Annotated in this window: 180 protein-coding genes and 1 riboswitch (1 of these 181 cut by a window edge); of the genes, 86 read left to right on the top strand and 94 right to left on the bottom strand. The window is 72.2% G+C overall.

Going from position 1 to position 230686, the window contains the following annotated elements:
- Positions 1-433 precede the first annotated feature (433 nt).
- Both AB0O15_RS24875 and AB0O15_RS24880 read right to left on the bottom strand, forming a co-directional pair.
- Positions 434-1237: a hypothetical protein gene (locus AB0O15_RS24875; protein WP_364322689.1), complete on the bottom strand. Its 804-nt coding sequence runs from the start codon at positions 1235-1237 to the stop codon at positions 434-436.
- Positions 1238-1292: 55 nt separating this feature from the next.
- Positions 1293-3296 carry a prolyl oligopeptidase family serine peptidase gene (locus AB0O15_RS24880; RefSeq protein ID WP_364322691.1) on the bottom strand — a complete coding sequence of 668 codons (2004 nt, stop codon included), beginning with the start codon at positions 3294-3296 and terminating at the stop codon, positions 1293-1295.
- Positions 3297-3465: 169 nt separating this feature from the next.
- On the opposite strand from AB0O15_RS24880, the gene AB0O15_RS24885 reads away from it, so the two are divergent.
- Entirely contained in the window at positions 3466-4305 is an 840-nt protein-coding gene (locus AB0O15_RS24885) for a hypothetical protein (RefSeq protein ID WP_364322693.1), read from the top strand.
- 6 nt (positions 4306-4311) lie between these two features.
- Here AB0O15_RS24885 and AB0O15_RS24890 read toward each other — a convergent pair whose 3' ends face one another.
- The 7 genes from AB0O15_RS24890 to AB0O15_RS24920 all read right to left on the bottom strand — a co-directional run bounded on the left by AB0O15_RS24890 (position 4312) and on the right by AB0O15_RS24920 (position 11441).
- Complete coding sequence (locus AB0O15_RS24890) at positions 4312-5025, bottom strand: hypothetical protein (RefSeq protein WP_364322696.1); 714 nt, start codon at positions 5023-5025, stop codon at positions 4312-4314.
- Between the two features lie 57 nt (positions 5026-5082).
- Positions 5083-5559: a hypothetical protein gene (locus tag AB0O15_RS24895; protein WP_364322700.1), complete on the bottom strand. Its 477-nt coding sequence runs from the start codon at positions 5557-5559 to the stop codon at positions 5083-5085.
- An 11-nt stretch (positions 5560-5570) separates the two neighbouring features.
- Entirely contained in the window at positions 5571-6014 is a 444-nt protein-coding gene (locus AB0O15_RS24900) for an OsmC family protein (protein WP_364322703.1), read from the bottom strand.
- A gap of 209 nt (positions 6015-6223) precedes the next feature.
- Positions 6224-7183 carry a glycoside hydrolase family 11 protein gene (locus AB0O15_RS24905; protein ID WP_364322705.1) on the bottom strand — a complete coding sequence of 320 codons (960 nt, stop codon included), beginning with the start codon at positions 7181-7183 and terminating at the stop codon, positions 6224-6226.
- A gap of 88 nt (positions 7184-7271) precedes the next feature.
- Positions 7272-7868: an ATP-binding cassette domain-containing protein gene (locus AB0O15_RS24910; protein ID WP_364322709.1), complete on the bottom strand. Its 597-nt coding sequence runs from the start codon at positions 7866-7868 to the stop codon at positions 7272-7274.
- Positions 7865-8692 carry an ATP-binding cassette domain-containing protein gene (locus tag AB0O15_RS24915; protein ID WP_364322711.1) on the bottom strand — a complete coding sequence of 276 codons (828 nt, stop codon included), beginning with the start codon at positions 8690-8692 and terminating at the stop codon, positions 7865-7867. The genes AB0O15_RS24910 and AB0O15_RS24915 overlap by 4 nt, the downstream gene beginning before the upstream one ends.
- Positions 8679-11441 carry a hypothetical protein gene (locus AB0O15_RS24920; RefSeq protein WP_364322713.1) on the bottom strand — a complete coding sequence of 921 codons (2763 nt, stop codon included), beginning with the start codon at positions 11439-11441 and terminating at the stop codon, positions 8679-8681. Before AB0O15_RS24920 ends, AB0O15_RS24915 begins: the two co-directional genes overlap by 14 nt.
- A 34-nt stretch (positions 11442-11475) precedes the next feature.
- On the opposite strand from AB0O15_RS24920, the gene AB0O15_RS24925 reads away from it, so the two are divergent.
- Complete coding sequence (locus AB0O15_RS24925; protein ID WP_364322715.1) at positions 11476-11988, top strand: adenylate kinase; 513 nt, start codon at positions 11476-11478, stop codon at positions 11986-11988.
- On the opposite strand, the gene AB0O15_RS24930 is transcribed toward AB0O15_RS24925, so the two are convergent.
- The gene (locus tag AB0O15_RS24930; protein WP_364322716.1) at positions 11985-12542 is read right to left on the bottom strand and encodes a hypothetical protein; all 558 of its coding nucleotides are present in this window, start codon (positions 12540-12542) and stop codon (positions 11985-11987) included. The genes AB0O15_RS24925 and AB0O15_RS24930 overlap by 4 nt on opposite strands.
- 183 nt (positions 12543-12725) lie before the next feature.
- On the opposite strand from AB0O15_RS24930, the gene AB0O15_RS24935 reads away from it, so the two are divergent.
- The 6 genes from AB0O15_RS24935 to AB0O15_RS24960 all read left to right on the top strand — a co-directional run bounded on the left by AB0O15_RS24935 (position 12726) and on the right by AB0O15_RS24960 (position 30906).
- The gene (locus AB0O15_RS24935; RefSeq protein WP_364322719.1) at positions 12726-13499 is read left to right on the top strand and encodes a hypothetical protein; all 774 of its coding nucleotides are present in this window, start codon (positions 12726-12728) and stop codon (positions 13497-13499) included.
- Between the two features lie 37 nt (positions 13500-13536).
- Entirely contained in the window at positions 13537-14664 is a 1128-nt protein-coding gene (locus AB0O15_RS24940) for an acyltransferase (RefSeq protein ID WP_364322722.1), read from the top strand.
- A 110-nt stretch (positions 14665-14774) separates the two neighbouring features.
- Entirely contained in the window at positions 14775-24065 is a 9291-nt protein-coding gene (locus tag AB0O15_RS24945; RefSeq protein ID WP_364322724.1) for a LamG-like jellyroll fold domain-containing protein, read from the top strand.
- Between the two features lie 28 nt (positions 24066-24093).
- The gene (locus AB0O15_RS24950) at positions 24094-26421 is read left to right on the top strand and encodes a hypothetical protein (RefSeq protein ID WP_364322728.1); all 2328 of its coding nucleotides are present in this window, start codon (positions 24094-24096) and stop codon (positions 26419-26421) included.
- Between the two features lie 72 nt (positions 26422-26493).
- Complete coding sequence (locus tag AB0O15_RS24955; protein ID WP_364322730.1) at positions 26494-28788, top strand: hypothetical protein; 2295 nt, start codon at positions 26494-26496, stop codon at positions 28786-28788.
- A gap of 96 nt (positions 28789-28884) precedes the next feature.
- Positions 28885-30906, top strand: coding sequence for a hypothetical protein (locus AB0O15_RS24960; protein WP_364322734.1), 2022 nt, complete (start codon positions 28885-28887; stop codon positions 30904-30906).
- Between the two features lie 68 nt (positions 30907-30974).
- Here AB0O15_RS24960 and AB0O15_RS24965 read toward each other — a convergent pair whose 3' ends face one another.
- The 8 genes from AB0O15_RS24965 to mptB form a co-directional block, all read right to left on the bottom strand.
- Positions 30975-33470 (bottom strand): ABC transporter permease, encoded by a 2496-nt coding sequence (locus AB0O15_RS24965; protein WP_364322739.1) that lies wholly within the window; start codon positions 33468-33470, stop codon positions 30975-30977.
- Positions 33467-34237: an ABC transporter ATP-binding protein gene (locus AB0O15_RS24970; RefSeq protein ID WP_364322744.1), complete on the bottom strand. Its 771-nt coding sequence runs from the start codon at positions 34235-34237 to the stop codon at positions 33467-33469. The genes AB0O15_RS24965 and AB0O15_RS24970 overlap by 4 nt, the downstream gene beginning before the upstream one ends.
- Before the next feature lie 136 nt (positions 34238-34373).
- The gene (locus tag AB0O15_RS24975; protein WP_364322748.1) at positions 34374-35039 is read right to left on the bottom strand and encodes a response regulator transcription factor; all 666 of its coding nucleotides are present in this window, start codon (positions 35037-35039) and stop codon (positions 34374-34376) included.
- Positions 35040-35118: 79 nt separating this feature from the next.
- Positions 35119-36207: a histidine kinase gene (locus AB0O15_RS24980; protein ID WP_364322752.1), complete on the bottom strand. Its 1089-nt coding sequence runs from the start codon at positions 36205-36207 to the stop codon at positions 35119-35121.
- Positions 36208-36263: 56 nt separating this feature from the next.
- A complete protein-coding gene (locus tag AB0O15_RS24985) occupies positions 36264-37541 on the bottom strand; it encodes a sigma-70 family RNA polymerase sigma factor (RefSeq protein ID WP_364322755.1) in 1278 nt (425 codons plus the stop codon).
- Positions 37542-37617: 76 nt separating this feature from the next.
- Positions 37618-38745, bottom strand: coding sequence for a serine hydrolase domain-containing protein (locus tag AB0O15_RS24990; RefSeq protein WP_364322759.1), 1128 nt, complete (start codon positions 38743-38745; stop codon positions 37618-37620).
- A gap of 48 nt (positions 38746-38793) precedes the next feature.
- Entirely contained in the window at positions 38794-39951 is a 1158-nt protein-coding gene (locus AB0O15_RS24995) for a glycosyltransferase 87 family protein (RefSeq protein ID WP_364322763.1), read from the bottom strand.
- A complete protein-coding gene (gene mptB / locus AB0O15_RS25000; RefSeq protein WP_364322766.1) occupies positions 39948-41381 on the bottom strand; it encodes a polyprenol phosphomannose-dependent alpha 1,6 mannosyltransferase MptB in 1434 nt (477 codons plus the stop codon). The genes AB0O15_RS24995 and mptB overlap by 4 nt, the downstream gene beginning before the upstream one ends.
- Positions 41382-41555: 174 nt before the next feature.
- Between mptB and AB0O15_RS25005 the strand changes: the two genes are divergently transcribed.
- The 8 genes from AB0O15_RS25005 (at position 41556) to AB0O15_RS25040 (ending at position 56643) form a co-directional block, all read left to right on the top strand.
- Positions 41556-42923, top strand: coding sequence for a helix-turn-helix domain-containing protein (locus AB0O15_RS25005; RefSeq protein ID WP_364322769.1), 1368 nt, complete (start codon positions 41556-41558; stop codon positions 42921-42923).
- Positions 42924-42959: 36 nt separating this feature from the next.
- A complete protein-coding gene (locus AB0O15_RS25010) occupies positions 42960-44078 on the top strand; it encodes a peptidase (protein WP_364322771.1) in 1119 nt (372 codons plus the stop codon).
- A gap of 191 nt (positions 44079-44269) precedes the next feature.
- Positions 44270-47866, top strand: coding sequence for a DUF4132 domain-containing protein (locus tag AB0O15_RS25015; protein WP_364322773.1), 3597 nt, complete (start codon positions 44270-44272; stop codon positions 47864-47866).
- Complete coding sequence (locus AB0O15_RS25020) at positions 47863-50025, top strand: DUF4132 domain-containing protein (RefSeq protein ID WP_364322777.1); 2163 nt, start codon at positions 47863-47865, stop codon at positions 50023-50025. The genes AB0O15_RS25015 and AB0O15_RS25020 overlap by 4 nt, the downstream gene beginning before the upstream one ends.
- Positions 50022-51131, top strand: a complete 1110-nt coding sequence (locus tag AB0O15_RS25025) for an AAA family ATPase (RefSeq protein ID WP_364322781.1) — start codon at positions 50022-50024, stop codon at positions 51129-51131. The genes AB0O15_RS25020 and AB0O15_RS25025 overlap by 4 nt, the downstream gene beginning before the upstream one ends.
- Before the next feature lie 3 nt (positions 51132-51134).
- On the top strand, positions 51135-53507 hold the full coding sequence (locus tag AB0O15_RS25030; RefSeq protein ID WP_364322786.1) for a DUF5682 family protein: 2373 nt from the start codon (positions 51135-51137) through the stop codon (positions 53505-53507).
- Positions 53504-54655, top strand: a complete 1152-nt coding sequence (locus tag AB0O15_RS25035) for a VWA domain-containing protein (protein WP_364322791.1) — start codon at positions 53504-53506, stop codon at positions 54653-54655. The genes AB0O15_RS25030 and AB0O15_RS25035 overlap by 4 nt, the downstream gene beginning before the upstream one ends.
- A complete protein-coding gene (locus AB0O15_RS25040; RefSeq protein ID WP_364322794.1) occupies positions 54652-56643 on the top strand; it encodes a hypothetical protein in 1992 nt (663 codons plus the stop codon). Before AB0O15_RS25035 ends, AB0O15_RS25040 begins: the two co-directional genes overlap by 4 nt.
- A 19-nt stretch (positions 56644-56662) precedes the next feature.
- Here the strand turns inward: AB0O15_RS25040 and AB0O15_RS25045 are convergent, their stop codons facing one another.
- Together AB0O15_RS25045 and AB0O15_RS25050 are read right to left on the bottom strand one after the other, a co-directional pair.
- Entirely contained in the window at positions 56663-60127 is a 3465-nt protein-coding gene (locus tag AB0O15_RS25045; protein ID WP_364322797.1) for a phosphatidylinositol-specific phospholipase C domain-containing protein, read from the bottom strand.
- Between the two features lie 1036 nt (positions 60128-61163).
- A complete protein-coding gene (locus tag AB0O15_RS25050; protein WP_364322800.1) occupies positions 61164-61637 on the bottom strand; it encodes a DUF3592 domain-containing protein in 474 nt (157 codons plus the stop codon).
- A 149-nt stretch (positions 61638-61786) separates the two neighbouring features.
- On the opposite strand from AB0O15_RS25050, the gene AB0O15_RS25055 reads away from it, so the two are divergent.
- Positions 61787-62365, top strand: coding sequence for a hypothetical protein (locus tag AB0O15_RS25055; protein ID WP_364322803.1), 579 nt, complete (start codon positions 61787-61789; stop codon positions 62363-62365).
- A 27-nt stretch (positions 62366-62392) separates the two neighbouring features.
- Here the strand turns inward: AB0O15_RS25055 and AB0O15_RS25060 are convergent, their stop codons facing one another.
- Together AB0O15_RS25060 and AB0O15_RS25065 are read right to left on the bottom strand one after the other, a co-directional pair.
- Positions 62393-63736, bottom strand: coding sequence for a fatty acid--CoA ligase family protein (locus AB0O15_RS25060; RefSeq protein WP_364322805.1), 1344 nt, complete (start codon positions 63734-63736; stop codon positions 62393-62395).
- Positions 63729-65258 carry an NAD(P)-binding domain-containing protein gene (locus AB0O15_RS25065; protein WP_364322808.1) on the bottom strand — a complete coding sequence of 510 codons (1530 nt, stop codon included), beginning with the start codon at positions 65256-65258 and terminating at the stop codon, positions 63729-63731. Before AB0O15_RS25065 ends, AB0O15_RS25060 begins: the two co-directional genes overlap by 8 nt.
- A gap of 62 nt (positions 65259-65320) precedes the next feature.
- Between AB0O15_RS25065 and AB0O15_RS25070 the strand changes: the two genes are divergently transcribed.
- The 9 genes from AB0O15_RS25070 to AB0O15_RS25110 all read left to right on the top strand — a co-directional run bounded on the left by AB0O15_RS25070 (position 65321) and on the right by AB0O15_RS25110 (position 77160).
- Positions 65321-66799, top strand: a complete 1479-nt coding sequence (locus tag AB0O15_RS25070; protein ID WP_364322810.1) for an aromatic amino acid ammonia-lyase — start codon at positions 65321-65323, stop codon at positions 66797-66799.
- Between the two features lie 10 nt (positions 66800-66809).
- Positions 66810-68366, top strand: a complete 1557-nt coding sequence (locus AB0O15_RS25075; RefSeq protein WP_364322811.1) for an NAD(P)-binding domain-containing protein — start codon at positions 66810-66812, stop codon at positions 68364-68366.
- A 3-nt stretch (positions 68367-68369) separates the two neighbouring features.
- Positions 68370-69401, top strand: coding sequence for an alpha-hydroxy acid oxidase (locus tag AB0O15_RS25080; RefSeq protein WP_364322813.1), 1032 nt, complete (start codon positions 68370-68372; stop codon positions 69399-69401).
- Positions 69398-70726, top strand: coding sequence for a cytochrome P450 (locus tag AB0O15_RS25085; protein ID WP_364322815.1), 1329 nt, complete (start codon positions 69398-69400; stop codon positions 70724-70726). The genes AB0O15_RS25080 and AB0O15_RS25085 overlap by 4 nt, the downstream gene beginning before the upstream one ends.
- Positions 70723-71994, top strand: a complete 1272-nt coding sequence (locus tag AB0O15_RS25090; protein ID WP_364322817.1) for a cation:proton antiporter — start codon at positions 70723-70725, stop codon at positions 71992-71994. Before AB0O15_RS25085 ends, AB0O15_RS25090 begins: the two co-directional genes overlap by 4 nt.
- Before the next feature lie 22 nt (positions 71995-72016).
- On the top strand, positions 72017-72694 hold the full coding sequence (locus AB0O15_RS25095) for a response regulator transcription factor (protein WP_364322820.1): 678 nt from the start codon (positions 72017-72019) through the stop codon (positions 72692-72694).
- Entirely contained in the window at positions 72691-73950 is a 1260-nt protein-coding gene (locus AB0O15_RS25100) for a HAMP domain-containing sensor histidine kinase (RefSeq protein WP_364322822.1), read from the top strand. The genes AB0O15_RS25095 and AB0O15_RS25100 overlap by 4 nt, the downstream gene beginning before the upstream one ends.
- A 52-nt stretch (positions 73951-74002) precedes the next feature.
- The gene (locus tag AB0O15_RS25105; protein ID WP_364322824.1) at positions 74003-74278 is read left to right on the top strand and encodes a YggT family protein; all 276 of its coding nucleotides are present in this window, start codon (positions 74003-74005) and stop codon (positions 74276-74278) included.
- 140 nt (positions 74279-74418) lie between these two features.
- Positions 74419-77160, top strand: a complete 2742-nt coding sequence (locus AB0O15_RS25110) for a protein kinase (protein WP_364322826.1) — start codon at positions 74419-74421, stop codon at positions 77158-77160.
- A gap of 186 nt (positions 77161-77346) precedes the next feature.
- Here the strand turns inward: AB0O15_RS25110 and AB0O15_RS25115 are convergent, their stop codons facing one another.
- From AB0O15_RS25115 to AB0O15_RS25125, 3 genes are read right to left on the bottom strand one after another with little or no spacing between them, the layout of a single operon-like run.
- Positions 77347-77709 carry an alpha/beta hydrolase fold domain-containing protein gene (locus AB0O15_RS25115; RefSeq protein ID WP_364322829.1) on the bottom strand — a complete coding sequence of 121 codons (363 nt, stop codon included), beginning with the start codon at positions 77707-77709 and terminating at the stop codon, positions 77347-77349.
- A complete protein-coding gene (locus tag AB0O15_RS25120) occupies positions 77694-78473 on the bottom strand; it encodes an SDR family NAD(P)-dependent oxidoreductase (protein WP_364322831.1) in 780 nt (259 codons plus the stop codon). Before AB0O15_RS25120 ends, AB0O15_RS25115 begins: the two co-directional genes overlap by 16 nt.
- The gene (locus tag AB0O15_RS25125; protein ID WP_364322833.1) at positions 78470-79108 is read right to left on the bottom strand and encodes an NAD(P)-binding oxidoreductase; all 639 of its coding nucleotides are present in this window, start codon (positions 79106-79108) and stop codon (positions 78470-78472) included. Before AB0O15_RS25125 ends, AB0O15_RS25120 begins: the two co-directional genes overlap by 4 nt.
- A 122-nt stretch (positions 79109-79230) precedes the next feature.
- Between AB0O15_RS25125 and AB0O15_RS25130 the strand changes: the two genes are divergently transcribed.
- Positions 79231-79878: a helix-turn-helix domain-containing protein gene (locus AB0O15_RS25130; protein WP_364322835.1), complete on the top strand. Its 648-nt coding sequence runs from the start codon at positions 79231-79233 to the stop codon at positions 79876-79878.
- A 48-nt stretch (positions 79879-79926) separates the two neighbouring features.
- Entirely contained in the window at positions 79927-80619 is a 693-nt protein-coding gene (locus AB0O15_RS25135) for an SDR family oxidoreductase (RefSeq protein WP_364322837.1), read from the top strand.
- A 5-nt stretch (positions 80620-80624) separates the two neighbouring features.
- Here the strand turns inward: AB0O15_RS25135 and AB0O15_RS25140 are convergent, their stop codons facing one another.
- Complete coding sequence (locus AB0O15_RS25140) at positions 80625-81356, bottom strand: SDR family oxidoreductase (RefSeq protein WP_364322839.1); 732 nt, start codon at positions 81354-81356, stop codon at positions 80625-80627.
- Between the two features lie 86 nt (positions 81357-81442).
- On the opposite strand from AB0O15_RS25140, the gene AB0O15_RS25145 reads away from it, so the two are divergent.
- Both AB0O15_RS25145 and AB0O15_RS25150 read left to right on the top strand, forming a co-directional pair.
- Positions 81443-82006, top strand: coding sequence for a TetR/AcrR family transcriptional regulator (locus tag AB0O15_RS25145; RefSeq protein WP_364322841.1), 564 nt, complete (start codon positions 81443-81445; stop codon positions 82004-82006).
- 21 nt (positions 82007-82027) lie between these two features.
- Positions 82028-82399, top strand: coding sequence for a VOC family protein (locus tag AB0O15_RS25150; protein ID WP_364322843.1), 372 nt, complete (start codon positions 82028-82030; stop codon positions 82397-82399).
- A 75-nt stretch (positions 82400-82474) separates the two neighbouring features.
- Here AB0O15_RS25150 and AB0O15_RS25155 read toward each other — a convergent pair whose 3' ends face one another.
- Entirely contained in the window at positions 82475-83482 is a 1008-nt protein-coding gene (locus tag AB0O15_RS25155) for a sugar phosphate isomerase/epimerase (RefSeq protein WP_364322845.1), read from the bottom strand.
- Positions 83479-84657, bottom strand: a complete 1179-nt coding sequence (locus tag AB0O15_RS25160) for a Gfo/Idh/MocA family oxidoreductase (protein ID WP_364322847.1) — start codon at positions 84655-84657, stop codon at positions 83479-83481. The genes AB0O15_RS25155 and AB0O15_RS25160 overlap by 4 nt, the downstream gene beginning before the upstream one ends.
- A gap of 74 nt (positions 84658-84731) precedes the next feature.
- Here AB0O15_RS25160 and AB0O15_RS25165 point away from each other — a divergent pair, with 74 nt between their 5' ends.
- Complete coding sequence (locus AB0O15_RS25165) at positions 84732-85736, top strand: LacI family DNA-binding transcriptional regulator (protein ID WP_364322849.1); 1005 nt, start codon at positions 84732-84734, stop codon at positions 85734-85736.
- A gap of 345 nt (positions 85737-86081) precedes the next feature.
- On the opposite strand, the gene AB0O15_RS25170 is transcribed toward AB0O15_RS25165, so the two are convergent.
- Both AB0O15_RS25170 and AB0O15_RS25175 read right to left on the bottom strand, forming a co-directional pair.
- Positions 86082-87728 carry an MFS transporter gene (locus tag AB0O15_RS25170; RefSeq protein ID WP_364322851.1) on the bottom strand — a complete coding sequence of 549 codons (1647 nt, stop codon included), beginning with the start codon at positions 87726-87728 and terminating at the stop codon, positions 86082-86084.
- Positions 87729-88373: 645 nt separating this feature from the next.
- Entirely contained in the window at positions 88374-89987 is a 1614-nt protein-coding gene (locus AB0O15_RS25175; RefSeq protein WP_364322853.1) for an ATP-binding protein, read from the bottom strand.
- A 443-nt stretch (positions 89988-90430) separates the two neighbouring features.
- On the opposite strand from AB0O15_RS25175, the gene AB0O15_RS25180 reads away from it, so the two are divergent.
- Both AB0O15_RS25180 and AB0O15_RS25185 read left to right on the top strand, forming a co-directional pair.
- Positions 90431-95794: a diguanylate cyclase gene (locus AB0O15_RS25180; RefSeq protein WP_364322855.1), complete on the top strand. Its 5364-nt coding sequence runs from the start codon at positions 90431-90433 to the stop codon at positions 95792-95794.
- A gap of 162 nt (positions 95795-95956) precedes the next feature.
- Entirely contained in the window at positions 95957-96205 is a 249-nt protein-coding gene (locus AB0O15_RS25185) for a hypothetical protein (protein ID WP_364322857.1), read from the top strand.
- Here the strand turns inward: AB0O15_RS25185 and AB0O15_RS25190 are convergent.
- On the bottom strand, positions 96159-96710 hold the full coding sequence (locus AB0O15_RS25190; RefSeq protein WP_364322859.1) for an AfsR/SARP family transcriptional regulator: 552 nt from the start codon (positions 96708-96710) through the stop codon (positions 96159-96161). The genes AB0O15_RS25185 and AB0O15_RS25190 overlap by 47 nt on opposite strands.
- A 309-nt stretch (positions 96711-97019) precedes the next feature.
- On the opposite strand from AB0O15_RS25190, the gene AB0O15_RS25195 reads away from it, so the two are divergent.
- The 3 genes from AB0O15_RS25195 (at position 97020) to AB0O15_RS25205 (ending at position 104916) form a co-directional block, all read left to right on the top strand.
- Entirely contained in the window at positions 97020-98690 is a 1671-nt protein-coding gene (locus AB0O15_RS25195; RefSeq protein WP_364322861.1) for a multicopper oxidase domain-containing protein, read from the top strand.
- Complete coding sequence (locus AB0O15_RS25200) at positions 98690-99451, top strand: hypothetical protein (protein ID WP_364322863.1); 762 nt, start codon at positions 98690-98692, stop codon at positions 99449-99451. Before AB0O15_RS25195 ends, AB0O15_RS25200 begins: the two co-directional genes overlap by 1 nt.
- Before the next feature lie 143 nt (positions 99452-99594).
- The gene (locus AB0O15_RS25205) at positions 99595-104916 is read left to right on the top strand and encodes a peroxidase family protein (protein ID WP_364322864.1); all 5322 of its coding nucleotides are present in this window, start codon (positions 99595-99597) and stop codon (positions 104914-104916) included.
- A 275-nt stretch (positions 104917-105191) separates the two neighbouring features.
- Here the strand turns inward: AB0O15_RS25205 and AB0O15_RS25210 are convergent, their stop codons facing one another.
- Positions 105192-105350: a hypothetical protein gene (locus tag AB0O15_RS25210; RefSeq protein ID WP_364322866.1), complete on the bottom strand. Its 159-nt coding sequence runs from the start codon at positions 105348-105350 to the stop codon at positions 105192-105194.
- Between the two features lie 117 nt (positions 105351-105467).
- On the opposite strand from AB0O15_RS25210, the gene AB0O15_RS25215 reads away from it, so the two are divergent.
- Positions 105468-105875 carry a hypothetical protein gene (locus tag AB0O15_RS25215; RefSeq protein ID WP_364322868.1) on the top strand — a complete coding sequence of 136 codons (408 nt, stop codon included), beginning with the start codon at positions 105468-105470 and terminating at the stop codon, positions 105873-105875.
- Between the two features lie 6 nt (positions 105876-105881).
- On the opposite strand, the gene paaK is transcribed toward AB0O15_RS25215, so the two are convergent.
- The 3 genes from paaK to paaI are packed head-to-tail and all read right to left on the bottom strand — an operon-like array spanning position 105882 to position 108150.
- Positions 105882-107180, bottom strand: coding sequence for a phenylacetate--CoA ligase PaaK (paaK, locus tag AB0O15_RS25220; RefSeq protein WP_364322870.1), 1299 nt, complete (start codon positions 107178-107180; stop codon positions 105882-105884).
- A gap of 2 nt (positions 107181-107182) precedes the next feature.
- A complete protein-coding gene (locus AB0O15_RS25225; RefSeq protein WP_364322872.1) occupies positions 107183-107785 on the bottom strand; it encodes a TetR/AcrR family transcriptional regulator in 603 nt (200 codons plus the stop codon).
- Positions 107782-108150: a hydroxyphenylacetyl-CoA thioesterase PaaI gene (gene paaI / locus AB0O15_RS25230; RefSeq protein ID WP_364323261.1), complete on the bottom strand. Its 369-nt coding sequence runs from the start codon at positions 108148-108150 to the stop codon at positions 107782-107784. Before paaI ends, AB0O15_RS25225 begins: the two co-directional genes overlap by 4 nt.
- Before the next feature lie 97 nt (positions 108151-108247).
- On the opposite strand from paaI, the gene paaN reads away from it, so the two are divergent.
- The 9 genes from paaN (at position 108248) to AB0O15_RS25275 (ending at position 116423) form a co-directional block, all read left to right on the top strand.
- Positions 108248-109918, top strand: a complete 1671-nt coding sequence (gene paaN, locus AB0O15_RS25235) for a phenylacetic acid degradation protein PaaN (protein WP_364322874.1) — start codon at positions 108248-108250, stop codon at positions 109916-109918.
- A complete protein-coding gene (locus AB0O15_RS25240; protein WP_364322876.1) occupies positions 109911-111083 on the top strand; it encodes a thiolase family protein in 1173 nt (390 codons plus the stop codon). Before paaN ends, AB0O15_RS25240 begins: the two co-directional genes overlap by 8 nt.
- On the top strand, positions 111080-111916 hold the full coding sequence (locus AB0O15_RS25245; RefSeq protein ID WP_364322878.1) for a 3-hydroxyacyl-CoA dehydrogenase family protein: 837 nt from the start codon (positions 111080-111082) through the stop codon (positions 111914-111916). The genes AB0O15_RS25240 and AB0O15_RS25245 overlap by 4 nt, the downstream gene beginning before the upstream one ends.
- Positions 111910-112824 (top strand): 1,2-phenylacetyl-CoA epoxidase subunit PaaA, encoded by a 915-nt coding sequence (gene paaA / locus AB0O15_RS25250; RefSeq protein ID WP_364322880.1) that lies wholly within the window; start codon positions 111910-111912, stop codon positions 112822-112824. The genes AB0O15_RS25245 and paaA overlap by 7 nt, the downstream gene beginning before the upstream one ends.
- Positions 112821-113105, top strand: coding sequence for a 1,2-phenylacetyl-CoA epoxidase subunit PaaB (gene paaB / locus AB0O15_RS25255; RefSeq protein WP_364322882.1), 285 nt, complete (start codon positions 112821-112823; stop codon positions 113103-113105). The genes paaA and paaB overlap by 4 nt, the downstream gene beginning before the upstream one ends.
- Positions 113105-114052, top strand: a complete 948-nt coding sequence (paaC, locus tag AB0O15_RS25260; protein WP_364322884.1) for a 1,2-phenylacetyl-CoA epoxidase subunit PaaC — start codon at positions 113105-113107, stop codon at positions 114050-114052. Before paaB ends, paaC begins: the two co-directional genes overlap by 1 nt.
- A complete protein-coding gene (gene paaD, locus AB0O15_RS25265) occupies positions 114049-114543 on the top strand; it encodes a 1,2-phenylacetyl-CoA epoxidase subunit PaaD (protein ID WP_364322886.1) in 495 nt (164 codons plus the stop codon). The genes paaC and paaD overlap by 4 nt, the downstream gene beginning before the upstream one ends.
- A 1-nt stretch (position 114544) precedes the next feature.
- Entirely contained in the window at positions 114545-115603 is a 1059-nt protein-coding gene (gene paaE, locus AB0O15_RS25270) for a 1,2-phenylacetyl-CoA epoxidase subunit PaaE (RefSeq protein WP_364322888.1), read from the top strand.
- Positions 115604-115736: 133 nt separating this feature from the next.
- A complete protein-coding gene (locus tag AB0O15_RS25275) occupies positions 115737-116423 on the top strand; it encodes a cutinase family protein (protein ID WP_364322890.1) in 687 nt (228 codons plus the stop codon).
- A gap of 2 nt (positions 116424-116425) precedes the next feature.
- Here AB0O15_RS25275 and AB0O15_RS25280 read toward each other — a convergent pair whose 3' ends face one another.
- Positions 116426-116704: a peptidoglycan-binding domain-containing protein gene (locus AB0O15_RS25280; protein WP_364322892.1), complete on the bottom strand. Its 279-nt coding sequence runs from the start codon at positions 116702-116704 to the stop codon at positions 116426-116428.
- 192 nt (positions 116705-116896) lie between these two features.
- Here AB0O15_RS25280 and AB0O15_RS25285 point away from each other — a divergent pair, with 192 nt between their 5' ends.
- Positions 116897-117724 (top strand): trypsin-like peptidase domain-containing protein, encoded by an 828-nt coding sequence (locus AB0O15_RS25285; RefSeq protein WP_364322894.1) that lies wholly within the window; start codon positions 116897-116899, stop codon positions 117722-117724.
- Here the strand turns inward: AB0O15_RS25285 and AB0O15_RS25290 are convergent.
- The 4 genes from AB0O15_RS25290 to AB0O15_RS25305 all read right to left on the bottom strand — a co-directional run bounded on the left by AB0O15_RS25290 (position 117699) and on the right by AB0O15_RS25305 (position 123901).
- A complete protein-coding gene (locus AB0O15_RS25290; protein ID WP_364322896.1) occupies positions 117699-119123 on the bottom strand; it encodes an FAD-dependent oxidoreductase in 1425 nt (474 codons plus the stop codon). The two genes, AB0O15_RS25285 and AB0O15_RS25290, sit on opposite strands and share 26 nt — an antisense overlap.
- A gap of 58 nt (positions 119124-119181) precedes the next feature.
- The gene (locus tag AB0O15_RS25295) at positions 119182-119304 is read right to left on the bottom strand and encodes a hypothetical protein (RefSeq protein WP_364322898.1); all 123 of its coding nucleotides are present in this window, start codon (positions 119302-119304) and stop codon (positions 119182-119184) included.
- A 263-nt stretch (positions 119305-119567) separates the two neighbouring features.
- Positions 119568-120365, bottom strand: a complete 798-nt coding sequence (locus AB0O15_RS25300) for a TetR family transcriptional regulator (protein WP_364322900.1) — start codon at positions 120363-120365, stop codon at positions 119568-119570.
- Between the two features lie 56 nt (positions 120366-120421).
- Positions 120422-123901 carry an ABC transporter ATP-binding protein/permease gene (locus AB0O15_RS25305; RefSeq protein ID WP_364322902.1) on the bottom strand — a complete coding sequence of 1160 codons (3480 nt, stop codon included), beginning with the start codon at positions 123899-123901 and terminating at the stop codon, positions 120422-120424.
- A gap of 251 nt (positions 123902-124152) precedes the next feature.
- Here AB0O15_RS25305 and AB0O15_RS25310 point away from each other — a divergent pair, with 251 nt between their 5' ends.
- Positions 124153-125046, top strand: coding sequence for an aminoglycoside phosphotransferase family protein (locus AB0O15_RS25310; protein WP_364322905.1), 894 nt, complete (start codon positions 124153-124155; stop codon positions 125044-125046).
- Positions 125047-125103: 57 nt separating this feature from the next.
- Here the strand turns inward: AB0O15_RS25310 and AB0O15_RS25315 are convergent, their stop codons facing one another.
- The 6 genes from AB0O15_RS25315 to AB0O15_RS25340 all read right to left on the bottom strand — a co-directional run bounded on the left by AB0O15_RS25315 (position 125104) and on the right by AB0O15_RS25340 (position 129556).
- The gene (locus AB0O15_RS25315) at positions 125104-126306 is read right to left on the bottom strand and encodes a metallophosphoesterase (RefSeq protein WP_364322907.1); all 1203 of its coding nucleotides are present in this window, start codon (positions 126304-126306) and stop codon (positions 125104-125106) included.
- Positions 126290-127282 (bottom strand): phosphotransferase, encoded by a 993-nt coding sequence (locus AB0O15_RS25320; protein ID WP_364322910.1) that lies wholly within the window; start codon positions 127280-127282, stop codon positions 126290-126292. Before AB0O15_RS25320 ends, AB0O15_RS25315 begins: the two co-directional genes overlap by 17 nt.
- 10 nt (positions 127283-127292) lie before the next feature.
- Positions 127293-127940: a nucleoside/nucleotide kinase family protein gene (locus AB0O15_RS25325; protein WP_364322911.1), complete on the bottom strand. Its 648-nt coding sequence runs from the start codon at positions 127938-127940 to the stop codon at positions 127293-127295.
- Positions 127941-127949: 9 nt separating this feature from the next.
- Entirely contained in the window at positions 127950-128450 is a 501-nt protein-coding gene (locus tag AB0O15_RS25330) for a pyridoxamine 5'-phosphate oxidase family protein (protein WP_364322913.1), read from the bottom strand.
- A 137-nt stretch (positions 128451-128587) separates the two neighbouring features.
- Complete coding sequence (locus AB0O15_RS25335; protein ID WP_364322915.1) at positions 128588-129238, bottom strand: hypothetical protein; 651 nt, start codon at positions 129236-129238, stop codon at positions 128588-128590.
- A gap of 66 nt (positions 129239-129304) precedes the next feature.
- Positions 129305-129556: a hypothetical protein gene (locus AB0O15_RS25340; RefSeq protein WP_364322918.1), complete on the bottom strand. Its 252-nt coding sequence runs from the start codon at positions 129554-129556 to the stop codon at positions 129305-129307.
- Positions 129557-129814: 258 nt separating this feature from the next.
- Between AB0O15_RS25340 and AB0O15_RS25345 the strand changes: the two genes are divergently transcribed.
- Together AB0O15_RS25345 and AB0O15_RS25350 are read left to right on the top strand one after the other, a co-directional pair.
- Positions 129815-130630, top strand: coding sequence for a polysaccharide deacetylase family protein (locus AB0O15_RS25345; protein ID WP_364322920.1), 816 nt, complete (start codon positions 129815-129817; stop codon positions 130628-130630).
- Entirely contained in the window at positions 130627-131697 is a 1071-nt protein-coding gene (locus tag AB0O15_RS25350; protein WP_364322922.1) for a glycosyl hydrolase, read from the top strand. Before AB0O15_RS25345 ends, AB0O15_RS25350 begins: the two co-directional genes overlap by 4 nt.
- On the opposite strand, the gene AB0O15_RS25355 is transcribed toward AB0O15_RS25350, so the two are convergent.
- A complete protein-coding gene (locus AB0O15_RS25355; protein ID WP_364322924.1) occupies positions 131613-134762 on the bottom strand; it encodes a BTAD domain-containing putative transcriptional regulator in 3150 nt (1049 codons plus the stop codon). The two genes, AB0O15_RS25350 and AB0O15_RS25355, sit on opposite strands and share 85 nt — an antisense overlap.
- A gap of 72 nt (positions 134763-134834) precedes the next feature.
- Between AB0O15_RS25355 and AB0O15_RS25360 the strand changes: the two genes are divergently transcribed.
- A complete protein-coding gene (locus tag AB0O15_RS25360; RefSeq protein ID WP_364322928.1) occupies positions 134835-135956 on the top strand; it encodes an SGNH/GDSL hydrolase family protein in 1122 nt (373 codons plus the stop codon).
- On the top strand, positions 135949-137391 hold the full coding sequence (locus AB0O15_RS25365) for an FAD-dependent oxidoreductase (RefSeq protein WP_364322930.1): 1443 nt from the start codon (positions 135949-135951) through the stop codon (positions 137389-137391). Before AB0O15_RS25360 ends, AB0O15_RS25365 begins: the two co-directional genes overlap by 8 nt.
- Here AB0O15_RS25365 and AB0O15_RS25370 read toward each other — a convergent pair.
- From AB0O15_RS25370 to AB0O15_RS25395, 6 genes are all read right to left on the bottom strand, one after another.
- Positions 137388-138251, bottom strand: a complete 864-nt coding sequence (locus AB0O15_RS25370) for a tetrahydrofolate dehydrogenase/cyclohydrolase catalytic domain-containing protein (RefSeq protein WP_364322933.1) — start codon at positions 138249-138251, stop codon at positions 137388-137390. The two genes, AB0O15_RS25365 and AB0O15_RS25370, sit on opposite strands and share 4 nt — an antisense overlap.
- A gap of 11 nt (positions 138252-138262) precedes the next feature.
- A riboswitch (ZMP/ZTP riboswitch) is annotated at positions 138263-138347 on the bottom strand.
- A gap of 7 nt (positions 138348-138354) precedes the next feature.
- On the bottom strand, positions 138355-139236 hold the full coding sequence (locus tag AB0O15_RS25375) for a DUF1616 domain-containing protein (RefSeq protein WP_364322935.1): 882 nt from the start codon (positions 139234-139236) through the stop codon (positions 138355-138357).
- Positions 139236-141935 carry a hypothetical protein gene (locus tag AB0O15_RS25380; protein ID WP_364322938.1) on the bottom strand — a complete coding sequence of 900 codons (2700 nt, stop codon included), beginning with the start codon at positions 141933-141935 and terminating at the stop codon, positions 139236-139238. The genes AB0O15_RS25375 and AB0O15_RS25380 overlap by 1 nt, the downstream gene beginning before the upstream one ends.
- 210 nt (positions 141936-142145) lie before the next feature.
- The gene (locus tag AB0O15_RS25385; protein ID WP_364322941.1) at positions 142146-143522 is read right to left on the bottom strand and encodes a glycosyltransferase family 2 protein; all 1377 of its coding nucleotides are present in this window, start codon (positions 143520-143522) and stop codon (positions 142146-142148) included.
- A complete protein-coding gene (locus tag AB0O15_RS25390; protein WP_364322943.1) occupies positions 143519-144484 on the bottom strand; it encodes a glycosyltransferase family 2 protein in 966 nt (321 codons plus the stop codon). The genes AB0O15_RS25385 and AB0O15_RS25390 overlap by 4 nt, the downstream gene beginning before the upstream one ends.
- Positions 144485-144555: 71 nt before the next feature.
- Positions 144556-145479, bottom strand: a complete 924-nt coding sequence (locus AB0O15_RS25395) for a glycosyltransferase family 2 protein (RefSeq protein WP_364322946.1) — start codon at positions 145477-145479, stop codon at positions 144556-144558.
- Between the two features lie 901 nt (positions 145480-146380).
- Between AB0O15_RS25395 and AB0O15_RS25400 the strand changes: the two genes are divergently transcribed.
- The 3 genes from AB0O15_RS25400 (at position 146381) to AB0O15_RS25410 (ending at position 149496) form a co-directional block, all read left to right on the top strand.
- Positions 146381-147334: a sulfotransferase gene (locus AB0O15_RS25400; protein WP_364322950.1), complete on the top strand. Its 954-nt coding sequence runs from the start codon at positions 146381-146383 to the stop codon at positions 147332-147334.
- A gap of 54 nt (positions 147335-147388) precedes the next feature.
- Positions 147389-148300 (top strand): hypothetical protein, encoded by a 912-nt coding sequence (locus tag AB0O15_RS25405; RefSeq protein ID WP_364322953.1) that lies wholly within the window; start codon positions 147389-147391, stop codon positions 148298-148300.
- Positions 148301-148545: 245 nt separating this feature from the next.
- On the top strand, positions 148546-149496 hold the full coding sequence (locus tag AB0O15_RS25410) for a serine/threonine-protein kinase (RefSeq protein WP_364322956.1): 951 nt from the start codon (positions 148546-148548) through the stop codon (positions 149494-149496).
- A 15-nt stretch (positions 149497-149511) separates the two neighbouring features.
- On the opposite strand, the gene AB0O15_RS25415 is transcribed toward AB0O15_RS25410, so the two are convergent.
- Positions 149512-150381, bottom strand: a complete 870-nt coding sequence (locus AB0O15_RS25415; protein ID WP_364322959.1) for a universal stress protein — start codon at positions 150379-150381, stop codon at positions 149512-149514.
- Complete coding sequence (locus AB0O15_RS25420) at positions 150378-151793, bottom strand: amino acid permease (RefSeq protein ID WP_364322962.1); 1416 nt, start codon at positions 151791-151793, stop codon at positions 150378-150380. Before AB0O15_RS25420 ends, AB0O15_RS25415 begins: the two co-directional genes overlap by 4 nt.
- Positions 151794-152102: 309 nt before the next feature.
- Here AB0O15_RS25420 and AB0O15_RS25425 point away from each other — a divergent pair, with 309 nt between their 5' ends.
- The 3 genes from AB0O15_RS25425 to AB0O15_RS25435 are packed head-to-tail and all read left to right on the top strand — an operon-like array spanning position 152103 to position 154792.
- Positions 152103-152453, top strand: a complete 351-nt coding sequence (locus AB0O15_RS25425) for an STAS domain-containing protein (RefSeq protein ID WP_364322964.1) — start codon at positions 152103-152105, stop codon at positions 152451-152453.
- Between the two features lie 40 nt (positions 152454-152493).
- Entirely contained in the window at positions 152494-153537 is a 1044-nt protein-coding gene (locus AB0O15_RS25430; protein WP_364322966.1) for an alpha/beta hydrolase-fold protein, read from the top strand.
- 19 nt (positions 153538-153556) lie between these two features.
- The gene (locus tag AB0O15_RS25435) at positions 153557-154792 is read left to right on the top strand and encodes a hypothetical protein (protein WP_364322968.1); all 1236 of its coding nucleotides are present in this window, start codon (positions 153557-153559) and stop codon (positions 154790-154792) included.
- Positions 154793-154796: 4 nt separating this feature from the next.
- On the opposite strand, the gene AB0O15_RS25440 is transcribed toward AB0O15_RS25435, so the two are convergent.
- Complete coding sequence (locus AB0O15_RS25440; RefSeq protein WP_364322970.1) at positions 154797-156299, bottom strand: carboxylesterase family protein; 1503 nt, start codon at positions 156297-156299, stop codon at positions 154797-154799.
- Between the two features lie 263 nt (positions 156300-156562).
- Between AB0O15_RS25440 and AB0O15_RS25445 the strand changes: the two genes are divergently transcribed.
- The 4 genes from AB0O15_RS25445 to AB0O15_RS25460 are packed head-to-tail and all read left to right on the top strand — an operon-like array spanning position 156563 to position 161610.
- Positions 156563-157009 carry a DUF5990 family protein gene (locus AB0O15_RS25445; RefSeq protein WP_364322972.1) on the top strand — a complete coding sequence of 149 codons (447 nt, stop codon included), beginning with the start codon at positions 156563-156565 and terminating at the stop codon, positions 157007-157009.
- Positions 157006-160467 carry a DEAD/DEAH box helicase gene (locus AB0O15_RS25450; RefSeq protein ID WP_364322974.1) on the top strand — a complete coding sequence of 1154 codons (3462 nt, stop codon included), beginning with the start codon at positions 157006-157008 and terminating at the stop codon, positions 160465-160467. The genes AB0O15_RS25445 and AB0O15_RS25450 overlap by 4 nt, the downstream gene beginning before the upstream one ends.
- Positions 160460-161191 carry a hypothetical protein gene (locus AB0O15_RS25455; RefSeq protein WP_364322976.1) on the top strand — a complete coding sequence of 244 codons (732 nt, stop codon included), beginning with the start codon at positions 160460-160462 and terminating at the stop codon, positions 161189-161191. Before AB0O15_RS25450 ends, AB0O15_RS25455 begins: the two co-directional genes overlap by 8 nt.
- A 35-nt stretch (positions 161192-161226) precedes the next feature.
- Positions 161227-161610, top strand: coding sequence for a nuclear transport factor 2 family protein (locus tag AB0O15_RS25460; protein WP_364322978.1), 384 nt, complete (start codon positions 161227-161229; stop codon positions 161608-161610).
- A 7-nt stretch (positions 161611-161617) separates the two neighbouring features.
- Here AB0O15_RS25460 and AB0O15_RS25465 read toward each other — a convergent pair whose 3' ends face one another.
- The 4 genes from AB0O15_RS25465 to AB0O15_RS25480 all read right to left on the bottom strand — a co-directional run bounded on the left by AB0O15_RS25465 (position 161618) and on the right by AB0O15_RS25480 (position 167702).
- On the bottom strand, positions 161618-162055 hold the full coding sequence (locus AB0O15_RS25465; protein WP_364322980.1) for a hemerythrin domain-containing protein: 438 nt from the start codon (positions 162053-162055) through the stop codon (positions 161618-161620).
- 232 nt (positions 162056-162287) lie between these two features.
- Positions 162288-163391 (bottom strand): peptidoglycan recognition family protein, encoded by a 1104-nt coding sequence (locus AB0O15_RS25470; protein WP_364322982.1) that lies wholly within the window; start codon positions 163389-163391, stop codon positions 162288-162290.
- A gap of 91 nt (positions 163392-163482) precedes the next feature.
- Positions 163483-166803 (bottom strand): MMPL family transporter, encoded by a 3321-nt coding sequence (locus AB0O15_RS25475; RefSeq protein ID WP_364322984.1) that lies wholly within the window; start codon positions 166801-166803, stop codon positions 163483-163485.
- Positions 166800-167702 carry a hypothetical protein gene (locus AB0O15_RS25480; RefSeq protein ID WP_364322987.1) on the bottom strand — a complete coding sequence of 301 codons (903 nt, stop codon included), beginning with the start codon at positions 167700-167702 and terminating at the stop codon, positions 166800-166802. The genes AB0O15_RS25475 and AB0O15_RS25480 overlap by 4 nt, the downstream gene beginning before the upstream one ends.
- Before the next feature lie 193 nt (positions 167703-167895).
- On the opposite strand from AB0O15_RS25480, the gene AB0O15_RS25485 reads away from it, so the two are divergent.
- A complete protein-coding gene (locus AB0O15_RS25485; RefSeq protein WP_364322989.1) occupies positions 167896-168501 on the top strand; it encodes an FKBP-type peptidyl-prolyl cis-trans isomerase in 606 nt (201 codons plus the stop codon).
- 38 nt (positions 168502-168539) lie between these two features.
- Here the strand turns inward: AB0O15_RS25485 and yaaA are convergent, their stop codons facing one another.
- From yaaA to AB0O15_RS25500, 3 genes are read right to left on the bottom strand one after another with little or no spacing between them, the layout of a single operon-like run.
- Positions 168540-169334: a peroxide stress protein YaaA gene (gene yaaA, locus AB0O15_RS25490; RefSeq protein WP_364322991.1), complete on the bottom strand. Its 795-nt coding sequence runs from the start codon at positions 169332-169334 to the stop codon at positions 168540-168542.
- A 10-nt stretch (positions 169335-169344) separates the two neighbouring features.
- Positions 169345-169689, bottom strand: coding sequence for an STAS domain-containing protein (locus AB0O15_RS25495; RefSeq protein ID WP_364322993.1), 345 nt, complete (start codon positions 169687-169689; stop codon positions 169345-169347).
- A gap of 28 nt (positions 169690-169717) precedes the next feature.
- The gene (locus AB0O15_RS25500) at positions 169718-171418 is read right to left on the bottom strand and encodes a copper resistance protein CopC (RefSeq protein ID WP_364322996.1); all 1701 of its coding nucleotides are present in this window, start codon (positions 171416-171418) and stop codon (positions 169718-169720) included.
- Between the two features lie 113 nt (positions 171419-171531).
- On the opposite strand from AB0O15_RS25500, the gene pgm reads away from it, so the two are divergent.
- Positions 171532-173175 (top strand): phosphoglucomutase (alpha-D-glucose-1,6-bisphosphate-dependent), encoded by a 1644-nt coding sequence (gene pgm / locus AB0O15_RS25505; protein ID WP_364322999.1) that lies wholly within the window; start codon positions 171532-171534, stop codon positions 173173-173175.
- Here the strand turns inward: pgm and AB0O15_RS25510 are convergent.
- Both AB0O15_RS25510 and AB0O15_RS25515 read right to left on the bottom strand, forming a co-directional pair.
- On the bottom strand, positions 173165-175414 hold the full coding sequence (locus tag AB0O15_RS25510) for a histidine kinase (protein WP_364323002.1): 2250 nt from the start codon (positions 175412-175414) through the stop codon (positions 173165-173167). The genes pgm and AB0O15_RS25510 overlap by 11 nt on opposite strands.
- 42 nt (positions 175415-175456) lie before the next feature.
- On the bottom strand, positions 175457-176116 hold the full coding sequence (locus AB0O15_RS25515; RefSeq protein WP_364323263.1) for a response regulator transcription factor: 660 nt from the start codon (positions 176114-176116) through the stop codon (positions 175457-175459).
- A gap of 252 nt (positions 176117-176368) precedes the next feature.
- Here AB0O15_RS25515 and AB0O15_RS25520 point away from each other — a divergent pair, with 252 nt between their 5' ends.
- Positions 176369-178666 carry an EAL domain-containing protein gene (locus AB0O15_RS25520; RefSeq protein ID WP_364323005.1) on the top strand — a complete coding sequence of 766 codons (2298 nt, stop codon included), beginning with the start codon at positions 176369-176371 and terminating at the stop codon, positions 178664-178666.
- On the opposite strand, the gene gndA is transcribed toward AB0O15_RS25520, so the two are convergent.
- On the bottom strand, positions 178663-180096 hold the full coding sequence (gndA, locus tag AB0O15_RS25525) for an NADP-dependent phosphogluconate dehydrogenase (RefSeq protein ID WP_364323007.1): 1434 nt from the start codon (positions 180094-180096) through the stop codon (positions 178663-178665). The two genes, AB0O15_RS25520 and gndA, sit on opposite strands and share 4 nt — an antisense overlap.
- A 235-nt stretch (positions 180097-180331) precedes the next feature.
- On the opposite strand from gndA, the gene AB0O15_RS25530 reads away from it, so the two are divergent.
- The gene (locus tag AB0O15_RS25530) at positions 180332-180646 is read left to right on the top strand and encodes a type II toxin-antitoxin system PemK/MazF family toxin (protein WP_364323010.1); all 315 of its coding nucleotides are present in this window, start codon (positions 180332-180334) and stop codon (positions 180644-180646) included.
- A 151-nt stretch (positions 180647-180797) separates the two neighbouring features.
- Positions 180798-182609, top strand: coding sequence for a SpoIIE family protein phosphatase (locus AB0O15_RS25535; protein ID WP_364323012.1), 1812 nt, complete (start codon positions 180798-180800; stop codon positions 182607-182609).
- Here AB0O15_RS25535 and AB0O15_RS25540 read toward each other — a convergent pair.
- The 3 genes from AB0O15_RS25540 to AB0O15_RS25550 are packed head-to-tail and all read right to left on the bottom strand — an operon-like array spanning position 182606 to position 184597.
- Positions 182606-183292, bottom strand: a complete 687-nt coding sequence (locus AB0O15_RS25540) for a 3-keto-5-aminohexanoate cleavage protein (RefSeq protein WP_364323014.1) — start codon at positions 183290-183292, stop codon at positions 182606-182608. The two genes, AB0O15_RS25535 and AB0O15_RS25540, sit on opposite strands and share 4 nt — an antisense overlap.
- Positions 183289-183738: an oxidoreductase gene (locus AB0O15_RS25545; protein WP_364323017.1), complete on the bottom strand. Its 450-nt coding sequence runs from the start codon at positions 183736-183738 to the stop codon at positions 183289-183291. The genes AB0O15_RS25540 and AB0O15_RS25545 overlap by 4 nt, the downstream gene beginning before the upstream one ends.
- Positions 183739-183742: 4 nt before the next feature.
- Positions 183743-184597: an MEDS domain-containing protein gene (locus tag AB0O15_RS25550; RefSeq protein WP_364323020.1), complete on the bottom strand. Its 855-nt coding sequence runs from the start codon at positions 184595-184597 to the stop codon at positions 183743-183745.
- Between the two features lie 162 nt (positions 184598-184759).
- Between AB0O15_RS25550 and AB0O15_RS25555 the strand changes: the two genes are divergently transcribed.
- Entirely contained in the window at positions 184760-185824 is a 1065-nt protein-coding gene (locus AB0O15_RS25555) for an MFS transporter (protein ID WP_364323023.1), read from the top strand.
- On the opposite strand, the gene AB0O15_RS25560 is transcribed toward AB0O15_RS25555, so the two are convergent.
- Entirely contained in the window at positions 185716-187785 is a 2070-nt protein-coding gene (locus AB0O15_RS25560; RefSeq protein ID WP_364323025.1) for an acyl-CoA dehydrogenase, read from the bottom strand. The two genes, AB0O15_RS25555 and AB0O15_RS25560, sit on opposite strands and share 109 nt — an antisense overlap.
- A gap of 61 nt (positions 187786-187846) precedes the next feature.
- Here AB0O15_RS25560 and AB0O15_RS25565 point away from each other — a divergent pair, with 61 nt between their 5' ends.
- On the top strand, positions 187847-189550 hold the full coding sequence (locus AB0O15_RS25565; RefSeq protein WP_364323027.1) for a P-loop NTPase fold protein: 1704 nt from the start codon (positions 187847-187849) through the stop codon (positions 189548-189550).
- An 11-nt stretch (positions 189551-189561) separates the two neighbouring features.
- Here AB0O15_RS25565 and AB0O15_RS25570 read toward each other — a convergent pair whose 3' ends face one another.
- On the bottom strand, positions 189562-190284 hold the full coding sequence (locus AB0O15_RS25570; protein WP_364323030.1) for a trypsin-like serine protease: 723 nt from the start codon (positions 190282-190284) through the stop codon (positions 189562-189564).
- A gap of 83 nt (positions 190285-190367) precedes the next feature.
- Between AB0O15_RS25570 and AB0O15_RS25575 the strand changes: the two genes are divergently transcribed.
- Positions 190368-191234 carry an LD-carboxypeptidase gene (locus tag AB0O15_RS25575; protein WP_364323033.1) on the top strand — a complete coding sequence of 289 codons (867 nt, stop codon included), beginning with the start codon at positions 190368-190370 and terminating at the stop codon, positions 191232-191234.
- Between the two features lie 11 nt (positions 191235-191245).
- Entirely contained in the window at positions 191246-191782 is a 537-nt protein-coding gene (locus AB0O15_RS25580) for a hypothetical protein (protein WP_364323036.1), read from the top strand.
- Here AB0O15_RS25580 and AB0O15_RS25585 read toward each other — a convergent pair.
- The gene (locus AB0O15_RS25585; protein WP_364323038.1) at positions 191722-192966 is read right to left on the bottom strand and encodes a hypothetical protein; all 1245 of its coding nucleotides are present in this window, start codon (positions 192964-192966) and stop codon (positions 191722-191724) included. The two genes, AB0O15_RS25580 and AB0O15_RS25585, sit on opposite strands and share 61 nt — an antisense overlap.
- Before the next feature lie 11 nt (positions 192967-192977).
- Complete coding sequence (locus AB0O15_RS25590; RefSeq protein WP_364323040.1) at positions 192978-193466, bottom strand: VOC family protein; 489 nt, start codon at positions 193464-193466, stop codon at positions 192978-192980.
- A 93-nt stretch (positions 193467-193559) separates the two neighbouring features.
- Here AB0O15_RS25590 and AB0O15_RS25595 point away from each other — a divergent pair, with 93 nt between their 5' ends.
- On the top strand, positions 193560-193796 hold the full coding sequence (locus AB0O15_RS25595; RefSeq protein ID WP_364323042.1) for a hypothetical protein: 237 nt from the start codon (positions 193560-193562) through the stop codon (positions 193794-193796).
- 3 nt (positions 193797-193799) lie between these two features.
- On the opposite strand, the gene AB0O15_RS25600 is transcribed toward AB0O15_RS25595, so the two are convergent.
- The 6 genes from AB0O15_RS25600 to AB0O15_RS25625 all read right to left on the bottom strand — a co-directional run bounded on the left by AB0O15_RS25600 (position 193800) and on the right by AB0O15_RS25625 (position 198446).
- Positions 193800-194567 (bottom strand): maleylpyruvate isomerase family mycothiol-dependent enzyme, encoded by a 768-nt coding sequence (locus AB0O15_RS25600; protein WP_364323043.1) that lies wholly within the window; start codon positions 194565-194567, stop codon positions 193800-193802.
- A gap of 177 nt (positions 194568-194744) precedes the next feature.
- Complete coding sequence (locus AB0O15_RS25605) at positions 194745-195224, bottom strand: GNAT family N-acetyltransferase (RefSeq protein WP_364323045.1); 480 nt, start codon at positions 195222-195224, stop codon at positions 194745-194747.
- Positions 195221-195961: an NUDIX domain-containing protein gene (locus tag AB0O15_RS25610; protein WP_364323047.1), complete on the bottom strand. Its 741-nt coding sequence runs from the start codon at positions 195959-195961 to the stop codon at positions 195221-195223. Before AB0O15_RS25610 ends, AB0O15_RS25605 begins: the two co-directional genes overlap by 4 nt.
- The gene (locus tag AB0O15_RS25615; protein WP_364323049.1) at positions 195958-196596 is read right to left on the bottom strand and encodes a methyltransferase domain-containing protein; all 639 of its coding nucleotides are present in this window, start codon (positions 196594-196596) and stop codon (positions 195958-195960) included. Before AB0O15_RS25615 ends, AB0O15_RS25610 begins: the two co-directional genes overlap by 4 nt.
- A 12-nt stretch (positions 196597-196608) precedes the next feature.
- Entirely contained in the window at positions 196609-197121 is a 513-nt protein-coding gene (locus AB0O15_RS25620; RefSeq protein ID WP_364323051.1) for an AAA family ATPase, read from the bottom strand.
- Positions 197118-198446, bottom strand: coding sequence for an MFS transporter (locus tag AB0O15_RS25625; RefSeq protein ID WP_364323053.1), 1329 nt, complete (start codon positions 198444-198446; stop codon positions 197118-197120). Before AB0O15_RS25625 ends, AB0O15_RS25620 begins: the two co-directional genes overlap by 4 nt.
- 27 nt (positions 198447-198473) lie before the next feature.
- Here AB0O15_RS25625 and glgX point away from each other — a divergent pair, with 27 nt between their 5' ends.
- A complete protein-coding gene (gene glgX / locus AB0O15_RS25630) occupies positions 198474-200585 on the top strand; it encodes a glycogen debranching protein GlgX (protein ID WP_364323056.1) in 2112 nt (703 codons plus the stop codon).
- Positions 200573-201010, top strand: a complete 438-nt coding sequence (locus AB0O15_RS25635) for a DUF1810 domain-containing protein (RefSeq protein WP_364323058.1) — start codon at positions 200573-200575, stop codon at positions 201008-201010. The genes glgX and AB0O15_RS25635 overlap by 13 nt, the downstream gene beginning before the upstream one ends.
- Here AB0O15_RS25635 and AB0O15_RS25640 read toward each other — a convergent pair.
- Positions 200988-201278, bottom strand: coding sequence for a YiaA/YiaB family inner membrane protein (locus AB0O15_RS25640; RefSeq protein ID WP_364323060.1), 291 nt, complete (start codon positions 201276-201278; stop codon positions 200988-200990). The two genes, AB0O15_RS25635 and AB0O15_RS25640, sit on opposite strands and share 23 nt — an antisense overlap.
- Positions 201279-201356: 78 nt before the next feature.
- Between AB0O15_RS25640 and AB0O15_RS25645 the strand changes: the two genes are divergently transcribed.
- On the top strand, positions 201357-202226 hold the full coding sequence (locus AB0O15_RS25645) for an FAD-dependent oxidoreductase (protein WP_364323062.1): 870 nt from the start codon (positions 201357-201359) through the stop codon (positions 202224-202226).
- Here AB0O15_RS25645 and AB0O15_RS25650 read toward each other — a convergent pair.
- Positions 202223-202387 carry a hypothetical protein gene (locus AB0O15_RS25650; protein ID WP_364323065.1) on the bottom strand — a complete coding sequence of 55 codons (165 nt, stop codon included), beginning with the start codon at positions 202385-202387 and terminating at the stop codon, positions 202223-202225. The genes AB0O15_RS25645 and AB0O15_RS25650 overlap by 4 nt on opposite strands.
- A gap of 43 nt (positions 202388-202430) precedes the next feature.
- Between AB0O15_RS25650 and AB0O15_RS25655 the strand changes: the two genes are divergently transcribed.
- A complete protein-coding gene (locus AB0O15_RS25655) occupies positions 202431-203255 on the top strand; it encodes an alpha/beta hydrolase (RefSeq protein ID WP_364323068.1) in 825 nt (274 codons plus the stop codon).
- Positions 203256-203618: 363 nt separating this feature from the next.
- Here the strand turns inward: AB0O15_RS25655 and AB0O15_RS25660 are convergent, their stop codons facing one another.
- The 6 genes from AB0O15_RS25660 to AB0O15_RS25685 all read right to left on the bottom strand — a co-directional run bounded on the left by AB0O15_RS25660 (position 203619) and on the right by AB0O15_RS25685 (position 210232).
- On the bottom strand, positions 203619-204497 hold the full coding sequence (locus AB0O15_RS25660; RefSeq protein WP_364323071.1) for a hypothetical protein: 879 nt from the start codon (positions 204495-204497) through the stop codon (positions 203619-203621).
- Positions 204475-205059, bottom strand: coding sequence for an HD domain-containing protein (locus AB0O15_RS25665; protein ID WP_364323074.1), 585 nt, complete (start codon positions 205057-205059; stop codon positions 204475-204477). The genes AB0O15_RS25660 and AB0O15_RS25665 overlap by 23 nt, the downstream gene beginning before the upstream one ends.
- Positions 205060-205118: 59 nt before the next feature.
- The gene (locus AB0O15_RS25670; RefSeq protein WP_364323076.1) at positions 205119-205415 is read right to left on the bottom strand and encodes a hypothetical protein; all 297 of its coding nucleotides are present in this window, start codon (positions 205413-205415) and stop codon (positions 205119-205121) included.
- A gap of 353 nt (positions 205416-205768) precedes the next feature.
- The gene (locus AB0O15_RS25675) at positions 205769-207109 is read right to left on the bottom strand and encodes a type III PLP-dependent enzyme (RefSeq protein ID WP_364323078.1); all 1341 of its coding nucleotides are present in this window, start codon (positions 207107-207109) and stop codon (positions 205769-205771) included.
- Positions 207102-208676, bottom strand: a complete 1575-nt coding sequence (locus AB0O15_RS25680) for an IucA/IucC family protein (protein WP_364323081.1) — start codon at positions 208674-208676, stop codon at positions 207102-207104. Before AB0O15_RS25680 ends, AB0O15_RS25675 begins: the two co-directional genes overlap by 8 nt.
- Complete coding sequence (locus tag AB0O15_RS25685; protein ID WP_364323084.1) at positions 208673-210232, bottom strand: IucA/IucC family protein; 1560 nt, start codon at positions 210230-210232, stop codon at positions 208673-208675. The genes AB0O15_RS25680 and AB0O15_RS25685 overlap by 4 nt, the downstream gene beginning before the upstream one ends.
- 112 nt (positions 210233-210344) lie before the next feature.
- Between AB0O15_RS25685 and AB0O15_RS25690 the strand changes: the two genes are divergently transcribed.
- The 3 genes from AB0O15_RS25690 to AB0O15_RS25700 all read left to right on the top strand — a co-directional run bounded on the left by AB0O15_RS25690 (position 210345) and on the right by AB0O15_RS25700 (position 214683).
- The gene (locus tag AB0O15_RS25690) at positions 210345-211277 is read left to right on the top strand and encodes an LD-carboxypeptidase (protein ID WP_364323086.1); all 933 of its coding nucleotides are present in this window, start codon (positions 210345-210347) and stop codon (positions 211275-211277) included.
- A gap of 338 nt (positions 211278-211615) precedes the next feature.
- Positions 211616-212578, top strand: coding sequence for a DUF4158 domain-containing protein (locus AB0O15_RS25695; RefSeq protein ID WP_364323089.1), 963 nt, complete (start codon positions 211616-211618; stop codon positions 212576-212578).
- A gap of 125 nt (positions 212579-212703) precedes the next feature.
- Positions 212704-214683, top strand: a complete 1980-nt coding sequence (locus tag AB0O15_RS25700) for a Tn3 family transposase (protein WP_364323091.1) — start codon at positions 212704-212706, stop codon at positions 214681-214683.
- Positions 214684-214845: 162 nt separating this feature from the next.
- On the opposite strand, the gene AB0O15_RS25705 is transcribed toward AB0O15_RS25700, so the two are convergent.
- The gene (locus tag AB0O15_RS25705) at positions 214846-216312 is read right to left on the bottom strand and encodes an ATPase domain-containing protein (RefSeq protein WP_364323093.1); all 1467 of its coding nucleotides are present in this window, start codon (positions 216310-216312) and stop codon (positions 214846-214848) included.
- The gene (locus tag AB0O15_RS25710) at positions 216309-216668 is read right to left on the bottom strand and encodes a response regulator (RefSeq protein WP_364323095.1); all 360 of its coding nucleotides are present in this window, start codon (positions 216666-216668) and stop codon (positions 216309-216311) included. Before AB0O15_RS25710 ends, AB0O15_RS25705 begins: the two co-directional genes overlap by 4 nt.
- A gap of 311 nt (positions 216669-216979) precedes the next feature.
- On the opposite strand from AB0O15_RS25710, the gene AB0O15_RS25715 reads away from it, so the two are divergent.
- From AB0O15_RS25715 to AB0O15_RS25745, 7 genes are all read left to right on the top strand, one after another.
- Entirely contained in the window at positions 216980-217951 is a 972-nt protein-coding gene (locus AB0O15_RS25715) for a recombinase family protein (protein ID WP_364323097.1), read from the top strand.
- A 392-nt stretch (positions 217952-218343) separates the two neighbouring features.
- Positions 218344-219279, top strand: coding sequence for a VanZ family protein (locus tag AB0O15_RS25720; protein WP_364323099.1), 936 nt, complete (start codon positions 218344-218346; stop codon positions 219277-219279).
- 312 nt (positions 219280-219591) lie between these two features.
- Positions 219592-220572, top strand: coding sequence for a pyridoxal-phosphate dependent enzyme (locus AB0O15_RS25725; protein ID WP_364323101.1), 981 nt, complete (start codon positions 219592-219594; stop codon positions 220570-220572).
- A 293-nt stretch (positions 220573-220865) separates the two neighbouring features.
- Entirely contained in the window at positions 220866-222332 is a 1467-nt protein-coding gene (locus AB0O15_RS25730) for an ABC-F family ATP-binding cassette domain-containing protein (RefSeq protein ID WP_364323104.1), read from the top strand.
- 18 nt (positions 222333-222350) lie between these two features.
- Entirely contained in the window at positions 222351-223313 is a 963-nt protein-coding gene (locus AB0O15_RS25735) for a tyrosine-type recombinase/integrase (RefSeq protein ID WP_364323265.1), read from the top strand.
- Between the two features lie 3 nt (positions 223314-223316).
- Positions 223317-224153 carry an undecaprenyl-diphosphate phosphatase gene (locus AB0O15_RS25740; protein ID WP_364323107.1) on the top strand — a complete coding sequence of 279 codons (837 nt, stop codon included), beginning with the start codon at positions 223317-223319 and terminating at the stop codon, positions 224151-224153.
- On the top strand, positions 224150-225112 hold the full coding sequence (locus tag AB0O15_RS25745; RefSeq protein ID WP_364323109.1) for a DUF3626 domain-containing protein: 963 nt from the start codon (positions 224150-224152) through the stop codon (positions 225110-225112). Before AB0O15_RS25740 ends, AB0O15_RS25745 begins: the two co-directional genes overlap by 4 nt.
- 20 nt (positions 225113-225132) lie before the next feature.
- Here AB0O15_RS25745 and AB0O15_RS25750 read toward each other — a convergent pair whose 3' ends face one another.
- The 5 genes in view from AB0O15_RS25750 to AB0O15_RS25770 are tightly spaced (at most 51 nt apart) and all read right to left on the bottom strand, a layout consistent with a single transcriptional unit that may run on beyond the window.
- The gene (locus AB0O15_RS25750) at positions 225133-225498 is read right to left on the bottom strand and encodes a GntR family transcriptional regulator (protein WP_364323110.1); all 366 of its coding nucleotides are present in this window, start codon (positions 225496-225498) and stop codon (positions 225133-225135) included.
- Positions 225495-226862, bottom strand: a complete 1368-nt coding sequence (locus AB0O15_RS25755; RefSeq protein ID WP_364323111.1) for an MFS transporter — start codon at positions 226860-226862, stop codon at positions 225495-225497. The genes AB0O15_RS25750 and AB0O15_RS25755 overlap by 4 nt, the downstream gene beginning before the upstream one ends.
- A 51-nt stretch (positions 226863-226913) precedes the next feature.
- Positions 226914-227465 carry a hypothetical protein gene (locus AB0O15_RS25760; protein WP_364323112.1) on the bottom strand — a complete coding sequence of 184 codons (552 nt, stop codon included), beginning with the start codon at positions 227463-227465 and terminating at the stop codon, positions 226914-226916.
- The gene (locus AB0O15_RS25765) at positions 227462-229264 is read right to left on the bottom strand and encodes a dynamin family protein (protein WP_364323113.1); all 1803 of its coding nucleotides are present in this window, start codon (positions 229262-229264) and stop codon (positions 227462-227464) included. The genes AB0O15_RS25760 and AB0O15_RS25765 overlap by 4 nt, the downstream gene beginning before the upstream one ends.
- A protein-coding gene (locus AB0O15_RS25770; protein ID WP_364323114.1) for a dynamin family protein crosses the window boundary here: on the bottom strand, positions 229261-230686 show its 3' portion. 65 nt of this gene lie beyond the right edge of the window; only the last 1426 of its 1491 coding nucleotides appear in the window; the start codon falls outside the window, past its right edge; its stop codon occupies positions 229261-229263. Before AB0O15_RS25770 ends, AB0O15_RS25765 begins: the two co-directional genes overlap by 4 nt.

Genomic DNA, 230686 nt, shown 5'->3' on the forward strand with positions numbered 1-230686 from the left:
TCGTCATACGACGGCGGCGGCTGAGCGGACACAGCCGGTCAACCTACCAGCCTCCACACTAGACACCCGAACCGCCCGACGACCTATCCAGTCACCGGTTGATCATCCCTTGGTCCTGATCCGTGCCGCCGGGAACGGCTCCCCGCGGCGGTCGAGGTGCGTCGAGAATGGTCGTGAAACGGCGCCCGATCCCCACTTTCCGGGGAACGGACGATGGTGGTTCGTGTTCACCGCCCGAGAACACGAACCGTGCCGAGGTGTGTCGTGACTTTACAACACGAGTGGGCGTTTCGAGTGCTGTCTCGATGAGTGTCGAAGTACTTGTTATATACAAGCAAATAGTCCTGTAATATCTTCATCTCCGCTAGGAAATGGCAAAAAACCGCCGGGTCGAGGTTCGACCCGGCGGTTCTTTGTCGGCGCGGTGTGGCGGTCAGCCGCCCTGGGTGTGCGGCGGCCGGTCGTCGTCCGGCGAGTCCTGGGCGTCCGGGTCGCCCGTGGTGGGCGCGGACGAGGCGGGCGTCGGGCCGTCGGCCGGCTGGTCCGCCACGATGCCGCCGTCAAGGTGCGGCCGGGGCGTGGCCGGCGGGTCGGCCACGATGTCGGGGTCGAGGCTCGGCGTGGCGGGCGGGTCGGCCACGATGCCCGGGTCGACGGGTGGACGCGACGCCGGGGGAGCGTCGTCGGCCCACGGTGAGGTGGACGGCGCCGGCGGTTCGTCCGCTTCCGGCGTGGTGAAGGCCGGGGGCGGGGGAGTCGCGGGGACCGACGGGAGGTCCACCTCAGGCGACGCCGGCGGGGGCGTCCCGGGAGCGGCGGGCGCGTCGGTGTCCGGCGGGGTGGCCGTCGCGGCCGGGGGTGGCGGTGTCGCCGGAGCGGGCGGCGCCTCGGGGTCGGGCGGCGTGGCCGTGGCGCCGGGCCCCGGCGGGCCGGGCGGTGTCGAGGGGTCGGGCGGTGTCGAGGGGTCGGTCGGCGGCGAGGCCAGGTCGGCGAGCCGGGCGAAGTTGACACTCCAGCCGACGCCGAACACCGGCGGGCCGACCAGCTTCGGGTTGGCGGGATCCCAGAGCTTCTGCTTGATGCTGTCGGCGGTCGGCGCCCGGAAGTCGTACGGCACGCCGCCGACATCTCCGTGCCAGTCTCGATCAGCGGTTGGTTTGTCCAGCTCACGGGCGACGGCGGCGCCGGTCAGGACGCCGGCGGCCGCGGCGACGATACGTGCCAGTGCGACGTTCATCGGGCCAGCGTACGACTCACCCGCACCCACGGCTCGCCACGGCCGGCCGGGCGCCTCAACCGAGGACGTCGGGGGCCTGCCACTTCTCGCCGCGGACGTGGTGGGCCAGGAAGGCCAGGACGGTGGCGTACCAGGCCTTGGCGTTGCCGGGCTTCAGGATCCAGTGGTTCTCGTCGGGGAAGTAGAGGAAGCGGTGCGGGCTGGGTTCGCCGCCGGCCCGGGACTGGAGATCCCACCACAGCCGCAGGGCCTCGCCGATCGGCACGCGATAGTCACGGTCACCGTGGATGATCAGCATCGGCGTACGAATCCGATCGGCGAAGTCATGCGGTGAATTGGCCGCCGCGACCGGGGCGGGCAGCTCGCGCGCCCACAGGTCGGACGTGTCGGTGGTGGCCGCGAACTGGTCCAGCGCCCACAGCGACGCGTGCGTGACGATCGCGGTGAAGCGGTCGGTGTGCCCGGCGATCCAGTTGGCCATGTAGCCGCCGAACGACCCGCCCATCGCCGCGGTCCGGGACTCGTCGAGGTCGGCGCGGGCGACGGCGGCGTCGGTGAGCGCCATCAGGTCGGTGTACGGCTTGTCGCCCCACGCGCTCCAGCCGCGCTCCATGAAGTGGTAGCCGTACCCGGTGGACAGTGCCGGGTCGGGCAGCAGCACGGCGTACCCGTCGGCGACCGCGATCCACGGGTTCCACCGCCACGACCAGGAGTTCCACGAGTGCCGCGGGCCGCCGTGGACCCAGAGCAGCATCGGCACGGGCGAGTCGGCGTCCGCGTGGTGCGGCAGGGCGAGCCAGGCGCGCAGCGGGGTGCCGTCCTCGGCGGTCGCGGTGACCTCGGTCAGCCGTCCGGGCAGCTCCAGCTCGTCGGCCGGACCGAGCAGGGGCTCGAAGGCGGGAGCGCCGGTCAGGGCCACGCGGACCGGTGCGGGTGGGCGGTCCACGGTCGCGCGCAGCGCGTACGCCCAACGCCCGTCCGGCGCCACCCGCACGTCGGTGTACGCGCCGTCGTCCGGCGTCAGCCGCGTGACCGACCCGTCGGCCGCGTCCACCCGCCACAGCGGCGACCGGCCCCGATCATCGGCGATCACCACGAGCGAGGCGCCGTCCGGCGTCCACCGGCCGAGGTCCGGCCACCGGTCCCAGTCCCGGGTCAGGTCGCGCACCGGTCCGCCGGCCAGCGGCACGACGCCCAGCCAGCAGGTCATCGACGCGGCCGGGGTGGCCCGCCGCCACACCACCACGGCGACCCGGGTGCCGTCCGGGGAGATGCGCGGCGACGCGAAGGACAGGGCCGGGTCCTCGGCCAGGGTCCGCCGCTCGCCGGTCGCCACGTCGATCGCCACCAGCGACACCTGCCGGTCGCCGTCGGCGCTGGACACCCACATGGTGACCACGGTTCCGCCGTCCGGGCTGATGTCCCAGTCGACGCCGTCCTCGAGCGCGCGCCCGACATGCCCGGTGAGGTCGCGCGGCTCCCGGTCGGCGCCGACTGCCAGCAGCCGGGTCCGGTCCGGGCCCAGATCCTGGTCCCAATGCCGGGGCGGGTACTCGCTGTGCAGGATCGCCGAGACGCCGCCGTCCTTGCGCTGCCTCCGGATCTCCTGGTCGGCCGGCACGTCCGCCGCGGACGGCATCAGGTCCGACCCCAGCACCACGGTTCCGGACGCGCTGGTGATCAGCCCGCGTACCCCACCGGGCGGGGTGGCCAGCACCCGCGCGTCACCGCTGCCAGCGGGCTGCACCCACACCGCGGTCCGGGCCTCGGCGCCCTCCTCGGCCTCCGGGTCCGTCCGCTTCGACGCGAAGAGCAGGTCGCCGTCCGGGGTGAACGCGGCCGCCGACTCGCCCTCGCTGCTCCGGGTCAGCCGGCGGGCCGGCCGCCGCCCGTCCGGGTCGACCTCCCAGAGCGCGGTGACGTAGCGGGTGTTCTTCCGGTCCGGTGTGGACACCCCGACGACGACTCGGCTCCCGTCCGGCGCCAGCCACAGCCCGGCCACCCGGGGCAGTCCGGCGTACACGTCGAGATCGGCAAAGGGATCGACATTTGTCACCATCGTGTTTTCATACCATCGAAACGACCTCCGGGTAGGGCGGTGGCAGCCGGTTGCCGCGTGCCCGCCCTCGCGCCGGGCTGATGGACCGGGTTCGGGGACTGACAACTCACCGACTGGTGGCTTGTCCTCGGGCGATGAAGCGGCGCAGACTCGCCGTTCGGGAGGCACCATGCGTCAGAGGGCTGTGCAGCGCGTCGAGGACAAGCCGGAATGGGTCACGCCCTCGGCCCCGGCCCGCCCGGCGGCCTCGGCGCTGACGCATCTCCAGCAGACGGCCGGGAACCGCGCCGTCGCCCAGCTGCTCCAGAGCGGCGGCAACATCGTGCACACCCTGGCCGAACCCTCCCCGGCCTCGTTCGGCGACATCCAGGCGATGCGGCCCGGCAGCAGCTTCGTCACCGGCGCGACCTCGATGCCGGACGGCAGCTTCAAGGCGCCACGGTTCGACATGGGCGCCACCTCGGCCGGTGGCGCGGATCCGGCCGGGCTGAGCTGGGCCTGCCGGCCGACCTGGATCCAGCACTACGACGAGGGCAACAGCGAGTGCGTCTACCTCGAACCCGGCCGGCACCGGACCTCCCGCGAGGAGAACGGCAAACCGGTGTTCATCCACGTGTCGCGGGACGTGTCGAAGCGGATCCAGCAGGGCGAGGCGGAGCACGCCGGCGACATCAAGCGGGCCCGGGACCTGTCGATCCGCGACGCCGAGAACGTGCTCGCCAAGCACGTGATCGGAAAGACCTTCACGGCACCGACCCGGGAGGAGGCCGAGCAGCAGGTGCTCGACCGGATCCTCGGCCGCCTGGCCCACCCGGAACTGGGCAACGACCAGAGCACGTGGGGCGACACCTACCGCAAGCTGTACGAGAAGACCGCCGAACGGGACACCAACGGCTGGCACACGTTCACCCAGGCCTTCCCCAAGCACGAGGACGGCGAGGTCACCTACGAGGTGGTCGACCGGACGAAGATCGGCGCCAACCCGCCGCGCACGTTCATCTCGTACTGATGACCCTCAGGTCAGCAGCACCTCGCGCATCTGCTGGCCCGGGTTGAACATGCCCAGCGGGCGGCCGGAGCCCGGCTCGAACACCTGAAGGACGTTGTTGCGGCGCATCAGCTCGCGGATCGGCAGCGCGATCGGGGGCGGGTCGCCGATCGCGTCGTGCAGCGCCCGGGCCGACGTGATCAGGCCCGAGGCCAGGCCGGCGGCGTCGCTGTCGACCGGCACGCCGAAGAACTCCCAGCCGGCCGCGGTCAGGTCGAGCAGCTCGAAGAGGTGGTTCAGCAGCGGGGCCGGGTCGGTCACCCGGGTGATCCGCTTGGCGTGGGCGCCGACCACCGCGGTGGCGCCGGCGATCTGGGCGTACGGATGGAAGCCGCTCCGCAGTTCGAACATGGGCCAGCGCAGGTAGGGCGCGGCGTCCCGCCACAGCGGCCGGTAGTTGCGGCGGTCCAGCGCGAACCAGTGCCCGGTGCGCTGATGCAGGTCGGTCACCTGGCCGGCCAGCGCGGCATGCGCGGCGTCGGCCGACTGGTGTATCACGTCCGCGGCCACGATCAGCCCGTCGTCACCGGCCAGCATGCGGCTCACCGTGTCGGCCTGGTCGGCGAACCGCATCATGACGGCGCCGCCGAACTGGCTGCGGACGTCATGCAGCAGCGCGTCCCGCACACCCGGGTCGCTCGACGCGGGTTCCCGACCCGACCCCCGACGGAACCACCGCATATCGCCTCGTTTCGCCGTGACTGGCCGATCCGCGGTCATGCTAGCCGCAGGGACGACTCACATGCTCGCCAGGGCGATCGCGAACACGGCGGCGGAGGCCGCGAGCAGGCCACCGAGCGTGCCGCCCATCAACAGCAACGCAGGGCGGGTCCGCAGGAACAGCCGGAGCAGCAGGTAGACGCCGGCCGCGCCGATGAACGCCAGCACGGCCAGGTAGGACACGAACAGGAAGCACGCGCCGATCAGCACCGCCGAGCCGATCGAGGCCCAGACGGTCGCCCGCCCACTGAGGTCACGCCGCAGCACCAGGTAGGCCACCGCCCCGGTGAACAGCAGCACGACCACCTCGGTCAGGCCGACGTGGACCCGGGCCAGCATCAGCATCAGCACGAAGCTGAGCGCCACCCCGCCCACCACCCCGGCGGCGGCGAGGAACGCCCGCTGGAAACCGAGGCGTGGGACCAGGGCGGGCAGCGAGACGCCACCCGCGTAACACGCGGCGAAACCGACCATCAGCGCGAGCGAGGAGTCCATGGGCGTCGATGCTACGAAGCCCGCGCACCCCCGCCGGCTCTTCCGCCGGCGACGATGTCGAGGTCGATCGGCATACCCGTCTTCACCGTGCGGCTGATCGTGCACTCGCGGTCGATGGCCGTCCGCAGCGCCTTGACCACCCGCTCCCGTTCGGCGTCGCCCAGACCCTCCAGATCGACGTCGAGCGTGACCGAGATCCGCTGGTACTCGTGGCTGCCCGGCTCGCGGTCGCGCTCGACGGTGGCGTCGACCCTCGCGTCCGGCCCGGAGCGGCGGACGACCATGTCCTCGATCGTCACGGTCGTGCACGCGGCCACCGCCAGCTGGAGCAGCTCGCCCGGGGAGAACGCGCCGTCGATCTCGTCGGTGCCGATGCGTACCTCGGCGCCTCGATCGTTGCGCCCGATCCACGTGTGTGCGCCGACCCGCTCCACGCTGCCGCCATGACCTGCCACGTCGCCTCCTCGATCCGGTTTCCCGCTCGATTGTCCGCGATCGCGCCGCCCCGCCCCACCCCGACCCCTTTGCTCTGCGCACTCATACGCACCCCCTCTTCGAACTGCGGAAATGTGGTTCCGCTCGCTCCCGGATCGGCGCGGTGACCGATTGATGCCGTTATCGACGGGGTGCGTATGGGTGCGCAGAGCAAAGGGCCGCTAGGGGGCTAGCCCTGACAGGAGACGGTGGGCCAGGTGTAGTTGCCGTTGTGCTGGACGGTGACGCCGAAGGTGTTGCCGCTGCCGTTCGGGCGGGCGGTCATCACCTGGCCGGAGGAGTCCCAGCTCGGGCTCGTGTTCCAGGTGTTGATGACCTTGGCCGGGGAGGGGACGTTCATCGTCACGGTCCAGTTGGTGGAGCCGGTGACCGCGACGTTGAGGTTGTAGCGGTCGCTCCACTGCTGGCCGGCCGACAGCGTCGCGGTGCAGGACCCGCCACCGCCACCGCCGCCGCCACCGCCGCCGCCGCCACCCGAGCCGCCGATGGTGATGTTCGAGTTGCCGCTGGACTGGTAGCCCTCGGTCGCCAGGATCTGGTAGTCGTGGTTGCCGAGGTTCATGCCCTTGCCCGCCCAGGCGCTGAAGTGGGTGCCGGCCGAGATCGTGCCGCCGGTCCGCTTCTGCTGGCGGACGCTCCAGTACTGGTAGAACGTCTTGTTGTCGCCCTCGATGGACGGCGCGTTGACCCGCTGGGTGCGGTAGATGTCGTAGGTGCCGCCGTCGCTGCTGACCGTGCCCATGAACGTGCCGGTCGGGCGGTAGGTGCCCCAGTTGTCGACGATGTAGTACTCGATCAGCGGGTTGTGGGTCCAGCCGTAGAGGGTCAGGTAGGCGTTGCCGGAGGGATTGAAACTTCCGGAGTACGAGACGCTGCGGCTGGTCCCCTGGCTCCAGCCTTTGCCGGCCACGAAGTTGCCGGTGTTGCGCCAGCTGGTGCTGTAGTTCCCGTTCGCGCCGAGCTCCATCGAGACGGTGCCCTGGCTGTCGGTCCAGAACGAGTAGAAGTAGCCGTTGTTGGTGCCGGTCTGGTTGGTCGTGACGGCTGCGTAGGCAGCTCCGGGCAGGACGGTCGTCGCGGCGAGGACGGATGCCGCGAGGGCGGCCACGAGGGCGCGTGTGAAGCGCATGTGGATCCTCCTGGGTGATGACCCCGGTGGCAGGGCCGGACATCGATCGATGTCTAAGCCCGAGTATTCGACGAGTCTCGGCGACGTGTCAACAAGTTCCGGAAACTATCGGAATCACGCGGTCGGCGAGGTCGATGACCCGCGGGTCGTGGGTGGCCACCACGGCCAGCGTGCCGTCCCGCACGACCGCGGTGATCGCGTCGAGGACCAGACTCACGTGCTCGTCGTCCTGATGTGCGGTCGGCTCGTCCAGCACGGTGACGGCCGGGACCAGCACCAGGGCCCGCGCCATCGCGGTGCGTTGCTGCTCGCCCAGCGAGGTGTCCCGGGCCGGGCGGGCGGCGATCGGGCCCAGGCCGAGCCGGTCGAGCAACCCGGGATCGGCCGTCCGGCGCCGCACCCTGCTCGGCAGGAACACGTTCTCGGCCACGGTCAGCTCGGGGTCCAGGGCCGGCCGCTGGGGGAGCAGCGACACCGTGGCCCAGTCGGTGACCCGGTGCGCGGGGCGGCCGCCGACCAGGACGTCGCCGGAGGCCGGCGGCATGATCCCGGCGATCAGGTGGCACAGCGTCGACTTCCCCGAGCCGGACCGCCCGGCCAGCACGACCAGCTTGCCAGGGGCCAGGGTCAGATCGATGTCGTGCAGCACGCGGTGCCGGAGGGCGCGGATCTCGACCAGCGTCACGGCGTGCTCCCGGGCGGGTGGAGTTCGACGTGGCCGTCGACCAGGGTGACCACGACCCGGCCGGCCGGGAAGAGCGGCAGCGCTTCCTCCGGCAGCTGCAGGCGGCCGAGCCCGTCGATCGTCGCGGTCCGGTCCTGGCCGGCGTCGTCGGCGCCGGACAGCACCCCGTGCCGCAGCCGCAGGACGGTGTCGGCCGCCGCGATCGCCCGCGAGTCGTGCGTGGCTATCAGCACCGCCGTGCCCCGATCGGCCCGGTCCCGCAACAACCGCAGCACCAGCGCGGCCGACTCGTCGTCCAGCTCGGCGGTCGGCTCGTCGGCGATCAGCAGCCCGGGCGGTCCCACGGCGGCCGCGGCGACGGCCAGCCGCTGCTGCTCGCCCCCGGACATCACCCCCGGCCGCGTCCCCGCCTGGTCGCTCAGCGCGACCTCGGCCAGGGCCGCGGCGGCGTCCGCCGGCACACCCCGCAGCCGGGCCAGCTGCAGGATCTGGCCACGCGCGTCGAGCTGTGGGAACAGGCTATGGGCCGGACGCTGGGCGACCCAGCCGATCTCGCGGCGGCGCAGCCGGTGCAGCTCGCGCCGGGACAGCGCCGACACCAGCCGGCCCCGGTGCCGCAGCTCGCCGCCGGCCGGCCGTTCGCGCAGCGCCAGCACGGCCAGCAGGGTGGACTTGCCGCTGCCGGACGGGCCGGTGATCGCGCTGACCCGGCCCGCCCGCACGGTCACGTCGACGCCGCGCAGGGCCTGGGTCGGACCGGTCCGCGCGGCGTACAGCTGGAGCAGCTCCCGGCCGGCCAGCAGCGGCTCGCTATCCGTTGTCACGGTAGGCCTCCTCCTCGGCGCCGGGGGAGCGAACCGCGGTCAGGGCCACCGCGAGCACGACGGCCAGCAGGGCGGCCGCGGCGGTAACGGCGAAGGCGGCCGGGGCCGGGGCGAAGACGAACCCCGGCCGCAGGCCCGGCTGGTCGTCCAGCAGGCGTGGACCCAGCGGTACGAGCGCCAGCACGCCGGCCACCGCGGCGCCCAGCCCGACCACGCCGAGCAGCACGAACTCCAGCGCGCGGGCCCGCAGCACCCGCGCCCGGCCCAGCCCGACCCGGGCCAGCATGAGGTCGGCCGGGCGGCGGATCGCGGCGGTGCGCTGGGCGTACACGCCGAGGGTCAGAACCGCGAGCAGGGCCAGGTAGCCGGCCACCGCGAGCTGGTAGCCGCGGGCCCGGGCGGTGGCCACGTAGACGTCGTCCTGGCGCAGCACCGCGGCCGTCTCCACCCGCTGCGGCCGCACCCCGAGCGGGGCGGTCACCGCGTTCAGGCCGGCGGCGCCGGAGCTGCTCCACACGTACGTCTGGGCGAAGACCTGCCCGCCGGTCAGCCCGGACCGGGGCCGCAGCCGCGGGTCGGCCGGACCCAGCTCGGCGAAGACCGGCGCGGCCGCCATCACGTACATCGGCTTGCTGCCCAGCCCGGGAAAGGCCGGCACGTGGGCGATCACCGAGAGGTTGGCGCTGTCGAAGCCGACCGCGGCCCGCAGCGAGTTCAGGCCCGCGGCGGCCGGGTCGTTCACCACGATGGCCCGGATCGTCCCGTCCGGGTCGGTCGGCGCCGCGGCCAGCCGGGCCACCGCGTCCCGGGCCGCGGCCAGGTCGTCGCCGCGGCCCCAGAGCGCCACGTCCCGGAAGCCGGTCGGGTCGATCAGCAGCGCCTCGCGTTGCCCGTTGTCCAGCGGCGTGGCCGAGTCGGTGCGCCAGACCAGCGTGGCGCCGGCGGGCAGGGGCGGTGTGCGTACCCCCGGAACCGGTCCTTCCGGCGGGGAGCCGTCGGGCCCGGCCTTGGGCACCAGCGTCGGGTGCGGGTCGAGCTCCCACGAGCCGTTCTCCAGGGTGGCCACGCCTTCCGCGCCCGCCGCCACGGCCACCCGGTCGTCGCCGGTCACGGCCGCCGCCTGCTGCGCCGACAGCGCGAACAGCAGCATGCCCAGGCCGGTGGTCACCACCAGGACGGCGAGCCGGCGCTCGGCGCCACCCGAGCCGAGCCGGCGCCGGGCCAGCCACAACGCGGTCCCGCGGGGCGCCGGGCTGGTGAAGGCGGCGAGCAACCGGGGGAGGTGGCCGGCCAGCACGCCCGCGGCGGCGAGCACGAGCAGCGGCACGAGCAGGTCCACCCCGCGGGCGTCACCGGCCGTCCCGCCCGTTCCGGCCAGCCCGGCCGCGGCGACCAGCGCGGCGACCACCACCAGCAGGCCCCAGGGCAGCGACCGGCGGGCCGTGGCCGGTGGCGCCGGGCGTACCCGTCGAGCCGCGGTCAGCGCGCCCACCCCGCCCACCGTGACCAGACCGGCGAGCGTGCCCGCACCGGCCAGCGCCGCCGCCGGGCCGAACGACTCCGCGATCACGCCCGGCGGCCCGAACCCGGCCACCAGCCGCCACCCGGCCAGCCCGCCCAGGGCCGCGCCCAGCAGCGCCGGAAGCAGATGTTCGAGCAGCCACAACCCGCCGACCACGGGCGCCGGCAGCCCGACCGCCACCGCGTGGCGCACCTCCCGATCGCGGCGGCGGGCGGTCAGCAGCGCCACCGCCAGCACCGAGGCCAGCCCGATCCCGATCGCCGCCCACTCCATCGGCCGGGTCCGCTGCCGCACCGTGTCCGTGGTCTCCTGGGCCGCGCCGGCCAGCCGCCCGATGCCGCTGGCGAACCGCAACGAGAGCGGATCGTCCTGGCCCTCGTCGATCTGGGCCGACGCGTACCGCCGGCGCATCTCCTCGACGCCGTGCGCGGTCCGCCGGGCCTCGGCCAGCGTCGCGTCCGGGGCCAGGGCTGCCTCGGCCGACCAGAGGATCTGGTCGCCCACGGCCTGGGCCAGGCGCTCCACGGTCGCGACGTCGCCCACCAGGAGGTACGCCGGGAGCGTGCGGAACTCGGTGTCGCCCGGGGTGTCCCGTTTCCGCAGCGCCCAGACCCGGCGCCCCGGGCGGTCGGCCGGGAGCCGTCCGTCCGCGTCCACCCGGTAGACACCGGCCACCGGGGCCGTGGCCCGTTTGCGTTCCCCGTCGATGCCCAGGCCGACCGTCAGCGTGATGGTGTCGCCGGCACGGGCCCCGATCTCGGTCGCGACCGGCTCGGGCAGCCACAGCCCCTCGCCGCCGGTCCGGTCCGTCACCAGCTCGCCGGCCGGTGACTCCACCGCGAACAGCCGTGCCCGCGCCGGCTTCCCGCCGGCGTCGACGGTCGATTCCCAGAACACGCCCCGCACCAGCTCGGCGCCGATCGATCCGCCGGTCAGCCGGGGCGGCTCCAGCCCCGGGACGGTCCGCAGCTCGTCCAGCACGCCGGCCTGCTCGCTGCTGGGCCGGGTGTTCGCCGACAGCCGCACCACCGCGCTGTCGTCCTGCCGGGCGGTGACCGGGATCGCGGCTCGCCGCGCCGTGAAGGCGGCGTTGCCGGACGCCTCGGTGAACATCGGCCCGGCCGCGGCGGCCGCCGCCAGCACCAGGAACGAGGACACGACGAGCGCCGACCATGCCCGTTGGCGCAGCCCCCCGAACACGGCCACCGCCGCGAGCCGGGACGCCATGCGACGACGCTACAACAAGATCTATCGTGGACGGGTGCGGCGCGTGCTGGTGGTGGCGATGTCCGGCGCCGGCAAGACCACCGCCGCGCGCCGGTTGGCGGCCGCCCTCGGCCTGCCCTTCCACGAGATGGACGCGCTGGCCCTGGGCCCGGGCTGGTCGACGACGCCGACCCTGGTCGCCGACGTCGAGGCGATCGTCGGCGAGCCGGGCTGGATCATCGACTCGTGGGGCTACCCGCCGGTCCGCGACCTGATGTGGGCGGCGGCCGACACCGTGGTCTGGCTCGACTACCCGCGCCGGGTGGTGCTGCCCCGCCTGCTTCGCCGGTCGCTGTCCCGGTCGTGGCGCCGCGAGCCGGTCTTCGGCGGCAACGTCGAGCGCTGGCGCGACTGGCTGACCCGCGACCACCCGTTCTGGCACGCGGTCGCCACCTTCGGATCCCGTCGTGCCTACCTGGCCGAACGAACCGGACGTGAGGGTCATCTCCGCGTTCTCCGCTTCGACGACCCTCACGACTTCGAGACCTGGCTCCGCGACCTGGCCTAGTCGGAGATCTCGACGTGTAGCAGCTGGTCGTCCAGCGTGCCGGTCAGGGCGTTGTTGGCCGCCTGGTCGACGAGCCGGTAGGTCACCCGCACGGTGTGGTTGCCGGGGCCGACCCGCTTGCAGACCTGCGTGCTGTCGGCCTGGCCCGCGTCGGTGGTGAACGAGAGGTCGTTGACCGGCGGCATCGGCGCCCCGTCCAGCAGCACCTGGACCTCGACGAAGTCGACCGGCGCGACGACGTTGACGCCCTGGCCCTGGAGGCGGCCCTCGGCCGAGTAGGTGACCAGGATGTGGTCGCTGTCCATGGCCGGCGTCACAAAGGTCACGAAGCTGCCGGGCACCGGCGCCCAGCCGCCCTCGGCCAGGGCGACCGGGGTGTCGTTGAGCCGGGCCAGGCTCTGCTCCTGGACGCCGCCGTCGCAGTCGGCCGGGCCGGCGCCGTCCGCGCTCAGGGCCAGGTCGTCGTCCAGCAGCGCCGCCGCCGACGGCCCGCCGGCCAGCAGCGCGAGCACGGTCGCGACCGCCGGGACCAGGATCTTGGTTCGTGTCCGCATGGTGCTTCCCCTCGGTTGGCGCCGGCCCCTCGGCCGGCGTGGCGACACCGTCCCAGCGCGGCCTCCGGGTGGTGTCACGGTTGGGTCATGGCCGGGCGGGGTGCACCAAACCACCCTCAACGGGGGGATATATCGGCCGACCGGCTGAGCCGGGCGCTTGCGCCGGGACCGCACCATGACGACGTGCTGCGAAAAGTTCTCACCCTGGTGGTGGTCGGGGCGGTCGCCTCGGCCGGGCTGGTGGCCAGCGGGTCGCGCGAGGTCACGGCCGCCCGCTCGGCGGTCATCGACGTGCTGTTCGTGGGCAACAGCCTGATCGGCACCAGGACCCGCGGCGGCGAGGACACCCCCGACGTGGTCCGCCGGATGGCCGGGGCGCGGGGCCGCACGGTCCGGGTCACCAAGGCCATCCGGTACGGCAGCACGCTGCAGAAGAGCTGGGACACCGGGCTGTCGAGGCGGCCGCTGACCGCCGGGCGCCGCTACGACTTCATCCTGCTCCAGGAGTTCAGCGTGCTGGTGGCCAGCGACCCGGCCCGGGTCCGGCGCACCCTGCTCGACACGTACACCCCGGCCCTGGCCCGGTCGTTGAAGCCCGGCGGCAAGGTGATCCTGTTCAAGAACTGGGCGCTCGTACCCCACAAGGGGTTCCCGAGCCGGGCCGCGAACGTGGCCGCGATCGACCGGAACTACGAGCGGCTCGCCCGGGACCTGCCGCTGCCGGTCGTGCTCGCGCCGATCAGCGACGGGTTCGAGAAGGTGGTGGCCCGGCGCGGCACCACCCCGCTGATCGTCAAGGACGGCAAGCACCCCACCAGCCAGGCCATCTACCTGGACGCCGCGATCCTGTACGGGATGTTCTACGGCGAGGCGCCGGACGACGTGCCGAACCTGTTCCTGAAGCCGGCCACGGCCCGCTACCTCCGCGGGGCGGCCACCCAGGCGTTGGCGGCCTGACCGAACGATTCACGGCCCGGCCGCGTGAATGGTAGGTGTGAGCGAAGCACTGCTCGAGCGCGCGACGCCGGCCGAGACCCCCGCGCCGCCGAGGATCGCCGGCCTGGACGGGCTGCGTGGCCTCTGCGCCCTGTACGTGCTGCTCTTCCACTGCTGGGCGTACACCTTCAAGGGTTTCCCGAGGAGCACCGGCCCGGCCTGGCTGGACTGGCTCGGCCTGGGCCGGCTGGCGGTGGTGTTCTTCCTGGTCCTGTCCGGTTTCTCGCTGGCCGTCTCAGCGGCGCGCAACGGCTGGCGGCTGGGCGGGCTGCGACGCTTCGTCCGGCGCCGGGCCTGGCGGATCCTCCCGCCGTACTGGGCCGCCCTGGTCCTCAGCCTGATCATCACGCTGACCGTGGTGCGGATGCCGCACTCCGGCCCGCCGAACGGCAAGTCGGTGATCGTTTTCGGCCTGCTGCTGCAGGATCTGGTGCGCGCGCCCACGCCCAACGGCGCCTTCTGGTCGATCAGCGTCGAGGCGCTGCTCTACCTGACCTTCCCGCTGCTCCTGCTGATCACCCGCCGGGCCGGCATCGCGGTCACGCTGCTGTGCGCGACCGCACCGGTGATCGCCTACGGCCTGATCAATCCGCCCCCGGCCGATGCCGCCCGGCACCTGGCCTGGCAGCTGCTCCCGGTGTTCGCGGCGGGGGTCGCGGCGGCGGGGATCGTCGCGGCCGATGATGCGGTACGCCGGGCGCCATGGCTCTGGATGTCGATGGCGGCGGCGGTCCCGGCCGCCGCGCTCATCGTGATCCGCGGCGGCGGCTGGGTCGTGGACAACTACTTCACCGTCGACCTGGCCATCACCCCGGCCCTGGCCCTGCTCGTGGTGGCCCTGGCCACCGGCCGTCCGGCCTGGCTGGCCGGTCTGCTGAGCGCCCGCCCGCTGGCCTGGCTGGGCTCGTTCTCGTACAGCCTCTACCTGATCCACCTGCCGATCGTGGTGGCGATCAGCCTGACCGTGGTGGCGCCCCGGTTCGGGCACGGGCTGACCGCCTTCGCGGTGACCACCGTGGTCGCCGGCGGTGTGTCGTTGATCGGCGCCTGGCTGTTCGCCAAGGTCTTCGAGTTCCCGTTCCAGCGCCACCGCTCGTTCGCCGCCCTGTTCCGCCGGGCGGCGTAGTCGATCGTGCGGGTTTCCGCACGTGTCCGATCTCTGCTTGACCCCTTTCCGGACCGGCTGCGACCGTCCCGTCGACGGTTATCGAACTCGGTCGATACGGGGGCGGACTCATGCAGCTCGATCGATGGCGCCTGCCCGCACGGACCGCGCTCGCCGCCCTGCTGGCCTTCGTGCTCGCCCTCGACCTGGGCGGCTCCGGCATCACCACGGTCCCGGCGGCCGAGCGCGACCGGGCCCGGGCCTCGGCGCACCGGGCGGCGGCCAAGCCGGCCCAGCGCTGGGGCACCGCCACCGGCGGGTCGGTGACCGGCCGGAACGGCAACCGGATCATCCCCGCCTCGGAGCGCGCCCGGTACCCGCTGCACACCACCCGGGCCGCGCCGGCGGCGCCGCCGAACCGCGCCTCGGTGACCAGCGGGCCGGCCGGCGCGAAGGCCGGCTTCGACCGCCGGACCAGCCGGGTGCGGACGCCGCGCGACGCGACCGAGCGGGTGTACGACAACGCCGACGGCACGCAGACCACCGAGTTCTCGGCCGGCCCGCCGGTCGAGCCGGGGGCCGGCACCGGTGGCATGTACGTGCGCGGCGGCTCGACCGTCAAGGGCGGCTCCGAGCTGCTGGTCGGCAACGACGGCCAGAACGCGGCCGCGTACGTGAGGTTCGACTCGGTCAGCTCCCGGCTGGCCGGCCACACGATCCTCGGCGCCGGGCTCAGCCTGGTCAACTTCGACGCCGGCTCCTGCCGGTCGCGGCCGATCACCGTGCACCCGGTCACCCAGTCCTGGTCGGACGAGGGCGCCTACAGCTATCCGGGCCCGTCCGTCGGGGGCTCGCTGGCCTCGGCGTCGTTCGCGCACGGTCACATCCCGCTCGGGTCGGCCACGTCGCCCTGCCCGATGGCGGCCGAGTTCGTCGACCTCGGCAACGGCGGCCGTCAGGTGGTGCAGCGCTGGGCCGACGGCCAGCCCAACCACGGGCTCTCGCTGCGGGCCACCACCTCGGACAGCAAGGACTGGAAGAAGTTCGGCGGCACGGGAACGGCCAACCGGCCCACGCTGTACGTGACGCACAGCCCGTACGACGCGAAGTACGAGATCCCCAACCCGGTGCCGAATCCGCCCGTGACCCAGATCCAGGACGGCAAGGTCAAGGTCACCGTCACCAACACCGGGTCCGAGGCCTGGACGCCGAGCACCTACTACCTGGCCTACCGCGCCTACAACGCCCGGACCGGCGTCTCGGTCGTGCAGCAGCGGGCCGCCACCCTGCCCGGCACGGTGGCCCGCAACGCCAAGGTCACCCTGGACGCGACCATCAAGGCGCTGCCCCCGGGCGTGTACTTCCTCGACTACACCATGGTGCGCACCGGCGGCGCGGTGTTCACCGACTTCCAGGTGCCGCCCGCGCGCATCGTGCTGCACGTCATCGACATCCCGGCGGTGGTGGCCGAGCTCTACCCGCCGAACGGCTACCAGGCGCCGACGCTGCAACCGCTGCTCTGGGCCCGTGCCGTCGACACCGACGCGCCGCCCGGGCAGACGCTGCAGTTCAGGTTCGAGGTCTGCGACGTCGACGCCGACAACAAGCCGGTGTCCTGCACGAACTCCGGCTTCCAGGCCAGGCAGGCGTGGACCGTACCGGCCGGGCGGCTGCTCTGGGGCCGGAACTACCAGTGGCGGACCACGGTCAAGGACAACAACAACGAGACCGTGTCCGCGTACTCGACGATCATCGCCTCGGTCCCGCAGCCCGATGTCGTCTCCCGGGTGGCCGGCGCCCCGTACGCCGAGACCGGCCGCGAGTTCGACGCCAACACCGGCAACCTGAGCACCGCGGCGCTCGACGCCGTGGTCGGCACGGCCGGTCCCGACCTGAACGTGGCGCGCACCTACAACAGCATGGACCCGCGGGTGGACGGCGCGTTCGGGGCCGGCTGGTCGTCGCGCTACGACATGAAGGTGGTCCCGGACGGCGACGGCTCGGGCAACGTCGTGGTCACCTACCAGGACGGGCAGGCGGTCCGGTTCGGGCGGAACCCGGACGGCTCGTACGCCCCGCCGGCCGGCCGCACCGCCCGGCTGACCACCACCGGCACCCAGTGGGTGCTGCTCGACAAGAGCGGCACGACCTACTACTTCACGCTGGGCAGCGGCAAACTCGCCAAGATCACCGACAACGCGCTGCGCTCGGTGATCCTCAGCCCCGACGGCGCCGGCCGGCTGGCCACGGTCCAGGTCTCGAACTCGCAGACCAACCGGCTGGGCCGCAAGCTGACGTTCGTCTGGGAGGGCAACCACGTCAGGCAGGTCCGCACCGACAAGGTCGGCGGGGCCGAGCTGACCTGGCAGTACTTCTACACCGGCGACCTGCTCACCAAGGTGTGCTCGCCGGAGGAGAAGTGCACCCAGTACGAGTATTCGGCCGGGTCGCACTACCGGACCGCGGTGCAGGACGCCCGGCCGGAGTCGTACTGGCGGCTGGGCGACACCGCGCCCGGCGCCGGGGCGGTCAGCAACTCCGGCGCCGCCAGCGACGTCGGGGTCAACCTGGGCCAGGACGCCGGCACCTACCAGAACGTGGCCCTCGGCGCGGCCGGCGCGCTGGCCGGCACCACCGACACCGCGGCCTCGTTCGGCGGCACGAACTCGTCCGTCACGCTGCCCCGGGGCACCCTGAAGAAGAGCCGCGACGCCGCGGTCGAGGTCTGGTTCAAGGTCGGCCTGACCCAGACCGGCGGCCCGCTGGTCGGCTACCAGAACAAGGCCCTCGGCACCGCCTCGACCACCGGCGTGCCGATCCTCTACACCGGCACCGACGGGCTGCTCCGCGGGCAGTTCGCGGTCGGGTCGATCAACCCGATCACCTCGGCCGCGGTGGTCAACAACAACGTCTGGCACCACGCCGTGCTGACCCTGATCGGCACCACCCAGACGCTCTACCTGGACGGGGTCAGGGCCGGCGAGCAGACCGGCGTCACGGTCGACGCCACCCTGCTCTCCGAGAACCAGATCGGCGCGGCGTACGCCACCGGCACCTGGCCCGGCTGGGGCGGCACCGCCCAGCGGTCCTTCCACGGGGTGATCGACGAGGTGGCGGTCTACCACCACCCGCTCGGCGAGGCCACGGTCAAGGCCCACCGGGCGATGGCGAGCCCGGCCGCGCAGCAGCTCAGCAAGGTGATCCGGCCCAGCGGGAAGGTCGCCTCGGAGATCACCTACGACACCGCGACCGACCGGGTCAAGGAGTACACCGACGGCAACGGCGGCACCTGGGACGTCGGCCGGCCGGCGGTCTACGGCGACGACCACGACCTGCGCCGCAGCATCCAGGTGAACGACCCGGCCGACCGGCCCCACCTGTACGAGTACGACGCGATCACCGGCCGGATGCTGCGCTCGGGTGTCCCGCTCGGCCTGGAGACCCGGGCCGAGGACCAGCCCCGGCCGAGCACGCCGCCGGCCGATCCGCCGGCCGAGCAGTGCACCCGGCCCGACCCGCAGGACCCGGGCTTCTGCACGATCATCCCGGCCGATTCCGGCGGCCCGGTCTTCGTCCGGCACCCACTCGAGGGCATGGCCATCCGCAGCTTCAGCTACAACGCGCAGGGCTACCAGAGTCAGGTCGTCAACGAGAACGGCTACTCCGTCGACCTGACCTACGACAAGCGGGGCAACGTGCTGACCCGCACGACCTGCCGCACCGAGAACCAGTGCTCCACGGCGTACACGACCTATTCGGCCACCGTCACCGACGAGTTCGACCCGCGTCGCGACCTGGCCGTCGAGACCCGGGACGCACGGTCGGCCTCGGCCACCGACCCGAAGTACGTCACCCGCTACGCGTACGCGCCGGTGACCGGGAACCTGACCGAGCAGACCAACCCCGACGGCAGCCGGGTCAAGCACACCTACACCACCGGGGCCGAGGCGGCGTTCGACAGCGGCAACCCGCCGCCCGGCCTGCTCGCGTCCACCACGGACGGCCGGGACAAGGTCACCCGGTTCCGCTACCTCCAGAACGGCGACCTGGCCCAGGTGACCGACCCGAAGGGCCTGATCACCGAGTACACCTACGACCCGATCGGCCGGAAGATCGCCGAGAAGCAGATCTCGGACACCTTCCCGGACGGCGTCACCACCGCGTACCGGTACGACGGCCACGGCCGGATGACCACCAGCATCGGCCCGGCGACCACCGACGCGGTCAGCGGGGTCCGCCACCAGACCCAGATCACCACCACCTACGACGCCGACGGCAACGTCACCGGGGCCACGGCGGCCGATCTGCTCGGTGGCGACCCGCCGCGGACCAGCCTGACCGAGTACGACGAGTTCAACCGGCCGGTGCGCCAGGTCGACCCGCTCGGCCACGAGACCACCGCCGGCTACGACCGGTTCGGCAACAAGGTGACCGAGCAGGATCCGAACGGCAATCGGACGGACTACGCGTACACCGCGCAGAACAAGATCGCCGAGATCCGGGCCCGTGACTGGCGCGGTGACCCCGAGGGCGCCCCGCCCACCGGCACCGGCGACCACCTGGTGCTGCACCGGTACTCGTACGACTTCGCCGGCCGGCTGGCCAGCGACGCCGACGCCATGGGCCGGCGGCTGGAGTACCAGTACTACCGGGACGACCTGCTCCAGCGGGTGGTGATGAAGAACTTCCACGACCCGGACGGCAGCACCCGCGACTACGTCACCGAGGAGACCGAGTACGACGGCGCCGGCCACCCGGTCAAGAAGATCCTCAACAACCGCACCCAGGTCGTCACCAACGAGGTCGACGCGGCCGGCAAGGTCATCTCGACCACGGCCGGCCCCGGCCCGGAGCAGCGGGTCACCACGTTCCGGTACGACGGGAACGGCAACGTCGTCCTGACCACCCGGACCGGCAGCCCGTCCAACCTGCCGTGGCCGGTGGCGGCACAGACCGAGCAGGTCGCGTACGCCTACGACGACGGCAACCAGATGATCCGCCAGACGGTCACCGCGGGCGACCAGACCCAGGTCACCGTCAACGACTACGACGACCGTGGCGTGCCGATCTCGGCGACCGACCCGCGCGGCACGGTCACCGGGGCCGACCCGGCGGCGTACACCACGACGTTTGTCAACGACGAGCTGGGGCGGACGACCGAGGTCCGGGGCGCGCCGGTCGCGGCCGAGAGCAACGGGCAGCCGGCCGCCACGGTCCGGCCGGTCAGCAAGGTCGGGTACAACGCGTTCGGCGAGGCGGTGGCGTCGCTCGACCCGCTGGGCAACGTGTCCAGGAGCGAGTACGACCGGCTCGGCCGGGTGGTGCGGTCGATCGCGCCGAGCTACACCGCGCCGGGCGCGAGCGAGGCGGTCGTGCCGGTCACCGAGAACCGGTACGACGCCAACGGCAACGTGATCGAGTCGGTCGACGCGGACGGCACGTCCACCCGGTTCACCTTCGACCAGCTCGACCGGCTCACCGTCCTGGACGAGCCGGCCCGCACGAACGACGAGCGGGCGATCACCCGGTACGCGTACACCCGCACCGGGGAGACCCTGTCGGTGACCGGGCCGACCGGCGCGCGGGTCGAGACCACCTACGACGACCTCGACCGCGCCGTCAGCTCCACCCAGGTCGAGCGGTACCCGGTCACCGAGAACTTCACCAGCCGGCTGACCTACGACGACGCCGCCGACGTGGTGGCCATGCGGAGCGCGTCCGGCGCCCTCACCAGCAACGCGTTCGACGGTCAGGGGCAGGTCACCCGGACGACGTCGCCGACCGGGGTGGTGACCGAGTTCGGGTACGACTACGCGGGCCGGCAGGTGCGGGTCACCGACGGCAAGGGCCGCACCACCCGGGTCGGCTACGACCTGTTCGGCCGGCGGATCTCCGACTCGAGCCTGAACGCCGCCGGGACGACGCTGCGCTCGACGACCTACGAGTACGACCCGGCCGGCAACCTGGTCGCCTCCACCGACCCGTACTCGACCCGGACCATCTACGCCTACGACGCCGCGAACCAGCTGGTCCGGCAGGTCGAGCCGGTGTCGGCCACCAGGTCGATCACCACCTCGTGGGGCTACGACGCGGCCGGCAACCGCACCCGGTACACCGACGGGCGGGGCCACGCGACCGTCTACACGGTCAACAGCCTGGGCCTGTCCGAGTCGACCGTCGAGCCGGCCACCGCGTCCCACCCGGCCGAGGCGGACCGCACCTGGTCGGTGGGCTACGACAAGACCCTGCAGCCGGTCCGGCTGACCGCGCCCGGTGGCGTCAGCCGGACCCGCGGCTATGACGCCGCCGGTCGGCTCACCAGCGAGACCGGTGCGGGTGCCGAGGCCGCGACGGCCGCCCGGTCGCTCGGCTACGACATCGCCGGCCGGCTCGTCACGGTCGGCGCGCCCGGCGGCGAGGACCGCTACACCTACGACGACCGGGACAACCTGCTCGGGGTCACCGGCCCGTCCGGCGCCGCGTCGTTCGTCGTCGACGCCGACTCCCAGGTCACCTCCCGGACGGACGCGGCCGGCACCGCCACCTTCACCTACGACCGCGGCCGGCTCGACACCGTCAAGGACGCGCTGACCGGCGTGACCCAGAAGCTCGGGTACGACAACGCCGGGATGCTCAGCACCGTCGAGTACGGCGCGCTGTCCACCCGGACCTACGGCTACGACGACTTCGGCCACGTCGCCAGTGACACGATCAGGAACCAGTCCGGGCAGAGCGTCTCGTCGATCACCTACGGCTTCGACCTCAACGGCCAGATCAAGAGCAAGAACACGACGGGTACGGCCGGAGCCGGCCAGAACACCTACGACTACGACAAGGCCGGCCGCCTCATCGCCTGGACCAGCGCGGCCGGCACGGTCGGCTACGACTGGGACGACTCCGGCAACCGCACCCGGGCCGGGCCCAAGACGTCCACCTTCGACGAACGCAACCGGCTGCTCGCCGACGGCGACTACACCTACGCCTACACCGCCCGGGGCACCCTGCGGACGCGCACCAGCTCCGGGCTGGCCGAGCCGTACACGTCCGACGCGTTCGACCGGATGACCACCGCGCCCGGCGTGACCTACACCTACGACGGCGCCGACCGGGTCGCCACCCGCAACGGGGTCCGGTGGGCGTACGGGGGCGGAGGCGACGACCCGGTCTCGGACGGCGCCGAGAAGTTCGCTCGCGGCCCGGGCGGCGAGCTGCTCGCCGTCGGCCAGGGCCAGCAGGCCCGCCTGACCATCGGCGACGTGCACGGCGACATCGTGGCGGTGCTCGACCCGACCCGGCCGACCCCGGCCAAGCCGGCGTCCTCCACGGCGTACGACCCGTGGGGCAAGGTGCTCGCCACCGACGGCGACACCGGCAACCTGGGCTTCCAGGGCGACTACACCGACCCGGCCACCCAGCAGGTCGACATGGGCGCACGCTGGTACAACCCGGGCAGCGGCACGTTCGGCTCACGGGACAGCCTCGGCTACTCGACCGGCGACTCGATCCTGGCCAACCGCTACACCTACGGCGCCGGGGCGCCCCTCGACCACGACGACCCGGACGGGCACCTGCCGCGGTGGGTGAAGAGCGGCTGGAACAAGGTCAAGTCGGTGACCAGCGCCGGCTGGAAGGCGGTGACCACCGGCTGGGGCTACGCCAAGCAGGGCTTCGGGAAGGTCTTCTCGGCGTTCCGGGCCAGCCCGCTCGGGCGGCTCACGTCGTACCTGTACCACAAGTCCGGCGCCGATCGCGTGGTCGCCAAGGTCAAGGAGGGCTTCGACGCGGCCGCGACCGGCCAGTTCAAGGAATGGTCGAAACAGCAGTACCACGCGGCCAGGAAGGAGCTGGCGAAGAAACGCCAGGAGGTCACCCGGAGGGCGATGGCCGCGGTGCGGACCGCGATCAAGTACTCGCCCCTGCCGGTCCTGGCGGCCGCGGCCAAACCCCTGATCAAGGTGGGCGGCAAACTCATCCAGAGCGCGGTCACCATCGCGCCGGCCGTCCTGGCGCTGACCGTGCAGGCGATCGTCGACCCGTCGAAGTTCGCCGCGGTCGTCTACCACAAGGCCGTCGAGCGGTACGGCGCCGTGGTCGAGACGGTCTCGAAGGCGGCCGACGCGGTCGGCCAGTTCGTCCAGGAGCACCAGGACGCGATCATCGAGGGCCTGGCCATCGTCGGCAGCATCGCCGCCGGCGCGGCCTGCACGGTGGCGACCGCCGGGGCCGGGGCGGTGGCCTGCGTCGCCGGCTCGGCGGCCCTGATCAACCTGGCCAAGGACGCGGCCCAGGGCGACATCGACAGCCTCGGCGACGCCGTCAGGTCGGCCGGCATCGGCGGCGCGCAGGGCCTGCTCGGCGGCGGCTCCGGCCTGGTCGGCAGCAAGGTCGCCGGCGCGGTCGGCGGGCGACTCAGCGGGCTCGGCGGCCACCTGATCAGCGGCGGCGTCGACGGCGCGGTGAGCGACGGCGTCGCCCAGTACGCGGCCACCGGCCGGGTGAACTTCGCCGGGGTGGCGACCAGCGCCGGCATCGGCGCCGTCACCAGCGGCTTCGGCCGCGGCGGATCGGGCTGCCGCAACAGCTTCACCGGCGACACCGGCGTCCTCACCCCGGACGGCGGAACCAGGCGGATCAGCCTGGTCCGCGTCGGCGACCCGGTCGTCGCCACCGACCCGACCACCGGCCGCACCGAGAACCGCGTGGTCACCGATGTGATCACCGGCACCGGCGAGAAGCACCTGGTCGACATCACCGTGGACACCGGCGACGGCCCACACGTCATCACGGCCACCGACGAGCATCCGTTCTGGGTCACCGACCTGAGAACCTGGGTCCTCCCCACAAACTTGCGCCCCGGCTACCGCTTCGAGACCGCCGACCACCGCCAGGCGACCGTCCACAGCACCCGGCCCCGGACCGAGTGGACCACCGTCCACAACCTCACGGTCGACGGCCTGCACACCTTCTATGTGGCGGCCGGTGATGCCGCGGTCCTGGTCCACAACGACAGCTGTTCGATCGCCGGTCAGGGCGGTGTCGGCAGGTGGACGGCGCCCGGGAAGGCGAACCACATTCTCACCTACGACCTCCGGAGCTCGGCCGGCCATTCCAAGGTGTCCGGCAGCCTGTGGAGCGGCAACATGACGGCGGCGGAGCGCTCGGTCGACGGCGGGTGGAACCAGCAGGCGCTGACCCACACCGAGAACCGAGCGACGCGCATGTTCGGCCTGCCCAGCCGCTTCGAGGTCGTCGGGGACACCTATTTCGGGGTTTTCAACCATATACCGATCGAGGACGGCGACACCCTGCACCTCACCGGAACCAGGCCACCTTGCTCTCGCTGCAAGGGCTCGATGACTGAGTTCGCCGAGAGCAGTGGCGCCGACATCACCTACCACGGCCCGACCGGAAGGTGGCCGTGATGAACACTTTCGCATCTGGGGAGGACCAATGATCAGGCGTAGGTGGCGGATTCGCCACGTGGTGGTGGCGCTGGCCGTGGCGGTGGGAGCCGTGGTGGCGGTGCCGAGCGCGCCGGCCGCGCTGGCCGACGCGGCGGGCCGGGGCGGCGACTATGTGCCGCTGACGAACATGGCCCGCGTGCTCAACACGCTGAACGGGACCGGCACCACCAAGGGGCAGCGTGGCCCCCAGAGCATCACGCCGTTCCAAGTGCTCGGGGTGGGTGGCGTGCCCACCACCAACGTCAAGGCGGTGTTCGTCAACATCACCACCAAGGCGCCGACCGAGGTCACCTTCCTGACGCTGTTCCGGAGCGAGCTGGCGACCCGGCCCGGCGTCCAGCACGTCAACGTGGCGGCGGGCGACAACCTGTCCAACTCGGCGATCGTCGAGGTCGGCGCGGACGGGAAGCTGAAGCTCTACAACAGCGTCGGCAAGATCGACGTGATCGTCGACGTGCTCGGCTACTTCACCACGATCACCGGCGCCGCCGGGCCGGGCGGCTTCGTGCCTGTGCCGTCCACCCCCACCGTGCTGAGCACCGCGGCCGGCATCGGCGTGCCGTCGCCGGGCCTGGTCCCGGCCGGCGGCACCATCTCGGTCAACCTGCTCGGCGGCGTGGTGCCGGCCGGGTCGACGGCGGTCTTCCTCGACCTGCAGACCAACCGGGCCACGGCCGACGGCTGGATCGGCGCCAGGCCGACCGGCGGCAGCGGTGAGCACGCCGTGCTGGCCCACGAGAACGGCACCACCGCCCATGGCGTGATGGTCCGGCTCGCCGCGGACGGGCGGGCCGACTTCCGGAACGGGGGCACCGGCGAGGTCGCCCTGCTGGCCCGGCTGCTGGGCTACGTCACCAGCGTGAACACCGCCGGGGCGGGCTACCGGCCGCTGGTCAAGCGGGTCACCGACCAGACCGTGGCAGCCGGCGCGACCGTCGACCTGCCGATCGGCGGCACGTTCGGCCTGCCGGTCCGGAACATCGCCGGCGTCGCGCTCAACTTCACCGCGCAGAGCAACACCGAGAACGGCTACTTCAAGGCGTACGGCCTGGGCGCGGCCGAGCCGAACAGCTCGATCGCCAACTGGAACGCCGATCGCACCCGGTCGGCGCTGGCCGTCGTCAAGCCGGGCACGGACGGCAAGATCCGGGTGAAGAACAACTCCACCGGTTCGGTCCGGCTGATCCTCGACCTCCAGGGCTGGTTCGCCGAACCGATCACGCCGCTGCCGATCGCGCAGTACGCGCCGACCGCGGTGCTCCAGCCGCCGGGCTCCGGGACGTCGCTCGGGACGATCGAGTACGCGTACGTCGACAACATCGGTGTGACCCGGCTCGGTCACCAGACCGACCCGGACAACTTCCTGTCGCTCCAGTGGACCGCGGCCCCGGCCACGGCCGATCCGCACACCGGGCCGCCGGCCATCGCCGCGTACGCCGACGGCCGGGTCCAGGTCATCGCGCAGAACACCGCGGGCGCCTACTGGACGGCCGGCCAGACCGCCAAGGGCGGGGCCACCTTCGACCCCTGGACCGGCATCGGCGGTTCGCTGGCCTCGCCGCCGACGCTGGTCACGCTGTCCACCGGCCCGGTCGGGCTGGGCGTCGACGCGGACGGCGCCCTGTGGCACTACCGGGTCGTCACCGGCACCACCTCGTACTGGCGCAAGCTGGTCGACCAGGACCTGGCCGGACCGGTCACCGCGGTTCCGGTCGCGCAGGGCCAGCAGCTGTTCGCCCGGGACACCTCCGGCGCGGTCCGTACCGCCCTGTACGCCACCGACGGCGCGATGGGCGCCTGGACCAACCTCGGCGGCGACGTGACCGGCCGCCCGGCCGTGGTCGTCTCCCCGGGCTCGCGGCTGCGGGTCTTCGTCCGGGCGGCCGACGGCAGCGTCCGGACCAAGGGGCAGGACCTCGCCGGGGGCTGGGCCTCCGACTGGGCCACGATCGGCACGTTCACCGCGGCCGGGGCGCCGGCCGCGATCCTCGACCCGGTGCTCGGCCGCACCGCGCTGGTCGTCCGGGGCGCCGACAACGAGCTGTACGAAACGTGGGAGACCGCCGCGGGCTCGGCGGCCTGGGAGGACTGGAAGCGGCTGAACCCGGATGCCTCCGATCCGGCGGCCGGTGAGCCGACGATCGCCCCGCTGCAGAATGGATCGGGGCAGACGTGGGTGATCGTTTTCCGTAACATCAACGACGCTCAACGTCTCTACCGGCGCCAGGAGATCACCTCCGGGGCGCTGAAGGGACGGGCCGCGACGCCCGGCTTCACGGGGCACACCCTGCCCGCGCCGCCGGTCGGCCGCTGACGTCTTTGCTGTCCGGGGGAGCGGGTCGTGCGCGGCGTGCTCCCCCGGATCACACGGGGGAGGAACGTAGGAATGACGAGGCATCGGTGGCGACTCCGCCACGTGTTACTGGCGCTGGTGGTGGCCGCCGGGGCGGTGGTGGCGCTGCCCGCGGCGCGGCCCGCCCGGGCGGATGACTCCGGCAAGGGCGGCGACTACGTCGCGCTGTCGACCGGCATGGGACGCGTGCTGAACACGCTGACCGGGGTCGGCACCACCAAGGGCGTACGCGGCCCGGCCAGCACCACCCAGTTCCAGGTGCTCGGCGTGGCCGGGGTGCCCACCACCAACGTGCGGGCGGTCATGGTCAACGTGACCACGAAGGCGCCGACCGCGGCCACCTGGCTGACCCTGTGGAAGGGTGACGTGACGGCCCGGCCGGGCGTCGCGACCGTCAACGTCGCCGCCGCCGACAACCTGTCGAACTCGGCCATCGTCGAGGCCGGCGCCAACGGCAAGCTCAATCTCTACAACAACGCCGGCAACATCGACGTCCTGGTCGACGTGCTCGGCTACTACACCGCGGTCCGCGGCGCGAGCGGGCCGGGCGGCTTCGTACCCGTCATCGGCAACCCGACCGTGCTGAACGCGACCGGCATCGCGTCCAACGCCAGCCGGACGGTCAACCTGCTCGGCGGCGTCGTGCCGGCCGGCTCACCCGCGGTCTTCGTCGACCTGCAGGTCGCGTCGGCCACCGCGGAGGGCTGGGTCGGCACCACGCCCACCGGGGGCAGCGGCGAGACCGCCAACCTCGCCTTCGACACCGGCACGACGTCGTCCGGCACGATGGTCCGGCTCGCCGCGGACGGGCGGATCAACCTGGTCAACCACAGCGCCGGCACGATGAACGTGCTGATCCGGCTGCTCGGCTACCAGACCGGCCTCAGCGTCACCGGCGCCGGGCTGCGGCCGCTGGTCAAGCGCCTGATCGACACCACGCTGCCGGCCAACGGGACGGTCGACGTCCCGGTCGGCGGCACCAACGGCCTGCCGACCCGGGGAATCGCCGGCCTGGCGCTGAACTTCGAGGCCAACAGCCCGGCCCAGAACGGCTACTTCAAGTCGTGGGGGATCGGCAACACCGAGCCGGGCAGCTCGGTGTCGACGTGGAACGCCGGCAAGGCCCGGGCCGGTCTGGCCATCATCCGGCCGGGGACCGACGGCAAGATCAGGGTCAAGAGCGTCTCCACCGGTACGGTGCGCCTGATCGTCGACCTGCAGGGCTGGTTCGCCGAGTCGCTGCCGCCGCTGCCGATCGCCCAGAACTCGCCGACCTCGGTCATCCAACCGGCCAACCCGAGCGGGACGCCGGGCATGATCGAGTACGCCCACGTGGACAACAACGGCGTGCTGCGGCTCGGCCACCAGGCCGACCCGGACGACTTCGGCACCGTGACGTGGAGCGCGGCGCCGGCGACCGAGGAGCCGTACGCGGGGCAGCCGGGCGTGAACGCGTACCCGGACGGCCGGATCCAGGTGACCGTGCCGAACGTGCTGGGCAACTACTGGGTGGCCAGCCAGACCGCGGTCGGCGCGGCGACCTTCAACCCGTGGGGCAACGGCGGCGGCACGATGGACTTCCCGCCGACCCCGGTCGGCCTGTCCAACGGCGTCAACGTCAGCTTCGGCGTCGACGACAACGGGGCGCTGTGGCACCTGCGGCTGGTCACCGGCACCACCTCGTACTGGCGCAACCTCGGTGACCAGGACCTGGCCGGCTCGGTGACCGCGGTTCCGGTCACCGGCGGCCAGCAGTTGTTCGCGCGGGATTGGTCCGGTGCGGTGCGTACGGTCCGGTACGCCGACGACGGCACGATCGGCGCCTGGACCACGATCGGCGCCGCGGGTGTCGAGGACAAGCCGGCCGCGCTGCTGTCCGGCTCCCGCCCGCGGGTGTTCGTGCGGGCCGGTGACGGCAGCATCCTGACCAAGATCCAGGACGCCGCCGGAACCTGGCCGGCCGCCTGGCAGACCGTGGGCACGTTCGCCGCGGCGGGCGCGCCGGTGGCCATCGTCGACCCCGCCTCCGGCCTGACCGCGGTGGTGGCCCGGGGCGCCGACAACCAGATCCACCGGGTCTTCGAGACCGGGCCGGAATCGGGTTCGTGGGGCGACTGGGTGCCGCTCGACCCGACCGGCTCCGACCTGTCGGCCACCGACCCGGCCATCGCCCCGATCAGCAACAGCTCCGGCTCGACCTGGGCGATCGTCTTCCGCGACGGCGACGACGCCACCCGCGTCTACCTGCGTGAGGTGTCGGGAGCCGGCAAGAAGGCGGCGACGGCGACCTTCGCGGCGCACACACTTCCGGCGCCGAAGGCGGACTGACCGGAGGAATCAGGGGTGCGAAGGCCGCCGGGGGCCCACCGGCGGCCTTCTCTCCTCCCCAACTGTCCACATAGATCGATCGGGGGATCGGGCGAGATGAGACGAGTACGGGCGATCACGGTCGCGGCGGCTCTGCTGCTGTCGACCATCGGGTACGCGCTGACACCGGCGACGCCGGCCGCGGCCGCGCCGGCCATCGACGCGCTGGACGGCGCCGTGGTCTCGGTGGAGTCGGTCGAACCGGGGCGGATGGACCTCTTCACCCGGGGACCGGACAGCGCCCTGCACCAGAAGACCTTCGTGAACGGCGCCTGGACCGGCTGGAACGACCTGGGCGGCTCGATCAGCTCGGCGCCGTCGGCCGTGTCCTGGGGCGCGGGGCGGCTCGACGTCTTCGCCCGGAGCACCTCGAACACGCTGGTCCAGCGAACCTGGACGAGCGCCGGCGGCTGGGCCGACTGGGCCGACCTCGGCGGCGTCCTGACCTCGGCGCCGTCGGCCGCCTCGTGGGGGCCGGGGCACCTCGACGTGTTCATCCGGGGGGCGAGCAACTCGGTCCAGCACAAGTGGTACCTGGACAACGGCTGGTCCGGCTGGGCCGACCTGGGCGGATCGTCCACCTCGGCGCCGGCCGCGGCCTCGTACCAGAACGGGCACGTCGAGGTGTTCGTCCGCGGAACCGACAACGCGCTCTGGCACGCCTGGTTCCTGAACGGCGCCTGGAGCACCTTCGGCAGCATGGGCGGCACCCTGGCCTCGGCGCCCGGCGTGACGTCGTGGGGCGCCGGCCACCTGGACGTCTTCGTCCGCGGCCAGAACAACCAGCTCGAACACCGCTACTACTCGGGTGGCAACTGGTCCACCTGGATCTCGCTGGGCGGCGGCACGGGTTCCGCGCCCACCGCCACCTCCAAGAACCCCAGCCAGCTCGACACGTTCAGCGTGAGCCCGTCCGGCGAGCTCCAGCAGAAGTCGTTCGGACCGGGGGACTGGCCGGCCACCTGGACCCCGGTCGGCGAGTTCGCCCAGCAACTGACCACCCCGAGGTACGCGCGTACGGTCGCCTTCCAGGGCGCGCCCGCGGGCACCGCGCTCAAACCGATCACCTACGCGTACGTGGACAACCTCGGTCGCCTGCGCACCGGCGTGCAGCGCAACCCGGACGTCTTCACCGACGTGACGTTCACGGTGATCGCCGGCAACGAGGCCTTCAGCGGGGTGCCGGCGCTGGGCGAGCAGGAGGACCGGAAGACCGTCCTCGCCGGCCTGAACACCGACGGCGACGTGTGGACCTGGAAGCAGGCGAACGCCGACACCCCGGGGTTCGGCCCGGTGGCCGACGCCGGTGGCTGGGTCACCGCCGCCCCGGCGATCGGCCGGCTCGGCGACGGGCGGGTCGTGCTGTTCGCGGTCGGCCGTGACGGCCGGCTGTGGGCCAAGACCCAGACCGCGAACAACAGCGCCACGTACGGCGACTGGATCGATCTCGGCGACGCCGACCTGGCCGGCGTGCCGACCGTGGCGGCCGGCCGGTCCGGTGTCCGGCTCTTCGCCACCGACACCGCGGGCGTGCTCAAGACCGCGGACTTCGGCGGCACCCTGTCGGGGTGGACGACGATCAGCGACGCCGGGGTCAGTGGCCCGGCCGCGGTGGTCTACCCGGGCTTCCGGACGCGGGTCTTCGTCCGGGCGGCGGACGGGACGATCCAGTCCAAGTTCCAGAACGCGGACGGCACCTGGCCGGCCGCCTGGGGCGCGGTCGGCACGTTCGTGGCGGCCGGGGCGCCGGCGGCGATCCTCGACCCGGGGCTCGGCCGGACCGCGGTCGTCGCCCGGGGCGCCGACAACGAGATCTACCGGGTGTTCGAAACCGGCCAGGGCACCGGGACCTGGGGTGACTGGGAGCGGCTGAGCCCCGACATCCCCGACCCGGCGGCCACCGACCCGACCGTCGCGCCGATCACCAACGGGTCCGGCGAGTCCTGGATCATCGTGTTCCGCAACCTCAACGACGTCACCCGGGTCTACACCCGGCAGGCGCCGCCGACCGCGGCCAAGTCGTCCGCGGCCCCGGCCGGTTTCACCGGGCGCAGCCTCCCGGCCCCGCCGGCGAGCTGATCCGGGGGCCGGCTGGGCGTCCGTTCACCGGCCGCCCAGCCGGCCCAGGATCAGCGAAGAACCGCCGGTCACGTCTCGGCGAGAGCCTCCACCGGCGTCGCCCGGGCCGCCCGCCGGCCGGGCAGGACCGACGCGAGGACGCCGGCGGCCACGGCCACGACGGTAACCCCGAGGGTCTGCGGCACCGACATGGCGAACTGGATGTTCTCCAGGTTCAGCTGGCCACTGACCGCGTGGTTGCCCACCCAGCCGAAGAACGTCCCGGCGGCAATGCCGGCGGCGGCGCCGGCGAGACTGAGCAGGGCCGCCTCGATGGCGAGCATCCAGCGCAGTTGCCGGCGGTGCAGTCCGAGGGCGCGCAGCAGCGCGGACTCGCGGGTGCGTTCGAGCACCGACAGACCGAGGGTGTTGCCGACGCCGACGAGCGCGATCAGGACCGCCACCGCGAGCAGCATGGTGGTCATGGCCAGCAGCCGGTCCAGGGCCGTGTGGTAGACCAGTTTCGCCGTCAGCCCGCCGCTGACCTCCGCACCGGTGAGGGGTTCGGCGGCGGTGCGCAGCTGCGACCGCAGGTCGGTGATGTCGGCCCCGGGCCGGGCTTTCGCCCACACCGTGCCGACCGGGGCACGGTCGTCGAGGGCCGAGAGGACGCCGGGCGCGACGATCAGCCCGTCGCCGGGTGCCAGGGGATCGCCCCGGACCGGCAGGGTGACCGACCCGGACCGCCCGGTGACGGTGAGCGGACTGCCGTTCCGGATGCCGGCGTCCTCGAGGAGGTCGGGGTCGGCGAGAATGACCCGAGCGGTGATCGGCGGGCGCGGCGCCGACAAGAGGGCCATCGCGTCGGTGCCGGGACTCAGCGCCCGGACGGGCTTCGGTTTCCCGTCGACTCCGATGGTGACCCGCGTCGACCGTACCCCCGTGGCGTCGGCGATCCCGGCGACCGCGGCGATGTCGCCGACCGTGCGGGCCGGCAGCGGGCCGTCGAACATCGACACGGTGACGTCAACGGGGAAGCGGGCGGCGAGATTGCCGTCGGCCGTCGCCTTCATGCTCGCCGCGCCGACCTGGAGGGCGACGACCAGCCCGACGGCGAGCATGAGCGCGGCACCGGTCGCGGCCGCCCGGCCGGGATTGCGCAACGTGTTGTCCGTGGCCAGCCGCGCGGTCGGGCCGGCACGACGCAGGGTCGAGCCCAGACCACGCAGCAGCGCGGGCAGGTACAACCCGATGGCGGAGAGCAGCCCGACGGCGCACACGAACGACCCGGCGATGGACAACGGCAGCGCGAAGGCGGTGTCCGTGAAGCCGAGGCCGATCGCCGCCAGCCCCAGGGCGGCCAGGGCCAGGGGCGCGGTACGGCGGGCGAGCGACGTCCGGCGCCCGGCCGCGTCGCCGGCGACGGTGCGGAGCGCGTCCAGCGGTGCGATCGTGGCCGCCCGTCGTGCCGGCACCAGCACCGACAGCACCGCGATCGCGAGCCCGACGACGGCGACGGCGACGACCTGCCCGGCCGGTACGGTGAACGGCTGGTCCAGCACGGCCGCGATCACGGCCGAGAGCGCCAGGCCCAGCCCGACGCCGAGCAATGACCCGGTGGCGCCGATCGCGGTGGCCTCGACGAGCAGCCCGCGCCGGATCTGGTCGCGTCGGGCGCCGACCGCCCGGAGCAGCCCGATCTGCCGGCGCCGCTGCGCGACCAGGATCAGGAACGTGTTCACGATCATGATGGTGCCGACCAGCAGCGCGATCGCGCCGAACACCAGCAGCAGCAGCTGGAAGATGAACACGCCCTGGGTCCGCTGGGAGATGATGCGCTGGACCATCCCGGAGGACGTCTCCACCCGGCTGCCCGCGGCCACCGCCGCGACCCGTTCGGCGAGCCGCTCCGGCGAGACCGAACCGTCGCCGATGACCAGGATCTCCGTCTGCCCCGACGTGTGGATCGAGTCCGCGGCGGTGTAGAACGACGGAGCGACGAAGGAGCTCAGCGTCAGCCCCGACAGCAGCGAGTCGCCCTGACGGGTGAGGCCGGTGACGGTCAGCGTCGTGGACGAATTCTTGTCGTTGAGCGTGATCCGGTCGCCGACGCCCAGGTTGAGCTGCCGAGCGGTGACGTTGCCGAGGACGATCTCGTCGGCCCCGCCGGGCCAGCGCCCCTCGGCCAGGTCGGTCCAGCGCAGCTTCGGGTTGGCCGGGACCGACTGCTGCTGCACCCAGTCGGAGGTGCCGGTCACCCATCCGCGGGAAAGGAGGCTGAGGTCGGCCGAGGCGACCCCGGCCACGTCCGAGACCCGGGCGGCCAGGCCGGCGCACCCGGCCGGGTCGCCGGCGCCGACGGTGACCACGACGTCGGTCTCGGCGACCCGGGCGATGAGGCTCCGCTCGAACGTCGCCGTCTCGCCCGCGAGGATGGTCACGGAGGCGGTGAGGTAACCGACGCTGATCATGATCGCGACAATGACGGCGACCACGCGGCGCGGGTTGCGCCGCAGTTCGGCGAGCGCGTTGCGGGCCATCGGGTTGCGGGCCATCGGGAAGCGGGCCTGGGGGCCGGCGGTCATGCGGCGAGGCTCCGCATCGCTCCGAGGACCGCGTCCGCCGTGGGGTCGATCAGCTCGTCCACGATCAGACCGTCGCTGAGCAGCAGCGCCCGGTCGGCGTACGAGGCGGCGATCGGGTCGTGGGTCACCATCACGATCGTCTGGCCCAGGTCGCGGCAGGAGCGGCGCAGGAAGTCCAGCAGGGTCGCGGCGGTCCGGGAGTCGAGGGCGCCGGTCGGCTCGTCGGCGAAAAGCACCTCCGGTCCGGTCACCAGGGCCCGCGCGATCGCCACCCGCTGCTGCTGCCCACCGGACAGCTCGGCGGGACGGTGGTCGAGACGGTCGCCGATACCGAGCGAGCCGACGACGGCGGCGAGCCGGGCCGGGTCCGCCGGACGGCCCGCGAGATCCAGCGGCAGCAGGATGTTCTGCACGGCCGTCAACGTCGGGAGCAGGTTGAACGACTGGAACACGAAGCCGATCCGGTCCCGCCGGACCTCGGTCAGCCGCCGGTCGTCGAGCGCGGAGATGTCCTGGTCGCCGATGTACGCGTGGCCGCCGGTGGGCCGGTCCAGCCCGGCCAGGCAGTGCATGAACGTGGACTTCCCGGACCCGGACGGGCCCATGACGGCGGTGAACGTCCCGCGCCCGAAGGTGGCCGTGACGCCGCGCAGCGCGGGGACGGCCGTGTCGCCGGCGCCGTAGGTCTTGGTGAGGTCCCGTGCGGCGGCCGCGGATGTCGTGTCCGGCGGCCGCCGGCGGTCCACGGCGGAGCTGTGTGCGGTCATGAGAATCCTCACTGTCGCTGCTGAATCCGTTGCGTCCCAACGTATGCAGCCGTGGGCAGGAGCAGATCGGTCCATGGTCCGGACCTCGGCACGGCGTCTGCGACCGTGGTCGTAGGGCAGCGAGGTGGTCGGGGGACTACCGGCGGTCCGGTGTGGCCACGCCGGCCTCGAACGCGAAGAGCACCAGGGCGACCCGGTCGCGGCAGTGCAGTTTCGACAGCAGGTTGCCGATGTGGGTCTTCACCGTGGCCTCGGCCATGTGCAGCCGGGCCGCGATCTCGGCGTTGACGGCGCCGGACGCGATCGCCTCGAGCACCTCGGTCTCCCGGGGTGTGAGCAGCCCGAGGCGTTCGTCGGGTGCGGCCGGCCCGCCCGGCAACCGGTCGGCGAAGTGGGCGATCAGCCGCCGGGTCGCGGACGGCGCGAGGACCGAGCCGCCGGCGGCGACGCCGCGGACCGCCGCCAGCAGCTCCTCCTGGCGGACGTCCTTGAGCAGGAACCCGGCCGCGCCGACGCGCAGCGCCTCGAAGACGTACTCGTCCAGATCGAACGTGGTCAGGATGAGCACTCGCGCCGGGTGTCCGAGCTGGGTCAACCGCCTGGTCGCCTCGACGCCGTCCATGACCGGCATCCGGACGTCCATCAGCACCACGTCGGCGTCGACGCCTTCCAGCTTCGTGACGGCTTCCCGGCCGTCGCCGGCCTCACCCACCACGGTCAGGTCGTCCTGCGCCTCGATCATCATCCGCAGTCCGTCCCGGACGAGTCGCTGGTCGTCGACGATGAACGTGCCGAGCGTCATCGGCCCGCCGATCCCGTGGCACGGTGTGTCGGCAGGACCGCGTGCACCTCGAAACCGCCGCCGGAGCGAGGGCCGGCGGTCAGGGTGCCGTCGTGCAGCTGGACCCGCTCGCGCATCGCCGCCAGGCCGGTGCCCCGGCCGCCGACGCGCCGTACCCGTCGTCGCGGACCACGAGGTCGATCGCCCGCTCGCCGATGTCGAGCCGTACGTCGACCGCGGCGCCCGGTCCGGCATGCCGCAGCGCGTTGGTCAGGCTCTCCTGCACCAGGCGGTAGACCGTCATCCCGGCCACCGGGCCGACCTGCCGGCGGTTGCCGGCGACCCGCAGCCGGACCCGGCCGTCGAGCCGCGACACCAGCTCGTCGATGTCGCCGATCCCGGGCGCCGGTCGGTAGCCGCGTTCCGGCCGGCCGGCCGCCGCCGGCCCGTCGCCGCGCAACATCGCGACCAGCTCCCGCAGGTCGTCGAGGGCCTCCCGGGCGGTTTCGGCGACGGTCTCCAGGATCTCCGGGGCCCGCCGCGGGTCCCGCGCCGTCAGCGCCCGGCCGCCCTCGGCCTGGACCGCGATGACCGACAGCGAGTGTGCCACGATGTCGTGGACCTCGCGGGCCATCGCGGTGCGTTCCCCGGCCGCCGCCGCCTGGACGGCACGTTCGTGCTCGGCGAGCTCCAGCCGCCGGCGCTCGGCCCGCTCCTGCTCCCGCTGTGTCTCCCGCTCCTGGCGGTCGTGGTCTCGCCGGCCGGCGATGAACGCGATGACGACGGTCCCGGCGGCCGACACGATGGTCGTCGCCCAGCCGGCCACGGTCGGCTCCTCCGGCCGGTTGGTCAACCAGACCGGCGTCACCACGGCACCGGCCAGCGCGACGACCAGCCCGGCCCGTGCGCAGGCCGTCGTCGACCAGCGGGCGAGGCTGTGCACCATGATCGGCACGGCCACCACCGCCACCGTCGGGCTCTCCTGCGTGACGACATGGACCACCGCCGCGACGGTCAGCGCGGCGAGCGCGACCCAGGGGTATGCCCGGCGGACCACCAGCGGCGCGCACATGCCGAGCACGACGGCCATGGCCACCGGCCTCGGGTACGCGAAGAAGAGGCTGACCGCCGCGACGCCCAGCGCGAGGCCCGCGTCGCGGAGCAGCATGGAGCGGTCAGGAGTACGCATGGCGTCCACCAGGGTAGACATCCCGCCGCGGCCTGCCATCAGACCGCGGTCGGAGATCACACCATCGCGTCGGTGTCCTGGTCCTGAACCTCAACGACGTCACCCGGGCCTGCACCCGGCGGGCGCCGGCGAGCTGATCGGGGGCCGGCCGGGCGTCCGTTCACCGGCCGCCCAGCCAGCCCACCCCCGGTCCCGGTGACCGCGACGTTCTCGGCCATCTCGACCAGCAGAGCCCGATCGGCGGCGACGCCGGACACGGACAGGCTCAGCATCACGCCCTTGCCGAGATCGACCTCCAGGGTGGACTGCTTCCCCAGGAAGCGGGCCGGCTTCCCGGCGACCGTCTCGTTCCAGGCGCCGACGGGCCGGAGGTTCTTGGCGCTCACCGCGATGGTGAGGCCGAGCACCGGCCCGCCGGCCCGCGGCGGCCGCTTGAGGAGATTGAGCTGGGCCGTCCACCGCGGGTAGGTCGAGGCCGTGATGACCGCGCCGGTGACCAGCCAGCCCTCCGGGAGCGAGCGCACCCGGATCGGCGGGTTCAGGGTGTCCCGATCGGGCTTCACCGACCGGGCCGTGCCGAGCAGCACGTCACGCGCGACGTCCACGTCGACGGCGGTCATCTTCAGCACCACGCCGGCCCGGGGCGACCAGCTCACCTGGGACGTCGTGCCGTCGCCGGAGCGCGCGTAGCGGCCCGGGGCGCCGTCGATGTCGACCGGCTCGCCGGCCGCACCGAGCAGCTTCGCGGTGCCCCGCGGGGCCGGCCAGATCTGCAGCTCGACCGATGGCCGGGCCCGCGCCCCGGTGGCGGCGGGCTTCTCCCACCGCTGCACCACCGACCAGCCGTCGGGACCGTCGGGATCGAGACTGTACCGGCGGGACCGCTCGGTGAAGCCGTCCGGCATCCGGCCCGGCCGGTAGAAGACCGGGACGTCCGCCGTGCTGCCGGGCGGCGGCCCGACCGCCGTGTGATCCGGCCCGACCACGAGCGACGGGATCGCGATGGCCGCGGCCACCGCCGCCGCGACCAGCCCGCTGCCGGCGGCCGCGCCGATCCGCCGGCGACGCCGGGCCCGTGCGATCCGCGTGGGCAGGCCGGACAGGATCCGCTCGGCGGGCGCGGCCACCTGGAGGGTGGCGAGCGCTCGCGCCAGATGGGTGCGGACGGTGACGGTTCGGCAGCCGAGCACGTCGGCGATCTGCTCGGTCGACAGATCCTCGTAGAAGCGCAGGGCGATCACCGCGCGCTGCCGGGGCGGCAACGCGGCGATCAGCCGGAGCATCGCGTCCCGGTCGTCGTGCGGCGCGGTCTGATCGAATTCCTCGAACGTCACGTGAGTCAAACGCCATCACCGGTCACCGATGATGACAGGCCCCCTCACTTTTCTGAGCCGGCCCGCGACGACGGCTTCACCGGCAGAGTGCGGCGTCCAGCGCGTTCTCGAGCCGGGTGACCTGTTCCAGGGCGGTGGGCAGGGCGGTGACCGCGATCGTCGCCGACTTCCCGGTGGTGGTCACGGCGTCGACCGTGGTGTAGCCGGGGGAGTTGCCGCCGTGCTGCCACGCGATGCCGCCGCAGGTGAGGGTGAAGGTGGCGATGCCCAGGCCGTACTTCGCGTCGCCGCGGGTGTCGAAGCCGGGGGCGTCGACGGTCGTCTGCATCTGCTCGAGCTGGGCGGGCTTCAGCAGCCGGCCCTTGATCAGCGCGGTCAGGAAGCGGTTGACGTCGCTCGGGCTGGCGATGAGCTGGCCGGCCGCCCAGCCCATCGACGGGTCCATGACCGTGACGTCGGTCCACGGGTCGCCGGGCTTGTTCTTGTGGTAGCCGTGCGGGTGGGCGCCCCGGATCTCCTGGTCGCCGACGCCCGGCCAGTAGGTGTCGCGGAGGCCGAGCGGCGTGATGATCCGGTTGGTGATCTCCTCGCCGATCGGGCGGCCGGTCACCTTCTGCACCAGCAGCCCGGCGAGGATGTAGTTGGTGTTGCTGTAGCTCCACTCGCCGTGCCCGGGGCCCTCGGTGCGGGCCAGCGCCGCGTCCACCATCTCGCGCGGCTCCCAGTAGCGGTGCTGGATGTCGAGCAGGTCGGTGACCAGGTCGTCGTAGTCGGGCAGGCCGCTGGTGTGCTGGAGCAGCTGCCGGACGGTGATGTCGTGGCCGTCCCAGTGGTCGCCCCGGACCAGGCCGGGCAGGTAGTCCTCGATCGGCGCGTCCAGGTCGACCTTGCCCTCGCCGACCAGCTGGAGCACCACGACCGAGGTGAACATCTTGGTGTTGCTGGCGATCCGCACCCGGCCGTCGACCGGGACCTTCGCGCCGGTGCGCAGGTCGCCGACGCCGCTGGTGTAGTCGCGGGTACGCCCGTCGGTCTGCCGCACCGAGGCCAGCGCCCCGGGGAAGCCGTCGGCGCCGACCAGCCCGTCGAGCGCCCGCTGCACCGCGTCGCGCGTCGGGGGTTTGGCGGTGGCGGACTGTCCGGCCGCGAGCGGCGCGCCGGTGAGCGCGACGGCGGTGGCGAGAGTGACGGCGAGTGCCTTCATGGCTTCCTCCTGATGTCTGTTTCGGACACCAGAAGCCTCCCGCCGGACCTACTCCTTGATCGATCCCACAGGCTGGAGACCGGTGGTACAGCCAGCACTACCCCGGCGGATCAAGGGGTGGCCGACCGCGATCAGCAGCCCGAGGGTGATCCAGACGTACGCGTTGCTGCCCGGGAAAGACAGCCAGCCGAACGGTTTGTCCCACCACAGCCACACCAGGCTGCTGCTCATGATGACCAGCGCGCCACCCACCGCGGCCAGCCGCCGAGGCCGGTCGATGTTCCGCTCGAGCAGCAGGAACAGCGCCGGCAGCAGCCAGACCAGGTGATGCACCCAGGAGATCGGGCTGATCAGGACGGCGACCAGCCCGGTCAGCGCGAACCCGGTGCGGTGGCCGGCGTTGCGGGCCGTCCACCACCAGAACGCGAGCACCAGCGCGACCAGCGCCGGCCAGACCGTCTCCGGCGCCTGGAGCCGGGCGACCAGACCGTGCAGCGACTGGTTCGACACGTACTCGGTCCGGCCGACCCGCTGCGTGTCCCAGAGCGCGTGGCCCCAGAAGGTCGCTGATGACGCGGGCGCCACCAGCCAGGTGATCAGCGTGACGCCGAGCGCGGTGGCGGTCGCCGTGGCGGCGGCCCGGTACTGCCGCCGGATGATCAGGTAGCCGATGAACACCGCGGGCGTCAGCTTGATCGCCGCGGCCAGCCCGATGCCCCAGCCGGCCGACCGGCCGTTGTCCAGGTTCCGCTGGTCGGCGCAGACCAGCACGAGCAGCACCAGGTTGATCTGGCCGTAGCTGAACGTGTCCCGGGACGGCTCGAACAGCAGGAAGGCCAGGAAGATCAGCGGCGCCAGGCTCCACGCCGTCCAGCCGCGGTTCCGCAGGACGGGCATGACGTACCAGCGCATCAGCAGGCCGACCATGGCCGTGTTGACGACCAGGCCGGCGGCCACCGCGACCGGCCACGAGGTCCAGGCCAGCGGCGCGAGGACGATCGCGGCGAACGGCGGGTAGGTGAAGCCGTACTCGGTGCCCTGGTAGCGGTACCGGTAGAGGTCGCCGTCGTGCAGCAGCCACGCCTGCACCGCGCCGCGGTAGACGCCGAGGTCGAAGAAGTGCCGGAAGGTCGGGATGGTGGCCAGGAAGACGCCGACGGCCACGGTCGCGCCGATCACCAGCGCGGCTTGGCGACGGTTGGTCATCGGGCCTCCTGCGCGAGTGCGCCGGCGCGGGTCAGGAGCACCGACGAGATCCGTACGGTGATGAAGGCCGCGATGCCGATCAGCCCGCCGATCGTGGCCAGCAGGACCCGGTTCGCGTCGGGGGCGAAGCCGTCCGGCAGGACGGCGACGGCCAGGACCACGCAGACCCCCGCGAAGATCTGCCGCACGCGCTGGTCGACGGCGGCCGCGGCCAGCGGGGCCAGGCCCCACAGCAGGTACCACGGGCGCAGCGCCGGACCGAAGACCACCACCGCGCTGAGGACGAGACCCAGGCCGTAGACCGGGCCCAGCTTCGCGCGGTACGTCCACACCAGCCCGGCCACGATCAGCATGGCCAGCAGGCCCGCCCAGCGCCACACGTCGCGGGCCAGGGTGGCGCTGATCCCGCCGTCCAGCAGGGACGCCGTCACCCGTCCGAGGCCGCTGGTGAGCGACCAGTTGTGCGGCGACATCGGCGTCTGCAGGGCGAGGATCCAGCCGTACCCGGTGCCGGCCGCCGCGGTGATCAGCGCGGTCGCCACGCCGGCCGTGCCCGCGACGGCGGCGGTCGCGCGTACCCGGGGGAACCGGCCGTTGATCTGGTGGGCCCAGATCGCGGCGACCGCGGCCAGCCCCAGCACGGCCGGCGCCTTCACCAGCGCCGCCGCCACGACCAGAACCACCGCCACGACCGGGCGGCGGCGTACCGCGGCGGCCAGACCGGCGGCGAGCAGGCCGACCATCAGCGCGTCGTTGTGCGCGCCGCCGACGAAGTGGATCAGGGTGAGCGGGTTGAGCACGATCAGCCAGGCGGCGGAGGCGGGCCGGACACCGGCGGACCGGGCGAGCGTCCGGGTGGCCACCGCGAGCAGGGCCAGGCCACCCACCGCGATCAGCCGCATCGCGATCACGCCGAGCAGCAGGTGCTCGGCCAGCGGGGGAGCGATCAGCCGGGCCACGATCAGCAGGACCGGGCCGTACGGGCTGGGCGTGTCCAGCCAGATCGCCGGAACCTGGTCGGCGATCGCGCCACCCAGCGCCGACGGTCCGACGTGGTAGACGTCGAGCCCGGCGCCCACCATCTGCCCCTGAGCGAGGTAGCTGTACACGTCCCGGCTGAACAGCGGCGGGGTGAACAGCAGCGGAGCGGACCAGAGAGCGAGCGTGCGCCAGCCGTCCGCAGCCCCGCCACCGCCCTCGTCACGACCGGCGGCAGAGTTGAAATGCCCGGTCTTGCCGTACCACCACCAGCCGAGCACGAGCAGCAGCAGCCCGCTGTAGACGGCCACGAGGCCGATCTGCGCGTTGGTGCCGCCGGCGAAGAACGGGATGCCGACCGGGAGGGCGCCGGCGCCGAGGCCGCCCGCCGCGATCAGGACGGAGCCGCCGAACCCGGTGGCCCGGGACAGGGCGACGTGATCTCTGCGCACCGGTGGATCTTTGCCACCGATCGTGGCGATCGGTGAACGCTTGCATGACGTGCGGGTGCACCTGCTGTCACGATGGGGACTCAGCTACGGGTCCGGCATCGGCTGCGGCACCACCGGTCGCTGATCTGTAAATACGGTTAACGGTTTTGTTCTGCCTGACATTCAATAGCATCGATGTCTATGGGGGAGTTCGCCGGTCGGCTGGCTGAGTTGCGCCGGCTGCGCGGGCTCACCCAGGAGCGGCTGGCCGACGTCTCCGGCCTGAGCGTCCGTTGCATCCGTGAGCTGGAACGCGGCCGGGGGCGAGCGCCCCGGCCGCGTACCGCCGCGCTTCTCGCCGACGCCCTGCTCCTGGCCGGCGCCGACCGGTCCCGCTTCCTCGCGCTCGCCACCCGGAGCCCGGCCGACGCCGAGCCCGCGCCCCCGGGCGAGCTGCCGCCGGCGATCAACGACCTCACCGGCCGCGACGGCGAACTGGCCCGGCTGGCCTCGCTCGCCTCGCCCGGCATCGCGTTCCGCCGCCCCGGCCCCGCCATCGTCGTCCTGCACGGCCTGGCCGGCATCGGCAAGACCAGTCTCGCGGTCAGCGCCGGCCACCGGGTCCGCAGCGGCTTCCCGGACGGCCAGCTCTTCGCCGATCTGCTGGGCGGCACCGCGAAGCCCCTCGACCCGGCCGTCGCGCTCGGCCGCTTCCTGCGCTCGCTCGGCCTCCCCGACGAGCAGGTCCCGCCGACCCGCGCCGCCCGCATCGCGCTCTACCGCACCCTCACCCACGACCGGCGGCTGATCGTGGTGCTCGACGACGCCGCCGACGAATGCCAGGTGCGCCCGCTGCTGCCCGCCGGCGCCGGGTCGTTCGTGCTGGTCACCAGCCGTCGCCCGCTCACCGGCCTGGAGGCGGTCGAGCGGCTGGCGCTGGGCGTGCTGACCCACCCGGCCGGCCGCGCGCTGCTGCGGACCATCATCGGGCCGCGCGCGATCGCCGAGGCGGACGCGACCGCCGAGCTGGCCGGCCTCTGCGGTCACCTGCCCCTGGCCCTGCGCATCGCCGGCAACCGCCTGGCCTGCCGCCCCTCCTGGAGCGTGGCGAGAGCGGTGGGTCAACTTCGTCCGGAGGGTACGCGGCTGAGCACGCTGACCGCCGGCGACCAGGGCGTCCGGGCGGCCCTGGCGGTCCCGTACGGTCAGCTGACCCCGGCCGCGGCCCTGGTCTTCCGCCGCTGCGCCCTGCTCGCCCCGGCCGACTTCGGCGCCGGCCTCGTCGCGGTCACCGCCGACCTGCCCGAGACGTGCACCGCGGCGGCGCTGGAGGAACTGGTCGACTTCGGGTTGCTGGGCACGGCCGGCGAGCGCTACCGCTTCCACCCGCTCGTCCGGCTCTTCGCCCTCGACCAGCTGCGCGGCGAACCCGGCCGGGCGGTGGTCGACGCCCGCGCCCGGATGGTCGGCTGGGTGCTCCAGCACACCGTGGCGCCGGTGACCGGCAGGTCGGGTTATGCCGGTCATGTGCCTGGTCCGGGCCTGGATCCGATGGTCAGCTAGGGCCATCCCCCCGCTTCATCATCGAAAGGCAGTCGGATGAAGAGACGCCTCGCCGCCACCCTCGGCATCGCCACCGCGATCGCCCTCGTCGTGTCCGTCCCCCCGGCCGGCGCGGCGCCGGCCGCCCCCGACCGGACGGCGCAGACGTTCCAGTTCCCCGAGCGGTACCAGAAGCAGATCCCCCTGCAGAAGGCCGCGAGCGCGGTCCGCAACGAGATCGAGCGCGGCGCGTACGCCGGATATGCCGGTGTCGAGCTGGCCGGCGACCACGTCGTGCTCTGGTGGAAGGGCGCCGTGCCGGCCACCATGACCAAGATCGTCGCGGCCGCCCGGTCCTTCGCGCCGGTCACGATCGGCACGGCGGCCCACTCGCTGGCCGAGCTGCGCGCGGCCGGGCGTTCGCTGTCCGCGTCCCACCCCGGCGCGCGGGTCAAGTACGCGGTCGACGGCAGCAAGGTCGTCCTCGGCGTCGCGGCCCCGTTGAAGACCGCCCCGAAGGCCGGCGTCCCGGTCGCCGTCGAGGTCACCGGGGCCAAGGTCGAGACCAGCCGGCGTGACGACTGGGCCCCCTGGATCGGCGGCGCCGACGCGCTCATCGGCAACGCCCGCTGCACCGGCGGCTTCGCCGTCCGCAACGGCGCCAACCAGAAGTTCCTGCTGCTGGCCGGCCACTGCGGCGACAACGGCAACCAGGTCCGCGACGGCGTGGGCGAGGTCATCGGCACCTTCACCGGCGACAACCCGACCCACGACCTCGGCCTGGTGTCCACCGGCTCGGTCGACAACCAGATGTACGTCGGTGGCCTGGACAGCAACGCGATCATCAACGTCGACGGCTGGGACTGGGTGTTCCCCGGCGAGTACCTGTGCCAGTCCGGCGGCTCCTCGGCCCGCGACATCGGCGGCCCGGTCTGCAACCTGCGGGTCGAGAAGTTCAACACCGACCCGGGCGACGCCGTCGAGGCCCGCCAGGTCGACGGCCAGGCGGCGGTCCGAGGCGGCGACAGCGGCGGCCCGGTCTACTCCGGCTCGGCCAGCGGCGGCGCCATCGCCAAGGGCATCAACTGCTACACGTACGTCGGCAACAACACCATCCTGGGCTTCCAGGACTTCGGCACGGCGACCCGCGACTACGGAATCTGGATCGCCGACTGAGAACTCCTCAAGTTCCACAACACCGGTGCCGACGACTTTTCGTCGGTGCCGGTGTTTGTTGTTGAGGGTGGGCGATGCGGGCCCCCGAGTTCTACCGCCCTGCTCGGCCGGGGGTGGACCGAATGTGTCGCACCCGGGCGATAGCGTTCGCGACGCTGGCGAGGCAGGGGAAGGCGAGACGGGGATGAGGCATGCGTAGTTTCGAGTTCATCGAGGGCGGCTCGGCGAAGTTCTGGGAGATCTGGCGGGACGGCTCCGACGTCGGTGTCCGGTTCGGGCGGGTCGGCACGAACGGGCAGACCAAGATCAAGACCTTCGATGACACCGGTGCGGCCGAGGCGCACGAGACCAGGCTGATCGGCGAGAAACTGCGCAAGGGGTACGCCGAGACGAGCGCCTCCGCCGACCCGGCCGTGCCGGCTCCCGCCACCGAGCCTCCCGCCGCTTCCGAGCCCGCCGCGCCGGAGTCCGTTGCGCCGGCCGCCTCTGAGCCCGCGGCCGCAGCGCACGCCGCTTCCGCGCCTGCCATCCCCGCGTCCGCCGTCGCCGCGGCGGCCGCGCCGGCGGTTGACGAGGACACGTTCGTGTTCCCGGCCGCGTGGCATCGCCATCGGATTGCCCGGCGGGGCGGCCATGGGGTGGGCCGGTTCGTGCCCGATCCCAAGGCGCGGGCGACGGTCAGCGAGCTGTCGGGACGGTTCCGCGAGTCGGCACTCGACGTGGAGTCGTCCGCCGCGCGGGTCGCCGCCGTGTCGCTGAACTGGCAGGACCGGGAGCGGGCGGGCGCGTTCGCCGACGACTGGATCGCCCGGCACGGGCTGCGGTTCGCGGCCGAGGCGGCCGTCCGCGCGATGAGCGTGGTGGTCACCGACGCCGCCGTGCCCGTCGTGCGCGAGATGCGGGCCGGCGACACCCGGCACAGCCACTGGATCGACGGCCCGATGCTCGTCGCGTTCCGGGTGCGGCACGCGCTGGCCTCGGCCTCCGACGAGGAGTACGCCGAGGTCGTCGCCGCGCTCACGGCGTACCGCACCGGGCACGTCTATGCCCGCGCGGCCACTTCGGTGCTGGCGCCGACCCAGACCGGGTGGGTCGAGGAGGACATCGCCGCCGCGGTCCACGATCACGACACCTACCTCGCCATGTTCCTGCTGGCCGCCGTCGGCACCAAGGCGCAGCTGGTCGCGCTCCTGCCCGAGGCGCGGTTCTGGCCGGTCGTCGGGACGCTCGCGCTGCCGACCACGCTGGCCGACGCCCTCGGGCCCGACCTGGCGTTCGCGCTGTTCTCCTGGTTCGCCGAGGAGTACGCCGACTCGGACGCCAAGCGGCGCATCCTGACCGTGCTCGCGGCGCTGCCCGGCGACGAGGTGATGCGGGGCCTGATCGAGCGCGCCGACCAGAAGTTCGTGGCGCCGGCCCTGACCGACGCGGCCGCCCGCTTCCCGGCCCGGGCATTGCGGTGGCTGGCCGAGGGGGCCGGCAACCGTATCGTGGCCGACCTGCTCCGAGCGCACGTGCTGGCCCACCCCGATCTTGTCGAGCGGGTCCGGCCCGAGCTCAGCCCGGCCGCCGCCGCCCGCGTCGAGGCCATCACCTCGGCCGGTGCGGTCGCCGAGGCGCCGGCCGGTGCGGTGCCGCGCCTGCTCGCCGACCCGCCGTGGCGCAACCGGCCCAAGGCGGTCAACCCGGCCGTCGTCGCGGGGCTGGAGTGCACCGACCCGCCGGCGATCCACTGGCTCGACGGCGAGTGGGACGAGTGGCTCCGCGAGCCCGACCACTACCACCGCGGCCGCGAGGGCTCCTGGGCCGACATCGCCGGGCGCATGCTCGCCGGCCGGTCCGACTGGTCGGAGCAGCGGTTGTTCATCGCCGAGGCGCCGGACGCCATCGCCCGCCCCACGATCGCGAAGTGGTGGCCCCGGGAGACCTGGGACGCGGCCTCCTGGATGCGGATCGCGGTCGCCCGGTTCGAGCTCGACGCGCTGGCCGCCGCGCTCGCCGTGGCGCGGCGGTCGCCGACCGACGCCAAGGACGTGCTCCTGCCGTACGCCGCGGCCGAGGTCGCCCCGGTGATGGCCGACTGGTGGGCGCGGCTCAAGAGCGTCCGCGGCATCGCGCTGGCGTGGCTGCTGCGCCACCCGGTGACCGCCGCCCGGGCGCTGGTCCCGGCCGCCCTCCAGAAGCCCGGCCTGGCCCGCCGTCAGGCCGAGAACGCGCTGTTCGCCCTGCACGGCAACGGTCACACCGAGGCCGTGCGGACGGCCGCGGCCGGGCACGGCGACGAGGCCGCCGCGGCGATCGAGACGTTGCTGGCCATGGATCCCACGTCGGTGATGCCGGCCAGGCTGCCGCCGGTCCCGGCCTGGGCGGTGCCCGGACTGCTGCCGCCGGTGCTGCTCCGTGACGGCTCCGGCGCGCTGCCGGCCGACGCGGTCACCAGCCTGGTGCAGATGCTGGCCATGTCCCGGCTCGACGACGCCTACGCGGGCGTCGAGGCCGTCGCCGCCGACCTCGATCCGGCGAGCCTGGCCGAGTTCGCCTGGGGTGTCTTCCAGCGCTGGCAGAACTTCGGGGCCACCAGCAAGGAGAACTGGGTGCTCGACGCGCTCGGGCTGGTCGGCGACGACGAGACGGTCCGCCGGCTCACCCCGCTGATCCTGGCCTGGCCCGGCGAGGGCGGCCACGCCAAGGCGGTCACCGGGGTGAGCGTGCTGGCCGCCATCGGCACCGACGTCGCCCTGATGCACCTGCACGGCATTGCCCAGCGGGCCAAGTTCCGCGGCCTCAAGACGGCCGCGGGCGAGAAGATGGACGAGGTCGCCGCCGCGCTGGGCCTGACCGCCGAGCAGCTCGCCGACCGGCTGGTGCCCGACTTCGGGCTGGCCGCGGACGGCAGCATGACGCTCGACTACGGGTCGCGGCGGTTCACGGTCGGGTTCGACGAGCAGCTCCGGCCGTACGTGGCCGATGCCGCCGGCAAACACCTCAAGGCCCTGCCCAAACCGGGGGTCAAGGACGACGCCGAGCTCGCGCCGGCCGCCTACAAGGCGTTCGCGGCCCTGAAGAAGGACGTGCGCACGATCGCCGCCGATCAGCTGCGCCGGCTCGAACGCGCGATGGTCACCGGGCGGCGGTGGAGCGGCGGCGACTTCCGGCGGCTCTTCGTCGAGCATCCGCTGGTCTGGCACATCGTCCGCCGCCTGGTGTGGGGACGCTACGACGGCTCGGGCGCGCTGATCGGCGCGGTGCGGGTGGCCGAGGACCGCAGCTTCTCCACGGTGGACGACGACCAGACCGAGCTGGCCGACGACGCGATCGTGGGCGTGGTCCACCCGCTGGAACTGGGCGACGCGCTGGCCGGCTGGGCCGAGGTGTTCGCCGACTACGAGATCCTCCAGCCGTTCCCGCAGCTCGGCCGCTCGACGTTCGCGCTGACGCCGGCGGAGGCCAACGCCGGGCGGCTGTCCCGCTTCGAGGGCGCCACGGTGCCGACCGGCAAGGTGATCGGGCTGGAACGCCGCGGCTGGAAACGCGAGGAACCCCAGGACGGCGGGCACCAGGGCTACATCGAGCTGGCCATGACCTCGGACCGCGCGGTGGTCGTCTCGCTCGACCCGGGCATCGCGATCGGCGCGATCGACATCTTCCCCGAGCAGAAACTCGACGAGATCTTCCTCTCCGACGGCAGCGACCGCTGGTACCGGCGGGGCGGCCGGCTCCCGCTGGAGACCCTCGACCGCATCGCGGTCTCCGAGGTCATCCGCGACCTGACCGAGGTGACCACGTGACCCCCGCGGCGAACCCGGTCCCGCCGCAATCCGGCCCGCCGCAATCCGGCCCGCCACCCGGCTCGCCGCCGGCCGGCCCGTCGCCGGCCGGTGCGGTGCCGCCGCTGCTGGCCGACCCGCCGTGGCGCGACCGCCGGGCCACGGCGGTGGTGATCGCCGGCCTGGAGTGCGCCGACCCGGCCATCGCCGAGTGGGGCGACGGCGAGCGCGAGGAGTGGCTGGCCGACCCGGTCGACGACCCGGTGCACCGCTCATGGGACATGCTGGCCAACCGCGTCTCCGGCGACGTGGCCGGCTGGGACGAGCAGACGACGCTGTTCGTCCACGGCCCGGACGATGTGGTCCGGCCGATGCTGGCCGGCTGGCGTCCGGAGCCCGACGAGAACGGGTCCGCCGTGCTGCGACGGGTCGGCGCCCGGTTCGAGCAGGACGCGCTGCCGCCCCTGCTCTACGCGGCCCGGCGCCGGCCCGCCGACCTCGGTTTCCTGGTGCTCCCGTTCTCGTCGCCCGGCCTGGCCCAGGCGATGGCCGAGGGGCTGAGCCGGAAGAGCTTCCGCGGGGTCGCTCGGGCGTGGCTCGGGCGGCACCCCGCCGCGGCCGCGCGGGCACTGGTCCCGAACGCGCTGCGGAAGCCCGGCACCCCGCGCCGCCACGCCGAACGGGCGCTGCTCGAGCTGCACGACGACGGCCACGGCGACGCGGTGCGCGCGGCCGCGGCCGGTTACGGGGCCGGGGCCGCGGCGGCGATCGAGACGTTGCTCGCGACCGACCGCGCGGCGCTGTTGCCGGCCCGGATGCCCGCCGTCCCGGAGTGGGCCTCGCCCGCGGCGCTGCCGCCGGTCCGGCTGCGGGGCGGCGGCGCCCTGCCCGGCGAGGCGGTCGGGCACCTGATCCAGATGGTCGCCTGCTCCCGCCTCGACGACCCGTACGCAGGCCTGGAGATCGTGGCCGCCGACCTCGACCGGGCGAGCCTGGCCGAGTTCGCCTGGCAGCTGTTCCTGCGCTGGGACGGCCACGGCGCCGCGGCCAGGGAGAACTGGGCGCTGGACGCGCTCGGTCTGCTCGGCGACGACGAGACGGTGCGCCGGCTCACGCCGATGATCCTGTGGTGGCCGGGCCGGAACAACCACGCCAAGGCGGTCACCGGCGTCTCGGTGCTGGCCGCCATCGGGTCCGACGTCGCCCTGACCTACCTCTACCGGATCTCCCGGAAGGCCCCGTTCCACGGGCTCAAGCAGGCCGCTGTGGCCAAGATGGAGGAGGTGGCGGCCGGTCTGGGGCTGACCGCCGAGAACCTGGCCGACCGGCTGGTGCCCGACCTCGGCCTGAGCCCGGACGGGACGATGACGCTCGACTACGGGCCCCGGCGGTTCACCGTGGGGTTCGACGAGCAGCTCCGGCCGTACGTCATGGATGCCGGCGGCAAACATCTCAAGGCCCTGCCCAAACCGGGGGTCAAGGACGACCCCGAGCTCGCGCCGGCGGCCCACCGCACCTTCGTGACGCTGAAGAAGGAGGTGCGGACGGTCGCCACCGAGCAGCTGCGGCGGCTGGAACGCGCCATGGTGAAACGCCGCCGGTGGCCCGCCGCCGAGTTCCGCCGCGTCCTGGTCGACCACCCGCTGCTCCGGCACATCACCCGCCGCCTGGTCTGGGGCGTCTACGACACCTCGGGCACGCTGGTCACCGCGTTCCGGGTGGCCGAGGACCGCAGCCTGGCCACGGTGGAGGACGACGAGACCACGATCGCCGACGACGCGATCGTCGGCGTCGCCCACCCGCTGGAGATCGGCGACCGCCTGCCCGACTGGTCCGAGGTGCTGGCCGACTACGAGATCCTGCAGCCGTTCCCGCAGCTCGGCCGCAAGACCTTCACGCCCACGGCCGAGGAGGTCGCGGCCGGCCGGCTCCTCCGCTTCGAGGGCGCCCCGTTCTGGCTCGGCGAGGTGCAGAACCTGGAGTACCGCGGCTGGCGGCGGGACCGCGACGCGATCGTTTTCGACCTGGCCGGGCGGCGCGCGGTGGTCGTGTCGATGGGCGCCACCACCTTCGGGGAGATCCACCTGGCCGACCCCGTGCAGGGGCGCCGCCCGGTCACCACGCTCGACCCGGTCACCCTCTCCGACGTCATCCGCCACCTCACGGAGGTCAGCAAATGAGCAAGATCGAGGTCACCGCGCCGGCCGGGGAGGTGCAGCGGCCGCCGGCCGAGGTGCGCTACGCCGACGAGCTGGCCCGGCTGCGGGCCGCCGACACCGCCGCCCGGCCGCCCGGTTGGGCGCTCAGCGTGCAGGCCGCCCGCCGGTTCGTGGTCGGTGACGACCGGCTGGGCGTGAGCCGCAAGTTCGTCGGCGACCCGTCGCTGATCGACCGGGCGCTGATCTCGCTGGCCACCAGCCGCGGGCTGATGCTGGTCGGCGACCCGGGCACGGCCAAGTCGCTGCTGTCCGAGCTGCTGGCCGCGGCGGTCAGCGGCGACTCCACGCTGACCATCCAGGGTGGCGCGGCGACCACCGAGGACCAGATCCGGTACTCCTGGAACTACGCGCTGCTGGTCGCCGACGGCCCGTCCACCCGGTCGCTGGTGCCGGCGCCGCTGCTGCGCGGGATGGCCGAGGGGCGCACGGTGCGGTTCGAGGAGATCACCCGGTGCCCGCTGGAGGTGCAGGACTGCCTGCTCTCCCCGCTGTCCGACCGGGTGCTGGCGATTCCCGAGCTGACCGGGCCGGACGCGATGGTCTTCGCCCGTGAGGGCTTCAACATCATCGCCACGGCGAACACCCGCGACCGCGGCGTCAACGACATGAGCTCGGCGCTGAAGCGGCGGTTCAACTTCGAGACGGTGTTCCCGATCGCCGACTTCGACACCGAGCTGTCGCTGGTGGCCAACGAGGCGACCAGGCTGCTGCGGCGGTCCGGGGTCACCGCCGAGCCGCGCCGGGACGTCCTCGAGGTGCTGGTCACCACGTTCCGCGAGCTGCGGACCGGTGAGACCACGCGGGGCGACTCGATGGAGCGGTTGTCGTCGGTGATGAGTACGGCCGAAGCGGTGTCCGTCGCGCATGCGGTCGGCCTGCGCGGCTGGTTTCTGCGCGGCGAACCGGGCAGCGCCGAGGACGTGGTCGCCTGCATCGCCGGCACGGCCGCCAAGGACAACCCGGACGACCTGGCCAAGCTCCGCCGCTACCTGTCCCAGCAGGTCGACTGGCGGACCGGCGAGCAGTGGCAGGCGCTGCGCCGGGCGCGACACCTGCTCCCGGGCTGAGCCGTGCCGGTCACCTTCATCGGGGTCCGCCACCACAGCCCCGCGTGCGCGCGCCTGGTCGCCGAGACGCTCGACGAGTTGCGGCCCGCATACGTGCTGATCGAGGGCCCCGCCGACCTCAACGACCGGATCGGCGAGCTGCTGCTCGGCCACGAGCTGCCGGTCGCGGTGTTCACCAGCTACCGCGACGACGAACGGCGGCACGGCTCGTGGGCGCCGTTCTGCGACTACTCGCCGGAATGGGTGGCGCTGACCCACGGCTCGCGGGCCGGCGCGGACGTGAAGTTCATCGATCTGCCCGCCTGGCATCCGGCCTTCGCCGGGCGCAGCAACCGCTACGCCGACGCCGAGCTGCGCTACGCCGACGTGATGGAGCGCCTGTGCCGCAGCTTCGACGTGGACAACGTGGACGTCCTGTGGGACCACCTCGTCGAGATCGCGCCGCGCGACGGGCTGGCCGAGCGGCTCGCGACCTACTTCGACCTGGTCCGGGGCGAGTCGGCGGCGGGCGAGTCGGACACCGCGCGTGAGGCCTACATGGCGTCCTGGGTGCGCGCGGCGGCCGCCGAGGCCGGTGAGCGGCACGTCGTCGTGGTGACCGGCGGCTTCCACCGGCCGGCGCTGGTCACCCTCTCCGCCGCCGGCGACCCCGCGTGGCCTTCGGTGCCGCGGCTGCCCGCCGGGGCACTGGGCGGAAGCTACCTGGTGCCGTACTCGTTCCGGCGGCTCGATGCCTTCGACGGCTACCAGTCCGGGATGCCGTCGCCCGGGTATTACCAGGAGCTCTGGGAATCGGGCGCGGCCGGGGCGGCCATGCATCTCGTCGAGGCGGTGGCCGGGCGGCTGCGGGAGCGGAAACAGCCGGTCTCCACGGCCGACCTGATCGCCGCCCGGGCCACCGCGGACGGGCTCGCCATGGTCCGCGGGCATCAGCACCCGGCCCGGGCCGACGTGCTCGACGGGCTCGCGTCGGCGCTGGTCAACGAGGCGTTGGACGTACCCCTGCCGTGGTCCTCCCGGGGCGCCCTGAGAGCCGGCAGCCACCCGGTCGTGGTCGAGATGGTCGCCGCGCTCAGCGGGAGCCGCGTCGGCCGCCTGCACCCCGGCACGCCCGCGCCGCCCCTGGTCCACGACCTCGACGCCGAGCTCGCCCGGGCCGGCCTGGACGGCGACGCCGATCTCGACCTCGACCTGACCCGGGCCGAGCAGCGGGCCCGCAGCGTCATCCTGCACCGGGTCCGGGTGCTCAAGGTGCCCGGCTTCACCCGGACCGCCGGCCCGTCCGTGGGCCTCGACCCGGAGCTCCGCGAACGCTGGGCGCTGCGTCCCGACCCGGGCCGCATCACCGCGGTGATCGAGGCCGGCGCGCATGGCGCCACCCTGGCCGACGCCGCCGCCGCGGCTCTGGCCGAACGCGCCGCGATGGCCGGTCGTGACGTCGCCGCCCTGGCCACGGTCCTGTTCGACGCCGCCCTGGCCGGCCTGACCGACGTCTCCGACCAGGCCCTGGCCGACATCGACGCGGGCGTGAACGGCGCGCCCGAGCTCGGTCCGCTGGGCGGGATGCTGGCCGTGATCCTGACCATGTGGCGGCACGACGGGGTGTTCGGCACGACGCGCAGCGCGGTGCTCGGTCGCGTGGTGACGGCGGCCGTGCGCCGCGTGCTGTGGCTGGCCGAGGGCGTGCGGGGCAGCTCGGCGCCGGCTGATCTGGGCCGGATCGTGGCGCTGGCCGCCTGCCGGGACGCCCTTCGCCACGCCGGGCGGGAGCTGTCCCTGGACGTCCCGGGGGCGCTGGAGACCGCGGCCCGGGTCTCGGCCGACGCGGACGCGCCGCCCGACCTGCGCGGGGCGACCTTCGGCTTGCAGTGGGCGCTCGCCGACCTGGCCCTCGCCGACCTGCCCGGAAGCGACCTCGATCCGCTCCGGAGCGTGCGTGGCGCCTTCGTGGCCGCGACCGTGGGGGACTGGCTGGCCGGCCTCTTCGCGCTGGCCCGCGAGGAGGTGCTCGAACGGGAGGAGGTCATCGGGCTGCTCGACGAGTTGCTGACCGGCCTGGGGGTGGAGGACTTCCTGGTGGCGTTGCCGGCGTTGCGGCAGGCGTTCGAGTTCTTCCCGCCGCGCGAACGGGAGGCGATCGCGGAGCGGTTGCTCGCCCGGCGCGGGCTGGGCGGGAGCGCGCGGAGCCTGCTCCGGACCGTGGCCGACCCGGCCGTGGTGGCGGCGGGCATGCGGCTCGACGAGCGCGTCGACGAGCTGTTACGCGAGGCCGGGCTGATTCGCGAGGCCGGGCCGGTCAGCGACGCCGGCCTGATTCGTGGGGCCGGAGCAGTCAACGACGCCGGGCTGATCAGTGAGACGGGGGCTCAGCCATGACCGACGCGGATCTGGAGCGGTGGCGGCTCGTGCTGGGGGCGCCGGCCTCGGCCATGGGCGGGCTCGGGGCCGAAGGGGCGGCCCGGGACGCGGCGTTGAGCTGGCTCTACGGGCGCGACGGCGAGCACGACCGGCGCGACGTGCGGCAGGGCGGTTCCGGCGGAAATCGAGGCGACGCCGGCGGGAAGGAAGGTGGGGACGGGCCGTCGGTGCTGACCACGGTGGACTGGCTCAACGACATCAACCGGCTCTTCCCGAAGGAGACCATCGAGCGGCTCCAGCGGGACGCGGTCGAGCTCTACCAGATCAACGACATCGTCACCGATCCGGCTGTGCTGGAGACCATCGAACCCAACCCGTCCCTGCTGCGGGCCGTGCTCCAGACCAAGCACCTGATGAACCCGGAGGTGCTGCGGCTGGCCCGGCGCATCGTCGAGGCGGTCGTGCGCGACCTGCTGGCCAAGATGGCCACCGAGGTGCGGGCGGCGTTCACCGGGGCGCGGGCGCGGCGGCCGAGCCGGTGGAAGCAGGCGCGCGACTTCGACATCACCCGGACGCTGCGGGCCAACCTCGGGCACTACCGGCCGGATGAGCGGCGGCTCTACATCGAGACGCCGCACTTCTTCTCGCGGACCCGCCGGCACGTCGAGCAGTGGCAGGTGATCCTGCTCGTCGACCAGTCCGGGTCGATGGTCGACTCGGTGATCCACTCGGCCGTCACGGCGGCCTGCCTGTGGGGGCTGCCGGGCGTCCGTACCCATCTGGTGGCCTTCGACACCGAGGTCGTCGACCTGACCAGCGAGGTCGACGACCCGGTCGAGCTCCTGATGAAGGTGCAGCTCGGCGGGGGTACGGACATCGCGCGAGCGGTCCGCTACGGCGCGAGCCTGATCGAGCGGCCGCGGCGCACGATCGTGGCGCTGATCAGCGACTTCTACGAGGGCGGGTCGGCGTCGTCGCTGGTCCGGACGGTGCGGGAGATGGTCGAGCAGGGCACGAAGGTGCTCGGGCTGGCGGCGCTCGACGAGCAGGCCGGCCCGGTGTACGACCGGGACATGGCCCAGCGGCTGGTCAACGTCGGGGCGTCGGTGGGTGCGATGACGCCGGGCGAGCTGGCGGCGTTCGTGGCCGAGCAGGTGACCCGGTGAGGCCCGACCTGCTGGCGCTGACCGAGGCGACGCTGGCCGAGCTGACCAACCGCGGGCTGGTCAAGCGGGCCGTGCGCGAGCTGGAACGGGCCGCGCCGACGCTGACCGAGGACGACGACGGGACGGTTTGCGCCGTCTTCCCGGACGGCGTGACCACGTCGCTGCCGACCGGCGGACTGGACGGTGGCGCGTGCGGCTGCGGCGCGGTGACCACCTGCCGCCACGTGGTCGGCCTCGTCCTGGCGTATCACCGGGATCCGGCGCATGCGGCCCCCGATGGCCCGACTGCAAGTGCTGCAAGCGCGGCGGAACCGACGGCGGAAGGCGCGGGGGCCGGACTTCCCGCGACCTCGGGCTGGTCGCCGGGGGAGTTCACCGACGACGAGCTGGTGGCGCGGCTCGGGGAGCGGATGATGGCGGCGGCCCGGCGGCTCGAGGCGACCGGGTTCGTGGCCCGGGTCCATCGCGGGCGTCCGGCCGATCCGGTGCCCAGCGTGGAGCTGCCCACGGCGACGGTGCGGTTCCTCGTACCCAAGGACCTGGGTTTCGCCCGCACCGATGCCGTCGCCGGGGTGCGCGACGACGTGATCGCGCTGGCCGTGTGGGCCTTCCGGGCCGCCGACGCGACGGCCCCGGGGCAGGCCGACGCGCAGGTGCAGGTGGGTGGTGGCGCGACACCGGCCGGTGGGCCCGCGCTGGACGCGGCGGTCGCGCTGGCCGGGGTGGTGCTGCGGGAGGGCGCGGTCCATCTGGGTGCGGGGCCGGTCGCCGAGATCGCCCGGGTACGCCGTGAGCTCGACGCCGCGCGGATGCGCTGGCCCCTGCTCGCCGTGGACGACCTGGTCGGGCAGCTGGAGGCCTACCGCGAACGCAGCGCCCGCTACCGGCCGGAGGCGCTCGCCGACCATCTGGCCGAACTGGTCGCGCGGCACCGGGCGGTGACCGGCGGCGGCTCGGGGCTGCGGTCGCGGGTGCTCGGCACGGACGAGGCGGCCGAGACCCCGCTGCGCCGGGCGCGGCTGGACGGGCTGGGCGCCCGGGTCACGGCGGCCGGGGACGAGCGGTTCGTCGACCTGTTCCTGGCCCACGCCGACAGTGCGACCGTGCTGGTGCTGCGGCGGGCGTACGAGTCGGCGGAGACCGGCCCCGAACTCGCCGCGCGCCGCGTCGCCGGGGTGACCGTCGGGATGCTCGCGTCGGGGGCGGTGGTGACCGAGTCGGCGGCGCGCAGCGCGAGCCGGGCGGTGCGGCTGGGCGCGCGCCGGCTGAGCCGGACCGAGGCGATGGCGTCCCGCGGCGCCTGGCAACACCTGCCGCCGGCGCTGATCGCCGGCGACCTGACCGCCCTCGCGGCCGAACTCGACGCGTTGCCGCCCCGGCCGGTCCGGGCGCGGGTGCGGGCCGAGCTGGTGCGGGTAATCCCGGTGGCGTCGGTGCGGTCGGTCGGCTACGCCGCGGGCGCGCAGCGGCTCGACGCGGTGATCGAGGACGCGGCCGGCGCGACCGCGGTGATCTCGGCGACCCACGAGTCGTGCGTGCCGGGCCGGCTGGACAGCATGGCCGCGGCGCTGGGCGGCGACGTGCGGTTCGTGTCCGGCACGGTGCGGCGCGGCGGGGGCGGCGTGCTGATCGACCCGCTCGGCTTCGCGCTGGCCGACGGCGTCGTGGTGCCCGACCTGGCGCCGGCCGACCGTGGCTCCGACCCGCAGGACCGGGCCGGCGCCACGGATGATCCGCTCGGGCAGGTGCTCGACGAGGCGGTGGCCCTGCTCGCCGAGGTGGCCCACCGAGGGCTGCGGCACGCACCGTCCACGATGGCCGACCGGCTGCGGTCCGTGTCCGGGCGGCTGACCACGCTGGGTCTGCGCCGCTCGGGCGAGGCCGTCGAGGGGCTGGCGGCGCGACTCGGTCCCGATCCGGGCGACCCGGCCATCTCCGCCTGGGTCGACGCCTACCTCCGCACAGGCCTGGCCGCCGAGCTGCGTTGACGCAGCTCGGCGGCGGCGGTCAGCCGGCCGGGCCGATGAGTTTCCAGGGCTCGTGGTCGGCGTCGGCGCCCGTACCCGGGATGTTGGCCTGGGTCCACCACTTGGCCCGCCAGACCTTGCCGTTGTACTTGACCGTGGTCTGCTCGACGGTCTGGGTCGAGGGGTCGTAGACCTTGGCCGAGTCCCAGTTCGGGGCGTTGCATCCGCCGGCCGGCGGGGTCGCGGCGCCCAGGCCCTTGAGGTTGTCGGTGACCGGCGCGTAGGCCGTGCCGCCGATCGACAGGCTGGTGTTGACCGGGCCGGTCACCGGGAGGAAGTAGATGATCGGCAGGTCGAGCGCCCGGCCGGACGGGATGATCTGGCAGTAGTCGAGTGTGGTGCTGACCCGGTGGTAGGTCGGGCCGGCGGTCAGCCGCCACTGGCCGCCCTGCTCGCCGGTCTGCCAGTTGGCATCCTTGACCAGCGGGGACGTGGAGGCGGGCAGGTCGAACGACAGGACCGTGTCCTTGCCGCCGCCCAGCGTGCGGCCGGTGTTGTTGGTGACCCGGACGGTCGGCTGCAACGGCCACAGGTCGGCCGTCTGGGTGGGGTAGTCGACCAGGTCCACGCTGATGTTCGCGGTCACCGTGGGCGCCGTGCCCGCGCTGCCGGTGCGCAGGCTCATGTCGAAGGCGCCGCTGTTGCCCAGCTTCTCGTTCAGCCGGGTGGTCAGCGTGTAGCCCATGCCGCACGGATGCGCGGCGTCCACCGTCGACGGGCAGGCGTAGTCGCCGCCCAGCTCCCACATCATCACGCCGCCGGCGCCGGTCGAGCGGACCAGGTCGGTGACCGCGTCGATGCCCTGCTCGTCCTCGGTGGACAGGAACACCTTCTTGGCGCCGTTCCACAGCCAGGACGTCTTCGTGGTGTTGTCCCAGAACCGCGTGTACCGGCCGCTCAGCCGGTCGGCCGCGTCGCCGTCCGGATCCAGGCCGACCGCCCGGGCGTACCGCGGAAGGATGTTGCTCTCGAGGTTCTTGGCGTGCCACAACGGGTTGGTGCCGGAGCCCAGCTCGCCGCCGTTCGACGTGTCGTCGTGCCAGATGTTGTCGATGCCGATCGCGCCGTCGCCGCACGGGCGCCGGATCCCCGTACCCGGCTCGCACCCGGTCTTGACCGAGCTGCCCCACATGCCGTTGGTGCCGCCGGTGACGCTCTTCCAGCCGCGCGTGTAGTACGGCACGCCGACGTTGACCCGGCCGGCCTGCAACGCGCCGCGCATGTACTTGAGGGCCCAGCTCGTGTTGAAGTAGCCGATCCCGCCGTACTCGGGCGTCGAGTACTGGTCGGCCAGCTCCGGGTCACGGCCGTCGTCGAACACCGCGGCGTTCGGGCCGACCACGTCGTTCCAGGTGCCGTGGTAGTCGTACGCCATCAGGTTGGTGAAGTCCTGGTGGTCGAGCGCGGTCTGGTTGGCCATGCCGCGCACCAGGTAGCCGGACGCCGACGAGGCCGACGTGAGCTGGTAGTACCGGTTGTCCGCGGCCGAGGCCCGGTTCAGTGAGTCACGCAGCGTCTTCATCAGCGCGGTGTAGCCGGTGGGCAGCCCGCGCCGCCGGGGGTTGGCGGCCGGCCAGTCGGACGGGTTGCCGGTGTCGTCGAGCACGGTCGGATATTCGAAGTCGATGTCCACCCCGTCGAAACCATAGGTACGCAGGAAGTCCACCACCGAGCCGGCGAACGTGTCGATCCCGCCCTGGTTGACCGTGCCGTCGGTGTTGGTGGTCATCGCGTAGAAGCCGCCCGACCCGGCCCAGCCGCCGACCGAGATCAGCGTCTTCACCCGCGGGTGCAGGCGCTTGTACTTGGTCAGCAGATTGAAGTGCCCGCGGTACGCCAGGGAGGTGTCCATCTCGGCGCCGGTCTGACCCGGCCACTCCATGCCGATCGCCGGGTTGTTGGCGCCGCCCGCCCCGACCGAGATGCGGTTGCCGTCGACCGTGGCGAACGCGTAGTTGAGGTGCGTGACCTTCGACCACGGGATGTTCTTGACCAGATAGTGCGGCGTGCCGTCGGCCCCCGTACGCCCGCCGTTGAAATACGCCACGACCCGGCGGCTGCGGCCCTGGCCGAGCCACTCCCGGCCGTCACTCTGATAGATCTTGCAGTACGGCACCGACACCCCCGGCGTGGTGGCCAGGCCGTCGGGCCGGCAGTCACCGGAGGCGCCCGGCCGTGTGCCGCCGTCGTCACCGCCCGGGTGCTGCTCCATCGGATCGCCGACGCCACCGTTGTCGTCCACCGGGTCGGGCCCGGTGGTGTTCCGCTCGACGATCTCGTCGATCAGGCCGCCGCCCGGGAAGTCCATCATCACCACGCCGGTCCGCGCCATCGACGGCTCACCGCCGAAGTTGTCCGCCCGCCCCGGGTAGAACTCCGGGCAGCGCCCGTCGGTGTCGTGCAGGCACTGGATCAGGAACTCGTTGACCCCGTTCGCGGTCGGCGAGCCACCGGCCACGGTGAACGGGTGCGCGCCCGACCCGGAGCCGCTGGTGTAGTTGACGTACATCGAATCCGGCTCGTAGACGTGCTCCCGCTCGCCCGGCCGGTGCAGGTCCCAGACGCCGTTGGTCTTCCGCAGGTGGGTGCGGACCTTCTCCCACTTGTCGTCGATGTCGTCGATCTGATCGACCTGGTAGTCGTCCTGCACCCACTCGCCGTTGGAGCCGCCGCCCGGGTAGGGCTGCCTCAGCCCGTACCCCGAATAGATCCCGCCCTGCACCCCGCGGTAGCCCATCAGCACGATCTTCCCGCGCGTCTCACCCAGCGCCGGGATGTCGGCCTGGCCGGCGCCGGTCACCGACGGCCCCCAGAACAGGCTGCTCCAGTTCGTGGCCGGCCGCGACTCGTCACCCTCGCCCGTGTACGCCTTGCCCTCCAGGTACGACCGCAGCGTCTTGAGCCGCCACTCGTCGTTCCCGTAGCCCCCCGCGTCGTCGCACGACCCGGTCTCGCCGGTGCACTCGGCCTTGAGGTGCAGCAGAATCGTCTCGCGAGGATGCGCCGCCAGGAAGTCCCGGGCCCGGGTCAGCACATCGGCGAAGTTCGCCCACTGGTAGTAGGTGCCGTGGTGAACCGTGAAGCTGACCCCCGCGTCCCCCTTGTCGACCCGCACCCGGATGTCGATGGCCCGCACACCCGCGTCGAACTGCGTGCTGAGCGTCGCCGCGCTGTAGCCGTGGTTCTCCTGCGTCTTGGTGACGCTGGTGGTCAGCGGGTCGCAGGTGTCGCCGCCGTCACCCGAATATCCGCACAGCGCCAGGCTGTCATGCGTGCCCGGCACCGAGAGCCGGGCCAGGTTCGTGTCACCCGGCACCCGGCTCATCCAGTCGACGTTGGCCGGCGAGGCGCTCTCGATGCTGTTGTAGTACTCGTTGGCCTGGGCCGCGCCGCCGGTCACGACGAGCGTGCCGCCGGTGATCAGCAGGGTGGTCGCGGCGGCCATCAGAAGCCGGGCTCCTGGCAAGGGGTTCCCCCTGTGCTCGACGCATGTCACATATGGACAATCATCGATCTTAGAGGGTCTTTTCCCACAAAGGTCAAAATCGCGATGTCGTAGCCGGGTGGGTGGTGCCGACCGTCGCTCCCGCCGAGGGCCCGTCCGGGCGGCCGCACGCTCCGCTTCCGCGGCCACCCTCCCGGCGACGTGCGTGAGGGGTCACCCTTCGTCGCTGCGCGACAGAACCAGGCGGCTCGCCGCGCCGGGTCACACGGCGTACCTCTGTCCCGAGGTGAACCAGCGCCTCGTCCGGTGGTCGCCGGACGACCCCGAGATCAGCCTGAACGCCCCGGGCGTTAATGCGGCCTGAATCACGCCCCTCCGCCTGTGGACAACGGCGTGATCGCCGGATTCGCGCGATACGTTAATCGCCCACCCAGAGGGCGGGGGCGGCGGCGGTGCGCCGCGTTTATTTTTCGATCGGCCTCGATGCGGCTCCACTTCTCGCGGATCCGGCCCCCTGACGTCCTCAGGCGATGCCACGTGCGGCGACGGCTTCGGCGGCGTTAGAGACGTTTCCGGGTGGAGGTCTGCGCCGACGCCGCTCGCGCTGGTCGTGAATGGAGCTTCAGAGGCACCAGGCGCCCGCTCGCCCTCCCTGCCGCCGCTGACTCTCCCTGCCGAGCCGCGTAGTCGCAGGGCCGCGGGCGGTGTGACGTCGCGGGTCTACCACCGTCACGAACAGTGGTAGAACAGCCCGGCGTTACGGCCCCGGATACCGTCGGGGCCTACCACTGCCACGGACGGTGGTAGGGCAACACGGCGTCGTCCGCCCGGACACCGTCAGGACCCGCCACCGGTGCCGGGCAGCGGGGGTGAGGGGCGGCAGCGAGGGTGAGTGGGCAGCCCGGGCGCCTGGCAACCCGGCTCAGCCCATGACCAGCGCGAGGCCCGGCGCCCAGCGGGAGCAGGCACGACGCGGGGAGGGCACAACGTGGGGGCGGGGTACCGACGTGAGGGCGGGGCGCCGACGTGAGGGACGTCAGCGGTTCATCAACGGAGCCAGGGCCACCATCGCGGTTTCGATGAGCAGCACGCCCGTGATGAGAACGGCGACGGGCGCGGCCAGCACGATACCCAGGACGCTGAAACGGACCTCGCGCAGACCAGGGCGTGCACCCACGTCCAGCATGGCCGACTCGGGAACGTCCGGGTCGTAACGCAAGGGAATGAGGTCACTGGTGGCGGTGTAGCGGTCGGCGCGGAACTTGACGGTCGTGGTGACGTCCCGGCCGGCGGAGGTGCGGAACGCCACGTCGACGGCGCGTTTCGGTGGATACTCCACATTGGCGTCCAGGACCGTGGAGGTGAGCACTCGTGCCTGAGTCGCGATGCCGTGATGACGCAGTCGCTGAGTGCGGCGCAGCGTGCGCGCGCTGATCACGGTCACCATGGCGCTGACCAGCAGGGCCGGCAGCAGGTTCAGGTAGTGAACCGTGATCGTGGTCGGTGTCATGTGCGTGTCACCTGCCTATGGCGATGCCGGCGCAATGAGGATGGCGCATCAGGGCTTCTTCCATCAACCGTAGACGCTGGACGGCCGCCGGGGATTCACTCCGGGGCGCGGCGTCGATAAGGTGGTGTCAGCGGTCCGGGGAGGACGATGTGCGGGTCTGGGCGGGTGTCGTCGGCGTCGTACTGATCCTGCTGTCCGGTTGCAGTGTCGGCATCGAAGTGGAGCACGGCGGTGCGCCGGGGGCTCCGGTACGACCGCCTGACTACTCCACGCCGCTCCAGGTCTCGGACTGTGTCTCCGAGGCCGGCGGAAGCTGGCACAAGGCAGCCTGCTCCGCACCGGAAGCGCAGGCCCAGGTGACGAAGGTGAGCACGGCCGAGGGCAACCAGCGCTTCGGCCTGACGCCGGACTGCCCGCCGCGGACCGACCTGGCGCTGAGCCAGCCGGGGAGCAAGACGCTCGGCTACTTCTGTGCACGCAACCTCAAGGCGCCTCACCCGGGTGACCCGGGCGAAGGCGGCGGAACCATCGACACCGGGGACTGCGTGAACGTTGACGGCGAGTCCATCGACGAGGTCCCCTGCGACGGTTCCGACGGCACGCCCCAGTTCAGACTGACGCAGATCTCACCGAAGCCCTGTCCCCGGGGCACCGATCAGTCGTTCTCCCTGGGGCGGAACCTCGCGGGCGTGCCCGAGGGCGGCTACGCCTGCGGCAAGAAGCTCTGAGGGGTACGGCGGGAAGCTGAGCGGCGCCTAATTGTTGGTGATCGATCTGAGGAGGGCGTGCTTGTCGGGCTTGCCGGTGGCGGTCAGGGGGACCTCGTCGATGACGGTGACCGTGGCGGGGGCGGCGGCCTCGCTCAGGTGGGATGTCACCCAGGCGCGCAGCTGGGGGAGAGGCGGCACGGGGCGGGTCGCGGGGACGATGAAGGCGTGGACCGCCTCGCCGGTGTCCTCGTCGGGGGCGCCGGCCACGTAGGCCTCGGCGATCGCCGGGTGGGCGGCCAGGGCCCGCTCGATCGGCACGGCGTAGACCAGGGTGGCGTGGACGATGATGACGTCCCGGGTGCGGCCGTTCAGGCGCAGGTAGCCCTGGTCGTCGAGGGTGGCCAGGTCGCGGGTGCGGACCCAGCCGTCCTGGAACACCGCGGCGGTCTCCACCGGGTCGTTCCGGTAGCCGACGGCCTGGGCGGGGGTCTTCACGAACAGTTCGCCGTCGCGGATCTGGGTGGTGACCATGGGGGGCGGGCGGCCGACGGTGTCCAGGTGCGAGGTTTCCGACGGGGTCAGCATGCTGATCATGCCGGTTTCGGTCTGGCCGTAGCCGTGGAAGACGATCGGGCCCAGGAAGTCGAGGGCGGCGGCCAGGCGGGCCGGGCCGAGGGGGGAGCCGGAGACCAGGAGGGCGCGGAGCGGGCCGACCGACGGCGGGGCCGCGCGGACCAGCTGGTTCAGCTTGCCGACGGTGATGACCTGGGCCGTGGCCCGGTGGCGGACGGCCGCGCCGGGGAGGCCGGGCGGGTCGGCCGTGACCAGGGTGCCGCCGGCGGCCAGGGTCAGGGTGGCGTACTCCCACATGACCTGGCTGTTGAGGGAGCCGAAGACCAGGAAGCGGTCCAGGCGGGTGGCCAGGTCCTGGACGGCGGCGGGCCAGCGGGACGGGCTGGCGGCCCACCCGGCGCTCATCCCGGCGTACGTCTGCATGCAGCCTTTCGGTTTTCCCGCGCTGCCGCTGGTCAGGATGACGCGGGCGATGTCGGACGGGCGCGCCGCGACGTGGATTCCCTGGTCGGGGTGGGACAGCAGGGAGGCCAGGCGTTCCTCGTCGAGGAGGATGTCGGACTCGTCGAGAGCGAGGCCCGGGCGTACGCCGACCACGCGCGCGCCGGACGCGAAGCAGGCCAGCAGGGCCGCGAACGCCGCGGGATGGACGCCGAGCCGGACCGCCACGCCGGTGCGGGGGCCGATGCCGGCGGCGCGCAGGCCGGTGGCGATGCGGCCGGTCATGGCGAGCATCTCGCCGGCGGTGACCGATCGGCCCCGGTGCTCGAAGACCGGCCGTGCCGCCGGGGTCAGCAGGTCCAGCAGGTCAGACATGGTCGGCCAGCACGGCCTTCACGAACTGGGCCAGCGGCTGGTGGTGGACGGCGGGCAGGTTCCAGTGGTTCTCCAGGTTCTCGGCCAGGTGGTGCTCGGCCGGCACCCGGCCGTCGCGATGGAGGCGGACCACGGGATGCAGGTAGCTGGCGTCGTGGGCGGCGGTCGCGTCGTTCTCGGCGATCCGCGGGACGGTGATGTCGAACGGGTCGACCTGGTCGTGGTCGGGGCCGTACTCCAGGGTCACGGCGAGCACCGGGCCGTCGCCGAGACCGCCCTCCTTCAGGTACGCCACGGGCACTTCTTCCAGGTACGCCGGAGCGGACAACCGCACCACGTCGGCCAGGACCGCGAACTGCTGCCACAGCGCCGACGTCACGTTGATCCGGGCGATGATCGCGTCGGTGATCGCCTCCGGCGTGGCGTCGAGCGGGCGCGCCGGCCATGGCGTGTCGTGGTGCCGCTGGTCGAGGATCCGGGACAGCGCGCGTACGCCGTACCGGAAGCCGTGGATGAAGCCGCTGGTCGACCGCTTGAAGTCGCGCTGCTGGGTGAGCGTCCCGGCGAAGTAGAGGCCGGGCACGTTCGCCGACTCGTACGCGGAGGTCTGGGCCGGGAACCGGTCGTTGATGACCAGGGTCGGACGGCACGACGGGTCGAAGATGGACGCGTCGAAGCGGAAACCGGTGCACGCGATGATCCGGTCGTACTCGATCTCCCGGGTCGCCTCGACCGTCCGGGCGTAGCGGAACCGGATCCGGAAGCCGCCCTCGGAGCGTGCGGTGATCTCCTCGATGGTGCCGTCGAGGACCGCGTTCTGCGACTTGAGCTGGTAGGTGTCGAGGAAGTTGTTGTTCACCGCCCGCAGGTGGCCGACGTAGTGGGTCTGCCAGGCCAGCCGGACCGACTGCGGGCCGGCGACGTGGATGACCGCCGCATGCTCGACCAGCGCGTCGGCGGTCTCGAAGCCGGAGTTCCCCTTGCCGATGATCAGCACCCGCTGGTTGGTGAACGAGGCCGGGTCGGTGTCGAACGTGTCGTACCGCTCGCACAGCTCGATGCCCGGGATGTCCGCCGGGACGTAGAGCTGGGAGACCCCGGTGGCGACGACGACCCGGCGCGCTTCGATCTCGTCGTTCAGGACGAACACGTCGTCGCGACGAGCGATCTTGGTGACGCGGGTGTGGTAGCGGACGGGCAGCCCGCGGGAGAAGTCGGCGAGGTAGCGCACGAGGTCGTCGGCGGCCGGGAAGTAGCGCGAGCTGTAGCGCCCGAACAGCTTGGCCGGATCATCGGTGAGCAGCGAGTTCCAGTCGGCCCGCAGGTTGAACTCGGGATCCGCGGACCCGGTGTGGATCTTGTTGATCGAGATGAGCTGCCGGTGCCGCGGATACGTCTGGAAGAACGTGCCCGCCGACGCGCCGGCCTCGAGGACCACGTGGTCCCGGCCGTCCCGCTGGAACTGGGCGGAGAGCTGGAGCCCGGCCGGACCGGCGCCGATGATCACGTACTCGTGGGTCATGCGCACGGACCGTATTCGGCGCAGATCAGAGCGTTCTGAGAAACCGTGTCTAGCGTGCGGCCATGACGACACAGATCGATCTCGGCGCCCCGCTCACCGCCGATCTGCTGGCCACGGCGGCCGTTCCGGTCACGGTGACGGCCGGCCCCGAGGTTCGCGACCGGGTGGCCGCCTCGCGGGAGTTCCTGAGCAAGGCGCTCGGCGACGACCGCGCGGTCTACGGCGCCACCACCGGCTTCGGAGCGCTGGTCGGGTACGCGGGCCGGGCCGACCTCGCCGACCAGGCCGACAACACGCTCGCGCACCTGGGCGCGGGCCAGGGCCCGGACCTGCCGCCGGCGGTGGCCCGGGCGGCGATGCTGATCCGGGTGTGGTCGCTCGCCCAGGGCGCGTCGGGCGTCTCGCCGCACGTGATCGACGCGCTGATCGCGATGCTGGGCACCACGTTCGCCCCGGCCATGCCGCGCTACGGCTCGGTGGGCGCGAGCGGGGACCTGATCCCGCTCGGCGCGGCCGCCCAGGCGCTGCGCGGGCGCGGTCACGCGTACCTGAACGGCGAGCGCAAGCCGGCCGCCGAGGCCCTGGCCGACGCGGGCCTGACCCCGCTGCCACTGGACGGTCGCGACGCGCTCGCCCTGGTCAACGGCACGTCCGTGACGACGGCCGCGCTCGGGCTCGCCCTGATCGAGGTGCGCAAGATCCATCATGCCCTGCAACACCTGACCGCGCTTCTGACCGACCTGCTGGGCTGTGACCCGCAGTTCCTTGATGCACGACTGATCGCGCGCTACAACCATCCCGGCGCGGCGCACGTGGCCGGGCAGATGCGCGAATTTCTCCGCGGGGTGGAACCGAGCGGGACGAGGCCGCTCCAGGAGCCGTACAGCATCCGCTGCACCCCGCAGCTGCTCGGCGCGGCCGAGGACGCCCTCCGGCACATCGACGCCGTCGTCGCCGCCGACCTGGGCGCGGTCAGCGACAACCCGCTGTTCTTCCCCGGCGACGACGCGGTCCTGCACGGCGGCAACTTCTTCGGCCAGCCCGCCGCCTTCGCCGCCGACCTGCTCACGATGGTCATCGCCCAGCTCGGCAACCTCGCCGAGCGCCAGCTCGACCTGCTCGTCGACCCGCACCGCAACACCGGCCTGCCCCCGATGCTGGCCGCCGGTCCGGGCCGCCAGCACGGCCTGCAGGGCGTGCAGCTCGCGTCGACCGCGCTGATCACCGAGATCCGCCGGGACGCGCTGCCGGCCAGCATGCAGAGCGTGCCGACCAACCTGCACAACCAGGACGTGGTGCCGCTCGGGACGCAGGGCGCCCTGCGCGCGCTGGATCAGGCCGGGCTGCTGCGGCTGATCGCCGGCTCGCTGGCCCTCGGGCTCCGGCAGGCCGTACACGCCGGAGCCCGCCGGCCCACCGCGCCGGCCTGCGCCGCGCTCCACGACCGCCTGGCCGAGGCGATCCCGCCGATCGACCCGGACCGTCCGCTGGAGGCCGATGTGCGCACGGCGGCTGAAATTTCTCTGAGAGACGCGCCCTAGCGTCCCGATCGTGACGGTCGATTATCTGATCATCGGGGCCGGGCCGGCCGGCCTCCAGCTCGCGGCACAGCTGGAGGCCGAAGGGCGAAGCGACTATCTGGTGCTGGAGGGCGCCGACCGGCCGGGGGCGTTCTTCACGCGTTTCCCGCGGCACCGGCAGCTCATTTCCATCAACAAACCGCACACCGGATCCGACGACCCCGAGCTGAACCTGCGGCTCGACTGGAATTCGCTGCTCAGCGACGACCCGGCGCTGCGATTCACCGGATACACCGAACGCTATTTCCCGGACGCCGACGTGATGGTGCGGTACCTGGCCGATTTCGCCGCGAAGACCGGCGTGAAGGTCCGTTACCAGACCCGGGTCACGAAGATCGCCCGCCGCGATGACGTGTTCGTGGTGAACGACGAGATCGAGGCGCGCCGCGTCATCGTCGCCACCGGCGTCTCGAAGGCCTACGAGCCCGGCATCCCCGGTTTCGGGCTGGCCGAGAAGTACACCGAGATGTCGGTGGACCCGCGGGATTTCCTCGATCAGCGGGTGCTGATCATCGGCAAGGGCAACTCGGCCTTCGAGACCGCCGACGCGCTGATGGAGACGACCACGCTGATCCATGTGGCCGGCCCGCATTCGGTGCGGATGGCCTGGCGCACCCATTACGTCGGCCATCTCCGGGCCGTGAACAACAATTTCCTCGACACGTATCAACTGAAATCGGCCAACGCGGTGCTCGACGGCCACGTCCGCAACATCGAGCGGGACGGCGACGGTTTCCTGGTGACGTTCGGTTTCACCCGTTCCGGCGAAGTGTTGAAGGAACTGCGCTACGACCGGGTGCTGGCGTGCACCGGATTCGCGTTCGACGCGTCGATCTTCGACGAGTCCTGCCGCCCGCAGCTGGCCATCAACGACCGTTTCCCGGCGCAGACGCCCGAATGGGAATCGGTCAACGTGCCCGGCCTGTTCTTCGCCGGCACGATCAGCCAGGAACGCGATTTCAAGAAATCCACCAGCGGTTTCGTCCACGGCTTCCGCTATGCGGTGCGCGCGCTCCACAAAATCCTCAATCGAAGGTACGCCAATCGGCCCTGGCCGTCCGCCACCCATGACCCAATGCCGGAGGCGATCACCGAGTCCATCGTCGAGCGGGTGAACCGCAGTTCGGGCCTGTGGCAGCAGTTCGGCGTACTCGCCGATGTCGTGACCGTCTCCCGCGAAGAGGCGCGCTATCACGAGGAGATGCCGGTCTCGTACTTCACCGAGACCGGCCTGATGACCGCCGACCACGAGTACGACCACGCCTTCGCGGTGACCCTCGAGTACGGGCCCGGCCACGACCAGGTCGACCCGTTCGACGTCACGATCAACCGGATCTCCCAGGACGACGCGAGCCGGGCGCACGACGCCGCCTACCTGCACCCGGTCGTCCGCTACCACCGCGAGGGCGTGCTCGTCGCCACCCACCACCTCGCCGAGAACCTCGAGAACGAGTGGAACCGGCCCGAGGTGCACGTCAAACCCCTGGTCGAGTTTGTCCGGCGGTGCCTCACCGGCGCCGAGGGCTGAGGCGTGCGGGCGCTGACCGAGCTGGCCGACCGCGCCCGTCGCGTGCTCGAACCGGTCTACTGGGACTACTTCGCGGGCGGGGCGGGGGAGGAGCGCACCCTGCGCGCCAACATCGCCGCCTTCGAGCGCCGCCAGATCGTGCCCCGGGTCCTGCGCGCCACCGGTCCCCGCGACCTTCGCGTCGTTCTGCCCGGCGGCGTCTCCAGGACGCCCATCCTCGTCGCTCCCACCGCCTTCCACCGGCTCGCGCACGCCGACGGCGAATCCGGCACCGCGAAGGCGGCCGCGGCCACCGGGACCGTGCTGACGGTCAGCATGGCCGCCACCGAGCCGGTCGAGCGGATCGCCGAGGCCGGCGGCCCGCTGTGGTTCCAGCTCTACCCGCAGCCCGACCGGGCGTTCACCGCGGCCGTGGTGGAGCGGGCGGAGAAGGCCGGCTGCCGCGCTCTCGTGGTCACCGCCGACTCGCCGGTGTTCGGCCGCCGCGACCGCGACCGCCGAAACCGATTCGTCGACCTGCCGGACGGCCTGGCCTGCGAGAACATGCGCGACGCGGACGGCCGGGTGCGGGACATCGCGATGGACGACACCCTCGGCTGGGACACGATCGCCTGGCTGCGCGGGGTGACCGGGCTCCCGATCCTGGTCAAGGGCGTGCTGCACCCGGCCGACGCCTCGGCGGCGGTGGCGGCCGGGGTGGCCGGGGTGATCGTCTCCAACCACGGCGGCCGCCAGCTCGACGGCGCGGTCGCCACGCTGGACGCGCTGCCCGCGGTCGTGGCGGCGGTCGGCGGACGGGTGCCGGTGCTGGTCGACGGCGGCGTGCGCCGTGGCGGGGACGTGCTGGTCGCGCTGGCCCTGGGCGCGACCGCGGTGCTGCTGGGGCGGCCCGTTCTGTGGGGACTCGCGGCGGGCGGCGCTCCGGGCGTACACGACGTGTTGGCGATGTTCGAAGCGGACCTCGATCACGTGCTGGCGCTGGCCGGGGCCCGCACCCCCGCCGACCTCGACGCCTCCATGGTGGCCGCGTCATGACCGAGCGAAGCGAGCGTCATGATCGCCGGCATTCTTCCTTCGATCGGGAGGCACAGAGGGCGGTGGTCCGCCTCCGGGAGTGGATCTTCGCGCGGGTGAACGGCGAGGAGGGCGTTCCGGTGCCGGGTCCGCTGGTCGGCCCGGAGGATTTCGAGCTGGTGTACGCCCACCCGGCCGCCGACGGGCGCAGCCGGGGCGCCGGGCTCTCCGACCTGTTCTGGTACTGGCTGGCGCCCGGTCCGCAGATGCACCAGGAGCACCTGGAGCCGGGCGAGCGGTACCGGACCGTCGCCCGGACCACGCGGCGGGTGCTCGCCGTACCCCATCAGCGGTCCTATGAACTGGCCGCCGCGGCCACCCGTCGTGTGCTGGCGGAGTTGCCGGGCGACCGGACCAGCCTGGTGCGGCTGCGCGACCTGATGATGCCGGTCTGGGCCGAGGTCTACCACGAGCTGGTCTTCGGCGAGCCGTGCCCGCCCGAGGCGCGCGAGCTGATCGTGGCCAACGCGGACGACGTGGTGAGCGCGCTCAAGGGCACCCGGCTGCGGCACATGGACCGCCGCCACGCGATGACCCGCTACCTGTTGCGCCGCATCGAAAACGGGACCTGCCCGGTCACGCTGCCGGAACCGTTCACCGCGCAGGAGACCGCGTGGTACCTGCAGGGGGCGTTCTTCAACACCGCGGTCGTGCAGATGTCCGAGGCGATGGCCCACGTCCTGCTGTCGGTCGCCGGCTCTCCTGGCGTTCTTTCTCCGGTGGCTGACGACGACGCCATCGACCGCGTGATCGACGAGACGTTGCGGGTGCATCCGCTGTTCGGGGTGGCGCACCGGATCACCTCGGACGAGATCGCCCTGCCCTCGGGCACCGTCCTGCCCGCCGGGTCGGTGCTGCTGTTCAACTACTTGGCCTACCAGCGCACGGGTGCCGCGTCAGACCCTTCCTTCGACCCCTCGCGCTGGCTGACCTTGCGCCGCGCGGACGCACACTTCATCCCCTTCGGTGTTACGGCCAACCGGGCCTGCCCCGCGCGGGGGTCGGCGCCGGTGATGTTGCGGGCGGCCGTGCGTACGGTCCTGCGGCATTTCGCCTTGGCATCTTCCGCCGCGCACCCCCGCTCCCTTCCCTCCCGCGGCCCGGCCTATCTCACCCCGCCGTCCGTTTCTCCGCCCGGGGGGCTCCAGCTCGGTTTTCTCAGGATTCGCGACCGCTGGGAGGACACCGGACGCAGCCTGATCCAGCTCGTCCTCGGCACGTACATGGTCATCGACGCCCGCCGGCAGCGGCTGTGCGCGCGCTATTTCGAGGAGGTACGCACGTGACACCCACTGAACTGGCGCCTCGCTTCTTCATCGCGGTGGCGGTGATCCTGATCTTCTGCAAGCTGGTGAGCTGGCTGCTCGGCAAGGTCGGCCAGCCGCCGGTGGTCAGCGAGATGCTGGCCGGCGTGATGCTCGGGCCGTCCCTGCTCGGCCTGCTGCTGCCCGGCGTGCAGGACGCGCTGTTCCCGGCCCCGCTGCTGCCCGTGCTCTACGTGCTGGGCCAGGTCGGCCTGGTGCTGTTCATGTTCCAGGCCGGGTACGCGTTCAGCGGCCACAAGATCACCGGCCTGGGCGGTACGGCGGGCGCGGTGTCGCTGGCCGGGATCACCGTGCCGCTGGTGCTGGGCGCCGGCCTGGTGGTCGCGACCGACCGCTTCGTGCCGCTGCGGCCGCCCGGCGTGTCGCTGGGCGTGCTCGCCGCCTTCGTCGGCGTGGCCCTGGCCATCACGGCCTTCCCGATGCTGGCCCGGATCATCACCGAGCGCGGGCACGCCGGGACCCGGCACGGCTCGGTCGCGCTGGCCAGCGGCGCCATCGACGACGCCGTGGCCTGGATCGGGCTAGCCCTGGTCCTGGCGTTCGCCTCGGGCGTCTTCACGTCGGCGCTGATCACGATCGGCGGGGCGGTGCTGTTCGCCGCGGCGGCCCTGTTCTTCGGGCGGCGGGTCACCCGCGCGCTCGTCACCAGCGACCGGCTGGACGACCGCACCCGCCTGCTCGCCACCGTGGCGTTGCTGTTCCTGGTCGCCTGGTACACCGACGAGATCGGGCTCTACGCGGTCTTCGGCGCCTTCGTGGTCGGCGCGCTGATGCCGCACGTGCCGCGGGCCGAGAAGGTGGTGGACACGGTCAACCCGGTGGCGTCCACCGTGTTCCTGCCGCTCTTCTTCACGTTCTCGGGCCTGCGTACGGAGTTCGGCCTGCTCTCCGACCCGAGGGTGCTGCTCTTCGCGATCGCCTGCGTGACGCTCGCGGTCGCCGGCAAGTTCGGGGCCTGCTGGATGGCCGCCCGCTGGCGCGGCGAGCCGCAGCCGGTCGCCCTGCGGGTCGGCGCGCTGATGAACGCCCGCGGTCTGATGCAGCTCATCGCCCTCAACGTGGGCCTGGAGGCGGGCATCGTGGACCGGGCCATGTTCACCGTCCTGGTGGTCGTCGCGCTGGTCACCACGCTGATGACCACGCCCCTGCTGAGCTGGATCGAGCGCCGGGAGATCAGGACCGGACGGTCCGAATATTTGCTGAGTCAAAAATCACAGGTTCAAGTGTAGAGACATATGCGATTGTCGATGGATGCGCGTCGCTGCCAGGTCGCATCGGCTTCTCCTGGTCGAGGATGATGCCGAGCTCAGGGAAATGCTGACCGAAACCTTCGCCGACGACGGGTACGTCGTGGACGACGCGGCCGACGGTCAGCGCGGCCTCCACCTGGGCCTCACCCGGCCGTACGACGTGCTGGTCGTCGACCGGATGCTCCCCGCCCTCGACGGTCTCGCGCTGGTCACCAAGCTGCGCGCCCGGGCCTGCACGGCCCGGGCGCTGATGCTCACCGCGCTCGGCACCGTCGGCGACCGGATCGCCGGGCTGGACGGCGGCGCCGACGACTACCTGGTCAAACCCTTCGACCTGGACGAGCTGTGCGCCCGGGTCCGGGCCCTGTGCCGGCGGGTGCCCGAGCCCGCCGACGCGCTGCGGATCGGCAGCGGCCTGCTCGACCTGTCGCTGCGCGACGTGCAACTGCCCGACGGCGGCCGGGTCGGACTGTCGGCCCGCGAGTTCGAGCTGCTCCGGGTGCTGGCCGCCCGGCCCAACGCGGTGCACTCCCGCAACGAGCTGCGGCGCCGGGTCTTCGACGAGGCGGCGGCCGCCTCCATCGTCGACACCTACGTCTACTACCTGCGGCGCAAACTCGGCCGGGGCGCGGTGAAGACCGTGCACGGGCTCGGCTACCGGCTCGGGGCCCTGTCGTGAGGACCGGCCTCCAGCTCGAGCCCGACGAACTCGCCGTCGTCTGCCGCGCCCGCTTCCGGGTCGGCATCGTGGTCGGGCTGATCGTCTGCGCGTCGGTCGCGATGATCGGCGGCGTGGCCTACTTCGCGCTCGTCCGCTCGCAGGACAGCCTCATCCAGCGCGAGCTCGCCACCGCGGTGGCGAGCGCCGACCCGTCCGGGCCGCCCAACTGCGTGTGGCAGATCGTCCGCCGCGACGGCGTGCTGACCACCGGCCGCGCGCCGGCGCCGGCCGGGTTCCCGCTGCTCGCCGACATGGACGCGGCCGCCCGCGGCGAGGTCCGGGTCACCGCGGTGCCCAGCGGCGACACCGTCTACCACGTACGCACCCAGGCCCGCGGCGCCGACATCGTGCAGGTCGTGTTCGACGCCCGCTACCAGCTCGCCGACCGGCGCCACCTGCTGCTCGCGCTGGCCCTGGCCGCCCTCGTCGGGCTGGTCGCGGCCGGGTTCGCCGCCATGGTCGTCGGGCACCAGGCGGTCCGGCCGCTGGCCGAGGCGCTCACCCGGCAGCGGCGGTTCGTCGCCGACGCCAGCCATGAGCTGCGTACGCCGATCGCGCAGGTGCACACCCGGGCCCAGCTCATCGCCCGGCGGCTCAGCCGGTCCGACCCCGGCGGCCAGAACGCCGAACTCGACCGGCTGGTCGGCGCGACCCGGCGGCTCGGCGAGATCGTCGACGAACTGCTGCTCTCGGCCCGCCTCGCCGCGGCGCCGGCGTCGTCGCCCGACGGGCCGATCGACCTGGCCGCCCTGGTCGAGTCCTCGGCCGCCGCCGACGTCGACCGGGCCGCCGAGCAAGGGGTGACCCTGACGCTGACCCGGCCCGACGATCCCCTGCCGGTCACCGGCATCGAATCGGCGCTGCGCCGCGTGGTCGGTGAGCTGATCACCAACGGGCTGCGGCACACCCATCCGGGTGACCGCATCGCGATCTCCGTCGCCCCCGTCGCCGGTCAGGTCGAGCTGGTGGTGGCCGACACCGGGGAAGGCTTCGACCCGGCCGGCGCCGAGCGGATGTTCGACCGCTTCCACCGCGGCGGCAGCGACGAACGACGATTCGGCCTCGGCCTGGCGCTGCTGCGCGAGGTGGTGACCGGCCACGGCGGCACGATCAGCGCGGCCGGGCGGCTGGGCCAGGGCGCGACCTTCACGGTGCGGCTTCCCCTGGCCGTACCGTGGAAACCCTCAGCCGGAACTCAGCGTTCTCACAACTGAGTGACGCAGAGTAGAGGTTCGCTCGCTCGCTACCTCAGTACGAAGGAGTTCCATGGGTCCCGTGCTCGCTCTGGTGAGCTTCGTGCTGCTGCTGTTCCAACTGCTGCTCGTCGCCCGAGCCGTCCTCGACTGGTCGGTGGCGCTGGCCGGCCCCAGCGTGCCCGGCACGTTCCGTTCCCGCGCGACCCGCGGCGTCCACGCCGCGACCGAACCCGTGCTGGGTCCCGTCCGCCGCGTCCTCCCGCCCCTCCGCCTCGGCGGCGTCGGCATCGACCTCTCGTTCATCGTCGTCTTCCTCGCGGTCGTGATCATCCGCTCCTTCATCTGACCTCCGTCTCCACCTCTCCCGTCCTTTCTTGACCCGGCAGGCCTCGGCCTGCCGGGCCTTTTCGTGTCTGTGGCCGGGGCTGGCGTGCTGGGCGTTGTGGTGTTCGTGGCGCGGCTGGCTTGCCAGGCTCTTTCGTGCCTGTGGCGCGGCTGGCCTGGCAGGCCTTTTGGTGCTCGTGGCGCGGCTGGCCTGCTGGGCCTTTTCGTGTTCGTGGCGCGGGTGACTTGACGGTGGGACGCACGCTGGCACTGGAGGCGGGTGGGACAGGGGAGGACGGTAGATTGCGCGGCATGGCCGGGGGGACGACAAGGATCGTGGCGGGGCGTTACCGGCTTGTGCGACGGCTCGGGCGGGGCGGGATGGGCGCCGTCTGGCACGCCCACGACGAGTTGCTCGGCCGCGACGTGGCCATCAAGGAGATCTACTTCCCCGGGGCCGGCGACGGTCCGGTCGACGCCGGCGACCCGCTGGTCCGGCGGGCGTTGCGCGAGGCCCAGGCCGCGGCCCGGCTGAGACACCCCGACATCATCACCGTGCACGACGTGGTCACCGAGGCCGGTCGCCCGTGGATCGTCATGGAGCTGATCGACGGGCGGTCCCTGGCCGACCTGATCCGCGAGACCGGCGTCGTGCCCGCCCAGCGCGCCGCCGAGATCGGCCTGCGGGTGCTCGACGCGCTCCGGGCCGCCCACCGCCAGGGCGTCCTGCACCGGGACGTCAAACCGGCCAACATCCTGCTCGACACCGACCGCGTGGTGCTCACCGACTTCGGCATCGCCGCCCTCGACGACGCCACCGCCATCACGGTCACCGGCCAGATGATCGGCTCACCGGCCTTCATGCCGCCCGAACGCATCAACGGCAGGCCCGCCACCGCCGCCGCCGACCTCTGGTCCCTGGGCGTCACCCTCTACCTGACGATGACCGGCCGATCCCCTTTCCACCGCGAGGACACCCAGACGACGATCGCCGCGATCCTGTCGTCCCGCCCCGAGCCACCCGCCCATGGCGGCCAGCTGTGGCCCGTGATCAAGGGCCTCCTGGAGAAGGACCCCGAGCGCCGCCTGACCTCCGACCAGGCCAGGCTGTTGCTGCTCAACGCCGCCAAAACCCCCGACCCGAGTACGCCCCCAGCCCACCGCCGCGGCCTCTCCCGCTTCCTGCCCGCGCCGAGCCGCAAATCCCGCTTCACCGACCCCGACCGCGACCACACCGCCGTAGCGCCCCCACCAACCCTGGCCGCTCCCACCTCCCACGACACCCCCGAAGGCCCCACCGCAGCCGTCTTCCCGGAGAACACCCCACTTCCGCCCGGCGCGGTGTTGGCCTCCACCCCGGCCACGACCGAGCCGGTGGGTTCGCCGGGTGCCGATTCTGTGACGGAGCCTGCCTGGTCGCCGGGCGCCTCCCCGGCCGAGACCGAGCCGGTGGGTTCGCCGGATGCTGGCTCTGCAACGGAGCCTTCGGGGCTACAGGGTGCCGATTGCGTGACCGAGGCCGCCGCGTTGCCAGGCGCAACCTCTGCGACCGGGCCCGCCGGGCAAGCGGGTGCTGGATCTGTGACCGTCGCCTCCGGGACCCAGGCTGCCGGATTGTCAGGTCATCTTCCGGCCGAGACTGAAGCCGAAGCGCGGTCCGATGTCGAGACGGTCGCTGTGCCCGCGGCGGGAACGGTGGTAGCCGACGCCGGGAACTCCGCTGCTCCGGCCGGCAGTAATGACAGCGAGAGCACCGAGGCGATCGATTCGGCCAGGGCTACCGCGGGCGGACGCGGCCAAGCTGCTTCATCGGCGGGCTCTGTCTTTGGCGGGAACACCGAGGTTGTCGCTTCGGCGGGTGCTTCCGATGGGCTGGACACCGGGGTGGCTGTCACGGCGGCTGATGCGACGGTGCCCGACCACGGTCCAGCTACTGTCCCTAAGCAGGCCGTCCCAGGCCCGGCGACCGGGGAGGCGCTGCTGGATGCGCCAACCTCGGCTATCCCAACCTCGGCTATCCCAACCCCAGCGTCGATGGGCCCAGCGTCGACAGGCCCCAACTCGCCGGTCGCTGCGCCGTCGATCTCTGCGCCTCCGGTGTCAGCGTTGACGGCTGCTGGACGGGATGTTCCTCGGGAGGCGGGCGAGGCTCTGCACCCGACGGCTGTCGAGGGGGCGGTTTCGGGGTTCGGGGTGGCGGCTGTTCCGCGGCAGCCACGGCCGGTGCCTTTGACGCCTGCGGCGCTTGAAGGTGGGGGTGCTGGGCGGCGGGGTGTGTCGGGCAGGGTGTTGGTGGCGGTGGGGGCGGCTGTCGCCGTCGTGGTTGCGGCGCCGGTTCTGTGGTTCGCGTGGTCTCGGGATGATGACGGTGGGCGTGGCCGGGAAGTCAGCCCTAGCAAGGGCGCGGCTCTCGCGGTTGTGCCCTCCAAGGCTTCGGCCAAGCCGGCGGCCAGCAAGCCGGTCAATCCGTTGCTCGACCCCTGTCTGGTGGGGACCTGGCGGATGGTGTCGATGCAGGTCATCAACGAGCCGATGAACGGCGTTGAGGCGCGCTTCACCAGCACCGGCGGCGCCATCACACGGATCTGGCCGGACGGCCGCGCGGTGGACGCCTGGGGTGGACTCAAGCCGCTGACCGCGACCGTCAAGGGGCGGAAGTGGGAAGAGACCATCAAGGGCACCATCAAGTACCGCATCGAGACGCGCGGCGGGCAGGCCTACTTCAGCGGGTATTCGGGGCAGCTGACCTTCGTGATGAAGCGGGACGGCAGGCGGCAGTACGGGGGCAACCTCGGCAACGGCGACAACCGGGCGCCGTTCACCTGCTCGGACACCCGGATGACCACCTACGGCGACGATGACTCCTCCACCCAGTCCTTCACCCGGGTCAGCCGGACTCCCTGAGGGCGGCCCGGCCCGGCCGGGGGGGTTCGTGAGGGCAGCGAGGGAGATCCGGGCGTTGTAAGCGGATCGAGCCGGAGGTTCGTCAGGGCGGCGGGGTGGGACCCGGGCGTTGCAAGGGGGCCACGGCCGGGCCGCCGCGGCCCGCCGCGTCACCGGGCAGCCGATTCTGGTCATGCCGGGCGCGGGTCAGGCGGGTTTCGCCAGGGTGGCGCGGATTTCGGCGGCCACGGCCAGGGCGGCGGTGCGGAAGCGGCGGCTCAGGGGGTAGAAGCTCAGGTAGCCGTGGACCAGGTCGGGCTCGCGGTGGAGGGTGGCGTTCAGCTTGTGGGCGTAGGCCTCGCCCTCGTCTCGGCGGGGGTCGAAGCCGGCCGTCCACACGGTGGCCGGAGTGGGGCCGGGGTCGGCCAGGAGGGGTGACAGGCGCGGGTCGGTGCGGTCGGCGGTGGCCGCGTACTGGTGCTGGAACCAGTCGACCTCGCGGTCGGTGAGCATGAAACCGTCGGCGAACAAGTGCCGCGACGGGTGGCGGCGGGTCAGGTCGGTGGCCACAGGTCCCTTCCCAGATCGGGCGAATAAAGCTGTTCGGCGCCACGGGCGGGGCGGGCTCGCGTGTGGTAGCCGCCGGCCAGCGGGGTGTCGCGTTCGGCCAGGGCGACCAGGCAGGCGGCGCCGTCGGCGGGGGAGCCGAGGAACGGGCGGGCCGCCGTCTTCGCCGCGCGTCCGGTGCGTTCGCCCAGGTAGCGGCCGAAGTCGGTGGCGAGGATCCCGGGGTGGAAGTCGCCCACGTCGACGTCGGGGTGGCGGCGGCCGAACTCGCGCAGCAGGATGCCGGCGGCGAGCTTGGCCCGAGCGTACGCCCGATGGCCGGGCAGCGGCGGCCGCCCCTCGGCCAGGGCGGGGACGTCGCCGATCACCGCGCCGCGGTGGGAGCGGGAGTTCGTGGCCAGCACCCGGCCGCCCCGGAGCCGGTCGGCGAGCAGCGTCGTCAGCAGCCAGGGACCGATCGCGTTGACCTGGAACACCGCGTCGATGCCGTCGGCCGTGACACCGCGCGGCACCACCGCGCCCGCGTTGGCGGCGAGCACGTCGATGTGGTCGAGCCGCGCGCGTAGCTCGGTGGCCAGCCGCCGCACGTCGTCGAGCCGCGCGAAGTCCACTGTGTACGCGTGCCGGCCGCCGACCCGGCGGGTCCGTTCGGCGTCGCGGCCCACGGCGTGCACGGTCGCGCCCCGCTCGCCCAGCAGCCGCACCGCCTCGGCGCCGAGTCCCGAGCTGGCGCCGGTGATGACCACGGTCCGGCCGTCGAGCGTCACGCCGCCGCCCCGCTCACCGCGAGGCGCGTCACCCCGGCCGCGCGGGACTCGGCCTGGTCGATCAGGCAGGCGGCGAGGCCGGTCCGGCTCACGGCCAAAGGCGATGGTGTACGCAGGGAAGCACCCGTTCTGGCCGCCCCGGGCCGGTCGGTGAGCGCCCCGAAGTAGACGATCGTGGCGTCCAGCCCGGCGCCGGTCACGATCGCCTCGGCGGTGTCGAAGTCGTGGTAGTCGCGGCGGATCGCCACCCGGGTGAGCAGCCGGAGCGGCGGACTGGTGTGACCCCGGGACCGCCCGGCGCCCCAGGCCAGCGGAAGCACGACGCGTCGAACACGGTGCAGGTGCATCGCCGTGACCAGGTTGGCCGCCGCCCGCGCCAGCACGGCCGGCCCGCGCCGCCCGGCCACCCACAGCGGATTGCCCAGGGCGCTGACCACCGCCTCCTGCCCGGCCATCACGCCGGACACGGCGGCCAGATCGCCACCCACGGCGCCGTGCTCCTCGCGTACCCCCGGAAGAGCCGGAGCCGAACCGGCCCGCCGGACCAGCGCGGTCACCTCATGCCCGCGCGGCACCGCCCGGCCGACCACCTGCCGCCCGAGCCCGCCGCTCGCCCCCACGATCAACAACCGCATGCGCTCATGCTCGTCCCGCCCAGCCGCATGTGACACCGCCATCAGCGCCACCCGTCGCCGGGTTCCCGCCAGCGATGCGCGGACCCGTTGAACACCGCCCCCGATCGGCCGTTACGTAAGGAATGGGAGACAGCCGGAGCGTAGTCGACGGAGCCTTCCGGGTGCTGCGGGCGCTGCCCGAGACCGGCCCGGACCGGCAGATCGCCCGGCTGGCCACGCTCACCCGCCTGCCCCGGCCGACCGTCCACCGGCTGCTCGGGCAGCTCGCCGCCGCCGGCTCGGCCGAGTGGCGTGACGGCCGCTGGGTGCTGGCCGCCGGTCTGATCGATCTCGCCCAGCGCGTCGAACCGCTGCCGGGGCTGCGCCGGTCGGCCGCGACGGTGATCCAGTCGTTGCGCGAGGAGACCGGCGCCACGGTGTCGCTGGTCGTGCCGGGCGGCGACGCGTTCGTGGCGCTGGAGATGATTCCGGGCCGTGACGAGCTGCCGATCGCCGCGCACCCGGGCGCGCCCATGCCCGCGGACACGGCGGCCGGGATCGTCCTGGGCGGCGACCCCGGGCCACGGCGCCGGCGGTTCGGCGCGGCCGTCGACGACCAGGATCTGGTGGACGGGCTGACCTGTTACGCGGTCCCGGTCACCCTCCCCGGCCGGCGCCGGGTGGCTCTGCAGATCGCCACGTCGTCGCAGCGTCCGGCCGAACGGGCGGCGGCCCTGGTCCACCGCGCGGCGACCGAGCTGGAACGCCGGCTGGCCATGACTGTCCGCTGAGCGGACAGTTTCCGCCCCGGTCCGGGGATCGTCCCCATCCTGGCCGGTGTGAACCAATCGAAAATCGCAGTGATCACCGGCGCCGGACGCGGACTGGGCGAGGGCATGGCCCGCCACCTGACCCAGGCGGGCGTGACGGTGATCGGAACCAGCCGCGACAGCGACCTTCTGCCGCTCGACGTGCGGCGCACCGAGACGTACCCGGCGTTCCGCACCGCGCTGGAAGCGCGGCTCGGCGGCGCGAAGGTCGACTTCCTGATCAACAACGCCGGGATCGGCGTCTACGCGGCGTTCGAGGAGACCACGGTCGAGCAGTTCGACGACCTGGTCGACACGAACCTCAAGGCGCCGTTCTTCCTGACCCAGAGCCTGCTTCCGCTGATGAACGACGGAGGGCGCGTGCTCAACGTGACGACCGCGATCACCCGCGGTGTGGTGCCCGGCATGTCGGCGTACGCCGCGGTCAAGGGCGCCATCGAGGTCTTGACCCGCTATCAGGCCGTGGAACTGGCCGCCCGCTCGATCCGGGTGAACGCGATCATGGGCGGCGCCGCCGAGACCGGTTTCGCCGGCGGCATCATGCGGTCGGACCGGGTCAAGGAGCTCGCGGCCCACACCATCGCCCAGGGCCGGATCGCCGGCGTCGACGACATCACGGCGGCCGTGCCCGCGATCCTGTCCGACGCGTTCCAGTGGGCCACCGGCAGCATCATCGACCTCTCCGGCGGCCAGAGCCTGTAGCACTGCTAATCCTGGGTGGTGGGGCGGATGGTGATGTCGCCGATCTCGACGTCTTCGGGCTGGTCGATGGCGAAGGCGATGGCCCGGGCCACGGCGGACGGGTCGAGGGCGAAGGCGTTCATGGTGCGGCGGATCTGGTCGCGCAGGGCCGGGTCGTCGATGCTGTCGGCCAGTTCGGTGCGGACGTAGCCGGGGGAGACCGAAGTGGTGCGCAGCCAGCCGGCGGTGGATTCCTGGCGCAGGCCCTCGAGGATGGTGCGGACGGCGTTCTTCGTGCCGCCGTAGACGGCCATCGTGGGGGTGATCTTCAGGCCGGCCGTGGAGATCGTGGTGACCAGGTGGCCGCGGCGCTGGCGTTCGAAGACGGGCAGGGCCGCGGCCAGGCCGTGCAGGACGCCGTGGACGTTGACGTCGATCATGGCCTGCCAGCCGGCCAGGTCGAGGTCGGCGACCGGGCCGATCTTGCTGATGCCGGCATTGCTGACCAGGACGTCGAGGCGGCCGAACTCGGTGACGGCCAGCTCGACCAGGGCGGCCAGGTCGGCCGGCGCGGTGACGTCGACCTGGCGGTGGGCCGCCCGGCCGCCCCGGGCGCGGATCTCGGCGGTCAGCTTCTCGAGACGATCGGTGCGGCGGGCGCCCAGCACCACGGCCGCGCCCCGGCCGGCCAGCTCGCGCGCGGTCGCCTCGCCGATGCCGCTGCTGGCGCCGGTGATCGCGACAACCTTGTTCGTCATGGCGTAACCTCCGTTGTCGAGGAAGTGGACACGTGTCCAATGTTAGCGGACACGTGTCCGGATGAGCGAGCCGAAAGGATGTGACGATGACCCCACGCGCCGACGCGACCGAGAATCGTGACCGGATCCTGCGGGCGGCGCGAGACATCGTGACCAGCGCCGACGACGTGGCCGAGGTGCGGCTGAACGAGATCGCCAAGGCGGCCGGCGTCGGTCAGGGAACCCTGTACCGGCATTTCCCCACGCGGAACGACCTGCTGCTGGAGGTCTATCGGCTGGACCTCGACGAGATGTGTGACGCGGCGGCCGTGCTGGTGCGGGAGTTGCCGGCCGGCGAGGCCCTGGAGCGGTGGCTGGAGCGGGTCGAGGAGTACGCCTGGGTGAAACGGGGCGTCTTCGCCGCCGTCGAGGCCGCGATGCGCGCCGACGTCACCTCGCACAGCCGTGACCAGATCGCGGCGGCCGTCGAGATGCTGCTGTCCGCGGGGCGGGAGGCGGGGACCGTACGCGACGACGTCGACGCTCGTGATGTCGTCCTGCTGATCGGCTATCTGTCGCTGCTGACGCCGGCCGAGCGATCCGTCCGGGCGCCGCGGCTGCGGTCGGTGGTGCTGGCCGGCCTCAGCCCGGCCGGCCGGCCCGGGCCATGAAATACGGCCTACGCTGCCGGGGTGGCCACCTTCACGCGCATCGCGCCGATCCTGCCCGTCCGCGACCTGGAGGTCGCGCTCGACCGGTACCGCCGGCTGGGATTCGAGGCGAGCGCCTACGCCGGGCCGGAACGCTACGGGTACGCCGACCGGGACGGGATCTCGCTGCACCTGAGCGAGGTGACCGGCCACGACCCGCTGACCACGTCGTCGATGGTCTACCTGTACGTCTCGGACGCCGACGCGGTGCACGCCGAGTGGGCGGCGGCCGGCGTGGGCGGCCGCCTGAGCCCGCCCCGCGACACGGCCTGGGGCCTGCGGGAGTTCTCCTATGTGGATCCGGACGGGTCACTGCACCGGGTCGGGTCGCCCCTGGAACGACCCGGCAGCTGAGCCCGGAACGGGCGGCAAAGGCGCGCCCACCCGGCGGGCTCGCCGAGATGGCGGGACCGTGGGTGGGCGTACCCCTCAAACGATTTTGACGTTCTTCGCCGCGGAGCGCAGGTTGTCGGCGGCCTGACGGAGTCCCTCGATCTGGCCGAGCTCGGCGTCCTCGTGCTCGATGTTGACCGCCATGCCGGGATCGATGTCGGCCAGGGCCTGCAGGAACGGGGTCCAGAAGTCGTCGACGCCGTGGCCGCGGCCGACCGCCACGAACTGCCAGGACGGTGACCGCGGCCACTGGTTGAGGGTGTTGGCGCCGCCCAGGTTGAGCGGTTCGGCGTCGGCCGGGGCAGGAGTGAAACGATCGTCGAGTACGCCGTGCAGCTTGACGTTCCCGGCGTTGATCCGGGTGTCCTTGGCTGCGGTGTGGAAGACGAGTTCGCCCAGGTGGCGGACCGCGGCGATCGGGTCGATGCCCTGCCAGAAGAGGTGGCTGGGGTCCATCTCGGCGCCCACGTGGGTGGCGTTGGTCCGCTCGACCAGGCGCTCCAGGGTGGCCGGGTTGAAGACGATGTTGTGCGGGTGCATCTCGATGCAGACCTTGACGTCGGCGGCGGCCGCGCGGGCCTGGATGTCGGTCCAGAACGGGACGGCGACCTCGTCCCACTGGTAGGTCAGCATGTCGGTGAACTGGCTGTCCCACGGGTTGACGACCCAGTTGGCGGTCTTCGCGCCGGTGTGACCGCCCGGGAGGCCGGACATCGTGACGACGCGTCTGACGCCGAGCGCGGCCGCCAGCTCGATGCTGCGGTGCAGGTCGGCGGCGTGCTTCGGGCCGACCCGCGGGTCCGGGTTCAGCGGGTTGCCGTTGCAGTTGAGGCCGGTCAGCGTGATGCCCTTCTGGTCGAACCGCCCGAGGTAGTCCTGGCGCGCGGTCTCGCTCGCCAGCAGGTCGTCGATCGGGATGTGCGGGGCGCCGATGAAGCCGCCGGTGTTGATTTCGGCGCTGGTCAGGCCGAGCTCGGCCAGGATCGTCAAGGCTTCGTCGAGGGGGCGGTCGTGCAGGCAGGCGGTGTACGCGCCGAGTCTCATGCGGATTCCTCCACGTACGCGGGCTTCTCGGTGGCGTTCGTGACCGCGTCGAGGACGCGGAGGTTGTGCAGCCCGTGCGCCATGTCGGGGCAGGCGGGCAGGCGGTCGAGGCCGCCGATCTGGTCGAGGAAGGCGCGGGCCTGGAAGGTGAAGAAGTCGTTCTGGCCGTGGCCGACCGTGGGGAAGTCCATCGGCAGGCCGCCCGCGAGGTAGGGGTGCCACGGGCCGACCGACACCGTGCGGGCGCCGTTGCCGGCCTGGGCCGGCCCGTCGTCGACGATGCCGAACTCGGCCGGCCGGTTCAGGTCGAACGACGCGGTGCCGCGCTCGCAGAACAGGTCGAACCTCAGGGTGTTGGCGTGCCCGTAGGCGACGCGGGACAGCGCGAAGGTGCCCACCGCGCCGTTGGCGTAGCTGCTGGTGAAGGTGCAGACGTCCTCGTTCTCGACCGGGTCCCGCCGGTCGCTGAGCGCGACGCCGCCGGCGTGGCCCCGGGCCATCCCGAGCGGGCGCGGCCGGTCCTTGATCAGGGTGGCCATCGTGGCGCCCCGCACGCCGACGGTCTGGCCGCAGAAGAACTCGGCCAGGTCGGTCAGGTGGCTGCCGATGTCGGCCAGCACGCCGCTGCCCGGGCCGCCCTGGTAGCGCCAGCTGATCGGACGCTGCGGGTCGAAGCCGTAGTCGCACCAGTAGTTGCCGATGAAGTGGCGTACCGGGCCGAGGTGCTCCTCGACCTGCTGCTTGACCGCGGCGATGGCGGGGGAGCGGCGGAACGTGAAGCCGACGGCGTCGACGCTGTCGTTCGAAGCCGATGCGGCGTCCACCATGGCCTGGGCGTCGGCGATCGTGGGCGCGAGCGGCTTCTCGCAGAGAACGTGCTTGCCCGCTTGCAGGGCGGCCACCGTGATCTCGCGGTGCAGGTGGTTGGCGACGGCGACGCTGATCGCGTGCACGTCCGGGTCGTCGATGACCCGGCGCCAGTCGGTCTCGGCCTTCTCGTAGCCGAACCGGCGGGCGGCGTCGGTGGCGAACGGCTCGTGCAGGTCGGCGATGGCGACCAGACGGGCCGACGGGCCGCCGAGGTCGTAGAGGCTCGCCGCGTTGCGGTAGGCGCTGGCGTGTGCGCGGCCGACCATGCCCGCGCCGATCACCGCCACGCCGATCTCATGGGTCATGGGGCTCACTTTAAAGCGCTTTAATAACGAGTACTGTCTGCGGTGTCCCGGCGGGCTGTCAAGGAGGCGGACGAGTGGATCAACGGCCACGGCTGGAGGATGTCGCCGCGCGGGTCGGCGTCTCGACGGCCTCGGTGTCGCTGGTGCTGCGCGGCGCCCCCGGGCCCAGCGAGCAGACCCGGCAACGGGTGCTCGCCGCCGCCGCCGAGCTGGGCTACCGCGCCGACCGGGCCGCGTCGCTGCTGGCCCGGCGCCGGCGGCACCAGCTCGGGGTGCTGCTCGACGTGCGCAGCCCCTACCACGCCGAACTGGTCGAGGAGATCCAGGTCGAGGCCGATCGGATCGGGTACGAGGTGGTGCTGTCCACGCTCACCCGCAGTCATTCCGAGGAGCGCGCTCTCGAATCCCTGCTCGACTTCCGGTGTGAGGCCGTGCTGCTGCTCGGGCCGGACTCCTCCGCGTCGGCGCTGGAGAAGGTCGCCGCCCAGGTGCCGGTCGTGGTCGTCGGACGCCAGGTCGACTCGGCCGCCGTCGACGTCGTCCGCCCGGCCGACGACGTCGGGGTGGCCGCCGCCCTCGGCCACCTGATCTCGCTCGGCCACCGGGACATCGCCTTCGTCGACGGCGGCAGGGGCGCGGTGGCGACGACCCGGCGTCGCGGTTACCGGACCGCCATGCGCCGCGCGGGCCTCGCGCCGCGGGTGATCGCCGGCGATCACACCGAGGAGGGTGGGATCCGGGCGGGGCGCGCGCTGGTCGGGTCGGCTTCCACGGCCGTCGTGGCTTCCAACGACCGCTGCGCGGTCGGCCTGCTCGACGCGTTCCTCCGGGCGGGCGTCGACGTTCCGGGCGCGATGTCGGTGGTCGGCTACGACGACAGCACGCTCGCGCGCCTCGCCCACATCGACCTGACCACCGTGAACCAGGACGCCCCGGCCCAGGCCCGGCACGCGGTCGCGGCGGCGGTGTCCCGGCTCGACGAGCGGCGCACCGACCGGGTCGAGGTGGTCCTCGAGCCGCGCCTGGTGATCCGGGGCACGACCGCCCGTCACCCCGGCTCGACGAGAGCCAGGGCCTGACCGCCATCCGCCGATGTCCGAGGCCGCCGAGGCCCACCGGCTCGGGTGTTTCGGGGCCGCGTTCGCCATGGGGTGGAGCGGCCCTGTTGCTGTCTAGGTCTAGGGAAAGTTCCGCGCCCGCCGCACTGCTGCCGCGCCGCTTCCCCTGCTCGCCGCGCCCGGGCGCGGCTGCGGCGCGGGTCGGCTTGCCACCGAACCACGCGGGTTCCACACCGACTATAGCGTTACGTTCATCAATGCCTTATCGGTCATGGCAGGTGATCATCTCCACCAACCACGACCCACCCCCAAGCCTTCACGTCTACTCAGGATTGACGGTTGGATTCCGGGCCACATGCTGCGTCGCTACGGGTGCCTGCCGGGCTGACTGGCATCCAGGGGTTGCCGGCTGGAGTCGTTCAGTGGCGGGCTGCTGAGGCGCAGGATGTCGGTGGTTCCCAGCGCGACAGTGAGGCTCGCGGCCACGATTTCGGCGCCGGCGGCGCCGCGAGTCTCGATGACGGGCAATACGCCGTCGTGGACGAGTTCAGTGATGAGGCTGATCTCATGCGAGTGCGGGCAGCCGTCGCTGGTGAGCCCGACGATGCGGTGTCGGGGTAGGCGCATCCGCAGTCCTGCGATGATCGGATGTCCGCTCCCGCCGGCAGTTGTTTCCGCGACAATGACCAGTTCGCGTTCGGTGGCCAAGCGGGCAAGCGTGGCGATGCCATCGGCCTGCTCTCCTGGGCTGCGGTGACTTGGCGACGTCACCGCGACGACGGGAGGGGCTGGGTCGTCCGGGAAGGCTTCGGTGTCCGGGAAGGCGAGTGTCGCGGTGATCACCTGGCGGTGGCGGTGCAGATGCCACGCGGTGGACATGACGACGGCGGCCAGCAGGGTCAGTCCGACCCCGTAGGTGCCGCTGATCCCGTAGGTGCCGGCCAGCAACAACGGCGGCAGCACGCCGGCCAGACCACCGATCGCGCCGACCGTGCCGGCCAGCAGGCCGGCGTGTCGCAGGTGTGCGGTGTCACCGATGAGCGCTTGGACGGCCCCGCTCGCACTGCCCAGGCAAGCGGCCAAGACGCCGAGCGCGCCAGTGGCGACGGCGAGGTCGGGTTGCAGAGCAAGCGCAAGCACAGCGAGCCCTGCGCCGGTGAACCCGTTGCGGAGAACCCTCACCGGGTTGTGCCTTCTGCAGAGCCAGCCGCCGAGCGGCCGGCAGGCGGCGGCAAGGGTCAGGCAGGCTCCGGTGACCAGTGTGGCGTTCCCGGCCGGCAGTTGGTGGCAACGGTGGAGATAGGCCGGCAGGTACAGGCCGGCGGCGACGAGACCGCCGAACCCCACCGCGTACCAGGCGCACAGGTAGCGGGTCGCTGGTAACCGCAGCAGCGTCAACACGATGTCCCGGCCCCTGGCGCGATACCTCGCCGGTCTGGACCGCTCGTGCAGCAGCACGGCGGCGACGATGGCGTGACCGATCAGGGCCAAGGCCAGCAGCGGCAGCCCACTACGGCGGTCGACCACGATCCACAGCCGGGAGACGATGGCCGCCGCCGACGCCAAGCCCATGCCGGCGCCGAAGACGCTCAGCCACACGCCGCGCCGGCCCGGCGGGAATGCCCGGATCACCACGGCGGCACCGGCCGCGAAGCTGGTGCCGCCCACTCCCAACGGCGCCGCCGCCATTGTCCCGAGGCCCGGCCCCGCCACGGTGAGCAGCAGCACAGCGGCGGCGGCCAGGACGCTGATCACAGGCAGGACGATCCCGGCGCCGTACCGGTCGGTCCACACCCCGACCGGGATGCGCCCCAACGACCCCACGATGACTGCGGCGAGCACGGCCAGCAACGGACCGCCGCCACCCAGCCCGGGCCACAGCTGCGGCGCCGGCCCGAAGGGACCGGCCAGCGACCAGGCCCAAAACGTCAGGCTGTAACCCGTCACCGCGACCAGAAGACACACCGCAGCCCCAGGCCGCCCAGATCGCGGGCCGGCCGACACAGCAGCCATCAGTCACCCCTTGTCAACAGCCCACCGCCAGCGCTCCCCAGTCTCCCCATCCCCCGACACGCCGTCAGCTCCCCAAACTGGTGACAGCGTTTGGAGCGGGTCGGCTGGCCACCGAACTGCGCGGGTTCCGCACGCATCGATGTCCTTCGTTAAATGGCACACCCCTGGCATTCAAATGTCGTTTGGGCGAGTCCTCTCGCTCGTGCACCCGTCGGGCATCGCCGCGATCACGGCCGCGGGACCGCCGGTTGCGCCGGGGCGCGCCATCCATGCGCACCCCCTAGCCATCGACCGGGAGGCGATGGGATACGGGTCCACCGACTGCCTCATGAACGGGTCCGGACGGCCACGGGGCGCCCCCCGATCACCGCACCGACGGCCCGCCCCGCAGCATCACGCAGAGGCGCCCCGGCGAACGCACGCACACGTCCGGGCCGGCAACACCCGGCGCGCCGGCGCGACCGCCTGCAACCGGTCGTCGGATTCCAGCACTGCGGCGCGGATATGCGGCACGAGCTACCCCATCCCAGAGAGGTCGTCTGGTGTGCAGTTAAGCGTCTGCGCCGCCCCAGATCACGCGACATGCGCGGCGCACTGCACGTTCGGGTGAACCACCATCCGGGGGCTGGCTCGCTCCGGGCAGGGTCAGGCGCTGGGTGTCGTGCTGGGCAGCCGCACGATGAAGGTGGTGCCGGGCCCGGTGTGCTCGGCCAGGGTGATGGTGCCGTGGTGGCGTTCGACGATCGTGCGGGTGATGACCAGGCCGAGGCCGGTGCCGGGAATGCATTTCTCCAGAGCGGTGGAGGCGCGGTAGAAGCGGCGGAACAACCGGGTCTGGTCGGCGGTGGGGATGCCGATGCCGGTGTCGGCGACGGTCCAGGTGATCGTCTCGCCGGTGTCGTCGAGGCCGGCGGCGATCGTGATGGTGCCGCCGGCGGGGGTGTATTTGATGGCGTTGGAGAGCAGGTTGTCGGCGACCTGGCGCAGCCGGGTGGGGTCGGCGTGCAGGGCGAGCCGTTCGGGCAGCTGCATGGTCACGGTGAGTTGTTTGCCGGCGGCCAGTGTCGCGTTCGCCTGTACGGCCTGCTCGATGATGTCGCGTAGGTCGGTGTCGATCGGGTCCACGGCGAGGTGCCCGGATTCGAGGCGGGCCAGGTCGAGCAGATCGTCGGTCATCACCGACAGGCGCTGCGCGCTGCGGGTGATGATGCGCAGGTATTCGTGCTGCTGCTCACTGGTGAGTTCGTCGAGTTCCTCGTCCAACAGCGCCGTGCTGCTGCTGATAACCGCCAACGGGTTGCGCAGTTCGTGGGTGACCATGGTCAGGAACTCGTCTTTGGTGCGGGCCAGTTCCACGGTCAGTTCCTCGGCCCGGCGCCGCTCGAGGTATTGCCCGACTTGCGCGGCGAGCCTGCCGAGCAGCCCGAGCAGAGTGTCTTCGGGGTCGTCCATCCGTTCGGCGTAGACGCACAGCGCCCCGAGGGTGTGCCGGCCGAAAGCCAGCGGCACACCGACGGCGACGCGCAGCCCGATCCGCGCGGCGGCGGCGCTGCGCAGCGACACCCCGTCGGCGGACAGGTCCGGAATCCATCGTGCGGCGCCGTCGGCGCAGACCCGGCCCGGCAGCCCGATACCGGGCTCCAGCTCGTCGAGGGCGAAGTCGCCCAGGCGTTGGCCGGGCTCGGTGTGGCGGGCGACGCAGGTCAGCACCTGCCGGTGATCGTCGACCAGCCACAGCTCCACCACCGGCCAGCCCATCCTCACCCCGAGGGCTTCCACCACCCGGGCGGCGGCGACGGTACTGGACTCGGCCACGGCCAGGCCGCCGGCCACGGCGGCCTCCACCACGGCGAACCGGACCGCCCGCTGCGCGGTGGTGTCGTCGTGGGCGAAGGCGTGGAACACCCGCCCGCCCGGTTCATCGGTCACGGTCAGAGTCAATTCGATCGGGAACTCATGACCGTCGCGGTGCACAGCGGCCAGCTGCAGCTGCTGCCCGAGGACCCGGCCGGGTTCACCGGCGGCGAGGCGGGCCATACCGGCGCGGTGCGCGTCACGGAACCGGACCGGGATGATCAGGTCAGCCAGGTCGCGTGCGCACGCCTGCGCGGGAGTGAATCCGAAAATTCTCTCGGCGGCGGGATTCCACCCCAGCACCCGGCCCTCGGTGTCGATGGCCACGTAGGCCTGCAGCGTTACCGCGAGCACGGCCTGCGCCTGGCGCACCACGCCGTCGACGTCGTCGACTCGCTCGGACACGTCTTGCGTCATCACGGACTCCAGGTGCCTCGGCTCGGTGGCCGCGCCATGCCCGGAAGGCGGTCGGTCGACGCTGTCACACTCACCGTACCGGCGGTGACCGATGAGCGTTCCTCAACGGACACACTGGCAAACACGTCCCACAACCGCCTGAGCAGCACAAACGACGGCCCAAACGAGGTGTCCACTGAAATGTCCGGTAGGAAAACACGCCGTCTCCGAACTCGCCGAGCTTTTCGGCGTCTCACGCCTCGTCGGGATCGCGCCGGGCCGATCCCGCAAGGCCCGCCAGGAACGTCGCCGGGAGGCAACCGGGAGGCGGGTGTGCCGGGATGAGAGGTTTGTGAACTCGTCTGCGGACGGCTTTTCTGTTTTTCTCATTCTTGACCGGACAGGGTCGATCAGAATGGCGTGAGCCGTCACTCCGCGTCAGGATCGTTGACTTGATCACGGATGGAGTCGCGCGTCCGTCGCCGGCATCGGCGACGTCCGGCGACGTGATTGCCGGTTTCACGGTCGAATCGGAGCTGGGCCGTGGTGCGAACAGCGATGTCTATCGGGTGCACAAGGCGGGCCGGGACGGTGCGTACGCGCTCAAGATCCTCGCCGCATCGGAGCGTTCAGAACAGGACCTGGCCGCCTTCCGGCGCGAGGCGGCTCTGCTGGCTAGCGTCAACCACGCCAACCTGACCACCATTCACGAGGTCGGCGCGGCCGACGGGCGCCCGTACCTGGTGATGGATCTGGTCGAGGGCGCCTCGCTCGCAAGTGTGCTGACCCGCGGCGCACTGTCGCCCGAGCAGGTGATCTCCCTGGCCCGCGACATCAGCGGTCCGCTCGCCGCCCTGCATCGCCGAGGACTCGTTCACCGCGACGTGAAGCCCGACAACCTCATGGTGCTGCCCAGCGGCACCGCACGGCTGATCGACTTCAGCCTGGCCAGCCGGGAGACCGGCGACCACACCGGGCCCACGGTCGGCACGCTGGCGTACTCCTCGCCGGAGCAGTCCAGGATGTTGCGCCGTCCGGTGGACCAGAGATCCGACCTGTATTCGCTCGGCGTCGTCCTGTTCGAGTGTCTCGCCGGCGCCCCGCCGTTCAGCGCCAACGACGTGGCCGATCTGCTGCGGATGCACGCCGTCATCCCGCCGGAAGACCTGGCCACCCTTGTACCCGGCATTCCGCCGGGACTGGCCACGGTCGTCGCCACGCTGTTGGCGAAGGATCCTGACGACCGTTACCAGACTGGCGAGGAACTCGCTGCCGACCTCGACCTGCTCGCCGCCGATCCGGACGCCGCGCTGACCGTACGCGGCCGGACGGCATCGTCGGGCGGAAACACCAGCGTCCCACTGATCGGCCGGGTTCGTGAGCTGCAGCAACTCACCGCGCGATGGAAGGCCACCCGTGCGGGCGCCGGGCGCAGTTGCGTGATCCGGGCAACGGGCGGCGGCGGCAAGAGCAGACTGGCGACAGAACTGGCCGCCCAGGTGGTCGCGGCGGGTGGACTGGTCCTGCACGGCAAGAGTTCCCGCGACGACTCGGCACCACTGACGCCGCTGCGAACCGCTTTCGACGCCTACCTGCGGCGGGTGGACAACCTCCCCGCCGAGGACCGAGCGCGGGAGTTGTCGTGGATCCGGGCCGCCACCGAGCCCGCGGGCGGAATACTGGACGGTCTCATCCCGGCCCTGCCCGCGCTCCTCGGCTCACCGGCCTCCGAGCCGGACGGAACGGTCGGAGCCGACCAGTTCACCCTCGCGGTCGTCGACGTCCTCGCCGGTCTGGCCCGCGAGTCCGGCGGACTGCTGCTTTACGTCGACGATGTCCAGTGGCTCGACGGCGGCACCGGCCAGGTGCTGTCTCAGCTCGCCGAAGTTCTCTCGACGCTGCCGTTGATGGTGCTCGCCACCGCCCGCGACGATCCGGACAGCACCGAGGCGGCCAACGCGGTGATCGCGTCGCTGGGCACGTCGGTGAGCCTCGACCTGACGCTGAAGCCGCTGGACGACGCCGACGTGGCCGAGCTGGTGCGTACGGCGATGCCCGGCTTGGCCCCCGACCCGGAGCTGGCCCGGCTGCTGAACGTACGCGGGCACGGCAGCCCATTCGTCATCCAGGAATACCTGCTGGCGATCGTCGACGCCGGGCTGTTGCTGCCGTTCTGGGGGACCTGGGCCCTGGACACCGAGGCCCTCGACACGCTGGAGCTGCCACAGGAGGCGATCGGCCTGGTCCTGGCACGAGCCCGGAACCTCGGCCCGGAGACCCGCGAGTTGCTGGTCACCGCGGCATGCATCGGCGTGCAGTTCGACCCCGAACTGGTGGCGGCGGTCCACGGGGTCGACATCGACGTGGTGTTGACCGCGATCGCCCAGGCCACCACGCGGGGCCTGACCGAGCCCCGCGGCGGCGGCCGGTACGCGTTCGTACACGACCGGATCCGTGAGGCACTGAGCGAGCAGATCGACGCCGGCGCGCTGGCCGGACTGCACCACCGCATCGCCGAGGCGCTGGCCGGCCTGCCGGCGACCGGGGACGCCGAGCGGGTGTATCAGCTCGCCCGGCATTACATCTCCGGCGGAATCGACCCGGCCGGCGACGCCGGCACCGCCGGCGGCCGGGTCTTCGCCGCATGCTGGGCGGCCGGCCAGCAGGCCCTCAACGACCATGCCGCGGCGAACGCGGTGGCGTTCTTGCGGCACGCCGCCCCCGGCGGAACGACGAACGGACGTTTCCTGACCGCACTCGGCACTGCCTACAGCCGCAACGGTGAGTTCACCATGGCGGTGGAATGCCTCGACCGGGCGCTCGTGGTGGAGACGGATCCCATGGCCCGGGCGCGGACTTTGATCCTGCTCAGCACCACCCACCGCACCACGTTCCGGCTCGAACAGGCGATGACCGCGGTCGAGCAGGGGCTGGCTGAGATCGGAGCACCACTGCCGGCCGGCCGGTTGCGGCTCACGCTTTCGACGATCGTGATGTTCCTGTCGGCGGTCGGCATGCACTGGACCGGGTGGCGGTTGGGCTCGGCCCGGACAGCCGATCGTGAGCGGTACAGCATGATCACCGAACTACACGAGATGGGCGCGAGCATCGCGGAGCAGAGCGCGCATCTGCGGATGATCTTCATGCATACCGCCCGCCTGCTGTACTGGGGAAACCGGATCGGCAGCGGCGCGCGCTACGTCTGCGGCCAGACCATGTACGGCTTCTACACCGGCAGCATGAGGCTGACCGGGGTTGCCCGCCGCGCGTTCGCCCGAGCCGAGGCCGACTCCGCCGCCCATGAGCCGGCGATGCGCGCCCTCATCGACGTTCGCCGAGGTGTTGCGGACTACCTGGGTTACCGGGACGGTGGTGAGGCGTTCATCAGCAGCGTCGAACAGCACGGCCACCGGCAGGAACTCGGCGACTACACCGGCTGCCTGGCGTTATTCATCGCGCGGGCGATTGCCCGAGGTCAGTCGGCCGAGGCCCAGCGCTGGCTCGAGCTCGGTCAGCGGCGCCTCGCGCTCGGCTCGGGCGAGGTCTCACCGATGCTCTTCGACCTGGCGACGGTGCTGGCCGCGATGGGCCGTCCGGTCGAAGCGGCGGACGAGTTCCGCCGGGCGAACGAGCGACTCACTGCCAACTACGGGTCGACCGTGATGCGAATGCGCGGTCAGCTCTCGCAGCTCATCGTCTTGACCGAACAGAGCGAGTTCGGTGAGCCGTTCGATCGCGTGGTGTCCGATCTTCACGTCCTCTACCCGCGGATTCGGATGGTGCCCCGGCCGTGGGACTACCAGTTCCTCGTCGTGACGGGCCGGCTGGCGCAGTGCCGGCAGGCGGAGGGGGCCACACCGGCCAGGCTGGCAGCGGCCCGCGCCGCGGTCCGGAAGCTGGAGAGGAGCCAACTCGGCGGCGAGCAGCGGGTCCGCGCCCGGATCGGGCGCGCGGACCTGCTGGTGCTGGAGGGCGAACCCAGAAAGGCCCTGGCGGTCCTCGACGGCGGTGACCCGCTCGATCGCGTCGACGCACCCAGCCTCGCATACGAGACGGCCCGGGTAAGAGCCCGTGCGCTGCTGGCCCTCGGCGCCACGGACGAGGGTCACCGCGCGGTCCACCTGGCACGCGGCATCGCCGAGGAAAACGGCTGGCCGCATCGGGCCGCATGGATAGGTACGGAATTCGGTGTCAGCGCCGGATACGCTGCGTCCGGCCAGTCCGCCCAGGCGGGAATGACCCGGTCGGCGTCGATGAACCTCACCCGCAGCCGCAGCGTGACGCCCACCTTCAGCCCGATCGACACGAGCACCGGTATCAGCTTTTCTGGGGCGGCCGGGCTGGATCGCCAACGGCTCAACGCTCTAGAAGAGGTCGGCGCCGCGGCGTCCCGCGTGCTCGACCCAGGCGAACTGGCCCGGATCGCCCTGGATCAGACCATCCGAGTGTTGTCCGCCGAACGCGCCTACTTGTTCCTGACCGGTGCCGATGGCCGGCTCATGCCGCACCTCGGCCGCAATGCCGCAGGCGAGGACATCGGCGAGCTGACCGGATACAGCGCGAGTCTGGTCGAGCGGGTACACCAGACCGGCCAGCCGCTGGTGATCACCGGTAGCGAGGAGGGCGCGGCCCTCGGCGCGCAGAGCGTGGTGCTGCACGGTCTGCGTTCGATCATGCTGGCGCCGCTGCAGTTGGAGGGTCGGCTGCTCGGCGTCGTCTACCTGGACAGCCAGGTCGCCAAGGGCATCTTCGACACCGACGATGTCGGCCTGCTCGTCGCACTGACCAACCACATCGCCACCTCACTGGAGACCGCCCGCGCGGCGCAGCTGGAGATCTCCATGCAGACCGCCCGGCAACAGCGCGACCTGGCCGACACACTGCGCCGGGCACTCGAGGACATGGCCAGCATCTTGGAGCCGCCCGAGGTCCTGGCTGGCCTGCTGCGCTGGACCACCTCGATCCTGTCCTGCGAACACGCGTGGCTGCTCACCGCGGACAGCGACGACGACGTCTGCGTGCTGTCCGAACTGAACGGCGACGGCCGGCTCACGCAACACGCCTTGGCCGCGCACTCCGGTACCGCACTCGCGCACATCGCAACGACGGTCACGGACCAACCCAACCTGTTACCCGCCGAGCTGCACGCCCGGTTGACGGACGCGGCATCCTGGCTGGCGGTGCCACTGCACGCCCGGCCGGGTGTTCTTCTGCTGAGCTCCCGGCACGCCGGCAGCCGGGTCGGTGAGCAGGCCGAAATCGCCTCCGCGCTGGTCGCCCAGGGCATGACGGCCTACGACCGGGCCAGGCTGTTCGCGCAGGTGCAAGCTCTCTCGGTCATCGACGAACTGACCGGCATCGCTAACCGCCGCCAGTTCATGCACGTCGCGGAGCGCGACATCGCGACGGCGCTCCGCGCCGGTCGCCCGCTCAGCGTGCTGATGATCGACATCGACCACTTCAAGCTGGTGAACGACACCCACGGGCACCCCACCGGCGACGACGTCATCCGTACGGTCGCAGCCCGGCTGGCCGCCGAGGTCCGCCAGACCGACCTCGTCGGCCGCTACGGCGGCGAGGAGTTCGCCATCATATTGCAGGATGCCGAACTCGGCTCGACGCTTCCCGAACGACTGCGAGCCTGCATCGCCGAACACCCGATCGAGACCCAGTCCGGGCCGCTGACGGTGACCGTGAGCATCGGGGTGTCCCACCTGCAGCCAGACGACGCCACCCTCAAGGACCTGCTGGCCCGCGCCGACCAGGCGCTCTACGAGGCTAAACGAAGCGGCCGCAACCGAGTCTGCAACGGGTAGAGACCCCTTTGGGGAGAGTGGCTTGTCATCCGATCATCGACGCCGGTTCACCGTTCAGGCCAACCTTCCTGTCGCGTGCATATGCACGTGCATTCACCCTTGCGCAGAACGTTGTCACTGATCACGCTGGAGGCCGCCGGCTACGCCGGAAGGAGCTGTCTCATGAACGCCGACGAACGATCGGCTTGGCCCATCAGCACCTTCGCCGAAAACGATTACCGGTTCGGGCTTGGTCCGCTGCGGATGCGGGTGGAGGCGGTGGATTGGGCCGTACCTCAGGACCACAATGGCGATCTTTGGTACGAAGTCGATGGCATCGAGATGACCGCGGATGGCCGCGAAGTCCAGCGCAGGCAAGTTTTGGTCAAAGCCACCCGGCTTCCGAGGCCGACCCGCACCAGCCGCACGTAGCGCCGAGACGTGCCGGGGTGAATCGCCGTGGTGCAGCCGTGCGCCGGTAGACCGCGACCGCGTCGTCCCGCCGACCGGCGATCCGCAGGGCGTCGATGAGCAGGGCGGCCAGGCGTTCGCGGGCGGGTTCCCGCAACGCGAGATCGGTGAGCAGCTCGATCACGTCGCCGGCCCGGCCGAGAGCCAGTTCGCTCCCGGCTAGGTCCTCGGCCGCCGCCAGCCGTTGCGTGTCCATGCGGGTCCGCAGCGGGCCGAGCGAATCAGCGGGGACGTCGGCCAGCGCCGACCCGCGCCACATCGCGAGGGCGCGGCGCAGCAGCTCGGCCGCGTCGCCCTCGTCGCCGGCCGATCGCGCCGTCCGGGCCTGGCCCACCAGGCCGAGGAACCGGTGCCAGTCGACCACCGCCGGATCGGCCTCCAGCCGGGTAGCCCGCCGAACCGGCCACCAGCGCCGCCCGGTCACCCACGCCGGCCGCCCGGAAAGCGCCGCGCAGCCGGGAGACATAGTCGGTGACCAGCCGGTCGACCGTCGGCGGCGGCCCATCGGCCCGATCCCAGGCCAGGGCGATCAGATCGGACCGGCTGACCGTGCGGTTGGCATGGAAGGCGAGGACGCCAGCACGGCCCGCTGCCGTGCGCCGAGCGGGATCCGGCGGCCGTGGCTCGCGCCCGGGACTGGAACCTGGGAACTTCCTGAATCGAGCGCCGCCGATCTGTGGTGGCGGCCACAGGTTTGCGGGGGGATTGCCTCAGGCGGAGTTCGTAGCGTCCTGATCCCTGAACGGACGTCTACCCCCCGAGACGGAGATCACCCATGTCGGATCGGAATCTGAGCCGCCGCGATGTGCTCAAGGGCGCCGCGGCGGTCGGCGGCGCCGGGCTGGTCGTGGCGGCGGCCGGTGGCGAGGTGCTGGCGTCCTCCAGCAAGCTGGCCAGCAAGAACACGCCCCAGCCGTACACCAGCATGTTTCGCCGCCCGCCCGTCCTGATGCCCTCCGAGCAGGGGGTGGACGAGAAGGGGCCGTACCAGAAGTACTGCCTCACGCAGAAGGTCGGCCGGGCGAGCATGGTTCCGGGGCTGACCACCGAGATCGCCGGCTACAACGGGATCTTCCCGGGGCCGACCATCTCCGTGCAGCAGGGCACCCGCACCGAGGTGCGGATCGCCAACCACCTGAACGTCCAGAAGCTGAACGGGCTGCCGTTCCGGACCGTCACCCACCTGCACGGCTCGGCTTCGCTGCCGCAGTACGACGGGTACGCCAACGACTGGACCGTGGCCGGCAACTGCAAGACGTACAAGTATCCGAACTGGCAGCAGGCCCGCACGCTCTGGTATCACGACCACAACCATCTGAGCACCGCGCAGAACGTCTTCACCGGCATGGCCGCGCAGTACCACCTGCACGACCCGTACGAGCAGGCCCAACTGCCCCAGGGCGAGTACGACGTCCCGCTGTTCGTCAGCGACATGGCGTTCAAGGCCGACGGCTCGGTGGCGTTCGACGACTCGGACCACGCCGGCTTCATGGGCGACACGATCCTGGTCAACGGCGTGCCGTGGCCGAAGATGCGGGTCAAGCCGCGGGTCTACCGCTTCCGCATGCTGGCCGCCGGCATCTCCCGCTCGTTCCGCTTCGCCCTGAGCACCGGCGAGCCGCTGTACGTGGTCGGCAACGACGCCGGGATGACGCCGAAGGTGACCGCGGTGCCGTCGTACCGGCACGGCGTGGCCGAGCGCTACGAGATCCTGATCGACTTCCGGAAGTACAAGGTCGGCCAGAAGATCGAGCTGCGCAACCTGAGCAACAAGAACAACGTCGACTTCGCCAACACCGGCAAGGTGATGCAGTTCGAGGTGGTCGCCGACTCGGGCGCGCCGGACCCGTACGTCATCCCGAAGACGCTCGACCTGGGCCCGCAGCCGTTCACCAACCGGGGCGCGATCGAGGTCAACAAGCTGACCCCGGACATGGCCAAGGTCCGCCGGCGGGTGCGCGTGGAGCGCAAGCACGGCCTCTGGACGGTCAACGGGGAGACCTGGGAGGACGTCGAGGCGACCAACTTCCAGCGGGTGCTGGGCAACCCGAAGCCGTACGACGTGGAGATCTGGGATCTGGTCAACGAGTCCGGCGGCTGGTTCCACCCGCTGCACATCCACCTCATCGACGCCCAGATCATCGGCCGGAACACCACCCCGGACGGCAAGGCGCACCCGTGGGAGGGCGGCGGCAAGGACGTCTTCTACCTGGGCGAGAACGAGACCGTCACCGCGCTGATGCAGTTCACCACCGGCGACGGCAACGACGGCGGCCGTTACATGGTGCACTGCCACAACCTGGTGCACGAGGACAACGACATGATGATCCAGTTCGCGGTCGGCGACGTGAACATGAACGACCCGGTCACCTCGGACCGTTCGGGCGCCGACGACCGGGACGAGCAGCCCTCCGTCTACGCCCCCGGCTTCCCGCTGGGGTCGTGATGCGGGCCCGGATCTGCCTGGTTCTCGTCGTGCTCGTGGCCGGCGCGCTGCTGGTCGGGCGGGCCGGCGGATGGTTCGCGAACCCGATCGCGGCCTCCACCACGCCGGTCGCCCGGGTCGTCAGCGACGACACCGGGGACGGGCAGGCGACCACCACCTTCGACCGGGCGATGGTCCGCAAACGGGCGGCGATCGGGCTCCACCCGGGTCCCGGCGCCGACCGCGCGAAGATCGCCCGCGAGATGCGGGCGATCGCGAGGCAGACCAGGCTCGGCGCTCTCCAGCCGGCCACGTTCGCGGTGTTCAGCCGGGAGATGCTCGAGTACCTGGTGCCGGAGATGACCTTCGTGGCGCCGGAGGGCGTCTCGGTCGAGAAGGCCGAGGCGATGATGCGGGACCACCAGCCGGCCGATGTCGCGTTCTACCTGGTTCAGCCGGTGCTGGTCCACGACATCACGTTCGGGCTGGTCACGGCCGGGACGTCGGCCGAGGACGTGCGGAAGGCGGCCGACTACGAGGGGATCGTCACCGACACCCTGGGCCGCTACACCACGTCGGTGCAGAAGCAGGGGCTGGCGATCCGGTACTTCGGGGCGGTGCTCAGCGACTACTCGATCGGGGTGGTGCGGGACGCGCTGGGCCGGGCCGCCGGGGTGCCGGCCGACCGGGTCCAGGTCTCGGCCAACCGGCCCGGCCCGGGCGTGGACCTGAGCAACGGGGTCAACCTGGTCGACAACGAGGCGACGCACCACCACGGGTAGGCCAAGCGTGGCCCGGAGCCGCCCTGAACTGACGGTTCAGGGCGGCTTCAGCTTGTGATCAGGGACACCGCAGGGATCGCAAACCGGGCAAGGCCACCATTTAGGAAATTTCCGGTTCTCCTCCGCTCCCAAGGAGTCACCGCATGAAGCTCCGCACCGTCGCCGCGGTCGCCGCCCTCCTGGCCGGCACGCTCGTCGCCACCCCCGCCCAGGCCGCCCCGATCGGCCAGGGCTTCACGATCACCCCCACCGACCTGTCGTACATCCTCAAGCAGATCAAGATCGCTGAAGCCCACGTACGCAACACGACCAGCGCCACCGGCCCGTGCGGCGCGCTGCTCGGCGCCGGCCCGGACCAGCTGGCCAGCCCGATGCTCGCGTTCGGCCTGCGGACCGTGGACGGCTCGTGCAACCACCTGGCCGAGGGCGAGGAGAAGTACGGCGCCTCGGACCAGACGTTCCCCCGCCTCGGTGGCAAGGCCTTCAAGGCCGCGGAGGACGCGCCGGCCGGGATGTTCGGGCCGCGGAGCTTTCCCACCACGTACGCCGACAAGAGCGCCGGCAACGTCGTGGTCGACTCGCAGCCCCGCCTGATCAGCAACCTGATCGCCGACCAGACCGCGAACAACCCGGCCGCCCTGGCCGCGGCCGGCTACCCGGTGCGCAGCCAGACGACCGGCACCGGCGGCGTCACGATGGACGGCGGCACGGTGTTCATCCCCAACGTCACCACCGACATCGGCCTCAGCGCACCGTACAACTCGTGGTTCACGCTCTTCGGGCAGTTCTTCGACCACGGCGTCGACCAGACCGTCAAGGGCGGCGGCACGGTCATCGTCCCGCTGCGGGCCGACGACCCGCTGATCGCCGGCCCCGACCGGACCCCGGGCAACGGTGACGACCCCCAGCCGGGCGACGGCCGCTACGTGCCCGCGTCGATGCGGTTCATGGCCCTGACCCGGGCGGCCAACCAGCCGGGGCCGGACGGGAGGCTGGGCACGGCCGACGACGTCCAGGACGCCACGAACACCGACAGCCCGTACGTCGACAACTCCCAGACGTACACCTCGCACGCCTCGCACCAGGTCTTCCTGCGGGCCTACACGCTGGTGGACGGCCGGCCGGTGTCGACCGGCGACCTGCTGGCCGGCGCCAGTGGCGGGCTGCCGACCTGGGCCGAGACGAAAGCTCAGGCGCGTACCCTCCTCGGTCTCGATCTCGCCGACAAAGATGAGCTGGCCGTCCCCACGATCCTGGCCGACCCGTACGGCCGGTTCGTGCCCGGACCGGACCGCGGCCTCCCGCAGTACGTCACCCGGCACGGCCTGGTCGAGGGCAACCTCGCCGACCCGGTCGCGGTGCCGGCCGACGTGCTCACCTTCGGCACCCCGTTCCTCACCGACATCGCGCACCACGCCGACCCCACCCCGGTCGACACCGACCACAACCCGGCCACCCCGCCGGTCGCGCCCCACCCCGACGCCGACGCCACCGCCTCGGCCGACTTCGCGTCCCAGCCGGCCGGCACCTACGACGACGAGATGCTGGCCGCGCACTACATCGCCGGCGACGGCCGGGCCAACGAGAACATCGGCCTGACCGCGGTGCACCAGATCTTCCACTCCGAGCACCAGCGGCTGGTCGGCGACATCGAGCGGGTGCTCACCGAGGACGGCACGGCGCTGAGCGAGTGGCAACTGGCCGGCGGCTCGTGGAACGGCGAGCGGATCTTCCAGGCCGCCCGCTTCGTCAACGAGATGGAGTACCAGCACATCGTGTTCGAGGAGTTCGCCCGCAAGGTCCAGCCGGCGATCAACCCGTTCCAGCCGTTCGCGTTCACCCAGACCGAGATCAACCCGGCCGTCACCGCCGAGTTCGCGCACGCCGTCTACCGGTTCGGCCACTCCATGCTCACCGAGCGCATCAGCCGCACTCTGGACGACGGCACCGACGCCTCGATGCCGCTGCTCGACGGCTTCCTCAACCCACCCGCCTTCACCAGGAACGGGACGCTGAGCCCCGAGCAGGCGGCCGGCTCGATCGTGATGGGCATGTCCGACCAGGTCGGCAACGAGCTCGACGAGTTCATCACCGACACGCTGCGCAACAACCTGCTCGGGCTGCCGATGGACCTGGCCTCGCTGAACATCTCCCGCGGGCGCTCGGAGGGCCTGCCCTCGCTGAACGCGTTCCGCCGGTCGCAGACCGGTGCGCTCACGGCGTACACCAGCTGGGTTGATTTCGGCGAACACCTCAAGCACCCGGAGTCGCTGGTCAACTTCATCGCGGCGTACGGCAAGCACCCCTCCGTGGCGGCCGCGACGACCGTGGCCGGGAAGCGGGCCGCCGCGCAGGCGCTCGTGGACGGCGACGCCACCTTCATGAACGCGCCGGCCGCCGCCTCCGGGCTGGACGACGTGGACCTGTGGATCGGCGGGCTGGCCGAGGAGACCATGCCGTTCGGTGGCCTGCTGGGCAGCACCTTCAACTACGTGTTCGAGAAGCAGCTGACCAACCTGCAGAACGGTGACCGGCTGTACTACCTCGCCCGTACCCCCGGCATGAACCTCCGCACGCAGCTCGAGGGCAACTCGTTCGCCGAGCTGATCGGGCGCACCACCGACGCGCACACCCTCAAGGCCGACTCGTTCGGCACGGCCGACTGCAAGTTCTCCCTGTCACGGATTCATGGCACAGTCGGCAACCAGGTCGCCGACGACCCTTCTTCGGCGTGCGACGAGAACGCGCTGCTGATCCGGCTCTCGGACGGCACCATCGCCTACCGGGCCCGCAACAGCGTCGACCGGCCCGGGATCAACGGGCAGTCGGTGTTCGGGGGGACCGAGGACGCCGACCGGGTGCGGGCCGGCAACGACAACGACACGATCTGGGGCGCCGAGGGCGACGACGTCCTCGAGGGCGGCGCCGGCAACGACGTGGCCATCGGCGGCGAGGGCGACGACATCATCACCGACGCGGCCGGCGACGACGTGCCCAAGGGCGGGCCCGGCAACGACGCCATCGACGCCGGTATCGGCGCGGACATCGTGATGGGCGGCACCGGCCAGGACTTCACCAGCGGCGGCGCCAACATCAACGAGACGTTCGCCGGCGAGGGCGACGACTTCGTGACGGCCGGCGAGGGCGAGGACGCGGTCTTCGGCGACGCCGGCGACGACTGGGAGGAGGGCGGCGACGGCCCCGACCTGCTCCAGGGCGACAGCGGCAACCTGTTCTTCCTGGACGACTCCAACCGGCCCGGCCACGACGTCCTGGTCGGCGACGGTGGCGACGACGACTACGACATGGAGGGCGGCGACGACATCGGCGTCCAGGGCCCCGGCATCGAGAAGAACGCCGGTGGGTCGGGTTTCGACTGGTCTGTTCTGGGCGGCGACAGTGATCTTGCGCTTCCCCTGGCGCCCCTGGGAACGCTGACGATCGGGGTACGTGACCGGTACAACGAGGTCGAGGCGCTCTCCGGCACTTCTGGAAACGACACGCTGCGTGGTGACGACGTGGTGCCCTCGGCCGTCGGTGGCGGCGGCTTCCTCGGCTGCGACGCGCTGGACGCGGCCGGAGTCGCCCGGATCCACGGGCTCGACCAGGTGGTCACCTCCCTGCCGACGGCGCTGGCCGACGTCGGCGACGCCACCGGCCGGCCCTGCGACCTGCACGGCACCGTGTGGGGCGACGGCAACATCCTGCTCGGCGGGGCCGGCGACGACGTCATCGAGGGCCGCAGCGGCAACGACATCATCGACGGCGACCGCTACCTCAACGTGCGGCTCAGCGTCCGCGACGGGGCCGGCCACGAGATCCGGTCGGCGCCGGCCATGGCCGACCTGTACAACGACGTCTTCGCCGGCAAGATCAACCCCGGTCGGATCGCCACCGTACGGGAGATCCTCACCGGGTCCGGCGGCACCGACACGGCGGTCTTCTCGGGCATCCGCGCCCAGTACCTGATCGAGAAGACCGGCGACGCCCTGCTCGTGACCGGCCCCGACGGCGTCGACATGGTCCGCAACGTGGAGAAGCTCCAGTTCGCCGACGAGACGGTGGACGCCTCGACGTTCACCGCCTTCTTCGGTGTCACGGCGCTGGCCGGGGACGGGCAGGCAACGGTTCTGTTCACGCTGCCGCCGGCCGGGGGTTCGCCGGCGACCGGGCTGACCCTGTCGCGGACCGTCGGCGGGGTCACCACGCTGACCGAGCTGGCCGCCGACGCCACCAGCTTCGTGGCGACGGGCCTCAGCAACGGGGTGCCGGTGACGTTCCGGCTGCGGGTCAACACGGACGCCGGGCCCGGAGTGTTCAGCGAGGCCTCCGCGCCGGTGACGCCGGTCGCCGCCACCGAGGACGACGATGACGTTCCGTCCTCCACCCCGACGACCACTCCGGCCGACCCGTCCGAGCCGACCGGCCCCTCGATCTGCACCCCGCACACGGCCGGAGCCCCGGTGGAGCCGTGCGCGCCGGTCATCGGGACGGCCGTCGCCGGCGACGAGTCGGCACTGGTCAGCTGGACGGCGCCGGCTTCCGACGGCGGCAGCCCGATGCTCGGGTACGAGGTCCAGGTGCTCGACGTGGACGGCATCGTCACGGACGTGGACGTGGCCGGCCCCAAGGCGACATCGCTGACGTTCCACGGGCTGACCAACGGCGCGTCGTACACCTTCTGGATCCGCGCGGTGAACGCCGCCGGAGCGAGCGAGTACTCGGCGGTCTCCAATGCCGTGACCCCGGCGCCGGTGGTCGTAACGCCCACGACGCCGGTCCCCACCACGCCGACGTCGCCGGTCCCCACCAGTCCTGCGCCGAGCACCCCGCCGACGTCCAACGGCCCGCAGACCGCGCCGACCCTCCCCGGCGCGCCTCGCATCGGAACGGTCAGCGCAGCCGACCGCCGGGCCACCATCCGATGGACCGCCCCCACCGGCGGCGCCGACCTCTACGAGATCCAGGTCGTCGACGCGGCCACCGGCCGCCCGGTGGGCGCCATGCGCCTGGTGTCCGACAACGCCTCACCCGAGGTGATCGACGACCTGACCAACGGCCACGCGTACCGCTTCCGGGTCCGAGCCGTCAACGCGGTCGGCGCCGGCCCGCTCTCCGGACTCAGCGCCTCCGTGGTGCCGTTCTCGGTGGCGGGCACCCCGGCCACCCTGACCGGCAGGGCCGGCCTCCAGGGCGGCCCGGTCACCGCCGGGGTCACCTGGACGCCTCCCACCAACACGGGCGGCGCCCCGATCACCGGCTACCGCATCACCGTCCAGCGCTACACCGCGAAGGGCGCCCCCACCGGCACCCCGGCCGTGACGACGGTGAAGTCCACCACCCACGCCTGGACCCTCAACGCCGCCCGCGGCGTCCCGGCCGGCACGAAGTACCGGGTCATCGTCCAGGCCGTCAACGCCGCGGGGGCCGGCACCGGTCGCGGGGTGAACGTCCTGGCCCGCTGACCTGTGGACAGTTGACAGGTTCGTCGATTTCGAGCGCTACATTCCTTACCCACCCACAGGGGTGGGGGTGGCGGTGGCGGCCGCGAACCGCGTTTTCGATCTTGAAGAACATGACCGATCGCCGTTCCGGCGACCGGCGGCCGCGTCGGGGGCGCGTCAGACGCGGCCGCCGGCTCTCGGACAGCAGGGTCACTCCGGCGGACGCGGGGGGTGGGGTCATGTTCGTCGGCCACCGGAAGCACGAAGGGCACGACAAAAGCCCGGAGAGCCGGGTCTCAGGGCTCGGACGGAGCGGGTTGCCAGGCGGCGGCCCATTGCTCCAGCGGGGCGAGCGTGTCGAGCAGGGCCCGTCCCTGGTCGATCAGCTGATATCCGCCGCTGGTCTTCTCGAGGATCGCGGCGGCGCGTAGTTCGGTCAGGCGGCCGGTGAGCACGCTCGACGAGACGCCCTCCAGCGCTGCTGGAGGGCTCGGAAGGTCGGGACCGGATCGCCGCGGAGTTCCCACAGGAGCCGCAAGGTCCATCGGCGGCCGAGCAGGTCGAGGATCGCCATGACCGGCCGGCCCGTGCGGGATCCTCGGACCGGCCCCGATCGGACCACGGTCCTGTGCGGCGCCGAGTACGAGTGGGGCATCCACGTTGCCGTGTTCGCGACCAGGGCCGGGATCACCGAGGACCAGGTCCGGCCCCTGACCACGGGCACGGCGGCCGATGTCTGCTGGACCGACCCGGGCGACCGTGCGGTGATCACGGCCGTCGACGCCCCGCCCGCCCGCCACGATCTGACCGACGACGAGTGGGCTCCGCTCGTCGAGGCCGCCGGGCCGGACGGGGCCATCGATCTCATGCTGATCTGCGGCTGGTACCACGCCATCTCGTACGTGGCTCGCGCCGCACGCCTCGCTCCGGAGCCGGGCTCACCGACCTTCGACCAGATCAGCCGTCAGATCAGCCGTTGAAAAGGCCTAGCGCTGGTCGACGATGCGCTTCATCTTGCCCATCGAGCGCTCCACGCCGTCGGGCTCGATGACCTCGATCGTGACGCTGACGCCGATGGTGTTCTTGATCGAGGTGGCCAGGTCGTGACCGGCCGAAGCGGCATCCGTGGCCGACACGGACGGGCGGCGTTCGACCTTGACCGTGAGGGCGTCCAGGCGCCCGACTCGGGTCAGGACGCACTGGAAGTGGGGCGCCAGGGCCGGCGTCCGCAGGATCAGTTCCTCGATCTGGGTGGGGAAGAGGTTCACGCCGCGGAGGATGATCATGTCGTCGGTGCGGCCGGTGATCTTCTCCATGCGGCGCATGGGGCGTGCGGTGCCGGGGAGCAGCCGGGTCAGGTCGCGGGTGCGGTAGCGGACGACCGGCATGGCCTCCTTGGTCAGCGACGTGAAGACCAGTTCGCCGTACGAGCCGTCGGGCAGCACCTGGCCCGTGACCGGGTCGACGATCTCGGGGTAGAAGTGGTCCTCCCAGATGTGCGGGCCGTCCTTGGTCTCGACGCACTCGTTGGCCACGCCGGGGCCCATCACCTCGGACAGCCCGTAGACGTCGACCGCGTGCATGTCGAGGGTCTCCTCGATCTCCTGCCGCAGGTCCTGCGTCCACGGCTCGGCCCCGAAGATGCCGACCCGGAGCGACGTGGTCCGCGGGTCGACGCCCTGCCGGCGCATCTCGTCGACGATCGCCAGCATGTACGACGGTGTGACCATGATGATGTCGGGCTGGAAGTCCTGGATCAGCATCACCTGCCGCGGTGTCATGCCGCCGGACACCGGGATCACCGTGCAGCCGAGCTCCTCCGCCCCGTAGTGCGCGCCCAGACCCCCGGTGAAGAGCCCATATCCGTACGCGATGTGCACCCGATCGCCGGGCCGCCCGCCGGACGCCCGGATCGACCGGGCCATCAGGCGAGCCCAGGTGCGTACGTCGGCAAGGGTGTACCCGACGACCGTGGGCCGGCCGGTGGTGCCCGACGAGGCGTGGATCCGGGCGATGGACGTGCGCGGCACCGCGAACATGTCGAACGGGTAGTTCTCCCGCAGCGTCGCCTTGTGCGTGAACGGAAAACGCGCCAGATCCGATAGAGAGCGCAGATCAGAGGGGTGTACGCCGGCCGAGGCGAAGAGAGCGCGGTAGGCCGGCACGTTCTCGTACGCGTGCTGGAGCGACCATCGCAGCCGCGTGAGCTGGAGCGCGCGCAGTTCGTCGACCGACGCGCGTTCGATCGGTTCCAGATCTTCCTTGCGGGGAGTGCGATCTTCCACGGCTAGTCCCTCCTGACGCGCAGTCCTTCGAACGCCATCGCGACCACGGTGTCGGCCAGCGCCGTGGCCCCGCCACGCTTCGGCCGGTACCACTCGGTCAGCGAGTTGACCATGCCGAACAGCAGCTTCGCGGCCGTCGCGGGATCGACGTCGGCCCGCAGGTCACCGTCGGCCTGTGCCTGCTTGACCAGGTCGGTGGCCAGCGCGTCCAGCACCCGGCGGCGGTTCAGCGCTTCCTTCTCGACCCCGTTGTTCCCGCGTACGCGCAGCAGCAGCGTCACGAACTCGAGCCGGTCGGCCAGCACCAGCACACTGCGGCGGATCAACGTCTCGAGCCGCTCGACCGCGGGCGCCTCCATGTCGAGAACGAAGGATGCCGCCTCCTGCAGCCCGTCCAGCGCGTGATCGACGGCCATCCTGAGCAGGTCCTGCTTGCCGGTCACGTGGTGGTAGATGCTCGACTTGGTGATGCCGAGCGCCTCGGCCAGGTCGCCCATGCTGGTGGCTTCGTACCCACGCTCGTTGAACAGCCGCACCGCCGCGGTCAGCACCGCGCCTTGGTCGTGACCGGGGCGTCCGCGGCGGCGGGCCGGCGAATCGGTCATGACGCGATCACCCGGCTGCGGCCCCGGAACTCGGCGATCACATCGTCCCCACGGGTCACCGTGACGTCGTAGAGGCCGCTCCGCCCGCTGACGGCGCGTTCCGTTGCGACGGCGACCAGGACGTCGCCGACCCGCGCCGGCCGCAGGAAGCTGATGTCGGCCCCGGCCGCCACGGTCACCGGCCCATGGCTGTTGCAGGCGCAGGCGAAGGCCGTGTCGGCCAGCAGGAACACGTACCCGCCGTGGGCCAGCCCGTGGCCGTTGACCATGTTCTCCCCGACGGTCATACGAACCGAGGCCTGCCCATTTTCTGAAGAGAGCAGTTCCATGCCCAGCCCCTGCGAAGCCCGGTCGCGGGAGAACATGAGATGGGCCGCAGTCTGTGCCACCAACGCTCCCAGGGGTTGATAACCGAACGAACGGACGGTAGATAATGAGACAGCCAACCGCACAGGAGCGCAGATGACAACCCCCGCCGAGTGGTACGAGACCCATCGCGAATTGCTCGACCGGGCGGTCGCGGCGACGCGGACCCGTGACTACTGGTCCGCCTACCCGGAATCGCCCAGCAAGTCGGTGTACGGCGAGGAGGCCGCCCCGGCGGGGGAGAAGGCGTTCAAGGCCCGGCTCAACGCCGACTTCCCGCTCGGCGGGCCGGCGGCCGAGCGGGTCGCCACCGAGCGCTCGCCGTGGGGCTTCGACCTGGGCATCCGCTATCCGAAGGCGGACGCCGCGGCGCTGATCGCCGCGGCCCGGGCCGCCACACCGGCCTGGCGTGCCGTCGGGCCTCAGGGCCGGGCCGGCGTGGCGGCCGAGATCCTCCGGCGGGTCAACGCCCGGTCGTTCGAGTTCGCCCAGGCCGTGCAACACACCACCGGCCAGGCGTTCGTGATGGCGTTCCAGGCCGGCGGCCCGCATGCTCAGGACCGCGGCCTCGAGGCGGTGGCCGCCGCGCTCGACGCGACCACGCGCGGGCCGGCCGAGGCGAGCTGGAGCAAGCCCCAGCGTGGCGGCGAGCCGCTGCGCATGACCAAGACCGCCACCGTCTCCGGCCGGGGCGTGGCCCTGGTGATCGGCTGCAACACGTTCCCCACCTGGAACTCGTACCCCGGCCTCTTCGCCTCTCTGGTCACCGGGAACCCGGTCATCGTCAAGCCCCACCCGGGCGCGGTCCTGCCGCTGGCGCTGACCGTGCTGATCGCCCGTGAGGTGCTGGCCGAGGCGGGTCAGAGCCCCGACCTGGTGTCGCTGGCCGCCGAGGCGCCCGGCGACGGCATCGCGGCCACCCTGGCCACCCACCCCGACGTGCGGATCGTCGACTTCACCGGCTCCAGCGACTTCGGCAACTGGCTCGAGGCGAACGCTCGCCAGGCCGTCGTCTACACCGAGAAGGCCGGGCTGAACACGGTCGTCGTCGACTCCACCGACGACTACAAGGCGCTGCTGCGCAACCTGTCGTTCTCGCTGTCGCTCTACAGCGGCCAGATGTGCACGACGCCGCAGAACATCCTGGTCCCGGCGGCCGGCGTGCGCACCGACGCGGGCGTGAAGTCGCCGGACGAGTTCGCGGCCGACCTGAGCACGTCGATCGACAAGCTGCTCGGCGACCCGGCGCGGGCGGCCGGCACGCTCGGCGCGATCGTCAACGACGGCGTGCTGTCCCGGCTGACCGAGGCCAGTGGCGCGGCCGGCGTGGTGCGGACGACCGGCGAGGTGGCCGACCCGCAGTGGCCGGAGGCGACGATCCGCACGCCGGTCGTGGTCAAGCTGGACGCGGCCGACGACAAGGTCTACACCCGGGAGTGGTTCGGCCCGGTGTCCTTCGTGATCACCACCGAGTCGACCGCGGCCGCCCTCGAGCTGTTCGTCGAGACCGTGCGCCACCACGGCGCCCTGACCGCCTCGGTCTACTCGACGTCGCCCGAGGTGATCGAGGCCGCCCGCGATGCCGCGCTCGACGCCGGCGTGCATCTGTCGGAGAACCTGCTGGGTGGCGTGTTCGTCAACCAGACCGCCGCCTTCAGCGATCTGCACGGCACCGGCGCCAACCCGGCGGCCACCGCCGCCTTGACGGACGATTGGTTCGTCAGTGGCCGGTTCTTCGTCCTCCAGTCAAGGCGGCATGATGCCTGAAGCATTTCTTGTTGGTGGGGTACGCACACCGCAGGGCAAGTACGGCGGGTCGCTCGCCGGCGTCCGCCCCGACGACCTCGCGGCGCTGGTGGTCGGTGAGGCGGTGCGGCGGGCGGGCGTATCCGAGGATGTCATCGACGAGGTGATCCTCGGGGCCGCGAACCAGGCGGGCGAGGACAACCGCAACGTCGCCCGGATGGCCGCGCTGCTGGCCGGGCTGCCCGACACGACGCCCGGCTTCACGGTCAACCGGCTCTGCGCGAGCGGCCTGACCGCGATCCAGGCCGCGGCCAACGCGGTGCGGGTGGGTGACGCCGACATCGTGGTGGCCGGCGGCGTCGAGTCGATGACCCGCGCGCCGTGGGTGATGGCCAAGCCGGGCACCCCGTGGGCGCGGCCGGGCGAGGTGGTCGACTCGGCGCTGGGCTGGCGGTTCACCAACCCGGTGTTCAAGCAGCGGGACAAGACCACGATCAGCATGGGCGAGACGGCTGAGGAGGTGGCCGCGCTCGACGGCATCACCCGGGCCGACAGCGACGCGTTCGCGCTCCGGAGCCACAACCGGGCCATCGCCGCGATCGACGCCGGAAAGTTCGAGTCGGAGATCGTCGCGGTCGGCGAGGTGAGCACCGACGAGATCCCGCGGCGGGGCTCGACCTTGGCGAAGCTGGGCACGCTCAAGCCGGTGTTCCGCAAGGAGGGCATCGTCACGGCCGCCTCGTCATCGCCGCTGTCCGACGGCGCGGCCGCGCTGATCGTGGCCAGCGAGGCCGCGGTCGAACGGTACGGGCTGACGCCCCGGGCGCGCGTGGTCACGGCCGCCGCGGCCGGCGTTCCGCCGCACATCATGGGCATCGGCCCGGTCCCGGCCACCGAGAAGGCCCTGGCCCGGGCCGGCTGGACCACCGGCGACCTCGACGCGATCGAGCTGAACGAGGCGTTCGCGGCCCAGTCGCTGGCCGTGATCCGGCGGCTCAAGCTGGACGACGAGCGGGTCAACGCGGACGGCGGGGCGATCGCGCTCGGCCACCCGCTGGGCTGCTCCGGCGCCCGCATCACGGTCACGCTGCTCGGCCGGATGGAGCGCGAGGACGCCCGGCGCGGCCTGGCCACCCTGTGCGTCGGCGTCGGCCAGGGGCTGGCGATGCTGGTGGAGCGGGTATGACAGACCTGCCCGGGACGGTCGGGGTGATCGGTGGCGGCCGGATGGGCGCCGGGATCGCCCAGGTCTTCGCGGCCGGCGGCTCGGCCGTGACCATCGTCGAACGCGATCCGGCGGCGGCCGCGGCGGCCCGCGACCGGGTGGCGATGGGCCTGCACCGGGCGGCGGCCAAGGAGACGCTCCCCACCACCCCCGGTGAGGTGCTGTCCCGGGTGTCCGTCGTCGACTCGGTGGGCGAGCTCGCACCGTGCGAACTCGTCGTGGAGGCCGTACCCGAGGATCTCGATCTGAAGCGGCAGGTCCTGGCGGCCGTGGGCGAGGCGGCGGTGCTGGCCACCAACACCAGCTCGCTGTCGATCGGCCGGCTGGCCTCGGCGGTGGGCGACCCGTCGCGCGTGATCGGCATGCACTTCTTCAACCCGGTGCCGGTCAGCGACCTGGTCGAGCTCGTGGTCGGCCCGGCGACGGCTCCGGCGGTGGTGGAGGCGGCGACGTCGTGGGTGGGCGCGCTCGGCAAGACCGCGATCTGCGTACGCGACACGCCCGGCTTCGCCACCAGCCGCCTCGGTGTGCTCCTCGGCCTGGAGGCGATCCGCATGGTGTCGGAGGGCGTCGCTTCACCGGCCGACATCGACAAGGCCCTCGAGCTGGGGTACGGGCACCCGATGGGCCCGCTGCGCACCACCGACCTGGTCGGGCTGGACGTGCGGCTCGCCATCGCATCACATCTGCACGCCGAGCTCGGCGATCGTTTCGCCCCGCCGCAGCTGCTGCGGGACAAAGTGGCGCGCGGCGAACTGGGCCGCAAGACCGGACAGGGGTTCTTCACGTGGTGAGCGCTTTCGAGGACACGATCGCTCGTGACCAGCGGATCGAGCCGCGGGACGAGATGCCCGACGCCTACCGGAAGACGATGATCCGGCAGATCGCCCAGCACGCGCACTCCGAGATCATCGGCATGCAGCCCGAGGGCGACTGGATCACCCGGGCGCCCACGCTGCGGCGCAAGGCGATCCTGCTGGCCAAGGTGCAGGACGAGGCCGGGCACGGGCTCTACCTCTACTCCGCCGCCGAGACGCTGGGCGCCGACCGCGGCGACCTGACGACCCGGCTGATCGAGGGCCGGCAGAAGTACTCGTCGATCTTCAACTACCCGACGCTGAGCTTCGCCGACGTCGGCGTGATCGGCTGGCTGGTCGACGGCGCCGCCATCTGCAACCAGGTGCCGTTGTGCCGCAGCTCGTTCGGGCCGTACGGCCGCGCCATGATCCGCATCTGCAAGGAGGAGAGCTTCCATCAGAGGCAGGGGTACGAGCTGCTGATGACCATGATGACGCGCGGCACCGACCGGCAGCGCGAGATGGTGCAGGACGCCACGAACCGCTGGTGGTGGCCGTCGCTGATGATGTTCGGCCCGCCCGACGGCGACTCGCCCAACACCGCGCAGTCGATGGCCTGGAAGATCAAGCGTCACACCAACGACGAGCTGCGCCAGCGCTTCGTCGACATGTCCGTGCCCCAGGCTCTTGCTCTGGGGGTCACGTTGCCCGACCCCGCTCTGAAGTGGAACGAGGAGCGCGGCCACCACGACTTCGGTACGCCCGACTGGGACGAGCTGAAGCGCGTCATCTCCGGCGACGGCCCGATGAACGCCACCCGCGTCGCCCGGCGGCGCGCGGCCCACGAGGACGGCGCCTGGGTTCGCGAGGCGGCCGCGGCACACGCACGGAAGAAGGCGTCATGAACCACGAGTGGCCCCTGTACGAGGTGTTCGTACGCGCGAAGCGAGGGTTGAATCATGTGCACGTCGGCTCGCTGCGGGCGGCCGACCACACGATGGCGCTGCACCACGCGCGCGACCTCTACACGCGGCGCAACGAGGGCGTGAGCATCTGGGTGGTGCGTTCCGACGACGTGGCCGCCTCGGGCCCCGACGCCAAGGAGCCGTACTTCGCGCCCAGCGGCGACAAGGCGTACCGGCACCCGACCTACTACGCCATCCCCGACTCCGTCCCGCACATCTGATGTCCTTCGACGACGCGTACGGTGCGCTCACCGACCACGACGACGACGCCCGCTGGGCGTACGGCACGGGTTTCGCCGACCCCCTGGCCGGCGTGCCCACTGCCTTCTCCCCGGCCGCCGACCGCCCCGCGCTGGCCTCGTACTGCCTGATGCTCGGCGACGACGCGCTGATCATGTCGCACCGGCTCCAGGAGTGGGTGACCCGCGCGCCCGAGCTCGAGGACGAGGTGGCGATCGCCAACATCGCGCTGGACCTGCTCGGCCAGGCCCGCCTGCTCCTGACCCGGGCCGGCGAGGCCCTGGGCGATGGCAATGAGGACGCGCTGGCCTACGGTCGCGGGCCGGCCGAGTTCCGGAACGTGCAGCTGGCCGAGCGGGCCGATCCCGATTTCGCCCACCTGGTCGCCCGGCTGCTGGCGTTCTCGACGTGGCGGCTGGCCGTGCTCGACCGCCTGCGTGACGCCGACGACCCGGTCCTGGCCGCGGTGGCCGCCAAGGCGGTCAAGGAGCTGACCTACCACCGCGAGTACGCCGCCCAGTGGGTCATCCGCCTCGGCGACGGCACCGACCTGTCCCGCGAACGCATGCAGTCGGCCGTGGACGCGTTGTGGCCGCTGCTCGCCGAGCTCGACCACGAACCGTCCCCGCTGGCCCCGAAGGACTGGCGCCCGGAGTTCGACGCCGTGATGGCTCACGTGTTGTCCACAGCCACCCTGACGGCGCCCGCGCCTGTGGACAACGTGGCCGAACCGTCAGACCCGAGCGCTACATTCTCGCCCACCCAGAGGGGTGGGGGCGGTGGCGGTGCGCGCGAAACCGAACTTGATCTTGAAGCGCCGGCTTCGAGCGCGCCGACCGGGCGGGACGGTGTGCACACGCCCGCGCTGGCCGAGGTGCTCGACGAGATGCAGAGCCTCGCGCGGTCGGTGCCGGGCGGTGTGTGGTGAGCCGGAACGCCGCCGAGGTGGCCGCCACGGTCACCGATCCGGAGATGCCGATGTTGACGCTCGCCGATCTCGGGGTGATCCGGGAGGTGCGCGAAGACGGTGACGGCGTGGTTGTCACGGTCACGCCGACCTATTCGGGATGCCCGGCGATGGACGAGATCCGGGCCGATCTGCGGCGGGCGCTGGCCGGGGCCGGCTACCGCGAGGTCGAGGTCCGCACGGTGCTGGCGCCCGCGTGGACCACCGACTGGATCTCCGCGGAAGGCCGGGCCAAGCTCGCCGCCGCCGGGATCTCGCCGCCCGGCCAGGCGCCGCGCCGGCCGGCCGGGCCGGTTCCGCTGATGTTGGGTACGCCACGGCCGGCGATCGCCTGCCCGCAGTGCGGGCACCCGGAGTCGGAGCAGATCGCCGCGTTCAGCGCCACCGCCTGTCGTGAGCTGCGGCGCTGCCCGGTGTGCCGGGAGCCGTTCGAGCACGTGAAGGAGATCTGACGTGGTGGTCCGCGAGTTCCACCCGCTGCGGGTCGCCGCGGTCGAGCGGCTCTGTGACGACGCCGTCGCGGTCACCTTCGACGTTCCGGCGGAGCTGGCCGGGCGCTATGCCTTCCGGGCCGGTCAGTCGCTGACCGTGCGCCGCCCGGATGACCCGTCCGACGAGCGCCGCACCTACTCGATCTGCGCCCCGGCCGGCGCCGCGCCCCGGATCGGGGTGCGTGAGGTGCCGGGTGGCATCGTGTCGACGTGGCTGGTGCAGGGCGTGCGCCCGGGTGATCTGGTCGACGTCGCGCCGCCGACCGGCAGCTTCACGCCAGACCTCGGCCGGTCCGGCCGGCACGTGCTGATCGGCGCCGGGTCCGGGATCACCCCGCTGCTCTCCATCGCCTCGTCCCTGCTGGGACAGCAGGCGCCGGAGACGCAGGTGTCGGTGATCTACGGGAACCGGCGGGCCGACACCGTGATGTTCGCCGAGGAACTGGCCGACCTGAAGGACCGCTATCCGTCCCGGCTCGAGCTCGTTCACCTGCTGTCACGCGAGGCGCGGGAGGTCGACCTCCTCAGTGGGCGACTGGACGCGGCGAAGCTGCGTACCCTGCTGCCGCTCCTGATCGATGTCGAGGCCGTGGATCACTGGTGGCTGTGCGGGCCGTTCGGGATGGTGGTGGACGCCACCGAGGTGCTGGGCGCGGCGGGGGTGCCGGCCGAGCGGATCCACCGGGAGCTGTTCTGGGTCGACGAGATGCCGCCCGACGTGGTCCGGGTGGAGGAGGCCGGCGTCGGCAGCGAGGTGACCGTGCTGCTGGACGGGCGGTCGACGACGGTGACCGTGGGCGACGGCGGCACCGTGCTGGAGGGGGCGCAGCGGGCCCGGCCCGACCTGCCGTTCGCGTGCAAGGGCGGGGTGTGCGGGACGTGCCGGGCGCGGGTCGTCGAGGGCGACGTGAAGATGCGGCGGAACTTCGCGCTCGAACCGCACGAGATCACAGCCGGTTACGTCCTCACCTGTCAGGCCACCCCATTGACGGAGGTCGTTGTCGTCGACTACGACGCCTGACGAGGAATACGCACGGCCGATGCAAATGGTTCATCATGGGCCTGAGCTGTGGTTAAGTCCATACCGGCCGTCTGGTGGCACGGGATTCTGCGTACTCGGTGCAAGAAGTGTGCAACCGAGGAAGGAGTTCCGAATGCGACTACGCAAGGCAATCATGATCGCCGCGGCCGGCGTCGTGGTGGCTGGCGGTCTCGCGGTGGCGCCGTTGACGTTCGCGGCTGAGGCGCCCGGCAACGCATGCGCGGACGTGGAGATCATCGGCGCGCGGGCGTCGACCGAACGTCCCGGCTTCGGGGTGCTGCTCGGGCCGCTGGCCCGCACCCTCACCCAGGACCTGGACGTGACCGTACGGTCGACCGCGGTCGACTATCCGGCCACGCTGGGCAACTACAACAACAGCGTGCGGCAGGGCGTCGCCGACATGGCGGACAAGCTGGAGGCCACCGCGGCCCGGTGCGCCGACACCCGGTTCGTCCTGATGGGCTATTCACAAGGGGCGCAGGTCACCGGCGACGTGCTGGCCGGGGCGCGGGGCGGCCGGCCGGCCGTACCCGCCGCGGTCAGTGACCGGGTGGCGGCGGTCGTGCTGTTCGGCGACCCGACGTTCACCGCCGGGGAGTCGTTCAACGTCGCGCAGGGCAACAGGTCCGGCGTCTTCGCCCGGGGACGGGGCGAACTCGACGCGTTCGCGGACCGCACCCAGTCGTTCTGCAACCGGAACGACCGGTTCTGCCAGAGCGGGAACAGCCTCGCCGCGCACCTGAACTACAACGGGTCGCTCGACGAGGCCGCCGGCTTCGTGGCCTCGAAGGTCGGCTAGATCTAGCTGTTCGGGGCGGCCGCCAACGCCCCACCCCAGATACGGAGGTCACGGGCCTCCTCGGCGTAGCGGGCCAGAGCGTGCACGGTCTGCGGGCCGGCCACGCCGTCGGCGGCCAGGCCGACATGAGCCTGGAACGTGCGTACCTCGGCTTCCAGAGCCGCCGCACCCGGCGCGACCGGCACACCCAGGTCGTCGAACAGCGCGCGCAGCGAGGCGGGGTCGGCGCTCGGCGCCGGATCCGCGGTCCAGCCGATCAGGCCGCCGACCGCGTTGCCCATGACTCTCAGAACTCCTCGACCAGTCATGACTCAAGGATTGCCAGGCCGACCTGTGTACCGCCTCGGTCTGCGGTCTGCCGGAACCCGTAAGCACTGCGACTTTCGGCCTAGGGGACCAGCGGGAGAGCGGATTCAGCGGACTCACAGACGGCTCACAACGTGGTGACAACGCCCGGAGCGACTGTTGGTCTCATGACCGAGATGCTCACCCAGCCGCCGCGTTCCCACCGTCGTGACTCGTTGTGGCCGCGCCGGGTAGCCGGGGGCGCCGCCCTCCTCGCCCTGATCGGAGGCGGGGGAGTGGCCGGCGGCGTGATCGCCGACCGCTACACCGCCACCGAAGCCGCGGCCGCCACCCCGACCGCCACCGGCGGCGCCGCCACCCCGATCGTCAACTCCGGCACCACGTCCAACCTGGCCGCCGTGGCCGCCAAGGTGTCACCGAGCATCGTCACCGTCCTGGTCGACGGCGCCCGCTCGTCGTCCCTGGGCTCGGGCGTGATCCTGAACGCGGACGGCCTGGTGCTCACCAACAACCACGTGATCGCCTCGTCGGCCGGCTCGACGGTCAGCGTCCGGCTCGCCGACGGGCGCACCGTACCCGCGAAGGTCGTCGCCGCCGACGCCACCCACGACCTCGCCCTGGTCCGGGCCACCGACGTGTCCGGCCTGACCCCGGCGACGTTCGCCACCGGCGACCCGGTCGCGGTCGGCGACACCGTGCTGGCCTTCGGCGCCCCGCTCGGCCTGGAGGGCACCGTGACCTCCGGGATCGTGTCGGCCCTGGACCGCAAGGTGGACACCGGCGAGGAGGCCCTGACCGGCCTGATCCAGACCGACGCCGCCATCAACGAGGGCAACAGCGGCGGCGCGCTGGTCGACACCTCCGGCCACGTGATCGGCATCAACGTGGCCATCGCGACCGCCGGCGACGGCTCCACCGGCAGCGTCGGAGTCGGCTTCGCGATCCCGTCGGGCACCGTCACCGAGGTGGTCAAGCGGCTGCAAGCCAGCGTTTGAGAGCCGTCCGCAGCTCGCCGACCGGCCGGGCCGAGCTCCACGCCACCTGACCGTCGGGCCGCAGCAGCACCGACTCGCCCGGGCCGTCATCCGTGACGACCCGGACGTGGTCCCCGGGCACGTCCCCGCCGAAGCCGCCACGGTCGATGAGCAGGAAGCCGCCGTCCCGGGTCAGCGTCGCGAGGCGCCGGCCGTCGGCGAGGGTGGTGTCGTAGGCCTGCGGCCCACCGGCGATCAGCTCGGCGATCCGGCGCAGGGCCGGCTCGTCCTCGAGCAGCTCGCCGAACAGCCGCCGCAGCGCGGTGATCTGCGGCCCCGGCCCGACGAGCACCGACTGCGCCACGGTGTGCATGACGACCCGCTCGGCGTACGGGCGGCGCTCCGCTTCGTACGTGTCGAGCAGTCCTTCCGGAGCCCGGCCCCCCACCTCGGCCGCCAGCTTCCACCCCAGATCGACCGCGTCCTGAAGCCCCAGGTTCAGGCCGGGCCCGCCGATCGCCGCATGCACATGCGCCGCGTCGCCCACCAGCAGCACCCGCCCCCGGCGATAGGTCTCGGCCAGCCGCGTGTTGCCGCCCACCGTGCGGCGCAGCAGATGCGGCCCGTCACCCGGCGGCTCCTCGATCTCGAGCGGCACCCCCAGCACCCGCTCGGCCGCCGCCACGATCTCGGCGATGGTCATCGGCTCGTCCCCCGCCGGCTCCCGATCGGTGACGCTGACCAGCCGCCGCCCGTCCGGGAACGGCGCGTACACGATCAGCCCCCGCTCGGTCCGGGTATGCCGGAACGGCGGCAGCACCCCGTACCCCGGCACCTCCAGCCCACCCTCACGATGCAGCAGCCGCTCCGGAACGCCGACATGCGCCGCCCGCGACACCGTGTCATCACGCGTCACCCCCGGAAACCCGATCCCCGCCGCCTTCCGCACCACACTGCGCCCGCCGTCCGCCCCCACCAGCCAACGCGCGGCTATGTCTCCGTGGTCGGTCGTCACGACAACGTGATCGCCGTGCTGCACGAACCCCGTGACCCCTTCGCCGCGCCGGATCTCCACACCGAGCTCCCCGGCCCGGGCGGCGAGCATCTCCTCGATCCGCCGCTGCGGCGCCAGAATCGTGTAGACCGGATTGTCGCCGCCGAGCCGATGCAGCGGCAGCGGAAACGCCGCGAACATGTACTGCGGCAACGGTTCGGGCGGCTCGGCACTACCGGTGAGCCGCTCCAGCAGCCCGCGCCGGTCCAGCATCCGCACCACCTGCCCGGCCAGCCCGTTGGCCCGCTGCTCGGTCGTCGGCTCCGCGTTGCGTTCCAACACGAGCACGTTCGCGCCGTGAAGGGCCAGCTCACAGGCGGTCATCAGGCCGTTGGGCCCGGCGCCCGCCACCAGGACGTCGATCATGTTTCTTCCCCCTAGATCAAGGTCGATTTCGATGTACGTGCACAGCGGAGTTCCGTCATCACGGCCCCGGGCCGTAGGTGGTCCGGGCCATACCCGCCGCCGGGTTCTCCCGGTGGGTCACCCCGGTGGCCGCCGACCGTCCATAGGCGACCGCCGCCGGCTGTCCACAGGCAGCGGCCATCGGCTGACCACAAGCGGTCGTCGCCGGCTGTCCACAGGCAGCCGCCATCGGCTGACCACAAGCGGTCGTCGCCTGTCCACAGGCAGCTCGAATCGGCCGCTGCCTGTGGACAGCCGCTCCATTTCGTCGTACTCATCGGCTACGTTCTGACCCACCCAGTGCCGGGGTGGGGGAGGTGGCGGTGCGCGCGCCGCCGCGTTTTTGATCTTGGGACGCCGCCGGTCAGCGCCGGGGCGGGCGGTGCGGGCGCTTGGTGTGCCGGTTCATGGCTGAGGCGTCTGCTCGGGTCGGCGGCCCGGTGGCGGCAGCCCCTCCGACAACAGGGTCAGGGCTGCCACCACCTGGTCGGTGATCGTGGTGGCGGCGTCGGCCCGCGGGTCGGTGGCCTGCGGACCGGCCATCCAGCGGTTCGTGGACGTGTTGATCGTGGCCATGACCGCCGCCGCGGTCAGATGTGGATAGAGGTCCCGGCCGAGTTCGGTGCCGGTGCGTTCGGCGATCACCTCGGCCAGCTTGGCTTCGGCCCGGATGCCGGCGCGCGAGAACTCGGCCTGATGGGCCGGATGTTCGACCATCACCCGCACACCGGCCAGCCAGCGTTCCCGATCCAGTGCGACATCCGGCCCGCGACGGCCGAGCCCGTCGGGCGCGGAAGGCGAGGCGGCTGCGGAAGGCGACCCCGCCGCGGAAGATGAGTCGGGCCCGGAAAGCGAGCCTGCGGCGGAAGTCGAGCCAGGCCCGGAAGGCGACCCGTCAACCGGCAGTTCCGGCGCCGGCTGCATGATGCCGACGACGGCCGCCCGCAGCGCGTCCCACAGGGGCTCGGCGGGTGGGCGGTGGCGCAGGTTGTCGGCCAGGAGCAGGTAGCGGTCGAGATGCCGGGCCGCGATCGCCTCGCCCTTGCTGGAGAAGTAGTTGTTGAACGTCCGCGGCGACACCCCGGCGGCGGCCGCGATGTCGTCGACCAGGACGTTGTCCCAGCCGCGCTCGACCGTCAGCCGCACCGCGGCCCAGCTGAGCGCGGCCCGCGTCGCCTGCTTCTTGTCCTCACGCAACCCCACGCGAACCAGGCTAGCAAAAACTGCGCGCCACGCAAAGATGCGTGACGCGCAGTTTCTCAGCCGGCCAGATGACCCCAGCGGTCCTCGAGTTCGCGCCACGGGCCCTGCGCCTCGACGCGACCGCCGATCAGGACCACCACATGGTCGGCCTGGACCAGGGCCGCCCGCTTCGACGTCGAGCCGACCACGGTCACCCCGTGTTCGCGGAGCGCCCGCCACAGCTCCAGCTCGGTGGTGACATCCAGGGCGGACGACACGTCGTCGGCGATCAGCAGCTCGGTGCGGGGCGCCAGGGCGCGCGCCAGGGCCAGCCTCTGCAGCTGGCCGCCGGAGAGGCGCGTCCCCTTGTGCCCGATCAGCAGCTGCAGGCCACCGCCGGCGGCGGCCAGGTCGTGTTCGAGCTGGGCCGTGCTCACCGCGTCTTCGGCGTTCACCGAGTGGCCGAGCTGGATGTTGTCGGCCACCGTGCCGGAGAGCACCCGGGGCAGCTGGGCGACGTACCCGACCTGGTTCGGCCGCAGGAACACCTCGGGCTGGTCGACCGGCTGGTCGTTCCAGGCGAGCCGGCCGGTGTGGTGGACGATGCCGGCCAGCGCCCGCAGCAGCGAGGACTTGCCGCTGCCGACCGGGCCGACGACCAGCACCAGCTGTCCGCGGGACACGGTCAGGTCGACGTCCTGCACGCCGACCGTGCCGTTCTCGTGCACCGCGCTGAAGCCGGTGAGGGTCAGCCGGTCGAGCGGGTTGCGGTCGGCCGACGGCGGCGCGGGCGCCGTACCCGTCGCGATGTCGACGCCGGGCACCGCCGATGAGTAGGCCGACTCCCCGGACATCGCCACCGTGCGGCGGGTCCAGACGCGGGCCGACGGGAAGTGGGACACCAGCGACGCCGCGACCCAGGCGAACCAGCGCGCGCTGCCGAGCGTGGCCACCGCGATCAGCGTGGCCGGCGCGGACAGGTCGCCGGCCAGGTAGAGCGCCCACGCCGCGACCGGCAGCAGCCCGCTGAGCACCGACGGCGTCGACCGCGCCCACACCTGGATGGAGATCTCCTTGCGCTGCTTGAGGCTGCGGTCGGCGTCCAGGTCGGAGAGGTGGTCGAGGACCGGTCCGGTGGCGCCGGCCAGTTTGACCGTACGGGCGGCCGACAGCGAACTGACCAGCGAGGTCGCGAACGCCGCGCGGGCCGCCACCGTACGTCGGGCGGCCGACTCGAGCCGGGGACCGAACAGCGTGGCGGTGAGACCGGAGACGAGCAGCGTGCCGATGAAGAACAGCGCCGGCACGTAGCTCCCGGACGCCCAGGTCATCGCCACGATGACCAGCACGCTCATGGTCAGGTCGATGGTGTTGTCGGCCAGCATGACCACGCGTTCGGTGTCGCCGCCGTGCGCGACCACCTCGGCCGGCGTGTACTTGCTGACCCGTCGCGGCCCGATCTGCCCGTGCACCAGGCGCATGCTGATCCGCAGCATCTGCCGCACCCACCACTCGGGGAACCAGGCGCCGGTGTAGAACAGCGTCGGGATCGCCACGATCAGCCCCACCGCGATGCCGATGGCGGGGTAGAGCGGGTCACCGACGCCGTCGACGACGTTGGCCCAGAGCAGCGGCAGGATCGCGCCGTCCAGGCCGAGCAGCACCAGGACGGCGAAGAAGGCCACGGCGGCCAGCCCGTACCGCGGGTCGTTGGTGGCCAGCCGGATGATCTCGCGCAGCGTATGGGCCTGGGGTGGTTCCGGCAGCGGCGGCGGCTCGGCCTTGGGCAGGGTGTTGACCAGCGCGTCGGCGCCCACCTCGGACTCGAGGTCGGCGTCCCAGTCGCGTTCGGCCAGCATCACGCAGCCGCCCGGACCGCCGGCCGGCACGGCCGCGTTGCTGGTGGCGAGCAGGTCGGCGAAGCGGCGGGAGGTTCGCAGCGGCCCGGCCTCGAGCACCTCGCCGTCGGCCAGCACGACGACCTCGTCGCAGCGCTGCACCGAGGACAGCCGGTGTGCCACGATCACGCCGATGCGGCCCTCGAGGAGCCGGTCGGTGGCCCGTTGCACCCACGACTCGGTGACCGGGTCCATCCGGGCGGTCGCCTCGTCGAGGATCACCACGTGTGGATCGCGCACCAGGATCCGCGCGAACGCGACCAGCTGCTCCTGCCCGGCCGACAGCTTGTAGCCGCCCTCGCCGAGCCGGGTCTCGATGCCGTCCGGAAGGCTCGCCACCCACGGGGTGAGCCCGAGCTCGGCCACCGCCGCGCCGGAGCGGTGTTCCAGCTCGCGGTCGAACAGGGCGATGTTCTCGGCCAGCGTCCCGGCCAGGATGTCGGTGCGTTGCGGCACGATCGCGGTGAACCGGCGCAGGCCCTCGATGTCGAGGTCGTTGATGTCGGCGCCGGCCAGGAAGACGGTGCCGCGCGGCACGTCCACGGCCCGGGTCAGAATCTTGGCCAGGGTCGATTTGCCCGATCCGGTGCGGCCGATCAGCGCGTACGAGCGGCCGCGCGCGAAGGTCAGCGAGACGTCGCGGAGCGCCGGCGGGCGACCGGAGTCGGACTCCCCGTACCGGAAGGTCAGGCCTTGCACCTCGATGTCGCCGTCCGGGGGCTGCAGGCCGCCGGTCGGCTCCTGCGGCACCTGGCGCAGCAGCTGCACCCGGCTCCAGGCGCCGAGCGCGTTCTGCAGCTCGGGCACCATCCGGGTGACGTGTTCCAGGGTGCCGCCGAAGCCCAGCGCCAGCAGCCACACGGCGGTCAGCCGGGCCCCGTCGATCAGGCCTGCGACCAGGGCCATCGCACCCCCGACAACGAGGACCGCGATGAGCGTACGGGTGATCGCGCCGGCGCCCATCGTGATGCGCGACGACCGCCGCCACACCCGGCGTCCCCGGGTCAGCACCTCACGGGCCCGCAGCGCGTAGAGCTTGCGGACGTACGGCGCGGCCAGGCTCGTACGCACATCGTCCTGGCCGTGGATCGCCTCCTCCATCACCGCGGCCAGGTCGGACCAGGCCTCCTCCTCGGCGATCCGGGCCGGTCCGATGCGCGCGATGGGCTTGCGCATGGTCCACACGAGCAGCAGCGAGACCAGGACCATGCCGAGGCCGGCCGGCCACCAGACGATGAACGCGGTGACGATCGACATGGTCGCCACCGCGAGGGACTGGATGATCCGGACGCCGCTGCCGCGCATCTCGGAGCCGACCTGGTAGACGTCGCTGTCGATGCGGTCGAGCAGCTCGCCGACCGGGGTGTTGTCGAGCGTCGGCAGGTCTTGGCCGAAGGCGACCCGGTTGAGGCCGCGGCGGGCCCGGGCCGCCCAGTCGGCGGTGAGCCCGGCCGCGATCAGCCCGACCGCGACATCGCCCAGCACGGACACCACGAGAGCGCCGGCGAGCAGCGCGAACATGGTTGTCGACCGATCGACGAGCACGCCGCCGGCGAGCGCCAGGGCGCCGGCCTGACCGATGGCGCCGAGCAGGACCAGGACCCCGATCATGAGGGTCCGGAGCGCGGACGTGTCCCAGAGGTCACGAAGCAGGCGCATGCGGAGCTCCTCACGAAGAACGGGCGGTGTGTCCATCCTGCGGGGGCGGGGAGAGCGCTTCAACGGAATTACGGGGCGGGCGACTGTCACGCGTGTCACGATCGTCCGTTCGAAGTTGATCTTTTCTCGCGCGCGTCGCCGCCCCCACCCCCGCCCCTTTGGGTGGGCGTGGAAGGTATCGCGCGGGTACGACAGGTTCGTGGCGTCATCCACAGGTGGCGCCGGCTGTGGATGACGGGGTGGTGGGTGCGGTGATCGACGTTCCGGCGGCGGTGGTGGCCAAGGCGCGGCTCGCGGGCGCGCAGGGCTGGCTCGACGGGCTGCCGGCGCTGGTCGACGAGCTTTCGGCGCGCTGGGGGCTGACGACCGGCCGGGTCTTCGGGGACGGCACCGAGGCGTATGTCGTCGAGGCGACACGGGCGGACGGCACGCCCGCGGTGCTCAAGCTGGTCGTGCCCCGGCTCGGGAACGACGCGCGGGACGAGATCACGGTGCTGCGGCTGGCCGCGGGTGAGGGCTGCGCGAGGTTGCTGGCGGCCGACGAGGGGTGCGGCGCGTTGCTCCTGGAGCGTCTGGGGAGATCGCTGTACGAGCTGGAGCGCCCGCTCCCGGAACGGTTGGTGATCCTGGCCGGCGCCGCCCGGCAGGTGTGGCGGCCGGCCACCGGGCTGCGCTCGGGGGCGGAGAAGGGGCGGTGGCTGATCGAGTTCGTCCGGCGGCGCTGGGTGGAGCTGGACCGGCCGTGTGCCGAACGTACGGTTGAGCACGCGATCGCCGCCGCCGGGAGCCGCGTCCGGGCGCATGACCCCGAGCGGGCCGTGCTGGTTCACGGCGACGTGCACCAATGGAACGCCCTCGAGGCGGGCGACGGCTTCAAGCTGGTCGACCCGGACGGGCTGATCGCCGAGCCGGAGTACGACCTGGGCGTGCTGATGCGCGAGGACCCGGTCGAGCTGATGTCCGGTGACCCGTGGGACCGCGCGCATCGGCTGGCCGAGCACACCGGCACCGACGCCACGGCGATCTGGGAGTGGGGTGTCGTCGAACGCGTCTCGACGGGGCTGGTCCTCGCCGGTATCGGCCTGCAGCCCCTGGCGAGCGAGATGCTGGGGGCGGCCGACGAGATCAGCCGCCGGGCCGGCTGAGTCTGGGCCGGCCGTCGACCTGGCTACGGCCGCGGGGCCGGTTCGTCTTGCGCGCGCCTAGGTGGGGAGCGAGCCCTCCGACCGCAGGGTGAGGACGGTGATCTCGCTGGGGGCGAAGACGCGGAACGGCGGGCCCCAGAAGCCGGTGCCACGGCTGGTGTAGAGCTGGGTGCGCTCGCCGTGCCGGGTCAGGCCCTGCAGAGACGGCTGGTCGGTGCGGACCAGGTAGTGGAACGGCCAGATCTGGCCGCCGTGGGTGTGGCCGGAGATCTGCAGGTCGACGCCGTGCTCGACGGCGCCGCCGATCATCTGGGGCTGGTGTGCCAGCAGCAGGATCGGCAGGGCGGGGTCGGCGCCGGCCAAGGCGGCCGTGTGGTCGGCCTGGTGGCCGGGCAGGCCGGAGCCGCCGGCGGTGCGGTCGTCGACACCGGCGACGATCAGCTGGTCGCCGCCGCGGGACACCACGATGTGCCGGTTGTGCAGCGTCTCCCAGCCGAGGGCCTCCATGTGCTCGACCCAGCCGAGGGCGCCGGAGAAGTACTCGTGGTTGCCGGTGACGTAGACCCGGGCCAGCGAGGCCCGCGCGTCGGCCAGCGGCGCCGCCTGGGAGAGCCGCTGCTGCACGGAACCGTCGGCGATGTCGCCGGTGTGCGCGACAACATCCGCGTCCAGCGTGTTCACCACGTCGATCACGCCGCGGGACCAGCGGGTGCGGTTGATCGGGCCGTAGTGGGTGTCGGTCAGCAGCACCACACGCAGCCCGTCCAGGCCGGGCCCGAGCCGCGGCAGCACCACGTCGACCGATCGGACGCGCGAGACGCGCATCGCTTCGGCGTACCCCCAGAGGAGCAGGACCAGCGCGATCACCGCGACCACCACGGTGACGACGCGGGAGCGGACCGGGTCGGCGACGCCGCCGATCGCGAGCGCGGCGCGGAGCAGCAGGCTCAGCACCGACCAGGTGAACAGCACCCAGACCACGCCCAGGCTGGTGTCGGCGGCGATCGCCGCGCCGTCGCGGTGGCCGCCGCCGTGACCGCGCACCATCAGGATCGGGAAGCTCACCGCCCACAGCGCCCACACCACGGTCAGCACCACGAAGACCGGCGCCGGCCAGTCGTTGCCGGCGGCCACCAGCGTCCACCACGAGGTGCCGAACAGCAGCAGGGCCGCCGCCGTGATGATCAGCGAGAAGATCACCGCACGGGAGGACCGGCGCGGGCGCGGCGGTGTCTCGACCGCTTCACTGGGGGTGGTCACCCGCCGAAGCGTACGCGGGATAGACGGCCTGCGAGGCGGGGAGCCCGGGCCAGCGCTCGCGCAGGTCCCGCTCGGTGCGCGCGAAGCGGGCGGCCAGCCGGGGGAGCACCCCGTCGGTCGCGGTCACTCCCAGCCGCAGCGTGTCGAGCAGCTGGCCGCGCCGGGAGTAGCCCATCGGGTGCGGGGCATCGGCGGCGATCAGCTTCGGCAGGCGCCGCAGCCGGATGATCGTCCAGGCGCCGACCGCCGCGGCCACGCCCTCGGCCCACGCGCGGTCGGCCACCCGGCCGGTCACGCGACGATAGGCCGACTCGGCGCGATCGCTGACGAACGCCGGCACCCGCGCCCAGCACGCCCCGCCGTAGAACGGCAGCCGGAAATGCACCACGTCCAGCAGCGGATGATGGGCGGCGGCGTCCTCGAAGTCGAGCAGCCGCGCGCGGCCGCCGGTGATCCGGCAGTTCTGCGGGCCGAGGTCGCCGTTGGACAGCACCATCGGTCCGGACCGCAGGATCTCGCGCACCTCGTCGAGGCCCGGCGTGTCCAGGTACCTCCACGCCGGGAGGGCGCCGGCCTGGTCGAGCGTCGCGACGTGCATCCGGCCGACCGCCTCGGCCAGCGCCACGAAGCCGGCCGTGGCCGCAGCGGCCGAGGAGCCGACCAGCAGGTCCTCCAGCGCCGGTCCGTCGCCGAGATCCTCCAGCACGAGCAGGCCGGCGCTGTCGTCGGTGGCCAGCAGCCGCGGCCCGGCGTCGCAGCCCAGCTCGGCCAGCAGCAGCAGGGCGGTCAGCTCACGGTGGAAACCGTCGCGGCGGCGGGCGTCGCCGGGCGGGCGGCGCATCTTCACGATCACCGTGCGGCCGTCGTCGGCCGTGCAGCGCAGCACCCGGGGGTTGACCGCGATCGCGTTCGACCAGCCCTCGGTCACCGGCCGCGCCGACGCCATGGTGACGCTGGCGCCGCCCGGCAGGTCCATGCCGGTGAGCCTATGCGGGTGGTGTGCCCAGATCGCGGAGCAACGCGGCCGGGACGATCAGGTCGGCGCGCTCGCGGGTGGCCAGGATGATCTGGGCGTTGCGCTCGTCGGTGCCGGTGGCCCACTCGACCGCGTCGGCCTCGTCCTTGCCGAACCGCCGGTGCCGGTCGATCAGCCGGGTGATGCGTTCCTCCTGGTCGAGGTCGGCGTACCAGACCTCGGTGAGCAGCGGCGCCACCTTCGGCCACGGCCCGTCCCCGACCAGCAGGTAGTTGCCCTCGGAGACGATCAGGCGGGCGCTGCGGAAGACCGGGATGGCGCCGGCGACGGGCTGCTCGATGACCCGCTCGAAGCCCGGCGCGTAGATCACGTCGTCCTCGTCGTCGTGCAACCGCTTGAGCAGGGCGGCGTACCCGAGGGCGTCGAACGTGTCCGGGGCACCCTTGGCGTCGCGCCGGCCGAGACGCGAGAGCTCGACGTCGGCGAGATGAAAACCATCCATGGGTACGTGGGCGGCCCACTCGGAGTCGATCGCCTTCACCAGTTCCTCGGCCAGCGTCGTCTTGCCCGCGGCCGGGGCGCCGGTGATCCCCAGAACCGCCCGGCGCCCGTCCTTGACCAGCGCCTTCGCACGCCGGACGAGGTCGTCGAATGTCATGCCGCCACGCTACATACGAACCGTCTCGTTCTCACCGGCGTCCGGCTGCTTGCCGGTCACGGCGGCCTTGGCATAGCCGATCATGGTCAGCACAGTGCTGCTGTGCGCGGCGTCCCAGTACTCGGCGGTGTCGGCGTGGACCTTGACCAGGGTGAGGCCGGGCGTCTCCAGGCCCTCCGGGAACCACGCCTTGAGGGCCGGGCTCCACAGCTCCTCGGCCTTCTTCGGCGCGTCGGCGCGCATCGCCTCGCCCGAGATCGAGATCCAGGCCTTCTGCTTGCTGTCGCTGAACGATACGTTCACCTGCGGGTTGGCGCCGATCTGGGCGACCAGGCCCGAGTCGCCGTACGCGAAGAACCACAGGTCGCCGTCGAACTCCACGTCCTGCACGGCCATCGGCCGGCTCACGTGCTTCCCGTCCGCGGTCATCGTGGTCAGCATGCAGATGCGGGCGTCCTTGACCAGTTCCTTGACGGTCTCCCGCTTCTCCTGCTCGGTCTTCTCGGCCACGGGATGCTCCCTTGCACTCGGGTGGGTTGTCCCCGGGTGACTTCCCTCAGCCGCGCCACCCAACCATCCCGCGCCGTGCCCCGCCCGGCCGAGCGGCGGCCCGGGAAAAGGTGGCCGGGCGACGGCGCCACCAGTCGTCAGATGCCGAGGCGGAGCGCGGCGACACCGGCCGGGGACAGCGGGCGGGCGGTGGCGCGGAGGAGGTCGCCGTGGACGCAGGCCGGCAGCTGCTCGCCCAGGGTCTTCAGGGCCGGGTAGAGGTCGAGGACGTCGCGGTGGCTGAGGGCGCCCACGCCGATCAGGAGGCCGTTGACCGAGGACGGGTTGCGGGCCAGTTCGGCGCACAGTTCGTGGCGCCAGTCGGGGCTCTCGACGCGGGTGGCGAACTCGCGGGCGATGCGGTTGCTGGCGGTGAACGCGAACTCGGCGGCCGCGTGGCGTCCGGAGCGGGCCAGGACCGGGGCCAGGCGTACGCCGATGCCCAGGCGTAACGCCAGTTCGGGGACGGTCAGCACGTCCAGGCCGAAGCCGCAGGTGTCGCAGAGCCGCTGGAAGGTGCGCGCGTGCACCACGGTCGCGGGGCGCGGGCAGTCGCCCACCGGGCCGCAGACGGTGTCCATGATGATCTCGGCGAGGGTGCCCTCCTCGTCGAAGCGCCCGACGCCGAAGAAGCTGGCCGGGGTGGCCCGGTACCGGGCGAGCGCGGCGCGTTCGGAGGCGTAGCCGTCCGGGTCGACACCGATGCGGGGCACATTGAGGTGGGTGTTCAGCTGAATGAGCCGGAACATGGGCCGCTCCCGAGGGTAGTGCTGTGCTGTGTCTGCCTCGGGGTACGGGCGAGGGACGGTTGCGGTTCAGTCCTTACTTTGAGTAAGCGAAAAACTGCGCTTACTGCGGTGGCCCGTCATCCGGAAGCAGTCGAAGGTTACGGCGTGTAGTGCGTACACGCCAGCCGTCAGGAGTGCCAGCATCACGGTGAGGATGGCTGTGAGTGATCCGTCCAGGACCCGCCAGGCCACCGGCAGCGCGGTGATGCCGAGCACCACCGCCGCCTGGACGGCCGACTCGGCCAGTCGTAGCGGGTCGATCGCACGGTTTCCGGTCATGGTGAGTCACCCTGCCGTCCGGGGCCACCCGGCCGCTTCTGTCCGCCGACCGATCCACGGCTATGACTTTCGGCCGAGTACGGGGGTCGGCCGATGCGGTCGAGCTTGATCGTCCGTTGGTCCGGTGCTTGCCCGAAAACGCCTCAGATGCCTGCTGACCTGCGGTTCGAGCACTAACGTGGGCCGGGCGAATCTCGAAGGTCGGGTAGCCGCCGTCCGATAGGGGTGTGGTCCGGTAGCGAACGAGGAAGGATTGCGGTGACCGACACGGCGACGCCGGCCTGGGAGACCCTGCCGGCCCTGATGTATCACTCGGTGTCCGCCATCGGCGGGCCGCTGGGTGACCTGGCCGTGCCGCCGAGCCGCCTGACCGAACAGCTGAGCGCCCTGACCGCGGCCGGTTACCGCCTGGTCGGGCTGGCCGAGGCGCTCGACCGGCTGGACCAGGGTGAGAGCGCCGACCGGCTGGTCGCGGTCACCTTCGACGACGGCTATCGCAACTTCCTCACCGCCGGCCTGCCGGTGCTGGCCGAGACCGGCGCCCGGGCCACCCTGTACGCCTCGGTCGGCCACCTCGGCGACCGGGCCGGCTGGCTGGGCCGCTGGGCCCCCGACTTCGGCCGCCTGCTGACCTGGGACGAGCTGGCCGAGGTGGCCGACGCCGGCGTCGAGATCGGCAACCACAGCCTGATCCACCACCCGCTCGACGTGCTGCCCGAGGACCAGCTGCGCACCGAGATCGTCCGCAGCCACGACGAGCTGGAGCAGCGGCTGCAGCGCGAGGTCCGCGGCTTCGCCTACCCGCACGGCTACAACGGCCGGCGGGTGCGCGACATGGTGCGGGAGCTCGGGTACGACCACGCGACCGAGGTCGGCCGCCGGTTGCACCGCCCGGCCGAGCACCGGTTCGCCGTGCCGCGCCTGCAGCCGACGCCCGCGCACTCCGGCGCCGACCTGGTGGCGATGGTGGCCGGCGGCGGCTCGCAGCTCGTGCCGCAGATGAAGCGCCTGGCCCAGCCGGCCTGGCGGGTGGCGCGGAAAGTGGCCCAGCGCACCGGACGGAAGCTCACGTGAACGGCGGAGCGCACCGCGCGCCCAGCCGCGTCGGCCGGCGGAAGGCCCTGGCCGGGATCGCCGCGCTGGCCGTCGCGCCCGCCGCCGCGGTCGTCGTGACCCAGGTGCGCGGGAAGACCACGGCCGCCGAGGCGACGACCGGGCCGTCCCACGCGCCGTCGGCCGGCGCCTCCACGCCGGCCAAGGGCTCCAAGCCGTCCGGCGTGGCCGTGGTGGCCAAGGGCGGGGGACCGGTGCCCTACGTCCGGGGCAGGACGATGCTGGGCGCGTACCTGGACCTGGAAGGCTTGTCCGAGACGGAGGCGATCAAGCTGCGCCGCCGGCAGACCGGGCGCGACCCGCGGATCCTGCACCAGTTCTTCGCGTGGCAGGACACCCTGCCGCGGTCGCTGCCGTGGCTGCCGGACGACTCGTACCCGATGATCTCCTGGCGTGGCACCGACCACGGCTCGATCCTGTCCGGGAAGTTCGACGACCTGATCGCGCGGAACGCCAAGCAGCTCAAGCGGCTCGGCCGGCCGGTGCTGCTGCGCTGGGGCTGGGAGATGAACGGCGACTGGTACCGCTGGGGCGGCGCCCAGAACAACAACAACCCGGCCGGCTACGTCCGCAGCTGGAAGCGGATCCGGGAGATCTTCGCCGACCAGAAGGCCGACAACGTCTCCTGGGTGTGGAGCCCCAACTGGAACGACAAGCCGGCCGCGGCCTGGAACGCCAAGCTGAAGTTCTACCCGGGCGACGACATGGTCGACTGGGTCGGCGTCTCCGGCTACAACCTGAACCGCGAGTTGCCCGGCGCGCTCTTCCAGGGCATCTACGACCTCTACGGCGGCAAGAAGCCGCTGATGATCACCGAGGTGGGTTCGGTCGACCGCGGCGGCCGCACCAAGGCGGACTGGACGACAGCCCTGGCCACCTGGGTGAAGCAGCACCCCGCGGTCGGCGCGGTGGTCTGGTTCGACACCGACACGCACTACAACTATCACGAGAAGTGGCGGGTGGACACCGACCCGGAGTCGCTGGCCGCGTTCGTCGCGATGGCCAAGGACCCCCACTTCGCCGCCTGAGCGGGGTCGATCTCGAACGACGTTCCCCGCCGGTACGCCCGATCGAAGCCGTCGTCGCCCAGGGCGGCGCGTCCCCGCCGCATGAGCTCGCGGACCTGCGGGTCGGAGTGGTCGTGGGCGCCGCGCAGCCGGGCGGCGACCCCGAGCAGGACCGCGGCCTCCTCGGTCCGCCCGTGCGCGCCGGCCAGCGCGGCCGAGGCCACCGCGGCCAGCGACAGGACCGGCCGGTCGCCGGTCGCCCGGGCCGCCGCGTACGCCGTCGCCAGCGCCGTCTCCGCGCCGGGCCGGTCGCCCAGCTCGACCAGGACCGACGCCCGGACCCCACCGACCAGCGCCCGCGCGTGGTCACCGGGGAACGCGGTTGCGCCGCGCAGCGCCCGGTCGGCGCGGTCGAGCAGGTCCCGCGCCCGGTCCACCTCGCCGAACCGGGCCCGGAAGCCGGCCTCCCACGCGTCGACCAGGGCCCGCATCTCCCGCGAGCGCGCTCGCAACGCCCGCTCCCGGGCCACGCCGATCATGGCCAGGGCCCGGTCGTTGTCACCCCGCCGCAGGTGCAGGTCGACCCAGCGCAGGTCGACGAACACCTCGTCGCCCAGGCTGAGCGAACCGAACTCGGCGGCCAGCGACCGGGCCTCGCCCAGGTCGGCCAGCGCGCCGTCGAGGTCGCCGTCGTACTGCCGGAGCTGGGCCCGGAGCGGCAGCGCGGTCGCCCGCCCCCACCGGTCGCCGGCCCGGCGGAAGCAGGACAGCGCCGCCTCCACGTCGTCGCGGACGGTGTCGAGCTCACCCGAGTTCTCGGCCAGCTCGGCCCGGAACAGCCGGGCCGGGCCGGCCAGCCGCTCGTCGTCGCCGGCCAGCCGGTCGAGGATCGTCCGCGCGGCCGCCGGGTCGTTCAGCGGGAACGCCAGCGCGACGGCGGTGAGCGCGCCGGTGCTGCCGGGAAGGTCCGGATATCCCCGGAGCCGGTCGGCCAGGTCGGCCGGCCGCGGTCCGGCGTCGCCCTGGTTGAGCCGGCGGATCGCCTCGGCGCAGTCCCGTTCCCGCCCCGGCTCGCCGCCGGGCACCGCGAGCGCCTCGCCGAGCCAGAAGGCGGCGTCGGCGCGCCGGCCGAACATGTGCCAGTACCAGGTCAGGCTCAGGGCGAGGCCGATCGCGCCGGCGGCGTCGCCGGTGTCGCACCGCCGGCGCAGGGCGGCCAGCACGTTGTCGTACTCGGCGGTGATCACCCGTACCGCCGCCGCCTGTTCCGGTCCGCGCAGTTGAGGGTCGTGGGTGCTCATCAGTTCGGCGCAATGCCGGGCCGCGCGGTCGCGTGCCTCGCCCAGGGCGCCCTGCGCGGTGAGGCGCTCGAGGCCGTACTCGCGCAGGGTTTCGAGCATGCGGTAACGGCCGGGTTCGGGCGCGAGCTGGAGGATCGATCGGTCGACGAGCCCGGCCAGGTCGCCGTTGCCGGGGCTGACCGCGGCGGCCGAGGCGGTGGTGATGCCGCCGGGCAGGATCGCGACGCGGTCGGCCAGGCCGCGTTCCTGATCGGTCAGCAGGTCCCAGCTCCAGGCGATCACCGCGCGGAGCGTGCGGTGCCGGGGCGGCGCGGCCCGGCTGCCGGTGGTGAGCAGCCGGAACCGGTCGGAGAGCCCGGCGTCCAGCTCGGGCAGTGACATCGTCCGGAGCCGGGCGGCGGCCAGCTCGAGGGCCAGCGGCAGGCCGTCCAGGGCGCGGACGACGTTGATGATCCGCGGCAGCGTCGACGGGTCGACGTCGAAGCCGGGGCGCACGGCGGCGGCCCGCTCGGCGAACAGGCGCACCGAGGCCGTCCGGCGGGCCGCGTCCAGGCCGTCGTCCGGGGCGGGCAGCGCCAGCGGGCCGAGGGGCACGAGCGCCTCGCCGCCGATCGCGAGCGGCTCGCGGCTGGTGGCCAGCACCCGCAGCTCGGGGTGGCGGGCGAGCAGGCCGGCGACCAGGACGGCGACGGCCTCGATCAGGTGTTCGCAGTTGTCGATCAGCAGCAGGGCGTCCCGGCCGTCGAGTTCGCCGGAGAGCCCGCCGAGCCGGGATCGGCCGCTCCTCAGCCCGATCCCGGCGAGCACGGCCGCGTCGACCTTGGCCGGCTCGGTGACCGGGGCGAGATCGATCATCCGGACGCCGTCGCGGTGGTCGTGGCGGCGCCGGCGGGCCGCCTCGACGGCCAGGCGCGTCTTGCCCGCCCCGCCCGGACCGAGCACGGTGACCAGGCGCCCGGCCGCGAACAGCGCGTCGATCCGGGCCAGGTCGTCGTCGCGGCCGATCAGCGCGGTCAGGGGTGCGGGCAGATTGTCCGGCCTGGGCCCATCCGATCCGGGCCCGTCCGATCCGGTACGCAGCAGACGCAGGTGCCGCTCGCGCAGCGCGGCGCCGGGGTCGGCGCCGAGGCGGTCGGCCAGGGCGAGCCGGGTCTGCTCGAAACGGTCCAGGGCCTCGGCCTCCCGGCCCTGGGCGGCGAGCGCGTCCATCAGCAGCGCGGCGGCCCGCTCGTCCGCCGGGTGCTCGGCGAGCAGGGCGGTCAGGCGTACCCCCGCTTCGGCCGCCTTTCCCAGCATGAGCTCGGCCTCGCCGAGGTCGGCGACGGCCTCCACCGCCGCGTGGCGCAGCCGGGTCGCGACCGCCGGGGCCACCGCCGCGATCGCCGCCGGATCGCCCCAGAGCTCGAGCGCCTCCCGCAGCAGCACCGATGCGGTGGTCGCGTCGCCCGCGTGGAGGCGGTCCCGGCCGTCGGCGGCGAGCCGCTCGAACCGCAGCGCGTCGACGTCGGCCGCGGTCACGTCCAGGCGGTAACCGCCCGCGGCCTGGGTCACCTCGCCGGCCGCGCCCAGGGTCCGGCGCAGCCGCGAGACGAGGGTCTGCAGGGCGTGGGCGGCGCCGGCCGGCGGGTCGTCGGGCCAGATCGCGTCGACCAGGGCGGCCTGCTCGACCGGGTGACCACCGGCCAGAGCCAGCCGCACGACCAGGCCCTGGAGCCGCGCGCCGGGAACCGGGACGACCGCGTCACCGCGAGCCACCCGCACGGCGCCGAGCAGCGTCACGTCCACCCTCCGATCTTGTCAGGCCCGCGTCAGCGTCGTGTGTGCGCCGTGCGAGCGGCCCCGGCCAGGGTGGGCGGCATGACTGATGACCTGTGGGTTCGTACCTGGGGCGCCTCGCCCCAGGCGCCCGGCGCGGCGGTCGCCGCCCTCGACCCGTTCGCCGACGCCACGCTGCGCCAGGTGGTGCGGATCAGTGGCGGCGGTCGCCGGGCGCGCGTCCGATTCACCAACGAGTACGGGACGGCGCCGCTCCGGATCGGCGCGGCGCGCGTGGGCGACCACGTGCTGACCTTCGGCGGGCGGCCCACGGCCCTCGTCCCGCCGGGCGCGCCGATCGTCAGCGACCCGGTCGACCTCTCCCTGCCCGCGCTGTCCACCGTGACCATCAGCCTCTACCTGCCGGAACGGGTGGAATCCGTCACCGGCCACGGCCGGCCGGTGGAGGCGGTGGCGTGGATGATCCCGGGCGACGGGGCGGCGACCCCCACCGAACTCCCGGCGCGGGCGCTGATCTCGGCGGTGGAGGTGGTTCCGGACGGCCCGGCCACCGTCGTCGCGGTGCTCGGCGACTCGATCACCGACGGCATCGGCTCGGCCCCGGACGCGGCCCACAGCTGGCCGGACCGGCTCGCCGCCCGCGGCGGGGGCGCCCTGTACGTGTCCAACCAGGGGATCAGCGGCAACCGGCTGCTCAACGGCGGCCACGGCGACGCCGGTCTGGCCCGGTTCGACCGGGACGTGCTGGCGACACCGGGCCTCAGCCACGTGGTGGTGGCGCTGGGGCTCGGCGACATCGGCATCTCGTACGCCCCGCGCGACCCCGAGCTGGCCGGCTTCCTGACCATGTTCCCGGGCGGGCCGATCACGCCCGGCGACATCATCGCGGGCTACCACCAGCTGATCGCCCGGGCCCGCGGACGCGGGGTGAAGGTGTACGCCGCCACGCTCACGCCGGCCGGCAACGACCCCATGTACTCACCCGAGGGCGACGACGCCCGGCAGGCGGTCAACGCCTGGATCCGCACCGGCGGCGCGTTCGACGCGGTGCTGGACTTCGACGCCGTGTGGCGCGACCCGGCCGGCCCCACCCGCACCCGGGACGGCTTCCACGCGGGCGACGTGCACGGCAGCGACGCCGGCTATCAGGCCCTGGCCGACTCCATCGACCTCGCACTGTTCAAGGGGATCTCTCGTGCATGACGTCGTGATCGTGGGCGCCGGCCCGGTCGGGCTGTTCCTGGCCGGTGAGCTCGGGCTCGCGGGCTGCTCGGTGCTGGTGCTCGAACGGGACGCGGACGCGAGCTCGCCGTGGAAGGCGATGCCGCTCGGGATGCGGGGCCTGAACGCCGGGTCGGTCGAAGCCTTCTACCGCCGCGGGATGCTGCCGTCGCTGCTGGACGCGTCCGGGCTCGGCGAGCTGCCGCCCCGGAGTGTCAGCCACTTCGCCGGCCTGATGCTCGACCCGGCCGACGTGGCCGTGGACGAGCGGCCCGGCCCGGCGTTGGAAGGCATCATGACCAGCCTCGAAGCGGTCGGTTCGGTGCTGGCCGAGCGGGCGGTCGAGCTCGGCGTCGAGATCCGGCGCGGCGTCACGGTGACCGGCGTCGTCCAGGCCGGCGACCGGGTGGTCGTGCGGGCCGGCGACGACGAGTACCCGGCCCGCTGGGTGGTCGGCTGCGACGGCGGGCGCAGCACGGTGCGCGCGGCGGCCGGTTTCGCCTTCACCGGCACCGAGCCCCAGCTCACCGGCTACCTCATGCTCGCCACCATCGCCGAGAAGGAGAAGCTGAGCCCGGGCTTCACCCTGACGCCGACCGGCATGTACATCCGGCCGCCGGGCAACGGCTACGTCGGCCTCATGGACTTCGACGGCGGCGCGTTCGACCGCTCGCGGCCGCCGTCCCGGGACCACCTCCAGGCCGTGCTGCGCCGGGTGTCCGGCACCGGCGTGACGCTGAGCGAGGTCCACCTGGCGTCCAGCTTCACCGACCGGGCCATGCAGGCGACGACCTACCGCCGGGGCCGGGTGCTGCTGGCCGGCGACGCCGCGCACATCCACTCGCCGCTCGGCGGGCAGGGACTCAACCTCGGCCTGGGCGACGCGATGAACCTGGGCTGGAAGCTCGCGGCGACCGTACGCGGAACCGCGCCGGACGGCCTGCTCGACACCTACACCCCCGAGCGTCATCCGGTCGGCGCCCGGGTCCTCGACTGGTCGCGGGCCCAGGTGGCGGTGATGAGGCCCGGCCCGCACGCCGCGGCGCTCCAGGCCCTGATCCGCGACCTGCTCGGCACCCGGGACGGCACGACCTATGTGTACGAGCGGACCGCCGGCACGTCGATCCGCTACGACCTCGGCCAGGATCATCCGCTGGCCGGCCGTACCGCCCCGGACTTCCGGCTCGTGGACGGCACCCGCCTCGGCGACCTGCTCCAGGCCGGCCGGGGCGTCCTGCTCGACTTCGGGCCCGGCCGCCTGCGCGGCGTCGCTGACGACAGGATCCGGTACGCCACCGGGACGGCCGGGGACGGCCTCGGGGCCGGCGCCGTCCTCGTCCGGCCCGACGGCGTCGTGGCCTGGGCCGGCGAGGACGACCCGGACGCCGTCCGGCGCGCCGCCGCTGAGTGGTTCTAGCGGGTCGCCCGCTCGGCCGCCGTGACCGCGTTGCGGAACAGCATGGCCACGGTGGTCGGGCCGACGCCGCCCACCCGCGGGGTGATCGCCCCGGCCACCTCGGCCACCGACTCGTCGACGTCGGGCAGCAGGCGGCGGCCCTCGTAGCGGACGCCGGCGCCGATCACGGTCGCGCCCGGCCGGACGTGCTCGGGCTGGATGATGCCGGGCACGCCGGCCGCGGCGACCAGGATGTCGGCCCGGCGGGTGTAGCGGGCCCAGTCCGGCACGCCGGTGTGGACCACGGTGACCGCGGCGTTGGCGGTCGGCCGCTTCTGCGCGAGCAGCATCGCCAGCGGACGGCCGATCGTCGCGCCGCGGCCCAGGATGACCACCTCGTGGCCGGCCACCGGGATCTCGTAGTGCGCGAGCAGCGCCTCGATGCCGGCCGGGGTGCACGGGACCGGGCCGGGCCGGCCGCTGGAGAGCCGGCCCAGGTTCAGCGGGTGCATCCCGTCGACGTCCATGTCGGGGTCGACGGTCATCAGGGCGGCGTCGTAGTCGAGGTGGCCCGGGATCGGGTACTGGATGAGCAGCCCGTGCACCGCCGGGTCGTCGTTGAACCGGGCGATCACCCGGTTCAGGTCGTCCTGGTTCGCGTCGGCCGGCAGGTGCTCGTGCGGTGACACGAAGCCCAGCTCGGCGGCCTGCTTCTGCTTGATCCGGATGTACCCGGCGCTGGCCGAGTCGTCGCCCACCAGGATCGTCGCCAGGGCCGGCTCGACACCGCGGGCCCGCAGGTCGGCGGCGCGGCGGGCCACGTCGGCGAGCACCGCGCCGGCGACCGGAGCGCCGGGCAGCAGCCTTGCTGTGTCAGTCATGGGTTCTCCCGCGTGGGCACCCAGGCGGACGGCGCCCACGACCACGCTCCCCGATGGTGGTCGCCATCCTCGGTGCCGCCAGTCGCGTGAGGAAACCAACCTACTACTGCGCCGCCGCCACGATCACCGTGCGGTACGCGGCGGTGTCACCCGCGCGGTACAGGCCGATCGTCATCCGGGTCGCCGAGGGCAGCCGGATGGTGGCGCCCCACGCGCCGTCGCCGCCGGGGATGCGCCGCTCGATGATCTTGTTGCCGGTCGGGTCGGTCACCACCACGGTGTACGGCCCGTCCGCCTCGACCAGGCCGGTCGCCCGGATGTCGACGTCCCAGCCGTTGTCCGCGCCCACCGGGCCGGGCAGGTCGGAGTACAGGGTGGTGACGGTGACCTGGTAGCTGTCGTGCGAGTTGGCGTACGACAGCCAGCTCGCGCCACCGATCACGGCCAGCACCAGCAGCATCGGCAGCAGCTGCATGACCAGCGTGCGCCGCTCGAGCTTCTGCTCCGGCGAGGTCGGCGCGAACGGACCGGGCGGCGGCTTGGGCGCGTCGTCCCGGAAGACCGGGATCAGCTCGGTCTTCGGGCCCTCCTGCTCGTCCTCCTCCTCGCCCTGCCAGACCCGCTCGGGCACCGCCTTGAGGGCGAGCACGGCCAGGGTGATCCCGGCCAGGCCGAGCGCCCACGAGACCCGGTCGAGCTTGAAGCCGGCCACGTAGAGGAGCAGGCCGGAGACGATCATCGTGCCCAGGCTCAGCCCCGGCACCAGCACGGTCCGCTCGACCGCGCTCAGCGTCCGGTACCGGAAGATCAGCGCGATCAGGGCCAGGCCGGGCAGCAGCAGGCCGAGGGCCAGCCCGCCGGGGATGGCCAGCGCCCGCGGCCCGGCCAGCACCGCCGCGGCCGCCGCCACGGTGCCCGCCGCGGTGAGGACCGGCGCCGACAGCAGGACGGGGAGCGCGCGCGCCTTCACCGTCGTGGAGTTCATTACTGCACCCCCATGCGGTAGATGCGGACGGTGCCGTTGTCGTACAGCCGGTCCACGTCGGTCAGCGCGTCGAACTTGGTCAGCTGCCGGGTGGTCAGCGGCTCGGTGATCCGGCCGGCGTGCGGGTCGTTCTCGAAGTACGCCTCGCTCTGCGGCAGCTGGGTGCTGAGCCGGCGGTCGACCACCAGGTAGTTCACCCGGATCGAGGCGACCAGCTCGTCCTCGCTCAGGCCCCACTCGTCGGCGTAGTAGAGCGGGCCGACCTCGCGGACCGGGTCCTGCCGCCCGTACGTGGAGGCCAGTGACACCGAGGTGACGTCGCCGCCGACCCGGTTGCCCGGTCCGAGCACCCGCAGCTCCCACTCGGCCGCGTCCACCCCGTACGCGTCCACCGACCGCTCGAACCCGCCGGCCAGGTACGGGCCCGGCAGCAGCGACCCCAGCGGCGGCCAGCCACCGGCCCGGGCGCCGATCATCAGCAGCGTGACCAGGGCCGAGCCGGCCAGCACCCGGACCACCAGGTTCCGGCCGGTCGGCGGCGGCGTGGCCAGCGCCGGCGCCACCCAGTGCCGTCGTCCCGCCGAGTCCCGGGACGGCAAAATCTGCACCGCCCGGACCAGCGCGATCGCCGCGACGATGGAGATCGGGATGTAGGTGAACGTGGACAGCCGCCCGGCGATCTCCGGCCCGTTCTGCCCCAGGAACCGCACCCCGTTGCCGGCGAAGAAGACCAGGCCGCCGATCACCGCCGCCCAGCGCCAGCTGTCCCGGTCCCGCCGGATGACCATGTCCCGGGCCACCGCGATGAACAACACGAGCAGCCCGAGCAGGCCGGAGCCTTGCAGGATCAGCTGGTAGATCGGGGCCGCCGGCGCCGCGGTGGACGCGTCGCTGGTGCCGCCCATCAGGGTGTCGATCGTGGTGGCGACCTGCTGGATCGGCTCCTCGAGGTACGAGATCACGTCCCGTGCCACCAGCAGGATCCACGCCGTCACCGCGCCCAGCGCGATCAGCGGCATGGCCAGCGCCGACCAGCGCCGCGGCTTCTCGGTGAACAGCTCGGTCACGCCGAGCAGCAGCAGGGTGGCGACCAGCGCGAACGCCGTCACGTGGTGGCTGACCGTGGTCATCGCCATCGAGCCGATCGCGATCACCTGGAACGGCTTGCCGCCCTCGGCCCGCCACCGCCGGGTCGCCCAGATGGTCAGCATGAAGAACGGCAGCGCCGCGGTCTGGTAGAGGAACATCGAGCTGAAGAACAGGTAGTGCAGGGCGGTGGCGTACGTCGCGCAGGCCACCCCGGCGACCGCGGGCGAGTTGCTGGCCCGCAGCACGCAGACGAACAGCACGCCGACGAAGACCAGGTGGGCCACGCCGGCCACGATGATCCCGGCCCCGCTGACCGGCAGCCCGGTCATCGACGCCATCGCCGCGCCCATCTCGGCCAGGCCGGGGAAGTGCACCGCGGGCGGCAGCGCCGGGTTGGGCTGGAACAGCTTCCCGGTCTCCATGATCGTGGTGGTGGCCAGCCAGTGCTGGAGCTCGTCCGGGAACCGGAACTGGTCCGGGCTGTACATCCACTTCAGCAGGTACTGGTTGATGGCCAGGCCCATGACCAGCAGGAACGACTCGGCGACGCCGGCCATCCGGCGGCTCAGCAGGCGCAGCACGACCGGCGTGAAGACGACCACCTGGCCGATCCAGTAGGCGATCGGGGCGCTGCCGGCGCCGGACCGGCCGCCGGTGTAGGCCAGCGCCACGAGCAGCACGCCGAGGCTGGACAGCAGCAGCACCCAGGGGGCGCGGCCCAGGTCGTAGGGTCCGCCGCGGGGCGCCTTGCGGCGCTCGACCTCGGGTTGTGCGAGGGGGGCGGCCACCGGGATCTTCTGGGTACGCACGGAGCGCCCCGGAACGACCGTGATGCGGCGGGTCTCCTCCGCCCCGGGGATGATTCGTCTGGTGCGCTCGCCCGGGATGATCTTGACGGTCTCTTCGCCGGGGATGATCCGGACCGTCTCGTCGATGGCCGGCACGACCGGGATGACCTGCGTCGGGTGCTCGCCGGCCGGGGTCTCGACCTGAGCCTGAGGTTCAGTCTCAGCCTCCACCTGAGGTTGAGAGTCGTCCGGTTCGGCGGCTTCCGCCTCCACGACCTCGACGGCCTCCGGCTCCGCCGTCTCGACGACGGCCTCCGGCTCGGCGGTCTCGATCTCGGCTTCGGGTTCGGTCGGGGTCTCGTCCGGCTCTGCCTCAACGGTGTCGGTGGCATCCGGCGCCGCGACCTCCGCGTCCGCGGCCACGGGCTCCTCGGACTCGATTTCAGGCGACTCGACTTCGACCTCGGCCTCAGGCGCCTCGACCTGGGCCTCGACCTGGGCCTCGACCTGGGCCTCGACCTGGGCCTCGGCCTCGGCCTCGGGCGCGACCTGGGCCTCGGGCGCCGGCGCCGCGCCGACGGCCGCGGCCGCCTGCGCGGGCGGGATCGGCTTGGCCGGCACGCCCTCGGTCGTCTGGATGTCGGCGATCTTGGTGCGGGTGGCCTCGACCGGTCCGGCCGGCCGCACCCGGGCCTTGCCCCGGGCGGGCTCGACCCGGTTCGGCGGCCGTCCGCCCGGCACCTGGGCCGTGCCGCGGGCGCGGTCGTCCGGCTCGGGCGCTTCCTCGGTCGCGGTCCGGTCGCCGGATCGCTGGTCAGACATCTCGCGGGCCTCCGCGGCGTCGGGGGACCCGGCGCCGTTGATCGACGTCACCGGAGCCGGCGGCAAGCCTGGTGGCGTGCGCGGCTCGGGTGTGTCGTCCTTCGGCATGAATGTCCCCGGCGGGCATCTGGTCTCGTGACATCTGTGGTCCCTGTTCCGATGTTGCCCCGGACCAGGTCCACTTTTCCGCTGTTCGGGCGATCGGCACGGTCAGCTGTCGCTCCGGGCCCTGGCCCGGGCGGCGCGGCGGCCCTTGAGGTACGCCCGCGGGCCGGCCAGCATCCCCTTCCGGTTCGCCTTGAGCAGCTCGCGCGGGAAGTCGTCCTGCAGCGTGGAGACGCGCAGGCTGTCCGACCCGGTCAGGTCGCGCAGCGCGGTGGGGGCCAGCTTGATCAGCGGCCACAGCAGCCCCGGCCGGCTCAGCACCAGGCTGGTGTACGCCGCGGTGAGCCCCGCGCCGTACCCGACCATCTGCTTCTCCAGCCCGGCCAGGTCACGCCGGTGGTAGTGGTGGGTGACCGCCGACGGCTGGTAGACGATCGTGCCCCCGCCGACCAGCACCTGGGTGAAGGCCAGGGTGTCCTCCGAGCCCATGGCCGGGGTGCCGGCGCCCAGCGCCACGTCGAAGCCGCCGATCCGCTCGATCACGCCGGGCCGGAAGGTCATGTTGGCCCCGGTGCCGAACGGCGGCAGCGGGTAGAGCGGGCTCTGCTTGTGCGCGGTGGCCGGGCTGAACACGTCCGGCTTGAAGCCGCGGCCCTTGCTGTGCCCGCCGAACTGCTCGAACCACAGCTGGGCCCGGGTCTCCAGCTCGGCCGGCACGATCACGCCGGAGATCACGTCGGCGTCCGGGTGGTCGGCCAGCGCCCGGGCCACCTCGGCCAGCCAGTTCACGTCGGCCCGCTCGTCGTCGTCGATCCAGGCCAGGATCTCGCCGGGCGCCGCCTTGACGGCGGTGTTGCGGGCGAAGGACAGGCCGGGGGCCGGCTCGCAGAGGTAGTCGACGTGCCCGCGTGCGGCGGCGGCCTCGACCACCTCCTTGGTGGCGTCGCTGGTGGGGGCGTTGTCCACGACCAGCACCCGGAAGGCCGGGTAGTTCTGCGCGAGGAGGCTGTCCAGGCAGTTGCGGAGCTCTTCCGGGTGCTCCCGGGTGCAGATCACCACGGTGATGTGCGGGGCGGTGGCCAGCACCTCGCGCCGGCGGGCCAGGAAGGCCGGCTCGGTGTCGGTGGTGATGCCGTCGATCGGCAGCGTGTCCAGGCCGAGCGCGCTGAGCTGCGGCTGCACGGTGGTGCCGAGCTCGTGGTCGATGATCCGGCCCACGTCGGCCGGGCGCAGGCCCTTGAGCGGCACGTCGACCAGCACGGTGCCGATCGGCTCGGTGAACAGCCGGACCAGCATCCAGGCCTTCAGCACCCGGCGGCCGTCGGCGGCGATGCCGGCGATGGTCGGCAGCGGGTCGGACAGGTCGATGTCGTGCACCGCGGCGGGGCGGGTGCCGCCGACCGGCTCGACGCCCGGGCCGAGCAGCAGGTCGTCGTCGCGCTGGGCGGGCGCCCACGCGGCGCCGTTGAGGTCGGTGGTCATCGGCTGGCCTCCAGCTCCGGGCGGTGGGCGGGCTTGGTGCGCTTGGTCGAAAGGGTCTCCACCGCGCCGCCGACGCCGGCCGCGGCGACGCCGGCGAGCACGCTGCCGGCCTTGAGGGCGTGCGCGACGCCCCGGCCCCGCGAGGCGGCGGCGATGTTGCGGACCACGGCGCGGGGCAGCGAGCGCAGGTAGTCGCGCTCGGCGCCGAGCGAGTCGCCCTTGGTGTTCAGGCCGGCCATCTGCACCTTGCCGCGGCCCTCGGCGTAGCAGCGCTTGATGAAGAACGAGAAGGTGGACCGGCTCGCCGGCACCTCGTGGCGGATCACCGCGTCCGGCACGTACATCCAGTGGCCGCCGGTGGCCTGGCTCAACCGGATGCACAGCTCGGTGTCCTCGGGGCGGTTCTGGCCACCGAGCTTGCCGAAGCCGGTACGGAAGCCTCCGACCTGGACGAACGCCTCGCGCCGGACCACCATGCTCGCCGACCAGACGTTGCGGATGGGTGAGATCTCGGTGGGCATGCCGGCGTACGAGCCGCCGACCGCCCAGAGGAACTCCTCGGGCATCCAGCGCGGCTCCGTTCCCTCCCACGCCGGGCTGATCCCGCCGCCGGTGCCGATCACCTTGGGGTCGGCGAACGGCGCGACGAGCCTGCCCAGCCAGTCCGGCTCGGCAGTGATGTCGTCGTCCATGAACGCGATCAGCGCGGTGTGGGTGTGGAAGGCGCCGGTGTTGCGGTTGCCCGACACGCCCTGGGCGTACAGGTTCTCCAGCACCGTCACGCCCTGGAGGTCACGGCGGGCGCGCCGGTAGAGCGCCGGGTTGTGGTCGACCACGACCACGACCTCGGCCGGGGTGTAGATCTGCGACCGTGCGCAGGCGACGGTGCGGACCAGCGATGACCAGCGTTGTTCGGTGTGGGTGGGGATCACGATGCTGATCTCGGGACGGAAGTTCTCCACGTGGGGGGACTCCTTGCGAGGCGGGCGGAACTGGGGAGCGGGTGGGTGGGGAGCGGGGCGACCGGGTGGGGTCAGTCGCCGGCGCGGGCCTCGAGGCGCTTCTTGATGTCGTCGGTACGCCCGGCGCCGACCTCGCGGAACGGGCCTCGGTTGACGTGCGCGCCGGCCGAGCGGGGGTCGGCGGGGTGCGCGGCGGCGGCCGGGGTGTTCCGGTTGACCTGCTCGAGGCGGTTGCCGGCGGGCTGGGCCGGCACCTGGGCGGTGGCGATGGCCGGGAGCCGTCCGGCGCGGCGGTTGCGGCGCATCCGGCCGTACTCGCTGAAGATCGTGCGCAGCACCCGCGCGCCGTCACGGAAGGTGTTGAGGTTCGTCACTCCGTGGATGCGGGCGTGCTCGACGCTGCCGACCTCGCCGACCTCGAGCTGGTCGACCGCGGCCCGGATGTTGATCATCGTCTCGATCTCGAAGCCGTCGCCCCACAGCTTGCTGCCGTCGGCGTTGCGGGGGAGCCGGGTGTCCGGAAGGTCCAGCGACGGGACCACGCGGCGCCAGAACGCGTTGTAGCCGTAGCAGAGATCGGTGAACTTCGTACCGAACAGTACGTTGACCACGACGTTGAGCCCATCGTTGCCCAGCTTGCGCAGCTTGGTGATGTCGTGGCTGTGCCCGCCGTGGCTGAACCGGGATCCCTTGACGAAGTCGTCGCCGGCCACCAGCTTGGCCACGAACAGCGGGATCTCCTTCGGGTCGGTCGACCCGTCGGCGTCGATCATCACGATGATGTCGCTCGTGCACGCGGCGAAGCCGCAGGCCAGGGCGTTGCCCTTGCCGGTGCGGGTCTGCTGCACGACAACCACGTCGGGGCGCAGCTCGCGGGCCACCTCGACGGTCCGGTCCTTCGATCCACCGTCGACCAGGACGACCTCGTCGATGCCGTCCGGCAGGTCGGCGAAAACGTGCGGGAGATTCCGTTCCTCGTTGAGGGTGGGGATCACAACGCTTACCGTCGGTAACGACGTGCCGTTACCCGGCGTGTTGCCGGCTGGCGGGGAGAGCTGCATGTCGGTCCCTTCAGGGGGCGGCGGTTGCGACCCTTTCCGGGGGTTTCGGAGACCGGAACCCGAGTCGCTCGCTTCTGCCCAAGACCCTAGCAACACGCTACGTAGCGTCAACTGACCAAAGGGACAGGTCGCGGATGTCCGTGTGTTGAACCGGCGACATCCGTATGAGCAGGGGTTATTCACTCGGGTAGCAAGATTGTCTTGAAGTCCCGCCAGTCACGCTTGGTAACGGGCATTGGTCATCAAGATCCGCGTAAGGGACGTCCACGCATCGAAGCGTCCAGTCGTGTCGATCAACCATCGGAATGGGGCATTGTCGGTATGTCGGAATGGCAGGTGTGAGTTATGCCACTGGATGCTGCGGTTACAAACCGTGATGGCGTGGTGCAGCTCGGTTATATCGGACGGGTGACGCGGCCGGCCGGCCATCGATGGTTGAATATCACTCATGATTTCCGGCCGGCTTAGACTCGTTGCGTGAGTCAAGCACTACCGTGGGTGAGGCGATGACGGACGACAGTGCGGTGTGTGTTTGTGGTCACCCGCAGGACGCACACGAACACCTTCGCCGCGGCACCGACTGCACCTTCTGCGGTGCCGGGAAGTGCGCGCGGTTCCGTCGCCGGCGCTGGTGGCGCCGAGCCGTCCAGGCCGAGCCGTCCAGGCCGAGCCGTCCAGGCCGGGGCGCGGGCCGGAATCGCCCGGAAGCGGTCACCATCACCCGGATGAGCGGTCACGATGGTGGCGGGCCTGCCGCCCGCATTCGCCAATGCCTATAAAGCCGGTAGGCTAACTCCGTTCTCGCGGCCGGACGGCCGCCCGTGAGGAGGACCCGATGGCGCTTCCGGACTTCCTGATCGCAGGTGTGCCGAAGGCCGGAACCACGGCCCTGCACGCCGCCCTGGCCCCCCATCCCGACCTGTTCCTGTCGCGGGTCAAGGAGCCGAAGTTCTTCCTCAGCTCCGGCCGGCCGCCGGACACCGGTGGTCCGGGCGACGTGCAGACCTATCAGGAGCACGTGTGGCGCCGGGCCGACTACGAGGCCCTCTTCGACGCGGCGCCGCCCGGCGCCCTGACCGGCGAGGCGACGCCGTTCTACCTGGGTGACCTGGCCGCGCACGACCGGATCGCGAGGCTGCTGCCCGACGTACGCCTGATCCTTCTGCTCCGCGACCCGGTCGACCGCGCCCATTCGAACTGGACCCACCTCTGGATCGCGGGCCTGGAGTCCGAGGCCGACTTCCTGGCCGCGTGCGAGTCCGAGGCCGACCGGATCGCGGCCGGCTGGGCCGACTTCTGGCACTACAAGCGGCTCGGGCTCTACGGCGAGCAGATCCAGCACCTGTTCGAGCGGATCAACCGGGACCGGGTGCTGCTGCTGCGCTACCGCGACCTCGAGGACGCGCCGGTCGCCACGCTCGACCGGGTCTGCGAGTTCCTGGGTGTGCGCACCGGGGTGCTGCCGTTGATCCCCAAGGAGAACGTCAACCGGCACGTGGTCGAGGACAACGCGGTCAACGGCGTCCTCCGTGGCCTGCTCCGTGCGGGCGGCGCCGTCGGCCACCGCTTCCCGGTGCCGTTGCGCCTGGCTGCCCGCGGCCCGCTGTTGACCCTGCTGCACCGCAAGAACGGGACGCGGCCGGGCACCACCCCGGCGATGCGCGAGGCGTTGCTGCCATACTTCTCCGACGACATCGCCCTGCTGGAGAAGATCACCGGCGAGCACTATGACGACTGGCTCGAGGTGGAGCGACACGCCACCAAGGACGAATCCCCACCAGTTGTATAGAGAATGCGGGTACCCTTCGCAGCGATCATCATCGCGAGTACGAGGGAGTGCGCCGTGACCACCGGGATTTCCACCCTGCCGCTGCCACGCTGGGACGAGTCGGTCGTGGTGGTCGAGCCGCCCGGCAGCGAACCCGGCGCCTGGTCCGGGGCGCCCAGCGCGGTCGTGTCCGACGGGCACGTCTACCTGGCCTACCGGCTGCGGCTGCCGATCGGCGCCGGCCGCGGCATCGCCAACGTGGTCGCCAGGTCGGCCGACGGCCTGACCTTCACCACGCTGGCCGAGGTCAGCAAGGACACGTTCGGCGCCGAGTCGCTGGAGCGCCCGGCCATCGTGCGGACGCCCGAGGGGCGGTGGCGGCTCTACGTCAGCGTGGCCACCCCGGGCACCAAGCACTGGCGGGTCGACCTGGTCGAGGCCGACACCCCCGAGGGCCTGGCCACGGCCACCCCGCGCACGGTGCTGGCCGGCGACGAGGCGCGCGGCGTGAAAGACCCGGTGATCCACCACGACGAGTACAGCTGGCACCTGTGGGCCTCGGTGCACCCGCTCGAGTCGTGGGACGACGCCGACCGGATGACCACCGAATACTTCACCAGCCCCGACGGTGTGCTGTGGACGTGGCGGCGGACCGCGCTGACCGGCCGGGCCGGCGAGTGGGACGCGCGCGGCGTACGCGTCTCGTCGGTCGTGGTCGACGGCGACGAGGTGCAGGCGGCGTACGACGGCCGGGCCACGGCGGGGGAGAACTGGGAGGAGCGCACGGGCACGGCCCGGGGCGCCCGCCTCGCCGACGGCAGTTTCGGCCCGCTCACCGCCGCCGACGGGCCGCCGCTGGGTAGCCCGCACGCCCCGAACGGGCTGCGCTACCTGAGCGTGGTCACCATGCCGGACGGCGCCGGCCGGCTGTACTACGAGGCGACCCGCGCCGACGGCGCCCACGACCTGCGGAGCGAGCCGGCCTGAGAGCGGCGTCACGCTGCTCGGGGGCGCGCGCCCGGCCGAGCCCGACCTGGCCTAACGTCGATCTTGAACGCGCGGTGCCGGCGTACCAATCAAGGCATCGATCACGGCGGGGCCGTCCTCACGAAGGGCGGCCCCGCTGTGTCAGCACCCCCGACCACTCGGACGGGTGTACGGATCTTCCGTTTGTCGCGGGCGGCGCGAGGGTAGGCAACGTTCGTGGCCGGGGGGACGGGAGTGTGTTGACGATGCGCGTGGTGGGCGAGCGGTACGAGCTCGTGCGGCGCATCGGCATCGGCGGCATGTCCGAGGTGTGGCACGGCCACGACCAGGTGCTCGACCGTCCCGTCGCGGTGAAGCTGATGTCGACCGCGGCGGCCGGCACGCTCGGCGAGGTCTCCGGCGTCGACGTCGTCCGCACCGAGGCCCGCTCGGCGGCCCGGCTGGCCCATCCCAACGTGGCCGGCGTGCACGACTTCGGCACCTCACGCTCGGGCGGCGAGGACGTGCCGTACATCGTCATGGAGCTGGTCGAGGGGCAGACGCTCAGCGACCACCTGGCCCGTGCGCCGCTGGACTGGCGGATCGCCGTCCGCGTCGCGGCCGAGGTCGCCGCCGCGCTGGCCGCCGCACACGCCGAGCATGTCGTGCACCGCGACATCAAGCCGGCCAACATCATGCTCACCCCGGCCGGCGCCAAGGTGCTCGACTTCGGCATCGCCGCCGCGATCGGATCGCCCGACCCCGATCCGGAGGGCCCGGTGATGGGCACCCCGGCGTACGTCGCCCCGGAGCGCTTCGACGGCCTGCCCGCGACCCCGGCGACCGACATGTTCTCGCTGGGCACGCTGCTCTACCACTGCCTGTCCGGCCGGTTGCCGTGGACCGCCACGACCAACACCGAGCTGGTGCACGCCCAGCGCTTCGACCACCCCGACCCGCTGCCCCCGATCGAGGGGATGGCGAGCGAGGTGCTCGACCTGATGTCCCGCTGCCTCGACAAGGACCCGCTCGAGCGCCCGACCGCCATGGTCGCCGCGCTGCTGCTGGCCGAGGCGGTGGATGCCCGGGTCTACGTGCCGATGGCCGACTTCGAGTCGGCCCGGCCGCTGCCGGCCTTCGACCAGCGGGCGGCCGAGATGCCGACCGCGGCGTCGATGCCGACCGAGCCGCGTTTCGGCCGGCATCGAGCCGACTAGCGCTTGTCCTGCCGATCAGCCGCTGCGAGGTACGACGACCAGAGGGCTGCGCGCGCCCCGGACCAGCTTCGTCGAGACCCCGCCGAGCAGGACCCGGCGGGCCGGGCCGTAGCCCCGCGAGCCGCAGCAGAGGACGTCCACCTCGTCGAGCTCGGTGAGCGCCTCGACCACGTGGCCGGTGAGCAGCTTCCAGTCGACCTCGACGCCGCTGACCGTGGCGGCCGCCCGGCGCAACGATTCCTCGTACGTCTCGCGGGCGGTCTCCAGGAACGCGTGCTCCGCGTCCGCCCCGACCAGGAACGGCAGCGTCCCGTCGGTGTCCGCCACCACCGTGTAGAGCCGCAGCGTGGTGCCGGTCCGGCGGGCGATCTCGGCGCCTTCGGCCAGCGCGGCGCGTCCGTCCGGCGTGTCCACGTAGGCGACGCCGACCCGGCCGTGGGCGCCCGGCGCCGCCCCCATCTCCTGCGGCGCGACCGCGATCGGCCACTGGCTGCCGGCCAGCAGGCGTTCGGCCGTGCTGCCGGCGAGGAGCCGGTTCTTCGGCCCGGTGCTGGAGGAGCCGACCGTGATCACCGAGGCCCGTACCTCCTCGGCCAGGTCGTGCAGCCCGTGCGCGGCCGAGGAGGACGCCACCGAGCGGTACTCCACCTCGCCGGGCACGTCGGCCAGCGCCGCCCGGGCGCCGTCGAGCACGGCCTCCGCGGCCCGGTGCCGGTCGGCGACCCATTCGGCGTCGACCCGGCCCGAGCCGAGCGCGCTGGGCGCCGCGTGCACGACCGCCACGACCAGCGGCACGCCCAGGCTGTCGGCCAGCCAGCGGCCCAGGAACAGGGCGTCGGTGCCGCACGCCTGGCCGTCGACGCCGGTGACGACCGGTCCGGTCATCTCGGCTCACCTCCGTCCGGCGGCGGGGTGGTGCGGCCGGCCAGCGCGTCCTTGCGGACCTTGGAGTGGCGGTAGCCGTACGCGAAGTAGATGACGATGCCGATGACCAGCCAGACCACGAACCGGATCCAGGTGTCGATGGGCAGGTCGCTCATCAGGTAGACGGCGAACAGCACGCCGAGGATCGGCAGCACCGGCGACCACGGCACGCGGTACGGCCGCGGCATCTCCGGCCGGGTCCGGCGCAGGATGATCACGCCGATGTTGACCAGCACGAACGCGAACAGCGTGCCGATGTTCACCAGCTTGACGATCTCGCTCAGCGGCACCAGGGCGGCCAGGATGGCGATCAGCACGCCGAGGCCGATGGTGAGCCGGGCCGGGGTGCCGTACCGCTGGTTGACCTGGGCCAGCCTCTCCGGGAGCAGGCCGTCGCGGCACATGGCGAAGAAGATGCGGGTCTGGCCGTACATGATGACGAGGACCACGCTGGTGATCGCGACGACCGCGCCGAGCGCCAGGATCCCGGCCGCCCAGCTGATGCCCGCGCCCTGGTCGAGCGCGGCGGCCAGCGGCGCGTCGCTCTCCTTCATCTGGTCCGGGCTGGCGATGCCGAGCGCGCCGACCGCGGTCAGCACGTAGAAGATCGTGCAGATGATCAGCGAGCCGATGATCGCCCGCGGCAGGTCCTTGGCCGGGTTGCGGGCCTCCTCGGAGCCGGTCGAGACCGCGTCGAACCCGATGTACGCGAAGAAGATGATCGCCGCGGCCGAGGTCACCCCGTCGACCCCGGTGGGCGCGAAGTTCTGGAAGTTGCCGGTGCCGAAGTTGACGAACGCCACCACGATGAAGAACAGCAGCACGGTCAGCTTGATGACGACCATGACGAAGTTGACCCGTGCGCTCTCGGTGACGCCCCGGACCAGCAGGAGCGTGATCGCCAGGACGATGAACACGGCCGGCAGGTTGAAGACGCCGCCGTCCTCGGGCGACTTCGAGATCGCGTCGGGCAGGGCCACGCCGAAGGCGGAGTCGAGGAACGCGTTCAGGTTGCCGCCCCACCCGACCGCGATCGCGGCCACCGAGACGCCGTACTCCAGGATCAGGTCCCACCCGATGATCCAGGCGACGATCTCGCCGAGGGTGGCGTACGTGTAGGTGTAGGCGCTGCCGGCGACCGGGATGGACGAGGCCAGCTCGGCGTACGACAACGCGGAGAACGCACAGGCCACGGCGGCCAGCACGAACGAGAGGATGACGGCGGGACCGGCCACGCCGGCGCCCTCGCCGATGACCACGAAGATGCCGGTGCCGATGATCGCGCCGACGCCCATCGCGGTGAGCTGACTGGCGCCGACCGCCTTCTTGAGGCCGTGTCCTTCCTCACTGGTCTCGGTGATCAGGGAACGCACATCACGGATCGCGAAGATCCCCGGTTTCTGTCCCGATGCTGTGGCCATAGAACCCACGCCTCCGCCCTGCCGGGTGACGGTTACCGATGCTCACAGTTCCGTTCCCACAGGTGGGCCGCAAGATGGACGGCAAGTGGATCAGCAGAGTCCGGCAATCTTGGTGTCGCCTCTTGTGCAATCGCCCGGACGGTGGGTGACCGGGAGCGCACGCGGTGTACGCCGGGGTCGCGGAAAGATGCGCCAACCTGCGGGGGATGAGCAGGTCGTTGTACGGTGGGGAAGCAGTCACACGACAAGGAGAGGCCCAGCATGGGTGAGGCCGTGATGACGACCCGGCGCCAGGCCGACGGGGCCATGGTGGTCGACGTGCGCGGCACCCTGGACGCGGCCACCGTCGACGCGTTGCGCGAGGCGTTGCTGTCCACGCTGCACGCGGAACGACCGGTCACGATGATCGTCGACCTGACGTTCGTCACGTTCATGGACTCGATGGGCATCGGCGCGCTGGTCACCGGCTACAACGCCGCGCGCGAGACCGGCACCCGGTTCGTGCTGCGCAACCCCAGCGAGTTCGTGCACCGCCAGCTCCGGGTCACCGGCCTGGCCGAGATGTTCGGGCTCCCGCCGTCGATGGAGTCCCCGCAGCACTACGGCTCGTAGATCTTGTGCCCTTCCCTGGAGGGACCGTTAAGGTTCGTTCATGGAACCGGGGGCCGGGGCGTGGTGTCGTGGCCCCGAGGTCTGCTTCCGCCTGCTTGATCAAGATCAACGGCTGGCCGGGGTACGGCTGGGAAGCGGCGCGTTCCCCCGGGGCGCCGATCTCACGTTCGCCTACGACCCGGCCGACCACGCCTGGGAGCTGCGCCGGCCCCGCCCGCCCGTCCGCCGGCTCGAGTACAAGCTGGAACTGACCCACCCCGACGGGCGTACCGAATGGGTCTGCGACCCGGACAACCCACTCCGCGTGGGCGGCGGGTTCGGCGACTCCTCCGAGCTGCGCTGCGACGACTACCGCGAACCGGCCTGGCTGACGCTGCCGCAGGCCCACGGCGCCTGGCGCGACGTCTACCTGCCGCTGCCCGCGGTGCGCGGCGAGATGGTCGCGCAGGTGTGGTCGCCGGACGCGTCCACCGGCCGGGTCGTGATCGCCCACGACGGGCCCGACTACCACCGCTTCGGCGAGCTCGGCCGGTACGCCGCCGCAATGATCGGCGCCGGCCGGGTGCCACCGTTCCACCTGGTCCTGCTGCCGCCGGGCGAGCGCTTCGAGTGGTACTCGGCCAGTCCCGCGTACGCTCGCGCCCTGGCCCGCGACGCCCTGCCCAAGCTCGCCGCCGAGCTGGGCGCCGACCGGCCCGTCGTCGGCATCGGCGCCAGCCTCGGCGGGCTGGCCATACTGCACGCCCAGCGCCGGCACCCGGCCGCCTTCGGCGGGCTCTTCCTGCAGTCGGCCAGCCTGTTCCAGCCGCGCTTCGACCGCCAGGAGTCCGGCTTCGGGCGCTACCTGCGGATCGTCCGGTTCACCGGCCGGGTCCGCCGCCGTCCCGACGGTCCCGCCGTGCCGATCACGCTCACCTGTGGTGCGGTCGAGGAGAACCTGGCCAACAACAAGGACATGGCGGCCGTGCTCAGCGGGCACGGCTACGACGTGTCGTTCGACGAGGTGCCGGACGCGCACACCTGGATCGGCTGGCGCGACGCCCTCGACCCCTACCTCACCACGTTGCTGCAGAAAGTGTTCTAGATCCTGGAGGAGGCGGGCCGTGGCCGACGTCGAACACACCATCGGATTGTTGCTGGGGACCGAGGACGACTGGCCCCGGGCCTACGAGGCCCTGCTGCGGCGGGTCGGTGCGGTCAAGGACGACCACGGGCGTACGCACGACGTACGCAGCGAACGCGTCACCATCGAGCCGTTCAACCTGCGCGACAAGCCGAGGCACAGCCTGGTCATCGACCGGCTCGCGTACTGGTACTACCACCCGCGCGAGTGGCTCAAGAAGATCTCCATGATGGACGACGTGTACCTGCTGAACAGCCCGTTCACCTTCCAGTCGATGGAGAAGCACACGGCGTACTGCGCGATGATCCGGCTCGGGCTCAAGGTGCCCGAGACGGTGCTGGTGCCGTACAAGAACCCGCTGGACAACTCGCGGTGGGCGTACACGTCGGCGCGTTACAACGAGGCGTTCGACCTGGACGAGACCGCGGCGCAGGTGGGCTACCCGCTGTTCATGAAGCCGTACGACGGCGGCGCCTGGGTCGGCGTCTCCAAGATCCGCAACGCCACCGAGCTGCACGACGCCTACGACGCCTCCGGCGAGCGCCTGATGCACCTGCAGGCCGCCGTCGAGGGCTACGACGTGTTCGCCCGCTCGCTGACCATCGGCCCCGAGACCATGGTCATGAAGTTCCGGCCCGACCTGCCGATGTACGACCGGTACGCGGTCGAGCACGACTTCCTCACGCCCGAGACCGGCGACGAGGTCATCACCATCTCCCGGCTGATCAACGCGTTCTTCCGGTGGGAGTTCAACAGCTGCGAGTCGCTCGTCAAGGGCGGCGAGGTGCACCCCATCGACTACGCCAACGCCTGCCCCGACGTGGCCGTCACGTCGCTGCACTACTACTTCCCGTGGGCGATGGCGGCGCTGCTGCGCTGGACGGTGTTCTGCGTGGTCACCGGCCGCAAGCCGCGGCTCGACATGAACAGCGCCGAGTACTTCGCGATCGGTGACCGGGACGACCTGTCGTACGCCGAGAAGCTGGCCGGCTACCGGAAGCTGGCCGACGAGTACTTCGAGGTGGAGAAGTACCAGGACTTCTGTGCCCGGCACCTCTCCCACGTCGACGAGATGGTGTACGACTGGGTCAGCTCGCCCGACTTCACCAGGCTGCTCGACGAGACCGTCCGCAGCACCTACCCGGCGCACGAGCACGAGCGCTTCCTCGGGCACTTCGGCGGCCTGATGGACGCCTGGGTCCGCGACAACTCCTAGGGTTTCAAAGGCTTCGCCAGAACGCGCATCGGTGCCGGGCGTCGATGTCGACCGGCTTGATCGCGTCCGGGGCCAGCTGGAGGCCGGTCGCCCCCGGCCAGGCCGGTGCGCCCGCGTGGTTCGGGTCGCCGGTGCGCGCGAACGCGGACCAGTAGCCGATCATCCGGGCGGCCAGGCGGCGCTGGGCGTCGGTGTAGTACGGGTCGGTGATCGGCTTACGACCGGCCACCTCGAAGAGATTCGGCAGCTCGGAGGCGTGTGAGGCGCCCGCGTCGAAGCCCGGCGGCAGGTCCACGAACGGCTGGGCGTGCTCGTCGGCGAAGTCGTAGGTGCGGGCGTACCCCGGCACATCCTGCGCGCAGGTGCTGCTGTCGGTGAACGCCGCCGCCCACGCCCGGGCGACGTCCTTGTCCCGGCCGTACCGCTGAACGATCTTCCCGGCCGGTTCCGCGCCGAACGCGTCCGCCATCAGCGTGGCGAAGCCGGCCTTCGACCAGTCGTAGCCGGCCAGCGCCATGATGCCGGCCGTGAGCCGGTGCTCGTCCCGGGTGGCGCCGACGATCATCGGAACGCTCGTGTTCCGGATCGCGAGGCGCGGGTCCTCCGGCAGGCTCGGCGTCCGGTAGGCCGCCGAGCCGAAAGCCGGATACCGCGGGTTGAGCGCGTCGACCGGCAGCTTGCGCAGGCAGTCGACGGTGTCGCAGCCCAGCGCCCGCATCGCGGCGGCCCCGATCGCGTCGATCTCGGCGGCCGGCCGGAAGAAGTGGAACTCCGGGCTGCCGGTCGGTGTCAGGTTCTTCGGGATCGTGCCGTCGCAGAAGCCGCTCTGCATGATCGCCCGGCGCAGCAGCCCCTTGGCCCCTGGCGACGTGACCTGGGCACACGTGGCGATCGCGCCGCCCGACTCGCCGAACAGCGTCACGTTGCCCGGGTCGCCGCCGAACTCCCGGATGTTGTCCCGCACCCAGCGCAACGCCGCCTGCTGATCCTGGAACCCGAACGTCCCGCCGCCGTCGAGACCCGGCGCGCCGAAGAAGCCGTACAGGCCGAGCCGGAACTCGACGGTCACCACGACGACGTCACCCCGCGCGACCAGCCGCCGCGGGTCGTAGTCCCGCCCGGCGCCCTCGGCGAACCCGCCACCGTGCAGCCAGACCATGACCGGCTTGTTCCCGCCCGTCGCCGGGGCGGTCACGTCGAGATAGAGACAGTCCTCGGCGGCGTCCTTGCGGTTCGGCCCTTGAGCGCAGGGCGGGCCGGACCTCGTCGTCTCGCGGACGCCGGGCCAGGGCGCCGGCTCGCGCGGGGCGCGCCAGCGCAGGTCGTCGACGGGCGGGGCGGCGTACGGGACGCCCTTGAATCGTTTGACCTCGCCGTCGCTTGCGCCGTGGACCAGGCCGGCCCTTGTGCGGGCGGTCAGATGGTCGTGGCTCTGGGCCGCGGCGGTGCAGCCGGCGAGGGTCAGGGCCGCGGACAGGAGGGCGGTGACTGTTCGGTTTCCCATCATGTCTTCCAGCCTTGGGCGTCCGGGCGGGCGGGTGCAGCGCAGATCAGCGAGGCCCTGGTAGCCGATCGGCCATTGACGGCCCCCCGCGCTTGCTCTGAGCGCGTATGGGCACCGCCCGGCGCTTGCTCTGGGCGCGTATGGGCACCGCCCGGCGCTTGCTCTGAGCGCATATAGGCACCGCCCCCGCGCCTGCTGTGAGCGTGTATGCGCAGCACCGGCTGCGGTGGTGGGACGTTGTCGTACCCGCGGCCTAGGGTTGTGGCGTGCGGATCAGGATCGAGGGCAGCGACCTGCCGGGGCGTCGCCCGGGGGCGACGGCCGATGAGTTGCGGCTGGCCAATGTGCATGTGGGGGTGCAGCGGCAGTCGTCGCCCGAGTTTCTGGTGCCGGCGTCCGAGGTGTCGGCTTCGTGGGAATTCGAGGTGGGCAGCCGGGATGTCGGCGAAGGGCTCGTCGACGTCGGTGGGCCTTGGGTGCATGGGCGGCCGGGGGCGCGGTTCCTGTATCTGACCTGGGGCGCGGTCAATGATGAGCGGTTCGACATGTTCCGGCGGGCCAAGTTGCTGTTCTCGGACATTCCGGGTGAGGTGCTGCTGGCTGGGCATGCGGGCACGGCCACGATGGTGGGGCGGCTCGGCCTGACCGACGCCGCGGGTGGGCCGATCTGTGCCCGGGTCCGGCCGCCGGTGATCACCTGGACCGCCGAGTGACCCGTGTCCTCCACGGGGTCATCGCCCGTGATGGCGCCTTCGCCGTCTGGGCCGAGGTCGACGCCGCCGCCCGGCCGCACGCGGCCGCCTCGCCGGCTTTCCTCGGGTCCGGTCCGGAGCCTTCCGCCCTGGGATCTGATTCGGCCGGCGCGGACCTGGCGGCGAGATCCGGCTCGGCGACGCGGGTGGCGCCCGCGGCGGATCCGGGTGGCGACGAGGCGGTTCCGCCAGCCGAGGCGGCTGACCTGGGCGAGGCGGCTGCTCAGGGTGGGAACGCCGGCCACGAGAAGGCGCCTGCTCAGGGTGAGGTGGTGTTCGCGCCGTCGCGGCGGCGGGGGGAAGCGGCTTGGCATCCCTTCGCGGCCGGGGTGGAGGGGCTGCCGGACGGGGACGCGCGTGGGCCGTTGACGCTGTTGCTGCCGTCGGTCACCAGTGGGCCTCTGGCGTCGCCGCAGCTCGGGCTGGCGGCGCGCCGTGGGAAGCCGCGTTGGCAGGCTTGGCAGGTGGCGGCGGTGAGCGTGCCGTTCGTGAGCGCGGATGTCGCCGACGACGATGATCGGATCGGGCCGTCGCTGGCCTATCTGGTCGAGGTGTGTGCGTTCGCGGCCGACCTGGTTGCCCGGGGGCGGGTGTTGCCGGGGGTGTGGCCCGACGGGATGCGGCCGCGGGCCTATTGGCGGGCGGTGCTCACCGGGCCGGATGTCACTCGGCATGCTGAGCTGCTGCGACGCATGCCCGCGGCCTGTCGCGCGGAACGCCTCCGGCCCGGTGACACCGATGGGCGGCCTGCGGCCGAACTGCTCCACGCCGCGCTTGATCGGCTCATCGACGGGCTGGTCCGCACGCGTCTCGCCGAGGCCGGGGTCACCCTCTCCGGCGAGCCGTGGCTGACCGCCCTCACCGATGACGGGTCACCCACACCGGCCCGCCCGCCGGCCGCGCTCACGACGACGAAGGCCGCGGCGGCCGGGCGGCCCACTGCCCTGGCACGCGATGAACCGTCCGAGGCCGACGAGGGTCTCGGCGCGCATGACGCCGCCCTTGCCGGCGGCGAGCCGCCGCGAATCGGCGACGGGCCGGCCGGCCCTGAGCGGGAGGAAACCGACGACGAACCGGGCGGGGTCGGGCGGCAAGAAGCCGATGAGTGGCCGGAACGGGTGCCGGGGGAGTTCGAGGCGGCGCCCGAGGTGGTGCACGCGCTGACCGAGATGCTGGATGCGTGGCATGCGGAGGCGGCGGGCGGGGCGGCGGTCCGGGTGGTGTTCCGGCTCAGTCATCTGCAGGAGATGGAGCCTGATCTGCCCGACGCCACGGGTGGTGCGGTGGAGGCGCCGGCGGAGGACGCCTGGCTGGTCGAGTTCTTGCTGCAGCCGCTGGATGAGCCCAGTGTGCTGGTCACGGCCGGGGACGTGTGGCGGGATGAGATCGCTCCGTTGCGGCGGTGGACGCATCGGCCGCAGGAGCGGCTGCTCGCGGGGCTGGGGCGGGCGGCCCGGCTGGTTCCGGAGCTCGACGGGGCGTTGCGGGTGGCCCGGCCGGTCGATCTGGTGCTGACCACCGAAGGGGCGCATCGGTTCCTGACCTGCGCGGGGGTGCTGGAGCAGGCCGGTTACGGGGTGATGGTGCCGGCCTGGTGGCGGGACCGGCCGGGGCTGGGGCTGGCGCTCGACGTGCGGACGCCGGAGCCGATCGCCCCGGTGCTGCGCGACCGGACGGCCAACCTGGCCTCGATGGTCGACTACAACTGGGGGCTGGCGCTCGGCGGGCGGGTGCTGACCGAGGACGAGCTGTCCGACCTGGCCAAGGTCAAGGTTCCGCTGGTCCGGCTGCGCGGGCGCTGGGTGCATCTCGACCCGGAGCGGCTCGCCGCGGGGCTGGCGTTCCTGGGGCGGGGCGGCGGGTCGATGACCGCGGGGGACGCCCTGCGGATGATCCGGCTGCTGCCGCCCGAGGAGCTGCCGCTGCCGGTCACCGCGGTGTCCGGCGCCGGGTGGGCGGCCGGTCTGCTCTCGGGGGACCTGGACGAGCGGCTCGAGCTGATCGACCAGCCACCGGACCTGATCGGCGTGCTCCGGCCGTACCAGCGAAGGGGTTTTTCCTGGCTCTCCTTCATGGACGGGCTGGGGCTGGGCGCGTGCCTGGCCGACGACATGGGGCTGGGCAAGACCGTGCAGTTGCTGGCGCTGCTGCTGCACGCGCGGCGGGGGCCGACGCTGCTGATCTGCCCGCTGTCGGTGCTGGGGAACTGGCAGCGGGAGGCGGCGAGGTTCGCGCCGTCGCTGCGGGTGCGGGTGTGGCACGGGGCCGAACGGGAGGCGGCGGTCGACTGCGACGTGCTGCTGACCACGTACGGGACGGCGGCGAAGGACCACCAGGCGCTGGCCGCGATGGGCTGGGACCGGATCGTGCTGGACGAGGCGCAGCACATCAAGAACAGCGCCAGCGCGGTGGCCAAGGCGGTGCGGCGCATCCCGGCGCGGTCGCGGATCGCGCTGACCGGCACGCCGGTCGAGAACCGCCTGGCCGAGCTGTGGTCCATCCTGGACTTCCTCAACCCGGGGGTGCTGGCCGGCGCGCCGACCTTCCGCGCGCGCTTCGCGGTTCCGATCGAGCGGTACTCCGATGAGGACGCCGCGCACCGGCTGCGGCAGGCGACCCGCCCGTTCCTGCTCAGGCGCGAGAAGGCCGACGCGTCGATCATCAACGACCTGCCCGACAAACGTCACGTCCGGCATCTGTGCGGGCTGACCGCCGAGCAGGCCACGCTCTACCAGGCCGTGCTGGACGACATGCTGGAGCGGATGGGCGAGGCGTCCGACCGGCGCAAGGGCTACGTGCTGGCCACGATGACCAAGCTCAAACAGGTCTGCAACCACCCGGCGCAGCTGCTCGGCGACGGCTCCCCGCTGCCGGGGCGCTCCGGCAAGCTGGAACGCCTCGAGGAGATCCTCGACGCGGTGCTGGCGGCGGGGGAGCGGGCGCTGTGTTTCACCCAGTTCACCCGGTTCGGGTCGATGCTGACGCCCCACCTGGCCGCGCGGTTCGGCGTGCCCGTGCGCTACCTGCACGGCGGCACCCCGCGCGCCGAACGCGACCGGCTGGTCGCCGAGTTCCAGGCCGACACCCGGCCGGGCATCTTCGTGCTGTCGCTGAAGGCGGGCGGCACCGGGCTCAACCTGACCGCGGCCAACCACGTCGTGCACGTCGACCGCTGGTGGAACCCGGCCACCGAGGCGCAGGCCACCGACCGGGCGTTCCGCATCGGGCAGCACCGCGACGTCCAGGTGCACACGCTGACCTGCCTGGGCACCCTCGAGGAACGGATCGACGGGATGATCGCCGAGAAGGGCACGCTCGCCGAACGGGTGGTCGGCAACGGCGAGAGCTGGCTGACCACGCTGTCCACGGCCGAGCTGCGTGACCTGCTCGCCCTCTCCCCGGAGGCCGTCGGTGACTGACCTTCAACCCTTCCTGGGTACGTTCGAATCACTGCGCCTGACCTCGACCTTCTCCCGGGGCCGCCGGGACGCCCGCAACGGCTACGTCCGCAGCCTCACGATCTCCAGCAGTCTCGTGGTCGCGCGGGTCCGCGGCCCGGAAGATCGCGCGGCGTTCCGGGCCCGCATCGCGGTGCGGGCGTTCGGCGCGGCCGAGTGGGCCCGCGTCGAGGACGCCCTGGCCGCGCAGGCCCGCTTCGTCGCCGACCTGCTCGACGGCCGCATGCCGGCCGGCATCGACCGGATCTTCACCGAGGCCGGCCTGACCCTGCTGCCGCTGTCCCTCGACGACGTGGCGATGGACTGCACCTGCGAACGCTGGCCCATGCCCTGCGTCCATCTGGCCGCGACCCTGTACGAGCTGGCCCGCTCCTTCGACACCGACCCGTTCGGGGTCTTCGCCTGGCGCGGCCGCACCCGCGAGGAACTGCTCGACCGCCTGCGACGGTTGCGCGGCGCGGTGGCGGTCGCCGCGTTCGACCCGCCCGAGGAGCCTCCGCCGTCCGCTTCTCCGGGGCTCGGCGATCCGGCGGACTTCTGGGGAACGGACGCGGTGCCCCCGGCGGCGCCGCCGGCCCGGACCCGCCCGGATGTCCTGCTGGACCAGCTCGACCCGCCCCCGCTCGGCGACGACCTGATCGAGAAGCTCCGGCCCGCCTATCTGGCCCTCCCGGTCGACGAGTAGAGATTCATCCTAGGATGCTGTAGAGGGTGTGGCCTGTGAGATCAGAGGTTGAACGGCTCCGCGACGTTTTCGACGAGGCCGAGCTACGCGCCGACGTCGACGCGCTGAACGCCCTGCTGGCCGACGACTTCCGGTCGATCGGCGAGCAGGGCCACGTGCTCGACAAGGCGCGGTGGGTCGGCAAGTTCGCCGAGTTCGCCTACGTCAGCCTGGAGAGCAGCGACGTCGAGGTGAGCTTCTACGGTCACGCGGCGATCGTCCGGTGTGTGCAGCGCAGCCGTTCGCTCTGGCGCGGGCAGGAGATGGCGTTGACCACGCGGGTCGGCCAGACGTGGGTCGAGCTGCCCGAGGGGTGGCGGCTGGCCGGCCTCCAGTTCAGTTCCCTCAGCGCTGCGGCCACATCATCGGCTCCTGCATGATCGGCTTCTACATCATCGGCGGGGCCGGGGTCTCGTTGAGGGCGGCCACGATCGTCTCCTCCTCGTAGCGGAGGTGGGCGTTGAGCTCGGCGGCCAGGCGGTCGAGCTCGGGCACCAGGTGGTCGCGGCCGGCCTCGGCGTCGGCCAGGGCCTGGATGCGGTGCTGGATGTCGGCGACCACCTCGTGCTCCTTCTCCAGGCGGATGATCACCTCGGTCAGCTCGGGGTGGGCGCGGGCCAGCATGGGGAAGACGCCGCGGTCCTCGCCCGTGTGGTGCCGGGTCAGGTCGCCGCAGAAAGCCACGCAGTTGGCGCGCAGATCTTTCGCCGGGGTCAGCTGTTCGCCGGCCGCGGCCTGGCTCTGCAACGTCGCCAGCTCGGCGCGGAACCAGTCGTGGACCTCGATGAGCCAGTCGCCCATCCCTTTGACGCGGTTGTCGGTCATGAAAGCACTTCCTGTCGTCGCGAGAGCTGAAGGCGACAGGGAACGACAGAAGGGGTTACCCCGCAAGGCCATACGTGCATGGGGAGAGGCCGGATCTGCCGGTCCTGTCAAGGCTTGAGGAAGCCGTTACCTCCATGCGGTAGGCCCCATCCGGGGGCGCGACGAAACAATATCAGCCCGGATGCGACCGCGCCGCCCCTCAACCGTGAGGGGCGGCGCGGTCAGGGTCGGCTCAGGACAAGAGGTTGACCAGGGCCGCCGCGCGGGTGCGGATGGCCGGGAGCTGGCCGTAGAGCGAATCGCCGCAGCAGAGCGTGGCGCCGGCCGCGGGGTTGGCGGTGTGCCAGTCACGGTGGCCGCTGATCGTCCGGAGGGTGGCCTGTGCGCCGGAGACCGGGTTGACGTAGCTGGTCGTACCCTCGGGGTCGAGGTTGGTGGCCTTGGCCAGCAGGGCGAGCACGATCGTGAGGGAGCGCACCGCCGCCGCCGTCGGGGGCGTGATCATCGTGTTGCCGAGCACGCAGATGCCGATGTTGCCGGCGTTGAAGCCGCCGACGTGGGCGCCGTTCACCATCTGGGGGCGGCCGTCCGCGCCCGGCTCCGGGCCGAAGACCGGGATCGGGTCGGCGTCGGAGTAGACGCCCTCGAAGACCCGGCCGAACTTGTCGATCAGCAGCTGGTAGCCGATGTCGCCCCAGTCGTTGGTGACCGCGTGGGTGTAGTAGATGCCGCGTACGTGCTGGATCGGGTCGTCGATCGGGTTGTCCTCACCGCTGTGGTGGACGGTGAGGGTCTGCACGCCGTAGAACGCGGGCGGCGTGTCGAGCGTGCCGTCCGGGTTGAGGCGGTAGGACTCGTCGGCGCCCCACGCCGCGCGGCTCAGGTAGCGCGGCCGCCACGGCGTCTGGGCGGCGCGCGGCAGGGTCAGGGCGCGGGGTTGCGCCCGGAGGGCCCGCTTGCGGCCGTCCACGGTGTTCAGCTCGGTCACGGCGGTGGGCGCGCCCTTGATCTGGTACGCGGTGACGCCGGCCGCCGCGACCAGCACGTTGCCGGGCGCCGTGGCACCGTCGGCGCCGGCCGGGCACCCGTTGGCGGCCAGGTCGCGCCAGCCGTCGGCGGTCCGGACCCGGAGGTCGGTGCCGGCCGGGACGCTGAGCTGGGTCAGCTTCAGCTCGGGCTGAAGCGTCCGCCCGGCGTCGACCGGCCCGCGGGCGGCGGCCAGAGTCTCGGGAACGGTGTCACCTTCGGCGGCGAACGCTTCGCCCCCGGCAAGGGCTACGGGCGCTGCGGCGGCGAGGCCGGTGGCCCCGCGGAGCAGAGATCGACGAGAAACCATGCGGCCGAACTTAGCGAACGGGTACACATCCCGCCCGGCCGCCCGGTGTCAATTGCCCGATAGCTACCGCCCGCCGCCGGATCGTTCCTGCTCAGCCGCCGGATCGTTCCTGCTCAGCCGCCACCCGCGCCTGCGCGTCCGGGTCCAGATCAAGGACCTCGGTCGATGCGGCACCGTCCGCTCCGGACATTTCGCCGCTGCTGTCGTCGGCGCTCTCCGGGCCGGGTGGTTCTTCGGGGACCGGGATGCCGGCGGAGGGGCCGACCGCCCCGAAGCCGTTGCCGGTTCGTGGCTGGTCGTTGCTTGCGTCGCCCGCTCGGGGCTCGTTCGCGAACCAGTCGGGCTTGTCATCCACGTCGCCCGGCTGGAGGGGTGAGGTCTCGCGGGCCGCGGGTTCCCGCGGTGTCTTGTTCCGCAGGGAGGCGATGTCGACCGTTTCGATCTCGTCAGGGTCGAGCGCCGGCGCCATCGGAGAGACGGTGGGGCGTTCGCCGGTGGTGATCCGCACGGTCTCGGCGAGGCTGAGGTCGACCTCGGACGAAGCCGAGGTCTCGGCGGCCTCCGACGGGCCGGGCGGCCCAGGCGCCGTCTCGTCAACCGAGGACGAGGCGGGCGCGACACCAGGCGACGCGGATGGAGCGGGCGACGCGGCGGATGGCGAAGGCAAGGTCGCGGCGGGCGGCGAAGGGGCGTCGAAGGATCGCGGCGGAGAGGGGTCTGGGGTGGGGAAGAGGGGCGGTGCGCCGGGGATCGTGACCGGGACGGCCGGACCTGCCTCGACGGGACGGTCGTCATCGGGGTCGCCCGAGGCGGAGGAACCTGCGGCCGAGGAATTCCCAGCCGGGCCGGCTGCGGCGGGGGAGTGGCCGGTCGAGTTGCCTGCGGCTGACGCGCCCGCCCCCGCCGACGGGCCGGATGTCGGAGACCCTTGCGCCGGCGAGCCGGATGCCGCCGGGCCGGAGGTCGGAGACCCGGGCACTGACGAGCCGGATGCCGGCGACACGGACGTCGAGGTGGCAGATGCTGGCGAGCCCGCCGTCACGGCGCCGGGCGCGGGCGGCCCGGATGTCGGGGTGGCGGTGCAAGGGGATCCGGCCTTCGCGGGTGAAACGGCCGTGGGCTCCTGGGGCAGGGCGATGCCCGCGGGGAGGGGGCGCACGCGTTCGGCGGCCCAGGTCGGGCGCGGGCCGGCCTCGCCGTCGTCGTCCCAGGAGTGGCGCGGCCGGGAGGTGGCGGTGCGTGGGCCCGCGGACCCGGGCGCCGCGTGGCGGCCGACGGATTCGGTCGGGAAGAGGTCCTCGCCCGCGTACTCGGCCAGGCCGGCCCGTTCCTGCAGGCGCCGCAGGGGGCCGGGCGCCCACCAGGCCGCGTTGCCGAGGAGGCCCAGGACGGCGGGGACCAGGAGCATGCGGACGACGGTGGCGTCGAGGATCAGGGCCAGGATCATGCCGACGCCGACGAAGCGCATCGTGGTCACCGAGGACAGGGCGAAGGCGCCGGTGACGACGATCAGCAGGACGGCGGCGGCGCTGATCACGCGGCCGGTCCGGGACAGGCCGGTGGTGACCGCCTCGGTGGTGGTGGCGCCCCGGGTACGGGCCTCGACCATGCGGGAGAGCAGGAAGACCTCGTAGTCGGTGGACAGGCCGAACACCACGGCGGCCATCAGCACCACGATGCCGACCTCGGGTGGCGCCGGGGTCACGTCGAGGAGGCCGGCCAGGTGGCCGTCCTGGAAGATCCAGACCAGCACCCCGAAGGTGGCGGCCAGGCTGAGGGCGCTCATCACGACGGCCTTGATCGGCAGCAGGATCGAGCCGAAGGCCAGGAACATCAGCACCAGGGTGGCCCCGGCGAGCAGCCCGATCATCAGCGGCAGGCGGTCGACCGTGGCGTCGAGGCTGTCCACGTTGCGGGCCGTGGCGCCGCCGACCAGCACCGTGGCCCCGGCGGGTGGGGTCAGGTCGCGGATGCCGCGGACGGCGTCGCGGGCGGCCTCGCTGAACGGGTCGGTGTCGGCGGGGGTCGCGGTCAGCACGGTCACGCCGTTGGCCGCGCCGGACGGGGTGACCGAGACGACGCCGGGGACCTTGGCCACGGCCTGGGGGAAAGTGCCGGGCTTTCCGCGTACGACGACCTGAATGCCCGCGCTGCTCATGGCCGGGAAGTCGTCGCGCAGGGTCTCCAGGGCCTGCCGGGCGGCCGACGACGCGGGCAGCACCCGTTCGTCGGCCTCGCCGAAGTGCACGCCGCGCACGGGGTTGGCCAGCACCAGCAGCCCGGCCACGATCGGCAGCACGAACAGCACCGGCCGCTTGAGCACGATGCCGGCGAGCCGCGCCCACCCGGTTTCGGCCGGGCGATCGCCGCCCCGGAACGAAGCGGGCAGCCGCACCGGAAGTTTGTCGACGCGGGGGCCGAGGGCGGCGAGCAGGGCCGGCAGCAGGGTCAGCGAGAGCAGCGCGGCGAGGCCGACGGCGGCGAGCCCGCCGTACGCCAGGGATTGCAGGAAGCCTTGCGGGAAGAGCAACAGACCGCCGAGCGCGATCATCAGCAGGGTCGCCGAGAACAGCACGGTACGCCCGGCCGTGGCGACGGTCCGGGACACCGCCTCGGCGGGGGAGCGGCCCTGGGCCTGTTCCTCGCGGAAGCGCCCGACCATGAACAGCCCGTAGTCGATGGCCATGCCGAGGCCGAGCAGGCTGGCCACGTTGACGGCGAACGAGTTCACGTCGTGGGTCATGGTGACGGCGTGCAGGATGCCCAGCGAGCCGAGCACCGCGCACCCGCCGACCAGCACCGGCAGCGACGCGGCGACCAGCGAGCCGAACAGGAACAGCAGCAGGATCAGCACGATGGGCAGCGAGACGGCCTCGGCCTTGGCCAGGTCGCTGGTGGTGATCTCGCTGGTCGCGTCGCCGAGCACGACCCCGCCGGCGACCTGGACGGTGGCGCCCTCGACGCCGAGGTCGTCCTCGATCTCCCGGTACGCGTCCATCTTCGCCGCGTCACCGTCGCCGGCCAGGGTGAGCATGGCCAGGGCGCTCTTCCGGTCGGCGGACAGCAGAGAAGGCGCCTTCTGCTGCCAGTAGCTGACGCTCTTGGTGACGGCCGACGCCGGCAGGTGGCCGAGGCTGTTCTCGACCCGCTGGGCCAGCACCGCGTCGTCGACCGGGCCCTTGGCCGGGGTGTAGATGACCAGCACGTCGCCGCCCTGGGCGCCGAGCGCCTGCTGGGCGACCTCCGCCGCCCGGGCCGACTCGCTGCCGGGGTCGCCGTACCCGCCCTCGACCAGCTGGCCGAACACGCCGAAGCCCCAGACGCCGGCGCCGAGCACCGCGAGCAGCGTGCCGATCAGGACGGGCGCCCGGAACCGGGCCATCGCCCCGCCCCAGGCCTGGAACAGGCTCACCGCAGCGTCGCGGCCTGCAACGCCACACCGCCGCAGCCGTCACCGAAGGTCTCGGTCGTGGTCCAGGTCAGGTTGAGCTTGCCGCCCTGGGCCGATCGGTAGGTGATCTTGAAGACCGCGGTCGCGAAGCCGTCGCCGCGCTCCTCGAGGGTGCCGGCCTCGGTGCTGCCGCCGGTGGACAGCTTGGCCCCGAGCGTGCCCTTGGCCTTCTGCACGCCGACGTAGAGCCGCAGCGTGCGGTCGTCCTTGGCGGCCGGGACCGAGAGCGTGAAGCCGTTGCCCTTGTCGCAGGTGTTGATGCCGACCACGGTGCCGCCGGAGCTGGCCACCGGCGAGCCGTCCTGCCAGCTGAACTGTTCCTTGGCCCGGGTCTGCCGGAACCGGGGCGCGGTCGGCGCGCCCTCGAGGATCTGGAAGTCGCCGTCCTTGGCCCGTTCCAGCGAGAACTTGCCCTCCTGACCCCAGTGCACCCAGTCGCGGTCGCCCTCGTCGGAGAGGTCGACCTTGCCGGGCACCGCGGCCTTGGCGATCGTGACGGCGTTGGGCGGCGGGGCCGGCGGCCGGGTCTTGCGCGCCGGCGGGGTGGTGCTGGGCCGGGCCGGCGACGGGGTGCCGGCCGACGGCGGGTCGCTGGGCAGCGGGATGACCGCCTGGTCGGAGGCCGGCGGGATGTCGCCCAGGGCCGGCGGGGGCGGCGCGGGCAGGGCGGTCGGCTCCTTGCCCCGCACCACGCTGTTGATCACGATGCCGAAGGCCACGACGAGCAGGATGCCGGCCACGATGATCGCGGCGGGCATCAGGTATTCGGCCATCGGCCGGCGGCGGCTGTCACGCAGGAGCGCGGCCGGCAGGGCGGCTGAGGGGCGGGGCCGCCGCGGCGCGCTGGTGTCGTCCGGCAACCGATCCTCCTGGTCACTGCTGTGGGGGGAGTCAACGATCTCATCCCGGTGGATGCCGATCCACCCCTGTGAAGGTTATCGGCCACACGGCCGAGGACCAGCATCGGTGGTTCGTCGGAGATCATCGCCGGGTGGCCGAGTAGCGTGTGCGGAGTTTTCGCCGAATCATCCGGACAAGGAGCGCGTGTTCCCCATGACTGATCGAGTCCAGACCACGGCCGGGCGGGGTCGGGCCATAGCGGGAGCGCTTGCCGGTGCCGCCGTGGTGGTCGTGCTGATCGTGGTGTTCTTCGTAGTGCGGGGCAACGACAAGGACGACGACGCCGGTACGCCGGCCGCGGCGCCGGCCGGCGGGGTGTCGGCTCCGGCCGAGCCGCCCGCGGAGCAGCCGTCGCCGCAGCAGGGCCAGCCGTCGGCGCCGCCGGTCGACCCGCGTCTGCAGCAGGAACCGAAGATCACCGCCGGTAAGGGCAAGGTGACCAAGCTCGTCGTGACGCCGCTGGTGCCGGGGCGTGGGCCGCGGGTGAAGGCCGGGCAGCAGCTGACGGTCAACTACGTCGGCGCCACGTTCTCCGACGGCAAGGTGTTCGAGTCGTCGTTCCAGACCGGGCAGACGGCGACGTTCCCGATCGGCACCGGCAACCTGATCCCGGGCTGGGACCAGGGCCTGGTCGGCGTGCCGGTGGGCAGCCGGGTGCAGCTGGACATCCCGTCCGACCTGGCCTACGGCGACAACCCGGGCGGCGGCCGGCCGGGCGGCGACCTGCGCTTCGTGATCGACGTCCTGCAGGCCACCTGACCCAGGCCCAGTGGTGGCCCAGGGCGGCCGGGCTATCACTACAGGTCGGCGACGACCAGATCGAGCTGTCGGGGGCGGTCCGCGGGGGCGGGCCGTTCCTCGACGGTGTACTTCAGGTCGCGCAGCGCCTCGATCAGGTCGTCCACCGAGGCCGGCGCGGCGCGTTCCAGCGCGAGCGACCGCACCACGCGGCCCTTGGTGGCCTTGTTGAAGTGGCTGACCACCGACCGTCGGGCCACGCCGCCGACGACCTTCTCGTGCAGGACCCGCACCGAGGCGCTGCCCGGTGGCGGCGTCCACATCGCGGCGTAGGCGCCCGAGCGCAGGTCGAGGACCGGCCGGTCGGCGGCGGCTTCGTCCAGCAGCGGCGTCAAGATCTTCTTCCAGTACGGCGTGAGCCCGCCGACGCCCGGCAGCGTGACCCCGGCCGAGCACCGGTACGCCGGGATCCGGTCGGAGAACCGCACCACACCCCACAGCCCGGAGAACACCACCGCGCGCGCCGACAGCCAGTCCCGGGCGTCGGCGGGGAGGCCGGGGAAGGCGAGCGCCTCGTAGAGCACCCCGCTGTACACCTCGGCGGCCGGCGCGGCGGGCGCCGTCAACAGGCCCGCGTTCCGGGTGACCTCGGCGTGCTGTCCCGCGGTCAGCCCCAGCGTGGCCAGCGACGCGTTCCGGCCGCGGGTGCTGCTCCGGGCGCACATCGCGGCCAGCTTGGCCAGAACGCGGCGACGATGGCGGGCCAGCGACGGCAGCCAGAGCGCGTCGTGGTCGACCGGGTCGCCCGCGGCCGGCGCGGACTTCCCCTCCGAGGGCGGCAGCAGGATCAGCACGCCCGGAATGTTAATTCCCCGGCCGGTCGGCGAGCGCCTCGGCCACGCTGGGATAGACGCCGAGCGACCCGGTCACCCCGACCGTGTCGAGCAACCGGCCCATCCAGGCGCCGGGCGAGGCCAGCCGCAGCCAGCCACCGGCCGCGTCGGCCCGGCGGTGCCCGACCACGAACGCGCTGAGCCCGATCGAGTCGCAGAACTCCACCCCGGACAGGTCGACCACGATCCGCGGGCCGGGCCGGTCGAGCACCCGGTCGAGGGTGGTGGACAGCACCGGGGCGCTGTCCAGGTCGAGGTGCCCGCGCACGGTGACGACGACGGAGTCGTCCGGGTTGCCGATCACCGACACGTGCATCGGGGACGCCTCCTGAGGTTGGTGACCCTCAGTCATTCCCCGGTGAGGGCCGGAACTCACCTCCGGGACGGGTCCGGGTGGCGGGAACGTTCACGGTCGTCCGGACGGTCGCCTGGTCGATCTCGGTGGTGCGGATGGTGAAGGTCAGCTCGTAGGTGCCGGGCAGCGGGAAGGTGAGCGAGCCGAGGGCGTCGTTGCGCCCGGGCAGCGGCAGCATCGGCTGCTTGACCGCCTCGATGCCGGTGGCGCCGGTGTACCGGGTGGTGACCGTCCACTCGGCGGCCTGGATCGGCTTGCCCTCGGGCGTGTAGGTGGAGCCGTGCACGGTGTTGTACTCGCCGATCTCGACCGGGTAGATGTTGTACTGCAGCGTGTAGAGCGGCGAGGTGAGGGTCTGCGAGACGCCGTCGCCGACCGGTTCCCTCGGTTCGCTGTTGCGCGCGTCGCCCGGGGTGGTGCCGACCAGCACGGCGCTCAGGGCCAGGATCGCGGTGGTCGCGCCGAGTTCGATTCCCACGGTACGGATCAGCCGGCCCGGTCCGGCGGCGGGCACGTGCGACTTCCGGACCAGACTTCGCGCGTACGCGGCCACGGCGAGCACCCCGGCCAGGATGGCGGCCTTGGCGATGATCAGCCGTCCGTACCCGGTCTGCCAGAGCGCGGCCGGCGTGCCCACCTGGACCACCGCCTGCACCAGGCCGGCCCCGGCCAGCCAGACCACGGCCAGGGTCGCCCAGCGTGACCAGACCGGCAGGATCACGCCGAGCACCCGCTGGTGCCGCCGGCGCAGCAGGAAGACGGCCAGGGTGACCAGGCCACCGAGCCAGACGGCCATGGCCGCGATATGCACGATGTCGGCCGCGACGATCGCCCCGGACAGCGGCGACACCACCGCGTGCCCGGTCAGCGGCCAGGTGGTCAGGGCGAGCAGCCCCACGACGATGACCGCGGCGCCCCGCACCCGGGTCGCGCCGCCGCGCAGGACCGGGGTGAGCAGGCCGGCGACCACCGCCAGCAGGGCGAGCCGGGTCAGCAGGGTGAGGCCGAAGCTGCCCGCGAGCACCTGGCCGAGCTCGGTGAACGACACGTCCCAGATCGGGGCGCCGCTCTCGTACGGCGCCTGGGTCCAGAGCGCGCCCAGCGTCGACAGCGCGGTCAGGCCCAGCCCGGCGTACACCAGGCGGATGGCGCCCCGCCTCGAACGCCGGCGCGGCCAGAGCAGGGCCAGGAACATCGCCGGGCCGACGGCGAGGGTCAGCCCGGCGTACCCGAGGAACTTGAAGGCCGGGACCGCGGCCGTGACCGAACCGTCGACCCGGCCCGGATCGGTCTCGGCCGGCCGGGCCGACGGCGCGCCGACCGAGAAGACCAGCGCATTGCCGACCGGGTGGCTGTCGCCCGAGATGATCCGGTAGCTGACCAGGTAGGTGCCGAGCGGCCGGTCGGCCGGGCGCAACGTGATCCGCAGGACCCTGCCGTCGGAGGTGACCGACTCGCTGATCCGCTTGCCGTCCGGGGCGAGGACCTGGGTGCGGGACGGCAGCGCGGTGATCGGCTCGTTGAAGCTCAGCACGATCTCGGCCGGCTGGCTCTTCAGGACCGCGCCGCCCTCGGGGGAGGAGGAGACCAGGCTGGAGTGTGCGCTCGCCGGGGAGGCCGGCAGCAGCAGAAGGCCGAGGACGAGCAGCAGCACCCGCACCGCCCCGCCGAGCACGCGGGTCGCTGTCACACCGGGTAGTTCGTACGGGGCCGGCGAAAGGTTCAACGGCTTACCGTTCCGGGGTGGCGGGTAGGGAGCGACGATACGATCCGGTCAGGTCCACGCTCCCCAGGAGGCCACTCATGTCCGCCCATCCCCGCGCCGGCGAGCCCGCGCAACCCAGTGACCTGATCGACGTCCCGCACGTGGTGTCGGCCTACTACACCGGCCACCCCGATCCGTCCGCCACCGGTGAGCGGGTCGCCTTCGGCACGTCCGGGCACCGCGGGTCGAGCCTGAACACCGCCTTCAACGAGGATCACATCGCCGCGACCAGCCAGGCGATCGTCGAGTACCGCCGCGAGCAGGGCACCGACGGGCCGCTCTACCTGGGCCGGGACACCCACGCGCTGAGCGAGCCGGCGATGGTCACCGCGCTCGAGGTGTTCGCCGCCCACGACGTCACCGTGCGCGTCGACAGCCGGGACAGCTGGACGCCGACGCCGGCCGTGTCGCACGCGATCCTCGCCTACAACCGGGGCCGGAGCTCCGGCCTGGCCGACGGGGTGGTGGTCACGCCGTCGCACAACCCGCCCGCGGACGGCGGCTTCAAGTACAACCCGCCGCACGGCGGACCGGCCGACACCGACGCCACCAGCTGGATCCAGGACCGGGCCAACGAGCTGATCGCCGCCGGGCTGGCCGGGGTCCGCCGGGTGCCGGCCAGCCGGGCGCGGACCTCCGACCTGGTCACCGGGTACGACTTCCGCAGCGAGTACGTCAACGACCTGGGCTCGGTCATCGACCTGGAGGCGATCCGGGCGGCCGGGGTACGCATCGGCGCCGACCCGCTGGGCGGGGCGAGCGTCGAGTACTGGGGCGCGATCGGCGAGCGGTACGGCCTCGACCTGACCGTGGTCAACCCCGAGGTCGACCCGACCTTCCGGTTCATGACGCTGGACTGGGACGGCAAGATCCGGATGGACTGCTCGTCGCCGTACGCGATGGCCTCCCTGGTCGCCCAGAAGGACCGCTTCCAGATCGCCACCGGCAACGACGCCGACGCCGACCGGCACGGCATCGTCACCCCCGACGCCGGCCTGATGAACCCCAACCACTACCTGTCGGTGGCCATCTCCTACCTGTTCCGGGTGCGCACCGGCTGGCCGGCCGGCGCGGCGATCGGCAAGACGCTGGTGTCCTCGTCGATGATCGACCGGGTCGCCGCCGACCTGGGCCGCCGCCTCGACGAGGTGCCGGTCGGCTTCAAGTGGTTCGTTCCCGGGCTGCTGGACGGCTCGGTCGGGTTCGGCGGCGAGGAGAGCGCGGGCGCGTCGTTCCTGCGCCGCGACGGCAGCGTCTGGAGCACCGACAAGGACGGCCTGCTGCTCGACCTGCTCGCCTCCGAGATCCTGGCCACCACCGGCCGCACGCCCAGTGAGCACTACCGCGACCTGGTCGGGAGGTTCGGCGATCCGGCGTACGCCCGGATCGACGCGCCCGCCGGCCGGGAGGAGAAGGCCATCCTGGCCAAGCTCTCGCCCGAGCAGGTGACCGCCAAGGAGCTCGACGGCGAGCCGATCACCCAGGTGCTGACCAGCGCCCCCGGCAACGGCGCGGCGATCGGCGGCCTGAAGGTGGCCACCGGGTCGGGCTGGTTCGCCGCCCGCCCGTCCGGCACCGAGGACGTCTACAAGATCTACGCCGAGTCGTTCAAGGGGCCGGACCACCTGGCCACCATCCAGGAGGAGGCGCGGGCCGTGGTCTCGGCCGCCCTCAAGGGCTGAGCACCTTCCAGCCCCCGTCGACCGGCTCGATCCGGCCCTCCCGGGCGCGCAACCCGGCGGCGATCTCGCCGTCCGGGTCATCCGGGGCGGGCCGGATCGTGATGTGGACCCGGCCGCCGGTCGCGTCGACGTCCACCTCGGCCGGGCCGGTGTCGGCCGCCAGCAGCAGCTCGACCAGCCGGTAGCCGTCCTTGTGGTCGCCCTTGACGTGCAGGGTCACCTCGCGGCCGTGCGACCGCCACTTCTCGGCCAGCGCGGGCAGGTCGTCGAGGGTGGGCTGAGGCCGCACCGGCTCCTGTGCGCGCCGCAGGTCACGCAGCAGGTCACGCATCGCGGCCAGGGCGGCCCGGGCCCCGGTCTGCACCTCGGCCAGCGACCCCCGCTCGGCGGCGTCGATCATGTCACCGGTGTGCCGGAGCACGGCCTCGCTCAGCCCCTCGGCGATGCGGGCCCGTTCGGCGGTCGCCGCCACCGACGCGTAGTGCGCCGACCAGGCCAGCCACTCCTCCTCGTTGCTGGTGACCCGGGCCCGGCGCCGTCGCACCAGCCAGCCGGTGAGCCAGGCCAGGCCCAGCGGAACGGCCATGACCAGCGCGAACAGGAGGCTGAAGAGGATCAGCAGGATGATCCACGGCGCCTGGCCGGACCCCTGCTGCGGTTCCGCGGCGAAGGCCAGGCCGAACGAGATGCCGGCCGGCGCCACCCCGGCCGGCAGGGCCAGCCAGTCCCGCCGGGGGCGGTGGCCGTACCGGGCGACCGCGTGCACGGCGAGCAGGTCGGCGCCGATCGCGGTGACCGGGATGTAGCCGGACTCGGCGGGCAGCAGCCCGGCCCCGATCGCGGCCGCCCAGAGAGTGCCGGTCCCGGCGACGACGGCCAGCGCCGGCCACGGCCGGGTGCGGCGCAGGGCCAGCGGGAGGGCGTGGATGGCCACGATCGCGGCCATCAGCGCGGCGCCGCCGGGCACGGCCGGGTCGTCGCCGGAGACGTAGTCCTGCACCGCCCAGGCCGGCGGGAGCGCCACCAGGGCGATCAGGATCGCGTCGATGACATGCGCCGACCAGGCCCGGCCGGGCGGGCCGGGCTCAGCTTCGCCGGCGGGGGAGGTCAGGGCCAGGCCGGACAGTGCGGCCGGGGCGGGCAGTGCGGCCGGGGCGGGCAGGGTGGCCCGGACCCGCCAGCCGCCGCCGGGGCGCGGGCCCGCGGTGAGGTCGCCGCCGGCCGATCGGGCCCGGTCGCGCATGCCGGCGATGCCGTGGCCGCCGCCGATCGCCGGGCCGGTCGGTGGCACGGCCGGGGCGTCGTTGTCGACGGTCAGCTCGAGCCCGGCCGGGGTCACGGCGACGACCACCCGGGTGGGCGCGCGGGGCGCGTACCGCAGCGTGTTGGTCAAGGCCTCGCGGGCGATCGCCGGAACCGCGTCGGGCAGCGGAAGCTCGGGGGCGCTCAGCGTGACCGGCTGGCCCGCCTCCTGGAACGAGGCGACCAGGGCGGGCAGCGCGGGCGGGGGCGGGGTCTGCATGATCTCGACCAGGCGGCGCAGGGCCTCGAGCGTCGACCGGCCGGTCCGCGCCGCGTGGTCGAGGGTCTCGGCGATCAGGCCGGCGCTCTGATCGGCGAGCCGCTCGGCCGCCGTGGCCCCGACGACGATCGAGGTCAGGTGATGGGCGGTGATGTCGTGCAGTTCCTGGGTCAGCCGCAGCCGCTCGACCTCGGCGGCCCGCGCGCGGCGCAGCTCGGCCTGCACGAACCGCTCGGCCGCGGCGGCCCGCTCGGCCCGCCACCGGGCATGGCGGCGACCGGCCGCGAGCACGATCAGGTAGACGGTGACGACCAGCGCGATCTCGGCGCCGACCGGCATCTCCTCGGAGCCGTCGAGGATCAGCACCACCGACTGCGCCACCATCATGGCCCCGGTGACCGGCAGCGAGATGCGCGGCGGCCGGCGGGCGGCGACCGAGAACAGGGCGACCAGGTCGGCGAAGGCGATCACGGTGAGGGCGTCGGACGGCAGGCCCCAGGCGCCCGCGGTCAGCGACGCGCTCACGACCACGGTCGCCGCCACCGGATTGGTGCGCCGCCAGAGCAGGGCGACCGCCGCGGCGATGGTGATGGCCAGGACCGCGGCGATCGCGGCGGCCGGCGGGGGTGACCCGCGCAGCACCGGCCAGCCCGGCCAGGCCACCAGTTGCCCGGCGGCCAGCAGCGCAGGCAGGATCCAGACCCAGCGACGGCTCATGATGGCCTCAGGTTATCGGTCCCGGTCCCGCCCCCGGGGCCCTCAGGTGTGCGGGCGGACCAGGCCCAGGTCGTAGGCGACGATCGTGGCCTGCACCCGGTCCCGGACGCCGAGCTTGCCCAGCACCGCGTTGACATGCGCCTTCACCGTGCCGACGGTGATGGCGAGGTGGGCGCCGATCTCGGCGTTGGACAGCCCCCGGGCCACACCGAGGAGCACGTCCCGTTCCCGCGGGGTGAGCGCGTCCAGCCGGGCCGGCTCCGGCGCCGCCCGCGGCGTGTCGTGCGCGAACCGGTCGATCAGCCGCCGCGTGACGGCCGGGCTCAGCATCGCCTCGCCCTCGGCGACCACCCGGACCGCGGCGAGCAGGTCGGCCGGCAACGCGTCCTTGAGCACGAACCCGGCCGCCCCCGCGCGCAGCGCCTCGTAGACGTACGGGTCCTCGTGGAAGGTGGTCAGCACGAGCACCCGCGGCGGGTCGTCGGTGGCGGTCAGCCGGGCGGTGGCGGTCAGCCCGTCCATCCCCGGCATCCGGATGTCCATCAGCACCACGTCGGGCCGGGTGGCCGCGGCCAGGGCCAGCGCGGCCGCACCGTCGGCGGCCTCGCCCACCACGGTCAGGTCATCCTCGGCGTCGACGATGGCGGCGATGCCCGCCCGGACCATCACCTGGTCGTCGACGACGATCACACGGACGGCGATGACGGCACCTCCACGCTCAGCTCGACGGTCAGCCCGCCCGGGATGATAGTGATCCGCCCCCCGCGGGGCCTCGCCGACCTGCTTTTCTTCGGCGCGGTGGCTGGTCCTGCTCCACGCCGTCGTGGTGAGCCGCCTGGCGCCGCGCCGGTGCGGGAACCGGCGCCGGTCCTGGCGTAACGGGCGAAATTCTCAGATCACGCGGTACGGTGCCGAAGGGGAGGGCGTCCAGCCGACAGGGAGCCGTACGCCGAGATGAGCCGTCCTCCGGGCCGCCGCAGCGGTCTCGTCCCGCTCGCCGTGGCGATCGTGAGCACGGTCGCGGCGGCGGTGTGGCTGATGGTGCGCGACGACGCGATAGCCCCCGGCCTGCTCCCGGGCACGTTCGCCTGCCTCGCCGCCGCCTACCTCTGCGGTCGCATCGGCTCCCAGATCAAGGTGTCGCGCCAGGTCCGGGGTTTCTGGCGGCGGCACTCACACGCGGCGTTCTGCCTGTTCCTGTCCTCGTTGCTGGCCGTGGTCGTCTACGGCTCCGACCGGCCCGCGCTGGCGCCGTACCTGTTCGCCGGCCTGGTGCTCGCCGTGGTCATGTCGATGCTCGGCTTCCTGCACCTGCCGCTGGGCGAGCGGTCCGTCCTGGCCGTGGTGCGGGTGCTGCTGGACGGCCTGACCGTCGCGGTGGCCGGCTCGCTGGTCTTCTTCGCCGTCGTCATCGACTACACCGCCCCGGGCGTGACCGAGGCCAACCGGATCGGGATGTCCCTGGTCGGCGTGGGCGGCCTGATCGCGCTGGTGGTGATCGGCCGGGCGGCGGCCGCCCCGGCCGGGCCGGTGGACTCCAAGGCGCTGCGGCTGCTCACCGTCGCCCCGCTGTTCGGCGTGGTGATCGCGGTGCTGCAGATTACCGGCGGGGCGCCGACACGTACGGTGCTGACGGTGCTGGCGCTGCCGGTGGTGGGCACGGCGATCTGCGCCGCGGCGTACCGGCAGATCTGGGTCCTGGGCCGGACCACCGCCGCGCCGGAAGCGGAGAGACCGCGCCGGAACCTGTTCAGCCTGCTGCCGTTCCTGGCCGTGGCCAGCACGGCGGGGCTGCTGGTGCTGCTGTCGGCCCGGGAGATGAACTGGCACCAGCGGCTGGTGATCATCGGCGCGGTGCTGATCGCCGGGTTCGTGGTGCTGCGCCAGCTCACCGGCCTGTACGAGAACCGCCGGGCGCTGCGGGGCATCCGCCGCCAGCAGGACGAGCTGGAACACCTGGCCATGCATGATCCGCTGACCGGCCTGGCCAACCGGGCCCGGTTCGGCACCGTCCTGACCGAGCGGCTGGAGGCGCACCTGCCCGCCGCGGTGCTGCTGATCGACGTCGACGACTTCAAGATGGTCAACGACACCATGGGTCACGCGCTGGGCGACCAGTTGCTGTACGAGGTGGCCCAGCGGCTGCGGCACAGCAGCCGGGCCGAGACCGACGTGCCGGCCCGGCTCGGCGGCGACGAGTTCGCGGTGCTGCTGAGCGCCGACGACGCCGAGTACGCCGAGCAGGCGGCGGCCCGCATCCTGCAGGTGCTGTCGGCGCCGTTCGCGGTCGGCGAGCACCAGCTGCTCGCCCAGGCCAGCATCGGCGTGGCGCTGGCCGGGCCGGGGGACAGCGCCGACGAGGTGCTGCGCAACGCCGACATCGCGATGTACGCGGCCAAGGACGCCGGCAAGGCGGCGTGGGCCCGGTTCGAGCCGCGGATGCGCGCCGACGTGGTCAACCACGCCCGGCTGGGCAGCGAGCTGCACAACGCGATCATCCGGCACGAGCTGTTCCTGCTCTACCAGCCGGTGTTCGACCTGACCACGGGCCGGATGTCGGGCGCCGAGGCGCTGGTGCGCTGGCGGCACCCGGACCGCGGGTTCGTGCCGCCGGTGGAGTTCATCCCGGTCGCCGAGCGGTCCGGGCTGATCATCCCGCTGGGCCGGTTCGTGCTGCGTGAGGCGTGTGCCCAGCTCGCCCGCTGGCAGGCCGAGCTGGGGCCGGTGGCGATCCGGTCGGTCAACGTGAACGTGGCGGCCCGGCAGCTGCGGGACGCCGGGTTCGTCGACGAGGTGTGGTCGGCGCTGGGGGATTCCGGGTTGCGGCCGGAGAACCTGGTGCTGGAGGTGACCGAGTCGTCGGTGCTGGACGGGCGCCGGGTGCGGGAGACCCTCGAGGCGTTGCACGCGATGGGCGTACGGCTGGCCCTGGACGATTTCGGCACCGGGCAGTCGTCGCTGAGCCTGCTGCGGGCGTTCCCGGTGGACGTGCTGAAGCTGGACAAGTCGTTCGTCGACGGGATCAGCGAGGGCGCCGACCGGGGCCGGCTCGCGGTGGCCGCGGCGGTGGCCCAGCTGGCGGAGTACCTGCAGCTGTCGGCGGTGGCCGAGGGCATCGAGACGGAGGCGCAGGCGAACCGGCTTCGGGAGATTGGTTACCGGCTGGGCCAGGGGTACTACCTCGCCCGGCCGATGCCCGCGCACGAGGCGGCCGCGCTGATGGCGGCCGCCCCGGTGGCGCTGAACAACTAGGCGTCTGTCTCGTTGCGGTCGTCGGTGGCCCACATGATGTGGAACGAGCCGTCCTTGTCGACGCGGCGGTAGGTGTGCGCGCCGAAGAAGTCGCGCTGCCCCTGGATCAGGGCGGCCGGGAGGCGCTTGGCCCGCAGCCCGTCGTAGTAGGCCAGCGACGACGCGAAGCCGGGCGCCGGGATGCCCTGCTGGGCGGCCAGCGCGACGACCCGCCGCCAGGCCTCCTGGGCGCCGCTGACGGCGTCGAGGAAGTAGTCGTCGACCAGCAGGGTCGGCAGCGACGGGTTCTTGTCGTAGGCCTGCTTGATGTAGTCGAGGAACTTGGCCCGGATGATGCAGCCGGCCCGCCAGATCTTGGCCATCGCGCCCGGGTCGATCTCCCAGTCGTACTCCTTGCTGGCCGCCTGGATCTGCTGGAAGCCCTGCGCGTACGCGACGATCTTGGACGCGAACAGCGCCTGCTCGATGTCGGCCTGCAGGTCGGCCCCACCGGCCCCGGCGGTCGCCGTCGGTCCGGGCAGCCCGGCCGCCGCCTCGCGCACCGACGCCCCGCCGGACAGCGCGCGGGCGAACACCGACTCGGCGATGCCGCTGATCGGCACGCCCAGGTCGAGCGCCGACTGCACGGTCCAGCGGCCGGTGCCCTTCTGCTCGGCCTGGTCGAGCACGATGTCGACGAACGCGTTTCCGGTGGCCGGGTCGTTCTGCTTGAGCACCTCGGCGGTGATCTCGATCAGGTACGAGCCCAGCCGGCCCTCGTTCCAGCCCTTGAAGATCTCGGCGATCTCGGCCGGCGAGTGTCCGCCGACCTGCCGGAGCAGGTCGTACGCCTCGGCGATGAGCTGCATGTCGGCGTACTCGATGCCGTTGTGCACCATCTTGACGAAGTGGCCGGCGCCGTCCGGGCCGACGTGCACGCAGCACGGCTCCCCGTCGACCTTGGCCGCGATGTCCTCGAGCAGCGGGCCGAGCGACTCGTAGGACTCGACCGGCCCGCCCGGCATGATGCTCGGGCCGTGCAGCGCGCCCTCCTCGCCGCCGGAGACGCCGGCGCCGACGAAGTGCAGGCCCTTCTCGCGCAGCGCCGCCTCGCGCCGCCGGGTGTCCAGGTAGTGGGCGTTGCCCGCGTCGATGAGCATGTCGCCCTCCTCGAGCAGGGGGGCGAACTCGTCGATCACGGCGTCGGTCGGTCCGCCCGCCTTCACCATGATCACCACGCGGCGCGGCCGTTCCAGGCTGGCCACGAACTCCTCGGCGGTCTCGGCCGGAAGGAACTTGCCCTCGTCGCCGTACTGCTCGACCAGTTCCTTGGTCCGGCCGTAGCTCCGGTTGTGCACCGCGACCGTGTGGCCGTGGCGGGCGAAGTTCCGGGCCAGGTTCCGGCCCATCACCGCCAGGCCGGTGACCCCGATCTGCGCCTTGTCCGTCATCTGCACGTTCCTTCCCTAGTCCGTCCCGCTCATTGTTACGCGTTCGCGACCGGCGCAGTTCGATCGGGTCGGATCCCGCGGTTCATCCTCCTCCCTGGTGAGCGAACTGGGGAGGGGACAAGCCGGTCGTGGGGGAAGATCGGCCCGACGGTACGCTGCCACGCATGGCGTCGGCGGGGGGACGGTGGGGCGTGGCCGCGTCCACCAACGGGCCGGCCGAGGGGACACGGCTGCGATGAGGCGTGGCGAGATCTGGACCATAGGCAGCCGGACCGATCTGCGATACCGGGTGCTGGTGCTGTCCGGTGACGCGTACAACGACCGCAAGAACGCGGCGCCCTTCTGCGCGCCCATCGTGCGTCAGCGCGGCGCGACCGAGTTACCGCCGTTCGCCGTGGCCCTCACCGAGCAAGACCCGATCACCGGTGTCGTGGTGGTCAACCGGATGCGCCGGCTGCCCGCGTCGATCGGCGCCGAGCTGCTCGGCATGGTCACCGGCTCGAGCATGGTGCGCCTCAACGAGGCCGTGCGCGACCTCTTCGAGATTTGACTGTTCACCCACCTCTCCGAATCCCCGATCGGGTGACCTTGATCCCGCATATCCACAGCTGAGAAGGCATGGCGGATGTTCGGGGGATGACGCTTGCCGTTCGTTCCGCGTATGCAGGAACCGGGCGACATGCGACAAGGGGAGGCGATACGTGGGAGCCGCGGCTTCTGCCGAGACGGTGACGGGGCGCCGGGGGGAGGCCACGGTCGACCGGGCGGTCGGGCTGCTGGCCGGCCGGGTCCGCTGCCGGCTGGCCGACGCTCACCGGCACCTGCTGCGGATGGCCGAGGAGCAGAACCGCGACCTGGCCGAGGTGGCCGCCGGCGTGATCAACCTGCTGGACATCCCCGACCTGGCCGAGATGGGCCGGACCCCGCAGCCGAACCTGGTGAGCTTCCCGGCGCCGCCCGGCCTGCCCCGCCGCGACCCGTGGCCGACCGCGGCCCAGCGGATCCTGGACGCCCTGCCCGGGGCGTCGGCCCTGTTCACGCCGGTCCGGGACGCCGAGGGCCGGCTGCTCGACCTGGTCTTCGCCGCGGTCACCCCGGAGGCGGTGGCGCCGGACGGCCGCCGGGGCCGCGAGCTGATCGGCACCACCATGTCGGGCTGGTTCCCGAGGACGATCACCAGCGACCGCTGGAACATCTACGCCGAGGTGCTGGCCACCGGCGATCCGGCCGACGTGCCGCCGTTCCCGTACTTCGACTCGATCTACTCGGTCCGGGCCCACCGGGTGGGCGGCGGGCTGCTGCTGACCTGGTTCCGGCACGAGGACCCCGGCGACTCCGACCGGGTGGACAGCACCGAGCGGCTGGGCAACCTCGGGTGGGGCGAGGCCGACCTGGTCAGCGGGGTGGTGCGCTGGTCGGACCAGCTCTACCGGATCTACGAGCGCGACCCGGCGCTCGGCCCGCTGACCCAGCCCGAGCTGGACGCGATGACGCTGGCCGAGGACCTGCCGCTGCGCACGGCGGCGGAGGAGGCTTTCGCGCGCTTCGAGCGGGTCGATCTGACCCTGCGGGTACGGGTGAACGGCCAGGTGAAACATCTGCGTACGGTGGCCGACGCCGCCCGGGACGCCACCGGCCGCCCGCTGCGCGTGTTCGGCATCGTGCAGGACATCACCGAGCGGGAGACCAGCGCGCAACGCCTGGCCGAGGTCGAGCGGCAGCTCGCCGACCAGCGCCGTGACCTGGCCGCCGAGCACGCCCTGGCGGCCACCCTGCAGCAGATCATCCTGCCGTTGCCGGACGGCCCGCTGACGCTGCCCGGCCTCAAGGTGGCGCTGCGCTACCTCCCGGCCGGGCAGGAGAGCCTGGTCGGCGGCGACTGGTACCACGCGGCCCAGGCCCGGGACGGCTCGGTGCTGCTCGCGGTCGGCGACGTGGCCGGCCACGGCACCCAGGCCGCCACCACGATGGCCCAGCTCCGGCACGCCCTGCGCGCGCTGGCCGTGGTGACCACCGACCCGGCCGTGCTGCTGGGCCACCTGAACCGGCTGACCTGCGAGCTGGAACGCGATCGCCCCGAACTGGCGGCGACCGCCGTGGTGGCCCGCTTCGACCCGATGACCCGGCGGCTGACCTGGGCCCAGGCCGGGCACCCGCCGCCGCTGCTGTGCCGGGCCGGCCGCACGACGCCGCTGGCCCGCCCGGCCGGCTGCATGCTGGGCGTGCTCGAGGACGCCGGCTACGCCACCGCCACCCTGGACCTGGCCACCGGCGACGTGCTCCTGCTCTACACCGACGGCCTGGTCGAGCATCGCCGCCGCGGCCCCGACGACGGCCTGCGGGCGGTGATGACGGCGATGGACGACGCGGTCCTCACGTCGCCGCAGCGCCCGCTCGAGCAGGTCCTCGACCGCCTGCGCCAGGCCAACCCCGACGACGACACCTGCATCCTGGCCGTCCGAACGGTGACCGGCGAGACCCGCGACCTGCGCCACTACCTGAGCCTGTCCTAGCGGTTGTCCCAGACCTCGATGGCCAGCCGGACCAGGTCGGCGTTGCTGGTGACCGGTTCGCCGCGCGGGCCGGTCAGGGTGTCCTCCAGGCCGATCCGGGTCGGGAGGCCGAGGCGGCCGGCGTGGGCGATCAACGGCCAGCACGCCTCGTCCTCGCCGTGCAGCAGGATGGGGGCCTTCGACGGCGTGAGGCGGGCCAGGATGGCGTCGGCCTTCGACAGGGCGTCGGCCGCCGGGGTGTCGATGATCTCGACGAGGATGCGGTCGACCTGGCCCACCCGGTCGGCCTCGTCGGCCGACCATACGCCGGCCTCGACCTGGACGCCTTTCGCGCGCAGCAGGGCGACCAGGTCGTCGTAACCCGGTTCGCTCACGTTGACCGAGGCGAAGTCGGGCAGCGTGGTCCAGGCGGCGATCAGGTCGTGGCGGTTCGACGGGGCGATCCACCGGCCGGTGGTCACCCCGACCGGGACGCCGGCGGTGCGGGCGGCGGTCACGGCGGCGGCGACGTCGTCGGGGGACAGGGACTCGCGGCCGTCGTCCGCGCGCGGGTGCACGTGGATGGCCTCGGCGCCCGCGGCCACGGCGGAGACGGCGGCCGCGGCGATCTGCGCGGGCGTCGAGGGGACGAACGGCTCCGTGCGCCCGCCGTTGAGACAGGCCTTCAGGCGGCGGATCGTCATGTGGCGGGGCCGGACCAGTCCCAGCGCGGCATGGGCAGAGCGGATGGCACGACGGAGTCCTTCGCGTCGTACCGCATGACCTCGGTCGTCGCCCAGACCATGTAGTCGTGCAAGGTCTGGCGCAGCGACGGGTCGGCGGGCAGCTGGGCCACGACGGCCTCGTCGAAGCAGCGGACGAACGCGGCCACCAGCGGGGGCTGCATGCCGTTGCGGGCGTGGATGTCGAGCATGCCGGAGTGGCCGATGCGCTCGGCCGAGTAGACCGGGGGACCGCCCAGCACCTCACCCCAGTACTCGGCCAGGTGGTCGACGTGGTGCGGGTCGGTGGTGTGTGAGAACGGGTGCTCCAGCTCGGGGTCGACGACGCACCGGGCGTGGAAGTCCGCGGCCAGCGCGCGGAAGGCGGCCGCCCCGCCCGCGTACTCGAAGATCGATGGCCTGCTCATCCCGTCAGACTGCCACGGACGGCAGCAGGCCGGGGACCCGTTCGGCGCCCTGCAGGGCGAGTAGCCGGCGCAGTGACGGGCGGGCGCCGACGGTGCGGACCCGGCCGCCGGACTCGCGGGCCACGGTCACCACCTGGCGGCAGCTGGTGGCGTCGGCGAACCGGAGGTCGGTCAGGTCGAGCACCACCTCGGGGGCGGTGGTGTCCTCGAGCAGATGGGCCAGGACGGTGGCGAACGCGTCCCGGTTCGACAGGTCGGCCTCGCCGGACAGCCGCAGCCCGTCGGCGCGGCGGACCATCCGGAGCAGCGGCGACCCGGTGTGCGGGGTGCGTTCGGTGACGGCGGCGGGGTGGGCGCGGGTCAGCTCGCTCAGCCGCTGCTCGGCGAACACCCGGCGGTCGTAGAGGCACAGGGCCATGCCGTAGCCGCCGGCGATGCGCCGGTTGATCTGACGCTCGTAGCGGCCGAGCTGCTCGGCGCCGGGGTCCCGGCGGGCCGCCCAGGCCATGTCGGCGATCGCGCGCAGCCCGGCGTACCCGGATCGCAGGGCTTGTTCGAGGTCGGCGTGGAACGCGCGGTCGGCGGTGTCGGCGTCGAACGCCCCGGCGGCCAGCCAGTCCTCGCCGACCGGCAGCACTCGCAGCCGGCCCGAGGCGATCGCCGCGCGGGTGTCGACGCGTTCCGCCGCGAGTTCGGTGACGGCGTCGGCGGCGCCGGTGCGGTAGACGATCAGATGGTGGTCGCGCAGCCCCGCCCGCACCCAGCCGCCGACCACCCGCCGGCGCTCGCCGTCGTGGGCGAACGTCCAGCAGACATGGTCGCCGGGGCGCATCCGGTCGACCAGCGCGACGTCGGTCATGAGGCACCCTATGGCGCGGAGCACCGTGATCGGCACTGTCCCCACCCGTCCGTGAAAAACCGGTTGACGGGTACGCCCACCGCCGGACATCGTCGGTCCATGACCCGACATTGACGCTTCTACGCCGTCCGCGCGCTGGAGGAAGGCATTGTCTTCTACCCGGTGTACGCGTTGCTGTTCGCGGACGCCGGCCTCACCACGGCCGAGATCTCGTCGCTGTTCGTGATCTGGTCGGTGGTGTCGTTCACGGCCGAGATCCCGTCCGGCGCGTGGGCCGACTCGTGGTCGCGCCGGCGGCTGTACGCGCTCGGCGCGACGCTGACCGCCCTGGGCTACCTGAGCTGGACGCTATGGCCGGCGTACCCCGGTTTCGCCCTGGGTTTCGTGCTGTGGGGACTCGGCGGGGCGCTCGGCTCGGGCACGCTCGAGGCCCTGCTCTACGACTCCTTGGACGACCCTTCCACGTACGCGCGGGTGGCCGGCCGGGGCGGCACGGTCGCCATCCTGTCCATGCTCGTCGCCACGCTGCTGGCCACCCCGGTGTTCCTGCTCGGCGGCTACCTGCTGGTCGGCGTGGTGAGCACGCTGGTCGCGTTCTCGGCCGGGGTGGTGGCGCTCGGCTTCCCGCCGTCCTCGGTCTCCTCATCGGACGACGATCAACTCGGCTATGTCGCCACGTTGAAGGCCGGGCTCCGGCACGCCCGCGGCAAGGCCGTGCGGTTCGCCCTGGTGCCGGCCGCCCTGGTGCCCGGTTTCACCGCGCTGGACGAATACATCCCGCTGGTCACCCGGGCCGCCGGCGTGCCGGTCGCCTACGCCGGGCTCTACTTCGCGGTGCCCGCCCTGTTCATGGCCGTGGGCAGCTCGCTGGCCGGCCGCTGGTCGACGCTCGGGCCGCGCGGTCTCGGCGTCGTGCTGACCGTGGCGTCGGTGCTGCTGGCCGCCGGTGGCTTCAGCCGGCACCCGGCCGGGATGCTGCCGATCGGGGCGGCGTTCGGCCTGCTGCAGTTCGCGATCGTCCTCACCGAGACGCGGCTGCAGGAGGTCACGCCGAGCGCCGTCCGCTCGACGGTCCTCTCGGTGAGCGGCTTCGCCGGCGAGGTGGTGGCGGTCGGGCTCTACGCGTTCTTCGGGCTCGGCGCCGCGTACGCCTCCGTGCCGGTGCTCTTCGCGCTGGTCGGCGTGCCGCTGCTGGCCACGGCGGTGGTGGCGGCGTCGGCCCGCTGACCGGCGCGCTCGTCGTGCCGGGCCATCTCCTCCTGCCGGCCCGGCTCCTCCCGCAGCATCGCGCAGGCCAGCCACGCGTCCGGGATCGCGAACGCGTCGACCAGCGTCGTCAGCTGCGGCCGCAGCTCCTTGAGCAGGCTGTTGACCGTGCCGGTGAGCGCCTTCGACCGGGCCGGGGTGAGCCGCTCGTGCTCCAGGAACCAGCCCTTGCCGGCCTCGATGGTGCTCAGCGCGTACAGGTCGCAGACCCGTGACAGCAGCGCCGCGGCCGCCGGGTCGGCCGCCCGATCGATGCCCGCGACGAACGCCTCCAGCACGACCCGGTCGATGTGCGCGGAGGCGGCCGCGAGCAGGTGGTCCTGGACGTCGTTGACGATGTCGAACGGCCGGTCCTTCTTGGCCTCGGCCCCCTTGCGCAGCCGCCGGATGACGCCGTCCAGGACGTGCTTCTCCCGGTCCTCGAACATCCGGAGCTGCCAGCCGCGGCTGGTGAACGGGCCGTCGTCGCTCCCGCCCGGCGTGGCGTCCACCAGCCGCTGGATCAACGATCGGGCCGCCGTACGCTCCAGCACCATCGCGCGCACCTGGTCGGCGACGAACGTCGCCCGGCCCCACCCGTCGAGCGAGCCGAACGCGTCCCGGTAGCCGGTGAGCAGCCCCTTGGCCACCAGTTGCAGCAGGACCGTGTTGTCGCCCTCGAACGTGGTGAAGACGTCGGTGTCGGCCTTGAGCCCCGGCAGCCGGTTCTCGGCCAGGTAGCCGGCGCCGCCGCAGGCCTCCCGGCAGGTCTGGATGGTCCGGGTGGCGTGCCACGTCTGAGCCACCTTGAGCGCCGCCGCCCGCGACTCCAGCTCCCGCTGACGCTTCTCGTCGACCGGCTCGTCCGAGGTCTGCACCTCGTGCATGGCGGCGACCAGTTCCTCCTGCGCGAAGGTCAGCGCGTAGGTCCCGGCCAGCGCGATGACCAGCTTGCGCTGATGGGCCAGGTAGTCGTTGAGGACGATCTCGCGGTCCTGGCCCGGGGCGGTGAACTGGCGGCGGGTCTCGCCGTAGCGGACGGCGATCGTGAGCGCCTCCTTGGTGGCCGCCGACGCGGCGCCGCCGACCGTCACCCGGCCGCGGACGAGCGTGCCCAGCATCGTGAAGAAGCGGCGGGTGTCGTTCTCGATCGGGCTGCGGTAGGTGCCGTCCGGCGCGACCTGGCCGTACCGGTCGAGCAGCATCTCCCGCGGCACCCGCACGTGGTCGAAGGACAGCCGGCCGTTGTCGACCCCGGCCAGTCCCGCCTTCACGCCGTTGTCACCGATCGTGACCCCCCGGTGTGGGGCGCCGTCCTCGTCCCGGATCGGGACCAGGAACGCGTGGACGCCATGCCGCTCACCCAGGGTGACGAGCTGCGCGAAGACCACCGCGAGGTGGCCGTCCCGGGCGGCGTTGCCGATGTAGTCCTTGCGGGCGGCCTCGTGCGGGGTGTGCAGGTCGAACTCCCCGGTGCCCGGGTCGTAGACGCAGACCGTCCGCAGCCGGTGCACGTCCGAGCCGTGTCCCGTCTCGGTCATCGCGAAGCAGCCCAGCAGATCGGCCGAGATGATCTTCTTCAGGTACGCCTCGTGATGACGCCGGGTGCCCAGCGCCGCCACCGCCCCGCCGAACAGCCCCCACTGCACGCCGGCTTTCACCATCAGCGACAGGTCGAGCTGAGCGAGCATCTCGGCCGACACCACGGCCGCGCCGGGGTCGAAGGCGTCCCGGTCCTCGGTCGGGAACGCGGCCGCGGCGCCGATGTCGGTCGGCAGCTCCCGGATCAGCCGGCCGATCCGCTCCCGCGCCTGTTCGAGGGTCTCCCCGGGCACCGCCACGAAGTGATCACCACCGAGCCGGCTCCGAGCCGCCCGCCGAACCCACCCCCACCGCCCGTCCAGCACGTCCCGCAGGCGCCCGGCGTCCACAACATCGCTCATTACTCAAGAGTAACAACGCCGCCGTGGTGACGGACGGTCGCTGCCCGTCTACGGTCTGTCCATGAAGGTCGGTCTGCTCACTGATCAAGCCATCGGCGAGGTCGAGGCGCGCGGCGCCGACGGCCTCGGGTTCGGCACCTACGCCCGGGTTCTGGCCGGCGCCGCGTCCGAGACGCGGGGGCCGTTCACCATCGGCGTCTTCGGCGAGTGGGGGACCGGCAAGACCAGCCTGATGCGCCTGATCGAGCGGGAACTCGACGACAAGCCCGAGATCGTCACGGTCTGGTTCAACGCGTGGCGGTACGAGCAGGAGGAACACCCGATCGTCCCGCTGGTCGGCACGATCGTGCGGTCGCTGGAGACCCACCAGGGATTCGCGACCCGCTTCGGCCAGACCGGGAAGAACCTGGTCCGGTCGTTGCGGGCCATCGCCTACGGCTTCTCGGCCAAGGCCAAGGTGAAGGTGCCCGGTTTCGCCGAGGTCGAGGCCGGGTTCGTCGCCAAGGACATGATCGAGCGGGACGAACGGCTGACCCCCGACCCGCTGCTCGACCGCAGCCTTTACTTCGGAGCGTTCAACAGCCTGGACGAGGTGCGGTTGCGCGGCGACCTCCGGGTCGTCGTGCTCATCGACGATCTCGACCGCTGCTTCCCGGACCAGGCCATCCGGCTGCTGGAGAGCATCAAGCTGGTGCTGGCGCAGCAGGGCTTCATCTTCATCCTCGGCGTGGCCCGCAAGGTGATCGAGGGCTACCTGCAACACCGCTACGCCACCGAGTTCGGCATCGCCGGCTTCAAGGGCGAGCTCTACCTCGACAAGATCGTCCAGCTGCCGTTCCACATCCCGCCGTCGCTGGGACGCATGAACGACTTCTGCCGGATCCTGCTGCGGGACCAGCCACCCGAGATCGCCACCGAGCTGGAACCGGTGCTCCCGGTCGCGGCCGCGGCGCTGGGCGGTAATCCGCGAGCGCTGATCCGGTTCGTCAACAACCTGCTCATCGACCTCGCCATCAGCCAGGAACTGTCGGGCGTCGCGGAGGGCATCCCGGTCCGCTTCTTCGCGGTCTCCCGCTGCCTGGAGCATCGGTGGCCGGACGTGTTCGAGGCGCTGACCGGGTCGGACGAGTTGCCGGCCGAGGTGGCGACCTGGAATCCGGACACCTACGCCGATCGTGCCGGCGAGGGCGCGGGCCCCGCGGCGCTGGTCGCGACGAAACTGCGGCTCGACGCCGACCTGCGCCGCCTGCTGACCGGACGGCAGGGCGTCGACTGGCTGACCGGCCCGGCGCTGCGCAACGCCAGCGTGCGGTTCCTGCTCGATCAGCAGCGCATCTCGACGCTGGACACCTCGGAGGTCCGGGTGCGGCACGACGCTCTGGTCCTGTATCCCGCCGACAAGCGGCGGGAAGCCTTCGACATCGTCAGTGCCCTGTCCGAAGCCGGGTTGAGAGTCGACTTCGCGGAGGACGTCGCCATGGGCGGGGACTGGTCCGAGGTCTTCGGGAAGGCGACCGACGACCCGGCGACTTTCGTGGTCTGCACCAGCGGCATCGCCGGATACAGCGACCAGCAACGCCGGCAGGTCGAACTCCTGATGACCGGCCCGGCACGGGTGATCCCCGTGCTGCTGCCGGACGCCGACCCCGCGCACCTTCCGGCGGCGTGGCGTGAACTGACCTTCGTCAAGGTCTCGCGGGAACGGTTCGACGAGGACATGGACGCCCTCGCGGCCGCGGTCCGGCGGGTGGGCCGCGGCCGGTGAGGGGACGGGGGTCAGGAGGGGAGGCCGCCGACCTGGGTGTTGATCCAGGAGCGGATGGACGGCAGGTCGCCGTAGATGGAGGGGGCGGTGGCGCAGGTCGGGTTGTTGTTGCCGGCCCGGCTGGTGGCGCCGATCAGGTTCCAGCGGCCGCTGATCTGGCGGACCTGGGGGCCGCCGGAGTCGCCGTAGCAGGCGCCGGCGTTGCCGTTGGTGTTGTTGGTGCAGATCTCGTAGCCGGCGTTGATGCCGGAGCAGCGGCTGTCGGCGACGATCGAGGTGTCCAGCTCGTTGGCGATCCGTGGCGCCGAGCCGCAGCCGCTCTGCGGGCAGGTCTGGCCCCAGCCGATGATCCGGGTGGCGGTTCCGGTCGCGCCCGAGGTGGTCGGGATCGGCGCCGGCGCGTACGACACGGAGGACGACAGCTCGAACAGCTTGACGTCGATGGTGGGGTTGCTGACCGCCCGGCGGACCGCGACGACGGTGCCGCCGCTGGACCGGTCGACGCTGCCGACCCGCACCGAGCCGGGCGTCGGGCAGTGCTTGGCCGTGACCACCCAGTTCGCCTTGATCAGCGAGGCGGTGCAGCCCGAGCTGTAGACCAGGAACGAGTAGTTCTCGCTGGCCGGTCGGCCGCCGACGACAAGCGGCGTGGGGTCGGCGTTCGCGGCGGCGGGCACGCCGAGCCCGGCGGCCACGGTGGCGGCGAGGAGGAGGGTACGCAGGAGGATACGCATGCCACGGAGAGTAGCGTTACAGAGACGTTCATCGATACATCCTGAACGATGCCTAACGCCATGCGATGGGTAGGGTCATGCCCGTGCGGGGGAGACGGCTCCATGAGGGTGACCGGGTGCGGCTGGTGTCACCGGCCAGCTTCGCCGACGACGCGTGGGTCGAGCAGGTCGGCGCGGTTCTGGCCGGGTGGGGGCTGAAACCCGAGGTGGGTACGCACGCCCGCGACCGCCACGGGTACATGGCCGGGCGCGACGAGGACCGCCTGGCCGACCTGAACGAGGCGTTCCGCGACCCGGGCGTCCGCGCGGTCGTCGCGGTGACCGGCGGGGCGGGCGCCTACCGCATCGTCGACGGCATCGACGCCGAGGCCGTCCGCGCCGACCCGAAGCCGGTGATCGGCTTCAGCGACATCGCCAACCTGCACGTGTGGCTCTGGGCGCAGACCGGCCTGGCGACCATCCACGGCTGCGTCGGCGCCGGCGGCCGCACCGACGCCACCGCCCGCCGGCTGCTCTTCGAGCCCGAACCGATCACCCTGCACGGTTCCGCCCTGGTGGACGGGCGCGCTGAGGGCGTACTCGCCGGCGGCTTCTCCGGCGCGGTCAGCAACTTCGTCGGCGCCGGGCTGCCCGGCCTGGACGGCGCCATCCTCTGCCTGGAGGGCGCGCAGGGCGTGCACTTCGACCGGTTCCTCTGGACGCTCGGGCGCAGCGGGCTCCTGGCCGGGATCCGCGGCGTCGCGCTCGGCGACCTCAGCGGCTGCGAGGCCGGCCTGGACGCGGAGGTGGCGCTGGGCATCGTCCGCGACCGGCTGGGCGGGCTGGGCGTGCCGATCCTGAGCGGGCTGCCGTTCGGCCACCGGGCCGACCAGATGTGCTTCGCGCTCGGCGTACCCGGCGTCATCGACACCGAAGCCGGCACCCTGACCACCGGCCCGGCGGTCCACTGATGGAACAGTTCATGGGTACGGGCGAAGCGACGTTCCGGCATCTCGAGTCGTGGCGCCGGCACCGCGTGGGCGGCCATCACGGCGACTCGCCCGGCGTGCTGCCGCTCCGGGTCACCGGCGAGGCGTGGGTGCCCGGGCGCGCCACCGGCCTGCTGCTCGGCGGCGACCTGGCCGCGATCCGGGCGATGATCGGCGCCGGGCTGCCCGACCTGACCGGCGCCATCCTGCTGCTCACCGGCGAACGTACCCTCGGCCTGGGCCAGGTCGACCGCCAGCTGACCCACCTGCGCCGGGCCGGTGTCCTGGCGAGCGTGGCCGGGGTGGCCGTGGGCCGGTTCACGGGCTTCGACGGCTACGCCGACCGCGGCTGGACGCTGACCGACGTGCTGAAGGACCAGCTCGGCGGCCTGCCCGTCCCGGTGGTGGCCGGCCTCCCGCTGGGACCGGGCTGCCCGGCCGTCCCGCTCGGCGTCGAGGCGGTCCTCGATCAGGCCACGCTGACGGTGACGACGTCGCCCAGCGCGAACGGCTCGCCGGTCACCACCTGAGGCGCGGCGAACGCGGCCGCGTCGAGCGTCATGCGCGCCGCGCCGGGCAGCTCGGTCGTGCTGAGTTCCCACGTGCCGGCCGCGGCCAGGGTGACCAGCGCCCCGCCGTCGCGGAAGGTCGCCAGCGTGAGCTGACCGCGGTCCGGCCGGCCGGGCGGTGCCGGGCGGCCGCGGTCGGGCATCGCGTTCAGCCAGGCGTTGTCCGGCATCAGGCGCCGCAGCTCGTGGATGAGGTAGGGGCTGGCCTCCAGCCACCCCTCGGCGAGGCGGCGCAGCGCCCGGTCGCGGCGTCCCCACGGTCGCGTCGCGGCCGACAGCACCGCGTCGCCGGCCCCGGCCAGCGCGGCGCTGATCTCCCCGAGCGGGACCCGGCCGACCTGCTTGGCGTAGCGCACCGAGCGGACCAGCATCATCGCGAACTTCAGGACCAGCGCCGCGTCAACGGCGCCGGCGGAGAGGCGGGCCCGCCGTTCCGGCTCGGGGACGCGCGACGGCCGTTCCACGGGGGTGATCGTATCCGCGGCCCGGCCGGCCGGTGACAGATGCCAGCACGGGTCGTCGACCGAGATCGTGCCGCCCGACCCGGTCAGCAGGCCGCGGGTTCCGACCCGGATCGTTGCCCCGTCGAGGGCGGCGCCGCCGGCGTCGGCGCTGTCCAGCCGGGCCTCGTGAATGTCGGCGAGGCGCAGCGTGACGGTCGCGTCCGGTCGGCCGTCCGGAACGTCGAAGCGCCGCGGCGTGGCCAGCGTGACATGGCCGACGAGCCGTGTCCCGGCCCGCTCGATCAGGAAGCTCCGCAGGGTGGCCTGGTCGAGGGCGTAGTCGCCGGGGCCGGCCAGCGGCTCCGTCGCCGGTCGGACGTGGCCGAGGTGGTCGCGATGGTGCTTGGGCCGGTCCGGGGCCGGGCCGAGGATCCGTTCGCCGACGATGTCGCTCATCCACGCCCGGCGCCCCGGCCCCAGGTCGGCCATCCAGCGCAGGGCGTCCCTGGCCCGCTGTTCCCGCCGCCACGGCGGCGACCACGCGACGTCGAAGAACGGGAAGGTGTTGTTGTCCCAGACGTCCGAGGTCTCGACCACCTGCTCGCGGTCGAAGAAGCGGCCGTCGGCGGCGAACTCGCCGATCCGGGCCACCGAACGGTCGAGCAGGGCCGCGACCATCGACGCGGCGGATTCCCCGGGCATGCGCCGGCACGCTACCCGGTCAGCGACCTCAGTGCCGTGTCCAGTGTGGTGAAGACGGCCGGTGAGCCACCCTCCCAGGCCGGTTCCGGATCGGCCCGGCCCGGCGCCGGCTCGTACAGCCACCAGAGGTTCTGCCAGGGGTCGAGCATCCGGGCCAGGGTGGTCTCGCCGTAGAACGGGGTCGGCTCGGTCACCGTGGCCGCACCGCGGGAGCCGGCCCGGTCCAGGATCGTCGCCGCGCTGCGCACCCAGACCTGGAGCAGGCCGGGTCGCCGGGGCCAGCCGTCGAGCCGGTCGGCGGCCATCAGGTAGACGTCGCCGAGGCGGAGCTGGGCGTGGATCAGCCGGCCGTCGGGCATCGGGGTCCGGGCGGCGGTGTCCTCCTCGACGCCGAAGACCTCGGACACGAAGGCGACGAAACCGGCCGCGTCGTCCACGATCACGAACGGGTTCAACGCGGCGCCGCCGCCGGGCGCGGAGTGCAGGATCTCGCTGGTCATGGTCGGAGCCTGCCAGCCTTCCGGTCAGATCTTGACCTGAAAGGCAGCATCGGTCTCCTACAGCGCGGGGTGGCGCGGCCCCGGGGAGGTCTGATGGACGGAACGGGCTCGGAGCACCTCCGCGAGACCGTCGTGCGAGCGGTCATCCCGCTGCTCAGCGACCCGGCCCTGACCACGGCGCGGATCGCCCGGACGGTCGGTGTCGAGGAGGCCGACCTGCCGCCGGAGGTCCTGGCCGAGGCCTTCCTCGCGATCTCCGGTCTCGGCGTCCGGCTCCCGGCCGGCCAGGTCGTCGACTTCTTCCGGCACGGCGCGCAGGCCGGCGACTGAGCCCTACCGCTCCGGATCCCATTCCACCAGCTGGTCGAAGAGGAGCCGGTTGCCGTCCAGCTTCAAGGAGTCCAGCGGGAGCCGGCCGTAGAGGGCGAGGACCAGCTCATGGGCCGAGCCCTCGGCCGTGGCGTCGGCCGCCTGGCCGGGCCCGGCGAGGCGGAACACCCGGGCGCCGTCGCCGGAGAGCTGGTTGCGCCAGGAGCGGCCCTCGCCGACGTGGTAGTCGACGACCGCGGGCTCGTGCGGCCAGGCGACCGTGGTCGTGCAGAAGGTGGTCAGGAACTCCTCGGCCGCGTCGACGGCGATCGCGTCCGGCAGCGGCTCCGGCGCGCCCACGGTGAGCTGGGCGTCGTACGTGTGCACGGCGATCTCGGCGAGCTGGCGCCGGGCGACGGCGGCGCAGGTCAGCGGCGACTGCGACCGGCCCCACCAGGCCCAGCAGGCCCGATCGGGACCGGCCTCCCGCAGGGCGTCGAGCAGTTGCCGCGTGGATTCGGCCGACCACTCCGCCAGGGCCTCGCTCTCCCGAGGGGCGGCCGGTTCACCCTGCGGTATGACCTTCGCCGTGGCTTGCGGCCCGGCGACGACCGTGGCGGCCCAGGCGCGGCGCCCCTCGCCCAGATGCTTCACCAGGTCGAACAGCGTCCACTCGGGGCAGGTCGGCACCGTCACGTCGAGGCTGGGCGCGGAGGCGACCGCCGCGCGGAAGGCGGCCGACCGGTCGTCGATCGCGCGCAGCAGGTCAGGGAATTCCAGGGTTTGTTCCACTGTGGCTGTCTACCACCAAGGTCAACCAATTTCGCGGCATCTCGGTGGTCTCCGGGCCGAGGGCGTCGGCGGCGCGGGCGGTCAACCGGCTCAGTTCCGCGGTCCTCGTTCGGTCGGCACCAGGACGAGCCGGCGACCTCACCGGCCTGCACGCGGTGGGGTCGGCCGGCGGATGCCTCACCCGCCCGGGGGACGCGCTGACGACCAGTTGAGCGTCTCGCGGTCGTGCGTCCAGCCGCTGCGCTGGTAGAACGGCACGGCCCGGGCGCTGGAGTGCACCGTCACGTGCTCCAGTTCCAGCCGGCGGGCCTCGTCGAGCACGGCCGACATCAGCTGGGCGCCGATCCCGTGGTCGCGCAGCTCGGGGACGACGAACACCGACTGCACGTCACCGCTGCGCCGCGAGTACTTGTTCGCGGTCGGCACCCGGTCGAGGACGGCCAGCCAGGCCATCCCGACGACCTCGCCGCCGGCCTCGGCCACGAACGCCCGGTGGCCGGGGTGAGTACGCATCCAGTCGGCCAGCGTGGCGACGAACTCGTCCAGGTTGTCGCCCTGGTGGTCGTGGTCCTGGGTGGCCCGCCGCCAGCGCAGCCCGGCCAGGGCGGCCGCGTCGGCGTCGGAGGCCGGGCGCACCGTCACCGCGAGGCCGGTCACGACGCGGCCTGGCGCGAGAGAGCGGCGGGCCAGAGGGCGACGAACGGCTTGACCGCGGGATCCCAGGGCTGGACCCCCTCGACGAAGGCGGCGGCCAGGCCGCGGGTCCTCGGGTCGGTGGAGGTCATCGCGTCCTCCAGGAGGTAGAGGCAGCGCCGCACGAGCTCGGTGTCGCCGGCCCGCCACGCGGCCAGGACGAACGGGGTGACGTCGAGGTCGAGGAAGACGTGCTGGAGGACCTCGCCGTGGGAGGCGATGTGGGCGGCCAGCGCCTCGCGGAGTTCGGGGACCTCGCGGACCAGGGAGCGGATCACGCCCTCGTACGACAGGTCGCGGCTCTCGGCCAGCAGCGCCAGCGTCTCGGGGAACTGGGAGTGCAGCGGGAAGGGGAGCCGGTCGGCGGTGAACCAGCCCAGCTCGTCGAACTTGTGCGGCTCGCCGATGCGGGCGTGGCGGGCGTCCAGGCGGACCGAGAAGACGACCGCGACCCAGTGCGACGGCGGGTCGGTGCGGAGGATGTTGCGTACGCCGCGCTGGGTGATCGACAGCGGCGGGGTGCCGTACTCCTCGGTGACCTCGCGGGTGACCGCCTGCTCGAAGGTCTCGCCGAACTCGATCGCGCCGGCGCCGCAGTCCCAGGCGCCGGGTTCGTCGCGGGCGCCGGCCGAGCGGCGGGCCAGCAGGATGCGGCCGGCGTCGTCGTGGCAGACGAAGACGCAGGAGACGTCGGGCTTCATGGGCGGGTCGCGCTCCCGAGGATGTGCGGGCCGGCCGGGCCACGCGGGCCGGTGGCCGGGAACACGAAGCGGTCGATCGACGTGATCCGGAACCCGGCCGCGGTGATCGCGGCGGCGGTGTCGCGGCCAGTGTGGCAGCCGCCCATCAGCGGCGGCCACAGGGTTTTGTCCATGATCCGTTGCACCCGCCGCAGCGCCCCGGGCTCGGTGGCCGCGACGTGTTCGAAGAAGCGCAGCTCCCCGCCGGGGCGGATCACCCGGTGCAGCGAGGCCAGCGCCGAGGCCTGGGACGGCACCGAGCACAGCACCAGGGCGGTCACGCCGGCGTCGAACGCGGCGTCCGGGCCGGGTAGGGATTCAGCGAGCCCGTCGACCACGGTCACCGGGACCGGCGCGGCCGAGGCGGCGTCGAGGGCCGCCGCGCGCAGGTGGGGCTCGGGTTCGACCGCGACCACCTCGGTCACCGCCGGTGGGTAGCAGGCGAACATCCGGCCGTTACCGGCGCCCACCTCGATCACGCGCCCGCGCAGGCCGGCCACCGCGGCGCGCCGGTGGGCGGCGACACCGTGCTCGTCCATCACGACGCTGGCTCGCTGGTAGAAGCGGGCGAACAGGGGACGTGATCGACTGGCCACGGCTGAAGGGTCTCACGCGCGGGCGAACCCGGCGATCAGGTCGAGGCCGGGGTGGTAGCCGTCGGTGGTGTCCACGTCCAGGGTCGGCACGTCCAGGCTGATCGGGGTCCACGACGCGTCCGGCGGGCGGGACAGGTGAACCCGGTCGTCGTGGGCGGCCCGGGTCGGTATCGCCAACCGCTGCTCGACGCGGGCCAGGGCGACGACCGGGTCGACGTGGCAGCGGACGATCCGGATCGCGGCCAGGCCGGCCAGCGGGGACAGGATCGGGCGCCACAGCCGGTCCTGGAAGGCGGCCTCGGCGACGACCGTGCAGCCCGCCCGCAGCAGCACGCCGAGGGTGTCGAAGAACGCGTCGTAGGTGCGGCGCATCGTGCGGTCCGGCGTACCCGCGAGGGTCATGCCCTCGCGGATCTCGTCGCGGCAGATCGCGGGACAGCCCACCGCGCGCGCGATCTCGTGGGCCAGGGTGGTCTTGCCGCTGCCGGGTTGCCCGCTCACCACGATCAGGGCGGGCGGGCTCATGCGGTCGAGGATACGTGCTGATCTTGGACGGCTCGCGTGCTGGCCACCCCGAGCACGACGATCGCCGCCCCCAGCGCGGCGACGATCCACCACACGGCGGCGCCGGCCACGAGCGAGCCGAGCACGGCCACGCCCAGAGCGTTCCCGGTGTTGCGGCTGGTCGAGGCGATCGCGGCGGCCACCCCGGCCTGGTGGATCGGCAGGCCGGAGACCGCGGTGTTGGTGATCGGCGAGTTGACGAAGCCGAAACCGATGCCGAACAGCACGAACGCGACGATCAGGAGCGCGGCGGGACTGGTCGCGGTGAGCCGGGTGAGCAGCAGCGCCGACAGGCCGATGAAGACGCCGGCGATCACCAGGGGCGGGCGGGCGCCGCGGGCACCGACCAGGCGGCCGGACAGCGGCGCGCAGACGAAGGTCATCGCGGCCATCGGCAGGATGTACAGGCCGGCGTGCAGAGCGCTGTAGCCGCGTACGTCCTGCAGGTAGATCGTGGTCAGGAAGAGGAAACCGCCGAGCGCGGCGAAGGCGCACACCGCGATGACGGTGGCGCCGGCCAGGGGCGGGCGGCGGAAGAGCCGTACATCGAGAAGTGGATCTTCGCGGGTCACGGAATGCCGCACGAGGAGAACGAGGGCGAGCGCGGCCACGACGAAACCCGGCCAGAAGCGTTCGATCAGGCCGTACGTGAGCGACGCCAGCACCGTGAGGACAAGCACCTGACCGACCGGGTCGAAGCGCCGTGCTCGTGACGGCGAGGACGGGACGAACACGGCGACCAGTACGATCGCGGCCACCCCGATCGGCACGTTGATCCAGAAGATCGACCGCCAGCCGAACGACGCCACCAGCAGGCCACCGACCACCGGACCGGCCGCCATGCTCAGCCCGACCACGCCGCCCCACACGCCGATGGCCCGGGCGCGCTCCCGCCGGTCGGTGAACGTGTTTGTGATGATCGACATAGCGACCGGGTTGAGCATCGACCCGCCGACCGCCTGGAGCATGCGGAAGGCGATCAGCCAGCCCAGCGTCGGCGCCACGCCGCACAGCAGCGACCCGGCGGTGAACAGGGCCAGGCCGGTCTGGAAGACGCGGCGCCGGCCGAACCGGTCGGCCAGGGATCCGCCCAGGATGAGCAGGCTCGCGACCACCAGCGTGTAGGCGTCGATCACCCACTGCAACCCCGAGACGTCGGCGTCGAGGTCGGTGCGCAGGCTCGGCAGGGCGATGTTCACGATCGTGACGTCGAGGCCGACGATGAACAGGCTCATGCAGCAGATGGCGAGGATGAGCAGGCGACGTCGCCGGGCGGGTTCAGGCATCACCTGACATAGTGCCAAGGTGTGGGGATGACGAAGATTTGGCCGGGCAATCCATACCCGCTGGGGGCCGCCTACGACGGCGGCGGCACCAACTTCGCCCTGTTCTCCGAGGTCGCCGAGCGGGTCGAGCTGTGCCTGTTCGACGAGGACGGCAAGGAGACCCGCGTCGACCTGCCCGAGCGCGAGGCCCTGGTGTGGCACGGCTATCTGCCGCGGATCGAGCCCGGCCAGCGGTACGGCTACCGCGTGCACGGCCGCTACGACCCGGCCGCCGGCCTGCGCTGTGACCCGGGCAAGCTGCTGCTCGACCCGTACGCCAAGGCGATCGACGGGCACATCGAGTGGAACCAGGCGCTGTTCTCGTACCGGTTCGGCGAGCCCGACACCTTCCACGAGGGCGACTCGGCGCCGTACTCGATGCGCTCGGTCGTGGTCAGCCCGTTCTTCGACTGGGCCAACGACCGCCCGTTGCGCGTCCCGATGCACCAGACGGTGATCTACGAGGCCCACGTCAAGGGCATGACGATCGACCACCCGGGTATCCCCGAGGACGTCCGGGGCACCTATTCGGGCCTGGCCCACCCGGTGATGATCGAGCACTTCAAGAAGCTGGGTGTGACCGCGGTCGAGCTGATGCCGGTGCACCAGTTCGTGCACGACAGCGGCCTGATCGAGAAGGGCCTGTCGAACTACTGGGGTTACAACACCATCGGGTTCTTCGCGCCGCACAACGGCTATGCCTCGTTCGGTGGGCGTGGCGGGCAGGTGCAGGAGTTCAAGACGATGGTCAAGGCGCTGCACGCGGCCGGGATCGAGGTGATCCTGGACGTGGTCTACAACCACACCGCCGAGGGCAACCACCTGGGTCCCACGCTGTCGTTCCGCGGGGTCGACAACCCGGCCTACTACCGGCTGGTCGACGAGGACAAGCGCTACTACTACGACACCACCGGCACCGGGAACAGCCTGAACGTGCGGCACCACGAGTCGCTGCGGCTGATCATGGACTCGCTGCGGTACTGGGTCACCGAGATGCACGTCGACGGGTTCCGTTTCGACCTGGCGTCGGCCCTGGCCCGTGAGTTCCACGAGGTGAACCGGCTGGCCGCGTTCTTCGACCTGGTCAACCAGGACCCGGTGGTGTCGCAGGTGAAGCTGATCGCCGAGCCGTGGGACGTCGGCGACGGCGGCTACCAGGTCGGCGGCTTCCCGCCGCTGTGGACCGAGTGGAACGGCAAGTACCGTGACTCGGTCCGCGACTTCTGGCGCGGTGAGCCGTCCAGCCTGGGGGAGTTCGCGTCGCGGTTCGCCGGTTCGTCCGACCTGTACGAGATCGACGGCCGCCGTCCGATCGCGTCGATCAACTTCGTCACCGCCCACGACGGCTTCACCCTGACCGACCTGGTCTCGTACAACGACAAGCACAACGAGGCCAACGGTGAGGAGAACCGGGACGGCGAGAGTCACAACCGGTCGTGGAACTGCGGCGCCGAGGGCCCCAGCGACGACAGTGAGGTCAACAAGCTGCGGGAACGGCAGAAACGGAACTTCCTGGCCACGCTGCTGCTCAGCCAGGGCGTGCCGATGGTCTCACACGGCGACGAGCTCGGGCGGACCCAGGGCGGCAACAACAACGTCTACTGCCAGGACAACCAGATCGCGTGGATGGACTGGGCCGACGCCCGCCACCACGATCTGCTGACCCGGTTCACCGCCAGCGTCGTGAAGCTGCGCAAGGACCATCCGGTGTTCCGGCGGCGGCGGTTCTTCCAGGGCGAGCCGGTGCCCGGCACCAAGGTCACCGACATCGCCTGGCTGCGGCGCGACGGTGAGCCGATGACCGAGGCCGACTGGAACACCCGCGGCGGCATGACGATGACCGTGTTCCTCAACGGCAAGGGCATTCCGGAGCGGGACGCGCTGGGCGAGACGATCAGCGACGACTCGTTCCTGCTGCTGTTCAACCCGCTCGGCGAGGACGTGACGTTCGCCCTGCCACCCCGCGCGTACGGCTCGACGTGGGAGATCGTGGTGAACACGGCCGACCCGATGCTCGCCAACCGGCGGCGGGTCACCAAGGCCGGCGGCGGTCTGCCGGTCGGCGGACACACGATGGTGGTGCTGCGTTGCCGCTACTAGACCTTGATCGTTTCGTACGAGCGCAGGACGGCGGCGTCTTCGAGAAGGCGGTGGCCGAGCTGCGTGCGGGCCGCAAGCGCAGCCACTGGATGTGGTACATCTTCCCGCAGCTGGACGGCTTGGGTTCGAGCCCGACCGCCGACCGGTACGCCATCTCGGGGCCGGCCGAGGCTCAGGCGTACCTGGCGCACCCGATCCTGGGTCCTCGCCTTCTGGCCGCCGCCTCCGCGATCCTGGAAGCGTCGCCGGAACGGACCGCCTCCGACATCCTGGGCTATCCGGATGATCTGAAGTTGCGCTCGTCGATGACGTTGTTCGCCGCGGCAGCTGCCGACCCCCGTCCGTTCGAGCAGGTGCTGGAGCGGTTCTACGACGGCCCCGACGAGCGCACCCTCCAGCTGCTCAGTGCGGCACGCCCGTCTTGAACGGGTCGTGGTCGGTGAGCAGCTTGTCGATCCGGGCCTGGTCGACCCGGTTCACCACCGACGAGCTCTCCTGCTGGTCGCGGACCACCTTGGCGAGCGTGAACGACGACGTGACCACGTAGAGCAGGCCGATCGCCAGGAAACCGCGGATCCAGGCGTTGACCGGCAGGTAGGCGATGCCCACCGACACGGCGGTGAGCGCGATGCCGAAGGACGCGACGGCCTGTCCCATGAAGGCGGCGGTCGGCTTGGCGGGCTTGTTCTCCATGCCGGCAGAGTCTTGCCCGTAGTGACGTCGGTGACCTGAGGTTGCGTACTCACTTGAGCTTTGCGGGACGATAACGGCATGGCAGACGTGATCGTCATCGGCGGGGGCATCATCGGGCTGACGGCGGCCGTACGCCTGCAGAGGGCCGGCCTGGCCGTCGAGGTCTGGTCGCCGGGCGGCCCCGACCACACCGTCTCGCTCATCTCGGCCGCGGTCTGGTACCCGTCGTACACCGACTACACCCCGCAGGTGCGGCGGTGGGCCCTGGACGCGTACGACGAGTTCACCCGCCAGGCCGCGGCGTCGGTGCCCGGCGTGCTGCTGCGGCCGACCCGCAACGTCGGCATGCCCGTCGACGACCTGTGGTGGGCGCCGCCCGGCCTGACCGTGACCGGCACCGACTCGGCCGCGTTCGTCGCGCCGATGGCCGAGATGGCCCGCTACCTGCCGTGGCTGTCGGCCCAGGTCCCGGTGGTCCAGCGGTCGGTCGCGTCGCTCGACGAGGCGCTCGCTGAGGCTCCGCTGGTGGTGAATGCCTCCGGCCTGGCCGCGCGAACCCTCGCGGGTGATGACGCGGTGTTTCCCGCGCGGGGTCAGATCGTTCTGGTACGCAATCCCGGCCTCACCGAATCCGTGCGTACGCCCGGCGCCTACGTGCACCCGCGATCGTCGGACGTGGTGCTCGGCGGCACCTTCGAGCCCGGCAACTGGGACCTGACCCCGTCGCCGGCGGTCACCGACGGCATCCTGTCCCGGACGGCCGCCCTGGTCCCCGCCGTGGCCGGCCTGCCCGTGATCGGTTCACGCGTCGGCCTGCGGCCCTGCCGGCGCGGTGGTCCCCGGGTCGCCCGCGAGGGCCAGATCATCCACGCGTACGGCCACGGCGGCGCCGGAATGACCCTGTCGTGGGGCTGCGCCACCGAGGTCGTACGCCTCGCTATCGGCTAATCGTCGTCATCCCCGTCGTCGTCCCCGTCGTCATCGTCATCGCCCTGGTCGCCGCCGGGGCAACCGGTGAGCGTCAGCAGCGCGACCCCGCCACCGACCGCGAGCAGCGCCCGGCCGAAGAAGGCCCGGCGTCCGAGAGTGTGTTCCTCCGACTCGTCCATGCGCGCATTGTGCCAGGGATCGGGCCGGGTCTACGTTTCTCACATGCCAACTGTCACCACATCGGACGGCGTCGAGATCTTCTACAAGGACTGGGGTTCCGGTCAGCCCATCGTGTTCAGCCACGGGTGGCCGCTCTCCGCCGACGACTGGGACACCCAGCTGCTGTTCTTCCTCCGGCACGGTTTCCGGGTGGTCGCCCACGACCGGCGCGGCCACGGGCGCTCGTCCCAGGTCAGCGACGGCCACGACATGGACCACTACGCCGCCGACCTGGCCACCCTCACCACCCACCTCGACCTGCGGGACGCCGTGCACGTCGGCCACTCCACCGGCGGCGGCGAGGTGGCCCGCTACATCGCCCGGCACGGCGAGGGCCGCGTCGCCAAGGGCGCCCTGATCAGCGCGGTGCCGCCGATCATGGTGCAGTCCGCCGCCAACCCCGGCGGCCTGCCCAAGAAGGTCTTCGACGACCTCCAGTCGGCGCTGGCCGCGAACCGCACGGGCTTCTACCGCGACCTGGCGGCCGGCCCGTTCTACGGCTACAACCGCGACGGCGCCGAGCCCTCCGAGGCGATCATCCAGAACTGGTGGCGCCAGGGCATGATGGGCGGCGCCAAGGCCCACTACGACGGCGTCGTGGCGTTCTCACAGACCGACTTCACCGACGACCTCAAGGCCATCACGGTGCCGGTCCTGGTCATGCACGGCGACGACGACCAGATCGTGCCGTACGCCGACTCCGCCCCGCTCTCGGCCGCGCTGCTGCCGCACGGCACGCTCAAGACGTACGCCGGCTTCCCGCACGGCATGCCCACCACCGAGGCCGACACCATCAACGCCGACCTGCTGGCCTTCATCCAGTCCTGACCGCTGCCGGTGAACCCGGCTCACCGTCGCCGCCACGCCTAATCCTTCGGCGCGGCGGCGACGGCCTACGCCGAACATTGCCCCGACTACGCGCGGGCGCCCGTGAGGTGGGCGCTGGAGCACACGCCCGGATCCGCGCGTTCCTGGCGGCCAGGCCGGAGACCGCGTCCGGCGAGTTCACCCTCACGACGCTCACCTGCGTGCTGACCCTCCGGCGTTAGAGGACCCGTCGTCGAGGATGAAAGCTCTGTGTCGTTCTAGAGTGAGACCACCGCAGGCGACAGACTTCACCCAGCGCACTGGCGAGGTTCCTCGCCGTCTTACCGCGTTGGCATCCGCCACACGCAGCCGGCGCGGCCAAAATCACGAATTGAACGCCAATGCAATCGCAGGAGAGTGGGATCCGGTGAGTACGCGGTGGAGATGGTTGCACTGCTCATCACCAAGGCTGCACAGGTAGTCGAGGATGCATCTCTCCGGAGCGCCACGCCATGGCTTTCTCTGGGCTCCTCTGCCTCTAGCCATCTGTGATTCAGCGAGTGCCATCTCCTGCCTCAATGTAAAAGGCAAACGATCTCGGTCCTGAATAGACCACTCGTGGAGAAGCAGTACGAGCTTGCGCAAAAGGTTCTGTTGACCACGTTGCATCATGGCAACGTCAGACCGCTCGATAATGTAACCGCGGGTGATCTGTTTCAGAACCTGAATCTCGTGCCATTTTTCGCTTTGGAGGGCGATGAACGGGCCGGTAGCCCAGAACCGTTCTTTCCGGATCTCGACGGAATTGACGTATCGGTTGATCAGCGCCGAGCAATGATCGCGTGCTGAGGTCGCAGGTAAGCCGTTGTTGTCGGAAGATGATCGCCCCCGTTCCGTCGGGAAGCCACGCTGGAGAGTTGCGGAGACCTCTTCCAGCGCAGATTTGTACAGAGTCTCATCGAAGTAGCCCGGATAGCCTGAATCCAGATCTCGCCAAAGTCTTTCGAACGGAGATTGACCGCTAGGATCAGACTTTTGCCGAGCGTACTTGAGATGCCCTTCTATTTGACTCATGTCAAGTAGGTTTGCATGATAGAAGTCTTCGAGGTCATGAACGGCATATGTAATGTCGTCTGCGATGTCCATGATCGAAGATTCGAGAGTCTGTACGTCGTCCGGAAAACCGGGAGGGAGAAACTCTCTGGCATGTTCTAACTCGTCAATTTCGGCTTTGTAGACACTAAATTTCTTGGACTTGAGCACCTGGGCGGGGGAGTCCTCGTTCTTGTCCGTATTGCCGGTACCGCTTCCATGGGTATTTCATCAGTGCAGCTCTGGTCGCGGCGGTGAAATTCATTCCGTCGTAGCCAATGCTGCGCTTCTCCAGTTTGGTCGCGATGCGGATGGTCTGCGCGTTGCCCTCGAAGCCATCAGGCAGATTCAAGACGGTTCTCGCGACATCATCGAGCACCTGTTCGCCAATGTGTCCGAATGGCGCATGGCCCAGATCATGGGCCAAAGAGGCGGCCTCCACCACGTCCGGGTCCACCCCGCCTAGAGCCAAGGCCAACTCTTGGCCGGCGACATCACCAATAATCTGCTCCGCGATGCTGCGCGCCACTTGCGCGACGCGGAGCGAATGGCTCATTCTGTTGTTCAGCAGAGCGCCACCGTCATTTGACGAAACAACCTGCGTTACCCGCCCGAGCCGCAGCCAGCTGGTGGCATAAAGTATGCGATCTCGATCACGTCGAGATTGAGATCGACTTTCAGACCCTTCTTTCGTAGAGCCTGGATAGCGCCTCTTTTCACGGCTCGCCTGCATTCGCGCCACCTCGTCTGAGGATGAAGGCGCGACGGCCCTAGCCGGGCTCGTGCTCATCGCTACAGGTCACTGCTTGCCAGCTCGATCCAAGAACCGGTTCCCGGCGCTACCTGTCGTCCTGTCAACCGAGCCAGAGCAACGCGCACATCATCCTCGCTGACCCCGGTCCGCGCTGTCACGCCGAGTAGGAGATCGTGCAGCCGGAGGCCACCGCCGGCACCGCTCAACACGGCAATAATGGTGTCGCCGATACAGTCGATCGCCTCGTCTTCCTCAAGAAGGCTCACATCGCTCAGAGGTAGCATCGGTTCCCGCCTCTCAAATTCGGCAGCAATCTCGCCGAAGGAACGGTCCACGTCATGGTCCGACGGTTCGCGCCATTCAGAATGCATAGCGCGACTCGGTCGAGTATGAAGTTACCGGCGGATCTTCATTGATGCGGGAAAAAGAGACCAGTATGGAAATATGCCAAAAGGGGATCTGAGTCACTCTTCTTCTCACTGATATCGTAAGTTACAGCACCTCAGCGCCGGCACCTCCGGGGGAAGGCGCCCAAGCAGGCTAGCCGATGGCAGGGTTCGTATGATCATCCAGTTGGCTGCTTACGCGAGAGAGAATAGTTACTCACGGGGCCGTCGAGGTTCGTGTTTCATTGTTTTACTTTGCTGCCGGTCCCAAGAGGTTTGTGACCATGACGAACGAGAAAGCCCTACGTGAGGATGACGAACTCCGGGTGTTCGTGGCGGAGGAAGTCATGGTGGGAGATGTCCCAGCCGTAGGCGCCGGCCCGGGGGAACAGCAGCACGTCGCCGATGCGGAGGTGGGTGACGTGGGCGTCGCGGGCGAGGATGTCGCGGGGCGTGCAGAGTTCGCCGGCCACGTCGAGCGCGACGTCGGAGACCGAAGGGCGCGGCCAGTCATAGGGCCACTCGTCGATCGGGACGACCGTGAAGGGGTGGCTGTAGCCCCAGGCGGCGGGCAGGCGGAAGTGGTGGGTGCCGCCGCGGAGCACGGCGAACCAGCGGCCCTGGGTCTGCTTGAGGTCGGTGACCTCGGCGGCGTACCAGCCGGCGTCGGCCGCGAGGAAGCGTCCCGGCTCGAGGATCAACTCGATGCCGCGGGGCAGCTCGACGCCGCGGGGCAGCTCGACGCCGCGGGGCAGCTCGACGCCGCTGGGCAGTGCGACAGCGTCGGGCGGCGATGACGTGTCGAAGTCAAGATCGAAATCGCGCGCGACGTCGCCGCCGCCACCTCCCCCGCCCCTGTGGGTGGGCGGAAATATAGCGCGCGCCTCTGACAGTTCCGCGGCGTTGTCCACAGGCGTGGAGCCGGCCGCCGGCCCGGTCAGCGCGCCGGCGAGCACGGACAGGTCGAACACCTGGTCACCGGTGTAGTCGACGCCCAGCCCGCCGCCCACATTGACGACGCGCAGGTCCAGCCGGTGCTCGTCCGCGGTAGCCACCGACCACTCCAGGGAGGAGCGGATGAAGGCTGCATGCGCCGCCGCGTCCAGGTTGTTGGAGACCGTGTGCAGGTGAAACCCCCGAACATCAACCTCACGAGACTGGGCGAGCCACAGCAGAGACCCCAATTCTGACGGGTCCACGCCGAACTGGGTCGGGACCCCGGCCATGGCGTGGCTGCCGGAGAGCCCACCGCCGGCCCGGTTGACCCGAATGGCCACCGACGCCCCGCCAGGGACCCGCCGCAGCTCCTGGGCGCTCTCCACGTTGATCAGAGCGCCCGCCCGGGAAGCCGCCGCAAGCAGGTCGTCGGTCTTGGCCGGCCCGCTCACCACCACCCGCCGCGCGCCCACGGAGAGGGCGAGGTCCAGCTCGCCCGACGATGCCGCATCCACCCCGTCCAGGGCGGAGGCCAGCGTGCGGACCACGGCCGGATGGCTGTTGGCCTTCACGGCGTACAGCAGCGTGGCCTGGGGAAGCGCCGAGCGCAACCGACCCGCGCGGGCCCGCAGCACGCTCAGGTCGTAGATGTAGCCGCAGCGTGGCCGGCGCAGCGCGCGGACGGCCGCGAGGACGCGCTCAGGCATGCAGCGGGTTCCGTACGGGGATGTAGGCGTCGCCGCCACCGGTCAGACGCATCCGGACCAGGGCCTTGTGCGGGACGGTGGGAGCGGTGAACGCGGCGTGGTCCCGCCGCGCCGCGGGCGAGGAGCCCAGCTGGTCGTAGGTCTCGTCGACCACCCGCCGGACGACCTGCCAGGCGCTTGCCTCATCGACGCCCAGGTGGATGATCAGCTCGCCCAGGTGGGCCTGCAGCGCGGTGTAGCCGATCTTGGCGCGCAGCACCGCCTCGTCGTCGGTGCCGATGACCGAGCCGGGCCACGGGTGCAGGGTGGGCCCGGCGGCGGCCAGGCGGGGCAGGTGCAGGCGCAGCCCGGCGAAGTCGCGCAGCACCAGCCGGGTGGGGGCACCGGCGACGAAGGTGGGCAGGCAGTTCTGCAGGTGGGCCTCGAACGCCACGCCGAGCGCGGTCCAGCGCAACAGCGGGGGCAGAAGCAGGTTGGCGTACGCGGACAGCCAGTCCAGCGGGGACCGGCCGTAGGCGGCGAGCAGGTGGGGCAGCTTGGCGGGGATCGCGCCGCCGGGGATGGCGACCTCGCCGTCGGCCAGGCGTCCGGTGAGGCCGTCGCGCAGGATGGCCGACATGTCGCGGCCGGAGCCCGCGGGGACGGCGGCGCCGGCCGTCTCGGCGAGCAGGATGAGGCTCGGTTCGCCGGCGGCCAGCCGGTGCAGCAGGGCCGACACGGCGGGGCCGTTGCGGGTGCTGGCGACGCTGATGCTGCGGCGGGTCGACGTGACCTGGATGTCCAGGGACACCTTGAGGTAGCGGCGGCGGCCGTCGACGCCGGGGGGAAGCAGGAGGGTACGCAGGGCGGCGGTCGGGGTGGCCTCGATGGTGGCGTCGAGGATCCGCAGCGCGCCGGCCCGGATCAGGTCGGCGTACCGCTCGGGCAGGACCGTGTCGCGCTGCCACGGGTGGACCGGCTGGAGGCGGTAGCCGGGCGGGGCCTCGGGCAGGTGCGGGTATGCCTGGAGCAGCGCCGCGCCCAGGTCGTCGCCGAGGTGCCCGTCGTCCCGGACGGCCACGAAGCCGATCTCGGTGGCGCCGGCCTCGAGGTCGTAGGCGAGCACGTCGGTGGTGTCCCAGCCCAGCCGGGTACGCCCGCACGGGTGCAGGTTGTGCCCGGCCACGGCCAGCCGTTCCAGCGCGATGGCCGCCGCGTCGGGGTCGCTCTCCTCAGCAGCGGACGGGCGGGCCATGGCGACGGCCAGGTTGACCACCGCGTTGCGCAGTTCGGCCGCGAAGCCCGGCGCGTCCAGCCCGGCCAGCAGGTCGACCGGGTCGTCGGCGCCGGCCTCGGCGAACTCGACCCGGTCGAACCCGTACGCGACACCCTGCCCGGCGTGCCGGGCCCGCGCGTCGCCGATGTCCTCCCGCACCAGCGCGCCGCGCAGCTTGCGCCCGACGATGCCGGCCGCCGCGGGCAGCGCCGCGGTGAACCCGCTCACCAGTGCCGGCGCGTGTACGGCCAGCGCGGCCTCGGCGTGCCAGGCGGCGACGGCGAGCCGTCCCTCGGTCAGGCTGTGCGTCATCGGGCTCCCGCCATCGGGTTGTCGAGGTGGCACCACAGGTCGTCGAGCGGTTCGGCGGCGAGCCGCATCGCGGTGGTCGCCTTGATCGGCAGCGGCTCGGTCAGCAGTTTGTCCGCGTCGGCGGTCCGGCTGCCCCGGATCGCGTCCGAGATGATCTCCCACAGCCGCTCCGGGTCGGCCGCCAGGTGTCGTTCCAGCAGCGTGACCAGCTGGTAGGCCACGGTGCCGAGCGCCGCCGCGGCCACCTTGGCCCGCAGCTCGCCTGGGTCGTCGCAGGGCAGGTCGCCGATCAGCTCCGGCCCCGTCCGCAGCCGCGCGGGGCTCACCCGCACCCCGCCGAAGTCCCGGTAGAACACCCGCGCCGGCCGCCCGCTCCGCAGCCCGACCAGCGTGTTCTGCCCGTGCGCCTCGAGCGCGACGCCGCGGTCCAGCAGGTGTGTCAGCGGCGGCAGCCAGATCGTGGCCAGAGCGTCGAGCCAGGTGTACGGGTCTCCGCCCGCCCGGGTCACCGCCTGCACGATCAGCGGGGGCGTGCCGGCGCCGAGCGCGCCCAGCGGCACCACGGCCTCGTCGGCGTGTGGTCGCGGCGCCTCCCGGATCAGGTGGGCCATCCGGCGCTGGGCCATCACCTGCCCGGTCGCGGTCTCCCGCAGCACGTGCAGCGTGGGCAGGTCGCGGGCGAGGTCGGTGAGCAGGGCGGACAGGCGCGGGCCGTTGTGGACGGCGGCGGCGGAGACGGTGCGTACGGCGGAGGTCATGCGTACGTCCACAGCGGTCTTGACGTGGGAGCCGCCGTCCGTCGGCGCGAAGGTGCGCAGGGACATCAGCGGTCGCATCGGCCCGGTCTCGCCGGCGTCGCCGAGCCACGGGTGTTCGGCCCGGAGCCGTTCGGCCTGCCACGGGTGGGCGAGCAGCACGGGCGGCCCGTCGCCACGCCAGCGGTCCGGCGGGACGGCCAGTTTCCGCAGCCGGACGGTGACGTGGTGCTCCGGCCCGTACATGAGGACGTCGGTGGTGGTCATGCCTTCGCGGGTGCGGCAGCAGGGGTGCAGCGGGTGCCCGTCCACGACGAGTTGTTCGAGCCGGCCCAGGCCGTCCGGGTTGCCCTCGGCGTCCCGCAGCGTGGTGGGGTCGCCGCCGGTGGGTTGCGCGGCGATGGCCAGCGCCAGGTTGGCGACGCTGTTGTCCAGCTCGGCCGCCAGCGCCGCCCCCGGCCACAGCCGCCGCGCCAGGTCGCCCGGCTCGCGGATCGGCACGCCGTCCACGTCCGCGGTGGTGCCGGGCCGGTCGGCGAAGGGCTCGGCGGCCGCCGTGGGGAAGATCACGGTCCGGCCGTCGGCGAAGATCGCCCGGAAGAGACCGTTTCCGGGGTGCGGGCCACGGTCCACGAGGGAGGGGAGGGGTTCGCGGCGCAGGGCCCCCAGCAGGCGGCCGAGGATCGCGGCGTTGGCCCCGTCGACCGCGGCGTCGAAGCGTTCCAGCAGCTCAGGGCGGGAGCGCCGAAGCTCGGAGCGGGTCTGCGCCACATCGGGGATGGGCGTGGGGGGCTGAACCACGTCATCCATTCTCCTAACCCGCGCACCCACTAACATCCTAGGACGGTCTACAGGGTGTGCGCCCGTCGACATCGGGTCACGGCCGCGTGACCCGATGTGCGAGTCTGCGGGGATGGGTGATGCGGTACGGCCGGCGCGGCTGCGCGAGGGCGATCTGGTTGAGCTGGTGTCGCCGTCCGGCGCGGCCGACCCGGCCGTCGTCGAGGTCGCGGTGCAGGTGTTGTCCGGCTGGGGTCTGCGGGTACGGCTGGGCGAGCACGCGCTGGGCCGCCGGCACAGCTACCTGGCCGGCACGGACGAGCAGCGCCTGGCCGACCTCAACACCGCCCTGCGCGATCCCGAGGTGCGGGCGGTCATCTGCGTGCGCGGCGGCTACGGCATGCAGCGCATCGTCGACGGCGTCGACGTCGAGGCGGTGCGCGCCGACCCGAAGCTGGTGATGGGCTTCTCCGACATCACGGCCCTGCACGTGGCCCTGTGGTGCGAGGCCGGGCTGGCGACCGTACACGGACCGACCGCGTCTTCCCTGGCCCGGGGACTGAACAACCGGACGGCGTCGAGCGCCCGCTCGCTGCTGCTGGAGGGTGCGCCGGCCGCGGTGGCCGCCGACGAGGCGGAGGGCACGTTCGGGGTGCGCACGCCCGGGCGGGCGACCGGCATCCTGCTCGGCGGCAACCTGACCCTGCTGGCCACCGGCGCCGGCGCCCGCCACCGCCCCGACCTGACCGGGGCGATCCTGCTGCTCGAGGACGTGAACGAGGAACCGTACCGGGTCGACCGCTCCCTGGTGCAGCTGAAGCGGGCGGGCTGGCTCGACAACCTGGCCGGTGTGGCGGTCGGCCAGTTCACCGACTGTGGCGAACCGGGCTACGCCGAGCCGTCCGTCGCCGATGTGCTGGCCGAGGAGTTGTGCTCGCTCGGGGTGCCCGTGCTGGGCGGCCTGCCGATCGGCCACGGCGCACAGCAGGTGGCGGTCGGCCTGGGCGTCCCCGCGGTCCTCGACGCCGACGCCGGCACCCTGACCGTCGAGCCGGCAACGGCCTAGCCCCCACTTCCCGGCACGGGATCCGATTCATCGCCCTGTCATTGCCGACCTCACGGCTGGGCTCGGCGATTCGTCCGCTTTGGTCGCGGTCTCCGGGCTCGCCGGCACGACGTCGGCCACGGCGGCGGCTCGGTGTCCCGGAAGCCGCCGTGGATCAGCGTCCGGCGGGCGCCGGACCTCCGTGACGGTGCTGTGACCAGGGCGCGAAGTGCCCTGTGGACAACGACAAACAACGTCACATTCGCGCGCTACATTGGCGCTTGGGGACTAACGTTCGGGAAAGTCACGCTAACCAAGATCAAGCGATAACCATCGATAGTGGTGATCGTTGATGTGGCGTGAGAAGTTTTCTGACTTCCGCCGAAGAGGCAGTCTACGGCCGGTTCACCGGCCCGCCTGAGCGGGCGGTCCTTGAGCGGTTCTTCTTCCTGGACGACGCGGACCGGGACCTGGTCGCGTCCAAGCGCGGTGATCACAACCGATTGGGTTTCAGTCTTCAGCTGGTGACGGTTCGTCATCTGGGCCGGTTTCTGGAGGATCCGCTCGATGTGCCGGGCGTGGTGGTCGACTACGTGGCCTCGCAGATCAAGGTCGCCGACCCGTCGTGCGTGAAGGCGTATCTGGAGCGGAAGCCGACCCGGTTCGAGCATCAGGCGGAGATCTGCGAGGTGTACGGGTACCGCTCGTACCCGTCGGCGAAGGATGGGCTCCTGGCGTGGGTGGGTGATCAGGCGTGGGCCACCGGGGACGGGCCCAAGGCGTTGTTCTACTCGGCGGTGGCCCGGTTGCGGGCCGAGCTGGTGTTACTGCCCGGGGTGACGATGCTGCGTGATGACGTGGCCGGTGCCCGGAAGGCGGCCGAGACCCGGTTGTACGCGGCGCTGGCGGGGGTGGCCACCGCGGAGCAGGCCGGTGACCTGGAGCAGATCCTGCGGGTGCCGGAGGGTCAGCGCCGGTCGCAGTTGGATTTGTGGCGGCGTGGGCCGACCAACCCGACCGGGCGGGGCCTGGTGAAGTCTCTGGACCGGGTGGCGCAGATCGCGGGGCTGCACCTGGGCTCGGTGGACGTAGCCGGCACTGGTGTGCCGACGCGCCGGTTGATCGAGCTGGCCCGGATGGGTTTCGAGGCGAAGGCGCCGAAGCTGGCGGCGTTGACGTATCACCGGCAGATCGCGACGTTGCTGGCGACGGTGCGGTGGCTGGAGGTCACCGCGACCGATGACGCGCTGGAACTGTTCGACGTGTTCATGGCCGGTGAGCTGATCGGGCGGGCGGGCGCAGCTCGGACAAGGAGAAGCTGAAGCGTTCGCACGGGCAGGCCCGGTATGCCGGGGTGCTGTCGGCGGCGATTGCGGTGCTGTTCGAGGCGGAGACCTGGGGCGAGGCTGTGCCCCTCGCCGTAGTGTGGGACGCAATCGAGACAGCGGTGGGGTCGCGGGCGAAGCTGCGTACCGCGATGGAGTCGGTAAAGGAGTTTCTCCCGCCCACCGACGCCGCGCCAGACGGTGAGTGGCGGGCGCAGGTGGTGGAGCGGTTCAACACGGTGCGCGGGTTCGTGCGGTTGTTGTGCCAGGTGGTCAGTTTCGGGGCGACCGCCGAGGCGGTGCGGGTGGTCAACGCGATGCGGGACCTGCCGGCGCTGATCGACGCCGGCGACACGGTCCGGGTGCCCAAGGGGTGGCTGGACGCCCGGAAGGTCGACATCGGCCTGGTGCCGCGGGGCTGGTGGAACCAGCTGGTGTTCCCGAAGGGGCGGCCTGATGGGTGCGTGGATCGCAACGCCTACGTGTTCTGCGTGCTGGAGCTGTTCCACACCGGGCTGAAACGTCGCGACATCTTCGCCCGGGTGTCCGACCGGTTCGCCGACCCGCGGGCGCGGCTGCTGGCCGACGACGCGTGGGACGCGGTGAAAGGCCCGGTCCTGTCGGCGCTGCTGCTGCCGGAGGATCCCGAGCAACTGCTGGAGGCCCATGCCGTGGAGCTGGATGACGCGTGGCGGGCCACGGTGGCGGGCCTGGACGGCAACGAGAGCCTCACTGTGGACGCCGACGGGCGGCTGCACTTGGGTAAGGACGCCGCCCTGGAGGACCCGCCGAGCCTGACCGATCTGCGTAAACGCCTGGAGGACATGATCCCGCGGGCCGACCTGTCGGAGCTGATCCTGGAGGTGATGAGCTGGCACCCCGGCCTGGCGGCGGCGTTCACGTCGGTGACCGGCGGCCGGGCCCGGCTGGCGGACCTGAACGTCTCGGTGGCGGCGCTGCTGACGGCGCACTCGCTCAACGTGGGCCTGTCGCCGGTGATCGACGAGGCGATCCCGGCGCTGACCCGTGGCCGGCTGGCTCACGTGGACCAGCACTACCTGCGCCCGGACACCTACGCCGCGGCCAACGCGGTCCTCATCGACGCACAGGCTGACATCGGGCTGGCGCAGGCGTGGGGAGGTGGGCTGGTCGCCGCGGTCGACGGGGTCCGGTTCGTGGTGCCGGTGCGTAGCATCGACGCCCGGCGCAACCCGAAGTACTTCGCCCGGAAGAAGGGCGTGACCTGGCTCAACAGGATCCCCGATCAGCGGATCGGGCTGGCCGGGCGGGTCATCTCCGGCACGCCGAAGGACACCCTGCACTTCGTGGACCTGGTGTTCAACCCCGACAGCGACCGCCGCCCGGAGGTGTTGATCACCGACCAGGGGTCGTACTCCGACATCGTGTTCGGCATCGTCACCCTGCTCGGGTTCGACTACCGGCCGGTGCTGGCCGACCTGCCCGACGCGAAGCTGTGGCGGATCAACCGGGGCGCCGACTACGCGCTGCTGAACAGGGCCGCCCGCGGGCAGATCGACCTGGAGAAGATCACCCGGCACTGGCGGGACATCCTGCGGATCATCTGCTCGATCCACACCCGCACCGTCTCGGCCCATGACGTGATCCGCATGCTGCAACGCGACGGACGGCCGACCCAGCTCGGTGAGGCGTTCGGCATGTATGGGCGGATCTTCAAGACCCGGCACGTGCTTACCTTCACTGATGACCCTGCCTATCGGCGGGAGATGAAGGGGATGCGCAACCTCAACGAGGGCCGCCACGAACTCGGCCGGCACCTGTTCCACGGCCGCAAGGGCGAGGTGTACCGGGCGTACAGAGACGGGCAGGAGAATCAACTCGGCGGGCTCGGGCTCGTGTTGAACTGCGTGACTTTGTGGAATACCGCCTTTCTGGACCGGGCGTTGGGCGAGCTGCGCGGGCAGGGCTACCCGGTCCTCGATGCCGACGTGGCCCGGCTGTCGGCGTACACGCGCCGGCGCATCAACGTCCATGGCCACTACTCGTTTCGGCTGCCGGACCTCGGCGGCTCCTGGCGGCCGCTACGCGATCCCGACCAGCGTGACCCCGACGAGCGGGACTGATCGGGCCCTGGCCGCGACGGCTGCCCGCTCACCGCTGCTGGGGCTTAACCAGCCACGGTCGCTGTTACTTGCTTGACCTCACGTGACGCCGACGTATCGCGGGGGTCACCCTACGAGTTGTCCGTGACGGGGCGCCGGCGTCGACACGAGGCAACGTTCAGTTCAGTGCAGTGCTCTGGTCTGGTCGTGTCCTGGGGTGGGTGGGCCGTCGCGCAGGACGCTCCAGCCGAGCATGCCGGTGAGTCCTTCGAGCCGGTCGCCGACGGTGATGCCGTCGTCGGTGAGGTGGCAGGCGTACATGGCGTTGTCGTGGCGGCTGTTGCGCATCTTCAGGACGTTGAGGACCCGGCCGATGTCGGCGTGGTGCTCGATGTAGCGCAGCTGGATCACGTTGTGGAACAGGAACATGAGCCCGTCCAGGGGGTCCTGCAGCGGTCCGAACGTCCGGGTCTCGCTGGTGACCCAGAGGGAGGCGCCGGCGGCCCGGACGATCCCGACGAGGCTGCGCAGGTAGGCGGGGAACCGGTTGGCCTCCCGCGCCGCGTGGACCATTTCGGCCAGGCTGTCGATCACGATCCGGCTGGTCGTGCCGTCGGCGAGGCCGTGGCGGATCACGGAGGCCAGCACGTCGAGGTCGAGGTTACCCATTGGCACGTGCGAGATCACCAGCTGGCCGTCGGTGCGGGCGGTGTCGAAGTCCCACCCGAACTTGTCCGCCATGCCGACCAACTGGTCCGCGGTGTCCTGGAAGGTGATGTAGAGACACCGTTCCCCACGGGTAAGGCCTTCGGCGATGAAGCCGAGACAGCCGATGGTCTTACCCGCGCCGGACGGTCCGAGGACCAGGGTGGCGTCGGTTTGCGGCATGCCACCGCCCATCAACGCGTCCAGGCCGGCGATCCCGGAAGGGATCCGTCCGGTCTGCGGTGGCACGTCTTCCGGCAGGAACGACTCGATGCGGGGGTACACCTGGAAACCGTCGGCGGTGATCTGCACCGTGTGGGTGCCGCCGAGGTGGGTAGCGGCACGCATCTTCATCACCCGCAGGCCCCGCCGGTCGATCGGCTCGCGAGCCTTGTGCGTCAGCTCGATGATGCCGTCGGCGAGGGAGAACTCCACGCCGCTGCGCATCTCCTTGGGGGTGTACTCACCCAGCAGCAGCAGTACCGCCCCGCTGTGTGCGACGCGGCTGGTCAGGTCGTAGAGCGCCATCCGCAGGGCGTGGTCGCTGACGAAGTCCCGCAGCATCTTGGTGCTGTCGATCACCACCAGCACCGGCTTGTCGTCGAAGGCCTTGCGGACCACCTCGTCGATCAGCGGTTCGAGGTCTTTCGTAACGGTGTCGCGCAGCATGTCGCCGAGGTGCACGAACTCGACCTTCGGCCCCAGCGACTCAGGGTCGAAGAACTCGAATCCTCGTAGGTGCTCGACAAGTTTGGAATGCGGCTCCGATAGCGTCGTGTAGTAGACGGCTTTGTGCTCGGTGGTGGCGTTGGCGAAACAGATCTGCTGCGCCAGGATCGTCTTACCCGTACCCGGCGGGCCGGCCAGGACCATCACCGAGCCCGGTTCCAGTCCACCACCGAGGATCAGGTCCAGGTCCGCCAGCCCCGTCGACAGCCGCTTCACCTCGTGCCACGTCCTTCCTGGAGCAGGCCTTCGGCCACCGCGAGTATTTCCTTGGACCGATAGGGCTTGGCCAGCGCGGCGTCGGCGTCGGCCGCCAGCTGCCAGTCCCCGCTGACCGACAGGATCGGAATCGCCGCGGTCGCCGGGTCGGCCCGCAACGCCCGGATGAGTTCGACGCCGTCCATCACCGGCATCATGATGTCGGTGACCACCAGATCCGGTGGCGACTCGTGCACCAGGGCCAGAGCGGCGGCACCGTTACCTGCCTCGGTGACCTCGTGACCGGCACGCGTGAAGACCCGCCGCAACACGAACCGCAGATCCGGCTCATCCTCGACCACCAAAATCCTGCCCACCGAACCATCCGTTCGCCCAGCAGCCTCCGCAGCCCCCGACCGCAGCGAGGATATACCGACATAAAGGCCCCGCCACGGACCTACGGTCCGCCGCGCCGTGGCGCGTCAGACGCGGGTCGGGAGTCTTCCCGTTCGCCAAGAGCCCCGAGCATCCAAAGCTCGATGGCGCAGGAGTCGGGTGCTCTCGCAAACGTTCAGTTGCGAGAGTTCTGCAAGAGACCTGGAGGTGACCGCGTTTCCGCAGGTCGCCATTCGCAAAAGGCCTCTCAGAACTCCGGCATTGTGCGAGACACTTTTGAGAGACTTGGGACATGAACCTGACACCCGATCGGGCCGCCCTTGCGGTCGAACGGCACGGCTGCCCGAACTGCGGTGCACCCGTCGGCAGCGCCTGCCGCACCCGGGGCGGCAAGACCACCGCGAAGTACCACACCGCACGCTTCGTCCTGGCGCCCGCGCTGCGCGAGGAACTCGACGTGCCGGTGCCCGCCGACCGCAGACCCGGCAAGGCGTGGAAGCAGGGTCCGGGGCTCGCAGTGGTCCCCGCGCCACGGACCGAGCGGGCAGTGCGGATCGGGTACGCCCGCACGTCGACGGCCCGCCAAGAGCTGGCGAGTCAGCTCGAAGTGCTGCGCCGCGCGGAGTGCCACAAGATCTTCTCCGAGCAGATCAGCACCCGGGTCAAGGTCCGGCCCGAGCTGGAGAAAGCGCTCGCGCTGGCCCATCAGTTCAAACAGGCCGCGCCCGAGACCCCGGTGATCGTCACCGTCCACGAACTCAAGCGCCTCGCCCGCAACGCGGCCGAGCTGATGACCCTGTCGGGCGACCTACAGGCCGGCGGCATCCAGCTCGAACTTCTCACCGGCCCGCTCAGCGGCGTCTACGACCCCAACGGCATGGGCGCCATGTTCTTCGCCGTGCTCGCCGTCGCCGGGCAGATCGAACGCAACTACATCCGGGAGAAGACCCTCGAAGGCCAGGTCGCAGCAGCCGCCAAGGGCAATCACGGCGGCCGACCGAAAGTGATCGACGACGACACGCTCACCTTCGCCCTCGCGTTGAAGGCCAAGGGCGTGCCCGTCCCGGACATCGCGAAGAAGCTCACCATCAAGACCGGCAAGAACGCGGGCAGCCCTCCGTCTGTGGCCTCGCTCTACCGAGCCTTCGCGGAAGCGGAAGCCCAGCAGGCCACCTCCGACGACGGCGTGGCGCTGCGGCCCAAGCCCGCCCGGATCCGACAGGCCGACGAACCAGAGACGCCCCGCGGAAGCCGCTCTTCGTGAGCGCTTGCAGGAGCAGGTTCTCCAGCGTCGCGCGGGCGGAGCTCAGCTTCCCGGCCGCCGGCGCTATCGGTAGATCGGAAGCCGGGTGCGCAGGCCCTGCACGAACAGGGCCTGCAGTTGGGCCAGGTCAACCGGGCGTCACCAAGAGTCCGCTAACCCCAAGATCACCCTTAGCGTGACTATCCCGAACGTTAGTCCCCAAGAGCCTACATTCACGCCACCCAGAGGGGTGGCGGCGCGGCGCGACCGATTCAAGATCGACTTCGGCCGCGGGCGTGCCGACGTGCGATCCGGGCGCCCGGGGTACGCATCGGCGCCGACCCGGTCCGGGTCGACAGGCTTGGCAAGGATGCCCAGCTCAGGCGCGCTCTGCGATCAGGTTCCCGGCCCTGTTGGGCGCGGCCGGAGGCAGGGATGACTACACCCACATCGGTAGCGAGGACGGGTTGATCCCGTGGCCTATCCTTCCGGCCGCGGCGAAGATCACGATTCGCCCGGGTGACGCCCTGTTTAGCCGAGAAAGGTCGACCTCGATGTCCGGCATCAACGCGGTGATTCCCACCGTGCCCGTTCTCGTGCCTCTGGTCGGACTCCTCATGGTGGCGGCGGCGCTGTGGCACCGCCGTCGCGCGGAGTTCGCGTTCACCCGCCTCGGCACGGTGTGGCTCGTCATCTGGCTGGTGGCGGCCACGGCGTGCATCGCCGTGCTCCCGGTGCGGGTCGGCACCGGTGGCCTCGGTGATCCCGACCCGGTTCCGGTGCTGCTGCCGTTTCTGGCGATACCTCTGTTCGGGGCCGCGTGGTGGCTGCGGCGCCGCGGCGAGCGCTCCTTCGTCCGCCTCGGCGTCACCTGGCTCCTCACCTGGTACACGGCCGCCGTCATCAGCCTGACCCTGCTGCCGATGCAGATCCAGACCGGCGACTTCGCCAATCACACGCCCTGGCAGGAGAAGGGCATCCATCTGAATCCGTTCGTGCATGACGTGACCCCGGTCAACTTCGCGTTCAACATCCTCATGACCGTTCCGTTGGGTCTGCTGTTGCCGATTGCGATCCGCCGGCGTGGCGTGGTGGTCGCGGCTCTTCTCGGTCTGGCGTTCAGCGCATCCATCGAGATCGTTCAGGCGGTGACCAACATCGTGTTCAGCAGTGGACGCTCCGCCGACGTGTACGACCTGATCGCCAACACGGTGGGCGCCCTCATCGGCGTCGGGCTGCTTCGCATCCTGGACAGCGCCGGCGCGACCCGATGGCTTGATGCGGACCAGCCGGCTCAGGCGGAACGGGCGCCGAACCAGAGGGCGATGGGGTCGTCCAGGGCCCGCTGATCGTCGCCGATCCGGGCCACGGGGCCGTCGGGACGCGGCGAACCGTGACCGACCGGATGTCCGCGCGCGCTCACCGGATACGGGAGTCGGTCGCCACCCTGAGCTCCGGAGGGCGACAGGGTCATCCATCCTAGGATGGTCTACAGGATGTGCGCCGCGTGGCAGCAGCCGAGAAACCAACCCCAAAAGCAAAAAGGAATCAACGACCCCCTGTGATTTTGGTCCGGGCCAGCGGATCGAATGTGGATCTGGCCCGGACCCGGCCCGCCCGGTGTAGTGAGGGAGGGGTGGACGCCTAGGCAGGGAGGGCTTGTGGTTGAGGTCGGGTTGGCGGAGGTCCGGGACGCGGCGGAGCGGATTCGCGGGGTTGCGCATCGGACGCCGGTGGTGACGTCGCGGACGTTGGACGCGCGTGTGGGCGCCTCGGTGTTTCTGAAGTGCGAGAACCTGCAGCGGGTGGGGGCGTTCAAGTTCCGGGGGGCGTACAACGCGGTGTCGCGGTTGTCGCCGGAGCAGTTGGGGCGGGGGATCGCGGCGTTCTCGTCGGGGAACCATGCTCAGGCGGTGGCGCTGGCGGCTCGGGAGCTGGGGTCGTCGGCGGTGATCGTGATGCCGGAGGACACGCCGGCGTCGAAGCTGGACGCGGTTCGGGGGTACGGGGCGGAGGTCGTGTTCTACGACCGGTACACGGGGGATCGGGAGGCGCTGGGCCGGCAGCTGGCGGCTGATCGGGGGCTGGCGTTGATTCCGCCGTACGAGCATCCGGATGTGATCGCCGGTCAGGGGACGGCGGCGCTGGAGTTGTTCGAGGAGGTGCCGGATCTGGATGTGCTGGTGGTGCCGGTCGGTGGGGGCGGGCTGATCGCGGGGTCGGCGACGGCGGCGAAGGGGCTGCGGCCGGCGGTGCGGGTGGTGGGGGTCGAGCCGGAGGCGGGTGATGACACGCGGCGGTCGCTCGCGAAGGGTGAGCGGGTGACGATTCCGGTGCCGCGGACGATCGCGGACGGGCAGGCGGCGAGCGTTCCGGGGGAGCTGACGTTTGCGATCAACCGGCGGCTGGTGGATGAGATCGTGCTGGTGTCGGATGACGAGTTGCGGGAGGGGTTGCGGTTCGCGTTCGACCGGGTGAAGACGGTGCTGGAGCCGAGTGGGGCGTCGGGGCTGGCGGCGTTGCTGGCGAAGCGGGTGGAGGTGCCGGCCGGGTCGAAGGTGGGGGTGATCCTGTCGGGCGGGAATGTGGGCTGGGCGCGGTTCGGTGAGCTGGTGGCGCCTGGTGGTGCTGCTCAGGGCTGAGCGCCGACGGCGGCCGGGCCGGGTTGGAGAGGAGCGGGCGCGTGGCGTCAGCTTTGTGGCGGCGGCGCCCGGTGGGATCGGGTAGGAGGGTGAGTGGGCACGGGCGTGGAGGCGTCGCCGGAGGCGAGCCGACCCTCGGCGGGAGCTGCGGTCTGTACCACCCGCTGAGCTACGACCCCTGCTTTTGACTTGCGTGAGACCTGACGGCGGTGCGAGGGTCGGGGTATGTGATGACAGCCCGGCGTGTGCGTGTGTGTTCCCCCGTCGGTCTGTCTCGTCCTGGAGGACGTCTCGTGTTGAAAGCGGTGTCGCTGGGCTGTGCCCACGATGGCGATCTGCTCTTCTCCGGCTTTGATCTGGTGCTCGGTGATGGTGATCGGGTCGGGGTGGTGGGGCCGAACGGGGCGGGTAAGTCGACGTTGCTGCGGGCCCTGGCCGGGGAGATCAAGCCCACGGTGGGTTCGGTCGCGTCGCGGAAGGTCGCGCTGGTGCCTCAGCAGGTTCCCGATCCGGCGGGTACGGCCGGAGCGTTCCTCGCCTCGGGTCTGGGTGAGGCCGGTGTGGTGGCGGCGCGGGTGCGGGCCGGTGACGCTGGTCCGGGGTTGCTGGAGCGGTATGAGGCGCTGGAGGCGTGGGACGCGGAGACGCGGATCGAGCAGGTGCGTCAGCGGCTGGGGCTGGCCGGGATCGAGGACGGCCGGCGGCTGGGGGAGGTGAGCGGCGGGGAGCAGGCGCGGTTGTTGCTGGCGCGGGCGCTGCTGACCGAGCCGGATGTGCTGTTGCTGGATGAGCCCACGAACCATCTGGACGCGGACGGCGCCGCGTGGTTGCAGTCGTGGCTGGCGGGGTTCCCGGGTGGGGTGCTGGCGGTCAGTCATGATCGGGCGTTCCTGGACGCGGTGGTGTCGCGGGTGGTGGAGCTGGACGGGATCCATGAGGTGCCGCAGGATTTCCCGGGTGGGGGTTATACGCCGTACCGGGTGGAGAAGGAGCGGCGGTGGCGGCGGTGGCTGCTGGATTTCGAGGCGCAGGAGAAGGATCGGGTGCGCTGGGAGCAGGACATCGAGCTGACCAGGCGGCAGGCGCTGGGTGTGGAGCTGACGGTGCGGTCGGGGGTGGAGGCGCCTCATCTTCGGCGGATCGCGAAGAAGGTGGCGCGGAAGGCGAAGGTGCGGGAGCGGCGGTTGCGGCGGCAGATGGAGTCGTTGCGGTGGGTGGATGAGCCGCGGCGGCGGCCGCCTCTGACGCTGGCGTTCCCGGAGGATGGCGGTGACCGGGACGATGAGGTGTTGCCGGGGGTGAAGCGCGGGGAGCGGATCTGGGTGACCGGGCGCAACGGGTCGGGGAAGACGACGTTGTTGAACCGGTTGGCTTCGGAGAGCACCGCGATTCTGCCGCAGACGGCGGACGGGCTGCCGTTCCGCATGACCATGATCGACTATTTCCGGTCGCAGGTTCCGGTGTACGTCGACGATGCCGAGCGGTTGCTGCTGGGGCATCAGTTCGATGAGGACATGTGGGATTCGCCGCTGGGGACGTTGTCGGCGGGGGAGTTGCGGCGGTTGCTGCTGGCGGTGATCGTGAACCGGCCGGAGCGGGTGCTGCTGCTGGACGAGCCGACGAATTTCCTCGATTTCGACGCCCTGGAGGTGCTGGAGGAGGCGTTGCGGCGTTATCGGGGGACGTTGCTGGTGGTCACCCACGATCGGTATTTCGCGTCGGCGGTCGGCTTGTCGCGGGAATGGCACGTGGGTTCCTGAGAAGATCGGCGGGTGAACATCGTCCCCCGTCAGGCCGGGCCGCTCGCGGCTGTGTCCAGCGCCGAGCAGGTGACCGAGGCGTGGCTGGCGAACCGGCGGTTGTCGGAGCACACGCGGTCGGCGTACCGGCGGGATGTGGCGTCGTGGCTGGCCTGGTGTGCGGGGCGGGAGCTGGAGCCGTTGCGGGCGTCGTTCCTGGATGTGAACGCGTACGCGCGGGAGATCGAGTCGTCGGGGTTGTCGGCGGCGTCGGTGGCGCGGAAGTTGTCGGGGTTGTCGAGCTGGTACACGTTCCTGGCGAAGCTGGGTGCGGTGCCGGCGAATCCGGTGGCGGGCGCGGATCGGCCGCCGGTGGACCGGGATCATTCGGCGACGGTGGGGTTGTCGCCGGAGGAGGTCGACGCGTTGCTGGCGGCGGCCGACCGGGACGGGGCGCGGTCGCGGGCGTTGCTGACGGTGCTGGCGGATCTGGGGTTGCGGGTTTCCGAGCTGATCGGCCTGGACGTCGATGATGTGGGGTTCGAGCGGGGGCATCGCAGTGTGCGGTTCGTCGGTAAGGGCGGGCGGGCGCGGCGGCGGGTGCTGACGTCGTCGGCGGGTGCGGCGCTGGACGGTTATCTGGGTGGGCGGGCCGAGGGGCCGTTGTTCATGACGTCGACCGGGAACCGGTTGGATCGGCATGCGGTGTTCCGGTTGGTGCGGCGGCTGGCGCGGGAGGCGGGGATCGAGTCGTGGGAGCGGTTGTCGCCGCATTCGTTGCGGCACGCGTTCGCGACGGCGGCCCGGTCGTACGGGGTGCCGCTGGAGGATGTGCAGGATGCGATGGGTCACGCGGATCCGCGGACGACGCGGCGGTACGACCGTGACCGGCACAACCTGGATCGTGACCCGGCGTACACGATCGCGGCGGCGCGGGCCAGGCGCGAAGGCGGTGAGGCCGGGGCATATCCTCGTACGCCGGGTGGATCACGGACGGGGTGAGGCTTGAACATCGTCGAAGCGGTGCTGCTGGGTGCGATCGAAGGGGTGACGGAGTTCCTTCCGATCTCGAGCACCGGCCATCTGACCATCGCGGAGAAGTTGCTGGGTTATCGGATCGACGACCCGGACATCACCGCGTTCACGGCGATCATCCAGTCGGGTGCGGTGCTGGCCACGGTGATCTTCCTGCGTAAGGATCTGTCGCGGATCATCGCGGCGTGGGTGAAGGGTTTGTTCTCGTCGTCCGGGCGGGAGAGTCCGGACTGGCGGTACGGGTGGGCGATCATCCTGGGGTCGATCCCGATCGGCATCATCGGGTTGTTGTTCCAGGACACGATCGAGACGACGTTGCGGAGCCTGTGGTTCGTGGCCGGGGCGCTGATCCTGTGGTCGGGGGCGATGTGGTTCGCCGATCACGCGGCCACCCAGGTGCGGCACGAGGACGATGTGACGTGGAAGGACACGTTGATCATCGGCGTGGTGCAGTCGTTGTCCTTGATCCCGGGCATCTCCCGGTCGGGGGCGACGATGTCGGCGGGTCTGCTGCGTGACCTCGACCGGGTGACGGTGACGAAGCTGTCGTTCTTCCTGTCCATCCCGGCGTTGCTGGCGGCGTCGGTGCTGCAGACGGCGACCGAGTACGACAACATCGCCAGCGGGGTGGGCTGGGTGAACACGCTGGTGGCGCTGGTGGTGTCGTTCATCGTCGGCTATCTGGCGGTGGCGTGGCTGTTGAAGTTCATCGCGAAGCACTCGTACAAGGTGTTCATCGCGTACCGGATCGTGCTGGGCTCGTTGCTGATGGTGCTGCTGGCGACGAACACCATCGAACCGCAGTGACCTCGCCGGCCGGCCGGGCCCTCGACCATGTGCGGTCGCTGGGCCTGGCCGGTGAGGTGCCGGCGTGTGTGCCGGCGGCGTCGGTGACGGTGAGTTTCCACCCGGACCGGTTGCTGGCGGACGGCGCGACGGTGGCGGAGCGGCTGGCCGCCGAGGGTGTGTACCGCGGCCAGTTCGAGACGCGGATCTCCAACGGCGGGCTGACCGCGTTCCCCGGCGGTGACCGGGACGTGTGGGAGCAGCGGCTGTTCGGCGGGGCGTACGCGGGTCTGGTCGTGGGCCGGCCGATCTACGGGGCGCTGAACCTGGCCGGGCATCCGGACGGCGGGTCGCCGAGGTTCGGCAGCTGCTATCTGCGGCTGGAGCCGGCGGTGTCGCGGCGGGCCACGTTCAGTCACGGCGACAGTTTCACGCAGCCGACGGTGGTCGGCACGATCGACACGTTCGCCGGCGTCTGGCGGGCGCTGCTCGACTCGGTGGCCTCGTCCGGCCGGGCGCTCGGGCTGGCCGCCGCGTCACCGTCGTCGTGGGTGGCCGCGCTGGGTGATCCGCGCACGGCTTCCGGCCGGGCCTTGGACGACTATGTCGAGGCGCAGGTCCACGGCGGGCTGGCGCTGGCCGGCGCGGTCCAGGCCGTCGTGGCCGACCCGTCCTTCCGGGGTACGCCGACCGGGGCGCTGCTGTCCCGCCTGGCGCCGCGGCTGGAGTTCCACCCGGGTTTTGTGCTCGCCCCGGACGAGTTCCCGGCCGGCCTGCGGACGGACGTCACTCCCGAGGTGGCGGCGTTCGTGGCGGCCCGGTTCGGGGTTCCGTTCCTGGACGCCGAGGTGGTGGGCCGGGCGGCGCGGTCGGTGGTCCGCGACCCGGCGGCGTGGTCGGTGTTCGGCCCGGCGGCCGAGGTGCTGCAGGAGCTGAAGTACGTGTGGCACATCCTGGTCCTGCGCGGCCGCCCCGCCTGACCAGTCAGGGCATCAGCCGGTCACCCGCGGGCGTCCAGGGCGGCGCGGACGAGTTCGATCGCCTGGTCGTCGCCGATGCCCAGGGCGGTGACGGCGGCGACGTAGGTCTGGGCGGCGGACAGGGCGCGGGCCGGGGTGCGGGCGGCCAGGGCGGTGATCACGGTGCCGGCGCGGCCGCGGGTTTCGACCAGGCCGGCCTGCTCGAGTTCGCGGTAGGCGCGGGCCACCGTGTTGGCGGCCAGGCCGAGGTCGGTGGCGAGGGTGCGTACCGGTGGGAGTTTGTGCCCGGCGGGGTAGGCGCCGGTGGCGGCCAGGGTGGCGATGGCCAGGCGGACCTGCTCGTACGGCGGGACGGGTGAGTCGTGGTCGATGTGGATGCCGGTCACAGGGTCCTCGGCGGGGTGTTGCCGGCGGCGATGATGGCCCGGCGGATGGGGACGAGGGCGAGCAGGACGGCGCCGACGACGAAGAAGATCACCAGGGAGACGATGCCGAGGCGGTAGCTGGCGGTGAGCTGGAAGACCAGGCCGAACAGCAGCGGGCCGAGCCAGCTGGTGCCCTTGTCGCTGATCTCGTAGAAGCCGTAGTACTCGCCTTCCTTGCCGGCGGGGATGAGCTGGGCGAACAGGCTGCGGGACAGGGCTTGGCTGCCGCCCAGGACCAGGCCGATGGCGGCGCCGAGGATCATGAACTGGACGGGTTCGCGTTCGGGGATGAAGTACGCCGCGACGACCACGCCCAGCCACAGCACCAGGCTGAACAGGACGGTGTTGCGGGCGCCGACGCGGGCGGCGATGGCTCCGAGCAGCAGGGCGCCGCCGAACGCCAGGAACTGCACGATCAGGATGGTGATGATCAGGGTGGACTGTTCGAGGTGCAGCTCTTCGGTGCCGAACTGGCTGGCCAGGGCGATGACGGTCTGGATGCCGTCGTTGTAGACCAGGTAGGCGAGCAGGAAGAACAGGGTCAGGGGGTACGCCCGGATGCCGCGGATGGTGCGGCCGAGCTGCCGGAACCCGTCGGTGACGACGTTGCCCCGGCCGGCGCCGGACTCCTCGCTGGGGTGTTCTTTGAGCCAGAGCAGGGGCAGCAGGGTGAACAGTCCCCACCAGACGCCGGCCGACACGATGCACCAGCGGGCCAGGTCGAGGGTGCGCTGCGGGTCGCCGTCGACGCTCATGGTCTGCACGACGACCAGGTTCAGGGCGAGCAGCAGGCCGCCGCCGAGGTAGCCGAGGGCCCAGCCGCGGGAGGACACCTTGTCGCGGTCGTCGGGGCCGGCCAGGCGGGGCAGGAACGAGTTGTAGACGACGATGGACGCGCCGCCGGAGATGTTGGCGATCAGGAACAGCAGCCCGCCGAGCAGGTAGCGGTCGCCGGTGACGAAGGCCATCGCGACGGTGGCGGCGGCGCCGGTGAACGCGGTCGCGGCCAGCAGCGGTTTCTTGTGGGCGGCGCGGTCGGCGACGGCGCCCATCACCGGCAGGACGAAGATGGTGAGGAAGACCGACAGCGACACCAGGTACGGGTAGTAGGAGCCGGCGGCGATCGAGAGGCCGAGCGGGTGTACGCGTCCGGAGCACTCGTCGGCGCCCAACCGGCAGCCGGCGGCGAGTTCGGTGACCGTGGTGAGGAACGGCCCGAGGAACACCGTGATGACGGTGGTGGAGAACGCCGAGTTCGCCCAGTCGTAGAAGTACCAGCCGGTGCGTTCCCGCCGGGTGGACGGCGGGGTGACGGTCGTGGACAAGTGCCCTCCCGGGGGCGCCGCGCGGTCGAGTGCCGCGCAGATCATCGCACCCTAGGCGGGAGGGCCGGTTTCGCCCGGCCGGTAGTATTCCGCGAGGGCCGCGGTGGCCGGATCCTCGGAGTTGGCGAGGGTGGCCCAGGGGTCGGCGCCGGGCGGGAGGTCCTCGGCGGCGTACTCGGCCAGCTCGGCCGGGTCCTGGGCGGGCATCCGGTCGATCATGGCGTGGTCGACGATCCCGGCGTGGGCCAGGCCGAGGCTGCTGGTGTCGATCCACGGCCAGCCGTCGACCGGTTCGGGCAGCGCCCCGACGTCGAGCATCGGCGGGAACACCTCGGCGGCGGCGTCCTCGGCGGGCGGCGTGTCGTCGAGGATCTGGTGGGCGTCCGGCTGCTCGCCGAACTCTTCCTCGGCCGCCGGCAGATGCGCGTGGTCGTCCCAGGCGGCGTCGTCGTGGTGCGGCGGATCGTCGTCCGGGATGTGCCAGGCGTCGTCCTGAGGTTCCGGCAGGGCGGTGTCCTCCGGCTGGGCGCTCAGATCGTCGTCGGCGTGTTCGAAGCCCTGGTGGCCGTCGGGGTGGTGGTCCGGCCATTCGTGCTCGCTCATGACTCCTCCTTCGGGGCCGGCGTCAGCGCCGCCGCCCTGGTCAGGACCTCGTCGACCTGTTTGATCCGGGTTCGTACGGTGTCGCGTTCCTGCTGGGCGCCGGCCCGGCGGCGGGCCCGGCCGGCGGCGTCGGTGGCCGCGGCGGCGTCGATGTCGGCGATGTGCTGGTCGAGTTCCCGCAGCCGCCGTTCGACCGCGTCGTCGACGGCCACCGACAGGGCGTACTGCAGGTCGGTGAACCGGTAGGAGATCTCGTCGGACAGCGCCGCCCGGGCCTCGGCGAGCACGTCGCGCAGCCAGATCCGGGCCTGCTGCCGGTCGGTCTGCACCCGCCGCCGGTACAGCACGTAGGCGCCGGCGGCCAGGCCCAGCCCGACCCCGGCGACCGGGATCAGCAGCCCGCCGGCGGCCAGCCCGCCGGCGCCGAGCACGGACGCGCCCAGCATGGCGCCGCGGCCGGCCATGAACGCGATCCCGCCGGCCGACAGGGCGATCAGCATGTTGTCGGCGGACCCGTCGCGGGGCGGCGCCGACTCCAGGGTGTGCCGCAGGGCGGCGTTGACCTGGGCCAGCATCTGGTCGAGTTCGCCGCCGTCGAACACCTCGGCCAGGACGGTCTCGCCGACCTGCCGGAAGGTGCCCTCCAGGTCGTGTGACAGGGCGACCGCGACGGCCTGCAGCTCGGCGTCGAGTTCCTGCGGCAGCGCGGCCAGGGTGTCGCGGCGGGACGCGTCGATGCGGGCGGTGACGTCCTGTTGCACGGCGGCGACGCGGGTGCGGAGCTTGCCGACGACCTCGACGCGGGCGCGCTGGGTCTCGCTGGACAGCAGCAGGGTCCAGTGGCGGGACTCGGTGCGTTTGCGGGCGGCCAGGGCGGCGCGGTCCGCCCGTACCCTCGCCTGCTGTTCGGGGTCGGCCTCGGCCGCGGTGACCCTGGCCTGGGCGGCGGTTTCGAGGCGGGCCAGTTCGCCGCGGGCGGTGCGCAGCACGTTGGCCAGCTGCAGCTGGTGGCCGCGGCCGGCCAGGTCGACCAGGGCGTGCTGGAGCCCGGCGATCTGCGACGCGTCGACCAGGGCGGCCTGGTCGGCGGCGGGCCGGTCGACGGCGAGTTCGGCCAGGCGGGCGGAGACCGGGAACCACGGCGCGGCGGCGAACCGGGGGGCGTGGGCGCGCAGCAGGGCCTGGTTGTCGTCGCGGATGCGCCGCCAGCCCGGGTAGGCGTCGACCTTGGTCAGGGCGAACACCACGTTGTTGACGCGTTCGCTGGCGGCGATCAGGAAGGTCAGCTCGGGGCGCGACAGCGGCGCGGACGCGTCGGCGACGAACAGCAGGGCGGTGGCCCGGTCGACGGCGTCCAGGGCGACGGCGGTGTGGGCGGGGTCGAGGCCGCCGACGCCGGGGGTGTCGAGCAGGCTCACGTACTGCAGCAGCCGGGCCGGGTGGCTGACCTCGATGCGGCGGGCCCGCTGCTCGCCGGTGGCCCACGCGGCCAGGTCGTCGACCTCGACGGTCTCGCCGCCGGGCAGCACCGCCCGGGCGGCCGGGTCGCCCGGGGTGAAGTGCAGGTAGGTGTTGGTGGCCACGGCGGCGTCGACGGGGGACAGGCCGGGCACCCCGAGCAGGGCGTTGAGCAGGGAGCTCTTGCCGCGTTTGGTCTCGCCGACGAGCACGATCGACGGGCGGGTGACCCGGGTGCGGCGCAGGTCGGCCAGCTCGGCGCCGGCGTCGGGGTCGTGCTTGCGCACGTAGGCCAGGACGGCCTCGACCGCGCGTTCCAGGTCGGCGGCGAGCCCGGTCACGGCCGCACCTGCTTGCTGAGCAGGTAGAAGCCGCGGTGGGCGATCTGCGCGACGCGGGACTGGGCGGGCCCGGCGCCGGCCACGGCGAAGACCCGCCACCGGTTGGCGGCCTGCACCGCGGCGTCGGCCAGGGTGTCCTCCGACGCCTCGGGCAGCTGCAGGATCCACCGCGGGTCGTCGGAGGTGGCCAGGCGGGTCAGTTCCCGTTCCCATTCGGCCGGCAGCGCCACCTCGCCGGTGGCCACCCGCTGGGCGGCGGAGATGACCCGCAGCCGGTGGTAGTCGGGTTCCCGCAGGACCCGTTCGACGGCGTCGCGGACGGCCTCCCGGTCGCCCGGCGACCGGGTGAGCCCGGCCAGGCGTTCCAGCCGGGCCAGGGCCCAGCCGGCCTTGATCGCGTCGGAGCGCCACCGGAACGCGTCCTGCAGGGTGTGCCGCAGCTGCGGGAACCCGGAGACCTCCAGCAGCCGCCGCAGCAGCTCGGAGGCGGGCAGGGCCGGGTCGGCGCGCAGCTGGGCGATGGCGAAGCCGATGCCGTACAGGTCGAGCAGGGTCAGCAGCCGTTCGCGCCGCTCGGCGGGCACGCCGGCCGGGCGGGACCGGAACAGGTCGGCCGAGGCCAGCATGACCGCCAGGTCGTCCGAGCCGGCCAGGCCGCGCAGGGCGTCGACGTCGGCGGTGGTGAGCCGGCCGGCCTCGGCGGTCTCGGCCAGCAGCCCGGCCACCGGGACCACCTCGCTGACCGTGCGGGCCAGCAAGCGCCCTTGATCGGCGGCCAGCGGTGCCGCCACCGGCCACGGGTCGCCGGCCCCGCCGACCAGGGTGTCGACCTTGCCGAACACGCCCAGCGCGTTGATCGGGCTGGACGACAGCCGCGCCGACGCCGCCCGGAACGCCTCCAGCGCGCGCACGTCGTCGGCCCGCACCGCCTGGGTGAACACGTAGACGACGGCCTCGGCGGCGGCGACCTCGCCGGTGGAGTCGGCGTCGATGTCCAGGTCGAACGGCGCCGTCGACGTTCCCACGGCCTCGGCCGCCCGCTCGGAGATCCGGGTGTCGTTCGACGCCAGGCCGGGCGTGTCGACGACGGTCAGGTCGCGCAGTTTTTCGCTGGTCAGGGTCACGTCCACGTAGGCGACGCGGGCGCCCGGCACACCGAGGCGCTGCGGGATCATGCCGTCCTCGTCCAGCGGCAGGCTCGTGCGGGAGCCGTCGCGGCACACCACGTCGACCCGGTCGGCCGGCCCGTACCGGAACCGGGTGACCACCCGGGTGCACTCGCCGACCGCCGTCGGGGCGACCCGCCGCCCGATCAACGCGTTGACGAGTGTCGACTTTCCGGCTTTCAGACGCCCGGCGATGGCCACCCGCAACGGCTCGTGGAGGCGACCGCCGACGTGTCGTACCTGCCCAGCGACCTCC

Origin of the sequence: Actinoplanes sp. NPDC089786 (assembly GCF_040684855.1) — a bacterium.
GTDB lineage: Bacteria > Actinomycetota > Actinomycetes > Mycobacteriales > Micromonosporaceae > Actinoplanes.

Excerpts from the sequence above, each read along its gene's own strand:
- AB0O15_RS25530 (WP_364323010.1), top strand. The coding sequence starts at position 180,332 with ATGAGGCGTGGCGAGATCTGGACCATAGGCAGCCGGACCGATCTGCGA.
- AB0O15_RS25335 (WP_364322915.1), bottom strand. The coding sequence starts at position 129,238 with ATGTTCCGGCTCATTCAGCTGAACACCCACCTCAATGTGCCCCGCATC.
- AB0O15_RS25170 (WP_364322851.1), bottom strand. The coding sequence starts at position 87,728 with ATGGCTGCTGTGTCGGCCGGCCCGCGATCTGGGCGGCCTGGGGCTGCG.
- AB0O15_RS25690 (WP_364323086.1), top strand. The coding sequence starts at position 210,345 with ATGGGTGATGCGGTACGGCCGGCGCGGCTGCGCGAGGGCGATCTGGTT.
- AB0O15_RS25400 (WP_364322950.1), top strand. The coding sequence starts at position 146,381 with ATGGCGCTTCCGGACTTCCTGATCGCAGGTGTGCCGAAGGCCGGAACC.
- AB0O15_RS25675 (WP_364323078.1), bottom strand. The coding sequence starts at position 207,109 with ATGCCTGAGCGCGTCCTCGCGGCCGTCCGCGCGCTGCGCCGGCCACGC.
- AB0O15_RS25005 (WP_364322769.1), top strand. The coding sequence starts at position 41,556 with ATGTCTATGGGGGAGTTCGCCGGTCGGCTGGCTGAGTTGCGCCGGCTG.
- AB0O15_RS25565 (WP_364323027.1), top strand. The coding sequence starts at position 187,847 with ATGAAGGTCGGTCTGCTCACTGATCAAGCCATCGGCGAGGTCGAGGCG.
- AB0O15_RS25415 (WP_364322959.1), bottom strand. The coding sequence starts at position 150,381 with ATGACCGGACCGGTCGTCACCGGCGTCGACGGCCAGGCGTGCGGCACC.
- AB0O15_RS25650 (WP_364323065.1), bottom strand. The coding sequence starts at position 202,387 with ATGGACGAGTCGGAGGAACACACTCTCGGACGCCGGGCCTTCTTCGGC.
- AB0O15_RS24945 (WP_364322724.1), top strand. The coding sequence starts at position 14,775 with ATGCAGCTCGATCGATGGCGCCTGCCCGCACGGACCGCGCTCGCCGCC.
- AB0O15_RS25360 (WP_364322928.1), top strand. The coding sequence starts at position 134,835 with ATGACTGATGACCTGTGGGTTCGTACCTGGGGCGCCTCGCCCCAGGCG.
- AB0O15_RS25440 (WP_364322970.1), bottom strand. The coding sequence starts at position 156,299 with ATGATGGGAAACCGAACAGTCACCGCCCTCCTGTCCGCGGCCCTGACC.
- AB0O15_RS25085 (WP_364322815.1), top strand. The coding sequence starts at position 69,398 with ATGACCGAGCGAAGCGAGCGTCATGATCGCCGGCATTCTTCCTTCGAT.
- AB0O15_RS24975 (WP_364322748.1), bottom strand. The coding sequence starts at position 35,039 with ATGACGCTCGGCACGTTCATCGTCGACGACCAGCGACTCGTCCGGGAC.
- AB0O15_RS24970 (WP_364322744.1), bottom strand. The coding sequence starts at position 34,237 with ATGACCGCACACAGCTCCGCCGTGGACCGCCGGCGGCCGCCGGACACG.
- AB0O15_RS25200 (WP_364322863.1), top strand. The coding sequence starts at position 98,690 with ATGCGGGCCCGGATCTGCCTGGTTCTCGTCGTGCTCGTGGCCGGCGCG.
- AB0O15_RS25680 (WP_364323081.1), bottom strand. The coding sequence starts at position 208,676 with ATGACGCACAGCCTGACCGAGGGACGGCTCGCCGTCGCCGCCTGGCAC.
- AB0O15_RS25430 (WP_364322966.1), top strand. The coding sequence starts at position 152,494 with ATGGAACCGGGGGCCGGGGCGTGGTGTCGTGGCCCCGAGGTCTGCTTC.
- AB0O15_RS25370 (WP_364322933.1), bottom strand. The coding sequence starts at position 138,251 with ATGACTGACACAGCAAGGCTGCTGCCCGGCGCTCCGGTCGCCGGCGCG.
- AB0O15_RS25340 (WP_364322918.1), bottom strand. The coding sequence starts at position 129,556 with ATGACCGGAAACCGTGCGATCGACCCGCTACGACTGGCCGAGTCGGCC.
- AB0O15_RS25520 (WP_364323005.1), top strand. The coding sequence starts at position 176,369 with ATGAGCCGTCCTCCGGGCCGCCGCAGCGGTCTCGTCCCGCTCGCCGTG.
- AB0O15_RS25580 (WP_364323036.1), top strand. The coding sequence starts at position 191,246 with ATGGGTACGGGCGAAGCGACGTTCCGGCATCTCGAGTCGTGGCGCCGG.
- AB0O15_RS25060 (WP_364322805.1), bottom strand. The coding sequence starts at position 63,736 with ATGTCTGACCTGCTGGACCTGCTGACCCCGGCGGCACGGCCGGTCTTC.
- paaB (WP_364322882.1), top strand. The coding sequence starts at position 112,821 with ATGAACCACGAGTGGCCCCTGTACGAGGTGTTCGTACGCGCGAAGCGA.
- AB0O15_RS25495 (WP_364322993.1), bottom strand. The coding sequence starts at position 169,689 with ATGCACGTGTCGGTGATCGGCAACCCGGACGACTCCGTCGTCGTCACC.
- AB0O15_RS25595 (WP_364323042.1), top strand. The coding sequence starts at position 193,560 with ATGGACGGAACGGGCTCGGAGCACCTCCGCGAGACCGTCGTGCGAGCG.
- AB0O15_RS25425 (WP_364322964.1), top strand. The coding sequence starts at position 152,103 with ATGGGTGAGGCCGTGATGACGACCCGGCGCCAGGCCGACGGGGCCATG.
- AB0O15_RS25375 (WP_364322935.1), bottom strand. The coding sequence starts at position 139,236 with ATGAACTCCACGACGGTGAAGGCGCGCGCGCTCCCCGTCCTGCTGTCG.
- AB0O15_RS25620 (WP_364323051.1), bottom strand. The coding sequence starts at position 197,121 with ATGAGCCCGCCCGCCCTGATCGTGGTGAGCGGGCAACCCGGCAGCGGC.
- AB0O15_RS25145 (WP_364322841.1), top strand. The coding sequence starts at position 81,443 with ATGACCCCACGCGCCGACGCGACCGAGAATCGTGACCGGATCCTGCGG.
- AB0O15_RS25095 (WP_364322820.1), top strand. The coding sequence starts at position 72,017 with ATGCGCGTCGCTGCCAGGTCGCATCGGCTTCTCCTGGTCGAGGATGAT.
- AB0O15_RS24980 (WP_364322752.1), bottom strand. The coding sequence starts at position 36,207 with ATGCGTACTCCTGACCGCTCCATGCTGCTCCGCGACGCGGGCCTCGCG.
- AB0O15_RS25190 (WP_364322859.1), bottom strand. The coding sequence starts at position 96,710 with ATGTCTCCCGGCTGCGCGGCGCTTTCCGGGCGGCCGGCGTGGGTGACC.
- AB0O15_RS25550 (WP_364323020.1), bottom strand. The coding sequence starts at position 184,597 with ATGACCGACGTCGCGCTGGTCGACCGGATGCGCCCCGGCGACCATGTC.
- AB0O15_RS25035 (WP_364322791.1), top strand. The coding sequence starts at position 53,504 with ATGACCGACGCGGATCTGGAGCGGTGGCGGCTCGTGCTGGGGGCGCCG.
- AB0O15_RS24890 (WP_364322696.1), bottom strand. The coding sequence starts at position 5,025 with ATGCGGTGGTTCCGTCGGGGGTCGGGTCGGGAACCCGCGTCGAGCGAC.
- AB0O15_RS25015 (WP_364322773.1), top strand. The coding sequence starts at position 44,270 with ATGCGTAGTTTCGAGTTCATCGAGGGCGGCTCGGCGAAGTTCTGGGAG.
- AB0O15_RS24905 (WP_364322705.1), bottom strand. The coding sequence starts at position 7,183 with ATGCGCTTCACACGCGCCCTCGTGGCCGCCCTCGCGGCATCCGTCCTC.
- AB0O15_RS25130 (WP_364322835.1), top strand. The coding sequence starts at position 79,231 with ATGGGAGACAGCCGGAGCGTAGTCGACGGAGCCTTCCGGGTGCTGCGG.
- AB0O15_RS25070 (WP_364322810.1), top strand. The coding sequence starts at position 65,321 with ATGACGACACAGATCGATCTCGGCGCCCCGCTCACCGCCGATCTGCTG.
- AB0O15_RS25410 (WP_364322956.1), top strand. The coding sequence starts at position 148,546 with ATGCGCGTGGTGGGCGAGCGGTACGAGCTCGTGCGGCGCATCGGCATC.
- AB0O15_RS25715 (WP_364323097.1), top strand. The coding sequence starts at position 216,980 with ATGAACCTGACACCCGATCGGGCCGCCCTTGCGGTCGAACGGCACGGC.
- AB0O15_RS25320 (WP_364322910.1), bottom strand. The coding sequence starts at position 127,282 with ATGGACCTGCCGGGCGGCGCCAGCGTCACCATGGCGTCGGCGCGGCCG.
- AB0O15_RS25610 (WP_364323047.1), bottom strand. The coding sequence starts at position 195,961 with ATGAAGCCCGACGTCTCCTGCGTCTTCGTCTGCCACGACGACGCCGGC.
- AB0O15_RS25485 (WP_364322989.1), top strand. The coding sequence starts at position 167,896 with ATGACTGATCGAGTCCAGACCACGGCCGGGCGGGGTCGGGCCATAGCG.
- pgm (WP_364322999.1), top strand. The coding sequence starts at position 171,532 with ATGTCCGCCCATCCCCGCGCCGGCGAGCCCGCGCAACCCAGTGACCTG.
- AB0O15_RS25295 (WP_364322898.1), bottom strand. The coding sequence starts at position 119,304 with ATGGCCGCTGCCTGTGGACAGCCGGCGGCGGTCGCCTATGGACGGTCG.
- AB0O15_RS24885 (WP_364322693.1), top strand. The coding sequence starts at position 3,466 with ATGCGTCAGAGGGCTGTGCAGCGCGTCGAGGACAAGCCGGAATGGGTC.
- AB0O15_RS25045 (WP_364322797.1), bottom strand. The coding sequence starts at position 60,127 with ATGGCCGCCGCGACCACCCTGCTGATCACCGGCGGCACGCTCGTCGTG.
- AB0O15_RS24875 (WP_364322689.1), bottom strand. The coding sequence starts at position 1,237 with ATGAACGTCGCACTGGCACGTATCGTCGCCGCGGCCGCCGGCGTCCTG.
- AB0O15_RS25195 (WP_364322861.1), top strand. The coding sequence starts at position 97,020 with ATGTCGGATCGGAATCTGAGCCGCCGCGATGTGCTCAAGGGCGCCGCG.
- AB0O15_RS25105 (WP_364322824.1), top strand. The coding sequence starts at position 74,003 with ATGGGTCCCGTGCTCGCTCTGGTGAGCTTCGTGCTGCTGCTGTTCCAA.
- AB0O15_RS24960 (WP_364322734.1), top strand. The coding sequence starts at position 28,885 with ATGAGACGAGTACGGGCGATCACGGTCGCGGCGGCTCTGCTGCTGTCG.
- AB0O15_RS24930 (WP_364322716.1), bottom strand. The coding sequence starts at position 12,542 with ATGCGGACACGAACCAAGATCCTGGTCCCGGCGGTCGCGACCGTGCTC.
- AB0O15_RS24880 (WP_364322691.1), bottom strand. The coding sequence starts at position 3,296 with ATGGTGACAAATGTCGATCCCTTTGCCGATCTCGACGTGTACGCCGGA.
- AB0O15_RS25065 (WP_364322808.1), bottom strand. The coding sequence starts at position 65,258 with ATGACCCACGAGTACGTGATCATCGGCGCCGGTCCGGCCGGGCTCCAG.
- AB0O15_RS25240 (WP_364322876.1), top strand. The coding sequence starts at position 109,911 with ATGCCTGAAGCATTTCTTGTTGGTGGGGTACGCACACCGCAGGGCAAG.
- AB0O15_RS24955 (WP_364322730.1), top strand. The coding sequence starts at position 26,494 with ATGACGAGGCATCGGTGGCGACTCCGCCACGTGTTACTGGCGCTGGTG.
- AB0O15_RS25655 (WP_364323068.1), top strand. The coding sequence starts at position 202,431 with ATGCCAACTGTCACCACATCGGACGGCGTCGAGATCTTCTACAAGGAC.
- AB0O15_RS25160 (WP_364322847.1), bottom strand. The coding sequence starts at position 84,657 with ATGACCCATGAGATCGGCGTGGCGGTGATCGGCGCGGGCATGGTCGGC.
- AB0O15_RS25645 (WP_364323062.1), top strand. The coding sequence starts at position 201,357 with ATGGCAGACGTGATCGTCATCGGCGGGGGCATCATCGGGCTGACGGCG.
- AB0O15_RS25010 (WP_364322771.1), top strand. The coding sequence starts at position 42,960 with ATGAAGAGACGCCTCGCCGCCACCCTCGGCATCGCCACCGCGATCGCC.
- AB0O15_RS25560 (WP_364323025.1), bottom strand. The coding sequence starts at position 187,785 with ATGAGCGATGTTGTGGACGCCGGGCGCCTGCGGGACGTGCTGGACGGG.
- AB0O15_RS24965 (WP_364322739.1), bottom strand. The coding sequence starts at position 33,470 with ATGACCGCCGGCCCCCAGGCCCGCTTCCCGATGGCCCGCAACCCGATG.
- gndA (WP_364323007.1), bottom strand. The coding sequence starts at position 180,096 with ATGACGGACAAGGCGCAGATCGGGGTCACCGGCCTGGCGGTGATGGGC.
- paaI (WP_364323261.1), bottom strand. The coding sequence starts at position 108,150 with ATGTTCTCCCGCGACCGGGCTTCGCAGGGGCTGGGCATGGAACTGCTC.
- AB0O15_RS25640 (WP_364323060.1), bottom strand. The coding sequence starts at position 201,278 with ATGGAGAACAAGCCCGCCAAGCCGACCGCCGCCTTCATGGGACAGGCC.
- AB0O15_RS25760 (WP_364323112.1), bottom strand. The coding sequence starts at position 227,465 with ATGAGCGAGCACGAATGGCCGGACCACCACCCCGACGGCCACCAGGGC.
- AB0O15_RS25215 (WP_364322868.1), top strand. The coding sequence starts at position 105,468 with ATGACCGGCCGGCCCGTGCGGGATCCTCGGACCGGCCCCGATCGGACC.
- paaN (WP_364322874.1), top strand. The coding sequence starts at position 108,248 with ATGACAACCCCCGCCGAGTGGTACGAGACCCATCGCGAATTGCTCGAC.
- AB0O15_RS24895 (WP_364322700.1), bottom strand. The coding sequence starts at position 5,559 with ATGGACTCCTCGCTCGCGCTGATGGTCGGTTTCGCCGCGTGTTACGCG.
- AB0O15_RS25585 (WP_364323038.1), bottom strand. The coding sequence starts at position 192,966 with ATGCCCGGGGAATCCGCCGCGTCGATGGTCGCGGCCCTGCTCGACCGT.
- AB0O15_RS24920 (WP_364322713.1), bottom strand. The coding sequence starts at position 11,441 with ATGGCGTCCCGGCTCGCGGCGGTGGCCGTGTTCGGGGGGCTGCGCCAA.
- AB0O15_RS25380 (WP_364322938.1), bottom strand. The coding sequence starts at position 141,935 with ATGTCTGACCAGCGATCCGGCGACCGGACCGCGACCGAGGAAGCGCCC.
- AB0O15_RS25225 (WP_364322872.1), bottom strand. The coding sequence starts at position 107,785 with ATGACCGATTCGCCGGCCCGCCGCCGCGGACGCCCCGGTCACGACCAA.
- AB0O15_RS25465 (WP_364322980.1), bottom strand. The coding sequence starts at position 162,055 with ATGACCGACAACCGCGTCAAAGGGATGGGCGACTGGCTCATCGAGGTC.
- AB0O15_RS25625 (WP_364323053.1), bottom strand. The coding sequence starts at position 198,446 with ATGCCTGAACCCGCCCGGCGACGTCGCCTGCTCATCCTCGCCATCTGC.
- AB0O15_RS25125 (WP_364322833.1), bottom strand. The coding sequence starts at position 79,108 with ATGCGGTTGTTGATCGTGGGGGCGAGCGGCGGGCTCGGGCGGCAGGTG.
- AB0O15_RS24950 (WP_364322728.1), top strand. The coding sequence starts at position 24,094 with ATGATCAGGCGTAGGTGGCGGATTCGCCACGTGGTGGTGGCGCTGGCC.
- AB0O15_RS25545 (WP_364323017.1), bottom strand. The coding sequence starts at position 183,738 with ATGAGCAGGCCATCGATCTTCGAGTACGCGGGCGGGGCGGCCGCCTTC.
- AB0O15_RS25305 (WP_364322902.1), bottom strand. The coding sequence starts at position 123,901 with ATGCGCCTGCTTCGTGACCTCTGGGACACGTCCGCGCTCCGGACCCTC.
- AB0O15_RS25140 (WP_364322839.1), bottom strand. The coding sequence starts at position 81,356 with ATGACGAACAAGGTTGTCGCGATCACCGGCGCCAGCAGCGGCATCGGC.
- AB0O15_RS25025 (WP_364322781.1), top strand. The coding sequence starts at position 50,022 with ATGAGCAAGATCGAGGTCACCGCGCCGGCCGGGGAGGTGCAGCGGCCG.
- AB0O15_RS25185 (WP_364322857.1), top strand. The coding sequence starts at position 95,957 with ATGAACGCCGACGAACGATCGGCTTGGCCCATCAGCACCTTCGCCGAA.
- AB0O15_RS25050 (WP_364322800.1), bottom strand. The coding sequence starts at position 61,637 with ATGACACCGACCACGATCACGGTTCACTACCTGAACCTGCTGCCGGCC.
- AB0O15_RS25285 (WP_364322894.1), top strand. The coding sequence starts at position 116,897 with ATGACCGAGATGCTCACCCAGCCGCCGCGTTCCCACCGTCGTGACTCG.
- AB0O15_RS25275 (WP_364322890.1), top strand. The coding sequence starts at position 115,737 with ATGCGACTACGCAAGGCAATCATGATCGCCGCGGCCGGCGTCGTGGTG.
- AB0O15_RS25290 (WP_364322896.1), bottom strand. The coding sequence starts at position 119,123 with ATGATCGACGTCCTGGTGGCGGGCGCCGGGCCCAACGGCCTGATGACC.
- AB0O15_RS25245 (WP_364322878.1), top strand. The coding sequence starts at position 111,080 with ATGACAGACCTGCCCGGGACGGTCGGGGTGATCGGTGGCGGCCGGATG.
- AB0O15_RS25155 (WP_364322845.1), bottom strand. The coding sequence starts at position 83,482 with ATGAGACTCGGCGCGTACACCGCCTGCCTGCACGACCGCCCCCTCGAC.
- AB0O15_RS25510 (WP_364323002.1), bottom strand. The coding sequence starts at position 175,414 with ATGAGCCGTCGCTGGGTCTGGATCCTGCCTGCGCTGCTGGCCGCCGGG.
- AB0O15_RS25325 (WP_364322911.1), bottom strand. The coding sequence starts at position 127,940 with ATGACATTCGACGACCTCGTCCGGCGTGCGAAGGCGCTGGTCAAGGAC.
- AB0O15_RS25570 (WP_364323030.1), bottom strand. The coding sequence starts at position 190,284 with ATGCGTATCCTCCTGCGTACCCTCCTCCTCGCCGCCACCGTGGCCGCC.
- AB0O15_RS25665 (WP_364323074.1), bottom strand. The coding sequence starts at position 205,059 with ATGCAGGCGAGCCGTGAAAAGAGGCGCTATCCAGGCTCTACGAAAGAA.
- paaC (WP_364322884.1), top strand. The coding sequence starts at position 113,105 with ATGTCCTTCGACGACGCGTACGGTGCGCTCACCGACCACGACGACGAC.
- AB0O15_RS25280 (WP_364322892.1), bottom strand. The coding sequence starts at position 116,704 with ATGGGCAACGCGGTCGGCGGCCTGATCGGCTGGACCGCGGATCCGGCG.
- AB0O15_RS24995 (WP_364322763.1), bottom strand. The coding sequence starts at position 39,951 with ATGACCAACCGTCGCCAAGCCGCGCTGGTGATCGGCGCGACCGTGGCC.
- AB0O15_RS25385 (WP_364322941.1), bottom strand. The coding sequence starts at position 143,522 with ATGACCACCGACCTCAACGGCGCCGCGTGGGCGCCCGCCCAGCGCGAC.
- AB0O15_RS25205 (WP_364322864.1), top strand. The coding sequence starts at position 99,595 with ATGAAGCTCCGCACCGTCGCCGCGGTCGCCGCCCTCCTGGCCGGCACG.
- AB0O15_RS24990 (WP_364322759.1), bottom strand. The coding sequence starts at position 38,745 with ATGAAGGCACTCGCCGTCACTCTCGCCACCGCCGTCGCGCTCACCGGC.
- glgX (WP_364323056.1), top strand. The coding sequence starts at position 198,474 with ATGACGAAGATTTGGCCGGGCAATCCATACCCGCTGGGGGCCGCCTAC.
- AB0O15_RS25540 (WP_364323014.1), bottom strand. The coding sequence starts at position 183,292 with ATGACGATCCGCCGCCTGAAGGCCTGTCTCAACGGCGGGCGCACGGAG.
- AB0O15_RS25590 (WP_364323040.1), bottom strand. The coding sequence starts at position 193,466 with ATGACCAGCGAGATCCTGCACTCCGCGCCCGGCGGCGGCGCCGCGTTG.
- AB0O15_RS25470 (WP_364322982.1), bottom strand. The coding sequence starts at position 163,391 with ATGGTTTCTCGTCGATCTCTGCTCCGCGGGGCCACCGGCCTCGCCGCC.